General features: G+C 66.0%; 218 protein-coding genes and 3 pseudogenes (2 of these 221 cut by a window edge). 135 read left to right on the top strand and 86 right to left on the bottom strand.

All coding sequences use genetic code 11. From position 1 onward, the window contains the following. The 5 genes and pseudogenes from ASC76_RS25225 to ASC76_RS10290 all read left to right on the top strand — a co-directional run. Nucleotides 1-914, top strand: partial view of a hypothetical protein gene (locus ASC76_RS25225; protein WP_162247095.1) — the 3' portion only. 574 nt of this gene lie to the left of the window's left edge; only the last 914 of its 1,488 coding nucleotides appear in the window; the start codon falls outside the window, past its left edge; its stop codon occupies nt 912-914. Nucleotides 915-1,267: 353 nt separating this feature from the next. Further along, nucleotides 1,268-1,882 (top strand): gamma carbonic anhydrase family protein, encoded by a 615-nt coding sequence (locus ASC76_RS24480; RefSeq protein ID WP_082548985.1) that lies wholly within the window; start codon nt 1,268-1,270, stop codon nt 1,880-1,882. Then, on the top strand, nt 1,875-2,393 hold the full coding sequence (locus ASC76_RS26555) for a MarR family winged helix-turn-helix transcriptional regulator (RefSeq protein WP_371262104.1): 519 nt from the start codon (nt 1,875-1,877) through the stop codon (nt 2,391-2,393). The genes ASC76_RS24480 and ASC76_RS26555 overlap by 8 nt, the downstream gene beginning before the upstream one ends. Next, nucleotides 2,309-2,770 carry a cupin domain-containing protein gene (locus tag ASC76_RS26365; RefSeq protein ID WP_082548982.1) on the top strand — a complete coding sequence of 154 codons (462 nt, stop codon included), beginning with the start codon at nt 2,309-2,311 and terminating at the stop codon, nt 2,768-2,770. Before ASC76_RS26555 ends, ASC76_RS26365 begins: the two co-directional genes overlap by 85 nt. A gap of 360 nt (nt 2,771-3,130) precedes the next feature. Then, a pseudogene (locus ASC76_RS10290) lies at nt 3,131-4,033 on the top strand (NAD(P)-dependent oxidoreductase); the annotation flags it as partial. Between the two features lie 79 nt (nt 4,034-4,112). On the opposite strand, the gene ASC76_RS25870 reads toward ASC76_RS10290, so the two are convergent. Further along, nucleotides 4,113-5,165: a GNAT family N-acetyltransferase gene (locus ASC76_RS25870; RefSeq protein ID WP_200947126.1), complete on the bottom strand. Its 1,053-nt coding sequence runs from the start codon at nt 5,163-5,165 to the stop codon at nt 4,113-4,115. A 306-nt stretch (nt 5,166-5,471) separates the two neighbouring features. On the opposite strand from ASC76_RS25870, the gene ASC76_RS10280 reads away from it, so the two are divergent. The 5 genes from ASC76_RS10280 to ASC76_RS10260 all read left to right on the top strand — a co-directional run bounded on the left by ASC76_RS10280 (nt 5,472) and on the right by ASC76_RS10260 (nt 9,951). Beyond that, a complete protein-coding gene (locus ASC76_RS10280) occupies nt 5,472-6,626 on the top strand; it encodes an ABC transporter substrate-binding protein (protein WP_056465196.1) in 1,155 nt (384 codons plus the stop codon). A gap of 94 nt (nt 6,627-6,720) precedes the next feature. Further along, nucleotides 6,721-7,602 carry a branched-chain amino acid ABC transporter permease gene (locus tag ASC76_RS10275; protein WP_056465195.1) on the top strand — a complete coding sequence of 294 codons (882 nt, stop codon included), beginning with the start codon at nt 6,721-6,723 and terminating at the stop codon, nt 7,600-7,602. A gap of 3 nt (nt 7,603-7,605) precedes the next feature. Continuing rightward, on the top strand, nt 7,606-8,457 hold the full coding sequence (locus tag ASC76_RS10270) for a branched-chain amino acid ABC transporter permease (protein ID WP_056465194.1): 852 nt from the start codon (nt 7,606-7,608) through the stop codon (nt 8,455-8,457). A 4-nt stretch (nt 8,458-8,461) separates the two neighbouring features. Then, entirely contained in the window at nt 8,462-9,241 is a 780-nt protein-coding gene (locus ASC76_RS10265) for an ABC transporter ATP-binding protein (protein WP_056465193.1), read from the top strand. Further along, entirely contained in the window at nt 9,238-9,951 is a 714-nt protein-coding gene (locus ASC76_RS10260; protein WP_056465192.1) for an ABC transporter ATP-binding protein, read from the top strand. Before ASC76_RS10265 ends, ASC76_RS10260 begins: the two co-directional genes overlap by 4 nt. Here ASC76_RS10260 and ASC76_RS26550 read toward each other — a convergent pair. Continuing rightward, nucleotides 9,871-10,917 (bottom strand): LysR substrate-binding domain-containing protein, encoded by a 1,047-nt coding sequence (locus ASC76_RS26550; RefSeq protein ID WP_082548980.1) that lies wholly within the window; start codon nt 10,915-10,917, stop codon nt 9,871-9,873. The genes ASC76_RS10260 and ASC76_RS26550 overlap by 81 nt on opposite strands. Nucleotides 10,918-11,231: 314 nt before the next feature. Between ASC76_RS26550 and bioB the strand changes: the two genes are divergently transcribed. From bioB to ASC76_RS25220, 3 genes are all read left to right on the top strand, one after another. Beyond that, nucleotides 11,232-12,239: a biotin synthase BioB gene (gene bioB, locus ASC76_RS10255; RefSeq protein WP_056465191.1), complete on the top strand. Its 1,008-nt coding sequence runs from the start codon at nt 11,232-11,234 to the stop codon at nt 12,237-12,239. A 109-nt stretch (nt 12,240-12,348) separates the two neighbouring features. Then, a complete protein-coding gene (locus tag ASC76_RS10250) occupies nt 12,349-12,714 on the top strand; it encodes a hypothetical protein (RefSeq protein ID WP_157615489.1) in 366 nt (121 codons plus the stop codon). A gap of 334 nt (nt 12,715-13,048) precedes the next feature. After that, complete coding sequence (locus ASC76_RS25220; RefSeq protein ID WP_157615487.1) at nt 13,049-13,717, top strand: carboxypeptidase-like regulatory domain-containing protein; 669 nt, start codon at nt 13,049-13,051, stop codon at nt 13,715-13,717. A 45-nt stretch (nt 13,718-13,762) separates the two neighbouring features. Here the strand turns inward: ASC76_RS25220 and ASC76_RS24455 are convergent, their stop codons facing one another. After that, nucleotides 13,763-14,182, bottom strand: coding sequence for a GFA family protein (locus ASC76_RS24455; protein ID WP_082548979.1), 420 nt, complete (start codon nt 14,180-14,182; stop codon nt 13,763-13,765). A 933-nt stretch (nt 14,183-15,115) separates the two neighbouring features. Between ASC76_RS24455 and ASC76_RS25215 the strand changes: the two genes are divergently transcribed. Both ASC76_RS25215 and ASC76_RS10240 read left to right on the top strand, forming a co-directional pair. Next, nucleotides 15,116-15,358: a hypothetical protein gene (locus tag ASC76_RS25215; protein ID WP_157615485.1), complete on the top strand. Its 243-nt coding sequence runs from the start codon at nt 15,116-15,118 to the stop codon at nt 15,356-15,358. A gap of 154 nt (nt 15,359-15,512) precedes the next feature. After that, entirely contained in the window at nt 15,513-16,199 is a 687-nt protein-coding gene (locus ASC76_RS10240) for a tetratricopeptide repeat protein (RefSeq protein ID WP_235580407.1), read from the top strand. 869 nt (nt 16,200-17,068) lie between these two features. On the opposite strand, the gene ASC76_RS24450 is transcribed toward ASC76_RS10240, so the two are convergent. The 4 genes from ASC76_RS24450 to ASC76_RS10225 form a co-directional block, all read right to left on the bottom strand. Further along, nucleotides 17,069-17,980 (bottom strand): Fe-Mn family superoxide dismutase, encoded by a 912-nt coding sequence (locus ASC76_RS24450; protein WP_082548977.1) that lies wholly within the window; start codon nt 17,978-17,980, stop codon nt 17,069-17,071. 17 nt (nt 17,981-17,997) lie between these two features. Continuing rightward, entirely contained in the window at nt 17,998-19,170 is a 1,173-nt protein-coding gene (locus ASC76_RS10235; RefSeq protein WP_056465187.1) for a chromate transporter, read from the bottom strand. After that, nucleotides 19,167-20,141: a chromate resistance protein ChrB domain-containing protein gene (locus ASC76_RS10230; RefSeq protein ID WP_056465186.1), complete on the bottom strand. Its 975-nt coding sequence runs from the start codon at nt 20,139-20,141 to the stop codon at nt 19,167-19,169. Before ASC76_RS10230 ends, ASC76_RS10235 begins: the two co-directional genes overlap by 4 nt. A gap of 217 nt (nt 20,142-20,358) precedes the next feature. Next, entirely contained in the window at nt 20,359-20,904 is a 546-nt protein-coding gene (locus ASC76_RS10225) for a hypothetical protein (RefSeq protein WP_162247093.1), read from the bottom strand. Nucleotides 20,905-21,745: 841 nt separating this feature from the next. Here ASC76_RS10225 and ASC76_RS26170 point away from each other — a divergent pair. The 3 genes from ASC76_RS26170 (at nt 21,746) to ASC76_RS10215 (ending at nt 23,835) form a co-directional block, all read left to right on the top strand. Further along, nucleotides 21,746-22,123 carry a hypothetical protein gene (locus tag ASC76_RS26170; RefSeq protein WP_235580467.1) on the top strand — a complete coding sequence of 126 codons (378 nt, stop codon included), beginning with the start codon at nt 21,746-21,748 and terminating at the stop codon, nt 22,121-22,123. Nucleotides 22,124-22,209: 86 nt separating this feature from the next. Further along, entirely contained in the window at nt 22,210-23,031 is an 822-nt protein-coding gene (locus tag ASC76_RS10220) for an SDR family NAD(P)-dependent oxidoreductase (RefSeq protein ID WP_056465184.1), read from the top strand. 33 nt (nt 23,032-23,064) lie between these two features. After that, nucleotides 23,065-23,835, top strand: coding sequence for a carbon-nitrogen hydrolase family protein (locus ASC76_RS10215; RefSeq protein WP_056465183.1), 771 nt, complete (start codon nt 23,065-23,067; stop codon nt 23,833-23,835). A 91-nt stretch (nt 23,836-23,926) separates the two neighbouring features. On the opposite strand, the gene ASC76_RS24440 is transcribed toward ASC76_RS10215, so the two are convergent. The 3 genes from ASC76_RS24440 to ASC76_RS25715 all read right to left on the bottom strand — a co-directional run bounded on the left by ASC76_RS24440 (nt 23,927) and on the right by ASC76_RS25715 (nt 26,504). Then, complete coding sequence (locus ASC76_RS24440) at nt 23,927-24,409, bottom strand: SET domain-containing protein (protein WP_082549171.1); 483 nt, start codon at nt 24,407-24,409, stop codon at nt 23,927-23,929. Nucleotides 24,410-24,526: 117 nt separating this feature from the next. Next, entirely contained in the window at nt 24,527-25,174 is a 648-nt protein-coding gene (locus ASC76_RS24435) for a response regulator transcription factor (RefSeq protein ID WP_235580455.1), read from the bottom strand. A 796-nt stretch (nt 25,175-25,970) separates the two neighbouring features. Beyond that, a complete protein-coding gene (locus tag ASC76_RS25715; RefSeq protein ID WP_162247092.1) occupies nt 25,971-26,504 on the bottom strand; it encodes an H-NS family nucleoid-associated regulatory protein in 534 nt (177 codons plus the stop codon). A gap of 325 nt (nt 26,505-26,829) precedes the next feature. On the opposite strand from ASC76_RS25715, the gene ASC76_RS25205 reads away from it, so the two are divergent. Beyond that, nucleotides 26,830-27,261 carry a hypothetical protein gene (locus ASC76_RS25205; RefSeq protein ID WP_157615477.1) on the top strand — a complete coding sequence of 144 codons (432 nt, stop codon included), beginning with the start codon at nt 26,830-26,832 and terminating at the stop codon, nt 27,259-27,261. A 118-nt stretch (nt 27,262-27,379) separates the two neighbouring features. Here the strand turns inward: ASC76_RS25205 and ASC76_RS10210 are convergent, their stop codons facing one another. The 6 genes from ASC76_RS10210 to ASC76_RS10195 form a co-directional block, all read right to left on the bottom strand. After that, nucleotides 27,380-28,210 (bottom strand): Dam family site-specific DNA-(adenine-N6)-methyltransferase, encoded by an 831-nt coding sequence (locus tag ASC76_RS10210; protein ID WP_056465182.1) that lies wholly within the window; start codon nt 28,208-28,210, stop codon nt 27,380-27,382. A gap of 108 nt (nt 28,211-28,318) precedes the next feature. Continuing rightward, nucleotides 28,319-28,756, bottom strand: coding sequence for a hypothetical protein (locus ASC76_RS25200; protein WP_157615475.1), 438 nt, complete (start codon nt 28,754-28,756; stop codon nt 28,319-28,321). 81 nt (nt 28,757-28,837) lie between these two features. Next, the gene (locus tag ASC76_RS24425; RefSeq protein ID WP_235580405.1) at nt 28,838-29,761 is read right to left on the bottom strand and encodes a TniQ family protein; all 924 of its coding nucleotides are present in this window, start codon (nt 29,759-29,761) and stop codon (nt 28,838-28,840) included. Further along, entirely contained in the window at nt 29,748-31,385 is a 1,638-nt protein-coding gene (locus ASC76_RS10205; RefSeq protein ID WP_056465181.1) for an ATP-binding protein, read from the bottom strand. The genes ASC76_RS24425 and ASC76_RS10205 overlap by 14 nt, the downstream gene beginning before the upstream one ends. Further along, nucleotides 31,378-33,660: a Mu transposase C-terminal domain-containing protein gene (locus ASC76_RS10200; RefSeq protein WP_162247090.1), complete on the bottom strand. Its 2,283-nt coding sequence runs from the start codon at nt 33,658-33,660 to the stop codon at nt 31,378-31,380. Before ASC76_RS10200 ends, ASC76_RS10205 begins: the two co-directional genes overlap by 8 nt. 20 nt (nt 33,661-33,680) lie before the next feature. Then, on the bottom strand, nt 33,681-34,547 hold the full coding sequence (locus ASC76_RS10195) for a TnsA endonuclease N-terminal domain-containing protein (protein WP_056465179.1): 867 nt from the start codon (nt 34,545-34,547) through the stop codon (nt 33,681-33,683). 193 nt (nt 34,548-34,740) lie between these two features. Between ASC76_RS10195 and ASC76_RS25710 the strand changes: the two genes are divergently transcribed. Continuing rightward, nucleotides 34,741-34,971, top strand: a complete 231-nt coding sequence (locus tag ASC76_RS25710) for a DUF6471 domain-containing protein (RefSeq protein WP_162247089.1) — start codon at nt 34,741-34,743, stop codon at nt 34,969-34,971. A gap of 602 nt (nt 34,972-35,573) precedes the next feature. On the opposite strand, the gene ASC76_RS10190 is transcribed toward ASC76_RS25710, so the two are convergent. After that, nucleotides 35,574-36,725: a LuxR C-terminal-related transcriptional regulator gene (locus ASC76_RS10190; RefSeq protein WP_082548973.1), complete on the bottom strand. Its 1,152-nt coding sequence runs from the start codon at nt 36,723-36,725 to the stop codon at nt 35,574-35,576. 409 nt (nt 36,726-37,134) lie between these two features. Here ASC76_RS10190 and ASC76_RS25195 point away from each other — a divergent pair, with 409 nt between their 5' ends. Together ASC76_RS25195 and ASC76_RS10175 are read left to right on the top strand one after the other, a co-directional pair. Then, the gene (locus ASC76_RS25195; protein ID WP_162247088.1) at nt 37,135-39,162 is read left to right on the top strand and encodes a PKD domain-containing protein; all 2,028 of its coding nucleotides are present in this window, start codon (nt 37,135-37,137) and stop codon (nt 39,160-39,162) included. 336 nt (nt 39,163-39,498) lie between these two features. Then, nucleotides 39,499-39,867 carry a trypsin-like peptidase domain-containing protein gene (locus ASC76_RS10175; RefSeq protein WP_056465175.1) on the top strand — a complete coding sequence of 123 codons (369 nt, stop codon included), beginning with the start codon at nt 39,499-39,501 and terminating at the stop codon, nt 39,865-39,867. A gap of 432 nt (nt 39,868-40,299) precedes the next feature. On the opposite strand, the gene ASC76_RS10170 is transcribed toward ASC76_RS10175, so the two are convergent. After that, on the bottom strand, nt 40,300-40,644 hold the full coding sequence (locus tag ASC76_RS10170; RefSeq protein WP_157615466.1) for a Rap1a/Tai family immunity protein: 345 nt from the start codon (nt 40,642-40,644) through the stop codon (nt 40,300-40,302). Nucleotides 40,645-40,996: 352 nt separating this feature from the next. Between ASC76_RS10170 and ASC76_RS24420 the strand changes: the two genes are divergently transcribed. The 3 genes and pseudogenes from ASC76_RS24420 to ASC76_RS26545 all read left to right on the top strand — a co-directional run. After that, nucleotides 40,997-42,220 (top strand): C1 family peptidase, encoded by a 1,224-nt coding sequence (locus ASC76_RS24420; protein WP_082548971.1) that lies wholly within the window; start codon nt 40,997-40,999, stop codon nt 42,218-42,220. Nucleotides 42,221-42,946: 726 nt separating this feature from the next. Further along, nucleotides 42,947-43,522 (top strand): annotated as a pseudogene (locus ASC76_RS10165) (aldolase); the annotation flags it as partial. A gap of 2 nt (nt 43,523-43,524) precedes the next feature. Further along, nucleotides 43,525-43,575: pseudogene (locus ASC76_RS26545) on the top strand (hypothetical protein); the annotation flags it as partial. A 450-nt stretch (nt 43,576-44,025) separates the two neighbouring features. Here ASC76_RS26545 and ASC76_RS10160 read toward each other — a convergent pair. Continuing rightward, entirely contained in the window at nt 44,026-44,604 is a 579-nt protein-coding gene (locus ASC76_RS10160; protein ID WP_082548970.1) for a GAF domain-containing protein, read from the bottom strand. A gap of 228 nt (nt 44,605-44,832) precedes the next feature. On the opposite strand from ASC76_RS10160, the gene ASC76_RS10155 reads away from it, so the two are divergent. Together ASC76_RS10155 and ASC76_RS10150 are read left to right on the top strand one after the other, a co-directional pair. Further along, a complete protein-coding gene (locus tag ASC76_RS10155; RefSeq protein ID WP_056465172.1) occupies nt 44,833-45,723 on the top strand; it encodes a bile acid:sodium symporter family protein in 891 nt (296 codons plus the stop codon). Nucleotides 45,724-45,879: 156 nt separating this feature from the next. Then, the gene (locus ASC76_RS10150) at nt 45,880-47,844 is read left to right on the top strand and encodes an ATP-binding protein (RefSeq protein WP_056465171.1); all 1,965 of its coding nucleotides are present in this window, start codon (nt 45,880-45,882) and stop codon (nt 47,842-47,844) included. Here the strand turns inward: ASC76_RS10150 and ASC76_RS10145 are convergent. The 3 genes from ASC76_RS10145 to ASC76_RS10135 form a co-directional block, all read right to left on the bottom strand. Then, on the bottom strand, nt 47,797-48,354 hold the full coding sequence (locus tag ASC76_RS10145; protein ID WP_235580403.1) for a hypothetical protein: 558 nt from the start codon (nt 48,352-48,354) through the stop codon (nt 47,797-47,799). The genes ASC76_RS10150 and ASC76_RS10145 overlap by 48 nt on opposite strands. Before the next feature lie 609 nt (nt 48,355-48,963). After that, nucleotides 48,964-49,527, bottom strand: coding sequence for a hypothetical protein (locus ASC76_RS10140; RefSeq protein WP_056465169.1), 564 nt, complete (start codon nt 49,525-49,527; stop codon nt 48,964-48,966). Nucleotides 49,528-49,794: 267 nt separating this feature from the next. Continuing rightward, entirely contained in the window at nt 49,795-50,757 is a 963-nt protein-coding gene (locus tag ASC76_RS10135) for an alpha/beta fold hydrolase (RefSeq protein ID WP_056465168.1), read from the bottom strand. A gap of 139 nt (nt 50,758-50,896) precedes the next feature. Here ASC76_RS10135 and ASC76_RS10130 point away from each other — a divergent pair, with 139 nt between their 5' ends. From ASC76_RS10130 to ASC76_RS10035, 20 genes are all read left to right on the top strand, one after another. Beyond that, nucleotides 50,897-51,817, top strand: coding sequence for an AraC family transcriptional regulator (locus tag ASC76_RS10130; RefSeq protein ID WP_056465167.1), 921 nt, complete (start codon nt 50,897-50,899; stop codon nt 51,815-51,817). 560 nt (nt 51,818-52,377) lie between these two features. After that, nucleotides 52,378-52,818, top strand: a complete 441-nt coding sequence (mraZ, locus tag ASC76_RS10125; RefSeq protein WP_200947123.1) for a division/cell wall cluster transcriptional repressor MraZ — start codon at nt 52,378-52,380, stop codon at nt 52,816-52,818. 12 nt (nt 52,819-52,830) lie between these two features. Further along, nucleotides 52,831-53,778, top strand: coding sequence for a 16S rRNA (cytosine(1402)-N(4))-methyltransferase RsmH (gene rsmH / locus ASC76_RS10120; protein ID WP_056465166.1), 948 nt, complete (start codon nt 52,831-52,833; stop codon nt 53,776-53,778). Further along, nucleotides 53,775-54,068: a cell division protein FtsL gene (gene ftsL, locus ASC76_RS10115; RefSeq protein WP_056465165.1), complete on the top strand. Its 294-nt coding sequence runs from the start codon at nt 53,775-53,777 to the stop codon at nt 54,066-54,068. The genes rsmH and ftsL overlap by 4 nt, the downstream gene beginning before the upstream one ends. Before the next feature lie 62 nt (nt 54,069-54,130). Further along, the gene (locus tag ASC76_RS10110; protein WP_200947158.1) at nt 54,131-55,909 is read left to right on the top strand and encodes a penicillin-binding protein 2; all 1,779 of its coding nucleotides are present in this window, start codon (nt 54,131-54,133) and stop codon (nt 55,907-55,909) included. After that, nucleotides 55,909-57,420, top strand: coding sequence for a UDP-N-acetylmuramoyl-L-alanyl-D-glutamate--2,6-diaminopimelate ligase (locus ASC76_RS10105; protein ID WP_200947122.1), 1,512 nt, complete (start codon nt 55,909-55,911; stop codon nt 57,418-57,420). Before ASC76_RS10110 ends, ASC76_RS10105 begins: the two co-directional genes overlap by 1 nt. Then, the gene (gene murF, locus ASC76_RS10100; protein WP_056465164.1) at nt 57,417-58,799 is read left to right on the top strand and encodes a UDP-N-acetylmuramoyl-tripeptide--D-alanyl-D-alanine ligase; all 1,383 of its coding nucleotides are present in this window, start codon (nt 57,417-57,419) and stop codon (nt 58,797-58,799) included. Before ASC76_RS10105 ends, murF begins: the two co-directional genes overlap by 4 nt. Next, nucleotides 58,789-59,967 (top strand): phospho-N-acetylmuramoyl-pentapeptide-transferase, encoded by a 1,179-nt coding sequence (mraY, locus tag ASC76_RS10095; RefSeq protein WP_056465163.1) that lies wholly within the window; start codon nt 58,789-58,791, stop codon nt 59,965-59,967. The genes murF and mraY overlap by 11 nt, the downstream gene beginning before the upstream one ends. 13 nt (nt 59,968-59,980) lie before the next feature. Further along, a complete protein-coding gene (murD, locus tag ASC76_RS10090; RefSeq protein WP_056465162.1) occupies nt 59,981-61,756 on the top strand; it encodes a UDP-N-acetylmuramoyl-L-alanine--D-glutamate ligase in 1,776 nt (591 codons plus the stop codon). Next, a complete protein-coding gene (gene ftsW, locus ASC76_RS10085; protein ID WP_235580402.1) occupies nt 61,753-63,039 on the top strand; it encodes a putative lipid II flippase FtsW in 1,287 nt (428 codons plus the stop codon). Before murD ends, ftsW begins: the two co-directional genes overlap by 4 nt. Next, nucleotides 63,036-64,109 carry an undecaprenyldiphospho-muramoylpentapeptide beta-N-acetylglucosaminyltransferase gene (gene murG / locus ASC76_RS10080; protein WP_056465161.1) on the top strand — a complete coding sequence of 358 codons (1,074 nt, stop codon included), beginning with the start codon at nt 63,036-63,038 and terminating at the stop codon, nt 64,107-64,109. Before ftsW ends, murG begins: the two co-directional genes overlap by 4 nt. 79 nt (nt 64,110-64,188) lie before the next feature. After that, nucleotides 64,189-65,595 carry a UDP-N-acetylmuramate--L-alanine ligase gene (gene murC / locus ASC76_RS10075; protein ID WP_056465160.1) on the top strand — a complete coding sequence of 469 codons (1,407 nt, stop codon included), beginning with the start codon at nt 64,189-64,191 and terminating at the stop codon, nt 65,593-65,595. After that, nucleotides 65,592-66,599, top strand: a complete 1,008-nt coding sequence (locus ASC76_RS10070; RefSeq protein ID WP_056465159.1) for an acyltransferase — start codon at nt 65,592-65,594, stop codon at nt 66,597-66,599. Before murC ends, ASC76_RS10070 begins: the two co-directional genes overlap by 4 nt. Continuing rightward, nucleotides 66,596-67,576 (top strand): D-alanine--D-alanine ligase, encoded by a 981-nt coding sequence (locus ASC76_RS10065; RefSeq protein ID WP_056465158.1) that lies wholly within the window; start codon nt 66,596-66,598, stop codon nt 67,574-67,576. Before ASC76_RS10070 ends, ASC76_RS10065 begins: the two co-directional genes overlap by 4 nt. 7 nt (nt 67,577-67,583) lie before the next feature. Then, a complete protein-coding gene (locus ASC76_RS10060) occupies nt 67,584-68,387 on the top strand; it encodes a cell division protein FtsQ/DivIB (protein ID WP_056465157.1) in 804 nt (267 codons plus the stop codon). Nucleotides 68,388-68,402: 15 nt separating this feature from the next. Then, nucleotides 68,403-69,632 carry a cell division protein FtsA gene (gene ftsA / locus ASC76_RS10055; protein WP_056465156.1) on the top strand — a complete coding sequence of 410 codons (1,230 nt, stop codon included), beginning with the start codon at nt 68,403-68,405 and terminating at the stop codon, nt 69,630-69,632. A gap of 170 nt (nt 69,633-69,802) precedes the next feature. Continuing rightward, a complete protein-coding gene (ftsZ, locus tag ASC76_RS10050) occupies nt 69,803-71,008 on the top strand; it encodes a cell division protein FtsZ (protein ID WP_056465155.1) in 1,206 nt (401 codons plus the stop codon). A 43-nt stretch (nt 71,009-71,051) separates the two neighbouring features. Further along, complete coding sequence (gene lpxC / locus ASC76_RS10045; protein ID WP_056465154.1) at nt 71,052-71,987, top strand: UDP-3-O-acyl-N-acetylglucosamine deacetylase; 936 nt, start codon at nt 71,052-71,054, stop codon at nt 71,985-71,987. Between the two features lie 19 nt (nt 71,988-72,006). Continuing rightward, complete coding sequence (locus ASC76_RS10040; RefSeq protein ID WP_056465153.1) at nt 72,007-72,192, top strand: hypothetical protein; 186 nt, start codon at nt 72,007-72,009, stop codon at nt 72,190-72,192. 21 nt (nt 72,193-72,213) lie between these two features. Further along, the gene (locus tag ASC76_RS10035; RefSeq protein WP_056465152.1) at nt 72,214-72,420 is read left to right on the top strand and encodes a hypothetical protein; all 207 of its coding nucleotides are present in this window, start codon (nt 72,214-72,216) and stop codon (nt 72,418-72,420) included. Here ASC76_RS10035 and ASC76_RS10030 read toward each other — a convergent pair. Beyond that, a complete protein-coding gene (locus tag ASC76_RS10030) occupies nt 72,410-73,000 on the bottom strand; it encodes a YqiA/YcfP family alpha/beta fold hydrolase (protein ID WP_056465151.1) in 591 nt (196 codons plus the stop codon). The genes ASC76_RS10035 and ASC76_RS10030 overlap by 11 nt on opposite strands. 4 nt (nt 73,001-73,004) lie before the next feature. Then, complete coding sequence (gene mpl, locus ASC76_RS10025) at nt 73,005-74,369, bottom strand: UDP-N-acetylmuramate:L-alanyl-gamma-D-glutamyl-meso-diaminopimelate ligase (protein WP_056465150.1); 1,365 nt, start codon at nt 74,367-74,369, stop codon at nt 73,005-73,007. A gap of 55 nt (nt 74,370-74,424) precedes the next feature. Here mpl and ASC76_RS10020 point away from each other — a divergent pair, with 55 nt between their 5' ends. Both ASC76_RS10020 and ASC76_RS10015 read left to right on the top strand, forming a co-directional pair. Then, entirely contained in the window at nt 74,425-74,844 is a 420-nt protein-coding gene (locus tag ASC76_RS10020; RefSeq protein ID WP_056465149.1) for a hypothetical protein, read from the top strand. A 14-nt stretch (nt 74,845-74,858) separates the two neighbouring features. Next, nucleotides 74,859-75,326 carry a DUF6152 family protein gene (locus tag ASC76_RS10015; RefSeq protein WP_056465148.1) on the top strand — a complete coding sequence of 156 codons (468 nt, stop codon included), beginning with the start codon at nt 74,859-74,861 and terminating at the stop codon, nt 75,324-75,326. On the opposite strand, the gene ASC76_RS10010 is transcribed toward ASC76_RS10015, so the two are convergent. From ASC76_RS10010 to ASC76_RS10000, 3 genes are read right to left on the bottom strand one after another with little or no spacing between them, the layout of a single operon-like run. Continuing rightward, a complete protein-coding gene (locus ASC76_RS10010; protein ID WP_235580401.1) occupies nt 75,323-76,012 on the bottom strand; it encodes an HAD family phosphatase in 690 nt (229 codons plus the stop codon). The genes ASC76_RS10015 and ASC76_RS10010 overlap by 4 nt on opposite strands. A gap of 5 nt (nt 76,013-76,017) precedes the next feature. Then, nucleotides 76,018-77,319 carry a glutamate-1-semialdehyde 2,1-aminomutase gene (gene hemL, locus ASC76_RS10005; protein ID WP_082548967.1) on the bottom strand — a complete coding sequence of 434 codons (1,302 nt, stop codon included), beginning with the start codon at nt 77,317-77,319 and terminating at the stop codon, nt 76,018-76,020. Between the two features lie 4 nt (nt 77,320-77,323). Beyond that, nucleotides 77,324-78,274: a bifunctional hydroxymethylpyrimidine kinase/phosphomethylpyrimidine kinase gene (locus tag ASC76_RS10000; RefSeq protein WP_056465146.1), complete on the bottom strand. Its 951-nt coding sequence runs from the start codon at nt 78,272-78,274 to the stop codon at nt 77,324-77,326. 190 nt (nt 78,275-78,464) lie between these two features. On the opposite strand from ASC76_RS10000, the gene ASC76_RS09995 reads away from it, so the two are divergent. The 6 genes from ASC76_RS09995 to ASC76_RS09970 all read left to right on the top strand — a co-directional run bounded on the left by ASC76_RS09995 (nt 78,465) and on the right by ASC76_RS09970 (nt 88,809). Then, complete coding sequence (locus tag ASC76_RS09995) at nt 78,465-78,638, top strand: rubredoxin (RefSeq protein WP_056465145.1); 174 nt, start codon at nt 78,465-78,467, stop codon at nt 78,636-78,638. Nucleotides 78,639-78,735: 97 nt separating this feature from the next. Continuing rightward, complete coding sequence (locus ASC76_RS09990; protein ID WP_056465144.1) at nt 78,736-79,134, top strand: PleD family two-component system response regulator; 399 nt, start codon at nt 78,736-78,738, stop codon at nt 79,132-79,134. Nucleotides 79,135-79,146: 12 nt separating this feature from the next. After that, nucleotides 79,147-79,512, top strand: coding sequence for a PleD family two-component system response regulator (locus ASC76_RS09985; protein ID WP_056465143.1), 366 nt, complete (start codon nt 79,147-79,149; stop codon nt 79,510-79,512). A 14-nt stretch (nt 79,513-79,526) separates the two neighbouring features. Then, nucleotides 79,527-80,048, top strand: coding sequence for a chemotaxis protein CheW (locus ASC76_RS09980; protein WP_056465142.1), 522 nt, complete (start codon nt 79,527-79,529; stop codon nt 80,046-80,048). A gap of 45 nt (nt 80,049-80,093) precedes the next feature. Next, a complete protein-coding gene (locus ASC76_RS09975) occupies nt 80,094-82,427 on the top strand; it encodes a methyl-accepting chemotaxis protein (protein WP_056465141.1) in 2,334 nt (777 codons plus the stop codon). A gap of 40 nt (nt 82,428-82,467) precedes the next feature. Then, nucleotides 82,468-88,809 (top strand): Hpt domain-containing protein, encoded by a 6,342-nt coding sequence (locus ASC76_RS09970; protein ID WP_056465140.1) that lies wholly within the window; start codon nt 82,468-82,470, stop codon nt 88,807-88,809. A 73-nt stretch (nt 88,810-88,882) separates the two neighbouring features. Here ASC76_RS09970 and ASC76_RS24415 read toward each other — a convergent pair whose 3' ends face one another. Together ASC76_RS24415 and ASC76_RS09960 are read right to left on the bottom strand one after the other, a co-directional pair. Beyond that, the gene (locus tag ASC76_RS24415; protein WP_082548965.1) at nt 88,883-89,500 is read right to left on the bottom strand and encodes a LexA family transcriptional regulator; all 618 of its coding nucleotides are present in this window, start codon (nt 89,498-89,500) and stop codon (nt 88,883-88,885) included. A gap of 99 nt (nt 89,501-89,599) precedes the next feature. Further along, complete coding sequence (locus ASC76_RS09960) at nt 89,600-91,060, bottom strand: deoxyribodipyrimidine photo-lyase (RefSeq protein WP_056465139.1); 1,461 nt, start codon at nt 91,058-91,060, stop codon at nt 89,600-89,602. 43 nt (nt 91,061-91,103) lie between these two features. Between ASC76_RS09960 and ASC76_RS09955 the strand changes: the two genes are divergently transcribed. From ASC76_RS09955 to ASC76_RS09930, 6 genes are read left to right on the top strand one after another with little or no spacing between them, the layout of a single operon-like run. Continuing rightward, on the top strand, nt 91,104-91,688 hold the full coding sequence (locus ASC76_RS09955) for a YqgE/AlgH family protein (protein ID WP_056465138.1): 585 nt from the start codon (nt 91,104-91,106) through the stop codon (nt 91,686-91,688). Between the two features lie 17 nt (nt 91,689-91,705). Beyond that, nucleotides 91,706-92,104 (top strand): Holliday junction resolvase RuvX, encoded by a 399-nt coding sequence (gene ruvX / locus ASC76_RS09950; protein WP_082549170.1) that lies wholly within the window; start codon nt 91,706-91,708, stop codon nt 92,102-92,104. Further along, on the top strand, nt 92,101-92,604 hold the full coding sequence (gene pyrR / locus ASC76_RS09945) for a bifunctional pyr operon transcriptional regulator/uracil phosphoribosyltransferase PyrR (protein WP_056465137.1): 504 nt from the start codon (nt 92,101-92,103) through the stop codon (nt 92,602-92,604). The genes ruvX and pyrR overlap by 4 nt, the downstream gene beginning before the upstream one ends. Continuing rightward, nucleotides 92,604-93,566 carry an aspartate carbamoyltransferase catalytic subunit gene (locus ASC76_RS09940; protein WP_056465136.1) on the top strand — a complete coding sequence of 321 codons (963 nt, stop codon included), beginning with the start codon at nt 92,604-92,606 and terminating at the stop codon, nt 93,564-93,566. Before pyrR ends, ASC76_RS09940 begins: the two co-directional genes overlap by 1 nt. Next, nucleotides 93,563-94,864: a dihydroorotase gene (locus tag ASC76_RS09935; RefSeq protein WP_056465135.1), complete on the top strand. Its 1,302-nt coding sequence runs from the start codon at nt 93,563-93,565 to the stop codon at nt 94,862-94,864. Before ASC76_RS09940 ends, ASC76_RS09935 begins: the two co-directional genes overlap by 4 nt. Next, a complete protein-coding gene (locus tag ASC76_RS09930; protein WP_056465134.1) occupies nt 94,861-95,604 on the top strand; it encodes a 1-acyl-sn-glycerol-3-phosphate acyltransferase in 744 nt (247 codons plus the stop codon). The genes ASC76_RS09935 and ASC76_RS09930 overlap by 4 nt, the downstream gene beginning before the upstream one ends. Before the next feature lie 7 nt (nt 95,605-95,611). Here ASC76_RS09930 and gpmA read toward each other — a convergent pair whose 3' ends face one another. Further along, a complete protein-coding gene (gene gpmA, locus ASC76_RS09925; RefSeq protein WP_056465133.1) occupies nt 95,612-96,355 on the bottom strand; it encodes a 2,3-diphosphoglycerate-dependent phosphoglycerate mutase in 744 nt (247 codons plus the stop codon). Nucleotides 96,356-96,440: 85 nt separating this feature from the next. On the opposite strand from gpmA, the gene ASC76_RS09920 reads away from it, so the two are divergent. The 5 genes from ASC76_RS09920 (at nt 96,441) to ASC76_RS09900 (ending at nt 99,717) form a co-directional block, all read left to right on the top strand. Then, nucleotides 96,441-96,857, top strand: a complete 417-nt coding sequence (locus tag ASC76_RS09920; protein WP_056465132.1) for a rhodanese-like domain-containing protein — start codon at nt 96,441-96,443, stop codon at nt 96,855-96,857. A 12-nt stretch (nt 96,858-96,869) separates the two neighbouring features. Beyond that, on the top strand, nt 96,870-97,139 hold the full coding sequence (gene grxC / locus ASC76_RS09915) for a glutaredoxin 3 (RefSeq protein ID WP_056465131.1): 270 nt from the start codon (nt 96,870-96,872) through the stop codon (nt 97,137-97,139). A 94-nt stretch (nt 97,140-97,233) separates the two neighbouring features. Beyond that, a complete protein-coding gene (gene secB, locus ASC76_RS09910) occupies nt 97,234-97,716 on the top strand; it encodes a protein-export chaperone SecB (protein ID WP_056465130.1) in 483 nt (160 codons plus the stop codon). A 22-nt stretch (nt 97,717-97,738) separates the two neighbouring features. Continuing rightward, nucleotides 97,739-98,722, top strand: a complete 984-nt coding sequence (locus tag ASC76_RS09905) for an NAD(P)H-dependent glycerol-3-phosphate dehydrogenase (RefSeq protein ID WP_056465129.1) — start codon at nt 97,739-97,741, stop codon at nt 98,720-98,722. Nucleotides 98,723-98,742: 20 nt separating this feature from the next. Then, on the top strand, nt 98,743-99,717 hold the full coding sequence (locus ASC76_RS09900) for a tripartite tricarboxylate transporter substrate binding protein (RefSeq protein WP_056465128.1): 975 nt from the start codon (nt 98,743-98,745) through the stop codon (nt 99,715-99,717). Here ASC76_RS09900 and trmL read toward each other — a convergent pair whose 3' ends face one another. After that, nucleotides 99,718-100,188: a tRNA (uridine(34)/cytosine(34)/5-carboxymethylaminomethyluridine(34)-2'-O)-methyltransferase TrmL gene (trmL, locus tag ASC76_RS09895; protein WP_056465127.1), complete on the bottom strand. Its 471-nt coding sequence runs from the start codon at nt 100,186-100,188 to the stop codon at nt 99,718-99,720. 23 nt (nt 100,189-100,211) lie between these two features. After that, entirely contained in the window at nt 100,212-100,937 is a 726-nt protein-coding gene (locus ASC76_RS09890; RefSeq protein ID WP_056465126.1) for a ComF family protein, read from the bottom strand. A gap of 19 nt (nt 100,938-100,956) precedes the next feature. On the opposite strand from ASC76_RS09890, the gene ASC76_RS09885 reads away from it, so the two are divergent. From ASC76_RS09885 to ASC76_RS09855, 8 genes are all read left to right on the top strand, one after another. After that, nucleotides 100,957-101,892, top strand: coding sequence for a trans-aconitate 2-methyltransferase (locus tag ASC76_RS09885; protein ID WP_056465125.1), 936 nt, complete (start codon nt 100,957-100,959; stop codon nt 101,890-101,892). 121 nt (nt 101,893-102,013) lie between these two features. Further along, nucleotides 102,014-102,565, top strand: a complete 552-nt coding sequence (locus ASC76_RS09880) for a DUF2244 domain-containing protein (protein ID WP_235580400.1) — start codon at nt 102,014-102,016, stop codon at nt 102,563-102,565. 10 nt (nt 102,566-102,575) lie between these two features. Continuing rightward, nucleotides 102,576-103,751, top strand: a complete 1,176-nt coding sequence (coxB, locus tag ASC76_RS09875; protein WP_056465123.1) for a cytochrome c oxidase subunit II — start codon at nt 102,576-102,578, stop codon at nt 103,749-103,751. 33 nt (nt 103,752-103,784) lie between these two features. Then, the gene (gene ctaD, locus ASC76_RS09870; RefSeq protein ID WP_056465122.1) at nt 103,785-105,416 is read left to right on the top strand and encodes a cytochrome c oxidase subunit I; all 1,632 of its coding nucleotides are present in this window, start codon (nt 103,785-103,787) and stop codon (nt 105,414-105,416) included. A 10-nt stretch (nt 105,417-105,426) separates the two neighbouring features. Further along, a complete protein-coding gene (locus tag ASC76_RS26165) occupies nt 105,427-105,537 on the top strand; it encodes a cytochrome oxidase small assembly protein (protein WP_235580399.1) in 111 nt (36 codons plus the stop codon). A gap of 22 nt (nt 105,538-105,559) precedes the next feature. Then, nucleotides 105,560-106,207 (top strand): cytochrome c oxidase assembly protein, encoded by a 648-nt coding sequence (locus ASC76_RS09865; RefSeq protein ID WP_056465121.1) that lies wholly within the window; start codon nt 105,560-105,562, stop codon nt 106,205-106,207. After that, the gene (locus tag ASC76_RS09860) at nt 106,204-106,434 is read left to right on the top strand and encodes a DUF2970 domain-containing protein (protein ID WP_056465120.1); all 231 of its coding nucleotides are present in this window, start codon (nt 106,204-106,206) and stop codon (nt 106,432-106,434) included. Before ASC76_RS09865 ends, ASC76_RS09860 begins: the two co-directional genes overlap by 4 nt. Before the next feature lie 40 nt (nt 106,435-106,474). After that, the gene (locus ASC76_RS09855) at nt 106,475-107,359 is read left to right on the top strand and encodes a cytochrome c oxidase subunit 3 (protein WP_056465119.1); all 885 of its coding nucleotides are present in this window, start codon (nt 106,475-106,477) and stop codon (nt 107,357-107,359) included. Between the two features lie 61 nt (nt 107,360-107,420). Here the strand turns inward: ASC76_RS09855 and ASC76_RS09850 are convergent, their stop codons facing one another. Beyond that, nucleotides 107,421-107,642, bottom strand: a complete 222-nt coding sequence (locus ASC76_RS09850; protein WP_200947121.1) for a twin transmembrane helix small protein — start codon at nt 107,640-107,642, stop codon at nt 107,421-107,423. A 30-nt stretch (nt 107,643-107,672) separates the two neighbouring features. Between ASC76_RS09850 and ASC76_RS09845 the strand changes: the two genes are divergently transcribed. Genes ASC76_RS09845 through ASC76_RS09825 form a run of 5 tightly spaced genes read left to right on the top strand, consistent with a single transcriptional unit; the run spans nt 107,673 to nt 111,802 of the window. Next, entirely contained in the window at nt 107,673-108,419 is a 747-nt protein-coding gene (locus ASC76_RS09845) for an SURF1 family protein (protein WP_056465117.1), read from the top strand. After that, nucleotides 108,406-109,083: an SCO family protein gene (locus ASC76_RS09840; protein WP_056465116.1), complete on the top strand. Its 678-nt coding sequence runs from the start codon at nt 108,406-108,408 to the stop codon at nt 109,081-109,083. The genes ASC76_RS09845 and ASC76_RS09840 overlap by 14 nt, the downstream gene beginning before the upstream one ends. Nucleotides 109,084-109,088: 5 nt before the next feature. Next, nucleotides 109,089-110,246, top strand: a complete 1,158-nt coding sequence (locus tag ASC76_RS09835) for a heme A synthase (protein ID WP_056465115.1) — start codon at nt 109,089-109,091, stop codon at nt 110,244-110,246. 21 nt (nt 110,247-110,267) lie between these two features. Further along, on the top strand, nt 110,268-111,191 hold the full coding sequence (gene cyoE / locus ASC76_RS09830) for a heme o synthase (RefSeq protein WP_056465114.1): 924 nt from the start codon (nt 110,268-110,270) through the stop codon (nt 111,189-111,191). Then, complete coding sequence (locus tag ASC76_RS09825) at nt 111,188-111,802, top strand: SCO family protein (protein ID WP_082548964.1); 615 nt, start codon at nt 111,188-111,190, stop codon at nt 111,800-111,802. Before cyoE ends, ASC76_RS09825 begins: the two co-directional genes overlap by 4 nt. Before the next feature lie 65 nt (nt 111,803-111,867). Here ASC76_RS09825 and rpoH read toward each other — a convergent pair whose 3' ends face one another. Beyond that, a complete protein-coding gene (gene rpoH / locus ASC76_RS09820) occupies nt 111,868-112,797 on the bottom strand; it encodes an RNA polymerase sigma factor RpoH (protein ID WP_056465113.1) in 930 nt (309 codons plus the stop codon). A 521-nt stretch (nt 112,798-113,318) separates the two neighbouring features. Between rpoH and ASC76_RS09815 the strand changes: the two genes are divergently transcribed. Next, nucleotides 113,319-114,236, top strand: coding sequence for a recombination-associated protein RdgC (locus ASC76_RS09815; RefSeq protein WP_056465112.1), 918 nt, complete (start codon nt 113,319-113,321; stop codon nt 114,234-114,236). A gap of 12 nt (nt 114,237-114,248) precedes the next feature. On the opposite strand, the gene ASC76_RS09810 is transcribed toward ASC76_RS09815, so the two are convergent. Further along, entirely contained in the window at nt 114,249-115,289 is a 1,041-nt protein-coding gene (locus tag ASC76_RS09810; protein ID WP_056465111.1) for a nitronate monooxygenase family protein, read from the bottom strand. A 111-nt stretch (nt 115,290-115,400) separates the two neighbouring features. Between ASC76_RS09810 and ASC76_RS09805 the strand changes: the two genes are divergently transcribed. Continuing rightward, nucleotides 115,401-115,748: a helix-turn-helix transcriptional regulator gene (locus tag ASC76_RS09805; protein ID WP_056465110.1), complete on the top strand. Its 348-nt coding sequence runs from the start codon at nt 115,401-115,403 to the stop codon at nt 115,746-115,748. 58 nt (nt 115,749-115,806) lie between these two features. After that, nucleotides 115,807-117,528 (top strand): thiosulfohydrolase SoxB, encoded by a 1,722-nt coding sequence (gene soxB, locus ASC76_RS09800; protein ID WP_056465109.1) that lies wholly within the window; start codon nt 115,807-115,809, stop codon nt 117,526-117,528. Here soxB and ASC76_RS09795 read toward each other — a convergent pair. Next, nucleotides 117,521-120,733, bottom strand: coding sequence for a PAS domain S-box protein (locus ASC76_RS09795; protein WP_162247087.1), 3,213 nt, complete (start codon nt 120,731-120,733; stop codon nt 117,521-117,523). The genes soxB and ASC76_RS09795 overlap by 8 nt on opposite strands. A gap of 129 nt (nt 120,734-120,862) precedes the next feature. Continuing rightward, on the bottom strand, nt 120,863-121,954 hold the full coding sequence (ychF, locus tag ASC76_RS09790; protein ID WP_056465107.1) for a redox-regulated ATPase YchF: 1,092 nt from the start codon (nt 121,952-121,954) through the stop codon (nt 120,863-120,865). 98 nt (nt 121,955-122,052) lie between these two features. On the opposite strand from ychF, the gene ASC76_RS09785 reads away from it, so the two are divergent. Genes ASC76_RS09785 through ASC76_RS09775 form a run of 3 tightly spaced genes read left to right on the top strand, consistent with a single transcriptional unit; the run spans nt 122,053 to nt 124,146 of the window. Beyond that, nucleotides 122,053-122,931, top strand: coding sequence for a pirin family protein (locus ASC76_RS09785; RefSeq protein ID WP_056465106.1), 879 nt, complete (start codon nt 122,053-122,055; stop codon nt 122,929-122,931). Beyond that, the gene (locus ASC76_RS09780; RefSeq protein ID WP_056465105.1) at nt 122,924-123,373 is read left to right on the top strand and encodes a DUF4826 family protein; all 450 of its coding nucleotides are present in this window, start codon (nt 122,924-122,926) and stop codon (nt 123,371-123,373) included. The genes ASC76_RS09785 and ASC76_RS09780 overlap by 8 nt, the downstream gene beginning before the upstream one ends. Continuing rightward, complete coding sequence (locus ASC76_RS09775; RefSeq protein ID WP_056465104.1) at nt 123,343-124,146, top strand: fused MFS/spermidine synthase; 804 nt, start codon at nt 123,343-123,345, stop codon at nt 124,144-124,146. Before ASC76_RS09780 ends, ASC76_RS09775 begins: the two co-directional genes overlap by 31 nt. Here ASC76_RS09775 and ASC76_RS09770 read toward each other — a convergent pair. Continuing rightward, complete coding sequence (locus ASC76_RS09770) at nt 124,127-124,525, bottom strand: hypothetical protein (RefSeq protein ID WP_056465103.1); 399 nt, start codon at nt 124,523-124,525, stop codon at nt 124,127-124,129. The two genes, ASC76_RS09775 and ASC76_RS09770, sit on opposite strands and share 20 nt — an antisense overlap. Before the next feature lie 76 nt (nt 124,526-124,601). Between ASC76_RS09770 and ASC76_RS09765 the strand changes: the two genes are divergently transcribed. The 4 genes from ASC76_RS09765 (at nt 124,602) to ASC76_RS09750 (ending at nt 128,369) form a co-directional block, all read left to right on the top strand. Next, nucleotides 124,602-125,330, top strand: coding sequence for an IclR family transcriptional regulator (locus tag ASC76_RS09765; RefSeq protein ID WP_056465102.1), 729 nt, complete (start codon nt 124,602-124,604; stop codon nt 125,328-125,330). A gap of 164 nt (nt 125,331-125,494) precedes the next feature. Next, the gene (locus ASC76_RS09760) at nt 125,495-126,505 is read left to right on the top strand and encodes a TRAP transporter substrate-binding protein (RefSeq protein WP_056465101.1); all 1,011 of its coding nucleotides are present in this window, start codon (nt 125,495-125,497) and stop codon (nt 126,503-126,505) included. A gap of 16 nt (nt 126,506-126,521) precedes the next feature. Next, nucleotides 126,522-127,073, top strand: coding sequence for a TRAP transporter small permease (locus tag ASC76_RS09755; RefSeq protein ID WP_056465100.1), 552 nt, complete (start codon nt 126,522-126,524; stop codon nt 127,071-127,073). 18 nt (nt 127,074-127,091) lie between these two features. Further along, a complete protein-coding gene (locus tag ASC76_RS09750; RefSeq protein WP_056465099.1) occupies nt 127,092-128,369 on the top strand; it encodes a TRAP transporter large permease in 1,278 nt (425 codons plus the stop codon). A 73-nt stretch (nt 128,370-128,442) separates the two neighbouring features. Here ASC76_RS09750 and ASC76_RS09745 read toward each other — a convergent pair whose 3' ends face one another. Genes ASC76_RS09745 through ASC76_RS09725 form a run of 5 tightly spaced genes read right to left on the bottom strand, consistent with a single transcriptional unit; the run spans nt 128,443 to nt 134,578 of the window. Further along, the gene (locus tag ASC76_RS09745; RefSeq protein ID WP_056465098.1) at nt 128,443-129,177 is read right to left on the bottom strand and encodes a hypothetical protein; all 735 of its coding nucleotides are present in this window, start codon (nt 129,175-129,177) and stop codon (nt 128,443-128,445) included. A gap of 7 nt (nt 129,178-129,184) precedes the next feature. Next, nucleotides 129,185-130,939: a thiamine pyrophosphate-binding protein gene (locus tag ASC76_RS09740; protein WP_235580398.1), complete on the bottom strand. Its 1,755-nt coding sequence runs from the start codon at nt 130,937-130,939 to the stop codon at nt 129,185-129,187. Nucleotides 130,940-130,955: 16 nt separating this feature from the next. Next, the gene (locus ASC76_RS09735; RefSeq protein WP_056465096.1) at nt 130,956-131,846 is read right to left on the bottom strand and encodes a citryl-CoA lyase; all 891 of its coding nucleotides are present in this window, start codon (nt 131,844-131,846) and stop codon (nt 130,956-130,958) included. Continuing rightward, on the bottom strand, nt 131,843-133,045 hold the full coding sequence (locus ASC76_RS09730) for a CaiB/BaiF CoA-transferase family protein (RefSeq protein ID WP_056465095.1): 1,203 nt from the start codon (nt 133,043-133,045) through the stop codon (nt 131,843-131,845). Before ASC76_RS09730 ends, ASC76_RS09735 begins: the two co-directional genes overlap by 4 nt. A gap of 42 nt (nt 133,046-133,087) precedes the next feature. Next, nucleotides 133,088-134,578 (bottom strand): aldehyde dehydrogenase, encoded by a 1,491-nt coding sequence (locus ASC76_RS09725; protein WP_056465094.1) that lies wholly within the window; start codon nt 134,576-134,578, stop codon nt 133,088-133,090. A gap of 192 nt (nt 134,579-134,770) precedes the next feature. Between ASC76_RS09725 and ASC76_RS09720 the strand changes: the two genes are divergently transcribed. Together ASC76_RS09720 and ASC76_RS09715 are read left to right on the top strand one after the other, a co-directional pair. Further along, nucleotides 134,771-135,580: an IclR family transcriptional regulator gene (locus tag ASC76_RS09720; RefSeq protein ID WP_082548962.1), complete on the top strand. Its 810-nt coding sequence runs from the start codon at nt 134,771-134,773 to the stop codon at nt 135,578-135,580. 244 nt (nt 135,581-135,824) lie between these two features. Next, on the top strand, nt 135,825-137,918 hold the full coding sequence (locus tag ASC76_RS09715) for a PQQ-binding-like beta-propeller repeat protein (RefSeq protein WP_056465093.1): 2,094 nt from the start codon (nt 135,825-135,827) through the stop codon (nt 137,916-137,918). A 71-nt stretch (nt 137,919-137,989) separates the two neighbouring features. Here the strand turns inward: ASC76_RS09715 and ASC76_RS09710 are convergent, their stop codons facing one another. Continuing rightward, nucleotides 137,990-139,351, bottom strand: coding sequence for an ELWxxDGT repeat protein (locus ASC76_RS09710; RefSeq protein ID WP_056465092.1), 1,362 nt, complete (start codon nt 139,349-139,351; stop codon nt 137,990-137,992). Between the two features lie 180 nt (nt 139,352-139,531). Between ASC76_RS09710 and ASC76_RS09705 the strand changes: the two genes are divergently transcribed. Further along, entirely contained in the window at nt 139,532-140,368 is an 837-nt protein-coding gene (locus ASC76_RS09705; protein ID WP_056465091.1) for a PEP-CTERM sorting domain-containing protein, read from the top strand. A 132-nt stretch (nt 140,369-140,500) separates the two neighbouring features. On the opposite strand, the gene ASC76_RS09700 is transcribed toward ASC76_RS09705, so the two are convergent. Both ASC76_RS09700 and ASC76_RS09695 read right to left on the bottom strand, forming a co-directional pair. After that, the gene (locus tag ASC76_RS09700) at nt 140,501-141,505 is read right to left on the bottom strand and encodes a ThuA domain-containing protein (RefSeq protein WP_056465090.1); all 1,005 of its coding nucleotides are present in this window, start codon (nt 141,503-141,505) and stop codon (nt 140,501-140,503) included. Between the two features lie 230 nt (nt 141,506-141,735). Then, nucleotides 141,736-142,383: a hemerythrin domain-containing protein gene (locus ASC76_RS09695; protein ID WP_056465089.1), complete on the bottom strand. Its 648-nt coding sequence runs from the start codon at nt 142,381-142,383 to the stop codon at nt 141,736-141,738. A 125-nt stretch (nt 142,384-142,508) separates the two neighbouring features. Here ASC76_RS09695 and ASC76_RS09690 point away from each other — a divergent pair, with 125 nt between their 5' ends. From ASC76_RS09690 to ASC76_RS09645, 10 genes are all read left to right on the top strand, one after another. Continuing rightward, nucleotides 142,509-144,428: a type IV pili methyl-accepting chemotaxis transducer N-terminal domain-containing protein gene (locus ASC76_RS09690; RefSeq protein WP_056465088.1), complete on the top strand. Its 1,920-nt coding sequence runs from the start codon at nt 142,509-142,511 to the stop codon at nt 144,426-144,428. 4 nt (nt 144,429-144,432) lie between these two features. Beyond that, nucleotides 144,433-145,122, top strand: a complete 690-nt coding sequence (locus ASC76_RS09685) for a response regulator (protein WP_056465087.1) — start codon at nt 144,433-144,435, stop codon at nt 145,120-145,122. A gap of 163 nt (nt 145,123-145,285) precedes the next feature. Further along, a complete protein-coding gene (locus ASC76_RS26360) occupies nt 145,286-146,542 on the top strand; it encodes a nitrate/nitrite transporter (protein ID WP_056467218.1) in 1,257 nt (418 codons plus the stop codon). Nucleotides 146,543-146,567: 25 nt separating this feature from the next. Beyond that, a complete protein-coding gene (locus ASC76_RS26355) occupies nt 146,568-148,223 on the top strand; it encodes an MFS transporter (protein WP_056465086.1) in 1,656 nt (551 codons plus the stop codon). A gap of 28 nt (nt 148,224-148,251) precedes the next feature. Further along, entirely contained in the window at nt 148,252-152,067 is a 3,816-nt protein-coding gene (locus tag ASC76_RS09670; protein ID WP_056465085.1) for a nitrate reductase subunit alpha, read from the top strand. After that, entirely contained in the window at nt 152,064-153,596 is a 1,533-nt protein-coding gene (gene narH / locus ASC76_RS09665; protein ID WP_056465084.1) for a nitrate reductase subunit beta, read from the top strand. Before ASC76_RS09670 ends, narH begins: the two co-directional genes overlap by 4 nt. 29 nt (nt 153,597-153,625) lie before the next feature. After that, on the top strand, nt 153,626-154,306 hold the full coding sequence (gene narJ / locus ASC76_RS09660; protein ID WP_082549168.1) for a nitrate reductase molybdenum cofactor assembly chaperone: 681 nt from the start codon (nt 153,626-153,628) through the stop codon (nt 154,304-154,306). Next, nucleotides 154,303-155,022, top strand: a complete 720-nt coding sequence (gene narI, locus ASC76_RS09655; RefSeq protein WP_056465082.1) for a respiratory nitrate reductase subunit gamma — start codon at nt 154,303-154,305, stop codon at nt 155,020-155,022. The genes narJ and narI overlap by 4 nt, the downstream gene beginning before the upstream one ends. Before the next feature lie 20 nt (nt 155,023-155,042). After that, nucleotides 155,043-155,828 (top strand): peptidylprolyl isomerase, encoded by a 786-nt coding sequence (locus ASC76_RS09650; RefSeq protein ID WP_371262103.1) that lies wholly within the window; start codon nt 155,043-155,045, stop codon nt 155,826-155,828. Between the two features lie 25 nt (nt 155,829-155,853). Further along, nucleotides 155,854-156,258 (top strand): hypothetical protein, encoded by a 405-nt coding sequence (locus ASC76_RS09645; RefSeq protein WP_056467215.1) that lies wholly within the window; start codon nt 155,854-155,856, stop codon nt 156,256-156,258. Here the strand turns inward: ASC76_RS09645 and ASC76_RS09640 are convergent. Then, a complete protein-coding gene (locus ASC76_RS09640) occupies nt 156,251-156,595 on the bottom strand; it encodes a cupin domain-containing protein (protein WP_056465080.1) in 345 nt (114 codons plus the stop codon). The two genes, ASC76_RS09645 and ASC76_RS09640, sit on opposite strands and share 8 nt — an antisense overlap. A gap of 5 nt (nt 156,596-156,600) precedes the next feature. After that, nucleotides 156,601-157,842, bottom strand: coding sequence for an NnrS family protein (locus ASC76_RS09635; RefSeq protein ID WP_371262102.1), 1,242 nt, complete (start codon nt 157,840-157,842; stop codon nt 156,601-156,603). A 47-nt stretch (nt 157,843-157,889) separates the two neighbouring features. On the opposite strand from ASC76_RS09635, the gene ASC76_RS09630 reads away from it, so the two are divergent. Together ASC76_RS09630 and ASC76_RS09625 are read left to right on the top strand one after the other, a co-directional pair. Continuing rightward, nucleotides 157,890-158,321 carry an Rrf2 family transcriptional regulator gene (locus ASC76_RS09630; RefSeq protein WP_082548961.1) on the top strand — a complete coding sequence of 144 codons (432 nt, stop codon included), beginning with the start codon at nt 157,890-157,892 and terminating at the stop codon, nt 158,319-158,321. Then, entirely contained in the window at nt 158,318-158,989 is a 672-nt protein-coding gene (locus tag ASC76_RS09625; RefSeq protein ID WP_371262101.1) for a DNA-3-methyladenine glycosylase I, read from the top strand. The genes ASC76_RS09630 and ASC76_RS09625 overlap by 4 nt, the downstream gene beginning before the upstream one ends. Here the strand turns inward: ASC76_RS09625 and ASC76_RS09620 are convergent. Then, nucleotides 158,976-159,833 (bottom strand): MOSC domain-containing protein, encoded by an 858-nt coding sequence (locus tag ASC76_RS09620; protein ID WP_056465078.1) that lies wholly within the window; start codon nt 159,831-159,833, stop codon nt 158,976-158,978. The two genes, ASC76_RS09625 and ASC76_RS09620, sit on opposite strands and share 14 nt — an antisense overlap. A gap of 87 nt (nt 159,834-159,920) precedes the next feature. On the opposite strand from ASC76_RS09620, the gene ASC76_RS09615 reads away from it, so the two are divergent. Both ASC76_RS09615 and ASC76_RS09610 read left to right on the top strand, forming a co-directional pair. Then, a complete protein-coding gene (locus tag ASC76_RS09615; protein ID WP_056465077.1) occupies nt 159,921-161,036 on the top strand; it encodes an FAD-dependent monooxygenase in 1,116 nt (371 codons plus the stop codon). 8 nt (nt 161,037-161,044) lie between these two features. Continuing rightward, nucleotides 161,045-161,776, top strand: coding sequence for a DsbC family protein (locus ASC76_RS09610; RefSeq protein WP_056465076.1), 732 nt, complete (start codon nt 161,045-161,047; stop codon nt 161,774-161,776). A gap of 6 nt (nt 161,777-161,782) precedes the next feature. On the opposite strand, the gene hpaI is transcribed toward ASC76_RS09610, so the two are convergent. Genes hpaI through ASC76_RS09590 form a run of 4 tightly spaced genes read right to left on the bottom strand, consistent with a single transcriptional unit; the run spans nt 161,783 to nt 165,581 of the window. Next, nucleotides 161,783-162,577 carry a 4-hydroxy-2-oxoheptanedioate aldolase gene (gene hpaI, locus ASC76_RS09605; protein ID WP_056465075.1) on the bottom strand — a complete coding sequence of 265 codons (795 nt, stop codon included), beginning with the start codon at nt 162,575-162,577 and terminating at the stop codon, nt 161,783-161,785. Nucleotides 162,578-162,606: 29 nt separating this feature from the next. Further along, entirely contained in the window at nt 162,607-163,602 is a 996-nt protein-coding gene (locus ASC76_RS09600; protein ID WP_200947153.1) for a cytochrome d ubiquinol oxidase subunit II, read from the bottom strand. Between the two features lie 5 nt (nt 163,603-163,607). Beyond that, a complete protein-coding gene (locus ASC76_RS09595) occupies nt 163,608-165,014 on the bottom strand; it encodes a cytochrome ubiquinol oxidase subunit I (protein ID WP_056465073.1) in 1,407 nt (468 codons plus the stop codon). Between the two features lie 18 nt (nt 165,015-165,032). Continuing rightward, a complete protein-coding gene (locus tag ASC76_RS09590; RefSeq protein ID WP_056465072.1) occupies nt 165,033-165,581 on the bottom strand; it encodes a GbsR/MarR family transcriptional regulator in 549 nt (182 codons plus the stop codon). A gap of 128 nt (nt 165,582-165,709) precedes the next feature. Here ASC76_RS09590 and ASC76_RS09585 point away from each other — a divergent pair, with 128 nt between their 5' ends. From ASC76_RS09585 to ASC76_RS09575, 3 genes are read left to right on the top strand one after another with little or no spacing between them, the layout of a single operon-like run. Next, nucleotides 165,710-167,452: a M61 family metallopeptidase gene (locus tag ASC76_RS09585; RefSeq protein WP_056465071.1), complete on the top strand. Its 1,743-nt coding sequence runs from the start codon at nt 165,710-165,712 to the stop codon at nt 167,450-167,452. After that, complete coding sequence (locus ASC76_RS09580) at nt 167,437-168,555, top strand: DUF3108 domain-containing protein (RefSeq protein WP_056465070.1); 1,119 nt, start codon at nt 167,437-167,439, stop codon at nt 168,553-168,555. The genes ASC76_RS09585 and ASC76_RS09580 overlap by 16 nt, the downstream gene beginning before the upstream one ends. Nucleotides 168,556-168,580: 25 nt before the next feature. Next, nucleotides 168,581-169,369, top strand: coding sequence for an enoyl-CoA hydratase (locus ASC76_RS09575; RefSeq protein ID WP_056465069.1), 789 nt, complete (start codon nt 168,581-168,583; stop codon nt 169,367-169,369). Between the two features lie 4 nt (nt 169,370-169,373). Here ASC76_RS09575 and ASC76_RS09570 read toward each other — a convergent pair whose 3' ends face one another. Together ASC76_RS09570 and lysS are read right to left on the bottom strand one after the other, a co-directional pair. After that, nucleotides 169,374-169,934 carry a pyridoxamine 5'-phosphate oxidase family protein gene (locus tag ASC76_RS09570; RefSeq protein WP_056465068.1) on the bottom strand — a complete coding sequence of 187 codons (561 nt, stop codon included), beginning with the start codon at nt 169,932-169,934 and terminating at the stop codon, nt 169,374-169,376. 2 nt (nt 169,935-169,936) lie between these two features. Further along, on the bottom strand, nt 169,937-171,415 hold the full coding sequence (gene lysS / locus ASC76_RS09565) for a lysine--tRNA ligase (RefSeq protein WP_056465067.1): 1,479 nt from the start codon (nt 171,413-171,415) through the stop codon (nt 169,937-169,939). A 106-nt stretch (nt 171,416-171,521) separates the two neighbouring features. Between lysS and ASC76_RS09560 the strand changes: the two genes are divergently transcribed. From ASC76_RS09560 to ASC76_RS09505, 12 genes are read left to right on the top strand one after another with little or no spacing between them, the layout of a single operon-like run. Next, nucleotides 171,522-172,580 (top strand): Gfo/Idh/MocA family protein, encoded by a 1,059-nt coding sequence (locus ASC76_RS09560; protein ID WP_056465066.1) that lies wholly within the window; start codon nt 171,522-171,524, stop codon nt 172,578-172,580. Beyond that, nucleotides 172,580-173,161, top strand: coding sequence for an acyltransferase (locus tag ASC76_RS09555; RefSeq protein ID WP_056465065.1), 582 nt, complete (start codon nt 172,580-172,582; stop codon nt 173,159-173,161). Before ASC76_RS09560 ends, ASC76_RS09555 begins: the two co-directional genes overlap by 1 nt. Then, nucleotides 173,158-174,270, top strand: a complete 1,113-nt coding sequence (locus ASC76_RS09550) for a DegT/DnrJ/EryC1/StrS aminotransferase family protein (RefSeq protein WP_056465064.1) — start codon at nt 173,158-173,160, stop codon at nt 174,268-174,270. The genes ASC76_RS09555 and ASC76_RS09550 overlap by 4 nt, the downstream gene beginning before the upstream one ends. 16 nt (nt 174,271-174,286) lie before the next feature. Continuing rightward, nucleotides 174,287-175,516 carry a hypothetical protein gene (locus tag ASC76_RS09545; protein ID WP_056465063.1) on the top strand — a complete coding sequence of 410 codons (1,230 nt, stop codon included), beginning with the start codon at nt 174,287-174,289 and terminating at the stop codon, nt 175,514-175,516. Next, on the top strand, nt 175,513-176,784 hold the full coding sequence (locus tag ASC76_RS09540; RefSeq protein WP_056465062.1) for a glycosyltransferase: 1,272 nt from the start codon (nt 175,513-175,515) through the stop codon (nt 176,782-176,784). Before ASC76_RS09545 ends, ASC76_RS09540 begins: the two co-directional genes overlap by 4 nt. Further along, on the top strand, nt 176,781-177,455 hold the full coding sequence (locus ASC76_RS25705) for a methyltransferase domain-containing protein (RefSeq protein WP_056465061.1): 675 nt from the start codon (nt 176,781-176,783) through the stop codon (nt 177,453-177,455). Before ASC76_RS09540 ends, ASC76_RS25705 begins: the two co-directional genes overlap by 4 nt. Next, nucleotides 177,452-178,198: a bifunctional 2-polyprenyl-6-hydroxyphenol methylase/3-demethylubiquinol 3-O-methyltransferase UbiG gene (locus ASC76_RS25700; protein WP_056465060.1), complete on the top strand. Its 747-nt coding sequence runs from the start codon at nt 177,452-177,454 to the stop codon at nt 178,196-178,198. Before ASC76_RS25705 ends, ASC76_RS25700 begins: the two co-directional genes overlap by 4 nt. Beyond that, the gene (locus tag ASC76_RS09525; RefSeq protein WP_056465059.1) at nt 178,195-179,427 is read left to right on the top strand and encodes a glycosyltransferase family 4 protein; all 1,233 of its coding nucleotides are present in this window, start codon (nt 178,195-178,197) and stop codon (nt 179,425-179,427) included. Before ASC76_RS25700 ends, ASC76_RS09525 begins: the two co-directional genes overlap by 4 nt. Next, nucleotides 179,424-180,119, top strand: coding sequence for a class I SAM-dependent methyltransferase (locus ASC76_RS09520; protein ID WP_056465058.1), 696 nt, complete (start codon nt 179,424-179,426; stop codon nt 180,117-180,119). Before ASC76_RS09525 ends, ASC76_RS09520 begins: the two co-directional genes overlap by 4 nt. A gap of 2 nt (nt 180,120-180,121) precedes the next feature. Then, nucleotides 180,122-181,285, top strand: coding sequence for a DegT/DnrJ/EryC1/StrS aminotransferase family protein (locus ASC76_RS09515; protein WP_200947152.1), 1,164 nt, complete (start codon nt 180,122-180,124; stop codon nt 181,283-181,285). A gap of 8 nt (nt 181,286-181,293) precedes the next feature. Beyond that, entirely contained in the window at nt 181,294-181,890 is a 597-nt protein-coding gene (locus tag ASC76_RS09510) for a sugar transferase (protein ID WP_056467205.1), read from the top strand. Continuing rightward, on the top strand, nt 181,887-183,767 hold the full coding sequence (locus ASC76_RS09505) for a nucleoside-diphosphate sugar epimerase/dehydratase (protein ID WP_056465057.1): 1,881 nt from the start codon (nt 181,887-181,889) through the stop codon (nt 183,765-183,767). Before ASC76_RS09510 ends, ASC76_RS09505 begins: the two co-directional genes overlap by 4 nt. 15 nt (nt 183,768-183,782) lie before the next feature. Here ASC76_RS09505 and ASC76_RS09500 read toward each other — a convergent pair whose 3' ends face one another. The 29 genes from ASC76_RS09500 to rfbC form a co-directional block, all read right to left on the bottom strand. Further along, entirely contained in the window at nt 183,783-184,883 is a 1,101-nt protein-coding gene (locus tag ASC76_RS09500; protein WP_056465056.1) for a glycosyltransferase, read from the bottom strand. Nucleotides 184,884-184,970: 87 nt separating this feature from the next. After that, the gene (locus tag ASC76_RS09495) at nt 184,971-185,714 is read right to left on the bottom strand and encodes a glycosyltransferase family 2 protein (protein WP_056465055.1); all 744 of its coding nucleotides are present in this window, start codon (nt 185,712-185,714) and stop codon (nt 184,971-184,973) included. Further along, nucleotides 185,711-186,472, bottom strand: a complete 762-nt coding sequence (locus tag ASC76_RS09490) for a glycosyltransferase family 2 protein (RefSeq protein ID WP_162247086.1) — start codon at nt 186,470-186,472, stop codon at nt 185,711-185,713. The genes ASC76_RS09495 and ASC76_RS09490 overlap by 4 nt, the downstream gene beginning before the upstream one ends. Continuing rightward, the gene (locus tag ASC76_RS09485) at nt 186,469-187,233 is read right to left on the bottom strand and encodes a glycosyltransferase family 2 protein (protein ID WP_082548959.1); all 765 of its coding nucleotides are present in this window, start codon (nt 187,231-187,233) and stop codon (nt 186,469-186,471) included. Before ASC76_RS09485 ends, ASC76_RS09490 begins: the two co-directional genes overlap by 4 nt. Next, nucleotides 187,223-188,287: an EpsG family protein gene (locus ASC76_RS09480; protein WP_056465052.1), complete on the bottom strand. Its 1,065-nt coding sequence runs from the start codon at nt 188,285-188,287 to the stop codon at nt 187,223-187,225. Before ASC76_RS09480 ends, ASC76_RS09485 begins: the two co-directional genes overlap by 11 nt. Before the next feature lie 86 nt (nt 188,288-188,373). Beyond that, nucleotides 188,374-189,312 (bottom strand): hypothetical protein, encoded by a 939-nt coding sequence (locus ASC76_RS09475; protein ID WP_056465051.1) that lies wholly within the window; start codon nt 189,310-189,312, stop codon nt 188,374-188,376. Continuing rightward, nucleotides 189,312-190,400: a DegT/DnrJ/EryC1/StrS aminotransferase family protein gene (locus tag ASC76_RS09470; protein WP_235580397.1), complete on the bottom strand. Its 1,089-nt coding sequence runs from the start codon at nt 190,398-190,400 to the stop codon at nt 189,312-189,314. The genes ASC76_RS09475 and ASC76_RS09470 overlap by 1 nt, the downstream gene beginning before the upstream one ends. Before the next feature lie 5 nt (nt 190,401-190,405). Continuing rightward, entirely contained in the window at nt 190,406-191,401 is a 996-nt protein-coding gene (locus tag ASC76_RS09465) for an NAD-dependent epimerase/dehydratase family protein (protein WP_056465049.1), read from the bottom strand. Nucleotides 191,402-191,466: 65 nt separating this feature from the next. Continuing rightward, entirely contained in the window at nt 191,467-192,378 is a 912-nt protein-coding gene (locus ASC76_RS09460) for a hypothetical protein (protein ID WP_056465048.1), read from the bottom strand. After that, the gene (locus ASC76_RS09455; protein ID WP_056465047.1) at nt 192,375-194,105 is read right to left on the bottom strand and encodes an ABC transporter ATP-binding protein; all 1,731 of its coding nucleotides are present in this window, start codon (nt 194,103-194,105) and stop codon (nt 192,375-192,377) included. The genes ASC76_RS09460 and ASC76_RS09455 overlap by 4 nt, the downstream gene beginning before the upstream one ends. Then, a complete protein-coding gene (locus ASC76_RS09450) occupies nt 194,102-195,130 on the bottom strand; it encodes a DapH/DapD/GlmU-related protein (RefSeq protein ID WP_162247085.1) in 1,029 nt (342 codons plus the stop codon). Before ASC76_RS09450 ends, ASC76_RS09455 begins: the two co-directional genes overlap by 4 nt. Nucleotides 195,131-195,137: 7 nt before the next feature. Continuing rightward, entirely contained in the window at nt 195,138-196,166 is a 1,029-nt protein-coding gene (locus ASC76_RS09445) for a phytanoyl-CoA dioxygenase family protein (RefSeq protein WP_056465045.1), read from the bottom strand. Then, complete coding sequence (locus ASC76_RS25185; protein WP_157615457.1) at nt 196,163-197,818, bottom strand: hypothetical protein; 1,656 nt, start codon at nt 197,816-197,818, stop codon at nt 196,163-196,165. The genes ASC76_RS09445 and ASC76_RS25185 overlap by 4 nt, the downstream gene beginning before the upstream one ends. Then, nucleotides 197,815-198,528 (bottom strand): FkbM family methyltransferase, encoded by a 714-nt coding sequence (locus tag ASC76_RS09435; protein ID WP_200947120.1) that lies wholly within the window; start codon nt 198,526-198,528, stop codon nt 197,815-197,817. Before ASC76_RS09435 ends, ASC76_RS25185 begins: the two co-directional genes overlap by 4 nt. Then, complete coding sequence (pseI, locus tag ASC76_RS09430) at nt 198,525-199,565, bottom strand: pseudaminic acid synthase (protein WP_235580396.1); 1,041 nt, start codon at nt 199,563-199,565, stop codon at nt 198,525-198,527. The genes ASC76_RS09435 and pseI overlap by 4 nt, the downstream gene beginning before the upstream one ends. 76 nt (nt 199,566-199,641) lie before the next feature. Then, nucleotides 199,642-200,934: an MBL fold metallo-hydrolase gene (locus ASC76_RS09425; protein ID WP_056465042.1), complete on the bottom strand. Its 1,293-nt coding sequence runs from the start codon at nt 200,932-200,934 to the stop codon at nt 199,642-199,644. Nucleotides 200,935-200,939: 5 nt separating this feature from the next. Next, a complete protein-coding gene (locus ASC76_RS09420) occupies nt 200,940-201,839 on the bottom strand; it encodes a bifunctional 2-polyprenyl-6-hydroxyphenol methylase/3-demethylubiquinol 3-O-methyltransferase UbiG (protein ID WP_056465041.1) in 900 nt (299 codons plus the stop codon). Between the two features lie 2 nt (nt 201,840-201,841). Next, nucleotides 201,842-202,543 (bottom strand): WbqC family protein, encoded by a 702-nt coding sequence (locus ASC76_RS09415; RefSeq protein WP_162247084.1) that lies wholly within the window; start codon nt 202,541-202,543, stop codon nt 201,842-201,844. A gap of 11 nt (nt 202,544-202,554) precedes the next feature. Beyond that, nucleotides 202,555-203,079 (bottom strand): GNAT family N-acetyltransferase, encoded by a 525-nt coding sequence (locus tag ASC76_RS09410; protein ID WP_056465039.1) that lies wholly within the window; start codon nt 203,077-203,079, stop codon nt 202,555-202,557. Between the two features lie 7 nt (nt 203,080-203,086). Next, nucleotides 203,087-204,109, bottom strand: coding sequence for a UDP-2,4-diacetamido-2,4,6-trideoxy-beta-L-altropyranose hydrolase (gene pseG, locus ASC76_RS24405; protein WP_082548955.1), 1,023 nt, complete (start codon nt 204,107-204,109; stop codon nt 203,087-203,089). Next, a complete protein-coding gene (gene pseF / locus ASC76_RS09405) occupies nt 204,109-204,804 on the bottom strand; it encodes a pseudaminic acid cytidylyltransferase (RefSeq protein WP_056465038.1) in 696 nt (231 codons plus the stop codon). The genes pseG and pseF overlap by 1 nt, the downstream gene beginning before the upstream one ends. After that, nucleotides 204,801-205,949, bottom strand: coding sequence for a UDP-4-amino-4,6-dideoxy-N-acetyl-beta-L-altrosamine transaminase (gene pseC / locus ASC76_RS09400; RefSeq protein ID WP_056465037.1), 1,149 nt, complete (start codon nt 205,947-205,949; stop codon nt 204,801-204,803). Before pseC ends, pseF begins: the two co-directional genes overlap by 4 nt. Next, on the bottom strand, nt 205,946-206,947 hold the full coding sequence (gene pseB, locus ASC76_RS09395; protein WP_056465036.1) for a UDP-N-acetylglucosamine 4,6-dehydratase (inverting): 1,002 nt from the start codon (nt 206,945-206,947) through the stop codon (nt 205,946-205,948). Before pseB ends, pseC begins: the two co-directional genes overlap by 4 nt. 53 nt (nt 206,948-207,000) lie before the next feature. Then, the gene (locus ASC76_RS09390; protein WP_056465035.1) at nt 207,001-208,350 is read right to left on the bottom strand and encodes a UDP-glucose/GDP-mannose dehydrogenase family protein; all 1,350 of its coding nucleotides are present in this window, start codon (nt 208,348-208,350) and stop codon (nt 207,001-207,003) included. A 50-nt stretch (nt 208,351-208,400) separates the two neighbouring features. Then, the gene (gene gmd / locus ASC76_RS09385; protein WP_056465034.1) at nt 208,401-209,522 is read right to left on the bottom strand and encodes a GDP-mannose 4,6-dehydratase; all 1,122 of its coding nucleotides are present in this window, start codon (nt 209,520-209,522) and stop codon (nt 208,401-208,403) included. 12 nt (nt 209,523-209,534) lie between these two features. Then, nucleotides 209,535-210,461: a GDP-L-fucose synthase gene (locus tag ASC76_RS09380; protein ID WP_056465033.1), complete on the bottom strand. Its 927-nt coding sequence runs from the start codon at nt 210,459-210,461 to the stop codon at nt 209,535-209,537. Then, nucleotides 210,458-210,790, bottom strand: coding sequence for a MarR family EPS-associated transcriptional regulator (locus tag ASC76_RS09375; protein ID WP_082548953.1), 333 nt, complete (start codon nt 210,788-210,790; stop codon nt 210,458-210,460). The genes ASC76_RS09380 and ASC76_RS09375 overlap by 4 nt, the downstream gene beginning before the upstream one ends. A 96-nt stretch (nt 210,791-210,886) precedes the next feature. Further along, nucleotides 210,887-212,131, bottom strand: coding sequence for a GumC family protein (locus tag ASC76_RS09370; protein ID WP_056465032.1), 1,245 nt, complete (start codon nt 212,129-212,131; stop codon nt 210,887-210,889). Nucleotides 212,132-212,221: 90 nt separating this feature from the next. Next, the gene (gene rfbC / locus ASC76_RS09365) at nt 212,222-212,764 is read right to left on the bottom strand and encodes a dTDP-4-dehydrorhamnose 3,5-epimerase (RefSeq protein WP_056465031.1); all 543 of its coding nucleotides are present in this window, start codon (nt 212,762-212,764) and stop codon (nt 212,222-212,224) included. Nucleotides 212,765-212,886: 122 nt separating this feature from the next. Here rfbC and ASC76_RS09360 point away from each other — a divergent pair, with 122 nt between their 5' ends. Beyond that, nucleotides 212,887-214,416, top strand: a complete 1,530-nt coding sequence (locus ASC76_RS09360; RefSeq protein WP_371262100.1) for a DEAD/DEAH box helicase — start codon at nt 212,887-212,889, stop codon at nt 214,414-214,416. Between the two features lie 14 nt (nt 214,417-214,430). Here the strand turns inward: ASC76_RS09360 and ASC76_RS09355 are convergent, their stop codons facing one another. Beyond that, nucleotides 214,431-215,198, bottom strand: a complete 768-nt coding sequence (locus tag ASC76_RS09355) for an SAM-dependent methyltransferase (protein ID WP_056465030.1) — start codon at nt 215,196-215,198, stop codon at nt 214,431-214,433. After that, the gene (locus ASC76_RS09350; protein WP_056465029.1) at nt 215,195-215,791 is read right to left on the bottom strand and encodes a Maf family nucleotide pyrophosphatase; all 597 of its coding nucleotides are present in this window, start codon (nt 215,789-215,791) and stop codon (nt 215,195-215,197) included. Before ASC76_RS09350 ends, ASC76_RS09355 begins: the two co-directional genes overlap by 4 nt. A 34-nt stretch (nt 215,792-215,825) precedes the next feature. On the opposite strand from ASC76_RS09350, the gene ASC76_RS09345 reads away from it, so the two are divergent. The 13 genes from ASC76_RS09345 to ASC76_RS09285 all read left to right on the top strand — a co-directional run. After that, nucleotides 215,826-216,377, top strand: coding sequence for a DUF177 domain-containing protein (locus tag ASC76_RS09345; RefSeq protein ID WP_056465028.1), 552 nt, complete (start codon nt 215,826-215,828; stop codon nt 216,375-216,377). Between the two features lie 129 nt (nt 216,378-216,506). Then, complete coding sequence (gene rpmF, locus ASC76_RS09340; RefSeq protein ID WP_056465027.1) at nt 216,507-216,689, top strand: 50S ribosomal protein L32; 183 nt, start codon at nt 216,507-216,509, stop codon at nt 216,687-216,689. Nucleotides 216,690-216,828: 139 nt separating this feature from the next. After that, on the top strand, nt 216,829-217,908 hold the full coding sequence (plsX, locus tag ASC76_RS09335) for a phosphate acyltransferase PlsX (RefSeq protein WP_056467193.1): 1,080 nt from the start codon (nt 216,829-216,831) through the stop codon (nt 217,906-217,908). Beyond that, on the top strand, nt 217,905-218,903 hold the full coding sequence (locus ASC76_RS09330; protein WP_056465026.1) for a beta-ketoacyl-ACP synthase III: 999 nt from the start codon (nt 217,905-217,907) through the stop codon (nt 218,901-218,903). Before plsX ends, ASC76_RS09330 begins: the two co-directional genes overlap by 4 nt. Before the next feature lie 82 nt (nt 218,904-218,985). Then, the gene (gene fabD / locus ASC76_RS09325; RefSeq protein ID WP_056465025.1) at nt 218,986-219,924 is read left to right on the top strand and encodes an ACP S-malonyltransferase; all 939 of its coding nucleotides are present in this window, start codon (nt 218,986-218,988) and stop codon (nt 219,922-219,924) included. Then, nucleotides 219,921-220,673: a 3-oxoacyl-ACP reductase FabG gene (fabG, locus tag ASC76_RS09320; RefSeq protein WP_056465024.1), complete on the top strand. Its 753-nt coding sequence runs from the start codon at nt 219,921-219,923 to the stop codon at nt 220,671-220,673. The genes fabD and fabG overlap by 4 nt, the downstream gene beginning before the upstream one ends. A gap of 127 nt (nt 220,674-220,800) precedes the next feature. Beyond that, nucleotides 220,801-221,043, top strand: a complete 243-nt coding sequence (gene acpP, locus ASC76_RS09315) for an acyl carrier protein (protein WP_056465023.1) — start codon at nt 220,801-220,803, stop codon at nt 221,041-221,043. A 33-nt stretch (nt 221,044-221,076) separates the two neighbouring features. Next, entirely contained in the window at nt 221,077-222,321 is a 1,245-nt protein-coding gene (fabF, locus tag ASC76_RS09310) for a beta-ketoacyl-ACP synthase II (RefSeq protein WP_056465022.1), read from the top strand. Between the two features lie 36 nt (nt 222,322-222,357). After that, nucleotides 222,358-222,819 (top strand): hypothetical protein, encoded by a 462-nt coding sequence (locus ASC76_RS09305; RefSeq protein WP_056465021.1) that lies wholly within the window; start codon nt 222,358-222,360, stop codon nt 222,817-222,819. 10 nt (nt 222,820-222,829) lie between these two features. Then, on the top strand, nt 222,830-223,441 hold the full coding sequence (rpoE, locus tag ASC76_RS09300) for an RNA polymerase sigma factor RpoE (RefSeq protein WP_082549164.1): 612 nt from the start codon (nt 222,830-222,832) through the stop codon (nt 223,439-223,441). A 19-nt stretch (nt 223,442-223,460) separates the two neighbouring features. Further along, nucleotides 223,461-224,123: a sigma-E factor negative regulatory protein gene (locus tag ASC76_RS09295; RefSeq protein ID WP_235580395.1), complete on the top strand. Its 663-nt coding sequence runs from the start codon at nt 223,461-223,463 to the stop codon at nt 224,121-224,123. A gap of 47 nt (nt 224,124-224,170) precedes the next feature. Continuing rightward, nucleotides 224,171-225,181, top strand: coding sequence for a MucB/RseB C-terminal domain-containing protein (locus ASC76_RS09290; RefSeq protein WP_235580394.1), 1,011 nt, complete (start codon nt 224,171-224,173; stop codon nt 225,179-225,181). Between the two features lie 130 nt (nt 225,182-225,311). Continuing rightward, nucleotides 225,312-225,381, top strand: the 5' portion of a protein-coding gene (locus ASC76_RS09285; RefSeq protein WP_082549163.1) for a Do family serine endopeptidase. It continues 1,328 nt past the right edge of the window; only the first 70 of its 1,398 coding nucleotides appear in the window; the start codon lies at nt 225,312-225,314; its stop codon lies beyond the right edge, outside the window.

Here is a 225,381-nt window from a genome sequence, read left to right as displayed (position 1 = left end):
TCGGAAGGGCGGCTTTGCATGACGACGCCGACCCCATCGCGATCGATGTACTCGGTGATGCCGCTCTCGTTGCCGATTTCAATGGCATCGATCTATATCGGATTAACCCCGCCGGCAAATTTCTTGGTCCTTTCGGGGACGCCACGCTTCGTGACGATCTTGCTCGTTCGCGAGTCGCCCGGGATGAGTCCGTCACGTTGGGCATTAGCGCTTGGGTTGGGCTTGCGATCACCTCGGTAGTTGGGTTTGCACTTGCCGTTAAGTTCGGGCATTCACCCGCGAACCTTCGAGCCATATCGGTCGCCTCCGATGGCGCCGAGCCATGGAACATTGCGTCTGTACGCCTTGTGCCTGCGCAGTGGTATTTGCATCAGACCAAGATTGCTTTAGTTAGCGGCCCTCTTTTAGTTGGTACTACACTAGTAATAATGGTCGGATTGTTCTCACATGAATTACTGCCATTGACCAAGCGCCTCAACAGCGAGATATTAATAGGGTATGGCTTGGTGCTTGTTGCTGCTCTTATTTTTGCGGTTGTACACGCTCTGCGATTTATGGGGCGCACGTTGATTATATCCGGAACTGGTGTCAGCATTGAAGATAGAGGCAAGATAATCGCGCACTGCCCATTGAACGCTGTTTTGATATCGCCCATTTCGATTCTGGTGGGGAGCAAAGTGCTCGTATATCGCCAGGTTCTCTCCGACGCAGGCGACGGGAAGTGGATATACGATAGGTTCGAACTAGAGCGCGCCTTGTTCTCGAGATTGACTCCCCTTCAAAGTCAGACACTTGGGCAGTTTCAACTATCCGTGTTAAAGAGATTTGCGCCGTGGAAAAAGGGTTTTCTCCTCGCTGTTTTTTTGATCATGCTGGTAAACATTATTTGGGCGTTGGGTGCTAATCTGTTTTAGAAAACGGCAGTTGGCTCGCACACACCGCCGGGCGCCAGCTTGCTGGATGAACTTCATGCAGGTGGTTCTTCTGTGGGTCGAGCGGCAGCGTTCGCCGGCGTGGGTGCCGACCGGATATGGAGTGCTTCCGAGCCTCTGATTGGCACTGTCGGGATGGCCGCGTGTGACGGCCTTAGGCAAGTCGCAATCGGCGACCCGTCGAACTCATACTCTTGGGGCTGGCATGGCAACTTTGGTGCGCATGGATCCTAGGAGGGGGCTTGCTCTCTGGGCGGGAACGAGAGAAGTCGAAGTTGCAATCGCACCGCTCTCCAGATAACATTGATGCATGCATCATGCATATGGAGTAACACATGCTTTTGAAGACCCGTTCGCTGTCTCCCATCATCGATCCAAGCGCTCGCGTTGCGCCGACTGCCGTCATCTCCGGTGATGTGCATATCGGGCCCAACACTTCCATCGGCCACGGTGTTGTCATCGCCGCCGAAGGAGGCTCGATTCATATCGGTCAGCACTGCGTAATCATGGATACAGCTGTGCTGCGCGGTGTGCCGAACCAGCCGCTTCGCTTAGGGAACCACGTTTTGGTTGGCCCACGTGCCTATTTGGTGGGCTGCACCATTGAAGACGAGGTCTTCATTGCCACGGGTGGAACGGTTTTCAACGGCGCTGTGATTGGAAGAAACAGCCAGGTCCGAATCAATGGCCTCGTGCATCTCAGAACCACCTTGGAGCCGGGCAGTATGGTCCCGATCGGATGGGTGGCGGTGGGTACGCCAGCAAAAATCTTGCCGACTTCGGATCACGATGGGATCTGGGCGATCCAACAGACGCTGGACTTCTCTGGATACGTTTTTAATATCAAGCGTCCGGCAGATGGCTCCCCGGTTATGAAGACATTGATGGAGCGATATTCCTCGGCGCTCTGCCGAATGCGCGCAGACGAGAGCCCCGTGCGCAGTGAATAACTTCGACAGCCTAGCCGCAAACAAGCTCGGGGCTCTGTGGGCGGTTGTCGACCGTGCATTGGAATCTACGTCCGAAGACCATTCAAGAACGAACGTCGCCGTCTTGCTTTGGTTACGACACTGGGCACCAGTTGGCGTGGTGGAGCTGGCTAAGGTGATCGGGCTTTCGCAGCCTGCATGCTCCAGAGCCGTCGACCGTTTAGTGGAACGCGGACTCGTAGATCGCTCCGAAAGAGAGGGCCGCGAGGTGGATCTGTGTCTCTCGACCGAGGGCTGCCTAGAAGCCGATAGGCTTCAAAGGGAGCGTCTAAAGGCGTGTGACAGCCTCCTGGGAGCGCTCTCGCAGAAGGAGCGGGTCATCATGGCGGGGTTGCTCGATAAGGTACTGGGGAACGCGGTAGTTGATCGCGCCTTCGCACGAAATGTATGCCGCTTCTGCGATCACAGCGTTTGCGATGGCCCGGATTGCCCAGTGGGCTCGCGAGCAACGGAAATCGAACGAGGATTTTGAGTTGCGGTTGGCCGAAAGGGCCTTCCGCGCGGTGCCGGGCTCCCTCAGTGTGTCCGGCAAAGTCCAGGTCAGAGACGATCACTCAGCTGCCGATCACGGCATCGAGCAAATTTGGCGAAGGGGAGGGGGCGTCGAAAGCCCTTTCGCGGCTCATTGGGGCAGGATTTAAGGCGATTAGCAAGGTCGATCTCCTGGCACTTTCCTCGGAAGCGTTTCTAGTAATCGACGGAGTGATGAACCTGACCTTTAAAGGCAAGGCGCTGCAGGTTTCGGCCGGAGAGGTCTACGTCGTTCCTGCGGGCGTTCCGCATGGAGTTGCACATAGGAGCCAAGGGACGCTGGTCATCATCGACTGCGACTCCAACCCTCTCCGGTGAGGGTCTAACGACGGCGGGCATGCCGGCGGAATTTTTTCCTCCGGCGAACGTTCATCTTGTGCACAGCTCAAAGCAAACAGTGTGAGAGATAAGACGAAGCTCATTACCGCAGCAACTCTTTTGCCTGCGGCGAAGGCGCCAGCCACCTAACTGGTTCGGTAAATAGCAGGCGGAGCGTCTCCGATCGGCCGTTCAAGGTGAGCTGGCCCGGACGTTCTAATGGATAGGCGTTCAGTTGCCCAGAGAAGCTAACCGCCGCCCCTCTGAGCACTTACGTGAAATCTTTACATGTGACACCGGACTGGCCGTTCCGGATACTCGCTCAGCGGTGTCCTAGAGACCCCGGTAAGTCAAGATCAGGATCGGACTCGCACAGTGACAACAGACAAATTGGGCTTCATTGGAACGGGGGTCATGGGCCTGCCCATGGCCAAGAATCTTGCACGATCAGGAGCTCGTTTAGCGGTATGGAACCGCTCAAGCGAGAGAGCTCGGCTCCTTGAAAGTCCGTTGGTCGAGATCCTGAGGAGCCCTGGCGACGTATTCAAGGCTTGTCGCGTGGTCATCTTGATGCTCGCAAACAGTGAAGCGATGGATGAGGTTCTGCAACGCGGGGAGGTCGAGTTCGCAGAAATGGTTCGTGGGCGAATCGTCGTCAACATGGGTACGACCTCGCCTGAATACTCGGCAGGCCTTGACGAAGCAATCAGGGAGTGTGGCGGCCAGTACGTTGAAGCTCCAGTGTCAGGATCACGAGCGCCTGCCGAGGCCGGTCAACTGGTCGCGATGCTCGCTGGCAACACACCAGCGGTTGACGAAGTGGCTCTGCTCCTCAAGCCCATGTGCAAGCAAGCGATCGTTTGCGGAGCCGTTCCATCGGCGCTCCTTATGAAGCTCTCCGTAAACCTTTTCTTGATCACGATGGTGACGGGACTGTGCGAGTCTTTCCATTTCGCCGAAAGAAATGGGCTTGACTTGGAGAAATTCGGGGAGATCCTGGACGCCGGGCCGATGGCCAGCGCCGTCTCGAAGATGAAGTTGGCCAAGCTCATCGGTCAAGATTTCTCGGTGCAGGCGTCCATTGTCGACGTGCAAAAGAACAGTCGCTTGATAGTGGAAGCGGCTCGTTCTGCCGCGATAGCAACCCGAGTGATGGACGACTGCAACGATCTATTCAGCGAGGCACTGGAGGGTGGCCTGGGACAACTCGATATGGTCGGGGTCTTGAAGGCCATGGAAGTCAGGACTGACCGTCCAAGGTAAAGACCTCCTTTATTGCGCCCACGTGGAATAGAGGCTACGCGAGAGAAACTCTGCGGAGTTGTGGATCCCCTCGGCGCTGCTAATTGCCCTTGGCTAGACCGCCCGAAAGCATCGCAACGTCTGGGTGAGTCCAGTGCGGCAGGCCGCGAATGTCGGCCAACCATCGTTGCACATTCGGAAAAGCAGATTCGTCTAGGTCCGCGTCCTTCAACCAGAACAGGTACGCCGAACAACTGATATCCGCAATGGTGGGACCCGACGGGAGCAGGAACATCTGCTCAGACAAGAAGGCGTCCAGAGTAGACAGATCTGCGATGGCACGTGCCCTCAGGAATGCCAGGACCTCCGGCGGCTGCTTTGACCACCGAAGTGCGAATCGCAAGTTCGGCACGCTAAAGCCTACTCTGTTGGTTTCCCAAAACAGCCATTCCTGAACGCCTTGCCACTCGTCCACCTCTCCTGCGAACAAGCCTGTCCGCTGGGCCAGGTATAGAAGGATGGCGTTTGATTGACAGAAGGTGTAACTCTCATCAATGAGGACAGGAACTTCACCAAACTTGCTGGCAAGCACAAAAGCCTTGGGACGTTCCTGCCGCGAGGCGGTCAGATCGATCCAGCGGTAGTCGTGCGGCCAATCTGCAAGCAGCAGAAAAGAGCGCACTTTGTAGGAATGCCCGGAATCTGTACTACCGTAAAGCAACATGTCGAGCCCTGATTGTTGAACTGCGAGCAGCCCAATGGTTGACACGGACCCTCGGTCAGCCATTGGCAGCGAATCGACATAGCCCAGCTTCTCGTAAAAACCGCCGGCCTGAAATTCAAAGGTGTCGAGCCATGCCGCTACGCAGCCACGCTCAATCGACCCTCTTTCCGCAAGCTCCATCATGGTTCTGCCAAGACCGGTGCCGCGCAAAGGTTCCGGAACGACCAGCCACTGTGCGAACAGCCACCCATAGGCAGTGGTTCCCCAGAAACCGCCTAGAACGCTTCCGTTTTTGTTTCTGATCTCGATGACTAACGGCCTGGAACCGCTCGGCCCCGCCCGACTGTTGTTGCATTCAGCAAGCGGTTTCAAGATTGACTGGCGAGCAGACTCTTCTGCGATGTCACTTAGCGCGATCGTGTATTCCATAGTCCAGCACTTCCGCAGGTGTCGCAACCCTCGCACTCGCTACCGGCGGGCGGTGCAGAGGCAGAAGTTTGCCTCGCAACGTCGGAGACGCCAACTCACAAATCTGGTTGATCGGTTGAATTGATGCGTGGCCGCGTCATCGGAAAAACAGATGGGCTGACGCCAATCCGTATTTCCTCAAAGCCGCCCGCCACTCTACGATTCGTCGCGCCTGGCTAGGTGAATAACTCAGCCAAGCGGTCATCACTCGCACTGAGTGGGCCGGCCCGAGCGCGGGCGCGAGCATCCAGACTATTAGGAGACAGTATGAAGAATTATTTGCGCTTGGCCGTGTTTACGGCGGGCTTGACCGTCGCTGTTGGCTCGGCCTCAGCGGCGGATCTGAAGTTCGGCTTGGCGGCATCCTTGACGGGACCCGGCGCCCAATACGGAGCATCGATTCGGAACGGCTTCGAGCTGGCCGTCGAGGAAATCAATAGCGCTGGGGGGGTCAAAGGTAACAAGATCGTCGCCGTCATCGACGACGATCAAGGTAAGAAGGAAGAAGGCATCAACACCTTCAAGAAGCTGATTTTTCAGGACAACGTTCTCGCCATCTTCGGCCCGACGTTTTCGAATGTAGCAGTAGCGGCAGATGCAATTGCTCAGGCGTCGCGAGTCGTTGCTTTTGGAACGTCTACCACCGCCGACGGCATCACCGCAACTGGCGACTTCATCTTTCGCAACGCAGTGACGGAAGCCGACGTGCTTCCCGAGACCATTCGTGTTGCGGCTCAAAAAGTCGGACTCAAGAAGGTGGCCGTGTTCTATGGAAGTGACGACGTTCTGACCAAGAGCGGTTACGACAACTTCAAGAAGGCCCTGGACGATCTCAAAGTACCGGTCACGACAACGGAAACGTTCGCGAAGGGCGATGTTGACTTCAAGGCTCAGTTGACCAAGATTGCCGCCACAAAGCCCGATGCCATTGTGTTGTCCGCTCTGATTGCAGAGGGCGCGCCCATCATGGTGCAGGCCCGTCAGCTCGGGATTAACGTGCCGTTCATTGGCGGGAACGGGATGAACTCGGTCAAGATCTTCGAGCTCGCCAACGAGAAGGCGGAAAACCTGTGGGTGGGCAGCCCTTGGTCTTTCGAAAACGCGAGCGAAGAGAACAAACAGTTCATCGCCAAGTACAAGAAGAAGTTTGGTGGTAACGCGCCCGACCAATTCGCAGCTCAAGCTTACGACGCGCTCTTCATTGTCTGTGAGGCAGCGAAGAAGGTAAATTTCTCGGGCACTGTTGCAGTGGATCGTGTTGCCATCCGCAACGCTCTGCCCGCTGTGACGTGGAAGGGCGCAACAGGGGCGTTTAAATTTAAACAGGCTTTCGATAGAGCTGGAAAGCCTGCCGGGTTCGACGCGGAGCAACGCGCTATTGTCAGCGTGACCCGTCAGGGCCGCTTCGTTCTGCAGAACTGAGCACCGTCCATCGCTGTGCCGCGACCCAGCGTCGCGGCACACGCTCGCCCAATCTTGGCCGCTGCAAGGCGCTGCCTCGGCTCGAAAGCCAAAAATGCTTATTCAACAGGCCTTCAACGCTCTATCTCTAGGCTGCATTTATGCGCTTTTTGCGTTGGGGTTCACCTTAGTTTTTGGGGTTTTGGGCGTGATCAACCTTGCGCAAGGCGCTCTTTTCGCACTCGGCGCGTTTGTAGCGCTGGAAGTCACTTCCAGAGCTCACCTTGGGATCGTCTTCGGCGCGTGTCTGGGCATCTTAGCCAGTGGCGTTGCCGGTGCGCTGGTGGACGCCACCATCCTTCGAGTACTGCGCAACCGCAATGCGCCGCACTTGATGCCGATGATTGCCACCATCGGAGTAGGAATCACGACGACGAGCATTTTGCAAGGGCTCTTCGGCGCTGAGAACCGGCGCTTCCCCCTCAATGATCTAGCCGACAAGACGCTGCAAGTGGGTGAAATTACTGTGACAGCGCTCGAGCTTGTCATCATTTTCTCTTCGTTTTTGTTGATGGCCACACTGTGGATAGTCATCCGCTACTTGGCGTTCGGTCGCGCGTTGCGTGCTGTCGCGGAATCGCCAAAGGCCAGCCACCTAATCGGCATCAACGTCGAAGCAGTTTTTCGGAACACGTCGTTCCTCGCTGGCGCGTTGGGAGGAGCGGCCGGGGTGCTCATTGCGCTGCACTCGAACGCGATCTTCCCCTTAATGGGGCAAGCGATGCTGCATAAGGGCATCGCGGTGATTATTCTTGGTGGGCTTGGCGACATCCGCGGCGCAATGCTTGCCGGGCTCTGCCTTGGTATTGCCGAAACGGGAGCCGTTGTCTTCGTTGGTTCTTCCGCAAGAGACGCAGTCGCCTATGGGCTTCTGTTCCTTGTCCTGCTGGTGCGACCGAGCGGTCTATTCGGCAGCATGCAGGAACGCAAGGCCTAAGCCATGGACCAACTAAGCAATTTCTGGGCGATATACAGCAACCTGATCCTAGCTATCGGTACCAATGCACTGCTCGCCTTGTCCATCTACGTGACCTTGAGTTGCGGGATGCTAGCTATGGCCAATGCTGCATTCATGGGCATCGGGGCATACGTGTCGGCCTATTCGACCATGCGCTTCGGCGCGCCGTTTCCGGCTTCTGTTGCCCTCGGTGTGCTGGCGCCAGCGCTAGTGGCTCTTGTGATGGGGCGGCCCACGCTAAAGCTGTCCGGGGTCTATCTAGCTATGGCTACGTTGGCGTTCGGTGAAGTGGTGCGAGTCTGCATCATCAACGCCGAGAGCATCACCGGAGGTGCGCTCGGACTGAACGGCATTCCAGCATTAACGCAGTGGTGGCACGTTGCTCTCGGCCTAGCGGTCACTGTGTTTGCTCTTCGGCGCCTGGCGACGTCGCGTGTTGGCCGTGCGTTTGCCAGCATTCAGCAAGACGAAGTCGCGAGTGGCTTGATGGGGGTCAATGTGGTTGGTCACAAGCTGGTCGCCTTCGTCATCGGTGCCGCCATCGCCGGTCTCGCCGGCGCCCTCAACGCGCACCTCACGTTTTTCATTGGACCGCAGGAGTTCGGTTTCGAGCGCGGGGTCGAAATTCTGACAATGGCTGTATTGGGCGGTATCACCTCCCCGCTCGCGCCGATCGTCGGTGCCTTGACCATCACTATCCTGCCTGAGCTCCTGCGTTCCTTTGAAGGATTTCGACTCGCGATGAATGGACTGATTCTGATCTTCGTCACAGTCTTCTTGCCGCAGGGAATCTTGGGAACTATTCGAGGTATCACACGAGCGCGGGCCCGCTAAAGCAATGTTGCACCTCAATTCTGTATCGAAACGGTTTGGTGGGCTGCGAGTCCTTGAGGACCTCAACCTCTCAACGGAGGGTGGCCTGGTCCATGGGCTCATAGGTCCCAATGGTGCGGGGAAGACAACAGTATTCAATCTCATTACGGGGTTATTGCAACCGACCTCTGGATCTATAGCGCTGGGCGAAAAATCCCTTGCGGGCCTGATGCCGTATGAGATATGCCGACTAGGCGTCGCCCGAACCTTTCAGAACATCCGAATCTTCGGGCAACTCTCGCTAGAGCAGAACGTTATCGTGGGAATGCATCGACACATGCAATACGGCGCGGCGGACCTTCTGTTTCGGACGAAGAAGTATGTGCTCTTCGAAGAGGCAGCACGCGAGCGTGCGAACGAACTGTTGACGCAAGTAGGCCTAGATGAGAAGGCCGAGCTGCTGGCAGGCACGCTTTCCTATGGCGAGCAACGCCGCTTGGAAATTGCGCGAGCGCTAGCGACAGATCCCGCACTTCTTCTCTTGGATGAGCCGGCTGCGGGCATGAACTCTCCGGAGAAGGCGGACCTGATGCGCACTGTTGTAGGTATCCGCGACAAAGGTCTGTCAGTCATACTGATAGAGCACGATATGAAGTTTGTGATGGGCCTGTGCGACCGTGTGGCGGTATTGAATTTCGGCCGAATCATCGCGCAAGGCACGCCCAGCGAGGTGACCACGGATCCGGAGGTCATTTCGGCCTATCTTGGAACCGAAGACGTCATGGAAGCGGTGCCCCTCGCATGAAGCCGTTGTTAAGCGTGTGCGGTCTTCGCGCAGCCTATGGCCGCGTTGAGGCGCTTCATGGCATCGACCTTGAAGTTGGTTTCGGGGAGGTAGTCGCGTTACTTGGAAGCAATGGAGCTGGAAAGTCCACTACGCTTTTAACGCTGTCGGGGCTGATCCGTTCGACAGCTGGCACTGTCTCGCTCGACGGAGAGGAAATTTCCCGGCTGGCACCGCACGAAACTGTCAAGCGCGGCATGGTTCAGGTTGCGGAAGGGCGGGCCATCCTGGCTCGCCAGACGGTTCGGGAAAACCTCGAACTGGGCGCGCATAGTCGACCTGGTCATCGCGTACGGTCGGGACGTTTCGATGAAATCTTAGGGATGTTCCCCAGGCTGCAGGAGCGGTTGAGCCAATACGCCGGGAATCTGTCCGGCGGGGAGCAGCAGATGCTGGCGATCGGGCGAGCTCTGATGGCTGAGCCGCGACTACTATTATTGGACGAGCCTTCAATGGGGCTAGCACCGCTCGTTGTGCGAGACATCTTCTCGACGCTAAAGCAGGTGGCTGCGTCCGGGCTGTCGATTCTGATCGTTGAGCAGAACGTTGTGCAAGCTCTTCAACTTGCTCAGCGAGGCTACGTTATGCAGTCAGGACAGCTCGTGTTGAGTGGCAGTGCCGAGGACCTCAAGCGACATCCAGGGCTCAGGGAGGCCTATCTGGGAATCTGAGGAATGTGATTGAGGTGAGAGTGACTGTTCGTTCGAGAACGCGACTTCCGCTCCTGGCCATGCGGAATCTCTACAAAGACCCCTAGCCACGTTGGTGACTAAGCGCTTAACGTGCGCCGCCGCTCGACTTAACCGGACGGCTCGAAGCTCATAGACGCCTAAAGCGGAGACCAGTTTGGGTTGCTCGATAGTGAGCGCTTCAAGGTCTCCGCTCCTGAGGTCAGCTTCCACGGTGGCTCTAGGCAAGATCGTAGCCCCCATACCCATGACCACGGCCCCTTTCAGCAAGGCCAACGAGTTAATTTCAGCGACTATCGAGGGAACGAGGTCATGCTGCTGAGCCACGAAATCAACGATCATGCGCACGCCGTTCGGCACCGAAGGCAGCACCAGCGGTCCGCTCAAGGCCTCGAGCAGCGAGATTGAGGCTCGCACTCTCCCGGTGCGACAGGCGGGCCGACGGACTAGACACAACTCCTCAGTTAAGACCGGTTGACCCCAGATATCCGGTGCCCCTTCGCTGCCGTATAAGACCGCCAGGTCCAGACGACCGATGCGCAATTCCTTCGACAAGGAACTTGTAAGTCCCTCTGTAATTCGAAGGTCGACGTTTGGCAGATCGCGACGCGCTGCCACAAGGACAGGGAGCGCGAGGACAGCAGCCACCGATTGCGGTATACCGAGCAAGACAATTCCGCTTGGCGAAGGTTCGTCCGCGCCCACCGACGCCTTCGCTTCGCCGATCTGGCGCAGGATGGCAACAGCGTGCGCGTGAAATCTTCGACCCTCCGCCGACAGAGTAACTCCGGTTGGAGCCCTGTCAAGAAGGCGTGCCCCCACTTCTGCTTCTAGTTGGGACATCTGTGAGCTCAGGGCAGACTGCGCGACAAAGAGCGTGCGTGAAGCCCGGGTGATGCTGCCCGCTTCCACGATCGCCGTGAAGTATCTCAGCTGGCGAAATTCCATTTGACTCTTACGGACAGACTAGAAGCCTTCAATTTGATGGTGCGAGTGTTTAAACACAACCGGCATTTGCGTGACGTCGCATGAGCTACGTTAATGCGACTTCGACCTAGCTGCGAGAGAGTTGAAGCCCTCGATCAACGACGCCGAAATTCTGCCAACGCGGCGCAGCGATCGGATCAGAAAAGAGCATGCCATTGAGAGAGGGAGCGGGGATGATTGCAAGGCCGCGGACTGAAACGGGCTCGACAGCTTTCGGCCCGCGCAACCAACTCGACGCGCTGGGCGTGCCGCCTAATATGTTTCATCGACCCCCAATGACCACAATCTCGACTATCCCGATGACGTCACTTCGCAGTCAAGCTTCTCGAAGGAGCAGTCCTGTGCCCTCGGCGGCTTGGCACCTTAGCGACGTGGAAGCGTTGTTCGAACTGCCTTTCATGGATCTGCTTTTTGAAGCTCAGAGAACTCACAGACAGCATTTCAATCCGAATGAGGTGCAGCTCTCGACGCTTCTTTCTATCAAGACCGGAGGATGCCCAGAGGACTGCGGATACTGCCCCCAGTCCGCCCATTTCGACACTGGAGTTGAGGCGAGCAAGCTGATGCCTCTCGTGGAAGTCGTTGCAGCAGCCAAAGCGGCCAAAGCCCAGGGAGCCACGCGGTTCTGCATGGGCGCCGCCTGGCGTAGCCCTAAGGCGCGGGATATCGAGTCCGTTAGCAGAATGGTGGAAGAGGTCAAGGCGCTAGGAATGGAAACGTGCATGACACTGGGAATGCTTGACGAGGGCCAAGCGCAGGCCCTCGAGGAAGCCGGGCTGGACTACTACAACCATAACCTTGACACGGCGCCAGAGTTCTATGGAAAGATCATTAGCACGCGTGACTTTCAAGAACGGCTCGACACGATCTCCAACGTGCGCAAGGCCGGCATCAAGGTGTGCTGCGGCGGAATCGTGGGCATGGGGGAAAGTCGGTCTCATCGTGCAGGCTTGATCACGGAGCTGGCAAATCTAGAGCCTTATCCCGAGTCCGTCCCGATAAACCAGCTCGTCAGAGTGCCCGGAACCCCGTTGGCAGACTCCGAGCCAGTCGATCCTTTCGAATTTGTCCGCACCGTAGCTGTGGCACGCATCACTATGCCGACGGCAATGGTGAGGCTCTCAGCGGGACGTGAGCAAATGGACGAGGCGCTCCAAGCGCTATGCTTCGTCGCCGGCGCGAATTCCATCTTCTACGGCGATCGTCTGCTGACGACGTCTAACCCACAAGCGGAGCGCGATCGAGCGCTACTTGCGAGGCTGGGAATACAAGTTCAGTCCTAGGGGCTGTCCAGCGACCGCAACGCCGAGGGTCCGCTTGATGGGGGTCGGCCTAGTACGGCACGAGTCCCGCTTCTTCGGCGACGTTCTCTCGATTTGCGACAATGAATTGATGAACCCCCGACGTGTGCATGACCTTATGCGCCGATACTTTCCCAAGATCGACGGCGCCGAGCACGAGTGGGTTGTTGTCGTTGACGAAGCGGGACTTCGGAGGGAAGTTCTCGAGGCTCTGCTGGGCAAGATTGTCCCGGCTGAGGAGCTGATTGTTGAAGTACACAGGAAGATTGGTGGCATGGTTCCAAGGGCGGCCGCAATAGCTATGGTAGCGAAGCATGTGGGGCGGGGCGATATCCGCATCGCGGATCGAAAGTTCACCGGGTTCCTTGTGGTCTTAAGAAGTGGTGTGGCGACCGGCTGGACCGAAATCAACGCCGACGCTGAAATTGACTATCAGGATGAAACGATCTCACACTAGGTTAGATGCAAGTGCACAGTGGCGAATAAAGGCCTATGTTCTCGGAACTACGCGCTGGATTGCAGGCCGGTGAGGGGTCTTGTCCGTATTGACATATTTTGCTGATAAATGCCCGTAGTGCTTGCCATAGACATGGTTTTTTCCGGCGGACGACGCTGTCGTGGACAGTGAAAGTCGGATAACGCTCCGTCAGTAAGTTGGAAAGATCACGCAGCACCGATGCGTGATGGCCACCATGATCCGGCTCTGCCCGCAGCTCTAGGTCTCATCGGCACACATGGCTCAGAATCTGCATTCATTTCGCGTCACTCCCACGTGCTTTCGAGGGCGAAATATGCTGTATCGCCTCCCGGGTATGCTGGTCGCCTGTGTCATAGCTGCAGGCTCAGCATTTGGCGCCACCTTTCCCGCAATAGCGATGCGCGTGAGCGATGAGGCCGGAAATCCAATCGAGGGTGCCGTCGTACTGCTGCGAGGTGAAGCCGCTGGCGGGGGCTTTTACCTACACGGCAACGGTAGCCAAACAACCAACCTTTTTCTGGTGGAGACGCAAACGGGTAGCGACGGCAAATTTCACTTCGATAAGCAAATGTTTTGGCCGCATCCCTTTTTGCTAAAGACGCACGACCGCCGCACGCATATCACGGTTTTCAAAGAGGGCTTTCAGATCTACTCGATCTCAACCGGGTTTGACGTGCAGGGGCTGGACGGCGTTACGTCTTGGAGATGGAATGATGGTCTGATCAAGCTACTTCGCGCAACTAGCGATACGGAACGCTACGACGCTGCAGACCGAGCGAATGATATAGCGTGGCTATCCATTACAAACGCGGAGAGCAAAGGTTGCGGCTTCGTTCGTATTCGAAATTTCATGGGGGCTGCTCACATGGCCGCGCGCAGGGCGCAAGGGGCCCGGAGATTGCAAAGCGCCTACGAGCGACTGCTGCAGCGCTCAGCGGAGGGTGTCACAAGCTGCGACATTCGCCAAACTGAGGCGCGATAGGACCATGCCCGGCAGGTAATCGACTACCGCTGGAGTACGGTCACACTACCTCGCTGGCACGATCGGCACCTTCGGTAGTTCTTCGAACTGAGGAAGCGAGTCTGTTATTTCGTGCCATGGCGCCTTTGAGCCGACGAAGACATGACAAATCGGACGTGTGCCAGGATCATCGTCTAATACACCGAGAGACAGGCCCAACACTCGCGGCTTATTGTCGAACTTGGTGAAGAGGTTCGAGCCGCACGTAGAGCAGAACCCTCGGTGCTCGCCAGTGGAAGATTCGTAAAAGCGAACAATTTCTTCGCCGCGGACCCAACGGAACTCAGACGCCTTTACTTTTCCCCGTGCGCGGAATGCTGTGCCGTGGGCCTTTCGACACATGGAGCAGTGGCAATACAGCAAATCAATGACTGCTCCATCGATCTCGAATGCAACGCCTTGGCAAAGGCAACTTCCACGAAGCATGGTTTCTCCCTTAGACCGCAGCCTAGTAATGGTGCTTGGCGACGGCCAACGAGTAAGCCGGGGTGCGAACCTCTCAAGTAGGCTTTCCATCCCCGCAAAAACTGCACGGCGAAAATTGGCTCTCATTCAGTCTAAGTGAGCTAGCCATCAGGTCTACGCACGCGACCCAGTAAAACAGCTGAAAACTGTTCAAAAGCCAATCTGCAGGGTTCAACTCTTAAGCTTACCCACAGGACGTCAGGCTCTTAGACTTCTGGTTGGACTGAACTTACGACCGATTCAAGTACCACTGCTCTTTGTTGTACTTTTCACTGATAAGCCCGGTCAAGGTGCGCTCCGCACGACGCATCTCTCTGCGCACATTGCTTGGGTAGCGCAGCATCAGGACACGGTCTTGGTGGCTGGCTCACTTCGCGAGAATCCGGACGATGTTCCGCACGGCGGCCTTTGGTCGGACTTCCGCACGGGATCCCCGCAAACATGGGGCGTCATTCTTGATGGGTGGCTGTAAAGTGACATCTAGCCAAGCGGTGCAGCGAGTCATCGACTACTCAAAACGACTGTTGCCAAGCTCACAAGGGAACAACGATGAAATGGATGGTCCAAGCTGGCTTGGTGTTTGCGTTTTGCATTGCAGCGTCGCCTTCGTACGCTCAGTGGTATCGCTGCGGCTCGGGTGGCTCAGCCTATGTGTCCGATCGCCCATGCCCTGTTGTTCCTAGAACGCAGCTCGGATCGTATGGCCCATCAAATCCATCTCCGTACACCGCTTATACAGCACCGCTTCCCGATGCCCCACGCGCACAGGACCATGTTAAGTACCTAGGCTCGGCCTGCGCATCAGTGAGCGAGGCAATTCGCACCGGTCCTACTCGGGGGGTGCGCGGCGATGTGATTCGCGGCCTTCAGGAGGAATACCAGCAGAAGTGTTCAGTGGAAGACCAAGATGCCCGTCGTCGAGCTCAACAGGATAAATCGCTGGAGCTGCAGACCAAGATTGCTGAGCGCGACCAGGCGCAAAGGGAACGGCAGCAGAGCAAGGCTCGTGGAGAGTACTGTGACGGCATGCGCGATGTCATCAGCCTCAAGCGTCGCCGTGAGGCGGAACTGAACAATGCTGAGGTTCAGGCGCTTCGAAGCCTCGAAGGCGCTTACAACGCCCGGTGCATCCGATAGCCCGCATCGACGATCGCTTACAGCGTTCGGTTCTATAGAGAAATGTCGCATTAGGCTCGATCGTGCTCGTATACAAAAGCGGAGAGAAAGAGTTATGCCATTTGCTGGCCTTGGAGTTCACGTCGTCATAGCGTTAATCTGTGCAGTACACGCAATGCGGACGCGCCAACAGATGTATTGGCTTTTTATTCTTTTTGCGTTCCCTCTCCTGGGAAGCCTCGTGTACTTCTTCGCGGTGTACCTGCCCAATTCCCGGGTAGAGCGAAGCGCGATCAAAGCCGTCAACGTTGCGATCAGAACAATTGATCCGACTCGCAGCGTACGTGATGCGCGCACCGCATTTGAAGACACGCCTACAGCGCAGAATCAGATGCGCCTCGCGGCTGCGATGCTTGAAGCGGGAGATCCTCAAGGAGCTGCGCAGCAGTACGAGTCTTGCCTGAATGGCCCCTTTGCGCTGGACCCGGACATCAGGTTCGAAGCCGCGAAAGCGTTTGTTGAGTGCGGGAAATTCTCTGATGCTTTGCGCTATTTAGAGGCTCTGCGCAGTGAACGGCCTCAGTTCCGAGAGGAGGCAGTTTGCCTGTTGATGGCGCGCTGCTATGCGGGAAATTCACGGAACGCTGAGGCTAAGGCTCTCCTTGACAAGGTCATCGCAAAGTTCGGAACTTTCGAAAGCAAGGCTGAACTGGCAATCTTGATGTACGAGGCTGGCGATCGTGGTACGGCCGAGACTCTTTACGCCGAGCTCGTCCGGATCTCATCCCGCTGGAATCCTCTCGCGCGCGACCTAAACCGAGACGTGTACCGTCGGCTGATGGCCGTCAGAAGTCAGAGGTAGTCGCTCATTTCGCTTCAATAACAGTGCCAGGCGAGTAGCGCGATAACAGTGACCACGCCTGGTTGTCGACGTGACACCGCACGCTACATCCCGCGTTCGCGTCCAGAAGATTGACAGACACTGTATAGCGAACCCATCCGGCCGGATCGATATCCAGGCGGTTTGTTCGCTGGCAGCATACTTCGGTCAAGCCCGCGGAGTCTCTGCTGAGCTTGATCCAGCCATGCGCATCGGGCCCGATTTCTATGGCTGCGTCCGGGACGTGTTCAAGCAGGTGCCAACGTCGGCGGCCACTTGCATCGCTGAGTACTGTCGCATCTGTAGAGCGATTAGCTCAACGATCGCGCTTCTGACATCTGGTCCGGTTGCTCAGCGACCACCCAAACAGCACAAACAACAAGGGGCGGCATAAAACATTGAATGCCGAAAGTTCGGACTGGGCACCGACCGCGGCATCTCCTTGAAGAACGCCGCCACGCTCAACGTACTGGGCGCGGCACGAGGTAGTCCGGCCCAATGTAGCGCGTGCCGGACAGGCGCACGCGTCGCATGTCTCGACGTATCGGGAGTTCACCCCACCGCAAGCTAGACATGACCATCGATAACTTGGCATGTTCCGATCTTGAAGAACCGACGCGTTAAGCCAGATCGAGATAGTAACGACAGGATCGCGGGCCGATTGCTCGCCGCCAACTCAGTCTCCTAAGAGTCGCTCCGCTTCGACAGCGACCGGAGGTGCCCGGACGACGGTCGGTCGTCTGCAGTTGCAGGGAGTGATCGAAGCTGGCGTCGCGGGAATTCGAGAGGAGCAGATATCGCGTTCGCGTTTGCTCATCGCGCTCTCGTGCACCTCTTTTTGATTACGGTTCCTAAAGTTTTGCCTGCAATGGAGCTTTGGCACGGCTCCAAGCGTCAATCCCGCCCTCAAGATAGCGAACATTGAAACCGCGTGCTCTAAGCGCCAGCGCAGTCGAACGTCCGATGTCAAGGCCCTTCATACAGTAGACGATGTAGGGTTGCGCGCGATCGAGCTCTTTCTCCCAACGTGAGACTTGCGACGGGTCGCGCCAAGAAGCTCCTTGGACCATATGTTCCGCCGCTTGAAAGTCTTCTTCACGTCTGACGTCTAAAACGTTTGCCCGGAATTCAGTCAGCGCGTTAACAGTGATGCCGCACACAATGGCATCACTGGCGACCGCCGTCCGGTAGCGGTCGTAGACCGCATCCCACCGAATGTTCCCCATGAAGGCCTCGACGTAGGCGGCCGCGCGAGCACCGAAATCTAAGTGATATGCATGCTCATACATGTCCAATGCCAGGACTGCCGTAGCCCCGGCAAGCATGTTTGTGTGATCGGCGGCCCAGTGATTGATCAGTCGTCCCTCGCGACTGGACCAGGCAAGGATTGCCCATCCGGAGCCGCCCCCCATCGCTTTTCCGAGTGCCGTGAACTCGGAGCGCCACTGTTCGACGGAGCCGAAGTCGCGGGTCAGGGCCACCGATAGGCCCGAAGACGGGAGTACGCCATCGCCACCGAGCGATTCGAAATACAACTCGTGGAGAACTGCTGAATTGGCCGCAACGAGCTCTTCGCGCTTGAGTCCGTTGATGTTAAATGCTGACGTCGCCTGCCAATCCAAAGTAGCCAACTGAGCGCGAATGGAATTGAGCCGGTTCACGGCCCCCGAGTAGTTGTTTGCGTGGTGGCTTGCTATCAGCGTTGGAGACAGGTCCTTTAGCAACGAGAGGTCGACTTCTAGGGGTCTGATCTGCAATTCCATAGGAGAGCTCCGGCTGTTTAGCTGTGGTTCGCGAGCGGATGAAGAAGTAGGCCCAGCAGCGCAGCGATGATGACAATCACCGGCTCAGGAAGTCTTTTGTATTGCCATAGCAGCGCTGTGGTACCGACGGCAATTGCGGCCGTTATCAAGTCGGTGACTGAGCGTTGCGCGATCACGATGACAGCCCCCGTCAAAGCTCCGACCGCGGCAGCAGTTACGCCATCGACGAAGGCGACAATTCCAGGATGCTTGCCATGCTTCTTGAAGTACGGTGCGGGTAGCACGGTAAGGATGTAGCACGGGAGAAAGGTTGCCAATGCTGCCACCAATGCTCCCCAGAATCCAGCAATTAGAAATCCGATGAAACCTGTCGTAATCACGACCGGTCCTGGAGTGATCATGGCTACTGCTATGGCGTCAAGAAACTGCCGGTCGTTGAGCCAATGGTGCTCTGTCACGACGCCTCCATAGAGGAAGGGCACGATCGCTAAGCCGCTCCCAAACACGAACGTCCCGGCGTACGTAAAAAAGGCGGCAATCTGACCGAGAGTCGGCCAGTCCGGTAGGGCAGTGAGCGCTAGCGCGACAAACAGTGCTGGGCCTCCAAGGGCATGGAGACGGCCATCGAACCATCGGGTCGGCCGTGCCCGTATCCACCATACGACCAGGCCGGCCCCGACAAACAGCCAGACGCTTTCTGACTGGGTCAGTACGGTCATAACGCCGCTTGCGAGATAGATTGACCACAGCAGCTTGTCGGAGCCTATGCTTTTCCTGGTCAGCTTCCACGAACTCATTGCGATGATTCCGATGACGCACGCACCAACGCCGTAGAAAACCGCCTGCATCCACGGAATTCCTCCGAACGAGACGTAAACAGCACCGATGGCGACAACGATCACGAATGACGGCAGCACGAATGCGACGCCTACGAGTGTTGCCCCGAGCAGCCGGTAGTGAACGAACCCGAGATAAATGGCCAGCTGCGCCGCTAGGGGTCCAGGCATCAATTGCGCCAGAGTGATGCCTTCTTTGTAGTCCGCATCGGCGATCCATTGACGCCGCTCGACCAAGTCACGGTACATGTACCCTACGAGCGCGACTGGTCCGCCGAAGCCCCAGGTTCCAAGTGCGAGCATGTAGCGCAGCAACTGACCAAGCGAGTAGCTAGGGATGCCACTGTCGCTCATGTCGTTTCCCCGGCCGGCTTACCGCGCTGGAAGTGCATATAGAGCGAATCCAGTAACCCGCTTATTTCGCTTAAGAGAGCGTCGTCGTCGGGCAAGCGCTCACGGGCGCCAGCAAGCATCGCCTCGAAGCCGCTTGCTTCAGGCACCGAGTCCCCGCCAAGATCCAGCGAATGGACAATCACGCCAATGCGTGCGAGAGCTGGGTCGTCTTCCAGGCCGAAGCTCGCCATGAGAGTCTCGAACGTCACTCTGTTGCCCACGTGGGTGAAGGCGGCACCGTCGAAGTCGAAGCCCAGCGCGGTTTTTGGGCATTCCAATGGGTCGGCGAGCCATCGGAAACGGGCATCGTGATCTATGAAGCGGCGAATTAGCCACGCGCTTGCCACACGGTCTACCCACAGATGGCGCCTTGTAGCCCAGGTTCGTCCTTGATAGTCCGAGACATCAAGTAACGGAATGGCGCCATCGGTCTCATGCGGTTCGCCGGGAGACAGCAAGGCTTGCAAGCGCTTGTTGAACTCACCCCAGGCCGTGTCTGCTTCCAGCCGCGATTCCGCAGGAAAAAAGTCTATAGCACGCGTGGCGTCGAACTCGCGCTGCAGCCTGCGTTGCAGACGGGTGAGTTCGAGTGCACTCATTGAAGTGATGCTTTTGCTGGCCTCTTTCCAGCTCTTGCGGAGATCTGCGTAATCCAGGCTGCGGTTAAAGAGCTCGCGATACGCAGCGGTGTCCTCGGCAGACTGTCCCTCCACATTCATGAGCCAGGCGCTGCCCCCCTCCCGAATGCATTCGTCTGCCAGTTCTCGGAGCCTATGCGCGTTATCGGTTCCTGCCGGCAGCAGATAGGCACCGTCTCGCAGGGCCATGCAACCCAGTCCTTTAAGCGCCCGCCAGATGCGGATTCGAGCAGTCGCGCTAGACGACGGCAAGGAAACAATGAGAAGCAACCACCTCAGATTTGCGACAGCCATGTCACTAACAATACATGCATGTAGTGATAATGACAACTAAATTGACGCATCGGCTCGGCGCCGGCTGAGTCCCCTTGGCTTTGAGAGGGTGTGAGGCCCCGCGGAACGAAATGAAGTTCTTGGTCGCCTGACGTCCTCGACGAATCATTGAGTCAGCAGTTCCGCCTCTGAACAGCTTCAGCGACGCCTGTAAATACATACGCGGACGAGCTGCTTTTTATCCGTGAGAAGGCAGTGCTTCCTCAACCACTCGAAGGAATCCGCTCGGAAACGGGACGGCAGATCCAGCATAAGTCCCACCGGACATGAAAACGGCCATGACGGAATTCCAGCGGTCGCGCCATGCGGCCGCGTACTTCTGAAACTTGTCCGCCTCGCTCCGAAAGTTCTCGTCTTTAGCGTAGGGGGCGTGGGACGAGGCCAACGTGGCGATGACCGTGTTGTTTTCGCTCAGAGTGTCAATCCGCTGCTTCATTTCTGCATGCTTAGAGACGCCGTCGCGCCTTATCTTCAGAAGATAAGAGTCCAGTATTCCGAGCTCACTCTCGCTAAAGGCTTTGCTTTGCAGCTCTTCGAGCAGCGCAGCGTTCTCCTTGAGAAGTATTGCCATTCGCTGCAAGTCTCGCGCCGTCAACTGCTCTTGAACGCCGGTAATACTTTTATGGGCGTTGAACCACCCTAGGCTCAGCAATACCACTGCAACGAGCAGTAGTGCGTGTGAAAGTCGAGTAGTGCGAAAGTTCATGGCGTGGTAATTTTTCACGAAATTTTCAGGTCCTCGTCCGCGAACCCGGCCTCGAATGAACATTTTCGACTAGCGGTTAGCCGCGCAAGTTCATCCAAATGGATGACGACTTTTCTTATCCATTGATTAACACTTACGGGGATAGTTTTGTGGACTAGGAGGTGGGATGAAGGTATCGAAGCAAGCATTCTTGCGTCCATTGCTGGGGGCCGTGACGCTGGCTATAGCGTTAGTTGCAGACCAAGTAGCCCTCGGGGCGCCGTCGGCACCGGTCGGAAGCACGCCGATCAATAATTTCTTTGGGCCTTGGAGTTCTGCCGTGAGCTATGCGGCGGGCAACGTGGTGACCTACAACAACGCTAGCTACATCGCTATCCTTGCAAGCAAGAACGTGGTCCCAGGCGCTAGTGCGTCCATTTGGGCCGTTCTGAACGCGCCCGGAGCAACGGGTCCGGCCGGACCGGCCGGCCCGTCCGGACCCACGGGAGCCGCGGGGCCGACCGGTTTAGCCGGAGGCATAGGCCCGATGGGGCCCGCGGGCATGCCGGGCGCTCCTGGCCCGGTAGGGCCCATGGGACCCGCGGGATCTACTGGTCCGCAGGGGGCGCAAGGCCCCATTGGTTTGGCGGGAGCGGTCGGGCCCCAAGGACCTGCCGGGGCTTCTGTCGCTCCTCGACTCTGGTTTATCGCGAATAGTTCGCAGTGGAGTTCCTCAGGCAATGAATTTCAGCTCGTCAAAAGTACCAACAAGATATCCGCGTTCGTAAACCCGAGTGGGCTGACAACCCACACAGACGGCTCTGACTGGGGCTTTGGATATCGCAGCCCCTACACCGGTGACGGCGAAATCCTGCTTGCAATGGTGAAGCTTCCGACGGTGTCTTCACTTAGGCGATTCGAGGCCTGCTTCAACGTCAACTATGGCGTCGGTGCAGTATCAGAGCTCTTGCTGAATGCCGCCGTCAAAAGGGTGTACCCCGAATACAACTTTTATGCTGACGGTGGCTGGCTCAGCAGCTATAACCCGGTGATCCCAGCTACGACAACGCCTGCCGGTGAGCCCGCCCCTCAAAGACTCTGGAATCACAACAATTGTGGATATATTGAGACCTCAACCGGAGGTGAATACATCGCTCTTGTTTATTTCGCGAGTTTCACGTCGGTGACGTCGACTTATGGCACGCCAGGAGCACTGGCTGTCTTTCCAAACTACATAAAAATCTCAACGATCGACTAATCAGCGGCTTGCATGACAGCGACATCTTGCTTGGCCGAACAGGCTAACTTTGCCGAACTCGCGTGACTTAAGAACTGACGCCGAAAATGAGACTCAGAGGAAAAATAGCAGTAATCACTGGCGGCACGAGTGGGATTGGCCGCCGAATGGTTGAGCGATTCATCGAAGAAGGAGCGTCGGTCTTTTTCAGTGGACGACGCGTAGACGTTGGGGCGGATGTGGCACGTGCGACCGGAGGCGTCTACATCGAGGCTGATGCCGCACTAGAGGCGGACGCCGCACGCACGGTTGCCCAAGCTAGGGCAACTGGCGGACGAATTGATGTGCTGGTTAACAACGCGGGAGGAGCTACAAGCGGCGCTCGCTTGGAGACTGTCTCCTTGGAGGACTTCGACCGGACGTTTGCCGTACATGTCCGAGGTGCGATGGCGCACATGAAATATGCGGCCCCCGCAATGCGCGCCCAGCGTAGCGGCAGCATCATCAACATTGCCTCCATCGCGGGTCATCGCGCTGGTTACGCGGGAACATTGGGGTACTCGGCGGCGAAGGCAGCGCTCATCCACCTCAGTCGTTGCGCAGGACTCGAGCTTGGTGAGGACAACGTCCGAGTGAACTCCATCTCGCCCGGCGGAATCGCGACAGGAATCTTCGGTAAGGCCTACGGCCTGGAGGGGTCGGCGGCCGAGGAGAGCGCGGAGAAAATGAAGTCCATGCTCGCGAAGATGCAGGCCGTACCCCGCGCAGGGGTGCCTGAGGACATCGCGAATGCGGCCGTCTTTTTAGCGAGCGACGAATCCTCGTTCGTGAATGGCACTGACCTGGTTGTTGACGGCGGGGCTATTGGAGGGATTCGAGCGAGCGAGGTGAAAGCTGGCAGGCAGGCAACCCGAGCATTGTTCGAGTAGGCCGGCGAGTCGATACGCCCGCTTCGCCCACCTATGAAGATTGCAGTCTGTGAACTTCCGGATGGTCTTGTGACGGGCTCTTCGCATTGGCTCACGTTTCTAGAACAGGTTAGTAAGCTCGCGCCAGATATCCTCTTGCTGAACGAGATGCCGCTCGGAAAGTGGCTTGCGACTCACAAGCCTCCCAACGCGGAGGCCGAACAATCGTTCCTCGAAGCGCATGATGACCTGGTCGAGCAGTTGCTTGGACTGTCATGTGCCAGCTTCGGATCCAAGCCGGTAAAGGGCCAGCACAAACTCTCGAACGAGGCGTTCCTGGTTGCGAATGGGACGTACACGGCGGTCCACCACAAGCAATATTTTCCGCAGGAGACCGGCTGGCTGGAACAGGACTGGTTCGCCCCTAGCCGGGAAGGTTTCGACCTCGTAGGCTTCGGCGATTTGCGGATCGGCGCACTGGTCTGCACTGAGCTTATGTTTACCGAATGGGCACGACACTACGGCAGGCTCGGAGCGAACTTGCTCTTAGTGCCGCGCGCAACGGGCAGCTTGAACACGAAGTGGCGTGCAGCAGGCGCGATGGCCGCGATCGTGTCGGGCTGCTATGTGGCTAGCTCAAACCGTACTGGTACTGTGGCTGGTCCAGATCTCCAGAGTCAGTTTGGGGGCGAAGGATTCGTGTTCGATCCCGACGGCGAACTGATCGCGCAGACGGGCCCGGGCATGCCCGTTGTGACCGTGGAACTCGATCTAGAAAACGTCGAGCGCGCAAAGCGCGCGTATCCCGTCTACGTTTCAGGATAGCTCGCAGCTGACCGTCGAACCAATTGGAATGCTCTGACGCGTGGAAATCGCATTGGCAGCGAGGCCGCCAGCACTGCCCAGAACCATCGGGCTAACTGCTCTCGTTTGATCTTCCAGCCAGCGTGCCCCGGCAGTTCTGCTGTCCGCAATGGCATGGATAGCACGATTCGTCTTCGCCGGCTACGTCGAGCGAATAATCTAAGAACAGTTCCTGCCCGGGATCCAGTTCCTCGACCGCATAGATGCGGACAGACAAGTCCCCGTTGCAGCTCGGCTGCTCCATCGCAATCACGTTCGGGTTACAGCTATGGTTGATGTGACGAGTGGCATTGCCGCCGTCACTGCCGTCAATAAAAGTGCCGTCGGACAGTGCAAAAAGATATGTATTTAGCCCGTCCCAATCCGGTCGTGGGCATGTCTTGGAGTACCTGCGCCCTTCGTAGTCGCCCACCAAGTCGCCTTTCACAAGGCGTCCAGTCGCAAAAGCTCCGAGGCCATGAACAGCGCTTGGACGTATCTCAATGCGATATAGCGCTTCGCGGGGGGTGCGGCGCCCAGCTGGTCTTGAGCTCATCGTGGATGCGGTGGTATACCTCCCGTCCTTAGCAAACTGCATGCCATTGACGGCCAGGAAGCGGCGCGCTCGCCACTATTTGAGAATGCTGAAGGAAACTGCTAGCTCAGGCTCAATTCACTTTGGTTCCTGCGCTTCGTTCCATAGCCATCCGTGCCGCGCCAACTTGTAAACTGCCTCTGTGCGGCTGTGAACGTTCAATGCGTCATAGACAGCTTGAATGTGGGTCTTGACGGTTGTGTCTGAGATGCCCAGTTCACGGGCGATCGCTTTCGTCGATTTACCTCGGGCCAGGAGCACGAAGACCTGGGCGCGTCTACCGGTAAGACCGAGACGCTCGAGAACGGAATTGCCTTGTGCTGGAGTACCAGTTGAGGGAGTCTGCGCGCGAACCGGTTGATGAAAGTGGCCAGCTACCGCACTCTCAAGGGCCGCCAGCATTTGATCGGGTCCTTCTGAGGTTGCGACCAGCCCCATTGCGCCGCTCGCCATCGCGTCTTGCACAGTCGACGTGTCCTCGCTTCCGGAGATCACAACGATTGGCAAGTTGCGCGCCACCGCACGCATAGCAACCAGCGTCTGCATTCCATTTGGGCCGTGGCGCTGGAGGTCTAAAAAAACCAGATCGATTGGTGAAGTGCCGAGGAGGACTTCTGCCGCTTCACTAACGCTAGTCGCCTGCAAGACCGTGGTTCCCGGCCGCAGGTTAAATAAAAGGTGCTTTAAACCTTCCCGGAACAGCGTATGACCCTCGACCAGCAACACATGCAAGGGAGGCTTGCTGCCAACCGCGCTCTCGCGAGCAGAGGGTTTCGAGGCCGGCGACACGTGCTTCGTCGGGTTGGTCGAAAGAAGGCAGCGCGGAAGGGGTGGGGATTGGAACCCTGGGATCCTATCCCTTGTAAATTCGGCAAGCTTTTGCACTAAAGACAGCTTAGTAAAGGTCCACGGATATCGAGGCGGTACGCCGCCTTCAGTCCCGGGGACCGAACTCAGCCGTTCGCCAAGCTAGTCTGAGGTGGGAAGTTCGCTGCTCACATCCAGATTCCGCATTTGACAGCAGCCATCTCATCAGCTAGCGAAGCGCTTCGACCGAAGCGCAGGCGCTCCTTGCCTTCGTCTGAAATCCTCCGCTAGGGCGTCGAAAAACTCGTCAACCCGATAAGGTCGTGGCCGCAAGAGGCGGCGACGCGTACAGCATCTGCGGTCTCGGGCAATGAGTGCCTATGTACGTTCCCTGCCCAGTTAAGTCCAATTGCCGCACGCGGATGGTCTAGGCGATTGATTCGTCTCGACCTTCACACCAAACCTGGCGGGATCACTTTTCTGTAGGCCTTCACACGAATCGGTAGGGTCGGGTAGACGCGGACTGGGCGTGGAGCCTGCCCGGGCTGCCGAAAGCATGTGAAGGCGTGCAAGACGCAGGTCGAAGGAATCTCAGCACGGGAGGTCGCAAGCGCGTTACGCGCTTGGTCCGCAAAACTCGGGCGCCATGGAAACGGGAAGCACGTCGACTTGCCTCGTTCCCGGGCGTACGGTCGCGAAGCCGCCGGTTAGACCTTTACACCGCGAAATCGCTTAGAGCCTTGCCTTCTGCAAGCGCGGCTTTGAGCCATTTGGGCTGTGATCCGCGACCAGACCAAGCGTTTTCGCCGCTTCTGAATTTGACGGCGACGCTCTTCGCGCTTCCGGTCTTCTTCGCGTTAGTACCGGCTCTCCGCTTAGGCTTTTCTCCGGAAGTGGGGGAGGTCGAATCTGCTTCCTGGTCGCTAACACTCGCGCCAGTGAACTCCGAGAGCGACTTACCCGCCGCCAGGGCCTGGGCAAGCCAGCCGGGACGACGACCTCTACCGGACCAAGTGTTGCCCGTGCCATCCGAATACATCAGGTTGTGGCGGCCCCCAGCCTTTGCCTTTGAAGCCTTTTTCGCGCTCGGTCCGCTCGCTCCAAACAGGTCCTTTTTCGTCAACCCGTAGACCGCAATTGCCTCCCGAATTCGCGAAATCACGCCTTCAGCTTCGGCCCGCCGAAGCTTGTCCTCAACAGCCTTCAAGTCGGCGATCTGCCTCTGAACTTCCATCAGGGTCTTTGCCATTAAGCGTTCTCCATCGTCAATTTGGACGATTGCATTGTCGCCGAATTTGTGCACATAAACGAAAACGACGTGCTTGCTGAGCTCGATAGGCTTGCTTGTGAACTCATGGTGTTGTATAGCGCTGCCCCTCAAGACTGGAAGCGGCGGAGGGCACGAGGAACGCGTTGCTAGTGACCTAATCCAACTGCAAGGCCGGGAAAGCGCGCCTAGGAAGAAACAAGTGGCAGCGATTGATGTACTTGAAAGAACCCTTCTGGAAAGCAGTTCAGTTAGGAGACGAAAGGCCGACATCCCTGAGGCCTCTACCAACCCAGGAGATTTCGACTTGAGCAAAACCCTCGTGAACGCTGCATCTACAGCCAGAGACCTGTGCCGGGACGCCTTCGGCAATGGCCGAAGTGGTCAGGATGAGCGCTCGCTGCGATATGTCGCGCTGGCCATCGAACAGCTCGAAGGCTTGTTGGGCGTATTGGAGAACCGCAGCGACACCGTTAAGTCCATCGCGCTGGAGAACCTTACTCGGTCGCTACGGACCGACACTCATCCAGCGTATCGCGCATTTCCCAAGTTCGACCCGGCTTTGCTGGAAGCAGCAAACGACAGATGGAAATCATGCGATTTGCCGGACGTGCTGCCTGTCGTCGCTGAGTCGGTGATGCCACCGACCTTAAAGGCTGCTCTTGCGGCACGAAAATCAGGCGAACCGGTGATGGTTTCGATGCCCCTTGACGAGGCGCGCGCCATGTTCGCCGGTTGATCCGCGAGCCAACGCATCGCAAGCTCGCATTAAAGGAACGCCCGGCGTTGAAAACGGCAACCCGGCCTGATCGCTTTGCCGCCTGGAGTGTCAGTCCAGATGCCAAGCATCGGGAAGGCTAGGGCCTGAGAACCGCCAGCAATTCTTTGACTATCCCGCGAGCGTTACTACTGGCACTCAAGCTGCGCCTCACATCGAGGGTGTGCATCTCCCAGCCCCGGTAGAGCTCGCGAGTCTCGATGTCGTCGTGGTTCGAAATGAGCACAGTTGCGCCTCGCTCCACGGCGAGGCGCGCGCAAGCGACGAGTGCCTTATGTTCCGAAGCGCCGAACCCTCCCACCACGTAGCCAGTGAACGTTGGTCGGCTCGTCGAGAAGTAGGGTGGGTCGCAGTAAACCGCGTCGCCGAATCCGGACTGTTCCAGCGTTCCAGCGAAACCGCCACTGAGGACTTGACATCGTGCAAGTCTTGCAGATGCGGCCTCGAGAGCTTCGAAGGGGAAACGCGGCAATACCTTTGGCCACGCGTAAGGGACGTTGAACGCGCCGCCCGCGTTCACGCGGAACAGGCCATTGAAGCCGAACTTGTTGAGGTATATGAAGCGAACGGCCCGCTCGAACCGGTCCTGTTCTCGATTGAACTCATCGCGTATTCGCAGATACGACCCTTTGCTCCAGTTCTCTTTGATGAAGTACCGCTGAGAGGCTGAGATGAATTCAGCGGGCCTGTTTTGCAGTGCCGCCCATACGGCAACCAGGTCAGCGTTGGCATCGGACAAGAGGTACCGGTCGTAGTCTGCCGCCAGGAACACAGAACCTGCTCCAACGAACGGCTCGACCAGGCGACCGCGGAGGGGGAGGAGCGGCAGGAGTTGAGGGAGGAGACGAGACTTGCCTCCGGCCCACTTGAGGAATGGTTTGCAGGCTTGTTGCTGTGGATGAAAGTACATCCACAGTGTTGAGAGGCCACTTAAATGGCCGTGGTCGAGCGGCCTTTACCGATCTCCGTAAATCGAAACTACTTAAGCTCGACGACACCGCCTAAGGGGCAAGGAGCGCTACGAGCCCGGTTGAAGGATTTTCGCGAATGTGGCGATATATGCGGAGCGAATGGCTGACGTCCAGGCGAGCACGCTATCAACCGAATTCGGCGGAGTGGCGTCAAATTCAGCGAAGTAATTGTCGTGCTCGCACCAACGTGAAAAGCGTTCGAAGTCGCTCCGACATTTCGCGCTGAGCCGAAGCCGAGCGCATCCTTGGGCTGCTAGAGCGCCGATACCGGTTGAGAAGTCGCTTGAAGTTGCGCTGACATCGTTGGCCGTCTTCGCCGCCGCGCAGATCAGCAGGGCCCCCGCCGTAAAGGCGATGTCGAAAGCGGTTCGAGAAGGGTTCGCCAACAATGGCGATCGGTCGGACTGAATTAGCTTGGCTTCAAGAACTCTCTCGTCGCAATGCGCGAGTACAGCCACAAGTCGATCCCTTTCGCGCGTCATCATCCGTGCTCCCTTTGTTAAATCGCCTCGATCGCAGTTTTCAGTCCAGGTCTGGTTTGCCTTGGCCGCAGGGAGGGCGTGCGTCTACAGGGTCGTGGTTCGAAAGCGTTCCGACAAATAGCAGCGAAACACCAGATGCTGAATCGGCGTAGGCGTCGACTTGATCTCGGTAAATAGGGCCTCGAGCCAGCGGTCCGGACCTAGTTCGCTTGCAATCCCTCCGTTGGCGACAAGCCAGGCCTCGAAGTCCAACCGCACGGCACTGGCTTGGACAAGCCGACTGAATTTTCCCAGCCCGAGTGCTCGGAGCGCTCTTCGATAGGCGTCTTTCTCAACCCACGCCGATGCCCATGTACGTTGCATCGCGGACGCGGCGGCACGGCAGATCGATTTACTTAGGGCTAGCCCGAACAGGGGACGCGTCTGAAGCCCGGCATCCGCACGGCATACCTCCGCTGAAGGCGGCCTTAAATCGTTCCAACGCTGACCCGCGAAGGGAACCTGGCTGTCAAAGAGCAGGAGCTCGTGCGCTTCGCAGGTGGTCATGCCCGGGAGCTGATGGGATCGATGCCAAAAGCCGCCGCCAAGCTTGCGGGTCTCGATTTCCATGCAGCGTGGGCAAAACCTCAAAGTGCGTGGATGGCCGTACAGCGAAGCAGCCGTCCGAAAGCGCAGGCGCAGCCGAGAGGGGTATGAAATCGCCAACTCCGTGAAATAGGCGGCTCTCTTTGTGCTCTCGTAGGCCAAATAGAAGGGCAGGGTGGTGTGGCGTCGGATGAACGCTGTCCGTGCCATTCGTTCCGGAATGCCGGGGAATGCAACCATTGCCAAGCGTGCCAAGGGACCGGGAAGGCAGGGGTGTGAGAGTCCGTTCGAAACGCCCAGACTGGAATGCGCAAAGCCAGGGCGGTCGAGGTACCCCCAGTTCCGAAGGTGACGTGCTACGACGCTGATGGCCAACTCGTCGGGGTAGGGGGCTGGCGGCCCCCAAGCGTCAGAAAAGGACATCCTCTGTGGCATCGACGACGTAACCCAGGTTGCGCAAAGCCTGCTCTGGCGACTCGTTCCGATGGAGCGCAAGGAAGGTGACTTTTCTCACGTCAGCGTCTTGCAAGGTCGAGAACTGCTGGAGGGACCTCGCATGCTGCAGCGAGTCAGCGGACTTGCTCCGGCGCGGCGCGCGGGGTTTCGTGTCCGCCAGAATGCGAGCGACGTGCTCTGAGGCCGGCTTATGCGGAGCACGCTCGACTGACTCAACTGCCATTCTCTTAGCGGACTCCTCGTCGCCAACCCCGGCAGAGAGCAGTGATTCCACTACCTGCAACGCAAGTGCCGCGTCGTTCCCCATAAAAGCAGTGGGATGCTTGCCGGGCCTCTTGCGCGAAGCGCGGATAGCGGTGCTGGAGGCGAAGCTCTTGATGTACTTCGGGAAGTCGACAGGCTCCGCGTCATAGATTGCCGGGTCTTCCTCGCTTTTGCCATGCTGAATCTGCTTCACCCATGGTGCGATGATTCCCAGGTGTTCTCTTGCGACCTTGTCGAGAAGGGTCAGCGACAGCTCTTCCGAGCCGTCGGCAATCGCCTCCAATTGAGCCATCACGAACAGCTTGACGGCCAAGTCGGCGATGCCTTGAGTGTGGTGATAGAAAGATTTGATGATGCCCTCGTTCACTTCAACGGGCTGACGCGTGTGTTGGAGCCGGAAGAGGACTCGAAGGAATCCCTCCCACTCCTCATCGTCTGGCATGCGGCGGAAGAAGTCGCTTGCTGGCGACACAGCTCTACGGGCAAGACGACCCTCCTGTGACAGAAGCGCCAGGCATGGCCAGGTCCCGATGAACACTATCGGTACCTGCAGTCGGTTGATGAGACTGGTGAGGAATTTCATTGCATCCTCATCCATGGCACCAGTTCCTCGGTAAAGGTGTTGAAGCTCGTCGATAACCAGGACGCCCAAGTTGAGCTTCTGAGACAGAACCTCGATGGCGCGCAGCAGGAGCGGTTCGGTTTCCGGCATCCTGTTTTCGTCGTAGGGCATCGGATGCTTAGTCTTTTTCGCGGCATCCCGCAAGGCCGAGAAAACTTGTTGAGCCAGCGCTTTCCCCGTCGAGTTTTTAGCCGGTTCGATATGGATGGCCAACTGTTGGTAAAGCTGTCCGTGTGCCTTGTGGTGGTACAAATCCTGGCCTAGCGACTTGAGTAGAGCCTTGACGGTGGAGGATTTGCCAACGCCGGGGGTGCCGATGAGCACGGAGCACCAACTTGAGTCCATGAAGTGGGGTGTGCTGGCTGGGCGCGGCTTGTTTGCGACCAACGACTCACACATGGCATTGAACGCAGCGGTCGTTGAGACCTTGAGCGGATTGCGTTGGCGATAGCCCTCGCACATGAGCGACCAGAGAGACCACATCCATTGTTGTTGCTGGGCGGATGGGATGTAGAACTTCATCAAACCCATCAGGTATTGCACGCGCACGTGGTCCGCGTGATCGCGGCGAGTCACGTCGAACGACAGGTCCGTGCTAACAAGGCCAGCCAGCTTGTCGGGGTCAAGCGCGGGGAGGAGGGTAATCAGCGGATTGCCCTCGTAGTCGGCGTTCTCCGCTGGGTAGTAGCTTTCAATATCAATCATTTATTTGCTTTGGTACAGAGATAGGTTGGGCTTCTGACTCGACTCTGGCGGCCAGGCGTTCGAAATGGCTCTTCTTCTTGGTGGGGGCGGTTCGATTCGCTTGAGTGATAGGGGTCACCACTGCCTCAACGGTGGAGGGGGCAGGGGCGAGCGGGCTAGAAATGGCGAGGTGGGGAGACGTGAGGTTCTTCTCCTTCAAGCGCGCATCGTCCTGGCCACGTACGAGTGCGTTCTCGTTTGTTGGAAAATCGGCACGAGCCTGCTTGCGTCGGTCTTCCGCTTGCTTGGCAAACTTCTCCTGCATGGCAGTCAGCTGGTCCAGGCCGCTTTGCAGATCCCTCTGCTTGGTGGCGTTTATGACCTTGCCGTCGTCGATGAGCTTCAGAACCTCACGCCACGTTTTCCCCGCGTACGAGCGTTGATTTACGAAGTTCATATTGAGCCGGCTCAAGACATAGCTGGATGGCGCATAGGCATCGCCTTCGATGAGCCAGACTCTGTCCACCAGCAACGGGTCTGTCACCACATCTACGGTGCGGCGCCCTGACAAGCGCGCTTTGGAGAACTGCTCAGCGACGGCCAGCGGCTTGCACGTGTAGTGCAATCCTTTGACGGTCAGACCGTTTTCCGTTACCGACGCCTTTTCTATTGGGAGCAGGGACAGGCGAACCGCAGTTTCGTCAACCTGCTTAAGGCTGCCGCCACCCTTGCGCACGCTCCACTCAAACATTTCGTGCGGGGCAGTGCTCACTCCATCAGCCACCATCGCCTCGGGCAGTTTGATGCCAAGGCGGGGGGTGTGCATTCGCTTGAGTTCCTCCAGAACCAGAGTGCGGGTGAATTCCTTGAGGGTCATGGCGGCCCTCATATGCCATTTCATGCCATGCTCCGCCTCATACGCCTTGATGGCGGCTCCCGGAGTCCTGAAGCTGAGCTTCACTTGCAAGGTGTGCCAATCGGATTCGACACCCGGTTTCAGGTCGCCACGCCCGCCTGGCATCGTATGAAAGGACACGCCTGTCAACCGAGTGAAGCGCTCGGGCTTGTGGTTGTAGGTTTCGCCTTGGTCTACGTCCAACTGCGCTGGTAGGCCTGCGACATTCCATGGAAGGACCATCGGAGAGACTCCGAGCTGCTCACAGAACACGGTCTTGTCCTCGAAGCAATTGACGATAGCCATGGCTGCGCCATTGAACGAAGCGTTCTCCAGGCTGACAGAGAGGCCCAGGAGTTGACCCGTGTCTTTGCACCTCACTCTAAACACAACTGGCGGTCCGATAAGAGGCGCGTCGGGACCGTCGCCGACGAGCGGGACATTGAAGATGGTTGCGTCTAGTTCGCCAACCCGTCCGGCCGCATATGCCGCCGATATGGCTTGACCGAGCTTTGAGCGGGCACTGGTTTCGAAGGTCTTGGCGCCGTGCTTTGCGACGCGCTTTTGCTTGTAGTCGGTCAGGATGTTCCAGTAGTGTCGGAACTCGCGCAAAGACGGGACACACCATTCCGGCCACTTCGTCGGGGGCCCAAAGGGCTGGGGCGTCGAGAACACCTCCTTGCGCATGTCTTCATACAGCACAGGTAGCGGCGTACCTCGTTCCCTCTTCTTGCGGTCGAAGTACGACGTGAAGACCCGAAGTGTGTTGCCGTCTACTCTGAACAGAGTAGGGTGGATTGGCGCTGCACGCAGCCTCGACTCTCCGTTCTTCTTGGCCGTCGGTCGTTCAAAGGCGGGACGTCCGCGCGCCAGCAGCTGCTGCGCCCGCGATCGCGTTGCTTCGACCGCTTCTGCCATGTTCAACAGGTGAAAGCCTTCGTGTTTGGCGCCCTTGCGTTTCCCACGCTGACGCGCGCGCAGCGCTATTGGGGCCAAGCCGCCTTCAAGCCAGCGCCTCACCGATTTATAAAAGGTCGCTTTGGACAGCGTGGGATGGAGTAGCTTGGTCTCCTGCCAGAGAAGACCTCGTCCCTTCGCCGTCAAGAGCGACTCCGTGGAAGAGAACACATTTTTTAGGCGAGCATGGGTGTCGTCTCCATGCTTCTGCTGCGTTTCTGTGCCGTAGTCAGGTGTGAAAACATCGGTTTGCGCGTTGAAACCGGACTCTGGGGAGGCGGGCGCTACGTAAATTGTCCACTTGCCGGATTCGATTAGCTCGTCGTAGTGGCGACGGCTGACAAAGAGGTTCCATGCCTTCGGTTCCCCAATAGGCATGAGACTGACGCGCGATGGGTCACTGTAGATAACACGGAGCAGCCGCTGTGAGGCCGCCTCGTGCAAGAGCATTCCTATTGATGAGTTCACGCTACTAGTCCGATGTCTTGCGGTGCCTGATTGCTCCGGGTTGCCTCGGCGATGTCGCAAACGAGCTGTTGACCGAGAAGCACAGAGGAGTAGTCGGCCTTCAATTTGTGCCTGCGAATCAGATTGAGGGCTACGGAGGTCGCCGTGCCGGCAGGCCAGTGGCGCTGTTCGTTCAGCTTGGTACAGAAGTCGAACAGCTTGGACTGCACTGATCGACACGCCAGAACCTGTGTCAGGACTTCGGTCGCAATGGTTTCGAACGAGCCCTCATACCCGAGCGGTTCCGGCTGCAAGTGACGGTCGCGATGCATGTAAAGCATGTCGACGTTCGACAGCAGCGTTCGTGGGAACGAGGATTCGGTCAGGAACGCCCACGAGATGCCGCGTCGAGCGTAGTAGAGGCGCTCAATCTCGGCGTGCTCCATGTCGTTGTGGTCGGAGAACGCGTGCGCAGTTTTTACGGACCGAGCCAGGCGCTTTACCGAACCGTCGGGCAGCCGAACCCGGATGAGGAAGTCGGTGCTCATGACGACATCAACTCGGCTCTCACTGTCCCGCGGGTGCTCGATGCCCAGACCACGCGCAATCTCGCGCGTTTCATCCCGGTCGAGCGGGCTCTGTTCTTCGATGCCGAGAACGTCTTTCTTTGCGATGTAGACAAGCCAAGCGCTTCGCTCGAGGGCAGAGAAGGTGTGAATCTCCCGCCCGTTGGCCCCTTGAAGGCTGTCCAAGGTCTGTTTGCCGTAAGACGAGAAGTCGCCACGCTGTACCCACGGCTTCCAGGTGGGGCCCTCGCCCGTGCCTCGTCCTTCAAGCCGCCATTGGTGGTACTTTTTCTCGGTGAAAGGATAGGTGCGGGCCATGAATACGCTTTTTGCTCGGAGGATTGATCTGGAGTAGAAAGATCGTTTTTAGCCTCGTGCGCAAAAAGGCGGCGCGGCAGATCCCGCTGCTTTGAACAGTGAACTTGCTATCGAATATGGACACATCTGGCCATATATACCCACATGTGTCCATATAGTCAAGGGTGTTGCGAGCTTGGCTAACATCTGGCTCGTGAGAACCATCTGGGAAGAGCGAGCCGCGGAAGAGTTGAAGGCATTGCTCCGTGACGCGGGCATGTCCTACGCACAATTGGCTGAAGCGTTAAACACCGAGGGTGTAAGTGCCGGCAGCCTTACTAAAAAGCTTTACCGAGGCGCTTTTACCCATGCGTTTTTTCTCGAATGCAGGGAAGTCGTTCGGCGCCAGTCAGAAAACGGGGTGGTGCGCCCCGGCCGTTCCTAGTTCGAAGTTCGGCCATCGAGATACGACAAGGGCGCATCACGGAGACGTCGCATGGCTACGACCTCAAAATCCGGTCAGGTGACCCTCACTCGAACATAGGACATCCGCCGACGAACACGCGGAACCGGTCCTTACTGCATCAGGCTACATTGGGGCGGCACGGATCTCGCGCCCGCATGCGCTTGCCCCGAGCTTTGCATCTGACGTTCGTTGACTATTGCGTACTCGAGCACTGGGGACGCAACTCCGCAGAGTAGTGCGTTCATCGCAGAGTAAGACATCACGTCTAGGTGCAGCGAACTGGATTCGAGGTTTGAGGCGACCCGGTTTGACAGTTGACTCACGTGTGCGAGTTCGAACGCGGATGGGCGCAGGCGATAGGCCTTTATCGCTTGCCCGACAGGAGCACCTGCATCCGTGACAGTAGCCTATAGGGATACATAGGAAGTCGATTCGGTAGCTTGAAAGCTTCCGACAGACGAACCGTTGCGACGTTGGCGAGCTGCTGCTGCGCTCAAGCTGCTCAACGGGCTCCCGGTAGCGCGGTTGTTGTTAAGCGCGTCACTCGCTTCTCAACGCAGGCAAGTGCAGTGCTCCTTTACCTAGCTTCGTTTGTCGCCGTCGAACCGGAAGGCGGACTGTGCGGACGCCATGGTGAGCAGTTGTGCCATGGAGTTTGCACCCATCTTGAAGTAGATGGACTTGAGTTGCGCACGCACAGTCGCTAGAGCGACGCCCCGCTTGTCGGCCGCTGCAGCAGGAGAAAAGCCGCTTGCAAGCAGTGCAACCAGCTCGGCCTCCGCACTGCTGAGTCCGAATAGTTGGCGCAGGTCGACTGTGGCCGGCGCACTGAAGCCCTTGGTGACAAGGAGCAGGGCCACATCGTCGCGAACGCCGTTGAAATGTGACGGCGCCCGGTGGACCGGAACCACCCGCAGTTGTATGCGGCGCGTGAGGGCCTCCTCTGGATTCAGTGTCAGTACGCGCGCCTGGCGCAACGGGCCCGTGGCGTCTCTGATGATTCGGCTGAGCACGGCATCGAGGTCGGCCGGAGAAGCGTACAGATGGTCGTTGCGGATGCGCAGAGCACCACTGTCGCACAGCAGCGCGAGCGCCGACCGGTTGGCGCGAAGAACTTTTTGGCGCTGGTCCACCACAAGTGCGCCAGCCGTCAAAGATTCAAACAGCTCGGCACTCCCGAGCAGACCAGGCACGGTGCCACGAAGTTCGCTGCTGAGCCGTGCGACACGGCCGAAGTGTGGCCGCAGCCGTTCGTAAAGTGTTTGCGTGCTGGAGTCGAAAGGGGGCGCATCCTGGGGTCGCTGCACACTGAAGATGGCCGAGCCGGTGCGACCCTCGTAGACCTTGCCGCCGCGAAACCAGCGCATGCCGGCTCGCAAAGCGAAGTCGTTCACGTATTCGCGCTGACTCGTCCGATCTGGGTCGAACTCATCGTCATTGGCAAACCATTCGCCAACCCTGGACGCAATGATTGGGCGCTTAGCCGGATCGAAGGCTTGATAGTGCCCTACGAACGCAAGTAGCGTCGACTCGTCGTGACCATGCGAAGCTAACGCCGCCACATCGCCGAACTCGTCCGTCTGGATGTAGTTCGCGGTGCTGGCCTGAAACAATGCCGCGGCTTGCGCCACGGCTGCGCCAAGGGTGCTTGGATCGGCCAGTACGCCATACAGCCGATCCACGCAACGCTCGAACACCTCGTCTGACTCTGTCGACATTCTTTTGATGCTCATCCAAGACGGTTATCAGACGCGATCCGGCAACTGCACGCATCCCTAACACTCGGGGGTTTGACGTGAACAGTTGACAGTTCTCCGGGAGGTGAATCCCGGTCGTATAGCGTGCGTCGGGCGCTTCGTCCGCGTTCTCGAACGATGTGGCTGAGTCCCGAGCCTGCTTGCGAGCGTGCTTTGGGTGCGATCCTGGAACTAGGGGGCTCGCATACCCAATTTGGATGACGGTGGACCCTCTTAAAAGCACCACACTGGCAAGAACGACCACTAGAGGTAAGCCATGTTCAACGATGTGACACGACGCGCCGTTCGAGGCCAAGCAATCTCGTTTGCAGTTCTCGTCTTGGCCCTTTCGGGTTGCGGAGGCGGAGGCGAGAGCAGCACCAGTTCGCCGGAGTCGGTGGACTCGATGAAGCGCGCGTTGTCTGCCTCGCCTGCGGCACCCATGACGCGCTATGTAGTGCGCAATGTCACTTTGCCACCGGATAGTTTGCAAGGCCTGTCGGCGTTCGTCTATCAAGGCTACGGCAGAGTAATTAACTCTAACGGGGATCTGGCAGGGGCCGCGCCCTCAAGCACCTACTGCAATGATACGCCGTTTAAGTATGTAATGGCGACTGAGTCCAGCGTGTTTCTGCAGTATCCAACCGGTGGGGACCCAGGCGCGTGTCTTTACGCTACCAACATAAATGACCGAGGGCAGATTTACGGTTTTTCCTCGAGCTTTTACACGCAACGGTTTTTCGTCGCGCGACCGGATATGTCCACGCAAATACTTCCTGATGCCGTTGCCAATGCGCCCTTTTTTAATAGGAACGGCACTTACAGCGCTGGCGTGTATGGCGCGGGAGACCTGTTCGCTGTGGCGTATGCCGTTGGTGGCACAGGAGGCGCGGAAAATGTTTTTGGCGTTGCTCTCGGAAGCGGTTTCTCATTGCTCTTGGATATCCCGAATCAGTCCGGTCAGCTGTCGGTTACAGGACCGTTTGGAGAGGACGCGTTCATCGGCCGTGGGCCGGTTGTGCCCGGGGGCGTAGAAGCGGACTGGCTGCGTCTGGGACTGGACGGCTCCCGCGTCGCGATCCGTTCGGGTGCGGATGGCTTCTCTCCTGGGAAAGTAGGCTCCGACGGCAACGTTGTGGCGAATCGGGCAACATTTTCGTCGACCAATACAGGCGTCACTTTGCAGACGGTTGACTTGCTACTGTGGCATGAGGGATTGCCGGAAATCATTATTCCGGCGCCCAGTTTCAGTATCACACCTAGTAGCAACGAGCGCTTTCGCGGTGTTCAGACTACCGTCGCGCAGTCGAGCGAGCAAGGTGGCAATTATATTATTGCCAAAAGTCAGTACAGCTCCGGGTTCGGCGACAACCAAGGAATCACTACCACCTCGTTTTTCTCGCGTCATCTAGGAGCCATCGATTTGATTGGCGCACTCGCGATGAGTTCTACGGTCGGAATCTCAAACGCTGGCGTTGTGGTGGGGACAAATGCTTCATACGCTCCAGTCGTTTGGATGCCAGGACAGACGGCTCTGACGCCGATAAACGATCTGCTGGTTAGTCCTCCTGCGGGCTTCAATGTCAACTACATATATGGAATAGGGGCGTCCGGCCACATCGTTGCTCAATCCTCGGCCGGGCTCGTGATACTCGTCCCTGAAAACCTGGCGGGCCCGCCGGCGTCGGCGCCTGTTGTTGGCGGCATCATCAGCAGCACCGATCCGAGCCCGGTCGCCGCGGGCAGCGCTGTCAGCCTGTCGGCATCGTTCACTGATGCAAACGTCGCCGACACCCACACCGCCGTATTCCGGTGGAACGACGGCACGACAAGCAATGCCACTGTGGTCGAAGCGCCAATCAACGGGCGCGTGGAGGGCAAGGCCACGGCGAGCCACTCCTACGCGGCCGCGGGCATCTACTCCGTCAGCTTGGAAGTCAGCGATGGCAGCCACACCACGACCGTCACCCGCGACATCGTGGTGTACGACCCGACCGCCGGGTTCGTGACCGGCAGCGGCACCATCCTGTCGCCGGCAGGCGCGTATAGGGCCGACCAGCAACTGGCCGGCCCCGCCGAGTTCGCACTGGTGTCCATGTACAAAAAGGGCGCCAAGGTGCCGACGGGCGAGACGTCGTTCACCTTCCGCGCCGCAGGGATGACCTTCACCGCCACTGCTTACGACTGGCTCGTCGTCGCCGGCACGAAGGCCACCTACAAAGGCGTCGGCACCCTGAACGGGCAGCCAGGCTTCAAGTTCCAGCTGGCAGCCACGGACAACGGCAAGACGGGCGATGCCCTGCGCATGAAGATTTGGCACTACGACAGTGGCACCCAGGCCGATGTCGTCGACTACGACAACCAGAGTGGCTACAGCGGCGCCGGCCAGGAAGGGACTGTGTTGTTGAGCGGACAGGTCGTGGTACACAAGTAATGCTATGGCGTACCTGTGATCCTGTCCGGGAGCCGCGCTGCGCGAAGGGAGTTCAGTAGGCAATAGAGACCGCATCGTCAAGCGCACGGTCGGCAAAAAGAAGGTGCCGTTCACGATGAGCCTGAATACCTATGTCTCCATCGTCTGAGGGCCGCCAGATGAGGAACGTCGCCGTCGCCCTTTCGCCCGCCTCGGACTTCGGCATCACGCTCGCCGACTCCCTGCGGCAGATCATTGAGAACAACATACGTGCGGTGGTCTACATCGAGATTCAGAACGCCGACAAGTCGGTCGTCGACCACGGCAGCGGTTTCATGGTGCCCCGGACGGCTACGTGTGACGGCCGCGCACCTCAAGGTCGATCAGACGCAATCCGCCCGGGCGGTCATCGGCCAGCGCCAAGGCACGAGCTACAAGCTTGAGTTCCGGGAGGCGGACGAAGCAACCGACGTGGCTCTGTGGAGATTGCCGCAGTCGAGCGTGTGCCGCAGCTCGGTTGTCATGACCACGGCGCCCGTCGAAGTGACCGATCGGGTCATCGCGCTCGGTTTTCCGCAACAGGATGGGATCACTCCGTCGAGTATCGCGATCAGCAACGTGGGCGGCGCGCGAGGCTTCGTCAAGGCCGACGGACGCCTGCGCCCCGGCAACAGGGGCGCGCCGACGACGACGACCTCGCGCCCATCGCGCCGGCGTTGGCGCTGATCAGGAAGTACGGAGTGAGGGCCGGCATCGACACACCCGTGCCGTTCGACGACGCCTGTTACGCCTCTTGTCGCTCGCCAACACACGGCCTTGAAGAGCTGAACGGCCTAAGTCCCGTGGGGAGCGAAGAACACCGGCTGGTCGCAGGGCGGACAGTCGCAGGCGACCAAGCGCAACGGCCTGAAGGCCGCCGAACTCGCCAACATCCCTGGATCGATCATCGCGCTCGACCGCGGCGAGGGCGACTCGTCGAAAGACATGTGGGAAAACTAGAAGAAGGACGTTTTCGGTAAGGTGGAGTACCAGTACTTCTGCGAGGGGACACTCAGAACCGGCCCGATCCACAAGGTCGTCGGCATGCGGGCTGTGGAACTGAGGGTAGGTTCCGTCGGGGTGCGTTAGATCGCCTCCTGGGCGTTGCCACCGTTCGGATTACTTCGGAGGGACGTAGGGCGGGTACTCGTACTTCTTGCCGTAACAGGGCCAAGCCTCCTCGGAGATCGCCCGCACCAGTTCGTTGGCCGGCTTATGTCGTACGGCTGGCGACGCCTTCAGGAAGGCGCGTACGACATCTGAGACCTGGGCGCCAGTCACGCCGGACGGGACATAGCACGAGCGCATGGTGGCGTAGGTATCGAACACGCCCAACACATACGCCGTAGCGTGGGCGGGCGCCTTGTCGTACATGTCGTGCAACTCGTTGCCCGTAATAAAGCCGGCGTGAACGGCGTTCGAGGCAAGCAGCGCGATTGCTGCCGCAATTTGGTTCTTGATCATTGATTCCACGTCAAAGTTCGTGTGCAATGCTAGCCGTAGCCGAGGCACCAATTGCACGGTGTCGATTGAGAGAGGTCCGGTTCCAAGCATTAGCGCTCAGCCACGTGCGCCGCTTCGAGGACTAAGCGCACACTTCCGGCCTACCTGCACCCTTGCACCCCTGAGCGCGAACGTTGGAGGGCTCCGGCGCGCGCCCGAGCATCGGTACGCTGCCTCACCCCTTGAGCGACGAAACCTGGCCGGCTTTCGGTTTGGGGCGCGATCCGTTTCGTGGTCAGCATACCCAATCTGGGTGAAGCCAGCGCCTGCCAAAAAGCTCACACTGAGCCGACTGCGATACCGAAGGCAAGCCATGGTTAAGCGCCGTAAGTTTCTAGCTTGGAGCGGGGCCTCTGCAGCGACCCTTTTCGCCGGTTGCGGCGATGGATCGGGCGATTCCGGCGGGGGTGGCGGCGGCACGACGGTCAATCCTTTTGCCACGGGTTGGACGCAGATGCCGGCTGCTGTCTACAACGCTCTGCCGCAGGTGAGTGGCAACGATTTGTCCCCTGTCGGCGTAGCTTCGTACGACATGAGCGACTCAACACTTTTGAGCGCCATGGGGTTTCCGACCGAGCTGCCCACGCCTGGTAATCAGGGCCAGCAAGGCTCATGCACTGCATGGGCAGTCGGCTACTCGACCGCAACCACTGTCCTTCTATATGCTGGAACATCGCTACCCGCGCCAATCAGCCCGGCCGATCTCTTTACGAAAGCCAGGGCGCGATCGCAAACAAACTGCGACTCCGGCAGTCTTGTGAGCTATGCGATGGACGCTTTGGTCCAGGAAGGTGTGACGACAATAGATGTCGTGCCGTATTCAGACAAACAATGCGGTGGTGTGGCGACCGCACAGCTGTACAACTTAGACGGCTATTCGCGCATCTCGTCGTCGGATGTCATGGCGCTCAGAGGTTCCATCGCATCGAATCAGCCGGTGGCGTTCGGCATGCAGGTTCCCGAGTCCATCTTTAATCTCAATCCGGCGAACACCCAGCTTGTCCCCAACGGCTCCGGTGGTGGCCATGCTATGTGTCTGGTGGGCTTTGACGACGCACGCCGTCTATTCAAGATTCAGAACTCATGGGGTACGCAGTGGGGAGCATCAGGGCGATGCTTCATTTCATACGACGACTTCACACGATACGCGTCGGATGTTTGCTTGCCCTGGAAGCGCAATCCCAGGAACAACGGCATCCTTGGTGCCAACACATCGAACACAAGCGCCACCGTCGTCGCCCAGCACATCAGTGGACTGCGTTATGGAGTGAACGGCGTGTACGGTGTTGGCGTTGAAATGGGATGGTCTGAACCCCTCGGTCTTTCCGCAGGCACGATCAACGTGACTGACGCGAACAACAACTATCTCTTCACGCAGAATTTCACGATTTCGCAAGTTGCCCGCGGAATTCGCTTCGGCACACAGATTCCGGCCGCGGTCACTGGGTTTGCCCGCGTGTGGGCTACGGTAACTGGTGTGGACGCGGCGGGTCGATCGGTCTCGATTGGAGCACTGACACAGCCGCCGACTCGGTGAAATCCGCGGGGCACGCTTGACGGCCCCAAGTGGGGGTACCAATGTCGAGGGTGGCACTGGTGCTGGCAAACCTAAGCGTTCGTTGCGTCACGTCGGCTTTGAAGGCCCTCGGAGTGCGTGCGACTGAGTCTTCCTCATGCTGCTACTGTCATCACGTTGGACCAGTGCCCTCACTTCTCGTGGTTGTTCAGTTTTTCGGGGTCCGCTCACTCCGACCTCTAAGCGCGCCGGCGCCATCCCGCCGGCCGGCCGGATCTTCCGACCGCGAAGCCCTTTCACTAAGGCGGAGCGCAGCTCACCTCGGCGTCGGAAGTCGACACCACAATGTGGCGCCGGCTTTGTCCAACACGCGCGGCGCATCGCTGTGCGAAGTCCGTTCGCCTTCCTAGCTCAATCGACATGGCCGCAAGCTCTTCGTATGATCGCTAGCAGGTGAAGAAATCAACAGGCGGGCGGGACCGGTATGGGTCCTGGGGTGACTCTAACGGTTTCGATCAGCCGTCCGTAGAACCGCCGTACAAGTTAGTCTGCAGCACAGCGGACGGCCGGGAAACCCGGATCAGACCCGCTCCAGTCATTGAAGGCTTTCAGTAGCACGCCGCATTGCTGCCAAGCGCCTCAGTCATGCGAGCCTGGCCTTGCCAAAAGGGACTCTGGATGGGCCAACCGTTCCAGGAACGTCATACTTGCTGTGAGGCGGTTGAATTCTCAACCGCGGAGACACCGATGCCCGACGCCGCCCTGCTGAAACCGCTGTGCGAAGACCTGGCGCTCGCGCTGCGCGCGGCCGCTCATCACGGTCTAAGCGAAGGCGTGTGCAACCATTTCAGCGTGGCGCTGCCCGACGACAGCCGCAGGTTCCTGATCAACCCGCGCGGGTTGCACTGGAGCGAGATCGGCCCAAACGACATTGTGCTGATCGATGAACATGGCACCGTGCTGCAGGGCCGCCACCGCGTCGAGCCTACGGCCATGTTCATCCATGCCGCAGCGCACCGCATCAACGGCCAGGCGGTGGTGCTGCACACCCACATGCCCTATGCCACCGCGCTAACGCTGACCAGCGACCGAGCGCTCGACACCTGTTCGAGCCAGGGCGCAATGCGCTTTCATGGTCGCATCGGCATCGATGCCGACTACAACGGCCTCGCGTTGGACTTGGTCGAAGGCGAGCGCATCGCGCGGTCGATGCAGGGCAAGGACGTGGCCTTCCTCGGCAACCACGGCGTCATCGTCTGCGGCGCGACCGTGGCGCATGCCTATGACGACCTGTACTACCTGGAGCGCGTGTGCATGCACCAGNCGTGGCCTTCCTCGGCAACCACGGCGTCATCGTCTGCGGCGCGACCGTGGCGCATGCCTATGACGACCTGTACTACCTGGAGCGCGTGTGCATGCACCAAGTGCTGGCGATGAGCACCGGCCGCCCACTCGCGCGGGTCAACGAGAAATTGTCCGCGCATGTGGCCCGGCAGATCCAAGGTGAGCGCGAGCAGTCTGACCTCTACTTCGAGGCGCTGCGGCGGATGCTGCCGGCGCCGCGGTGAAACTCGCTGTCGGGCTCGCCTACTAGGCATGAGTTTAGTGCCATCGACGCCTTGACTTCGGCACCACCTCGGTGGCCGAGGCGCAGGTTCGTCGCCGCCTGCCGTTCGTCAGCACGCGCAGGCAAAATTTCCGAGCGCACCATGAAGGACAGCAACTGGCGACATGTGACGCCAGAATTTGGACGTGACAGACCACAATCAGTCTTAAGCCGCTTTTCGGCTCTTGAGATTAATGGCGCTATCCGACTGAAACAAAACCTACTTTAGAAAGCCCCCTGTTGAGAGCGAGTTGCCAAGCGACCGGCGATGCGCCCTCAACGTCGAAATTTCTGCCGCGCATTTCCGGAGCAGGGTCACCTCCGAGGATCGCCACTGCCGTTGAACCACGTTCGTACAGGTGACGATGCCCCAAACGTCGCCTTGCCCGCCGTACGACGCGGATAGCAGCGCGCGAATGTTGTACGGGACCAGCATCGTCTCCTTCACACCCGACAACGCAGGGTCGGCAAAAGTATCACTGCACACATAGCAACCGTCTCGAGCTATCGCGCCCAAGAATCCCCCGTCCGACTCCGGAAAAGCGGCCGTGCCAGCCGTCGCGACACCCTTCACCCCGTCGTAGGCAGCAACACTGCGCATTACCCGCTCACCGACCCGACCGGATACGCTCCAGAAGGTGACATGCACACAATTCAGCGCCTTGTGGATGTACTCGGCCACCTTGCACGCTGCCTCCAGATCCGTCAGACGCCCTGCGTCAACCTCGTGAGCGAGGTCGCGCATCAATACATGGCAATTCGGTGATGCAGCCACGAGTTCTCCGTTGTTTGCAGACATTTTCTCCCACTCAGGTACATGCGCCCGGCGGGCTGCGCGTTTTTTCCGGTGTCCGCAGAAATGCGGCACCCATAACGAAATGAACGGAGAAGCCGCGCCATTTCCGCGGACCACTCAACCTTACCTGGGGTAAGTTCGGATAAGTGAAGGCGCTGGCTCAATGGGCACGCCTGGCCGACCACCCAATCGCGATCGATCTCCCACCCCCGCCGACTCTGAAGGCACTCGATGAGCTCTACAGTAGGTACGGTACAGATCCTATTTCTCGCCCTGGCCCTGGTCATGGTCGGATTAGGCCTTTCGCTAGAGATCGAGGACTTTCGTCGGATTGGACGGGACCGGCGCCAAGTGGCGGTGGGCATGGCATTGCAATTCCTGACAATGCCGGCGCTGGCATTCGCAATCGTTTATGCCTTCGAGGTCTCGCCTCACTACGCCGTAGGCCTTTTCCTGTTGGCTGCTGCGCCTGGCAGCATCTCGGCGAGCGTCTATAGCCGTATTTTTGGCGGCAATGTGGCGCTTAACATGTCGCTGACAAGCATCAACACGTTGCTCAGTATGGTGACCCTTCCGCTCATTTGTGGGTGGGCTCAAGGACACTACCTGCATGGGGGTGCGGACGCCGTCTCGCCTGTCGGCAAGCTGGCGGAAGCCATGGTCACCCTGACAGTTCCGGCCGCCGTGGGCATGATGATCCGGGCGAAGGCGCCTGCGTTCGCCGCCCGCGCTGATAAACCAATGCGCATCATCAGTTTGCTCGTGCTCGTCGCTTTTTCTGCGGGCGCGATCTTCAAGGAATGGACTTCGCTGCTGACAGGGTTCGCTGAGGTAGGAGGCCCGGTCATTGCCTTCAACATGGCCGCGCTGGGCGTGGGATATGCGCTGGCCCGAACCGCGCTTGTCCGCGCGAGCGCCCTCGCAGTCGCTTTTGAATTGGGCGTGCGCAGCGCAGTCCTGTCCATCTACTTGGCCATCACGACGCTGCACGACAGCCGCATTGCTCTACCCGCCGCCGTTTACTCCATCACGATGGTGGTCTTCGGGATGACATTCGGCGCGCTGATGAAGCAACGCGGGAGGAAGGCCGTTAGCAATCTGTCGGCGCCGGCCAACGCGTAGGGCTGTCCTTACTTCTATCGGCCAAAGGGGAAGCCGTCAGCCGCTAACGCGGCTGCTCACGTCAGAAACAGCCTGTCTTCTTGTGTCAATTCGTTTGATTGCTTTTCTCGCCTCTTTTTAGACTGTTCCCACCTCGGTGATCGAGGCGAGGTGGCTATGCAAGGCGAAAGCATCTTCAGTTCGACATTCGATGCCGGGTCTCCCCTGGCGACGACGAAACCCGTCAATCTCGACGCGGCGATGCGACTCAGCCTTTTGCGGTCGCAGCTCGATGCGATTTACGGTCACATGACGAAGGCAGCGTTCATCTCCACGCTGTTTGCGTTGGCGCTGATGGTGTATCTCACGCCGATTTTCGGTCCCGTGATCGCCTATTCCTGGCTGGCTGCAAAGGCCGTCGTCGCGGCCGGGCGCTTCGCTCTGGCGCAAGCCTACCGCGGCGATACGTTGAAGACGAAACCGATGTTGGCCGACAAGCTGGTTGTCGCCTCCTTGGCGCTCGACGGCGCGATCTGGGGCTTTCCCGGTGTGTGGGGTTCCAACGGCAGCAGCGAGGTAGTCTGCCTGCTCGTGGCCTGCCTTAGCAGTGTCGCAATTCTGGCGACATTCGGCCTTCAGGTGAGGCAGCGGGCCACCGCCGCCTACGTCGTCCCGATGTTGGTGCCCATGACGATCGCACTGGCCTTGCGCGGTGACGCGCTGGGATTCTTCGGTGCCATCGGCGCGATTCTCGTGCTGACACAGGCGCTGGTGACCGGACATGCATCCGAGCAACGCCTCAGGCGAGAGTTTTTAGCTCACTCTCGCATGGCGCTGGCGCTGCGGGAACGCTCGATCGCGCTTAACGAAGCTTCAGCATCGCGTTCTGAGCTGGAGGAAGCGATGACGCAATTGAGGCGTCAGAGCGCGGTCAAGTCGCTTTTTCTGGGGACGATGAGCCACGAGCTGCGTACCCCTTTGCACGGCATCCTGGGGATGGTCGAACTTCTCGAGAAAACCACGACGGCCCCTGCTGATCGGCATCGGCTGGGCCTCATTCGTGCGTCGGGCTCGCACCTGCTCGAACTGATCGGCGCCGTGCTGGACTTGTCCAAAATCGATTCCGGTCGACTACAACTGCAAGACCGCCCATTCGATCTCGCCGCCGAACTCAGAGGCCTGCGCGACCTGTACGAGGTTCGTTGCCAGGGCAAGAGGATCGGGTTCGAAGCCGTCCTTGACCTTCCCGAGAGCCTGTGGGTCCGAGGCGACGCCGCCCGCACGCGACAAGTGCTTCACAACCTGCTCGGCAACGCTGTGAAGTTCACCGAGCGGGGACTCGTGAGGCTGCGTGTCCGACCGTACCGCGGAATGCTGAAGTTCGAGATCGCGGATACGGGTCCCGGCATTTCGCCAAAGGAACTGCCCAACATCTTCGAGGCGTTCCGCCAAGTCGATGGGGCCGCGTCGCGCCCAAGCGAAGGCGCAGGACTCGGACTCGCGATTGCCAAGGAGATCGCACAGGCCATGGGCGGAGATATCGTGGCGCACAGCGTCAAGGGTGTCGGTTCCAGGTTCACGTTCACGACCCGGCTTGACGCCCTGCCTCCAGAGGCCATTCCGGCGCCCGCGATCGTGGAGAACTCGGCGCCGCCTACCTTCCGGCAGGGCTTCAAGGTCTTGCTGGTCGAAGACAACGATGTCAACGTCCTGATCGCCAGTGCTCATCTCAATGCGCTTGGCGTGGCGGTGGAAGTCGTGGGTGACGGCCTGCAGGCGATCAGCGCGGCGTTCATTGAGCCCAGGCCGGACGTCATCCTGATGGATCGACGGATGCCGGTGATGGACGGCACGGCGGCGGCACGAGAGATTCGTGCGCTGGAAAAGCGATCGGGGCTCGAACCGGTTCCCATCATCGCCCTGACCGCGATGTCGGGCGACGACGATCGACAAGAGTGCCGCGACGCCGGGATGAACGCGTTCCTCAGCAAGCCGTTTACTTCCGACGAATTGCTGGCCGCGATCCAATCGGCCACCCGGTCAGGCGCCCGCCATCCGATGCAAGACCACCCGCTCTATGACTTTGCGATGACGCTAGGCGACATGGAGCCGGATCTGTTCGGCGGGGTAACGGTGCACTGACGGGAAAATGCACAGGTCGGGGTGAACTGTGCCAACCATGAAGTTCAGCATGGGATGGTTCTCGGCGCGCCACGTCTGGTCGCAGGAGCCGATGTCCAGTGCCAGCACCCGATGCGGCAGATTGCCCGCGTGACCCAGCGGCACGGTCTTCTTGTCGTCGAAGATGTCGCGTGCGCCCATGCGTTCGTACGCCCGAATGAGCGCGGGCTTGCGCACGCCGATCATGAGCCAACGGGCCTGCGTGGCCATGCAATAGAGGTACGCAGCCTTCCAAAGGGCCAGGCGGACAAAGGGATCAGCGCCAAGAATCGAAGACAGCCGCGTGATCTCGGCTCGTCCGTGAAGCTCCAGTTCCGGAGGCGGAACGACGTATTTTTCGATCTCCAACTTGGTGCCGCCACGCGTCGTGGACTGCACGCGCATCGTGCCCACCGCCTGACCGGTTGCCTTGTCCTCGCACAGGAATATTGCCGTCGACGGTGATGCGTCAACAGCGTCCGGCTTGGCCATGGAGTCACGGTAGGCGGGAACTTTGTGGCCATAAGCCTCCGCTCTGACGGAGCACGCGACCAGCAGATCGGCGTAGTTCACAACGGGACGCAGGGTGAAAGAAAGTTGTTCGCTCGGCACGAGTACACAGACGAAAGTGAAGACTGAAGGCTAGAAACGTTTCCCGATCGTGTCAAATAGTAACGATTCGGACGGTCGGACCTGATGTTCCGTACCAACGGCAGACGCGGTAAACAATGACTTGATGGAATGGGCGAGGCGCGCCAGCCCGACGGATACGGAGGGCAGTCGCCTTGCAGCGGTTGCGGTCGCTCGTCGCCGGGCTTGATGCCCGGAAACCGCCACCCAGTAGCCTTCCGCCCGTCGTCGATCCACCCTCCCATGTACGCTGAAGGGTGCATTGCGGAAATGCAGACACCTAGGGACCGTTGCCGGCGGTCGCTCGAACGACCGTAGTTTCGCGAACGACCGCAAGTTCAATTGGTGAACTGGTGCTCCCGACCCTGAGCAGCCCCCTGCCTCTCCGGATTGGTCGCCCGATAGCCGCCGTTCAAGATGCAGGGCTGCCAGAACCAGGCTCGGTGTCCGCGAAATCGATAGCAGCCAAACTCAGAGGTCCCAGTGTTCTTCGACTTGGTAGAGAGGCTTACCTGCCATTAGCAACTTGATCGCTTTTATATGCGCTAAATAGTCAGCCTCAGAGAACGTAGTCCATCGCGGGTTGCTCCTTTGCGCCGCAATAAACGCCAAACGCGCCTCTCTAAGCGTTGCACGGTTTTTTGAAAGGAAACGGCGGAGGCCTTTGAACAGCTCAAAGTCCAACGGAGGATGAAGCAAGGCCACGCGCGGATCTTGGTGATGGCCACCGCAGACGAGCACCGTTTTCAAATAAATGTTGACTAGCTTCTGGGCACGGCCAAACGAGAAATCAGCAATATTCAAGCGCGCAGCCTCGGCTTCGATCTTCTTCATGAAGCTCATCTGCCATGCATCGACGTCTTGGCCGATGTGCTCTGGCCCGATTACCTCGTCTAGGTCACTTGCCTCTATCAACTTGAATGCCAAAGAGTTACCACCGCCAGACAACCCCCGACCATACGCAGCGGCGGCGCACCACTTGGCGTAGACGTGCTTGTGATGCACGATGGAATACTGAGTTGCAGGTGACGGCATGTCGCTTTTTGGTTCATTGAAGTAAGCATGCTAGTCGATCGGCAGATCGCCTAGCTGCCCACAGATGCCCACATGCCTACCCCCGGACCGGACATTCGCAGCTGACCGGTAGTGGCCGTGACCTGCAACACATGCATGGACCGCTCCCGACCCTGAACCAACATCCGCGGCCCTGAACTCGCCGTCCCGAAGCGGCCGTTGAGATCCGTGCGGGGACTGCCCCCCGCAGCAGGGGGCACAACGACCTTCCGCTGCGGACGGCGCGCGTCACTTGGCGTCGACGCTTGCTAACGGGCTCAGCGCGTCGCGCAGCGCGACGCACGCGGCCGGCCACGTCGGGTCTGCCGGATTGAGCGCCGTGCGCAGGTAGGCCCAGGTCAGCTCCGCCACCGCCTCCACGCGCGCCGGGCTTTCGTCGGTCGTCTCTGCCGCGTCGTAGCCGGAGATCCCGCCGAGGATGTGCTCGCCCCCGAACACAGTGAGCAGGTGTTTGGGGCCGGGGCTCAGGGTGTATGCGCCGGCCCGGTACGCCGCCTGGTCGGAGAACATCGGGTTGACGTCCCGATCGCCGACGACGACGAGGGCGGGTGCGGTCATCGCTGAGAAGTCGAGCGTGCGCAGGACCGGATAGCGGTCCCGCGCGGCCCCGGTCAGATACGTCGGGTTGCCCGGCCCGGCGATGATGACGCCGGCGACGATCCGAGGGTCGCGCAGTTCGACCACCTGACCGTCGGCGTCGGTAACTCGCTGGCCGAGCAGCATGCCTGCCGTCATGCCGCCGAGCGAATGCCCGGCCACGGCGACCCGGGCCCGATCCACCCGCCCGCGCAGCCCCGGGACTGCCTCCTCGATAGCATCGAGCGCATCCAGGAGGCGCGTCATGTCCTCGGCGCGAGAGCGCCAGAACAGCGCTCCTTCGGGTCCGTTCGGGTCGACGACGCCGCGCAGGGTGGCCGACGACAGGTGTGTTGGCTGAATGACGACGAAGCCGCGGGCTGCCCAGTAGTTAGCGAGCGGCCCGTACCCGTTCAGCGACGACAGGTTGTTCGACGAGCCGTGTCCGTGGGAGAGCAGCACGATCGGGAGATCGCGACCGGTCACCGGCGCAGACACGCGCACCTGCAGTGCGACGGCGCGGCCCGGCGCGGGCAGGACGATCGGGCCGACGGAGACGACGGGCACCGGCTCGACGGACGGGATGACACTCACGGGCGAGATGGGCGTAGGCATGAGACGGTTCTCCTGAGGTTGGGATCGGTTGGCTCGCACTGCCGATCGGCGGTGCGCTCATCAAACACGTGAACCATACGGCCCAAGCGCAGGACTGAATACAATGCATAGTCCGCCTTTCATGTTTGAACGTACAGGAATGGTCGATCCACTGGCCGAGGTCGTCACGCTGCTCCGCCCCAGTGCGCCGTTTGCCAAGGTGGCCACGGCCGCCGGGCGGTGGCGGGCGCGTCGCGCCGAGGCAGGCCGCCCGTTCTTCTGCGCCATCGTCGCGGGCGCGACGCGGCTGACGGTCGATGGGCACGAGCCCCTGGCGCTGGAGCAGGGTGACTTCGTCCTCGTTCCGGCCGCATTCGACTTCTCGGTGTCGAGCCTCGAGCCGCCGGCGGACGACGAGGAAACGGCCTACGTCTTCCGCCCCGACGGCGAGATCCGGCACGGCGACCCGGACGCGCCGCCCGACGTGCGGATGCTGGTCGGCTACTGCATGTTCGCGTCTCCGGACGCGCGGCTGCTGGTATCGCTGCTGCCGCAGCTCGTGCACGTGCGCGGTGAGCCGACGCTCACCACGCTCGTGTCGCTCGTCCACGCCGAGTTCCGTGCCCAGCGCCCGGCGCGCAACGTCGTGCTATCCCGCCTGCTGGACGTGCTGCTGATCGAGGCGCTTCGCTCGGCGCCGGGGCACGCGGCCTCGCCCGGCCTCGTCCGTGGCCTCGCCGACGAGCGGCTGGCGGTGGCGATTCGGCGGATGCACGAGCAGCCGACCGTATCGTGGACCGTCGCTGAACTCGCGCGCGAGGCCGCAATGTCCCGGTCGGCGTTCTTCGCCCGGTTCAGCCGACTGGTGGGCGTGACGCCGATGGACTACCTGCTTGGGTGGCGCATCGCACTCGCGAAGCGCCTGCTCAGCCGCGACGGCGCGACGGTCGCCGACGTCGCAGCGCGTGTCGGGTACGGCTCGGCCAGCGCGTTCAGCGTCGCATTCACTCGCCATGTCGGCCAGCCGCCCGCGCACTTTGCGCGCCGCGATCGATCCGTCAAGCGGGTGTCGCTCACCTAGAAACTTCGGTACGACCGGTTTGTTCGCCGCTAGCGTTGTGAAATCCCGTTAGCCGTAACCGCATTACAGAAAGCTGCGGCCACGGGTCGAAGAATTATAGGAACCCACTATAACTTTTCATACCTGCGGCCTACGTCCTGATCCACCTGTCCAGGGGGGCGATTCACGCTGGTGCAACTGAGGTAGAGAGCGTGTAAGGATGTATCGCCGCCCTTCGGTCGAGTACGAGCTTCTCAGCAAGTGAGGTTCGGGTTCGCCATTTCGTTGTCAATGTCCGTGCAGTTCACGCTTAACGCTGATAGTTCAGGCTTTGTTTGGCGGGTTCGCGCTATTCGTTGACCTAGCCAGTTGCCGCCTCACGTGGTTACGTCAGCGCCCTCAAGCTCACCCATCACTTTCACAGCCCGGCGCAGGTCTTTGTTTTTGAACACCTTTTAGACCTCAAGCTGTGTTTCAAACCAGCGCTAAGTCTTTGATTCGATTGACTTTTCTTTTGATTTCGTTGACCGGTGGCTCGGCAATCCGTTAAAGTAGCGCAAGGTGCACTTTTCTGGGTTTTTGTGGCAAACATCGTGTTTCAGGGGCCGGCGGCTCTGACGTTGGACGGCAAGGGGCGAATTGCCGTGCCGGCGCGTCACCGCGAGCTGCTGACCGCGATGGGCTGCAACCAGCTGACGATCACGAAGCACCCCGAGGGCTCGCTGATGATCTTTCCGCGCCCGGCGTGGGAAACCTTCCGCGACAAGGTCTCGGCGCTGCCGATGGAAGCGGCGGGCTGGAAGCGGGTGTTCCTCGGCAACGCGATGGACGTCGAGATCGACGGCTCCAACCGCGTGCTGATCGCGCCCGAGCTGCGCCAGTCGGCCGGCCTGGTGCGCGATGTGATGCTGATCGGCATGGGCAGCCACTTCGAGCTGTGGGACGCCGCGCGCCACGCCGAACACGAAGCCAAGGTCATGCAGTCCGAGATGCCCGAGTCGCTGAAGAGCTTCAGCTTCTGACCGTCCAGCTGCATGAACCCCGAAGGCGCCCGCCCGCACACGACCGTGCTGCTGAACGAAGCGGTGGACGCGCTCGTCACCTCGCCGGACGGCATCTACGTCGACGGCACCTACGGCCGCGGCGGGCATTCCCGGCTGCTGCTGTCGCGCCTGTCGCCGAAGGGAAGGTTGGTGGCGATCGACCGGGACCTCGATGCCATTGCGGCAGCGACCTCAGGCGAAACGCGGGTGACTGACCCGCGTTTTTCCATTCATCACACCTCTTTTGCACACATGGTGCCCACGCTGGCGGCGCTGGGCATCGACAAGGTCGACGGGCTGCTGCTCGACCTGGGCGTCTCGTCGCCGCAGATCGACGACCCCGAGCGCGGCTTCAGCTTCCGCTTCGACGGGCCCCTGGACATGCGCATGGACACGACCCGCGGCGAGAGCGCGGCGGATTTCCTTTCCCGCGCCGACGTGCGCCAACTGACGGAGGTGATACGTGACTATGGGGAAGAACGGTTTGCTCTACAGGTTGCAAAGGCGCTTGTTGCTCGGCGCGAAAGCGGGAACCCTGTTCGAACCACAGGGGAGCTTTCCAGTGTCGTGGCTGGTGCGGTCAAGACCCGCGAAGCGGGCCAGAACCCTGCAACGCGCACATTTCAAGCTCTTCGGATTTTCGTCAACGCCGAGCTTGAGGAGCTCGAACAAGGCCTGAGTGCGGCGATCGACCTGCTGGCCCCGGGCGGCCGGCTGGTCGTGATCAGCTTCCATTCTCTGGAAGACCGGATCGTCAAGACCTTCATCGCGCGCGAGAGCAAGCACGTGTTCGACCGCCGCGCCCCGTTCGCGGAACCGAAGGCGATGCGGCTGAACGCGCTCGGCCGCGTCAAGCCCGGCGATGACGAGGTGCGCGCCAACCCGCGCGCGCGTTCGGCGGTGATGCGCGTCGCCGAACGGACCGAGGTGGCGGCATGACGCGGCTCAACGTGTTGTTGCTGATCGCGCTGATCTGCAGCTCGGTCTACCTCGTCCACGTCTCGCACGAATCGCGCCGCTTGTTCGCCGAGCTCGACCGGGCGCGCAGCGAGGAGCGGCTGCTGGACAACGAGTTCGAGCGCCTGAAGTCCGACAAGCAGTCGCAGGCCACGCCGCTGCGGGTCGAGAAGACCGCGCGCGACAAGCTGGCGATGCGCACCGCGACGCCGGCCGTCACGCAATACATCAGCCGCGCGCTCCCGGCGAGCGCGGCGGGGGAGGCCAAGTGAGCTGGCTCGACAAGATCAAGGGAGCCCCGTCCGGCAAGGCCGGCGGCGCGCGCCGCGGCAGCGTGCAGGCGCGCGGGACCGGCGCCAACGTGCGCGCGGTCACCTACTCGACCAGCCCGCTGCTGGCCTCGAAGACGCCGCCGTGGCGCTCCAAGTTCCTGGTCGCGGTGGTCGGCCTGAGCTTTTGCGGCCTGCTCGGCCGCGCGCTCTACGTGCAGGTGATCGGCACCGAGTTCTTCCAGCGCCAGGGCGAGATCCGCTACGCGCGCACGCTCGAGCTGCCGGCCAGCCGCGGCCGCATCCTCGACCGCAATGGGTTGATCCTGGCGTCGAGCGTGCCGGCGGCCTCGCTGTGGGCCATCCCGAAGGACCTGGACGCCGACCCGGCGCAACGCAAGCAGCTCGCGCGCCTGCTCGGCATGACGAGCAAGGAGCTCGCCGACAAGCTCGACGACAACCAGAACTTCGTCTGGCTGCGCCGCCAGGCCGACGACCAGGTCGCCAAGGACGTGCTCGCGCTCGGCCTGAAGGGCGTGCACCAGGTGCGTGAATACAAGCGCAAGTACCCGGAAGGCGAAGCCGCCACGCACGTCGTCGGCTTCACGAACGTGGAAGACCACGGCCAGGAAGGCATCGAGCTCGCGCACGAGAAAGACCTGCTCGGCCGGGCCGGCACGCGCCGCGTCATCAAGGACCGGCTCGGCCGCGTCGTCGAGGACATCGGCGACAGCGTCGTGCCGGTCGACGGCCGCGACATCGACCTGAGCATCGACTCCAAGGTCCAGTTCTTCGCCTACCAGCGCATCCGCGACGCCGTGGCCGAGAACAAGGCCAAGGCCGGCAGCGTGGTGGTGCTCGATGCGCGCAGTGGCGAGGTGCTGGCGCTGGCCAACTTCCCGAGCTACACGCCGGGCGACCGCCGCAACCTGACCGGCGCGCAGCTGCGCAACCGCGCGCTGACCGACACCTTCGAGCCCGGCTCGACCGTCAAGCCCTTCATCGCCGCCTGGGCGCTGGAGACCAACCGCGTCAAGCCCGAGACGCTGATCCACACCGCGCCGGGCCGGGTCGCGATGGGCGGCTTCGTGATCAGCGATTCGCACCCGCACGGCGACCTGACGGTCTCGCAGGTGATCCAGAAATCGAGCAACATCGGCTCGATGCGGATGGGCCTGATGTTCCAGCCGCGCGAGATGTGGGAGCTTTACACCCAGGTCGGCTTCGGCCAGAAGCCGCAGCTCGGTTTCCCGGGCGCGGTGACCGGGCGGCTGCGGGCCTACAAGACCTGGCGCCCGGTCGAGCAGGCGACGATGAGCTACGGCTACGGTCTGTCGGCCTCGCTGTTCCAGATCGCCCACGCCTACACCGTGTTCGCGCACGACGGCGAGATGATCCCGGTCACGCTGACCAAGAGCACCGCGGTCGGCGAGGACGCGCGGGTCAGCGGCCTGCGCGTGATCTCGCCCCACACCGCGAAGACGGTGCGCGAGATGCTCGCGCTGGTCACGCTGCCGGGCGGCACCGCACCGAAGGCGCAGACCATCGGCTACTCGGTCGGCGGCAAGTCGGGCACCGCGTACAAGCAGGAGGGCAAGGGCTACGCGGTCAAGAAGTACCGCTCCTGGTTCGTCGGCCTGGCGCCGATCAGCAACCCGCGCATCATCGTCGCGGTGATGGTCGACGAGCCGAGCAACGGCAAGTGGTACGGCGGCGACGTGGCCGCCCCGGTGTTCAGCGATCTCGTGCAGCAGACGCTGCGCACGCTGAACGTGCAGCCCGATCTGGACGTGAAGACCCAGATCATCGCGAAGGATGTACCGGCCGAGGAGGAGAGCTTCTGATGGCGCTGCGCCAACTCGCCTCGATCGACGCCGCGCTGGTCTGGCTCGCCGAACGCGGCGTGCGCACGCTCGCGACCGACAGCCGGCAGGTCGCCGCGGGCGATGCGTTCATCGCGTGGCCCGGTTACGCGGTCGACGGTCGCCAGTTCGTGCCGCAGGCGCTGAGCGCCGGCGCGAGCGCGTGCCTGGTCGAGGCCGAGGGCGCCGAGTCGTTCGACGGGCTCGACCGCGCCGAAGTCGCCGCGTTGCACGGCCTGAAGGCGGCCACGGGCCCGCTCGCGAGCGCCTTCATGGGCACGCCGAGCGCGCAGCTCGACGTGGTCGCGGTGACCGGCACCAACGGCAAGACCTCCACCGCGTGGTGGGTGGCGCAGGCGCTCAGCTCGGTGGGCCGGCGCTGCGGCGTGATCGGCACGCTCGGCGTCGGCGAGCCGCCGTCGCCGCTGCAACCCGCCGCGATGGACTTCACCGGCATGACGACGCCGGGCCCGGTCACGGTGCAGGCGGGGTTCAAGCGCTTCGCCGACGCGGGCCTCAAAGCCTGCGCGATCGAAGCCACCTCGATCGGCCTGCAGGAGCATCGCCTCGCCGGCACGCAGATCGATGTCGCGCTGTTCACCAACCTGACGCTCGACCACCTCGACTACCACGGCTCGATGGACGCGTACCGCGACGCCAAGACGGCGCTGTTCGCCTGGCCCGGCCTGCGCGCCGCGGTCGTCAACATCGACGACGCGCACGGCGCGCAGATCGCGCGGTCGCTGAGCGGCGGCGCCATCGATCTGTGGACGTGCTCGGCGACCGGCCCCGCGCGGCTGCGCGCCTCGAACGTCGGCTACGACGCCGGCGGCCTGTGCTTCGACCTGCGCGAGAACGACGCGACCGTGGCCGTGAAGACGCAGATGATCGGCAGCTACAACGCCGAGAACCTGCTGGTGACGATCGGCGGGCTGCGCGCGTGCGGCGTGTCGCTGGTCGACGCCGCAGCCGCGTGTGCGCTGCTGACGCCGGTGCCGGGGCGCATGCAGCGCGTCGCTTCCGACGCGGCCGGCCCGCAGGTCGTCGTCGACTACGCCCACACGCCCGATGCGCTGGAGAAGGCGCTGCTCGCGCTGCAGCCGTTCGCGGCCGAGCGCGGCGGGCTGCTGTGGTGCGTGTTCGGTTGCGGCGGCAACCGCGACGCGGGCAAGCGGCCGCTGATGGGCGCGCTCGCGCAGCGGCTGGCGCAGCAGGTCGTGATCACCAGCGACAACCCGCGCAACGAGGCGCCGGCCTTCATCCTGCTGCAGATCGTTGCCGGGCTGGCCGGCTCGCAGGAGCGCGTCAAGGTCATCGAGGACCGCCGCGCGGCGATCGCGCACGCCGTGCGCAATGCGGGGCCGCGCGACGTGATCCTGGTCGCCGGCAAGGGCCACGAGGACTATCAGGAAATCAAGGGCGTCAAGCACCACTTCTCGGATGTGGAAGAGGCGGGCGCCGCGCTGCGCGTGCGCCAGGGGGCCGCCGCATGATGACGCTTGCACAGGCCCAAGCGCTGCTGCCGGCGTCGACGCTGGTCGGCGATGGCGCGATCGAAGTGCTGCGCGTGCACAGCGACACCCGCAGCCTGCAGCCGGGCGATCTGTTCGTCGCGCTCAGGGGCGAGAACTTCGACGCGCACGATTTCCTCGCGCAGGCGAAGGCGAGCGGCGCGGCGGCGGCGCTGGCCGAGCGCGGTCTGGCCGAGGCCGGGCTGCCGGGCCTGCAGGTCGCCGACACGCAAGCCGCGCTGACGGCGCTCGCGCACGCCTGGCGCCAGCGCTTCCACCTGCCGCTGATCGCCGTCACCGGCAGCAACGGCAAGACCACGGTCACGCAGATGATCGCGTCCATCCTGCGCGCCTGGCTCGGCGACGCGGCGTTCGCGACCGCCGGCAACCTGAACAACCACATCGGCGTGCCGCTGACGCTGCTGCGGCTGCGCCAGGACGACGTCGCGTGGCACCGCGCCGGCGTCGTCGAGCTCGGCATGAATCACCCCGGCGAGATCGCCGCGCTGGCCGCGCTGACCGCGCCGACCGTCGCCCTGGTCAACAACGCGCAGCGCGAACACCAGGAGTTCATGGCCAGCGTCGAGGCGGTCGCGCACGAGAACGGCGCGGTGATCGCGGCGCTCGGTGCGTCCGGCACCGCGGTGTTCCCGGCCGACGACGAACACGCGCCGATCTGGCATCGGCTCGCCGGCAACCGGCCGACGTTGACCTTCGCGCTCGAGGGCGCGGCCGATGTGACCTGCCATGCGGAGTGGGTGGGCGATCACTGGGCGTTGCTGTTGCAGACGCCGGCCGGCGCATCCACGATTCAGCTGCAAGTCGCCGGCTGGCACAACGTGAAGAACGCGCTCGCCGCCACCGCCTGCGCGCTGGCCGCCGGGTGCACGCTCGAGGCGATCCGCCGCGGGCTCGAAGCCTTCGCGCCGGTCAAGGGCCGCTCGCAGGTCAAGCGCTTCCAGCGCGGCAGCCAGTCGGTCACGCTGATCGACGACACCTACAACGCCAACCCGGACTCGGTGCGGGCCGCGATCGAGGTGCTCGCGTCGCTGCCCGGCCCGCGCTGGCTGGTGCTCGGTGACATGGGCGAGGTCGGCGACAACGGCCCGGCGTTCCACACCGAGGTCGGCGCGTTCGCGAAGGCGCGCGGCATCGACGCGCTGTGGACCGTCGGCAGCGCCAGCACGCACGCCGCGGCGGCATTCCCCGGCGCGCGCCATTTCGACGACATGGCGAGCCTGCTCGCCGCGCTGCCCCAGGCCCCGGCCTGCGCGGCGGTCGTCGTCAAGGGCTCGCGCTTCATGAAGACAGAACAGGTCGTCGCAGCGCTGCTCGCGGCCGGAGAATCCCATGCTGCTTAGCCTGGCCAACTGGCTGCAGACGCTGTCGCCGGAGTTCGGCTTCTTCCGCGTGTTCCAGTACCTGACCTTCCGCGCGGTGATGGCGGCGATGACCTCGATGCTGATCGGCCTGGCGTTCGGGCCGTGGGTGATCGCGCGGCTCACGTCGCTGAAGATCGGCCAGCCGGTGCGCGCCTACGGCGTCGAATCGCATCTGGCGAAGAGCGGGACGCCGACGATGGGCGGCGTGCTCATCCTGATCGGCATCGGCGTCTCGACGCTGCTGTGGTTCGACTGGACCAACCGTTTCGTCTGGATCGTGATGCTGGTGACGGTCGGCTTCGGCGCGATCGGCTGGGTCGACGACTGGCGCAAGGTGGTGCAGAAAAACCCGGAGGGCATGCCCTCGGGCGAGAAGTATTTCTGGCAGTCGGTGATCGGGCTGGTCGCGGCGCTCTACCTCGCGTTCTCGGTCAGCGAGACCTCGAACCTGCGCGTACTCGAACTCTTCATCCGCTGGGTGCAGAGCGGCTTCGCGAACGAGCTGCCGCCCAAGGCCGACCTGATGGTGCCGTTCTTCAAGACCATCAGCTACCCGCTCGGCGTGTTCGGCTTCATCGGCCTGACCTACTTCGTGATCGTCGGCGCGAGCAACGCGGTCAACCTGACCGACGGGCTCGACGGCCTGGCGATCATGCCGGTCGTGATGGTCGGCTCGGCGCTCGGCATCTTCGCGTACATCACCGGCAGTTCGGTCTACAGCAAGTACCTGCTGTTCCCGTACATCCCGGGCGCCGGCGAACTGCTGATCTTCTGCGCCGCGCTGGCCGGCGCGGGCCTGGCCTTCCTGTGGTTCAACACGCACCCGGCGCAGGTGTTCATGGGCGACGTGGGCGCGTTGTCTCTTGGAGGAGCGTTGGGCACGATCGCGGTGATCACGCGCCAGGAGATCGTGCTCGGGATCATGGGCGGCGTGTTCGTCGCCGAGGCGCTGTCGGTGATGCTGCAGGTGAGCTGGTTCAAGTACACCAAGAAGCGCTACGGCACCGGCCGGCGCATCCTGAAGATGGCGCCGCTGCACCACCACTTCGAGAAATCGGGCTGGAAGGAGACGCAGGTCGTCGTGCGGTTCTGGATCGTCACGATGCTGCTGTGCCTGATCGGCCTGGCGAGCCTCAAACTTCGCTGAAGCCGCGCTGAAGATGGACTACCTCAAGGACACGACCGTTCTCGTGCTCGGCCTCGGCGAATCCGGCCTCGCGATGGCGCGCTGGTGCGCGCGCTTCGGTGCCGACGTGCGGGTCTGGGATTCGCGCGAGCAACCGGCGAACGCCGCCGCGCTGGCCGAGCACGTGCCGTCTGCGCAGTGGGTGCGCGGCCCGTTGACGGACGCCGCGTTCACCGGCGTCAAGCTGGTGCTGAAGAGCCCCGGCTTGTCGCCGCAGGACGAGCGCATCGCCGCGCCGCTGAACCGCGCCGCCGACATGGGCGTGCCGGTGCAGGGCGAGATCGCGCTGTTCGCGCAGGCGCTGCAACGGTTGAAGGCGGAGCGCGGCTACGCGCCGAAGGTGATCGCGATCACCGGCACCAACGGCAAGACGACGACGACCGCGATGGCCGCGCAGCTGATCGCGCGCACCGGCAAGCGCGTGGCGATGGCGGGCAACATCGGGCCGACGATGTTGCAGACGCTGGCCGATGCGCTGGATCTGGAGCCCGTCCCGACGGTGCATCTCGTCGCCGACGCGCCGGCGCAGGCCGATGCCGACGACGTGACGCCCGAAGACATCGCGGACCTGCAGGCCCTCGACGGCGCCGCGGCGAACGATGGGGACGAGCCGGTCGACGACGCTGCGGCCGCCGCGCCGCCGCTGCCGGACGAGGATGCACCCGAGGCGATCGAACTCGCCCCGCCGCCACCCGCCGAGCCGGTGTTCGAGGTGCTGCCCGAAGTCTGGGTGCTCGAGCTGTCGAGCTTCCAGCTCGACGAGGCCCGCGGCTTCGAGCCCAGCGCGGCCGCGGTGCTGAACATCACGCAGGACCACCTGGACTGGCACGGCTCGATGTCCCACTACATCGCGTCGAAGGCACGCGTGTTCGGCAAGCAGGCGGTGATGGTGATCAACCGCGACGACCCGATGGTCGAGGCACTGGTACCGGCGCCCGAGATCGTCAAGGGCGCGAAAGGCAAGCGCGCGACGACCGTCGAGCGCCACGTGGTGCGCTTCGGCACCGGCGCGCCGACGCGGCCCGGCGATTTCGGCCTGATCGACGAGAACGGCATGACCTGGCTGGTGCGTGCCCGCGAGCTGGACGAGACGCTCAAGCGCAGCAAGGGCGGCAAGGGCACGCTCGCCGAACCCGAGGAACTGTCGATCCAGCGCCTGATGCCGGCCGACGCGCTGCGCGTGCGCGGCCGCCACAACGCCGCGAACGCGCTGGCCGCGCTCGCGCTCGCCACCGCGATCGGCTGCCCGCTCGCGCCGATGCTGCACGGCCTGCGCGAGTACACCGGCGAGCCGCACCGCGTGCAGTACATCGCTTCGCTCGACGGAGTCGACGCGTACGACGACAGCAAGGGCACGAACGTGGGCGCAACCGTGGCGGCGCTGAACGGGCTCGGCGCCGACAAGGCGCCGGCCAAGCTGGTCGTGATCCTCGGCGGCGACGGAAAGGGCCAGGACTTCGCGCCGCTGGCCGAGCCGGTGCGCCGCCACGCGCGCGCGGTCGCGACCATCGGCCGCGATGCCGCAACGATCGAGGCCGCGCTGGCCCATGCGGGCGTGCCGGTGCAGCGCCACGACACGCTGGAAGCGGCCGCGCGCTGGTCGTTCGAGCGCGCGCATGCCGGCGACGCCGTTCTGCTGAGCCCGGCCTGCGCCAGTCTGGACATGTTCCGCAACTACGGCCACCGGGCCGAGGTGTTCGTGAACGAGGTCCACGCGATCGTCGCCGACCACGGAGGGCTGGCGGCATGAGCGCCGTGATGAAGGAATCGCCGTCGCTGCGCGAGCGATTCGGCGCGTTGCTGCGCCGGCGCAGCGAAGCCGGCGATGCGAAGCGCGAGGGCCGGCCGATTCCGGTGCGCGACTGGATCAACGTCGGCCAGACGGGCACGCCGGCGCGCCTGCTCGGCTTCGACCAGGCGCTGGTGACGGTCACGATCGCGCTGCTCGCGCTCGGCATCGTGATGGTCTACAGCGCGACCGTCGCGCTGCCCGACAGCCCGAAGTTCGCGCGCTACGCGTCGACGTATTTCATGTCGCGCCAGATCCTGTTCGTCGCGGTCTCGCTGTTCGCCGCGCTGGTGACCGTGCAGATTCCCGTGAGCTTCTGGGAGAAGGCGTCGCCGTGGATCTTCGTCGTGTCGCTGCTGCTGCTGATCGTCGTGCTGATCCCCGGGATCGGCAAGGGCGTCAACGGCGCGAAGCGCTGGATCCCGCTGGGGGTGCTGAATTTCCAGCCCTCCGAACTCGCGAAGGTCGCGATCGCGATGTACGCGGCGAGCTACATGATGCGGAAGATGGACATCAAGGAGAAGTTCGTCCGCGCGGTGGCGCCGATGGCCGTCGCGCTCGGTGTCATCGGCCTGCTGCTGCTGGCGGAGCCCGACATGGGCGCGTTCATGGTGATCGCGGTGATCGCGATGGGCATCCTGTTCCTCGGCGGCGTCAACGGGCGGATGTTCTTCCTGAGCATCGGCGTGCTGGTTGGCGCGTTCGTGCTGATGATCCTGAGCAGCCCATGGCGCGCCGAGCGCATCCTGGCGTTCCTCAACCCGTGGGACCCGAAGTACGCGATGGGCAAGGGCTACCAGCTGACCCATTCGCTGATCGCGCTCGGCCGCGGCGAGATCTTCGGCCAGGGCCTGGGCGGGAGTGTCGAGAAGCTGCACTACCTGCCGGAGGCCCACACCGACTTCATGCTCGCCGTCATCGGCGAGGAGCTCGGCTTCATCGGCGTGGCCTGCGTGATCTTCGCGTTCTTCTGGATCTCCCGCCGGCTGTTCCACATCGGCCGCCAGGCGATCGCGCTCGACCGCGTGTTCGCCGGCCTGTACGCGCAGGGCATCGGCATCTGGATGGGCGGGCAGGCCTTCATCAACATGGGCGTGAACCTCGGGATCCTGCCGACCAAGGGCCTGACGCTGCCGCTGATGAGCTATGGCGGCTCGGCCATCGTGATGAACGTCGTCGCGCTCGCGATCGTGCTGCGGATCGACATCGAGAACCGGCAACTGATGCGCGGAGGCCGCGCATGAAGCACTTGCTCGTGATGGCGGCGGGGACTGGCGGACATGTGATCCCGGGGCTCGCGGTCGCGCGCGAGATGCAGGCGCGCGGCTGGAGCGTCAGCTGGCTCGGCACGCCGGCCGGCATGGAAAACAAGCTCGTGCCGCCCAGCGGCATCCCGATCGACACGATCACGTTCTCGGGCCTGCGCGGCAAGGGGTTGATGCACACGCTGACCGGCGGCTTCCGGCTGCTCGGCGCGTTCTGGAGCTGCCTGCGGATCATCCGCGCGCGCCGGACGACCGCGGTGCTCGGCATGGGCGGCTATGTCTGCTTCCCCGGCGGGCTGATGGCCTCGCTGCTGAGCAAGCCGCTGGTGCTGGTCAATGCCGACGCCTCGCTGCTGATGAGCAACCGTGCGTTGCTGCCGGTCGCCGATGCGGTCGCGTTCGGGTTCGACGGCGACGCTGCGCACCGCACGAAACACGCGGTCGTCACCGGCAATCCGGTGCGTGCCGAGATCGAGGCCCTGCCGGCGCCGGCGCAGCGCTACGCGAATCGCCAGGGCGCATTGCGCGTGCTGGTGGTCGGCGGCAGCCTCGGCGCGCGCGCACTCAACGAATGCGTGCCGCAGGCGCTGGCACTGCTCGACGCGGCGCAGCGCCCGATGGTCACGCACCAGACGGGGCAGGCGAACCTGGCGAGCGTGCAGGCGGCATATGCGGGCGTGGAGGTTGCCGCGCAGGTGCTGCCGTTCATCGACGACATGGCGGCGCAGCTCGCCGATTGCGACCTGATCGTCTGCCGCGCCGGCGCGGTGACCGTCAGCGAGCTGTGCGCCGCCGGCGTCCCGGCGGTGCTGGTGCCGCTGATCGTCAGCACGACCTCGCACCAGCGCGACAACGCCCAGTGGCTGGCCAGTCAGGGCGCGGGCATCCACCTGCCACAGAGCGAACTGTCGCCGCGCAAGCTGGCCGATCTGCTGTCGACGCTGACGCGCGAGGCGCTGTTGACGATGGCGACCAAGGCGCGTGCGCTGGCGAAGCCTAAAGCCGCGGCGCGCGTCGCGGATCAGATCGAAGGGTTGGTGCCCGCATGAAGCACGCCGTCAAGCACATCCACTTCGTCGATGGCCCACGAGGCCCGACGAAGGCTCGCGGCGTCTTGGGGACTGCCGCATGAAGCACGCCGTCAAGCACATCCACTTCGTCGGGGTCGGCGGCGCCGGCATGAGCGGCATTGCCGAGATCCTGCACAACCTCGGCTATGTCGTGTCCGGTTCGGACCAGCATGAAAGCGGCACGACGCAGCGGCTGGCATCGCTGGGCATCCGCATCGCGATCGGCCATGCGGCGGAGAACATCGCCGGCGCCGAAGCGGTGGTCACATCGACCGCCGTCGGCGCCAGCAACCCCGAGGTGCTCGCCGCACGCGCGAAGCGCGTGCCGGTCGTGCCGCGCGCGGTGATGCTGGCGGAACTGATGCGACTGAAGTCCGGCATCGCGATCGCCGGCACGCACGGCAAGACGACGACCACCTCGCTGGTCACCAGCGTGCTCGCCGAAGCCGGCGTCGATCCCACCTTCGTGATCGGCGGCAAGCTGAACGCGGCCGGCGCGAACTCGCGCCTCGGCTCGGGCGACTACATCGTCGTCGAAGCGGACGAATCGGACGCCTCGTTCCTGAACCTGCTGCCGGTGATGGCGGTCGTCACGAACATCGACGCCGACCACATGGACACCTACGGCCACGACTTCGCGAAGCTGAAGTCGGCCTTCGTCGAGTTCATCCACCGCATGCCGTTCTACGGCGCTGCGATCCTGTGCAGCGACGACGCTGGCGTGCGCTCGATCATGCCGATGATCTCGCGCCCGGTCGTGACCTACGGCTTCGGCGAGGACGCGATGGTGCGGGCGGTCGACGTCGAGGCGCACGCGGGCACGATGCAGTTCACGGTGCGTCGCCGCAACGGCGTGCAGATGCCGGACCTGCGCGTCACGCTGAATCTTCCCGGTGACCACAACGTGCTCAACGCGCTCGCCGCGATCGCGGTGGCGACCGAACTCGAACTGCCCGACGCGCCGGTCGTCAAGGGACTGGCCGAATTCACCGGCGTCGGCCGCCGCTTCCAGCGCTACGGCGAGCAGCCGAGCAGTGACGGCGGCACGTTCACGCTGATCGACGACTACGGCCACCACCCGGTCGAGATGGCCGCGACGCTCGCCGCCGCGCGCGGCGCGTTCCCGGGCCGCCGGCTGGTGCTGGCGTTCCAGCCGCACCGCTACACACGGACGCGCGACTGCTTCGAGGACTTCGTCAAGGTGCTCGGCACTGCCGATCTGGTGCTGCTGTCCGAGGTCTACGCGGCCGGCGAGGCGCCGATCGTCGCGGCCGATGGCCGGGCGCTGGCGCGCGCGCTGCGCGTGGCCGGCAAGGTCGATCCGGTGTTCGTGGACGAGATCGGCCTGATGGCAAGCGCCGTGCTCGAGCAGGCCCGGGACGGTGATGTCGTGATCGCGATGGGCGCCGGTTCGATCGGATCGATCGCGGGTCAGGTGGCCGACGCAGCAGGAGATCGCTCATGAGCGAGCGCGCCTTGCCGACACATCACGAATACGGCGTGCTCGACGGCTGGCGCGGCATCAGCATCGCGCTGGTGCTGCTCGGCCACCTGTTTCCGCTCAGCCCCAAGGCCTGGCAGATGAACGAGGCCGTGGCGGCCAGCGGCATGGCGCTGTTCTTCACGTTGTCGGGCTTCCTGATCACGACCTTCCTGCTGCGCGACCAGAACATCGCCGTGTTCCTCATCCGTCGATTCTTCCGGATCGTGCCGCTGGCCTGGGTGTTCAGTGCGATCACGCTCGCGATCGTCGGCACGGACCTGGCGCACTGGGCCGCGCACTTCCTCTTCTATGCCAACAACCCGCCGTTCTTCTTGCTCGATCCGACTGCGCACCTGTGGAGCCTGTGCGTGGAGGTCCAGTTCTATCTGGGCATCGCATTGATCGTCGGTTTGCTGGGCAAACGCGGGCTGATGCTGATTCCGGTGCTGTGTCTGGTCGTCACCATCCTGCGCGTCGTCGATGGGGTGCACGTCTCGATCGTGACCTGGTATCGCGTCGACGAGATCCTCGCGGGCGGCATCCTGGCACTCGGGCTGCACAGTGGACGGCGCCCGCCATCCTTCCTGGTGACCTGGCCGATCACGCTCATGCTCGCCGCCCTGCTGCTGGCTTCTGCCCACCCGCTGGGCGGATCGATCAGCTACTTGCGGCCTTACCTGGCCGCAACGCTCGTCGGCACCACGCTGTTCAATCCGAACACGGTACTGGGGCGCGCCTTGCTGTGTGCGCCGCTCGCGTACCTGGCCAAGCTGTCCTATGCGCTGTACGTCATCCACGGCGGTTTGACGTCCACCTGGCTGGCCAGCGGTGACACGCTCGTCAAGTACCTGAAGCGGCCGCTGATGTTGGCGGTGACGTTCGGTCTCGCCCACCTGTCGACGACGCAACTGGAGGCGCGCTGCATTGCACTCGGCAAGACCCTGTCGGACCGCGTGCGCGTGCGCCAGAGGAAAGGAATCGCATGAACACCGCCGCAAACCTCGGCAAGGTCGCCGTGCCTGACCTTGGAAAGGTCGCTGTGCTCCTCGGCGGCACCTCGGCCGAGCGCGAGATCTCGCTGATGTCGGGCAACGGCGTGCTGGCCGCGCTGCGTTCGAAAGGCGTCGACGCGCACCCGTTCGACCCGGCCGAGCGCGAGCTGGTCGAATTGAAGCGCGACGGCTTCGCGCGCTGCTTCATCGCGCTGCACGGCCGCCACGGCGAGGACGGCTCGCTGCAGGGCGCGCTCGAGCTGCTCGGCATCCCTTACACCGGCTCGGGCGTGCTCGCGTCGGCGATCGCGATGGACAAGGTGATGACCAAGCGCGTCTGGCTCGCCGAGGGCCTGCCGACGCCACGCTACGTGTGGCTCGCGCCCGAACGGCGCGGCCGCGAGCGGGTGCGCACGGTGCCCGACGAACTGGGCCTGCCGCTGATCGTGAAGCCGCCGCGCGAGGGTTCGTCGATCGGCATCACCAAGGTCGCCGGCTATTCGCAGATGCAGGGCGCGGTCGAACTCGCCGCGCAGTACGACGCCGACGTGCTGTGCGAGGAGTTCATCGAGGGCGAGGAAGTGACCTGCCCGGTGCTCGGCCACGGCGAGGCGGCGCACGCGCTGCCGGTCGTCAAGATCGTCGCGCCCGAAGGCGCGTACGACTACCAGAACAAGTACTTCACCGACGTCGTCGACTACCGCGTGCCGAGCGGCCTGCCCGAGGCCGAGGAGCGCGAGATCCAGCGCATCGTCGTGCAGGCCTACCGCACGCTCGGCTGCCGCGGCTGGGGCCGCGCGGACCTGATGATCCGCGCCAGCGACCGCAAGGCCTTTCTGCTCGAGATGAACACCTCGCCGGGCATGACCTCGCATTCGCTGGTGCCGAAGTCGGCCGCGGCTGCCGGGTTGAGCTACGAAGACCTGTGCGTGCAGATTCTCTCGACCGCGGCGCTGGACGCCACCCGCTGAACGACCGATGGCCACCCTCGCCACGCCCACCCCGCTGCCGGCCGACATCCGGCTGATGAACGTGACCGCCGCTGCGCTGGCCACCTTCGGCGTGGTGGCGCTCGTGGCAGTCGCGGTGCTGTGGGCGGCGCACCGGCCGGTGTTCGCGGTGCGCAGCATCCGGGTCGACGGCGACCTGGCGCACAACAGCGCGCTGACGATCCGCGCGAATGCGGCGCCCAAGCTGGCGGGCAACTTCTTCACGATGGACCTGGCGGCCGGGCGGCGCGCGTTCGAGTCGGTCCCGTGGGTGCGGCAGGCGGTCGTGCGGCGCGTCTGGCCGAACCGGCTCTCGGTCCAGCTCGAGGAGCACAAGCCGGCCGCGTTCTGGATCGGCGGCGCGAATGCCGACGAGGCGAGCGACAAGATGGTCAACACCCACGGCGAGGTGTTCGAGGCCAACCTCGGCGACGTCGAGGACGACGCGCTGCCGACGCTGCGCGGCCCCGACGGTTCGTCGGCGCGGATGCTGAAGATGATCGGCCGGCTGCAACCCGAGTTCGCCGCGATGGACGCGCGGATCGAGACGCTCGAGCTGTCCGGCCGCGGCTCGTGGAAGGTCGAGCTGGACACCGGTGCCGAGGTCGAACTCGGCCGCGGCAGCGAGGACGAGGTGATCGCCCGCACGCGCAGCTTCATCGCCACGCTGCCCGAGGTGCGCAACCGGTACGCGCAGCACCCGCTGCTGTACGCCGACCTGCGCCACAACGACGGCTATGCGGTGCGCCTGAAGGGCATCTCGACGTCGGTCGAAGCGGCCAAGAAGAAATAAACGGGGAAGAAATACATGGCCAAGGAATACAAGGATCTGGTGGTCGGCCTCGACATCGGCACCGCGAAGATCATGGTGGTCGTCGCCGAGGTGATGCCGGGCGGCGAGCTGCGCATCGCCGGCCTGGGCAGCGCGCCGACGCACGGGTTGAAGCGCGGCGTCGTCGTCAACATCGACGCGACCGTGCAGTCGATCCAGCAGGCGCTGAAAGAGGCCGAGATGATGGCCGACTGCAAGATCACCCGGGTCTACACCGGCATCACCGGCAGCCACATCCGCGGCCAGAACTCGACCGGCATGGTTATCGTGCGCGACAAGGAAGTGACGCCGGTCGACGTGGCCCGCGTCGTCGAGACCGCCAAGGCGATCAACATCCCGAACGACCAACGGCTGCTGCTGGTCGAGCCGCAGGAGTTCGTGATCGACGGCCACGAGGTCAAGGAGCCGATCGGCATGAGCGGCGGCCGGCTCGAGGTCAAGGTGCACATCGTCACCGGCGCGCAAAGCGCGGCCGAGAACATCGTCAAGTGCGTGCGGCGCTGCGGGCTCGAGGTCGACCAGCTGGTGCTGAACCCGAGCGCGTCCAGCCACGCGGTGCTGACCGACGACGAGAAGGACCTGGGCGTGGCCCTCGTCGACATCGGTGCCGGCACCACCGATGTGGCGATCTTCACCGACGGCGCGATCCGCCACACCGCGGTGATCCCGATCGCCGGTGACCTGATCACCAGTGACATCGCGATGGCGCTGCGCACGCCGACCAAGGACGCCGAGGAGATCAAGGTCGAGTACGGCGTCGCCAAGCAGCTGCTCGCCGACCCGAGCGAGCAGCTCGAGGTGCCGGGCCTCGGCGACCGCGCGCCGCGCATGCTGAGCCGCCAGGCGCTGGCCGGCGTGATCGAGCCGCGCATCGAGGAGATCTATTCGCTGGTGCACCAGGTGATCCGCGAGAGCGGCTACGAGGAGCTGCTGTCCAGCGGCATCGTGATCACCGGCGGCGCGGCGGTGATGCCGGGCATGGTCGAGCTCGGCGAGGACATCTTCCTCAAACCCGTGCGCAAGGGCGTGCCGACCTACCACGGCGCGCTGTACGACATGGTCAGCAACCCGCGCTCGGCGACGGTGATGGGCTTGCTGGAAGAAGCGCGGATCGGCCGCTCGCGCGGTCAGCGCGCGGCGCAGCAGGCCGGGTCGGTGAAGACCCTGTTCGGCCGGCTGAAGGACTGGTTCCTGGGAAATTTCTAACCAAGAGGCGAACGACGATGAAGCACCTCCACTCGTTGCTGCACGTTCAATCCGCCCACGGCCTGGCGCCACCGCGCGCCGGGCCTCGACGACAAGAAGAACGAGAGTGACGAAGACGCAAGACTGATTTCTGAATACACGGCAACTGCACTTAAGGATTGGAGAATCAAATGGCCATCGAAATGATTGAAGAGTTCAGCATGGGCACGCAGATCAAGGTGATCGGCGTCGGCGGCGGCGGCGGCAACGCGGTCGACCACATGATCGCGCAGGGCGTTCAGGGTGTGCAGTTCGTCTGCGCGAACACCGACGCCCAAGCGCTCAACCGCTCGGCCGCGCACGACCTGATCCAGCTCGGCACCACCGGCCTCGGCGCGGGCGCGAAGCCCGAGTGCGGCAAGGCCGCCGCGGAAGAAGCGGTCGACCGCATCCGCCAGGCAATCGAAGGCTCGCACATGCTGTTCATCACCGCCGGCATGGGCGGCGGCACCGGCACCGGCGCCGCGCCGGTGATCGCGCGGGTCGCCAAGGAAATGGGCATCCTGACCGTCGGCGTCGTGACCAAGCCGTTCGAGTTCGAGGGCAACCGCCGGATGAAGGCGGCCGATTCGGGCCTGGCCGAGCTCGAAGCCAACGTCGATTCGCTGATCGTGATCCTGAACGACAAGCTGCTCGACGTGCTGGGCGACGACATCACCCAGGACCAGGCCTTCGCGCACGCCAACGACGTGCTGAAGAACGCGGTCGGCGGCATCAGCGACATCATCCACATGCCGGGTCTGGTCAACGTCGACTTCGAGGACGTGAAGACCGTGATGAGCGAGCCGGGCAAGGCGATGATGGGCACGGCCCAGGCCTCGGGTCCGGACCGCGCGATCAAGGCGGCCGAGGCGGCCGTTGCCTGCCCGTTGCTCGAGGGCATCGACCTGTCGGGTGCGCGCGGCGTACTGGTGTTGATCGCGGCGAACCGCAACACCTTCAAGCTGGCCGAGAGCCGCAACGCGATGAACACGATCCGCCGCTACGCAGCCGACGACGCGCACGTGATCTACGGCACCGCCTACGACGAGAGCCTGGGCGATCAGCTGCGCGTCACCGTGATCGCCACCGGCCTGTCGCCGGCACGCCGCCAGCAGACGCCGATCAGCGTGGTCCACAGCATGCCGGCGCAGCGCACCGGCACGCACGACCTGCCGATCCTGCAAAGCGCCGTCGCGACCCAGCAGACGGCCTCGCCGCACCACGACTACAGCGCCCTCACGACGCCGAGCGTCTGGCGCAACGGCCGCACCGCGGCCGCTAAGGTCGATGCGCTGGCGAGCAACGGCATGGACGAGATCGAGATCCCGGCGTTCCTGCGCAAGCAAGCCGATTGAAGTGCCGCGGCCAGCATCCGCCGTGCCGACTAAAATCGTGCGGATGCTGGCCCAACGCACCCTCAAGTCCCTGACCCGCGCGGTCGGCGTGGGGCTGCACGGCGGGCAACGCGTGGAACTCACGCTGCGCCCCGCGGCGGCGGACACCGGGATCGTGTTCCGCCGGGTCGATCTGGCGCAGCCGGTGGATATCCGAGTCAACGCGCTGTGGATCACCGACACCCGCATGGCGACCACGCTGTCGGCCGGCGGAGATCCCGGGGCGCCGAAGGTCAAGACGATCGAGCACCTGCTGTCGGCCTGTTCGGGGCTGGGCATCGACAACCTGATCGTCGACATCAACGGCGAAGAGGTGCCGATTCTCGACGGCTCGGCGGCGAGCTTCGTGTTCCTGCTGCAGAGCGCCGGCATCGAACTGCAGGACGCGCCGAAGCGTTTCCTGCGCATCCTGAAGCCGGTCGAAGTGCGCGAGGGCGCCGGCCCGCAGCTGAAATGGGCGCGGCTCGATCCGTTCGAGGGCTACAAGCTCACGTTCGAGATCGACTTCGACCACCCGGCCGTCGACCAGCAGGGCCAGCGCGTCAGCTTCGACATGGGCTCGGGCCGCTACAAGCAGGAGATCGCGCGTGCCCGCACGCTCGGCTTCACGAAGGACGTGGAGATGATGCGCGCCCGCGGCCTGGCGCTGGGCGGCAGCATGGACAACGCGCTGGTGATCGACGACTACAAGGTGCTGAACGGCGACGGCTTGCGCTACGACGACGAGGTCGTCAAGCACAAGATGCTCGATGCGATCGGCGACATGCTGGTGGTCGGCCATCCGCTGATCGCGGCCTATTCCGCGTTCCGCGCCGGTCACGACCTGAACAACAAGCTGCTGCGCGCGGTGCTGGCCGATCCGGCCAGCCACGAGATCGTCAGCTTCGACGACGCGAGCAAGGCGCCGGCCGGTCTGGCCGAGCTCGCCCCCGCCTGGTGAGACGACCCGCCGCCTTCCGATGCTGATTTTTCGCTGGATCGTATTGCTGCTGCTGGCCGCGGGGCTGGTGAGCCTGGCCATGTTCGTGGGCACCGGGCAAGTGCGCTACAAGGTGTTCGCGCTGCGCATCGTCAAGTGGACGGTGATCGCGGCGCTCGGTTTCTTTGCGGTGCTCATCCTCGAGCGCCTGGCGATGATGGTGTGACGGCGACGGAGAGGCGAGGGGATGACGATCTTCCGGTGGATCATCGGCGTGATCGCGGCGTTGCTGGCGAGCGGTGCACTGATCAGCTTCGTGCTGTTCATCGCGTTCGACATCAATGTCTGGCTCGATCGCGCCCGCACGCTGCGGCGCGGCGTCTACATGGCGCTGCTGCTGTGGTTCAACGTCGAGGTCTGGGGCCGCGTGATCTGGACCCTGGTCACCTGGTGAGGCCGAAGAACGCCATCACGCCGGGCAGGTAGCGCGCGTAGTCGCTGATGGCGTGGTCGCCGCCCTCGATCAGCGCGAGGTCGCAACCCACGTAGCGCCCGGTCATCTCGACCCAGCTGAGCACCTCGTCGCCCTGAGCAATGACCGCGTGGTAGCGCGCCATCCGCGTCAGCGTCTCCGGTGCGATCGCGCGCAGTTCGGCGATGAACTCCGGTCGGAAGAAGAAGCGCTCCTGGCTGTGCCAAGCGGTGGTTTCGCCGATGTACTTCGCGAGATCGCGGGCCGGATCGACGGCCGGGTTCAGCAGCGCGGCGCGCCAGCCGAGCCGCTCGGCGACCGCGGTCGCGTAGAAGCCGCCCAGCGAGCTGCCGATCACGCCCGAGGTGGCCGCCGGCCACGCGCTCACCCGGTCGAGCACCAGCGCCATCGCGTCACGCGGTGAGGGTGGCAGCTGCGGGCACCACCACTCGACCAGCGGAAAATGCTGCGCCACCCAGGCCGCCGTCAGCCGCGCCTTCGCGGACTGCGGCGACGAGCGAAAGCCGTGCAGATACAGCAGTCGCGTGACGGCTGCGCTCACGGCCTCAACGCGCGCCCAGCGCGTCCAGCAACGTCTGGTGAATGCCGCCGAACCCGCCGTTGCTCATGCACAGCACGTGATCGCCGGGCCGCGCGGCCGCGACGACGCGCTTGACCAGCTCGTCGATCGTGTCGCAGACGACCGCCTGCTTCCCCATCGGCGCGAGTGCCTGGGCCGCGTCCCAGCCCAGGCCACCGCTGTGGCAGAAGGCGAGGTCGGCTTCTTCGAGCGACCACGGCAGCTGCGCCTTCATCGCGCCGAGCTTCATCGTGTTCGAGCGCGGCTCGAACACCGCGAGGATGCGTTGCGCGCCGACCTTGCGGCGCAGCCCGTTCACGGTGGTGCGGATGGCGGTCGGGTGGTGCGCGAAGTCGTCGTAGACCTTGACGCCGCCCGCCTCGCCGCGCAGCTCCAGCCGGCGCCGCACGTTCTCGAAGCTCGCGAGCGCCTTGGCGGCCACCTCGGGCGCGACACCGATATGCTCGGCGGCACCGATCGCGGCCAGCGCGTTGAGCTGGTTGTGCTCGCCGAGCAGCGACCACTCGACCCGCGCGATCTTCAGGCTCCCGCGCAGCACGTCGAACGCGTGCGGCTCGCCGCGGGCGCGCAGCGCGCCGGGCGCCTCCTTGCGCGCGCCGAAGCGGGTCACCTCGCTCCAGCAGCCCATCGCCAACACGCGCTGCAGGCTCTCCTCGCGGGAGTTGACGACCAGCCGGCCTTTCGCGGGCACCGTGCGCACGAGATGGTGGAACTGGCGCTCGATCGCCGCCAGGTCGTCGAAGATGTCGGCGTGGTCGAACTCCAGGTTGTTCAGGATCGCGGTGCGCGGCCGGTAGTGGACGAACTTGCTGCGCTTGTCGAAGAACGCGGTGTCGTACTCGTCGGCTTCGATCACGAACGGCGCGCCGGGTCCGACCTGGCCGAGGCGAGCGGACACGCCGAAGTTCAGCGGCACGCCGCCCACCAGGAAGCCAGGTTGCAGCCCGGCCTTCTCCAGCGCCCACGCCAGCATCGAGGTGGTCGTGGTCTTGCCGTGCGTGCCGGCGACGGCCAGCACATGGCGGCCCTGCAGCACGTGCTCGGCGAGCCACTGCGGGCCGCTGGTGTACGGCAGGCCGGCGTCGAGGATCGCCTCCATCAGCGGGTTGCCGCGCGTGATCACGTTGCCGATCACGAACAGGTCGGGCTGGAACGACAGCTGTTCGGCGCCGTAGCCCTCGACCAGCTCGATGCCGAGGGCGCGCAGCTGATCGCTCATCGGCGGGTAGACGCCGGCATCGCAGCCGGTGACGGTGTGGCCGCCTTCGCGGGCCAGCGCGGCCAGGCCACCCATGAAGGTGCCGCAGATGCCGAGGATGTGAATGTGCATTGGGGGATTCTAGGGAAGGGTCGAGACGCGTCCGACGCATGCAGAATCGGTGCCCATGTCGTCCTGGATCGCCAGCAACCCGATCGTCTACCCGGCGCTGGAGGTCGTGCACATCACCGGCATCGCGCTGCTGGTCGGAAGTCTGGTGCTTCTGGAGTTGCGGGTCTGGGGATCGGCGCGGGCGCTGCCGGTTCCGGCGCTCGCGCGGCTGGCGTTGACGGTGTCGATGTGCGGCTTCGGATTGGCGGTGTTCAGCGGCGCGCTGATGTTCTCGAGCCAGGCGGCCGAGCTGATCGCCAACCGCGCGTTCGTGATCAAGATGGGCGTGCTGACGCTGGCCGGGGCGAACGCGGGCCTGTTCCATGCGCGCGACGGCCTGACGCGGCTCGATGGCATCGCCCGCGCGCAGACCGCACTCTCGCTGGGGCTTTGGCTCGCGGTCATCATCTGCGGGCGCTGGATCGCCTACCGCTGAAGGAGCACCTCACCATGCAACGACGCATCGTTCTCGGCCTCGGCGCGCTCGCGCTGGCCCCACGCGCCTTCGCGCATCACGGCTGGAGCAGCTTCGACCAGGACCGCCCGATCTGGCTCGAAGGCAAGGTCATGAAGGTCGCCTGGCGCAATCCGCATGCCGAGCTCGAGATCGAGCTGCCCGCCGATCTGAAATTGCCTGCAGATCTGGCGCAACGCGCGGTGCCACCGCAATCGGCCGCGGTCGACGGACCCGGCCTGCTCAAGCGCGCGGTGCTGCCGACCCGGCGCGACAAGCGCTGGGAGATCGAACTCGCGCCGCTGACCCGCATGGAGTCCTGGAAGGTGCCCGAGATCAAGGTCGGCGAGTCGGTCTCTGTGCTCGGCTTCACGATGGTCGGCGAGAAGGGCGACGCGGTCGTGCGCGCCGAGTACCTGTTCGCCGGCGGCAAGGTCTACGGCTTGCGCTCGTCGCCGGCCTAGCCGGCGACCTCGATCCCGAACCACGCCGCGCTGTACGCGGCGGCGGCCTCCAGCGAATCGAGCACCGCGACGCTGCGCGACTGCCACGCCGGCTCGGGCGGCTTGAGGTCCGGCACGACGACGACGCCGAGCCCGGCGGCGATCGCGGCCAGCGCGCCGTGGCCCGAGTCCTCGAACGCGAGCGTCGTCGGCGCGGCCACGCCGAGCCGCGTGACGGCGAGCAGGTAGATGTCTGGCGCCGGCTTGCCGTGGGTGACCTCGTCGCCGCCGCAGACGGCCTGGAAGAAGTCGAGCAGATCGGCGCGCGCGAGCCGGCGCTCGATCTCCGCACGGTGCGTGGACGACGCGACGGCGCGCGGGATGCGTGCGTCGCGCAATGCCTGCAGCAATCGCCGCGCGCCGGGCTTGACGTCGAACGGCCGCTCGCCGAACCGCTCCGCCAGCAACCGCTCGACGCGCCGGCGCGCATCGGCCAGCAGCGCGTCGTCGCCAAAGATCGCGCGCAGCCGCAGCGTGCTGTCGCGGTGGTTTCGGCCGATCAGGTCGAGGTAGGCGGCCGGCGTCAGCGCGACGCCGGCGTCGGCGGCCACCTGCATCCAGGCGTCGCGCACCGGCCGCTCGGAGTCGAGCAGCAGGCCGTCCATGTCGAACACGGCCGCGGCGTACGCGGCGGTGGTGCCACCCACCCGCGTCAGCGCAACGCGCGGAAGGCGTCGAGCGCGGCGGCGGCGGTGGCGCGCAGGTCGTCGGGCGTGTGCGCGCTGCTGACAAAGCCGGCCTCGTACATCGCCGGCGCGAAGTACACGCCGCGGTCCAGCATCGCGTGGAAGAAGCGGTTGAAGAATTCCTTGTCGGTCGCCATGACGGCCGCGTAGGTCGTCGGCAGTTCGCTCGCGAAGAAGAAGCCGAACATGCCGCCTTCGCAATCGCCGACCATCGGCACGCCGGCCTCGCGGGCGCTGGCGAGCAGGCCGTCGAGCACGCTGCGCGTGCTGGCCGAGAGCGCATCGAAGTAGCCGGGCTTCCGAATCTCGCGCAAGGTGGCCAGCCCGCAGGCCGTCGCGATCGGGTTGCCCGACAGCGTGCCGGCCTGGTAGACCGGCCCGAGCGGCGCGAGCTGCTGCATCACCGCGCGCTTGGCGCCGAATGCGGCCAGCGGCATGCCGCCGCCGATGACCTTGCCGAACACGCTGATGTCCGGCTCGAAGCCGGGGATCGCCTTCGCGTAGATCGATTGCGCGCTGCCGAGCGCGACGCGGAAGCCGGTCATCACCTCGTCGAACACCAGCATCGCGCCGTGCTGCGTGCACAGCTCGCGCAGGCGCTTGATGAAGGGCACGCTGGCGCGGACGAAGTTCATGTTGCCGGCGATCGGCTCGATCATCACGCAGGCGATGCCGTCGCCGTGGAGCGCGAACGCCTCCTCGATCTGCGCGACGTTGTTGTATTCGAGCACCAGCGTGTGCTGCACCACCTCGGCCGGCACGCCCGCGCTGGTCGGGTGGCCGAAGGTCGCCAGGCCCGAGCCGGCCTTGACCAGCAGCGCGTCGGCATGGCCGTGGTAGCAGCCCTCGAACTTGATGATCTTGCTGCGCCCGGTGGCGCCGCGCGCGAGCCGCAGCGCGCTCATCGCCGCCTCGGTGCCGGAGCTGACGAGCCGCACCTGGTCCATGCTCGGCACCAGGCTCAGGATTTCCTCGGCCAGCTCGACTTCGCGCTCGGTCGGCGCGCCGAACGAGAAGCCGTCGACGGCGGCCTTCTGCACCGCCTCGAGCACCGCCGGGTGGCCGTGGCCGAGGATCATCGGACCCCAGGAGCCGATGTAGTCGATGTAGCGGGTGCCTTCGGCATCGAAGATGTACGGCCCCTGCGCGCGCGCGATGAAACGCGGCGTGCCGCCGACGGCACGGAAGGCGCGCACCGGCGAATTGACGCCGCCGGGGATGACTTTCTGGGCGCGCTCGAACAGCGCGGCGTTGGTGGGCGTGTTCATCCGGTCAGTGGACATGGCGAGAGGTCTTCGGCGGGGTGTCGTCGTCGGGCGCGGCATCGTCGGCGGCAGGCGCGGCGTCGTCCGCTTCCTCGTCGTCCTCGCCGGGCGGCAGCGCCCAGAAGAAGCGGTCGGGGATCACGTTGCCCATGCCGGGGCGGAAGCCTGCGTCCAGCGCCTGGTCGAGGAACGCGAGCGCCTCGCCGACCGCGGCGGTCAGTTCCGCGCCCGAGGCCAGCAGCGCCGCGAGCGCCGCGGCGAGCGTGTCGCCGGCGCCGACGAACGCGACCTCGAAGCGCTCGAACTTCTCGCCGGTGATCGCGCCCTGCGCGGAGGCGAGCACGTTGTCCATGTACTGGTCGGGCAGCGGCACGCTGGTGACCAGCACGTAGCGGGTGCCGTGTTCGGCGGCGGCGACGGCCAGCTCGCGCGGCGACGCCGGGCGTTCGTTGTCCCACTCCGGAAGCAGGAAGTCGGTCAGCGTCTGGTGGCTGCCGACCAGCACCTCGGTCTGCGGCAGCACCAGCTCGCGGAAGGCGTCGAGGTAGCTCTGCTGCTCGTCCTCCTCGATCCACGACAGGTTGGGCATGTAGGCGACCAGCGGCACGTCCGGGTAGTCGGACAGGATCTCGGCGACGGTGCTGACGCCCTCGGTCGAGCCGAGGAAGCCGACCTTCCAGGCGGCGATCGTCACGTCCTCGAGGATGCTGCGGGCCTGCTCGGCGACCACGTCGGCGTCGATCGGGTGGTGGTCGAAGACCTCGTGGGTGTCGCGCATCACGATGCCGGTGACGACCGGCAGGGCATGCGCGCCCATGGCCGCGATCGTCGCGACGTCGCCGGCCATGCCGCCCGCACCGCTCGGGTCGCTGGCGTTGAAGCTCATCACGCAGGCGGGGGCAGCCTGCTCGGTTTCGACGTCGGCGGGGGTCTCGGGGAGGGGGGAGTCAGCGGTCATCGAAGGGGCCCGAGCGCGTTGGGAAGGAGGGCGGCGAAACAAGTCGTAACTGACCGTGGCCGAACCTCTAGACGAACGTGAGGTATGTTGCGTATGTGCCTACAAACACTTGAATTTCTGGCAATGGCGATGGCTACAATCTGGCTGCATTGTAGTGAAGCGAATCGCCCCGTCAGGCCGAGCGAACAAAGTGACCGAACCCAAAACCTGGATGTGCCTCATCTGCGGCTGGATCTACGACGAGGCGGCCGGCGATCCCGAGCATGACATCGCTCCAGGCACCCGTTGGGAAGCCGTGCCGATGAACTGGACCTGCCCCGAATGCGGCGCCCGCAAGGAAGATTTCGAGATGGTCCAGATCTGAGCTTCAGGTCCGGACATCGCCGCCGATAAGACCGCTCTGCGGGCCCGCGGCGGACATCCTTTCGCCGAGCCGATCGCGTCGTTGAGGAGAATGCTTGTTGAGCAATCAGGGCCCCGCCGATCCCCCCGGCGTCACGGTGCTGGTCATCGATGACAGCAACACCATCCGACGCAGCGCGGAAATCTTCCTGAAGCAGGGCGGCTACAGCGTGCTGCTGGCCGAAGACGGCTTCGACGCGCTGGCCAAGGTCAACGACCACGATCCCGACCTGATCTTCTGCGACATCCTGATGCCGCGCCTCGACGGGTACCAGACCTGCGCGATCATCAAGCGCAACGCCAAGTTCGCGACCGTGCCGGTGATCATGCTGTCGTCCAAGGACGGGCTGTTCGACAAGGCGCGCGGGCGCATGGTTGGCTCCGAGGCCTATCTCACCAAACCCTTCACCAAAGACCAGCTCCTGCAAGCGGTCGAGCAGCACCGGCGCCCGGGCTGACGAGGACAGAACATGACGATTCAGAAGATCCTGCTGGTGGATGACTCGAAGACGGAACTGCACTACCTGACCGACCTGCTGGTCAAGCGCGGCTACGCGGTTCGCACCGCCGAGAACGGCGAGGAGGCGATGCGCCGCCTCGGCGAAGAAAAGCCCGACCTGATCCTGATGGACGTGGTGATGCCCGGCCAGAACGGCTTCCAGCTCACCCGCGCGATCACCCGCGACCCGCGCTTCACCGGTGTGCCGGTGATCATGTGCACGAGCAAGAACCAGGAGACCGACAAGGTCTGGGGCATGCGCCAGGGCGCACGGGACTACATCGTCAAGCCGGTCAACGCCGAGGAACTCGTGGCCAAGATCCACGCGTTCGATTGACACGCAGCCGCTGAATGGCCAACAAGCAAGCCCTCCGCGATCTCCAGGCCCGGCTGGCCGAGCGCTTGCAGGCGGCACGCACGCAGGTGCGCGGCCAGTCCTGGCTGGCGATCGAATGCAGCGGGCGCGGCTTCCTGCTGCCGCTGCGTGAGGCCGGCGAAATCTTCGCGCTCACGCCCATCCTGCCGGTGCCGTACAGCCACCGCTGGTTTCTGGGGGTCGCGAACCTGCGCGGGCACCTGCACGGCGTGGTCGACCTGGCCGGCTTCCTCGGCGTCAAGACGCACGAGGCCGGACGCGAGCAGTCGCGGCTGGTCGGCTTCAACGCGGCGCTGGACATCAACTGCGTGCTGATGGTGGACAAGTTGTCCGGCCTGCGCAGCGACGACGAACTGACTCCCGAGCCGCAGGACGACGCGGTCGCGCGACCGGCGTTCGCCGGCGCGGTGCTGCGCGATGCGAACGGCCGGCTCTGGCAGGAGCTGAACCTGGCGGCGCTGGTGGGCGATGAGGCATTCCTGAAGATCGTGGGCTGAGCGTCGCGGGCGCTCGGACCGGAACAAGAGACGCGAGAGGGCGACATGAGCTTCCTAGACAAGATCACGGGACGAGGTCCGAAGGACGAGGTCGCGACGACGCGCGCGCAGGCGGCCCCGTTCGGCGACACGCTGACGCCGCAGGGTGCGCGACTGGCGGCGGCCGGCGCGGGCGCCGCGCCCGATTCCGGCCTCGCGTACGGCGTGCCGTCCCAGCCCGCGGGCGAGCCTGACACGTCGATCATCTCGGCCGCCGCACCGTCCGAGATGCCCGATTTCGTCGAGACCCGGCTGCAGGACGGTGACGCCGCCCCCGCCGCCGGCACCGGCATGCCGCTGATCGGCCGCCGGCCGGTCGCCGAGCAGCAGCGCATCCTTTTTGGGCTGGCCGGCCTCGGCCTGGTCGGGCTGATCCTGATGACGGTGCTGTCGCTGCTCGCCGCGAACCGGGGCTCGGCGCAGGTTGCGGCCAGCGGGCAGGCGCTGATGCAGTCGCAGCGGCTGGCCAAGTCGGTCTCGCAGGCGTTGATCGGCAGCTCGGCCGCGTTCCCCGAAGTGAAGGACAGCGCCGACGTGCTGGTGCGCAACGTGCGCGCACTGCGCACCGGCGACGGCGCGATCGCCGCCGCGCCGGCCGGCGTCCAGGACGCGATCGAACCGCTGCTGCCGCTGATCGACAAGGCCGAGAAGAGCGCCAAGACCGTGCTCGACCAGCAGAAGGTGCTGACCCAGGTCGGTCAGGCGCTGCGCGCGATCAACCGCCAGTCGTCCGACCTGCTCGAGAGCGCCGAGACCGTGTCGTCGCTGAAGCTGCAGCAGGATGCCTCGCCGGCCGAGCTGTCGGCGGTCGGCCAGCTGGTGATGCTGACGCAGCGCATCGGCAAGTCGGCCAACGAATTCCTGACGATGGAGGGCGTGAGCCCCGAAGCGGTGTTCCTGCTCGGCAAGGACCTGAACTCGTTCCGCGAGCTGGGGCAGGGCCTGATCGACGGCAACGCCGAACTGCGCCTGCCGGCCACCAAGGACGCGCAGACCAAGGAGCGCCTGGCCGCGCTGATGAAGCAGTACGAACTGACCCGCACCCAGGCCAGCGCGATCCTCGGCAACCTGCAGGGCCTGGTGTCCGCGCGCGAGGCGCAGGCCAGCATCGTGGCCGACAGCGAACCGCTGCGCAAAGGCCTGGAAGTGGTGCAGGAGCGCCTGGGTCGCGAAACCGGCTTCGGCGGCCTGAGCCTGGTGCTCTTGCTGCTGTCGGCGATCCTGCTGTTGCTCGGTGGCGCCGGGCTGCTGCGGCTGTACGTCAGCGGCCAGGCGGAACGCGCGGCCGCGTCCGAGGGCCAGCGCCACGCGGCCGAACGCGAGCAGCAGGAAGCCAAGCGCGTCAACGACGCCAATCAGGCGGCGATTCTGCGCTTGATGAACGAGCTGCAGGCGGTCGCCGAAGGCGACCTGACCCAGCAGGCGACCGTGACCGAGGACATCACCGGCGCGATCGCCGATTCGGTGAACTACACCGTGGAAGAACTGCGCACGCTGGTCTCGCAGGTGCAGGGCACGGTCGGCCGCGTGACCGACACGACCCAGCAGGTCGAGGCCACCTCGACCGAGCTGCTGGCGGCGTCTTCGGAGCAGCTGCGCGAGATCCGCGACACCGGCGAATCGGTGCTGCAGATGGCGGGCCGAATCAACGACGTGTCCGGCCAGGCGCAGGAGACCGCTGCGGTCGCGCGGCAGTCGCTCGAGGCGGCCGAATCGGGCCTGCGCGCGGTGCAGAACACGATCGGCGGCATGAACTCGATCCGCGACCAGATTCAGGAAACCTCGAAGCGGATCAAGCGCCTGGGCGAATCGTCGCAGGAGATCGGCGAGATCACCGAACTGATCTCGGACATCACCGAGCAGACCAACGTGCTGGCGCTGAACGCGGCGATCCAGGCGGCCTCCGCCGGCGAGGCGGGTCGCGGCTTCTCGGTCGTGGCCGAGGAGGTGCAGCGCCTTGCGGAACGCTCCGGCGACGCGACGCGCCAGATCGCAGCGCTGGTCAAGACGATTCAGACCGACACGCAGGATGCGGTCGGCGCGATGGAGCGCAGCACCCAGGGCGTGGTCGAAGGCACGCGCCTGACCGATGCGGCCGGCACCGCGCTCGGCGAGATCGACCGGGTCTCGCGCCAGCTGTCCGAACTGATCGCGGCGATCTCGAACCAGGCGCTCAGCGAAGCGCAGTCGGCCAACGTGGTGGCGGCGAACATCCAGCACATCTTCGCGGTGACCGAGCAGACCGGCGAAGGCACGCGTTCGACCGCGCAGATGGTGCGCGAGCTGTCCCGCACCGCCGAGGAACTGAAACAGTCGGTGGCACGGTTCAAGATCGAGTGATCCCGGTCGAAGCCTGCACACCTCCATCAAGAGCGACACGATGACCTCGACGACCGACACGCGCAGCGATGACCTGAGTGCCCTGGCCTGGGTCCACGAGGAGCTGCGCCGGTCGCTGGACGCGGCGCACAAGTCGCTGCGCCGCTTCGTCAAGGAGACCGACGCGCTCGCCAGCTCCGACCTCGACGCGGTCGACCCGGCGGTGCTGCGCCATGCGCGCTCGCAGATCCACCAGGGCGTCGGCGCGCTCGAGCTCGTCGGCCAGCCGGCCGCGGCCCTGGTGCTGCGCGCCAGCGAGGCGCTGGTGCAGCGCTTCGTCGCCAAGCCGCACAAGCTCAGCGCGGTCGTCGTCGACGACATCGAACGCGCGTCGTTCGCGCTGCTCGATTACCTGAGCCGGCTGCTGGCCGGCAAGCCGGTCTCGACGCTGTCGCTGTTCCCGCAGTACCGTGCGGTCCAGGAGGCCGCCGGTGCCGACCGCGTGCACCCGGCCGACCTGTGGTCGGTCGACTGGCAATGGCGCGACCTGCCCGACGACCCGTCGATCGTCGCGCTGCCGCACGACGCGGCCACGCAGGCCCTGATCGAAGCGCAGCTGCTGCCCCTGATGCGCGCCACCGACCCGGCGCCGAATGCTGCCCGCATGAGCGAGATCAGTGCCGGCCTGGGCGCCGGCGCGACGCATAGCCACATCGCGACGCTGTGGAAACTGGCCGCGGCCGTGTTCGAGGCGCAGGCCCACGGGCTGCTCGGCTTCGACGTGTTCAGCAAGCGGGTCGCCTCCCGGCTGCTCGCGCAGTTCCGCATCATCGCGCGCGGCGATGGCGAGGTGTCCGAGCGCCTGGCGCAGGACCTGCTCTTCTTCTGCGCCCAGAGCGCGTCGCCCGGCGACGGCCGCCACGCACCGCGCCTGGCCGCCGTGCGCCTGGCCTACGGTCTGGTCCATCACGTGCCGACCGATTACGCGCTGAGCGTGCTCGGCCGCTTCGACCCGGCCGTGCTCGCGCAGGCCAAGAAGCGCGTCGTCGCGGCGAAGGACGCCTGGTCCGGCGTCGCCGGCGGCGAGATGCACCGCATGACCGGGCTGTCCGAGCAGTTCGCGCTGGTCGGCGAGTCGCTGAAGCGGCTCTTCCCGCTCGGCGACCTCTTCGCGGCCGAACTCCAGCATGCGGTTGCGCAGACCCAGCAGAGCAACGGCCCGCCCGCGGCCCCGCTGGCGATGGAGGTCGCGACCAGCCTGCTGTACGTGGAGGCGGCGCTCGACGATGTCGACTTCGACCACCCCGAGCAGGCGCAGCGCGTGCAGCGCCTCGCGGACCGCCTCGCCGCCGTGCGCCAAGGCCAGGCGCCCGAGCCGCTCGAAGGCTGGATGGAGGAGCTGTACCGCCGCGTCTCCGACCGCCAGACCATGGGCAGCGTGGTGCAGGAGCTGCGCGCCAGCCTGTCCGAGGCGGAGAAGGCGATCGACCAGTACTTCCGCGCGCCCGACCAGCGCCAGGTGCTGATCCCGGTGCCGAACCAGCTTGCCGCGATGCGCGGCGTGCTGTCGGTGCTCGGCATGGACCACGCGTCGGCTGCGCTGCTGCGCATGCGCGACGAGATCGACACGCTGGCCTCGAGCGAGGCCACCGCCGACCCCGCCGCGCAGACGGCGCTGTTCGATCGCCTGGCCGGCAACCTCGGTGCGCTCGGCTTCCTGATCGACATGCTCAGCGTGCAGCCGCAGATGGCGAAGTCGCTGTTCCGCTACGACGCGCAGACCGACGTGCTCGGCCCGGTGATGGGCCGCGACGCCGAGGTGCACGCGCCGGCCGCCGCGCGCGGCCCGCAGTCGGCGCCGCCGGTCGAACAGCGGCTGATCGAGCAGGCGCAATTGCTGGCGTTCAGCTCGGTCCGCCAGGACGTGCCGCTCGAAGAGGTCACGCGCGATCTCGAGCGCCTCTCGCACGAGGCGAATGCGGCCGACCAGCCGGCGCTCGCGGCCACCGTGGCCAGGGCCCAGCAGGCGTTCGAGCGCAGCGACGACCCGGCCGGCGTGGCGGCCGCGCGCGACGAGCTGTCGGAGGCGCTGGTCGACTTCGTCGCGACCGCGTCCGACCCGGTCGGGCTCGCGCCCGAGGTGGCGGCCGACCGCGGCCGCGTCAGCGAGCCGATGCGACTCGACTTCGGCCTGTCCACCGGCAGCGCCCAGCTGGCGCAGGACAACGAGATGCGCGAGGTCTTCCTCGAGGAGGCCAATGAGGTGTTGACCGCGGCCCGCGAGGCCAGCGCCGGCCTCGTCGAGGCGCCGGAAGACCTGGGTCTGAGCACGACCCTGCGCCGCGCCTTCCACACCCTCAAGGGCAGCTCGCGCATGGTCGGGCTGAAGGACTTCGGCGAGGCGGCCTGGGCCTGCGAACAGGTCTACAACGCCCACCTGGCCAGCCAGGCGGCCGCCCCGTCGCCGCTGCTCGCGTTCACCGACTGGAGCCTCGACTATCTCGCCGGCTGGATCGACGACATCACCCAGGGCCGCAGCGGCCTGCACCACAGCGCCGCGGTGATCGAGTCGGCCCGGCTGCTGAACGAGGCGCCGCCGGACGTGCTCGAATCGCAGTCCCTGCACGCGCCGCTCGACCTGCTCGACGGCCTGCCGAGCGCGGCCGACCTCGACTTGTCCCCGCCCCCGGCGCCGGCACCGGCACCGGACCTGTCGATGCCCGACCTGAGCTTCGAACTGGATCTGGGCGCGTTCGAGACCGCGCCACCCGCCGTGCCGGCCGTGCCACCGGCCGACCCCGAGCCGAGCCGTTCGGCGCCGCTCGACCTGACCGCCGACGCGTTGCACCACCCGTTCGACGCCGAGCCGACCGAGCCGCTGCCGCTGCCCGAGACCGTCGAAGCCACCGACGAATTCGCGCCCGAGCTGATGGACCTGGAGCTCGACTTCGGGCCGCTCGAGACGCCGCCGCTCGTGGAGCCGTTGACCCGCTCCGGCGTCGACCTCGACCTCGCGCTCGACGCGCCGGCCCCTGCGCCGGAACCGGAGCCGGAGCCGGCCGCCCTGGCAGCGGCGCCCGAACCCGAGCCCTCCGTTCGCGCCGACCTGGAGGACGAGCAGGTCAAGGTCGTCGGCCCGCTGCGCATCGGCATCCCGCTGTTCAACATCTACCTGAACGAAGCCGACGAACTCTCGCGCCGGCTCGGCACGGAGCTGGCCGAATGGGCGATGGAACTGCACCGCCCGATCGGCGAGACGCCGGTGGCGCTCGCCCATTCGCTGGCCGGCAGCTCGGCGACGGTCGGCTTCACCGACCTGTCCCAGCTCGCGCGCTCGCTGGAGCATGCGCAGGCCCGCTCGCACGCGATCGGCCACGGCACGCCCGAAGAGGCGCGGCTGTTCGTCGACGTGTCCGACGAGATCCGTCGCCTGCTGCACCAGTTCGCCGCCGGCTTCCTGAAGGAGCCGTCGCCCGAGCTCGTGGCACGGCTCGCGGCCCATGAGCTGAGTTCGGCACGCCGCCTGGAGGAATCGGCCGCCGCGGCCGAGGCGCAGGTCGAAGACGACAGCGTGCCCGCCGAGCCGCCCGCGCCGGTGGCCCACGCCGCGCCGGCCGAACCGGCCGATCCTGCCAACGCGCCGACCTCCGATTCGGTGTTCGGGCGGTTCGAGACCTTCGGCGTCGCCGAGCTCAAGCCGCTGGGCGAGCTGCCGACCGAGGCGCCGCACCGCGCGTCGATGAGCGCGCTGGTCGACAGCGACGACACGATCGACGCGGTGGATGCGATCGACGACGAGCTGTTCCCGATCTTCGCGGAAGAGGCCGAGGAACTGCTGCCGCAGCTGGCGAGCCGGCTGCGCGACTGGACCCGCAAGCCCGCCGACCTGGCCCACCCCGCCGCATGCATGCGCACGCTGCACACGCTGAAGGGTGGGGCGCGCCTGGCCGGCGCGATGCGCCTGGGCGAGATGGCGCACCACCTGGAGACGCGCATCGAGCGCGTGCTCGCGCAGCCCGCGGTGCAGCTCGAGGACGTCGAATCGCTGCAGGCCTACGGCGACACGCTCGCCCAGACCTTCGACGCGCTGCGCGCCGGCGGGGCCGCGCCCGAGGGGATCGAGCGCGCGGCGGATGTCGCGCCGCCGCCTGCGGAAGCGCCGGTCTCGGAACTCGCGGTGCTGCTCGAAGTGGCGCCGCCGCCGACCTACGAATCGGGTTGGGCCCCGTTGCCCGTCGCCGCGCCGAGCTCGGCCTTCGGCCCGCTGTCGGAGATCGACGTCGCCGGCAGCGGCTTCGACGAACCGGTGCCGTTGCCGCCTGCCGAGCCGTTGCCGCTGGCGCAGGAGCTGGCGCAGGCCGAGGCGAGCGCACTCGAGGAACCGCGCGCGGTCGAGCCCGAGGCCGACGTGCAGGCGTCGGAACCGGCCGCCGTCGACACCGCGCCGCGGGGCGCTCCGGTGCCGTTGGCCGAGATCGACTGGTCGCGTTTCCCGCTGACCGAGCCGGCGCAGCGCCAGGCGCCCGAGCGGGCGCTGATCGCGCAGTCGGCGGTCCGGGTGCGCGCGCCGCTGCTCGACCGGCTGGTGAACCAGGCCGGCGAGGTCAGCATCACGCGCTCGCGGATCGAGACCGGGGTGGCGCAGATCAAGACCTCGCTGGCCGACCTGACCGAGAACCTGGAACGCCTGCGCGCGCAGTTGCGCGACATCGAGTTCCACGGCGAAGTGCAGATGAGCTCGCGGCTCGAGGCCGCGAAGGCGGCGGCACAGTCGTTCGATCCGCTCGAGTTCGACCGTTTCACCCGCTTCCAGGAGCTGACGCGGATGATGGCCGAATCGGTCAACGACGTCGCGACGGTCCAGCGCACCCTGCAGCGCTCGCTCGAGGTGACGGAGGACGAGCTGGTCGCCCAGGCCCGCATGACGCGCGAGCTGCAGGACGACCTGCTGCGCACCCGCATGGTCGAGTTCGAGGGTCTGTCGGACCGTCTGTACCGCGTCGTGCGCCAGGCCGCGAAGGAGACCGGCAAGTCGGTGCGGCTGGACATCGTCGGCGGCCGCGTCGAGGTCGACCGCGGCGTGCTCGACCGCATGACCGGGTCGTTCGAGCACCTGCTGCGCAACAGCGTCGGCCACGGCATCGAGACGCCCGAGGTGCGCAAGGCGGCTGGCAAGGACCCGAGCGGCACGATCATCGTCGCGCTCTCGCAGGAGGGCAACGAAGTCGGGGTCGAGTTCCGCGACGACGGCGCGGGCCTGCACCTGCCGCGCATTCGCGAGAAGGGGCGCGCGCTCGGCCTGCTCGATCCGAACGCCGAACCGACTGACGCCGAGCTGGCCAACCTGATCTTCGCGCCGGGCTTCTCGACCGCCGACACGGTGACCGAGCTGTCGGGCCGCGGCGTCGGCATGGACGTGGTGCGTGCCGAGGTCAACGCGATGGGCGGCCGGATCGAGACCGCGACCGCGGCCGGCCAGGGCACCTCGTTCAAGATGATCCTGCCGCTGACGACGGCCGTCACGCAGGTCGTGATGCTGCGCTGCGGCGACACCCACGTCGCGGTGCCGTCGACGCTGGTCGAACTGGTGCGCCGCGCAACGCCGGCCGAGGTCGACGCCGCCTATGCCAGCGGCTCGTTCGCGACCGCGGAGCGGCCGCTGCCGTTCTTCTGGCTCGGCGCGCTGCTGCAGATCAGCGCGCGTCCGGGCGACAGCGAAGCGCGCACCCGTCCGGTCGTGATCATCCGCAGCGCCCAGCAGCGCATCGCGCTGCACGTCGACGAAGTGCTGGGCAACCAGGAAGTCGTGGTCAAGAACCTGGGGCCGCAGCTGTCGCGGCTGCCGGGCCTGGCTGGCATCACGCTGCTGGCGTCGGGCGCGGTCGCGCTGATCTACAACCCGGTCGCGCTGGCCACGCTGTATGGCGAGGTCGCCCGCGAGGCGACGCGCGCCGCGATGCAGGCGCCGCAGCCGCACGACGCCGTGCCCGCGGCCGACGCGCCAGCCGCCGTGGCCGAGGCGCCGCTGGTGATGGTGGTGGACGATTCGCTGACCGTGCGCCGCGTGACGCAGCGCCTGCTGCTGCGCGAGGGTTATCGCGTCGTGCTCGCCAAGGACGGGCTGGACGCGCTCGAACGCCTGGCCGAGAACGTGCCGCAGATCGTGCTGTCGGACATCGAGATGCCGCGCATGGACGGCTTCGACCTGGTGCGCAACATGCGGGCCGATGCCCGTCTGCGTGACCTGCCGGTGATCATGATCACCTCGCGGATCGCGCAGAAACATCGCGATTACGCGGCCGAGTTGGGCGTCGACCACTACCTCGGCAAGCCGTATTCGGAAGAAGACCTGCTGGCGTTGATCGCGCGCTACACACGCAATCGCGTCGCGGCACCGGTTTGAAGGTGGCCCGTCGAGGCGATAGCAGAACTATCGTCCGGCACCAATCTATTCGCGCCACTCGTCCGAACGTCGATCAACGAAACCGCTTCGTGAACTCGCGGATGACCCCGATGATGCGGGCGCTGCCCAGCGGCTTGATCGGATAGCGCGGGTTCAGCGGCTTCAGGAAGTATTCGCCGCCATCGCGCACCAGTTGCTTGAACGTGGTCTGGTTCTCCGTGTTGAGCGCGATCACGTAATCGCCGGCCTGGGCCGTCATTTCGGGCTCGACAATCACGATCGAGCCGTCCGGGAACGAATCGCCCGAGTGGCTGGCCATGCTGTCGCCGTGGACCCGCAATGCGTAGGTGTGGCGCTTCACCGGCACGGACACCGGCACGGTGTCGTAGTAGGGGGTCAGCTTGAAGTTGTCGATGACCGTGTAGTTGCCGGCTTCGACTTCGGACACGAGCGGCACCTCGCCACGGACCGCGAAGGTCTGGCCGACGTTCGAGCCGCCCGAGACGAGTTCGGCGATCGACACGCCCAACAGTTCGGCCACGCGCGGCTGGTTGGTCCGCTTCGGCGCGGTGCCGCCGGACTTCTCCCACTGCTGCACGGCGCCACGCGTGACGCCGACCGCATCGGCGAATTGTTGTTCGCTCAAGCCCAGGCGCTGCCGGCCTTCGCGGATAAGTCGATGGATGCTCACTGCCGGCGAGCCTACGGTGCCCGACAGATAGAAAAATACTCGTCGCTAGCGATTCTTGCCAGTGCTTCTGCCGTTCCCCCTGATGCCTTCAGGGGTCGGTCAGCGCTCGGTCTTCACGATGCCATACCGCCCGAGCGTCTGCGCGCGGGCCTTCTCGTGGTCGACCACCGGCAGCGGGTAGTCGCGGCCGAGCGAGATCCCCGCGGCTTGCAGATCGGCCGGGCGCGCGAGCCAGGGCGCATGGATCAGCGCGTCGGGCAGCGCCGCCAGTTGCGGCAGGTAGCGGCGGATGAACTGGCCGCGCGGATCGAATCGCTTGCTCTGCGTGATCGGGTTGAAGATGCGGAAGTAGGGTTGCGCGTCGCATCCGGTCGACGCCGCCCATTGCCAGCCGCCATTGTTGGCCGCCAGGTCGAAGTCGTTCAGCTTCAGCGCGAAATAGGCCTCGCCGCGGCGCCAGTCCAGGCCCAAATCCTTGCTCAGGAAGCTCGCGACGATCATGCGCAACCGGTTGTGCATGTAGCCGGTGCGGTTGATCTGCGCCATCGCGGCGTCGACCAGCGGGTAGCCGGTGCGGCCCTCGCACCAGGCGGCGAAGAGCGCGTCGGCCTCCGGTCCATCGGCCCAGCGGATGCGTTCGTACTCGGGCTTGAAGCTGGCGCCGACGACGCGCGGGTGGTGGTGCAGGATCTGGTGGTAGAAGTCGCGCCAGATCAGCTCGGACAGCCAGATCGCGGCGCCGCCGGCCGGCTGCTGCTCGATGCGCGCGCAGGCCGCCGCGGCCAGTTCGCGGATGGACACGGTGCCGAAGCGCAGGTGCACGGACAGGTAGCTCGGTCCCTTGACGGCCGGGAAGTCGCGCGCCTCGCCGTAGTCGTCGATGCGGGTCAGGAAGTCGGCGAGCAATGCGCGGCCCCCCGCCGTGCCGGTCGGAATCGCCAGATCGTGCAGGTTGGTGTGCGCGAAGCCGAGCGTCTCGAGCGACGGCAGCGCCGTCGACACCCCGCGCGGTGGTGCGGCGAGCCGCGCGGCGTGGCGCTCGACCGGGTAGGACTTGACGAAGAACGGCTCGAGCCGCTTCAGCCACGCGTTCTTGTACGGCGTGAACACGGTGTACGGCGAGCCGGACTGCGTCAAGACCTCGCTGCGTTCGAATACGACGTGATCCTTGCCGGTGTGCAGCGCGACGCCGGCCTTAACCAGCGCGGCCTTGACCGCCGCGTCGCGCCGCAGCGCGTCGGGCTCGTCGTCGTGGTTGGCGTAGACCGCCTGCACGCCGAGCTCGCCGGCCAGCCGCACGACTTCGGCGAGCGCCGGCCCCTGGCGCACCAGCAGGCGCCCGCCGAGCGCGCCCAGGGACTCGTCGAGCGCGACGACGCTGTCGTGGATGAACTCGACCCGGCGGTCGGCGCGCGGCAGCGGGTCGAGGATCGCGGTGTCGAAGACGAACAGGCACCACACCTGCTCGGCCTCGCGCAGCGCGTGGTACAGCGCGGCGTGGTCGTGGGCGCGCAGGTCGCGCCGGAACCAGACCAGGGCTCGCTTCAAGGGGCTTGGCATCGCGCGAGTCTGCCTGAAGGGCCGGGCGGTCTAAAATTCGCCCATGGCACGCGCACCGGTCGACTTCACCAACCAGTTCCTGATCGCGATGCCCGCACACGAGGGCACGTTCGCCGGCACGGTGATCTACATGTGCGAGCACACCGAGAAAGGTGCGCTCGGGCTGGTGATCAACAAGCCGATCGACATCAAGCTCAAGAATTTGTTCGAGAAGGTCGACCTCTCGCTCGACCGCGAGGACCTGGCCGAGGTGCCGGTCTACTTCGGCGGCCCGGTGCAGACCGAGCGCGGCTTCGTGCTGCACGAGCGGCTGGGCGGCAGCGAGGGCGAGGGTGGCCACTACAACTCGTCGCTGCAGATCGCCGGCGGCCTCGAGATGACGACCAGCAAGGACGTGCTGGAGGCGCTTTCCAACGGCGCGGGCCCGAAGAAGATCCTGGTGACGCTCGGCTACAGCGGCTGGGGCGCCGGGCAGCTCGAGGACGAGATGAGCCGCAACAGCTGGATCAACGTCGGCGCCGAGCCGGCCATCATCTTCGACACGCCGGTCGAGCAGCGCTACGACAAGGCGCTGTCGCTGCTGGGCATCGACGCGAACATGCTGAGCGGGGAGGCGGGGCACGCGTGATGGGCTCGGCGAGCACGATGCCACCCGCCACGCCCGTCCTTTCCTATCTCGCTTTCGATTTCGGCACCCGGCGTGTCGGCGTCGCCACCGGCAACACCCTGACCCGCAGCGCGCAGCCGCTGCGCACGATCGCGGCCGAGGGCGATGCGCGCTTCGCGGCGATCGGGCGCTTGATCGACGAGTGGCAGCCCAGTGCGCTGGTGGTCGGCGTGCCGTTCCACCCCGACGGCGCGCCGCACGACAATACCGGGCGCGCGCGGCGCTTCGCCCGCCAGCTGCACGGTCGCTTCAAGCTGCCGGTGCACGAGGTGGACGAGCGCTACACCACGACCGAGGCCGCCAGCGACGGCGCGCGCGACCTCGACGCGGCCTCCGCCGCGATCATCCTGAACCAGTTCCTGAGTGCCTTGCCATGAGCAGCCTGAACCTCGATGCCGAAGCGCTGTACGCCGACCTGCTGGCCGGCGTGCGCCCGCTGTTGCAGCCCGACACCCTGCTGGTCGGCATCTGGTCCGGCGGTGCCTGGCTGGCCGAGCGGCTGCAGCGGGACCTGGACCGCCCCGGCGAGCACGGCGTGATCTCCAGCGCGCTGCACCGCGACGATTTCGGCTCGCGCGGCCTGACCGCCGGCGCCGACCACACCAAGCTGCCGTTCGACGTGAACGGGAAGCCGATCCTGCTGGTCGACGACGTGCTCTACACCGGCCGGACGATCCGCGCGGTCATCAACGAGCTGTACGACTTCGGCCGGCCGGCGAGCGTGACCCTGGCGGTGCTGGTCGACCGCGGCGGACGCGAGCTGCCGATCGCCGCGGCGGTGTCGGCAGCGCGCATCACGCTGCCGAAGGGCCACAAGCTGTCGCTCACGAAGGACGAGGCCGGCCGCTTCAGCTTCGACATCAAGGAAGGCCTGTGATGCTCAGTCGACGCAACCCGCAACTCAACGCGCACGGCGAGCTGATCCACCTGCTCTCGATCGAGGGCCTGCCGCGGCCGGTGCTGCACCACATCCTGGACACCGCCGGTACGTTCCTGAGCGTCAACGACCGCGAGGTAAAGAAGGTGCCGCTGCTGCGCGGCAAGAGCGTGTTCAACCTGTTCTTCGAGAACAGCACGCGCACCCGCACCACCTTCGAGATCGCGGCCAAGCGCCTCAGCGCCGACGTGATCAACCTCGACATCGCGCGCTCCAGCGCCGCCAAGGGCGAGAGCCTGCTCGACACGATCGCCAACCTGTCTGCGATGCACGCCGACATGTTCGTCGTGCGCCACAGCGAGAGCGGGGCGCCGTACCTGATCGCCCAGCACTGCGCCCCGCACGTGCACGTCGTCAATGCCGGCGACGGCCGGCATCAGCACCCGACGCAGGGGCTGCTCGACATGTACACGATCCGCCACTACAAGCACGACTTCACCCAGCTCACCGTGGCGATCGTCGGCGACATCGTGCACTCGCGCGTCGCCCGCTCCGACATCCACGCGCTGACCACGCTCGGCGTGCCCGAGATCCGCGCGGTCGGCCCGAAGACGCTGGTGCCGGGCGACCTGAAGGAGATGGGCGTGCGCGTCTGCCACGACATGGCCGAGGGCATCCGCGGTGCCGACGTGATCATCATGCTGCGCCTGCAGAACGAACGCATGAGCGGCGCGATGCTGCCCAGCGCCGCCGAGTTCTTCAAGAGCTACGGCCTGACCCCGGCGCGCCTGGCGCTCGCCAAGCCGGACGCCATCGTGATGCACCCCGGGCCGATCAATCGCGGCGTCGAGATCGATTCCGATGTCGCCGACGGCGTGCAGAGCGTGATCCTGCCGCAGGTGACCTTCGGCATTGCGGTGCGGATGGCGGTCATGTCGATCATTGCCGGAAACAACGCATGAAGATCCTCGTGAAAGGCGGTCGCCTCGTCGACCCGGCATCCGGCCACGATGCGGTCGGCGACCTTGCGATCGCGGCCGGGCGCATCGTCGCGTTCGGCAGCGTCAGCAGCGAGTTCGAACCGGACCGCACGATCGACGCGACCGGTCTGATGGTCGCGCCCGGCCTCGTCGACCTGGCCGCGCGGCTGCGCGAGCCGGGCCACGAGCACGAGGGCATGCTCGAGTCGGAGATGGCTGCGGCGGTCGCCGGCGGCGTCACCAGCCTGGTCTGCCCGCCGGACACCCAGCCGGTGCTCGACGAGCCGGGTCTGGTGCAGATGCTCAAGTTCCGCGCGCACAACCTGAACCTGGCGCACCTGTACCCGCTTGGCGCCCTGACCCGCGGGTTGAAGGGCGAGGTGCTGACCGCGATGGCCGAGCTGACCGACGCCGGCTGCGTCGGCTTCTCGCAGGCCGAGGTCGGCCTGCGCGACACACTGGTGCTGCACCGTGCGCTGCAATACGCGGCGACCTTCGGCTACACGACCTGGCTGCGGCCGAACGACGCGTGGCTGGGCAACGGCGTCGCGGCCAAGGGCGCGCTGGCCACCCGCATGGGCCTGGCCGGCGTCCCGGTGATCGCCGAGACGATCGCGCTGGCGACGATCTTCGAGCTGGTGCGCGACACCGGTGCGCGCGTCCACCTGTGCCGCCTGTCCAGCGCCGCCGGCATCGAGCTGGTGCGCCGTGCCAAGGCCGAGGGCCTGCCGGTGACCTGCGACGTGAGCATCAACTCGCTGCACCTGACCGACCTCGACATCGGCTACTTCGACGCCGCGATGCGCCTGACGCCGCCGCTGCGCCAGCAGCGCGACCGCACGGCGCTCCGCGCGGCGCTGGCCGACGGCACGATCGACGCGCTGGTGAGCGACCACACCCCCGTCGACGCCGACATGAAGAACCTGCCCTTCGCGGAGGCCGAACCGGGCGCGACAGGCCTCGAATTGCTGCTGGCGCTCGCGCTCAAGTGGGGCGAGGATGACGGCGTACCGCTGCTGCGCACGCTCGCGGCGGTGACCGCGGCGCCGGTCGCCGTGATCGGTGATGCGCTGGGCTCGCTGGCTGCGAGCGCGGGTCGACTGGTCGAAGGCGGCGTCGCCGACGTCTGCATCTTCGGGTTCGACCCGCGTTGGCAGGTCACGCCCGGAACGCTGCGGAGCCAGGGCAAGCACACGCCGTTCGCGGGCTACGAGCTGCCGGGGCGCGTGCGTTTCACGCTGGTCGCCGGCAACCTGGCCTACGACGCGACGACCGAATGACCGTCGGCCTGCGCGCGGCCTGGCGGCTGCTGCGTTGCGTGCTGCACGCGCTGCACGGCCTGGGTGTCGTGGTGGTGCGTTTCGGCACGCTCGATGCCGGGCAGCGCCACGACCGCATCCGCTGGTGGTCGGCCAAGATGCTGCGTGTGATGGGCATCGGCCTGCAGGTCGAGGGCGTGGCACGGCCGGGCGGCGCGCTGCTGGTGGCCAACCATGTGTCCTGGCTCGACATCACCGCGCTGCACGCCGTGGTGCCGCAAGCGCGCTTCGTCTCGAAGGCGGACATCCAGTCCTGGCCGCTGCTGTCGCGCCTGGCCGATGCGGCCGATACGCTGTACCTCCAGCGCGAGCGCAAGCGCGATGCGCTGCGGGTCGTGCACCTGGTGGCTCAGGCGCTGAGCGAGCGGCAGACGGTCGCGGTCTTCCCCGAAGGCACGACCTCGGACGGCCGCAGCCTGCTGCCGTTCCACGCCAACATCCTGCAGGCGGCGATCTCGACCGACACGCCGGTGCAGCCGGTCGCGCTGCGCTTCTCGGACGCGTGCTCGCGGATCAGCCCCGCGGTCGAGTTCGTCGGTGCGACGACGCTGGTCGAGAGCCTGTGGCGTGTGGCCTGCGCCGACGGGCTGATCGCGCATGTCACGCTGCTGCCGGCGCGGGCGTGCACGCACGCGGACCGCCGGGCCCTCGCGCAGACGCTGCGCGACGACATCGAGACGAGGCTTCAGGGCGCCGACTGAACCGTCGTCAGCCCTTGCCCTGGTTCGCGACCGCCGCCGCGGCCTTGGCGGCGGCTTCCGCGTCGCCGAGGTAGTAGCTCTTGATCGGCTTCAGATCCGCATCGAGCTCGTAGACGAGCGGGATGCCGTTCGGGATGTTCAGGCCGACGATGTCGGCGTCGGAAATGCCATCGAGGTATTTCACCAGCGCGCGGATGCTGTTGCCGTGCGCGGCGATCACGATGCGCTGGTTGGCGCGCAGGCCCGGCGCGATCGTGTCGTTCCAGAACGGCAGCACGCGGGCCACCGTGTCCTTCAGGCATTCGGTCAGCGGCACCTGGCCCTTGGCCAGGCCGGCGTAGCGCAGGTCGCTGACTTCGCTGCGCGGATCGCTGGCCTCGAGCGCGGGCGGCGGCGTGTCGTAGCTGCGGCGCCAGATGAGCACCTGGTCGTCGCCGAACTTCTTTGCGGTCTCGGCCTTGTTCAGGCCCTGCAACGCGCCGTAGTGGCGCTCGTTCAGGCGCCAGTCGTTGCGCACCGGCAGCCAGGTGCGGTCCATCTGGTCGAGCGTGTGCCACAGCGTCCAGATCGCGCGCTTGAGCACCGAGGTGTAGGCGATGTCGAACTCGTAGCCCTCGGCCTTGAGCAGGCGGCCGGCCTGCTGGGCCTGTTGCACGCCCAGCGGCGTCAGGTCCACATCGGTCCAGCCGGTGAAGCGGTTCTCGAGGTTCCAGGTCGATTCGCCGTGGCGGATCAGGACGAGCTTGTGCATGGTGTGAGGGGATAGTGGCGTGGGCCGGGGCAGGGAGCGAGCGAATTCTATAATCGCGGTCTTTCCTCGAGACATTGGCTGCCCCGTGAAGTTCTTCATCGACAACTGGTTCCTGTTCCTCGCGGCCGCCGTGTCCGGCGGCCTGCTGGTCTGGCCGATGTTCGGCAAAGGGGCGACCAGTGGCGGCAAGGTGTCGACCGCCGATGCGGTGAACCTGATCAACCGCGAGAAGGCGGTGCTGATCGACGTGAGCGAGCCGGCCGAGTATGCCGCCGGCCACCCCATGGGCGCGAAGAGCGTGCCGCTGGCCCAGATCGAGACCTCGAACGCGTTGCCGAAGAACAAGGCGCTGCCCTTGGTGGTCGTCTGCACCACCGGCGCGCGCGCGCCCAAGGCCGTCGCCGCGCTGAAGAGGCTCGGCTTCGAGAACACCCGCGCGCTGGCCGGCGGCCTGGAAGCCTGGCGCGCCGCCAATTTGCCGGTCGAGAAGTCGGCCGCCTGACCAGGAAGAGCGATGCAACCCGTCAAGATGTATTCCACCCAGGTGTGCCCGTACTGCCAGCACGCCAAGGCCCTGTTGAAGCAGCGCGGCGTCGACGCGATCGACGACATCCGCGTCGACCTCGATCCGGCGCAGCGCGCGACGATGATGCAGTTGACCGGTGGGCGCCGCACGGTGCCGCAGATCTTCATCGGCGACACCTACGTCGGCGGCTGCGACGACCTGGTCGAGCTCGATCGCCGCGGCGGTCTCGTGCCCTTGCTCACGGGCACGGGCGGCTGACATCCGGCGGCGTCACCGCCCGCGGTGATAATCCCGCCGCACTTCGCCCGCCGCGGCCCGCGGCCGGGCCCACATCACCAAACCCGAGACTCCCATGGCTGACGACAACAACCCCGTGTTCCAGATCCAGCGCATCTACCTGAAGGATCTGTCGCTCGAGCAACCGAATTCGCCGCAGATCCTGCTCGAGCAGGGCCAGCCGCAGGTCGAGATCAACCTCGCGCTCGGCGCGGGCCCGATCGGCGACAGCGTCTACGAGGTGACGGTCACCGCGACCGTCACGACCAAGGTCAACGACAAGGTGCTGTTCCTGGTCGAGGCCAAGCAGGGCGGCATCTTCGAGATCCGCAATATCCCGGAAGACCAGCTGCAGCCGATCATCGGCATCGCCTGCCCGGGCATCATCTACCCGTACCTGCGCGCGATCGTGTCGGACGTCTGCACCCGCGCCGGCTTCCCGCCGGTGCTGCTGTCGGAAGTCAACTTCCAGGCAATGTTCGAAGCGCAGCAGGCGCAGGCCGCCGGCCAGAACGGCGCCGCCTCGAACGGCTCCGGCATCATCACCTCGGCCAACTGATCGTCGCCGCGACCCCGGCACGATGAACCTCACGGTCCTCGGTGCCGGCGCGTGGGGCACCGCGCTCGCAGTGAACGCGGCGGCGCGGCACCCCGTGCGGCTGTGGGCGCGCGATGCGGCTCAGGCGGCGCAAATGAGCGCGTCGCGCCGCAACGCGCACTATCTGCCGGGCGTGACGCTGCCCGACGGGCTCCAGGTCGACACCGATTTCGACGCCGCGCTCGCACACGCCCGTGACGGGCTCGTGATCATCGCCACGCCGATGGCCGGACTGGCCGAGATGCTCGGGCGCATCGGCACCCGCGCCGGCGGTGTGCTGTGGCTGTGCAAGGGCTTCGAACCGCACAGCGGGCTGCTCGGCCACGAGATCGCCCAGGCGGTGGCCGCGCAAGCGCGCGTCGGCGTGCTGTCGGGCCCGAGCTTCGCGATCGAAGTCGCGCGCGGCCAGCCGACCGCGCTTGTCGCGGCCAGCACCGATGCGAGCTTGTGCGACGAGGCCATCGACGCGCTGCACAGCGACAACCTGCGCATCTACACCTCCGACGATCCGGTCGGCGTCGAGGTCGGCGGCGCGGTCAAGAACGTGCTCGCGATCGCGACCGGCATCGCCGACGGCATGCAGCTCGGCCTGAACGCCCGCGCTGCGCTGATCACGCGCGGCCTGGCCGAGATGACGCGCCTGGGAGTCGCGCTCGGTGCGCGCGCCGAGACGTTCATGGGCCTGTCGGGACTGGGCGATCTGGTCTTGACCGCCACCGGCGACCTGTCCCGCAACCGCACTGTCGGACGACTGCTCGCCGAGGGGCGGCCGCTGGCCCGCATCCTCACCGAACTCGGCCACGTGGCGGAGGGTGTCTCGACCGCGCCGATGGTGCTGCAGCGCGCGGCTGCGGTGGGCGTCGAGATGCCGATCGTCGAGGCCGTCGTCGCGGTCCTCGACGGCCGCCTCACGCCGGCGCGCGCGCTCGAACTGCTGATGGGCCGCGGTGCGCGGCCCGAGACCTGATTCTTCCGGAGACCTCACGCATGCAACGTCGTCAAGTTCTGCAGACTTCGCTGGCCGGTGCCGCCGCCGTGCTCGCGCCCTCGGCCTTCGCGCAGGCCTGGCCGAGTCGCCCGATCCGCCTGATCGTGCCGTTCCCGCCCGGCAGTTCGCCCGACGTGATCGCCCGCGTGGTCGCGGAGCCGCTGGCGCAGGCGCTCGGCCAGCCGGTCGTGATCGACAACAAGCCCGGCGCGGGCGGGGAGATCGGCACCGCGCTGGCGGCGCGCGCCGAGCCGGACGGCTACACCTTCCTGTTCACGATCCAGGGCCCGCTGGTCACGGCGCCGATGCTGAAAAAGTCGCTGTCGTACGACCCGGTCAAGGACCTCGCGCCGGTCACGCTGGTCGCGACCTCGCCGAACGTGCTGGTCGTCGACCCGAAGCTCGGCGCCAGCACGCTGGCCGATTTCGTGCGGATCGCGAAGGAGAAGAAGGGCCAGCTGAACTACGGCAGCGTCGGCGTCGGCAGCGCCTCGCACCTGGCGATGGAGCTGTTCAAGGTGCGCGCCGGCATCGACCTGGTCCATGTGCCGTACCAGGGCTTCCCGCAGATCGTCTCGGCCATCCTGGCGGGCGAGGTGCAGGCCGGCTTCATGGTGCCGGGCATCGCGATCGGCCAGATCCGCGCCGGCAAACTCAAGGCGCTGGGCGTCACGACCCTGGGCCGCTCGGGCTCGCTGCCGGCCTATCCCAGCTTCGTCGAGCAGGGCTACGCCGATTTCGAGGCGATCTCGTGGCAGGCCGTGCTCGCGCCGGCCGGCACGCCCAAGCCGGTGGTCGAGCGCGTCGCGCGCGAGCTGATCCGCATCATCAAGAGCGACGAGGTCCGCGGGCGGATGCTGGGCCAGTATTTCAGCGCGGCCGGCACGGCGCCGGAGGCACTGGCCGGGTTGATGAAGACCGAGCGCGAGCGCTGGGCCCGGGTCATCAAGGCGGCCGGCGTCCAGGCCGAATAATCAACCGCCGCCGGCGTAGCCGTTCTGCCGCCAGGCCTCGAACACGGCGACCGCGACCGCGTTGCTGAGGTTCAGGCTGCGTTGACCGGCGCGCATCGGCAGGCGCACCCGCTGGGGCGTCCCGAAGCGCTCGCGAACGTCGACCGGCAGGCCCGCGGTCTCCGAGCCGAACACGAGCCAGTCGTTCGGCTGCCAGACCACGTCGGCGAAAGGTCGGCTGCCACGCGTCGTGAACGCGAACAGGCGCGACGGGTCGGGCCGGGCCTCGTCGATGAATGCGACCCACGAGGCATGGCGACGCACCGGCGCGTACTCGTGGTAGTCCAGCCCCGCGCGCCGCAGCAGCCGGTCGTCCATCGAGAAGCCGAGCGGCTCGATCAGATGCAACGCGCACCCGGTGTTGGCGGCCAGGCGGATCAAGTTGCCGGTGTTCGGCGGGATCTCGGGGTGCACGAGCACGATGTTGAACATGGGGCCGGATTGTCCATGCGCCCTCAGCCGCCGTCCGGCCGGGGCGTGCGTGCCAACACCCAGACGCCCACTTCGCGCGCGCCGGCCTGCAACAGCGTGCGCGCCGCCTCGGCCACGGTGGCGCCGGTCGTCATCACGTCGTCGACCAGGGTGACGGCGCGGCCCGCGAGCTCGGCGCGCCGCGCCGGCTCGACCGCAAACGCGGCACGCACATTGCCGGCGCGCTCCTCGGGCAGCAGCGCGAGCTGGTGCGGCGTGTCGCGCACACGCAGCAGCAGCCGCGCGTCCGCGACGCAGCCGAGCGCACGGCCGAGGCGGCGCGCGAGCTCCCAGGCCTGGTTGTAGCCCCGCTCGCGCAGGCGCGCATCGCTGAGCGGGATCGGCAGCAGCAGGGTCGGCGGTGGCGCGCTCTCGCGTTGCCGCGCCGCGAGCATCTGCGCGGCGAACGCCGGCGCCAGATCGAGTGCGGCGTGGAACTTGAAGCGCGTGATCAGGCCGTCCCACGGGTGGTCGTAATCGACCGCGGTCGTCGCGGTCGCGTACGGCGGAGGGTCGACGAGACAGGCGCCGCACCTGCCGATGCCGTGCGGCGTCTGCAGCGCGCAGCAGCGGCAGCGCGACACCGCGGGCGCGAAGCGTTCGACGCAGGTGGCGCACAGGCGGCCGCGGCCCCAGCCGTGGCAGACCGCGCACAGGCTGGCCAGCGGCGCGCCGCGACCGCGCGCCGGCAGGAATCGGGAGAAGGGCACGGCTCAATATACTGGCCCGATGCCTGCTTCCGCCGCCGACACCGCCGCCCGCCGCCTCGACCCTGTCGCGGTGCGCGCCGCCTTGCGGCGCCTGGCGCGGGCGCCGCAGCCGCCGTGGCTCCATGCGGAAATCGCGCGGCGCATGGCGGAGAAGCTGTCGGTCATCCTGCTGCAGCCCGAGCGAGTGCTCGATTGGTGGAGCACGCTGGGCGCGGGTGCCGCGCTGCTCGACCAGGCGTACCCGAAGGCCCGGCACCTGCGCGTCGAGCCAGACGCCGGCTGGCTCGCACAGAGCAGGGTGCAGGCGCAACGAAAGTGGTGGGCGCCTTCGCGCTGGACCGGCGGCGAGCGCGCCGTGGCGATCGAGAGCGACGAGATCGACCCCGGCGCCGGCCTGGTCTGGGCCAACATGATGCTGCACGCGGTCGTCGACCCGGTCGCGCTGATCGAGCGCTGGCACCGGCTGCTGCGCGTCGACGGCTTCGTGATGTTCTCCTGCCTCGGGCCCGGCACGCTGCGCGAGCTGCGCGCGATCTACGCGCGATGCGGCTGGCCGGCGCCGACGCCGGGCTTCGTCGACATGCACGACCTCGGCGACATGCTGGTGCACGCCGGCTTCGCCGATCCGGTGATGGACCAGGAGACGCTCACGCTGCGCTGGAGCGATCCGCACGCGTTGCTCGCCGAGTTGCGCGGGCTCGGCGGCAACACCGCGCCGGACCGGACCGCGGGCCTGCGCACGCCGCGCTGGCGCGCGCGACTGCTGCGCGAGCTCGAGGCGATCGCCGCGCCCGACGGCTCGATCGGCTTGAGCTTCGAGGTCGCCTACGGACACGCCTTCAAGGCCGCACCGCGGCTGCGCGCCGGCGAAGCCACCACGGTGTCGCTCGACGACATGCGTGCGATGGTGCGTTCAAGCCACGGGCGGACTGGGGCGAGCGAGGGTCTGCGCTAAACTCTCGCAGTTGAGCTGAGCCCGTTCGGGCGCTGGCTCTCCAGCCCGACCAGCGGCAGCTTCCCGAGACAGCAAGGATTCGCGCAGGATGTCAGTCACCCTATCCCACCCTCCCATCGCCTTGGCGACAGCGGCTCGACCGCTGCGCTTCGGTGCGGAGTCGGGTGCCGGCGAGCACACCGTGCAGTGGCTGTTGAAGCGCAACTGCTCGGCCACGCCGCGGCAGGTGATGGGGTTCTATGCCTCGCTGAGCCTGGTGTCGGCCATCATCGGCGCCTTCTTCTGGGCGCAGGGTGCGACGCTGGTGGTGCCGTTCGCATCGCTCGAGATCATCGCCGTCGGCCTGGCCCTGCTGGTCTACACCCGCCACGCCGCGGACAGCGAGCGCATCTCGCTGCGACCCGGCCGCCTGACCGTCGAGCGCACGCTCGGTCGGCATGTGGAACGCGCCGAGTTCGCGCCGGCCTGGGTTCGTGTCGAGCCCGAACACGGCGGGCGCTCGCTGATCGAGCTGTCGGGCCAGGGCCAGCGCATCGCGATCGGGCGCTTCGTGCGCCCCGAGCTGCGTCGCCAGCTGGCCGACGAATTGCGTTGGACACTGCGTCGCTGGCCGTGGGCGCCGGTGCAGGCACAGTCGACCTACCCCGAATCGCAAGACAAATCCGAAAACTGAAGTGGCAACCATGAAGACGATGAAAGCACTGTGGCACAGGGCTGGCCAGATCGGCGTGACGTTGGGCGCGTTGTGCGCAACCCGCCTCGCGATGGCCGTCAACGACCTGCCCGGCGGCCCCGCGGTCAACCAGCTCGATCTGCACCCGCCGGTGACCGAGATCGCCGCCGACCAGCGCTGGCTGCACTACTTCATGCTGTGGATCTGCTCGATCATCTTCGTCGGCGTGTTCGGCGTGATGTTCTATTCGATCTTCAAGCACCGCAAGTCCAAGGGTGCCAAGTCGGCCAATTTCCACGAGAGCACGACGGTCGAGATCGTCTGGACGGTGGTGCCGTTCCTGATCGTGATCGGCATGGCGCTGCCGGCGACCAAGGTCGTCGTCGCGATGAAGGACACCAGCGCGGCCGACCTGACGATCAAGGCCACCGGCATGCAGTGGAAGTGGGGCTACGACTACCTGAAGGGCGAGGGCGAAGGCATCGGCTTCGTCTCGACGCTCGACAGCGCGCAGCGCGAGCAGTCCGACTCCGGCAAGCCGGAAGCCGTCGACAACTACCTGCTGAAGGTCGACAACCCGCTGGTCGTGCCGGTCGGCAAGAAAGTGCGCATCATCACCACCGCGACCGACGTGATCCACGCCTTCATGGTGCCGTCGTTCGGCATCAAGCAGGATGCGATCCCCGGCTTCGTGCGCGACACGTGGTTCACCGCGACCAAGGCCGGTGACTACTACGGCCAGTGCGCCGAGCTGTGCGGCAAGGAACACGCCTACATGCCGATCCACGTGAAGGTGCTGGCCGCGGCCGACTACACGAAGTGGGTCGACGGCAAGAAGAAGGAGATGGCCGCTCTCGCCGACGACCCGGCCAAAGTCTGGACGCTGCCCGACATGCTGGCGCGCGGCGAGAAGGTGTACGCGGCCAACTGCGCCGCCTGCCACCAGGCCAACGGCAAGGGCGGCGGTCCGATCAAGGCGCTCGACGGCGCACCGGTGGTGCTCGACGCCGACCACGGCAAGCAGATCGCCGTGCTGCTGAACGGCCAGAACAACGGCGCGATGCCGTCGTGGAAGCAACTCAGCGACACCGAGATCGCCGCCGTCATCACCTACACGAAGAACAACTGGTCGAACAAGACCGGCCAGCTCGTGCAGCCCACCGAAGTGGTGGCCGCGCGCAAGTAACCCGAACCAGTTGCACAGCACACAGGAATTGCCATGAGCGCAGTCATCGACCACCCCGGCCACGGCCACGACCACGCACACGACGACCATGACCACGGCGCGCCGCACGGCTGGCGCCGCTGGCTCTACGCGACGAACCACAAGGACATCGGGACGATGTACCTGCTGTTCTCGTTCACGATGCTGATGGTCGGCGGCCTGCTCGCGATGCTGATCCGCCTGGAGCTGTTCCACCCGGGGCTGCAGTTCGTGAACCCGCAGCTGTTCAACCAGCTGACCACGATGCACGGCCTGATCATGGTGTTCGGCGCGATCATGCCGGCGTTCGTCGGCTTCGCGAACTGGATGATCCCGCTGCAGATCGGCGCGGCCGACATGGCCTTCGCGCGGATGAACAACTTCAGCTTCTGGCTGCTGATCCCGGCGGCGCTGATGCTGGTCGGCTCGTTCTTCATGCCCGGCGGTGCGCCGGCGGCCGGCTGGACGCTCTATGCGCCGCTGACGCTGCAAATGGGCCCGTCGATGGACGCCGGCATCTTCGCGATGCACATCATGGGCGCGAGCTCGATCATGGGCTCGATCAACATCATCGTCACGGTGCTCAACATGCGCGCACCGGGCATGACGCTGATGAAGATGCCGCTGTTCTGCTGGACCTGGCTGATCACCGCCTATCTTCTGATCGCCGTGATGCCGGTGCTGGCCGGCGCGATCACGATGACGCTGACCGACCGCCACTTCGGCACGCACTTCTTCAACCCCGCCGGCGGCGGCGACCCGGTGATGTACCAGCACATCTTCTGGTTCTTCGGCCACCCCGAGGTCTACATCATGATCCTGCCGGCGTTCGGCATCGTGAGCGCCATCATCCCGGCGTTCGCGCGCAAGCGGCTGTTCGGCTACACCTCGATGGTGTATGCGACCTCGTCGATCGCGATCCTGTCCTTCATGGTCTGGGCACACCACATGTTCACGACCGGCATGCCGGTCACCGGGCAGCTGTTCTTCATGTACGCGACGATGCTGATCGCGGTGCCCACGGGCGTGAAGATCTTCAACTGGGTCGCAACCATGTGGCGCGGCTCGATGACCTTCGAGACGCCGATGCTGTTCGCGGTCGGCTTCCTGTTCGTGTTCTCGATGGGCGGCTTCACCGGGCTGATCCTGGCGATGGCGCCGGTCGACATCCAGTTGCAGGACACCTACTACGTCGTGGCCCACTTCCACTACGTGCTGGTGGCCGGCTCGCTGTACGCGCTGTTCGCGGGCGTCTACTACTGGGGCCCGAAGTGGACCGGCGTGATGTACAGCGAGACGCGCGGCAAGATCCACTTCTGGTGGTCGCTGATCGCGTTCAACGTCACCTTCTTCCCGATGCACTTCCTTGGCCTGGCCGGCATGCCGCGTCGCTATGCCGACTACCCGATGCAGTTCGCGGACTTCAACGCGATCGCCTCGGTCGGCGCGTTCGCGTTCGGTCTGGCGCAGGTCTACTTCTTCCTGTTCGTCGTCGTGCCGATGATGCGCGGCAAGGGCGAGCCGGCGCCGCAGCAGCCGTGGGACGGCGCGGAAGGCCTGGAGTGGGAAGTGCCGTCGCCGGCGCCGTTCCACACCTTCGAGAACCCGCCGAAGCTGAATGCCTCGGCGACCAAGATCCTCGCCTGAGCGCCACGCCATGACGCCGGAACAGAAGAAGAGCAACCAGCGACTGGGCCTGATCCTGGGCGCAATCGCGGTGCTGATCTTCGTCGGCTTCATCGCGAAGAGCGCGCTGGTCGGGATGTGAGCGCGTTCGCTGCCCGTTGACCATGTCCGACGCCGACACTTCACGACCCGCCGACGCCGCGCTGCGCCGCGACAACCGGCGCATGCTCGGCAAGCTGGTCGTCGTCGCGGCGGTGATGGCCGGCTTCGGCTACGCGCTGGTGCCGATCTACAACACGATCTGCACCGCGCTCGGCATCAACGTGCTGTCGCTGGCCGAGATCGACGTGCAGGGCGGCAAGCGCGCGGATTACAGCGGCGCCAACACCCAGGTCGACAAGAGCCGCACGATCACGATCGAGTTCGACGCCAACGCACGCGGTCCGTGGGAGTTCGCACCCGAGAAGCGCTCGGTGGATGTCCACCCGGGCGAGCTGACGACCGTGATGTACACGTTCCGCAACGTCCAGAACCGCACGATGGCGGCGCAGGCGATCCCGAGCTACGCGCCGATGCAGGCGATGCCGTACTTCAACAAGCTCGAGTGCTTCTGCTTCAACCAGTACACGCTGAAGCCGGGCGAAGAGAAGAAGTGGCCGGTCGTGTTCGTGATCGACCCGAAGCTGTCGAAGGACGTGCGCACGATCACGCTGTCGTACACCTTCTTCGAGGTCGGCGGCCGGGTTCCGGCCGAGCCGGCCGGTCGGTCTGCCGCGGCGACAGTCGCCGCGCCCGCGGGGCCGCGGTCATGAGCGGCGAGCTGAAGGATGCGGTGCGCCGCAAGGGCTCGTTCATGCAGACGATGAAGGCTGTCGCGTGGTCGTTCTTCGGCGTGCGCAAGGGCGCGGACTACGAGAATGACCTGAACCAGCTCAACCCGGTTCACCTCGTGATCGCCGGCGTGATCGGTGCGGCCCTGTTCATCGCGGCCTTGCTGCTGCTGGTGAATTGGGTGCTCGCGAGCGGCGCGGCCAAGTAGCTACCAACCAAATTCGAACATCGGGAATCCAGGAGAAAACATGTCGGCAGCGACTACCCACGGCAAGACGCCTTACTACTTCGTCCCCGCGCCTTCGCACTTTCCGGTGCAGGCGTCGTTCGGCCTCCTGCTGGTCATCTTCGGCGCCGGCCAGTGGATCAACGGGCACGGCTGGGCGATGTGGGTGCTGCTGGCCGGCTTCGCCATCTGGGCGTTCGTGCTCCAGGGCTGGTTCCGCACCGCGATCGGCGAAAGCGAGAGCGGCCTGTACAGCGACCGGATCGACGTCTCGTTCCGCTGGAGCATGAGCTGGTTCATCTTTTCGGAGGTGATGTTCTTCGGCGCGTTCTTCGGTGCGCTCTACTGGACCCGCCTGCATGCGTTGCCGAACCTCGGCAGCCTCGAAAACGCCGTGCTGTGGCCCGATTTCCGCGCGATCTGGCCGAGTTCGGGCGCCGGCATGACCGGCTCGCCGGCCAACATCGTCGACCCGTTCACGACGATGGGCCCCTGGCCGATCCCGACGATCAACACGCTGCTGCTGCTGACCTCGGGCGTGACGCTGACGATCGCGCACCATGCGCTGGTCGCTGGTCATCGCGCGAAGACGATCTTCTGGATGTGGTGCACGGTGCTGCTGGGCGTCACCTTCCTCGGCTTCCAGATCTACGAATACCACCACGCGTACACCGAGCTCAACCTGAAGCTGTCGTCGGGCGCCTATGGCTCGACCTTCTTCATGCTGACCGGTTTCCACGGCTTCCACGTGTTCGTGGGCATGCTGATGCTGCTGTTCATCACAATTCGCCTGATGAAGGGCCACTTCACGCCGCAGCGCCACTTCGGCTTCGAAGGCGCCGCCTGGTACTGGCACTTCGTCGACGTGGTGTGGCTCGGCCTGTACATCGTCGTCTACTGGCTCTGACGCTTCGAGCCGCCAACAAGACAAACGCCGCTGAACGCGGCGTTTGTTTTTGGGTCGATGACTACTTGCCGAGCGGGATCCCGGTCGGATGGATCCAGCCGGCCCACCAGCTGAACAGCACGCATGCGAACAACAGCACCGACAACCCGACCCGCAGCGCCAGCGCCCGCATCATGTTGCCGGTCTTCGGCTTGCCGTCGCGACCGTCACGCAGCATGAACACGCCCGCCATGGCGAGTGCGCCGAGGATGCCGACGAAGGCGAACGCGATGAGGTACTTCATGCGCACCGATTATCCGCCGCGAGGTCGCCGATGGCGCTGAGCGGGAAAGGCCGTGCCGCGGTCGTGCTGGTCGCGACGCTGATCGGCGTGGCGGTCACCGCCAACCTGGGCGCCTGGCAACTCCGGCGCGCCGCGCAGAAGATCGCGCTGCAGGACGCGCTGGACTCGCGCGCCCGGCTGAGCCCGCTGGGGGCGGCCGAACTGCCCCGCAGCGCCGACCTGGTCGAGGCGCAGCACTACCGGCCGGTGCACCTGCGCGGCCGCTGGCTGCCGGAGCGCAACGTCTTCCTCGACAACCGGCAGATGAACGCGCGCGTCGGCTTCTACCTCGTCACGCCGCTGCAACTCGAGGGCCGGCCGGAGGTGGTGCTGGTGCAGCGTGGCTTCGTGCCCCGCGACCTGCGCGACCGCACGCTGCTGCCGCGGGTCGCGACACCCGCCGGGCCGGTCGACGTGGAGGGCCACATCGCCCCGCCGCCGGCGCGGCTGTACGAGTTCGCACCGTCGGCGACCGGGCTGATCCGGCAAAATCTCGACCTCGGCGAGTTCACGCGCGAAACCGGCCTGCCGCTGGCACCCCTGTCGGTGCTGCAGGACGATTCCCCGAGCACGGCAGGCGACGGCCTGCTGCGCCAATGGCCGCGACCCGCGGTGGATGTTCAAAAGCACTACGGCTACGCGTTCCAGTGGTTCGCGCTGGGTGCGCTGATGGCAGGTCTGTATGTCTGGTTCCAACTCGTCCGCCCCCGGCTCCGGAGGCACGATGCCCGAGCGTGATTCGCCGCTGAGCTTCACCGTCCATTCGATGGCCGCTCCGGCGCTCGACAGCGACGCGACCCGTCGCACGAAGAGCGGCCGCCTGAAGATGCTGCTGGTGCTGGCCATCTGCGCCGCGCCGGTGATCGCGTCGTACCTCACCTACTTCGTGATCCGGCCGGAGGGGCGCACCAACTACAGCGAGCTGATCCAGCCGCAGCGCCCGTTGCCGGGGACGCTGCCGTTGACCGATCTGCAAGGCCGGGCAGTGGGCCCCGAGAGCCTGAAGGGGCAGTGGCTGCTGGTCGTGGTCTCCAACGCGGCCTGCGACGCGGCCTGCGAGAAGCACCTGTGGCTGCAGCGCCAGCTGCGCGAGACGCTCGGCCGCGACGCCGACCGGGTCGACAAGCTGTGGCTCATCACCGACGGCGCCACGCCTCGCCCCGAAACCTTGGCCGGCGTGACGACCAACACCGACGCGACCGTGCTGCGCGTGCCGCGCCCCGCGCTCGCGGCCTGGTTCGAGCCGGCGGCGGGGCGGGCGCTCGAGGACCATCTCTACATCGTCGACCCGCTCGGCAACTGGATGATGCGGGCGCCTCCGGACGCCGAGCCCGCGAAGCTCAAGTCCGACGTCGTCAAGCTGCTCCGCGCCTCCGCCGGCTGGGACAAGGCAGGGCGCTGAAGGACATGGCCTCCCCGGCACCTTACGATTTGGGCCCGCTGCTCGCGATCATCGCGTTCGGCGCGTTGCTGGCGCTGCTGCCGTTCGCGTGGGTCTGGCGGCGCGCGAGCGGGCAGGGCCTCGTCGCGGCACGACTGCAGGCGCTGACCGTGCTGACGCTGTTCCTCACCTTCGACCTGGTGCTGTTCGGCGCCTTCACGCGGCTGACCGATTCCGGCCTGGGCTGCCCGGACTGGCCGGGCTGCTATGCGAGCGCCAGCCCGCTCGGCGCGCACGCCGAGATCCACGCGGCGCAGACGGCCTTGCCGACCGGCCCGGTCACTCACGGCAAGGCGTGGATCGAGATGATCCACCGCTACCTCGCGACCGGCGTCGGTGCGCTGATCACGCTGCTCGCCATCCTCGGCTGGGTTGCCGCACGGCGCAAGGCGCTGCCTATCTCGCCGTGGTGGGCGACCGCAACGCTGGTCTGGGTCTGCGTGCAAGGCGCGTTCGGCGCGCTCACCGTGACGATGAAGCTCTATCCGGCCATCGTCACCGCGCACCTGCTCGGCGGATTGACGCTGCTGGTGCTGCTGGCCGTGCAGAAGGAAGGCTACAAGCCCGTGCCGCTGTCTCTGTCGCCCCGCTTGCGCGCTGCCGCGATCGCGATCGCGGTGCTCGGCGCGCTCCAGATCGCGCTCGGCGGCTGGGTCAGCACCAACTATGCGGTGCTCGCCTGCCGCGACTTCCCGACCTGCCAGGGCACCTGGTGGCCGCCGATGGACTTTGCGCATGGTTTCGCGCTGCTGCGCGAACTCGGCGAGGGGCGCGACGGGGGCGCGCTGTCGTTCGAGGCGCTGACCGCCATCCACTACGTCCACCGTCTCGGCGCCTATGTGGTGCTGGCGGCGCTCGCGGGGTTCGCGTCGGCGCTGCAGGCGACCGGCGACCCCGCGCTGCGTCGCTGGGCCCGCGGCGTGGCCGCAGTCGCGGTCTGGCAGCTCGCGACCGGCCTCAGCAACGTGTTGCTCGGCTGGCCGCTGCTGGGTGCGGTCGGCCACACGGCCGGCGCCGCGGCGGGCGTCGTGATGTTCTCGATGCTGTTGACGCGAACCCGACAGTCGGGCCCGGCACGCGCGTCGCAGGGTCTGCGCCATCGCCCGCTGCGGCCGGCTCCGTAAAATGCGCCCCTCGCACCGCCCATGACCGATACCGTCGCCCCTTCTCCCGCCGCACCCGTCGGCGCCACCTCGCTGCCGTCCCGCGCGCGCCAGTTCTATGCGCTGACCAAGCCGCGCGTGGTGCAGCTGATCGTGTTCTGCGCCGTCATCGGCATGCTGATGGCCGTGCCGGGCCTGCCGGACCTGACGCTGGCGCTCGCCGCCACCGCCGGTATCTGGCTCGTTGCCGCCGCGGCTGCCGCGTTCAACTGCCTGGTCGAGCAGCGCATCGATTCACGCATGGCGCGCACCGCGTGGCGGCCGACCGCGCGGGGCCAGCTCACCAACACGCAGACGCTCACGTTCTCGGCGCTGCTGTGCGCGGCCGGCAGCGCGCTGCTGTACTTCTGGGTCAACCCGCTGACGATGTGGCTGACCTTCGCCACCTTCGTCGGCTACGCGGTCGTGTACACCGTGCTGCTCAAGCCGATGACGCCGCAGAACATCGTGATCGGCGGCGCCTCGGGCGCGATGCCGCCGGTGCTCGGCTGGGCCGCGATCCGCGGCGACGTGGGGCCCGAGGCGCTGATCATGTGCCTGATCATCTTCCTGTGGACGCCGCCGCACTTCTGGGCGCTGGCGCTCTACCGCGTCGAGGACTACCGCAAGAGCGGCCTGCCGATGTTGCCGGTCACGCACGGCGCCGAGTTCACGCGGTTGCAGGTGTTCCTGTACACGCTGGTGCTGTTCGCCGGCACGCTGCTGCCGTTCATCCAGGGCATGAGTGGCGTGATCTACCTCGTGGCCGCGCTGCTGCTGAATGCCGGCTTCGTCGGCTACGCCTTCAAGCTGTGGCGCGACTATTCCGACGCGCTCGCGCGCAAGACCTTCCGCTTTTCCATCGTCTACCTGTCGCTGCTGTTCGCGGCCTTGCTCGTCGATCACTACCTGAGGCCGCTGCTGTGAATCACCTGCGTCGATCCGTCCTGCTCGTCTCCGCCATCGGCGTGGTGGCTCTCACCGGCTGCGACAAGCTCGGGCTCGGCAAGCCGCCGGCGCCACAGTTCAAGGGCGCCGACATCACCGGCGTCGACTACGCGAAGACGCTGGCGCTGCCCGATGCCAACGGCCAGCCGCGCACGCTCGGCGACTTCAAGGGCAAGGTCACGGTGATCTTCTTCGGCTACACCCAGTGCCCGGACGTCTGCCCCACGACAATGGCGGAGCTCGCGCAGGTCAAGAAGGCGCTCGGCCCGGACGGCGACAAGCTGCAGGCGGTGTTCGTCACGATCGACCCCGAGCGCGACACGCCGGAGATCTTGAAGTCGTACATGGCCAGCTTCGACCCGAGCTTCGTCGCGCTGCGCGGCACGCTGGAGCAGACCAAGGCGGCGGCCAAGGAGTTCAAGATCTATTTCGAGAAGGTGCCCGGCAAGACCGAGGGCAGCTACACGATGGACCACTCGGCCGGTGCGTTCGTGCTCGACGCCAAGGGCAACGTGCGCCTGTTCGAGCGCTACGGCGCCGGCGCGGAAGGGTTGACCGCCGATGTCAAGGCACTGATCGCGCAGGGCTGAAGTTCGATCCGCCTGGACAAGAAAAAACGGCCCCGCGGGGCCGTTCTTCATGGGGCGTTAAAGCGTCAGACGTTTTCCGCCAGGGCCTTGCGCATCTTCTTCATCGCCGCGACTTCGATCTGGCGGATCCGCTCGGCGCTGACGCCGTATTCCGCCGCCAGGTCGTGCAGCGTCATGCCGCCCGAGCTGTCGTCATTGACCTTCAGCCAGCGCTCCTCGACGATGCGGCGGCTGCGGGCGTCGAGTGCGTCGAGCGCGAGGGCGATGCCATCGCCGGCCAGCCAGTCGCGGTTGCGCGCCTCGAGCACGCGCGTCGGCTCGCTGGCCTCGTCGGCCAGATAGGCGATCGGCGCGAAGCTGGCGTCCTCGCTGTCGTCGGTCTGCGGCTCCAGCGCCACGTCGCCGCCGGACAGGCGCGTTTCCATCTCCAGCACCTCTTCGCGCTTGACGTTCAGCGTGCGGGCGAGCGTGTCGACCTCGCCCTGGGTCAGCGTGTTGCGGTGCGTGTCGACATCGAGCGCGTCGTCCTTCAGGCTCTGCTTCATCGAGCGCAGGTTGAAGAACAGCTTGCGCTGGGCCTTGGTCGTCGCGACCTTGACCATGCGCCAGTTCTTCAGGATGTACTCGTGAATCTCGGCCTTGATCCAGTGCATCGCGTAGCTGACCAGGCGAACGCCCTGGTCCGGGTCGAAGCGCTTGACGGCCTTCATCAGCCCGACGTTGCCTTCCTGGATCAGGTCGCCGTGCGGCAGGCCGTAGCCCAGGTACTTGCGCGAGATCGAGACGACCAAGCGAAGGTGCGAGAGCACCAGCTTTCCGGCCGCTTCGAGGTCGCCGCTGGCGCGCAGGCGGGTCGCGTAAGCGATTTCCTCCTCGTGCGTCAGCAACGGAACGCGGTTCGCCGCCGTGATGTAGGCGTCGAGGTTGCCCAGCGACGGCACCAGGGCCCACGGGTCGCGGACGGTCAGAGCAGCAGTGGCAGTGGAAGTGTTCATAGAGAGATCAGACACGCCGAACTCCTTTCAAGTTCCGCAAATATTAGCACTCGTGGGGCGGGAGTGCTGATCGGCTTCAGCTATCGCGACGATCGTCTGGTCATGATGTCACACCGCGGTGCGAGGAGGGTCTCCAAGTGTGTGGTCACTGACATTTTCGGCTGCGGACGGCGGTTGGTCGTCCGGCGACACCGATGAGAAGTCTTGCCGCATCGGTTCAGTTCCGGTCCGTTCCGTGCGACCCGGTCGCCAGAATGACGGCGTGGCTGAATTCGACTCCTTCGACGCGATGACAGCCTCCGAGTTGCGAGCGGGAGGTGAAGGCACAGGCCAGTTCGGCGCCGGCGCCCCGGCTGCCCCGCTTCCTGGCCCACGTGGTGCACTCTCCAGCCCTGGCTGGCACAGGTCACCGGCCCCGCGACCAGCACCGCGGCCGCCACGAACCGGGATTGATTGCGAGGACAATCGCGCCTCCCGCGCCGGCGTCGCCGCCGCGCCTCCCCCTTCAACGAGAGGTCCGTTTGTTCAAGAATCTGATCGTGTACCGCATCGGCCCGGGCTGGGCCGCCAACAGCGCCGAGCTCGAAGCCGGGCTGGAGAAGATGGTCTTCGTCGAATGTGGCGCGACCCAGCCGGTCTCGGCCGGCTGGGCGCCGCCGCGCGGCGTCGCGCACGCGCCGCTGCTCGAATCGGTCGGCGGCCAGTGGCTGATGAAACTGGTGGTCGAGCAGCGCGTCGTGCCGTCGGCCGTCGTCAAGCGCCGGGTCGACGAGCGTGCCGCGCAGATCGAACAGGCCACCGGCCGCAAGCCCGGCAAGAAGCAGCAGAAGGAGCTGAAGGAAGAGGTGCTGCTCGACCTGCTGCCGCAGGCCTTCACCAAGCAGGCCGCGATCCGCGTCTGGCTGAATCCCAAGGACCGGCTGCTGATGATCGACGCCAGCAGCCCGGCCAAGGCCGACGACGTGGTCACGCAGCTGGTCAAGGCCGCCGAGGGTCTGGCGCTGACGCCGCTGCACACCGCGCAGTCGCCGGCCGCGGCGATGTCGGAGTGGCTGACGACCGGTGACGCGCCAGCCGGCTTCAGCATCGACCGCGAGTGCGAACTGAAGTCGCCCGACGAGAGCAAGTCGGCGGTGCGCTACGCCCGCCATGCGCTCGACATCGAGGAGGTGCGCCAGCACATCGCCGGCGGCAAGGTGCCGACCCAGCTCGCGCTGACCTGGCAGGGCCGCGTCTCGCTGCTGCTGACCGAGGCGATGCAGGTCAAGAAGATTGCGTTCCTCGAAGGCGTGTTCGAAGGCGGCAGCAAGCCGAAGGCCGACGAGGCGTTCGAGGCCGATGCAGCCATCGCCACCGGCGAGCTCGGCAAGCTGATTCCCGACCTGATCGACGCGCTCGGCGGCGAGCAGCAGCCGGGCGTGCCGGCGCTCGCGGCCTGACGCCGCTTCGAACTACCAGCCTGCGGCCAGCGCGCGGGTGATCTCGGCCGCCGGTACCGCCCGGCAGCCGCTCGGGTTCTGGCCCGACCACAGCGGCGAGAAGTCGCCGCTGCCTGCGCGCTCTGCCGCGGCGCGCAGCGGCGCGATCGCGGCCGTGCCGAGCGGGAAGGCGGGTGCCGCGGCGTTGATCGGTCCCAGTTCGCGCATCAGCCGGTTCACGACGCCGCGCGCCGGTCGGCCCGTGAACAGGTTGGTCAGCGCCGTGTGCTCGGCCTGCGGGCCCTGCAGCGCGGCGCGGTGCAACGCGCTGGTCGTGGCCTCCGGGCACAGCAGGTAGGCGGTGCCGACCTGCACCGCGGACGCGCCGAGCGCACGGGCCGCCGCCACGCCGGCCGCATCGGCGATGCCGCCGGCCGCGATTACCGGCACCCGCACCGCGGCCACGATGCGCGGCAGGAGCGCGAACGTGCCGAGCTGCGTGGTCAGGTCGTCGCTGAGGAAGTTGCCGCGGTGACCGCCGGCTTCGACACCCTGGGCGATCACCGCGTCCACGCCGTGGGCCTCGAGCCAGCGCGCCTCGGCCACCGTCGTGGCCGAAGCCAGCACGGTCGCGCCCCACGCGCGCACCCGCGCCAGCGCATCGGCCGGGGGCAGCCCGAAGTGGAAGCTGACGACCGGCGGGCGAAACTCGGCCAGCACGTCGGCGTATGCGGCGTCGAACGGCGCGCGGCCGGCGCCCGCGCCGACCGTGGCGGGATCGATGCCGAACTCGGCGTAGTACGGTGTCAAGGTCTTCCGCCATGCGGCCTCGCGCGGCGGGTCGATCGCCGGCGGCGTGTGGCAGAAGAAGTTGACGTTGAACGGCCGGTCGGTCTGCGCGCGGATCGCGGCGAGCTCGTCGCGCATCTGCTCGGGCGACAACATCGCGCATGGCAGCGAACCGAGGCCGCCGGCGTTGCACACAGCGATCGCAAGCGCGCTCGTCTGGACGCCGGCCATCGGCGCCTGGATCACCGGCAGGTCGGTGCCGAGAAAGGCATGCAGCGTGCTCATCGGGTCGCTCCGGCGGTCGTCATGCCGCGGTTATAGCGAAACGGCCGCGGGACCCCACGGCTGCGGGCAATCCCCGATCTATATTGCGCATAGGCGCATACAGTTTTTCAGATGAATTCGATGGTCGATGTATTCGACGTGGTGGCGCGCTACTTCGCGCTGCTGTCCGAACCGACGCGGCTGCGCATCATGCACAGCATCTGCCAGCAGGAGAAGTCGGTGAACCAGATCGTCGAGGACATCGGCGCGACGCAGACCAACGTCTCGCGCCACCTCGGGCTGATGCACCGCGCCGGCGTGCTCGGCCGCCGCAAGGACGGCAACCTGGTGCTCTACCGCGTCACCGACGCCGCGTTCACCGAACTGTGCCGCACGGTCTGCGTGCGCGTCGCGTCGGAACTCGATGGCGACAAGTCGCTGAAGCGCAAGGTGAAGAACCTGATCGAGGAGCTCGGGTGAGCACCGCCAAGCCACCACTGGCCGGTCGCATCGCCGGCTGGATTGCGAACGGAGCGAAATGAGCCTTCATCGACGGGAGTTCCTGCAACTGCTGGCCTGCGCGTCCGCGACCGGGTTGGCGCTCGACGCTCCCGGCGTGCTGGCCGCCGAGCCGGCCGCCGCGCAGCGCTTCTATGACCTGCCGACCTTCGGCAATGTCAGCCTGCTGCACTTCACCGACTGCCACGCGCAACTGCTGCCGGTGTACTTCCGCGAGCCGAGCGTGAACCTCGGCGTCGGTGCCGCCGCGGGCCAGCCGCCGCACCTGGTCGGCGAGCACCTGCTGAAGGCGTTCGGCATCGCGCCGGGCACGCGCGAGGCGCATGCGTTCACGTCGCTCGATTTCACGCAGGCCGCGCGCACCTTCGGCCGGGTCGGCGGCTTCGCGCACCTCGCGACGCTGGTCAAGCAGCTGCGCGCCTCGCGCCCGAACTCGCTGCTGCTCGACGGCGGCGACACCTGGCAGGGCTCGGCCACCGCACTGTGGACGAACGGGCAGGACATGGTCGATGCCGCCAAGCTGCTCGGCGTCGACATGATGAGCTCGCACTGGGAGCACACGCTCGGCGCCGAGCGCGTCAAGACGATCGTCGAGAAGGACCTGAAAGGCCGCATCGCGTTCCTGGCGCAGAACATCCAGACTGCCGACTTCGGCGACCCGGTGTTCGAGCCCTATTCGATTCGCTCGCTCGGCGGGGTGCCGGTTGCCGTCATCGGCCAGGCGTTCCCGTACACGCCGATCGCCAACCCGCGCTACTTCGTGCCCGACTGGACCTTCGGCATCCAGGAAGAGAACCTGCAGAAGGTCGTCGACGAGGTGCGCCGCCAGGGCGCGCAGCTCGTCGTGCTGCTCTCGCACAACGGCATGGACGTCGACCTGAAGCTGGCCGGCCGCGTGACCGGCATCGACGCCATCGTCGGCGGCCACACGCACGACGGCATGCCGACCCCGACGATCGTGAAGAACGCCGCCGGCCGCACGCTGGTCACCAATGCCGGCTCGAACGGCAAGTTCCTCGGCGTGCTCGATGTCGACGTGCGCGAGGGCCGCGTGCGCGACTTCCGCTACAAGCTGCTGCCCGTGTTCGCCAACCTGCTGCCGGCCGACGCCGCGATGCAGACGCACATCGACCACGTGCGCGCACCGTTCAAGGCCAGGCTCGACGAGACGCTCGCGACGACCGAGGGCCTGCTCTACCGCCGCGGCAACTTCAACGGCAGCTGGGACCAGCTGATCATCGACGCGCTGATGCAGGTGAAGGGCGCGGAGGTCGCGTTCTCGCCCGGCTTCCGCTGGGGCACGACGTTGCTGCCCGGCCAGCCGATCACGCGCGAGCTGATGATGGACCAGCTCGCGATCACCTACCCGGCCAGCACGTTGACCGAGATGACCGGCACGACCATCAAGACCGTGCTCGAGGACGTGGCCGACAACCTCTTCAGTCCCGACCCGTACTACCAGCAGGGCGGCGACATGGTCCGCGTCGGCGGCATGACCTACACCTGCGCGCCGGGCGAGCGGGCCGGCGCGCGCATCTCCGGGATGCGCCTGAACGGTCGCCCGATCGAGGCCGACAAGACCTACAAGGTGGCCGGCTGGGCGCCGGTGGCCGAAGGCGCGAAGGGTCCGCCGATCTGGGACCTGGTCGAGACCTGGTTGCGCGATCAGAAGGTCGTCAAGCCGCGCCGGCCGGCGCAGCCGGTGCTGGTGGGCGTGCAGGGCAACCCGGGCCTCAGCTGAACCGGGTGTCGACCCGCTCGAGCAGGCTGTCGACCACCGACAGCAGCTCGGCCACGTTGACCGGCTTGGTCAGGTAGTGGGTGCAGCCGGCCTCGTAGGCCGCGTCGATCTGCTGGGCCAGCGCATCCGCGGAGACGATCACGATCGGGATGTCGGCACTGTACGGGTCGTGCTTCAGGTGGCGCAGCAGCTCCATGCCGTTGATGTCCGGCAGGTGCATGTCGAGCAGCACCAGGTCGGGCCGGCGCGCGCGAATCGCCGCCAGTCCATCGAGGCCCGTGACCGACACCTGCAACTCGACCTGCGGCCGCTGCGCCAGGATGCCGCGCATCACCTCGACGTTGGTCTCGTTGTCCTCGACGTAGTGCACCAGGCGGCGGTGGTAGTCCGCCGTCTCGGGGGCGAGCGTGCCGAGGTCGGAGCGCACCGTGTCCGGATCGGCGGAGCACGGCAGCTGCAGGATGAACGACGAGCCCTGGCCGGCCACGCTGTGGGCGCGCAGCGAGCCGCCCATCAGCTCGGCCAGGCGCTGGCTGATGACCAGCCCGATGCCGGTGCCCTGCTGGGTCGAGCGCTCGCGGCCGAGCCGGTTGAACGGTTGGAACAGCTCGGCGAGCTGCTCCGGCGTCATGCCCAGGCCGGTGTCGGTGACGACGATCTCGAGCGCATCGTCGCCGACCAACCGCGTCGCGACGTGGATGCGCCCGCCGTCGCCGTTGTACTTCACCGCGTTGCTCAGCAGGTTGGTCAGGATCTGCTTCACGCGGGTGGCGTCGCCGAGGAGCGTCGAGGTGCCGGGCGCGAACTCGCGCGAGATCGCGATGCGACGCCGCTGCGCGTCGCCCTCGACCATCGCGACGGTCGCGTCGAGCAGCTCCACGAGGTTCAGCGTCTCTATCTGCAGCCGCAGGTTGCCCGATTCGATGCGTGACAGGTCGAGCACGTCGTTGATCATCTCGAGCAGGTGCCAGCCGGCCTGCTGGATCTGCGTGACCCACGGGCGCTGCGCGTCGGTGAGCGGGTGCCGCGGGTCGAGCTCGAGCAACTGGGCGAAGCCGAGCATCGCGTTCAGCGGCGTGCGCAGCTCGTGGCTCATGCGCGAGAGGAACTCGCTCTTCGCGCGGTTCGAGGCCTCGGCCGCCTCGCGGGCGCGCTCCGCTTCCTCGAGCTTCAGGTGCTCGGTGATGTCCTCGACGACGCCGACGATGCTGCGCGGCTTGGCGTTGGCGTCGCGCAGCAACGAGACGGTGGCCTGCACCCACACGATCTCGCCGTTGCGCGCGATGTAGCGCTTGTGATGGCGGTACATCGGGATCTCGCCGCGCACCAGCTGCGACATCAGCTCCACGTCCTGCACCAGGTCCTCGGGATGCGTGTAGTCCGCCAGGCTGAGGCCGAGCAGCTCGTCGGCGCTGTAGCCGGTCAGCTCGCAGAAGCGCGGGTTGGTCTGCTTCACGTTGCCGCGCAGGTCGGTGTAGATCACGCCGATCGGCACGTTGTTGAGGATGTTGCGGAAGCGTTGCTCGCTTTCGCGCAACGCCGCCTCGGCGACGCCGCGCTCGCGCACCTCGGCCTGCAGCGCGGCGGTGCGCTCGCGCACCGCGGTCTCGATGCGGCGCGTGCGGCCGGTCACGGTCAGCAGGAAGCCGCCGAGCACCGCGGTCGACAGCAGGCCGACCAGCGCGAACAGCCAGACGTCCGCGCTGTGCACCGCCGGCAGCTGGCCCTCGACCGGCGTCACGCGCACTTCCCATTGGCGACCGGCGTAGCTCAACGGGCGCGTCAACTGCAGGCGCGAGGCGCTGGTCTCGCAGCCCACTGCGCCGGCGAGCCGGTGCGGCGGGCCGCCGGGCACCGTCTCGCTCAGGCACAGCGCTAGGTAGGCCGGCAGTTGGGTCGACAAGGCCTGCAGCTGCGCATCCATGCGCAGCACCACCGCGACGGCCCCGCGCATCGCGGCCGCACGCTGGGCCGGCGGCGGATCGATCGGCAGGTAGATCGCCTGGTAGATGACGACGCCGTATTCACCCTCGGTCTTCGCCGACTGGGTGAGCCGGAAGCCCCCGCTCGCGGCCGGCAGGCCGGTGATTCGGGTTGCCTCGACCGCCGCGCGCGCGGCGGGCACCGACAACACGTTGACGCCGAGCGCCCCGGCGTTGCCGGCCAACGGCTCGATCAGGCGCAACGCCAGCACGTCGTCGGCCGGGTTGCCGGTCTGGCCCGATGGCGTGGGCGCACCGGCGTCGTTGCGATCGAACACGGCATAGCGCTCGCGTGCGTCCTCGGTGCGGACGCGCGCCTGGAATGCCGCGACCTCGTCGCGGCGCAGCCGCACGTTCCAGGTCATCGCCTGCAGCCGGCCCGGCGCCAGCCAGGCGGCGCTGGCCAGGTGCATTTCGGCGGCCGTCACGTCTTCGGACGCAATGAACACGCCGCGCAGCGCTTCCAGCGCCTGGAGCGGCTCGCGCAGCTGCGCGTTCAGCGCCTGCACGGCATTGGCGGCGTCGTGGTCGAAGGCGGTCTGCACGCGCTCGTTGTTCCACTGCACGATCTGGCGGATGCCGAGCGCCAGCATCAGCGTGACCAGCCCCATCGTCAGCCCGACGCTCAGGCGTCGCGGTGCCCAGGCATCGCGGGGGCGGCCGAACAGCGTCAGCATGATCGGCGCAGCGATCAGCACGCCGAGCAGGTCGCCGATCCACCAGGTCGCGAGGTTGGCGGGCAACTCGGTGGTCAGCACCGCGCCGGCGGTCCACAGCGCGGCATTGGCGACCACCGTGTTGACCAGCCCCGAAGCGACGCCGATCAGCAGGAACCCCGCGATGTCGCGTGGCTCCGACAGCGTCAGCGGCCGCTGCAGGTAGCGCCTGACCAGGCGGGCGCCGACGAGTGCCTGCAGGCTGGCGCCGATTGCGATCGCGAGCGGCACCGCGACCGTCATCGGGCTCAACGGCTGGCGCGACAGCATCAGTGACAGGTTCACCACCAGCGAGCCGAGCAGCACCGCCGGCAGCACGCGGCGGCCGAAGACCAGCAGGCTGGCCAGCGCGATCCCGGCGGCCGGGTAGAGCGGTGCGGCGAAGCCAGGCGGGATCGCCAGCGGCAACGCCGCCAGGCCGCCGATCGCGTACAGCAGCGCCGTCAGCGCGAACGCGGCGGTGCGGGAGAGCGGGGGCTCGTCGGTGGTTGAGGCGTGGTCGGGCAAGCGGCGGGCACCGTTCTGGGCGGGCGGCCCGGTGGTCCGAGCCGTCAAACCCCTCGATTCTGCGCGGCTTGCACGCCCGCCGCGCTGCCGTTATTCACATTTCGTTGAAACAAATCGGCAACGGGCGGGTTACACGTTGAACAGGAAATTGAGCACGTCGCCGTCCTTGACCACGTAGTCCTTGCCTTCGGCGCGCATCTTGCCGGCATCCTTCGCGCCCTGTTCGCCCTTGAAGGCGACGAAATCGGCGAACGCGATCGTCTGGGCGCGGATGAAGCCGCGTTCGAAATCGGTGTGGATCACGCCGGCCGCCTGCGGTGCGGTGTCGCCGATGTGGATCGTCCACGCGCGCACTTCCTTCACGCCGGCGGTGAAATAGGTTTGCAGTCCCAGCAGCGTGAACGCGGCACGGATCAGCCGGTTCAGGCCCGGCTCGGTCTGGCCCATCTCGCCGAGGAACATCAGCTTGTCCTCGTCGTCCATTTCTGACAGCTCGGCTTCGGTCTTGGCGCAGATCGCGACGACCGGCGCGCCCTGGCCGTCGGCGTAGGCGCGCAGCTTGTCGAGGTACGGGTTGTTCTCGAAGCCGTTCTCGTCGACGTTGCCGACGAACATCGCCGGTTTGGCGGTGATCAGGCACAGCGGCTTGACCAGCACCATCTCTTCCTTGCTGAACGCGACGGTACGCACCGGCTTGCTGTCGTTCAGCGCGGTCATGCACTTCTCGAGCACCGCGACGATCTTCTGCGCTTCCTTGTCGCCCGAGCGCGCGACCTTGTTGTAGCGGTGCAGGCCCTTCTCGACCGTGCTCATGTCGGCCAGGCACAACTCCGTCTGGATCACCTCGATGTCCGAGATCGGGTCGACCTTGCCGGCGACGTGGATGACGTTCTCGTCGTCGAAGCAGCGCACCACGTTGACGATCGCGTCGGTCTCGCGGATGTGCGCGAGGAACTGGTTGCCCAGGCCTTCGCCCTTGGACGCGCCGGCCACGAGCCCGGCGATGTCGACGAACTCGACGATCGCCGGGACGATGCGCTCGGGCTCGACGATCTTGGCCAGGTCCCGCAGCCGCGGGTCGGGCAGCTCGACGATGCCGACGTTCGGCTCGATCGTGCAGAACGGGTAGTTCTCGGCCGCGATGCCGGCCTTGGTCAGGGCATTGAACAGGGTGGACTTGCCGACGTTGGGCAAGCCCACGATGCCGCACTTCAAACTCATGGGGGTCTTTCTGGAGGGCCCGGCAATGGCGCGGGCGAACCGCCGATTTTAGGCGACCGACCTACACTCGCCGAAACGATTGCCGGAGTGCCCTGCCCATGCCCGAACTTCAGACCCTGCAACCCCACGAGAAGGACCTCGGCGGCGGCTTCAAGGTGCGCCGGCTGCTGCCGTCCGGCCAGCGCCAGGCGGTCGGCCCGTTCGTGTTCTTCGACCACTTCGGCCCGATCACCGCGCAGCCGGGTGACAACCACGACGTGCGCCCGCACCCGCACATCGGGCTGGCCACCGTCACCTACCTGTTCGAGGGCGCGATGATGCACCGCGACTCGACCGGCGTGGTGCAGCGCATCGAGCCCGGCGCGATCAACCTGATGACGGCGGGCCGCGGCATCGTCCACTCCGAGCGCACGCCCAAGGACCTGCTCGGCGTCGAACGCCGCAGCCACGGGCTGCAGCTCTGGCTCGCGGTGCCGGCCGAGCACGAGGAAGACGCGCCGGCGTTCCAGCATGTCGCCGGGGCCGAGATCCCGGCGCGCGAAGTGGGGGGCGCGCTGGTGCGGGTGTTGATCGGCAGCGCGTTCGGCCTCACGTCGCCGGTGCGGCCGGTGTCGCCGACGCTTTACCTGGATCTGAATTTCGAGGTCGCCTCCGGCGCCACGCTGGCGATTCCCAACGCCGCCGCCGAGCGCGCGCTGTACAGCACCGACCACGATTTCGAACTGGATGGCGAATTGATTGCCGCCCGCACGATGGTCGTGCTCGAACCGGGCACCGAGCCGGTGATCAGCGCGCCGCGCGGCGGCCGCATCATGCTGATCGGCGGCGCGCCGCTCGGCCACCGCTTCATCGTCTGGAACTTCGTCTCGAGCCGCAGGGAGCGCATCCTGCAGGCGCAGGACGACTGGGAGGCGCAGCGCTTCGAGCGCGTCCCCGGCGAGACCGAGTTCATCCCGCTGCCGCCGCGCCATGTCTGAGCCGACCGTGTCGCCCGAGGAAGCCTGGTGCGCCGAGCGCGCCGCGGACGTGGCGGCCTGCATCGCGCGCCTCGCGCCGGAGCACGGGCGGATCGGCGAGCGCCCGGCGTGGTTCGCGATGCCCTATGCGGGCCTGTGGGCCGTCGAGAGCGCGCACCGGCCGGAGTGGATCGGCTGGTGGGTGATCGCCGGCGATCTGCCGGCCGACGCGCTGCCGGCCCACGACCTCGCCGCGCCGCGCGATGCGATGCGCGCGTTCGGCAAGCGCTGGGTGCTGCACGGCGAGCAGCTGGACCGCGGCGACGTGCCGCCGGCGTGGGCGCACCTGCCGGACGACGCGCTGCCGAAGCTCGCGGCGACGCTGAAGCGGCGCGGCACCGCGCTGCTGGCCTGGGCCGACGACGAGGGCTCGTGGCCGGACGACACCGCGGCGGTCGACTGATTCCGCCGACCGATGCGCCGCAGCCGTACGTGCGCGAGGACCTCGACGCACGTTCGCTGCACTTCTCGAGCGCGGCGATCCAGAGCCGCATGGACATCCGCCGGCCCGACGCGCTCGCGCTCGACTACACCCGCACGATGATGGCCTGGCCGATGCTGCGGCCGGCCGCGCGCGCGCTCGCGCTGATCGGTCTGGGCGGCGGCTCGATCGCGAAGTTCTGCCACCGGCACCTGGCGCATGCGTCGCTGGTCGCCGTCGAGATCGACCCGCGCGTGATCGCGTTGCGCGACACCTTCCGCGTGCCGCCGGACGATGCGCGGCTGCGCGTCGTCGAGGCCGATGGCGCCCGCTTCGTCGCCGAGACGACCGAGCGCTTCGACGTGCTGATGGTCGACGCCTTCGATGCCGCCGGCCTGCCGCCGGCTCTCGGCAGCCAGCGCTTCTACGACGACTGCTTCGACGCGCTGGCCGCGGACGGCCTGCTCGTCGTCAACCTGCATGCCGGCGATCCGCAGCATGGCACGTGGGTCGAGCGGATCGCGCGCAGTTTCGGCGGTCGCGTGCTGAGCGTCGGCGACCGCGACGGCACCAACAGCGTGACCTTTGCGGCGCGGGGCGACGCCCTCGCGCAAGCCGGGGGTGGCGCCCTGCGGCGGCCCGCCAACCTGAGCGATGCGGGCTGGAAGGAACTGCGCGGCGCGTTCTCGCGCGTCACGAACGCGCTGGTGGCGCAAGGCGCGTCGGACGCGCGCGTCAGCGACGAACCAGCTTGATCGCCCCACCCGGTTCGGCCGTCCCCTCGAACTGCGTCTCGGTCGTCGGCGTCAACTCGATCGTCAGGTTGGCGCACGCCGCAGCCACCTGATCGCCCCAGACGGTGAAGGCCAGCCCGGAGCCGTTGCTCTGCTGGACCGTGACCGGAAACCGGCGCGCCTTGCAGGCACCCTTGGCATTCGGCGCGGCTGGCAGCGTGCCGTGCCAGGTGCCGCTGAACTGCCGCAGGTCCAGCCGCGCGACCTGACGCTTGCCATCGGGCGCCGTGATCGTGGCGGCCCAGCGGCCGTCGCGCGGCACATCGGGTTCGGCCTGGGCGGATGCGGTGGTGCAGGCGACCACCGTGCTGACCAGCGTGACGAGCAGTTGGATTCGCATGCGCAAAGTGTAGTGGTTGATGGCGCCGCGCGCGGCCGCAAGTTCTATCTGCAAGAACAGCGTATCATTTTATCCCATGCCTCGCAAAGCCGCCCAACCGTCGATGTCGGAACAGCAGGCCGCACCGGGCGGCGTGGGTGCGGTCGATCGCGCGATCTCGCTGCTCGACGTGTTCACGCCCGATCGGCCGCTGTTGTCACTGGCCGAGCTCGCGCAGGAGAGCCGCCAGTACAAGAGCACGGTCCTGCGGCTGCTGGCCTCGCTGGCGCACGCCCACATCGTCGAGCGCCATGCCGACGGACGCTTCAGCCTGGGTTCGACGATTCCGCGTCTGCAGGCGGTCTACGCCGCCTCCTTCTCGATGGAAAGCGTGGTGATGCCGGCGTTGCGCGAGCTCGTCGAGGCCACCCGCGAGAGCGCGGCGTATCACATCCGCCAGGGCGCGAAGCGGCTGTGCCTGTACGGCGTGGACTCGCCCCAGACCATTCGCGACCACACCCAGGTCGGCGCGCTGCTGCCGGCGGGGCGCGGCGCCGTCGGCAAGGTGTTCGCGCTGTTCGAGGACGCGCCGGCGCTGCCGCGCGGGCCGCAGCGGCCCGAGCCGCTGGTGATCGTGCCGGCGGACCTCGTGCGCGAGGTCGCGGCGATCGCCGCGCCGGTCTTCGACGCCGCCGGCGCGCTGGCCGGCGTGATCGCGCTGACGATGCCGGCGATGCGCCTGAATCGCCAGCACGGTCTCGACGTGCAACGCAGCGCGCGCCGGGTGACGGCGCAACTCGGGGGCCGCTATCCGCCGAGGACCTAGGGCGAACCCTCGTTGACCCTGCAGGGTCAATCCTTAAAATTGGAACTGCGTTCTACCTGGCGCAACACGCTGGACCCCGCATCCCCACCCCATCAAGCGCGCGCCGCGAGCGCGTGCGATGGTCTTCGACGCCCGACCCGATCCCCATCCCCTCTGGAGACGACATGAAATCACCCCTGATCAAACTGACGACGATGGCGCTGCTGTTCGCCGCCGCGGCGCTCGCCCAGGCGCAGGACATCCAGGAGCGGACGATCCGTTTCGGCCACCTGAACAACACCGATCACCCGGTCAGCATGGGCGTCAAGAGGTTCGCCGAGCTGGTGCACGCCAAGAGCGGCGGCAAGATCACCGTCAAGGAGTTCCCGGCCAACCAGCTCGGCAACGAGATGCAGCAGACCTCGGCGCTGCAGGGCGGCGTGCAGGAGATGCAGGCGCCGGCGACGACCTCGCTGGTGGGCATCGTCAAGGAGTTCGGCCTGGTCGACTTCCCGTTCGTCGTCAGCAACTTCAAGCAGGCCGACGCGATGCTCGACGGGCCGCTGGGCAAGCAGCTGACCGCGAAGCTGCCCGAGAAGGGCCTGATCGCGCTGGCGTTCTGGGACCTGGGCTTTCGCAACGTCACCAACAGCAAGCGCCCGATCACCAAGGGCGAGGACCTGGAAGGCATCAAACTGCGCGTGATCCCGAACCCGGTGTTCCTGGACACCTTCAAGACCTTCAAGGCCAACCCGCTGCCGCTGCCGTTCGCCGAGCTCTACAACGCGCTCGAGAGCAAGGCCGTCGACGGCCAGGAGAACCCGTTCTCGGTGATCCTGTCGAACAAGTTCTACGAGGTGCAGAAGTACCTGAGCGTGACCAACCACGTCTACGCGGCGAACATCATCCTGATCAGCAAGAAGTTCTGGGACAAGCTCTCGCCGGTCGAACAGAAGCTGCTGCAGGACGCCGCCACCGAGGCACGCGACTACCAGCGCGTGGCCAGCCGCGAGGCCGCCGGCAAGGCGATCGGCGAACTCAAGGCCAAGGGCATGCTGGTCAACGAGGTGCCTGCTGCCGAGCTCGCGAAGATGCGCGCCGAGATCAAGCCGGTGATCGACAAGTATTCGGCGGCGTACGATCCGGCCGTCGTCTCGACCTTCAGGAGCGAAGTCGAACGCGTCCAGAAATTCTGATCGAACGGGGAATTCCGTGGAACGACTTGCCGATCTCTACTGCAAGCTGCTGTGCGCCGTGATGGCGGTGGCGCTGTTCATCATGGTGGTGCTGGTGTTCGGCAACGTCGTTCTGCGCTACGCGTTCAACTCCGGCATCACGGTGTCGGAGGAACTGGGGCGCTGGCTGTTCGTCTGGGTCACCTTCATGGGGGCTGTGGTCGCGCTGCGCGAGCATGCCCACCTGGGCACGGATGCGCTGGTCGCGCGGCTGCCGCCGATCGGCAAGAAGGTGTGCTTGGTGCTCGGCCACCTGATCATGATCTACGTCTGCTGGCTGATCTACCAGGGCAGCATGGCGCAGGTGAAGATCAACATGGACGTGCTGGCGCCTTCGTCGCAGCTGCCGCTGGCGATCGTCTACTTCGCCGGTGTGTTCTTCGCGATCTCCGGCGGCGTGATGCTGGTGCTGGACCTGTGGCTGCTGTTCACCGGGCAGGTCGCCGACGACCAGCTCGTGATGATCCAGGAGTCGGAGGACGTTGCCGCGCTCGACCTGCCCGCCCATGACGCGCCGAAGCCGCGCTGACCGAACCCCGAGCACGACATGACCCTGACCATCTTCCTCGGATCGCTGCTGCTCGCGATGGCGATCGGCATCCCCATCTCGTTCGCGCTGCTGGCCTGCGGTGTCGCGCTGATGCTGCACATGGACATGTTCGACGCGCAGATCCTGGCGCAGAACGTCATCGGCGGCGCCGACAACTACCCGCTGCTGGCGGTGCCGTTCTTCCTGCTGGCCGGCGAGATCATGAACGTCGGCGGTCTGTCCAAGCGCATCGTCGAGTTCGCGCTCGCGCTGGTCGGCCACATCCGCGGCGGCCTCGGCTACGTGACGATCGTCGCCTCGGTGATGCTCTCGGCGCTGTCGGGCAGCGCGGTGGCCGATGCCGCGGCGCTGACCACGCTGCTGCTGCCGATGATGGTCGCCGCGGGCCATGCGCCGCAGCGCGCCGCGGGGCTGATCGCCTCGGCCGGCGTGATCGCGCCGATCCTGCCGCCGTCGATCGGGCTGGTGATCTTCGGCGTCGCCGCCAACGTGTCGATCTCCAAGCTGTTCATGGCCGGCATCGCACCGGGCCTGCTGATCGGCGTGTCGCTGTGGATCACCTGGGCGATCGTCGCGCGCAAGGAGAACATCGTGCCGCCGCCGCGCAAGTCGGCCGGGGAGGTCTTCGCCACGTTCCGCCGCTGTGCCTGGGCGCTGTTCCTGCCGGTCATCATCCTGGTCGGGCTGCGCTTCGGCGTGTTCACGCCGACCGAGGCCGGCGTCGTCGCGGCGGTCTACGCGCTGTTCGTCTCGAGCGTGATCTACCGGGGGCTGAAGTTCTCGCAGCTCTACGGCATCTTCGTGACCGCTGCGAAGACGACCGCGGTGGTGATGTTCCTGGTCGCCGCGGCGATGGTCTCGGCCTGGCTGATCACCGTGGCCGATCTGCCCGGCAAGGTCGTCGGCATGCTGCAGCCGTTCATCGACAGCCCGATCCTGCTGATGGCCGCGATCATGGTGCTGGTGATGATCGTCGGCACCGCGATGGACATGACGCCGACCATCCTGATCCTGACGCCGGTGCTGATGCCGGTCGTCAAGGCGGCAGGCATCGACCCGGTCTACTTCGGCGTGATGTTCATCATGAACAACGCGATCGGGCTGATCACGCCGCCGGTGGGCGTGGTGCTGAACGTGGTCGCGGGGGTCGGGCGAATGTCGATGGACAGCGTGACGAAGGGCGTGCTGCCGTTCATGCTGGCGCAATTCATCATCATGTTCCTGATGGTGCTGTTCCCGTGGCTGGTGACGGGGCCGGCGAAGTTCTTCCACTGACGACGCGCATCCATCGCGTGAACGGCAAGGCCGCCCGGGGGCGGCCTAGCTTCTTGTCGGGCCCGAAGCGAACTCAGTTCGTCTCGGTGTTCTCGTCTGTCGCCGGGGGCGGCGGTTCCACGCGTGCGGCCGGGCGGGGCGCTTGAGCGGGTTCGGGCGTTGCGGGCCCCTCGGCGACGGCGGCCATGCCCAGCGCTGCGCTTGCAGCGCGCGTCGTCGCAGGTGATGGCGTGACGCCGACGACCCACAACTCGCAAGCCGCGCCAGTGCAGGACACGCCGATGCTCGCGTAGCGGCCGAGCAGGGCGTCCCAGGCAGCGGCGACATCGGTGCCCTGCCAATTGAGCGTGACCGGCGAGGCGATCGCGCCCAGCGCCTCGCCGCCCTTGACGTTCGTATGGGTGGCCTGCGCCAGCGCCCGGACGGCGTCGGCGAGCCTGGCGTTGGTCGCCTCGATGCGGACCACCCCGGACTGGCGGGTCACGCGGAGTGCGATCGGCACTTCGACCTGAGGCGCCACGCTGACGGCCGGCGCGGGCGTGGGCCGGGGCGGCGGCGCGGCGGCCGATGGCGGCACGCTGGGCACTGCTGGCGCCGGACTCTTCAACCAGTCCGCCGCCAGCCAGCCGCCGACGCCGGCCGCCGCGACCGAGACCGCGGCGATGCCGAGCCAGCGGGCGGAGCCGCGCGGGGCGCGGGCCGCTTCGTTCCACGGCGTCGGCGGGCCGGCGACCATCGCGGCCGCCTGCTGCTGCGCCTGGCCGAACGATTCGCGAACCGCAGCGGTCGGTTGATGGCGGGTGCTCATTGACAGGTCAGGGGATCGAGACGTGCGACACGTCGCGCTTGCCGGGCGAGTAGATGTCGTTGATGTTCCAGTGGCCGGCGGTCGGCACCGGGTTGTTCAGCATCGCGACGTCGATCACGAACGGCTTGTTCGAAGCGATCGCCTCGGCCAGCACGCCCTTGAACTGGTCGGCTGATTCGATCTTGACGCCCTCGGCGCCGTAGGCGCGCGCGACCGCCGCGAAGTCAGGCGAGTAGGGCTTGCCGTCCTTGCGGAACAGCACGCCGACGGTGGTGCCGTAGTGCGCCATCTGCAGCCCGGCGATCGTGCCGTAGGCGAAGTTGTTCATCACGACCCAGATCACCGGGATGCCCATCTCGACCGCGGTCGCGAGCATCGCCGGGTTCTGGCCGAAGCCGCCGTCGCCGACCAGTGCGAGCACGACCTTCTCCGGGCACGCCAGCTTGGCGCCGAGCGCGGCCGGGGCGCCGAAGCCCATCGTCGCGTAGCCTCCCGGTGTCAGGATGCTGCCCGGCGTGTAGATCGGGAACTGCTGACCGACGCCGTTCTTGTTCCAGCCGACGTCGGTGGTGATGATCGCGTCGCGCGGCAACGCCTCGCGCACCACCGCGAGGATGCGCTCGGGCTGCATCGGGAAGCCCGGCGCGACCGTCAGCGGCCGGTTGCCGGCAATGAACTCGGCACGGTAGTCGGCGATCTCGTTTTGCAGCTTCTCGTTGCGGCGTGCGGTCGGCGCGAGCTTCTTCGCGACCCGGTTCAGCACGATCAGCGCCTGCTTCAGGTCGGTCACGACGCCGATCTCGGCGGGGTAGTTGCGACCGATCTCGCTCGGATCGATGTCGATGTGGATCAGCTTGGTCGGCGGGAAGCTGAACGTGAACTCGTTGTCCCACGAGCTGCAGTCGGCTTCGGCGAAGCGCGTGCCCAGGCCGATCACCCAGTCGGCGGTGCGGCACTTCTCGTTGACGAACTTCGTGCCCCAGAAGCCGGTCATGCCAAGCGTCAGCGGGTGGTCGTCGGGCAGCGCGCCCTTGCCCATCAGCGAGTGCGCGACCGGGATCTGCAGGTGGGTCGCGAACTCGGCCAGCTCGGCCGCCGCGTCGGCGCCCAGGATGCCGCCACCGGCGTAGATCACCGGGTTCTTCGCCTCGAGCAGCGCGCGCACGATCTTCTCGGCCGTCGGGTCGTCCATCGAGGGCTTGTTCAGCGCCTTGGTGTGCAGCGCCAGGCGCTCGAACAGCGCGGTGTCGACTTCCATCGAGAAGATGTCCATCGGCACCGAGACCAGCACCGGCCCCGGGCGCCCGCTCTCGGCGAGCTGGAACGCCTTCTCGAGGATCTCGGGGAACAGGTCGGGGCGCTCGACGCGCCAGACGCGCTTGACGAACGGCCGGTAGATCTCGCTCTGCGACGCGTCCGAATGCAGGTTCACTTCCTGGTGCGGGTGCTTGCCGTAGTAGTGGCTCGGGATGTCGCCGGCGATCACGACCATCGGGATCGAATCGAGCGCCGCGTTCGCGACGCCGGTGGCCGCGTTGGTCAGCCCCGGCCCGAGGTGCGACAGCAGCACGGCGGTCGTGTGCTTCGCGCGCGCATAACCATCGGCCATGTGCGCGGCGATCTGCTCGTGGCGGGTGTTGACGAACTTGACGGTCGAGCCTTCGAGCTCGGTCAGCACCGCGATGTTCGTGTGGCCGCACAGGCCGAACAGGTACTCGACCCCGCGGTCTTCCAGGTACTTGACGAGTTGTTTCGAGATCATTTGCTTCATGGGGGCCTCACGGTTCTGGATGGGCAGGGGCGTCGTCGGGCAGCGCGCGCGCTTCGACGCCGGTGTAGCGGTAGGGGATGCCGGGGGACATCGGCCCCTTGATCCGGCCGCCCTGCTGGGTCTGCTCCCACGCATGCGCGAGGATGCCGACCGAGCGTGACAGGATGAAGAGGCCGCGGCCGAGCGGCGCGGCGAAGCCGAGCTCGCTGTAGATCACCGCGGTCGCGCCGTCGATGTTCATCGGGATCGGCGTGCCCTTGCGCGCCTGCAGCACGCGCTCGACGCCCTCGGCGATCCGGCCATAGCGGCCGCCGACCTCGCCGCGCGCCTGCGCCTCCCGCACGAGCTGCAGCAGCCGCACCGCGCGCGGGTCGATGCCGTGCCAGCGGTGGCCGAAGCCCGGGATGATCTTGCCGTGCGCAGCGATGTAGCGGTCGACGCCGGCCTCGATCTGGTCGGGCGTGGCCTCGCCGCCGTGGCCGCCTGCAAGCGCGGCGGCGTCGATGTCCTGCAGCAAGGTCATGCACTGCTCGCCGGCACCGCCGTGGACGTCGTCGAGTGCATTGATCGCCGAGGCCATCGCGCCGTTCAGCGGCAGCCCGCAGGTCACGGCCATCCGCGCGATCGCGATCGACGGGGCGTGCGGGCCGTGGTCGACCGCGGCCACCATCGCGGCCTCGAGCAGCGCCGACTGGGCCGGCGTCGGCAGCTCGCCGCGCAGCATCAGCCACACCATGTCGGGGAAGCGGACGCGGCCGATCAGGTCCTGGATCGCGTAGCCGCGCACGCCGATCTGGCCCGGCTGGATATCGATGATCGAGGTCGACCACCAGGCGCTCGCGTCCTGCAGGCGCTCCTCGGCGGTCTTCTCCGGCTTGGCCGGCTTGGCGGCGCTCATACCGTACCGTCCGCGCGGAAGTCGGCGATCTCGCCCGCGCTGTAGCCCACCGAGCGCAGGAACTCCTCGGTGTGCTGGCCGAGTTGCGGCGGCGGCGTGTGCACGTCGGGGTCCCCGCCCGAGAGCTTGAAGCCGGTGCGCGACACGGTCAGCGGCCCGTCGACCCCGTCGACCGCGTCGAAGGTCTTCAGGAACTCGCGCTGCTGCACCTGCGGCAGTGCCAGCGCCTGCGGCACGCTGAGCACCGAACCGGCGGGCACGCCGATGCGGTTCAGCGCGGCCTCCCAGTGCGCGGAGTCGTTCTTCGCCAGCTCGCTTTCGAGCTCGGCCGTCAGCGCCGCCCGGTTGCGCTTGCGGTTCTCGCGCTGCGCGAAGCGTTCGTCCAGGCTCAGGTCTTCGCGGCCGAGCATCGCCACCAGCGCGACGAACTGCTCCTGCTTGTTCGCGGCGATGTTGATCAGGCCGTCGCGGGTGCGGAACGCGCCCGAGGGTGCGGCGGTGATGTTGTCGTTGCCGTGCGCCTGCGGCTCGACCCCGGCGATCAGGTAGTTCGACACGACCCAGCCCATCGCGGTCAGCGCGGAGTCGAGCATCGAGACGTCGATGAAGCCGCCTTCGCCGGTGGCGTTGCGCCGCACCAGCGCGCTGCTGATCGCGAACGCGGCCATCATGCCGGCGAGCGTGTCGGCCACCGGATAGCCCACGCGCAGCGGCGCCGCCTCCGGCGTGCCGGTGATGCTCATGATGCCGGACAGCCCCTGGATGATCTGGTCGTAGGCCGGCGCCGCGCGCATCGGCCCCTCCTGCCCGAAGCCGGAGATCGCGCAGTAGACGAGCTTCGGATTCGTCTGCTTCAACTCGTCGTACGAGACGCCGAGCCGCGCCATCACGCCGGGGCGGAAGTTCTCGACCAGCACGTCGGCCGACGCGACCAGGCGGTGCAGCACCTCCTTGCCGCGCGGCGACTTCAGGTTCAGCGTCACCGACTTCTTGCCGGCGTTCTGCGCCAGGAACGAGGCGCCCATGTGGCGTGCGTTCAGCGCCGCATCGGCGCCGAGCTGGCGCGCCAGGTCGCCGCCGTCGGGCACCTCGATCTTGATGACCTCGGCGCCGAGCAGCGCGAGCTGGTAGGCGCACAGCGGGCCCGCAAGCACGTTGGTCAGGTCGAGCACGCGGATGCCGTTCAGCGCACTGCTCATGGGTCAGCCTTGTCCAGGGTCACACAACACGTCCGGCGCCGGTCAGCGCCGCACGAACGGGTTCGGCACGTCCAGGTCGGACGAGATCCACACGCACTTGGTCTCGAGGTACTCGCGGATCGCCTCGCTGCCCGATTCGCGGCCGATGCCCGACTCCTTGAAACCGCCGAACGGCGAGGTGAAGCTGGTCGCGCGGTAGTTGTTGACCCACACGGTGCCGGCCTTGATCTTCTCGGTCATCAGCATCGCACGACGCAGGTCGCGGGTCCAGACGGCGGCCGCCAGGCCGAACGCCACGTCGTTGCCGATGCGGATCGCGTCCGCCTCGTCGTCGAACGGGATCACCGCGAGCACCGGGCCGAAGACCTCCTCCTGCGCGATCCGCATGTCGTTGCGCACTCCGGTGAAGATCGTCGGCTCGACGAACTGGCCGGCACCGAGGTCGGGCCGGCTGCGACCGCCGAGCACGCAGGTCGCACCCTCGTTCTTCGCGATCTCGATGTACGACAGGATCTTCTCGAACTGCGGGCGCGTGGCGATCGGGCCGACCTGGGTCGCCTCGTCGGCCGGGTCGCCGAGCTTCACGTCCTTCATGAAGTCGATCAGCTTGGCAACGAAGCGGTCGTGGATCGTGCGCTGCACCAGCAGGCGCGAACCGGCCTGGCAGCTCTGCCCGGCGGCCGCGAAGATGCCGGAGACGGCGCCCTTGACGGCCTGGTCGAGGTCGGCGTCGTCGAACACGATGTTCGGCGACTTGCCGCCCAGCTCGAGCGTGACGGTCTTGAAGTTCTTCGCCGCGAGCTGGTAGATCGCACGGCCGGCCTCGGAGCCGCCGGTGAAGCCGATGTGCGCGACGTCGGGGTGGGTGACGAGCGCCTCGCCGACCTCCTTGCCCAGCCCGGTGACGACGTTGACCACGCCCTTCGGGAACCCCGCCTGCTCGAACAGCAGCGCGAACTCGAGCATCGACGCCGAGGTGAACTCCGACGGCTTGATCACCACGGTGCAGCCGGCCGCCAGCGCTGGCGCGAGCTTCCAGCTGGTCAGCGTCAGCGGCGAGTTCCACGGCGTGATGATCGCGATCACGCCCTTGGCTTCGTAGCGGGTGTACGCGAACACGCCCTTCTTGTCGGTCGGGATGACCTTGCTCTCGACCTTGTCGGCCTGGCCCGCGTAGTAGCGGAAGTAGTCGGCCATGTAGCGGACCTGCGAGACGACCTCGGTCGCGAGCTTGCCGTTGTCGCGGCGCTCGATCTCGGCCAGGCGCGGCGCGTGGGCGGTGATCAGGTCGGCCAGCCGCCACAGCATGCGGCCGCGCTCCGAGGCGGTCAGAGCCGGCCACGCGCCGGTGTCGAACGCGGTGCGGGCGGCCTGCACCGCGCGCTCGGCATCGGCGCGGTTGCCGCGCGCGATGCGGCCCCAGGTCTTGCCGGTGTAGGGGTCGTCGGTCGGCAGGTACTCGCCCGAGCTCGGCGGATGGGCGGCCCCGTCGATGAAGTGGTCGTACGTCGGCAGCGTGTGGGGTGAAGTCATGACGGGAGCAGTCTGAAAAGAGCTTCCGGGAGCGTTCCGTTCAGCATAACAGTATTCTAAAGTGGAGCTATGTTCCGGCGTCTAGGTGAACCTCCTAGTTGCAGGGGTCGACCCCCTAGAAGCAGGTCCCCGCCGGCCGCTTCGGCCGATCGGCTAACCTCGCCACTTTGTCGCACGAAATCGGGGGTTGGCATGGGAGAAGAAGGCGGCGTGGCGGCGGTGGAACGGGCGCTGTCCATCCTGGACGCGCTGACGGAGGACCGGGTGACGCTGGTCGAGCTGTCCAAGCGCACTGGCCTGTACAAGAGCACGGTGCTGCGGCTGCTGAAGTCGCTCGAGAAGTACGGTTATGTGCTGCGCAACGCCGAAGGGCTGTACCGGCTGGGCTCGAAGGTGCTGCTGCTCGGCTCGCTGTACCAGCGCCACTTCCGCACCTCCGACATCGTGCCGCCGGTCCTCGAGAAACTGGCCGCCGACCTGCACGAGGGCGCGTCCTTCTATGTGTGCGAGGACGACAAGCGCATCTGCCTCCACCGCGTCGACAGCACCCGCGCGATCCGAGATTCGGTGCACGTGGGTGACCGCCTGCCGCTGACGGTGGGCGCGGCGGGCCACGTGCTGCGCGCCTTCACCGGTGCGCGCGGCGAGCGGTTCGACGAGATCCGGCGCGCGATGTACGCCGCGTCGTTCGGCGAGCGCGATGCCGAGACCGCCGCGATCGCCGCGCCGGTGTTCGGCAGCGGTAATCGGCTGATGGGCGCGCTCAGCGTCTCCGGCCCGCGCTACCGGCTCGAGGAACTGGGCGAGGCGCGCATCGTGCCGGTGCTGTTCAAGTACGCGAAGGAACTGACGCGCACCTGCGGCGGCAACGTGGACGATCCCACGCTGAGCGGGTGGAACCTGCCCGAGCCGAAGCGCAAGGCCGCTTCGAGAGCCGCCAAGCCGGCGCCGGCGAAGACGCCGGCGCGCCGCGCCGCGAGGTCCGTCGACCAGGCCGGCTGACCCGAGCCGCGGCGCGAGGCCGCGGCTCTTCCAACCCTCCGTTCCCGCCACGCATCGCGCCGGTCTCTTGACCGGCGCGATGCGTTTGCGCGCGCGCCTTGTTTCCATTTTTCGAGGTCGATCGCGCAAACCCCGTTGACACGCCGAACGCCGGTCCATAGCATTTTAAAACGGTGTTCTGTCCAACAGAACGCTCGAAAAGAGGCATCGCACTCGCGATGCGATGTCAACCAAGGAGACTTCGATGAGACTGAATCTATTGACCGCGCTGCTCGTTTCGGCGGGCGCGCTCGCCGCGCCCGTCGCCTTCGCGGCACCGCACGCGGCCGCGGCGGACCTCGCGGACTGCTGCACGCCGGGCGACAAGGACTTCCCGAAAGTTGGCGGCAACCTGGGCAACCAGAACTACTCGAAGCTGCGCAACATCAACCGCGTCAACATCAAGAACCTCGGCGCGGTGTGGCTGAACCACGTGGAGGGCGGTGTGGCCGGCGACAACCAGAGCACGCCGGTCGTCGTCGACGGCGTGATCTTCCTCGAGACCGCACAGGCCAACGTGATCGCGGTCGACGGCAAGACCGGCGCGACCAAGTGGAAGTGGACCGCCCCGGCCCGCGCCACGCGCCGCGGCGTCGCGGTCTCCAAGGAGCTCGGCCTGGTCTACACACTGTCGCAGGGCAAGGTCGTCGCGATCGACATCAACACCGGCGTGACCGCGTGGGTCTCGCCGGCGTTCCCGGCCAGCGTCGGCGGCATCGGCAAGGTCGCGATCGTGTATCACAACAAGCGCCTGTACGTCGGCACCAACGACGGCAGCGTCGGCGCGGGGCTGATGGTCGATGCGACCAACGGCGTGCTGATGTCGAGCTTCTTCGGCGTGCCGCAGAACCCCGGCGACCTCGGCTACGACACCTGGGGTGGCGCGCCGCAGGACCAGCGCCGTGGCGGCACGCCGTGGATCCATCCGGCCGTCGATCCCGAACTCAACATGGTCTACTGGACCTTCGGCAACAACCGCGGCGGCTCGTCGCAGAACGGCTCGACGCGGCCGGGCCAGAACCTGTTCGCGAACTCGATCGTCGCGCTCGACATGACGACCGGCGCGTACAAGTGGCACTTCCAGTCGGTGCACCACGACATGTGGGACATGGACAACGTGAACGGCCCGGTGCTGGCGGACGTGAACATCCGCGGCCAGATGCGCAAGGTGATCGTCTACGGCAGCAAGACCGGCATGTTCTACATCCTGGACCGCCAGGACGGCAGCGCGCCGCTCGGCATCGACGAAGTGCCGGTGCCGGTCGACACGCGCCAGGCCTCGTGGCCGACCCAGCCGCGCCCACGCCAGGGCGGCTTCGTCGAAAGCTGCCCGGTGACCGAGCCGCTCGGCGGCCCGGTGCCCGGCGCACAGAACCGCGCGGTGCCGAACTACCCGACCGGGTGCCTGTACTCGCCGCACTGGGACGGCGCACCGGTGCTGAGCTTCCCCGGCCACGGCGGCGGCGCGGACTGGAACCACTATTCGTTCAGCCAGAGCACCAAGCTGCTGTACACCGGCGCCGGCTATGTCGGCGCAGCACACTCGCTGAACGAAGGCAGCAACGGCCTGCGGCCTCCGGGCGAGTACATGACCGGCGCCGTCATCGCGGTCGACCCCGCGACCAACCTGGTGCGCTGGAAGAAGCCGATGCCGTACTCGCTGGCCCACGGCAACGGCATCCTGACCACCGCGTCCGACGTGCTGTTCATCGGCCAGCCCGACGGCAACGCGATCGGCATGGACGCGACCAACGGCCGCGAGCTGTGGCGTTTCCAGACCGGCGCGGCGATCAGCGCGAGCCCGATCAGCTACGAGATCGACGGCGAGCAGTACATCGCGTTCTACGCTGGCGGCACCGGCATCCCGTACGGCGCCTCGGCACCGCGCGGCGACAACCTGTGGGCGTTCAAGATCGGCGGCAAGCTGCCGCCGGCCGCCACGCCGACCCCGCCGACCGTGCGCCGCCCGGTCTCGGGCAGCCCGGTCAGCGGGGCCAGCGTCGGCAATACCGTGCTGCTCGGCCGCTCGTCGGCGAGCGCCGCCGAGCAGTCGATCAACAGCGGCTCGACCAACGGCATGTACCCGACCCACATGCAGGTCGGTGTCGGCACGACGGTGACGTTCACGAACCCGGGCAGCAGCGCGAACACCCACTGCGCGACGCAGTTCTTCGAGGGGTTGTTCAACTTCTCGCTCGCACCGGGCCAGTCGGCGACCTACACCTTCACGCAGCCGGGCGAGTTCTTCTTCAACGACTGCCACAACCCGCGCTCGACCGGCAAGATCGAGGTCAAGTGACGCGCGCCTGAGGCGCCATTGAAAAGGCCGCGCAGTGCGCGGCCTTTTTTTCTTGGTGTCGCTTGGGCCGTTCAGGGCGACGCGGCGCCGAGCCGGCTGATGGCGCCGGCGGCATCCATCCGCCAGAGGCGCTCGGTGCCGGCCGCATCGCGGGCGGCGAACGCGATGCCGTCGCCGAACGCGGTGAACCGGCTCGGGTACGGCAGCCCGACCGGGTCGCTTGCGTTGCCGATGCGCTGCGTGCCGGCGGCGGTGCCGTCGCTGCGCCACGGCTGCTGCTGGCGCGCGCCGTCCACCGCGGCGAAGTACAGGCGATCGCCGATCCGCGTCAGGTGGTTCGGCAGCGCGCCGTCCGGTCCGGGCAGCAGGTCGCGCACGAGCGCGGTGCCGGCCGCGCTGCCGTCCGTCTTCCACAGCTCGAGGCCGTCGCGGCCGTTGGTGGCGGTGAAGTAGGTCCACGCGCCGACGTTGGTCAGGTACGCGGCGCCGGAGTTCGCCGCGCCCGGGCGGACATCGAGCACCAGCGCGGTCTCCCGGCCGTTGCTGCGCCACAGTTCGCCGCCGAGCTGGCCGTCGTCCGCGGCGAACAGCAGCCCGTCGCCGTGGGCCGCGAGGTAGCTCGGCCGCGAGCCGTCGGGGCCGGGGCGGATGTCCTTCACCAGCGCGGTGCCGTCGGCGCTGCCGTCGGTCTTCCACAGCTCGGCGCCGTGCACGCCGTCGTGGGCGACGAAGTAGAGCGCGTCGCCGACGACGGTGAGCTGCGCGATGGCCGCGTCCTCCGGTCCGCGGCGGATGTCGCTTACCAGGCGCGGCGCGGCGCCGCCGCGTTCGATCACCCACAGCTCGTCGCCGTGCGCCGCGTCGGTCGCGGTGAAGAACAGGCGTGCGCCGACCACGGTGAACTGACGCGGGTTGGCGAGCGCGGCCGCGTTGGCGACCGCGGCGGTCGAGTCCTTCGTGCCGCGCGAGGACCACAGGCGGGGACCGGTGCCGCTGCCCGAAGCCGAGAAGTACAGCTGGCCGTCGAACACCGTCAGCCCGGCTGGGTTGGAGCCGGCGGCGCCGGGGCGGATGTCGGCGACCAGCCGCGTCGTCGCCGGCGTGCCCTCGGTCGCCCACAGCTCGGGCCCGCTCTCGCCGTCGTTCATCGTGAAGTAGACGGTGTCGCGGAGCCGCACCAGGGTGTTCGGGAACGCGCCGCGAAAGCCCGGCCGCAGCGGACTCAGCAGCTCCAGCGCGCCGCTGCGCCCGGACACCGCGAACAGCGCCTGGCTGAGCGACGGCTGGTAGGCCGCGAAGACCAGTCGCTCGCCCAGTGGCGTCAGCTCGCGCGGGTCGGCGATGTCGGTGGCGGAGTCGCCGGCATCCGCGCCGGCCGTGAGCGCTGCGAGCGCGGCGGCGCAGATCGCGGTGCGCCAGTGTCGTGTCTTCATGTCGTCTCCAAGGCTCTCGAATCAACGGTGAATCGCCCATGCAAGGGTTCACGCGACCACTCGAATCGGTGGGTCCCAAGTTTGACATCATTTCGCATGAAAGTTAGCATTTTGCAACGACGTTCTGCAGAACAGAACTGGAGCAAGTCGTTGAAGAACACCTCACAACCGGAGACACAGATGACATCGAAATCAATCGTTCGTTCGGCGGGCGCCGTCGCGCTGAGAGCCGTCAGCGTCGCGGCCGCGCTGGCCTGCGGCGCGAGCGCGAGCTGGGCTGCGGACAACGCGACGCTGCGGATCACGTCCTTCAGCGTCAGCGCGGCCGAGTTCTCCGGCAATTTCGCCTGGGCCGTCGACGCGTACCAGAGCCTCGACATGAGCGCACTCGAGGCCGGCGGGTTGCTCGGCGCCCCGACCGACCTGTACACCGCGAACGACTGGAACCAGGGGCTGAACCGCATCGCCCAGACGCCGAACGCGCTCGCCACCGGCAACACCGTGCAGTTCACCGACGTGATGACGCAGCTCGCGACCGGCGGCTTCAACCTGTCGGCGAGCGCGACACCGGGCGCGAACCCGCCGCCGGCGCTGCCGAACTCGGCGAACGCCAGCGCGGTGCAGTCCGGCGCGTTCGTGCTGCTCGACGGCGACGGCAACCTGGCCGGCGGCACGATCACGTTCGACCTCTACTACGACCTGGGCGTCGTCGCGCCGGGCGGCTCGTCGCTCGGCTTCGGCCAGACGGCGCTGAACCTGCTGTCCTCGACCGACGGCGACGAGACCGCCAGCTTCGGCGACGGCCTGCTGTCCAGCGACCTGGCCGGCGGCACCGGTTCGACCTCGGGTCACTTCAGCTGGACCTACACGCTCGCGGCCGGGCAGGCCGCGTACTACACGCTGTCGGGCAGCGCCGTCGCGTTCGCCGCGCCGGTGCCGGAGCCGGGCACGTACGCGCTGATGGCCTTCGGCCTCGCCGGCCTGGCCGCCGTGGCACGGCGCCGCCGCGCCCACTGATCCGCCAGCGCCGGCTCCGGCCGGCGGCTCGCGCGCCCCGCCGATGCGGGGCGTTTTCGTTGGCGCACGCCGAACGTGAAAGCGCCCGCGGACCTCTCGATCCGCGGGCGCCGGGTCAGCCGGGGAAGTGGCTTACTTGGTGCAGAACTCGGTCAGGCCCATCGCGGACTTGACGCCTTGCACGACCATCTTCTTGAACTCGGCCTGGCCGGGCTGGCTCGAGCCGTCGATGAACGCCGCGGCGTCGTGGCCGAGCGTGGTCAGCCAGGCGCGGCCGCCGTCGTAGTACTGGCACCAGGCGACCGGGTGGAAGTTGCCATGGCCCGGGTGCGTGCTCGACTTGGTCGCGAGCGACGCTTCGTCGACCGTCGCCAGGAACTTGACCTTGGTCGGGTAGGGCACGAGGTTGTACCACTCGTCATGGAACGTGAACGACGACGACACGCCGGCGGTCGACGGATCCGACGAGCCGACGATGTTGACCGTGCCGTTCTGCGCGGCGCCATGGTTGTAGTAGTTCGCGTTGCCGAGCAGGCCTTCGTACCACGGCCAGTTGTACTCGCCGCCGTAGGCGTTGTGGATCGCGACGAAGCCGCCGCCGCCGCGCACGTACTGGCGCAGGTTGACCTTGGCCGCGTCGAGGTAGGCGCTGGTGGAGGTGTCGACCGCGTAGTTCGGGTTCACGGCCCGGCCGTGCGCCTGCATGAAGTCGCGCGTCGGGCTCATGAAGATCACGGCCGAGTAGGTCGCGGTGTGGCCCGGCATGCGGGTCACGTCCTCGGTGTAGTCGACCTGGATGCCCTCGGCCTCGAGCCAGGCCTTCAGGCCGGCGACCGCGGTGTTGTTGGCGTTCAGCGGCGGGTTCAGGCCGGCGGCCAGCGCGGTGCCCAGGTTGGCGTGGCGCGGCCCGGCGGTGCGGCTGAAGATCAGCACGCGCTTCTGGCGCGTCGGGATCCAGTTGTTGTAGCACTTGGGGTCGGTGCCGCGGCACACGTTGTAGGTCGGGTCCCAGCTCGTCGGCAAGGCGCCGGGCGGCAGGTTGCTGTTCGTGCCGAGGCCGACGACTTGCGCCTGGGCGCCTGTGACTGCCAGCGTTGCGACGGCCGCCGCGAACGCGTGTTTGACTCCGAATTTCATTCTGTTGCTCCTGTTGATGTGGATCGTTTCCACGATGCCCTCGTTGTCACTCGTTGTCGCCGCAGTTCCCGCAGCCGATCGAGGCCCGCTGCGTGCGTTCTGAAGAATAGAACGACGTTTTGTTTTGGGAACGAGGTGAAGTATAGGATTCGACCCGGTCGTGTCAATCGGGATCGGACGCAGGCCATCCCCCCGGAACGAAGGGCTCGCCTGCGTCGGGCGCTGACGGGTCAGCCGTGCGGCCAGCGGTAGCGCGCGGGACCGGATCCTGCGAGCGCTTCGAGCGCGCCGGCGACGCCGCCCATCGCGGGCAGCGCATGCAGGATCTTCAGGTACAGCGGCCGGTACGCCGCGACCGGCTCGGCGCCGGCCAGCGGGTCGCGGTTGGTCGCGAATGCGGCATCGAGTTCGACCCAGTCGCCGGCGCTCAGCACGCGTTCGGCCAGCGGCAGTACGTGGGCTTCCTCGGTCTTCATGTGCTCGAGGTAACGGTCGATGTAGATCGTCAGTGCCTGCTCGAAGACGGCACGGCGCTCATCGCACTCTTCGGTCTCGGCCATCATCTCGAACCCTGTCAGCGCGTGCTCCAGCTCGCGGATCGCGTGTTCGCCGTGGGCGTGCTCGCGCTCCAGCCGCTCGAGCAGTGCATCGGTCGCGGCGTCGCGCCCGCGCAGCTTCGGGAACAGCAACCGGCTTTCCTTCGGGTGGTGCAGGCGTTCGGGGAACTCGTCGACGTAGAACAGCATGGCCCGCAACGCGCCGAAGTCGGGCAGGGTGCCCCGCTTGCGGTGGGCGTCCAGAAGCAGCACGATCGCGCGCAGCATCGCCGACAGCGCGCGGTGCTCGCGGCGGATGATGATCAGGCTGGCGTGTTCCATGGTGTCCAGGGGTGGCGAGATCCATCGTGCAGACACTTTCTTGACATTGGTTTGCGCTAGCGCAAGCTCTGTCCCCGGCTCAGGGCCGACCCTCGGCGCCACACCACGAAGGCCTCTTCCGCCAGATGCCCACCATCCGTCACTGGCCACTAGGCGCCAAGCTCGCACTGGTCGCGACGCCGTTCCTGCTGGCGGCGCTGTGCTCGATCGCGGTCCTGGTGTGGATGTCCCTGCAGCTCGAAGGGGGTGCCGCGTCGGTGAACGAGGCGGGCCGCATGCGCATGCAGGCCTACCGGATGATGCTGTCGCTGTCGGCCGGCGACTCGCGGGCCCTGCCGCAACAGGTGGCCGAGTTCGACCGCAGCCTGGCACTGCTGCGCAACGGCGACCCCGAGCGCCCGCTCTTCGTGCCGTGGGACGATCTGGTGCGCCAGCGTTTCACCACCGTCGAGCAGGACTGGCTGCGCTACCGCGAGCGCGCGGCCGGCGTCCCGACGGCCGCCGCGACGCCGGCCGCGCTGGGCGCGGCGACCTCGACGTTCGTCTCGCACATCGACGCGCTGGTGGACGGCATCGAGGCCCACCTGTCGCGCTGGACCTCGCTGATGCACCTGCTGCAGCTCGCGCTGATGGCGCTGGCCGTGGTGGGGGCCGGGGTGCTGCTCTACACCGGCTACCGGTTCGTGCTGGAGCCGGTCGGGCTGCTGAAGCAGGCGATCCGTCGCCTCCAGGGGGGTGACCTGGGCGCGCGAGTCGAGTGCACGACCACCGACGAGTTCGGCGCGCTCGGCGCCGGGTTCAACGACATGGCGGGGCAGCTGCAGTCGATGTACCGCAACCTGGAGGCGCGCGTGCAGCAGAAGACCGCGCAACTGGAGGAGAAGCACGAGCGGCTCGAGAGCCTGCTGGAAGTCACCAACCTCGTGACCCGCGCGGTCTCGCTCGACGACCTGGCCACCGGCTTCTCGCAGCGGATCGTGCGGATCGCGCGGGCCGACGGCGTGGCGCTGCGCTGGTCCGACGAGGCGAACCGCAGCTACCTGATGCTGGCCTCGCAGGGCCTGCCGCCCGCGATGGTCGAGGCCGAGCACTGCCTGACCGCCGGCGATTGCCATTGCGCCGCGCCTTCCGCGATCGGCGGTGCAAGGGTGATCCCGATCCGCGCCATGCAGCCGGCGCGGATGCGGCATTGCGCGAAAGCGGGCTTCGAGACCGTGGTGTCGATCCCGATCCGCCTGCACGACCGGCTGATGGGCGAGGTCGACCTGTTTTTCCACGCCCAGGTCGAGGTCGCCGAGCCCGAGCGCTCGTTGCTGGAGGCTTTGACGGTGCAGCTGGCCGGCGCGATGGAGAACCTGCGCCTGAACGCGCTCGGCCTCGAGGCGGCGGTGTCGCAGGAGCGCAGCTTCCTGGCGCGCGAGTTGCACGATTCGATCGCGCAGTCGCTCGCCTTCCTGAAGATCCAGGTTCAGCTGATGCGCGACGCGCTGGCCGACGGCGACGCCGCCCAGGTGCAGCACGTGCTCGGCGAGATCGACCTCGGCGTGCGCGAGAGCTATGGTGATGTGCGTGAACTGCTGATGCACTTCCGCACCCGCGCCAACGCGGAGGACATCGAACCCGCGCTGATGACGACGCTGCGCAAGTTCGAGCACCAGACCGGCCTGAAGACCGCGCTGCAGATCCAGGGCGACGGCCTGCCGCTCACCCCCGACACGCAGATCCAGGTGCTGCACATCGTGCAGGAAGCGCTGTCCAACGTGCGCAAGCATGCCGGGGCGAGCCAGGTGTGGCTGGACGTGCAGAAGCAGCCGCAGTGGCGGCTCGAGGTGCGCGACGACGGCCGCGGCTTCGCCGGCCCGGGCTTGCGGCAGGACGAGACGCATGTCGGCCTGCGCATCATGGCCGAGCGCGCGGAGCGGCTCGGCGCCGACCTCGACGTGCTGTCCACGCCCGAGCGCGGCACCTCGGTCGTGTTGACGCTGCCGCCGGCCCGGCGGACGGTGCCGGCGGACGCCGCGGCACGGCAACCCCAGGTGGCATGAGCCGATGAGCGACGCCGCCACCATCCGCATCCTGGTCGTCGACGACCACACCCTGTTCCGGCGCGGGCTCACGGCGCTGCTGCAGCGCGACCCGCAGTTCGAGGTCGTCGGCGACGCCGGTGACGCCGGCGAGGCGCAGCGCCGCGCCGGCGAGTTGCGGCCCGACGTGATCCTGCTCGACAACCACCTGCCCGGCGTCAACGGCGTGGACGCGCTGCCGGCGCTGCACGAAGCCGCGCCCGGCGCGAAGGTGCTGATGCTCACGGTCAGCGAGGACGAGCGCGACCTCGCGGCCGCGCTGCGCGGCGGCGCGTGTGGCTACCTGCTCAAGACGATCGAGGGCGACGCGCTGTCGCAGGCCATCCGGCGCGCGGTGCGCGGCGAGAGCGTCGTCGCGCAGGAGATGACCGGCAAGCTGGTCGCGGCCTACCGCGATGCGAGCGCGGCGCGCGCCGTGCCCGCCGACCCCCCGCTAGCGGCCGTGGCGCCGGCGTCGCGGCTGGACGTGATGTCGCGCCGCGAGCTCGACATCCTGCGTGGTATCGCCCGCGGCCAGGGCAACAAGGAGATCGCGCGCACGCTCGGCATCGCCGAGACGACCGTGAAGATCCACGTCCAGCACATCCTGCGCAAGCTGGAGGTGAGCTCGCGCGTCCACGCTGCCGTGATCGCAGCCGAGCACGGCCTGGCTTGATCCAGCGCAAGCGCGCGTGATGTTCCCGCGCGGGTAGTTCGACAGGACGATGGCGGCGCGGCGCCGCTAGTTCCTCTGCCGCGCCGCGCCGCCCCAGCTGACGGATACCGCGAGACGGCGGCCATTCCTACAGTGGCCGCATGCGAAACGAGTGGGCGACGCGATGAGCAAGAAGAGCCAGGCACTGGCGGTGCTGCTGGTCAGCACGCTGGCGTTCACCGTGTGCTTCATGGTGTGGATGATGTTCGGCGTGATCGGCATCCCGATCAAGAAGACGCTGGGACTGAACGCCACCGAGTTCGGCCTGCTGACCGCGATGCCGGTGCTGACCGGCTCGCTGATCCGCGTGCCGCTCGGCATCTGGACCGACAAGTACGGCGGCCGCCTCGTGATGACGATCCTGATGGCGATCACGGTGCCGGCGATCTGGCTGATGAGCTACGCCACCGCGTACTGGCACTTCCTGGTGATCGGCTTGTTCGTCGGCCTGGCCGGCGGCTCGTTCTCGGTCGGCACGCCGTACGTCGCGCGCTGGTTCCCGAAGAACCGGCAAGGTTTCGCGATGGGCGTCTATGGCGCCGGCAATTCGGGCGCCGCGGTCAACAAGTTCGTCGCGCCGGCGCTGGTCGTCGCCTTCGGCTGGGCGATGGTGCCGAAGGTCTACGCCGCGATCATGCTCGGCACCGTCGTGCTGTTCTGGCTGCTCAGCGCCAGCGACCCGGCGCACCTGGTGCCGTCGAACACCCGCTTTCGCGACCAGCTGAAGATGCTCAAGGAGCCGCGGGTGCTGAAGTACTGCCAGTACTACAGCATCGTGTTCGGCGGCTACGTGGCGCTGTCGCTGTGGATGGTGCAGTACTACGTCGGCGAGTTCGGGCTGGACATCCGCACCGCCGCGCTGCTGGCAGCCTGCTTCTCGCTGCCGGGCGGCGTGCTGCGCGCGGTCGGCGGCTGGCTGTCGGACAAGTACGGCGCACACAGCGTGACCTGGTGGGTGCTGTGGGTCAGCTGGATCTGCCTGTTCCTGCTGTCGTATCCGCAGACCGACTTCACGGTGCTGACGGTCGGCGGCCCGCGCACGTTCCACCTCGGGCTCAACGTCTACGCCTTCACCGGGCTGATGTTCCTGCTCGGCATCGCGTTCGCGTTCGGCAAGGCCAGCGTCTTCAAGTACATCAGCGACGACTACCCGACCAACATCGGCACCGTCAGCGGCATCGTCGGTCTGGCCGGCGGCATGGGCGGCTTCGTGCTGCCGATCATGTTCGGCGCGCTGATGGATCTCACCGGCATCCGCTCCAGCGCCTTCATGCTGATGTACGGCGTGGTCTGGGTCTCGCTGATCTGGATGTACTGGACCGAGGTGCGGCGCACCGAGGTCATGGGCCGCAACGCCCAGGCGTTCAGCCTGCAGGGCTGACCGCTCCCCACCTTCGAGGAACCCCATGAACAACGTGCTCAAACCCGGCATCGCCGTGCCGCCCGCCGCCGAGGGCGCCGACATCGCCGACTGGCGCCCCGAGGACGAGACCTTCTGGGCCGCCCGCGGCAAGGCGATTGCCTACCGCAACCTGTGGCTGTCGGTGCCGGCGCTGCTGTGCGGCTTCGCGGTCTGGGGCATGTGGGGAATCATCACCGTGCAGATGATGAACCTCGGCTTCCCGTTCACGCAGGCCGAGCTGTTCACGCTGACCGCGATCGCCGGCATCGCCGGTGCGACGATGCGCATTCCGGCCTCGTTCCTGATCCGCCTGGCCGGCGGGCGCAACACGATCTTCCTGACCACCGCGATGCTGCTGGCGCCGGCGCTGGGCACCGGCATCGTGCTGCAGCACAAGGACTGGCCGCTGTGGGCGTTCCAGCTGATGGCGCTGTGGTCGGGCGTGGGCGGCGGCAACTTCGCCAGCTCGATGTCCAACATCAGCACCTTCTTCCCGAAGCGGCTGCAGGGCACGGCGCTCGGCCTGAACGCGGGCCTCGGCAACTTCGGCGTCACGACGATGCAGATCGTGATCCCGCTGGTGATGACGCTGGGCATCTTCGGCAGCCTGGGCGGCGAGCCGATGACGCTGCTGAAGGACAGCGGCTGGATCTTCGGCAAGATCGCCGCGGGTACGCCGACCTGGATCCAGAACGCCGGCTTCGCGTGGGTGCTGTCGCTGGTGCCGCTGGCCATCCTGTGCTGGTTCGGCATGAACAACCTCAAGACGGTCTCGGCCGACACCGGCACGCCGATCGTCGCGTTCGCCAAGATCACCTGGCTCTACACGCTGGCCTTCATCCCGTCGATCCTCGGCCTGTACCTGTACCTGCCCAAGCCCACCGGTCTGGGCCTGATCAGCATGTGGGTCGCGATCCCGCTCGACGTGATCGCCGCGCTGCTGATCATGAAGCTCGCCGCCTTCGGCCCGATGAAGGAGAACATCGCCAAGCAGTTCGCGATCTTCAAGGACAAGCACACCTGGTCGCTGACGATGCTCTACATCGTCACCTTCGGCTCGTTCATCGGCTTCTCGATGGCGCTGCCGCTGTCGATGAAGGTGATCTTCGGCGTCAGCCATGTGCCCGACGCGAGCGGCGTGCTGCAGCACACGCTGAACAACCCGAACGCGCCGCCGGTGCTGGCCTATGCCTGGATCGGCCCGTTCGTCGGCGCCGCGGTGCGGCCGATCGGCGGCTGGATCGCCGACAAGGTCGGCGGCTCGATCGTCACGCAGATCATCTCGGCGGTGATGGTGGTGGCCTCGGTCGCGGTGGGCTACGTGATGATGCAGGCTTACGGCTCGGCCATGCCGGAGCAGTACTTCCCGGCCTTCCTCGGCCTGTTCATCGTGCTGTTCTTCGCCAGCGGCGTGGGCAACGGCTCGACCTTCCGCACCATCGGCGTGATCTTCGACCGCCAGCAGGCCGGTCCGGTGCTGGGCTGGACCTCGGCGATCGCCGCCTACGGCGCCTTCGTCGCGCCGATCGTGATCGGCGACCAGATCAAGGCCGGCACGCCGCAGGTCGCGATGTACGGCTTCGCGGTCTTCTACGCGCTGTGCCTGGTGCTGAACTGGTGGTTCTACCTGCGCAAGAACGCCTACGTGAAGAACCCCTGATCGCCACGAATTTCCGGAGCCCGAATCCATGAGCCACTTCCTCGACCGCCTGACCTACTTCTCGCAGCCCCGCGAGGCCTTCGCCGGCGACCACGGCGTCACCACCGGCGAGGACCGGACCTGGGAAGACGCCTACCGCAACCGCTGGGCCCACGACAAGATCGTGCGCAGCACGCACGGCGTCAACTGCACCGGCTCCTGCTCGTGGAAGATCTACGTCAAGGGCGGCATCGTGACCTGGGAGACCCAGCAGACCGACTACCCGCGCACCCGCTGGGACATGCCCAACCACGAGCCGCGCGGCTGCGCGCGGGGCGCGAGCTACAGCTGGTACCTCTACAGTGCGAACCGGGTGAAGTATCCGATGGTGCGCGGCCGTCTGCTCAAGACCTGGCGCACGGCGCGGCTGGCGCACGACCCGGTCGATGCGTGGGCCTCGATCGTCGAGGACGATGCGAAGCGGCGCGACTATCAGCAGGTGCGTGGCCTCGGCGGCTTCGTGCGCTCGAACTGGGACGAGGTCAACGAGATCGTCGCCGCCGCCAACGTCTACACGATCAAGCGCCACGGCGCCGACCGCGTGATCGGCTTCTCGCCGATCCCGGCGATGAGCATGGTCAGCTACGCCGCCGGTTCGCGCTACCTGAGCCTGATCGGCGGCGTGTGCATGAGCTTCTACGACTGGTACTGCGACCTGCCACCGGCCAGCCCGCAGGTCTGGGGCGAGCAGACCGACGTGCCCGAGTCGGCCGACTGGTTCAACTCGAGCTTCATCATCGCCTGGGGCTCGAACGTGCCGCAGACGCGCACGCCCGACGCGCACTTCTTCACCGAGGTCCGCTACAAGGGCACGAAGACGGTGGCGGTCACGCCCGACTACTCCGAGGTCGCGAAGCTCGCCGACATCTGGATGAACCCGAAGCAGGGCACGGATGCCGCGGTCGCCATGGCGATGGGCCACGTGATCCTGAAGAACTTCTACTTCCCCGACACTGGCGAGCGCAGCGCGTACTTCGACGACTACGTGCGCCGCTACACCGACATGCCGATGCTGGTGATGCTGAAGGAGCACACGCTGCCGGGCGGCGAGGTGGTGATGGTGCCCGACCGCTACGTGCGTGCGTCCGACTTCAACGGCAAGCTCGGCCAGGCCAACAACCCGGAGTGGAAGACGGTTGCGTTCGACGAAGACGGCAAGGTCGTGCTGCCGGTCGGCGCGATCGGCTTCCGCTGGGGTCCGGACGGGCGCGCCGACGAAGGGCAGTGGAACCTCGAGGCGAAAGAGGCGCGGCACGGCCACGACGTGAGGCTGCAGTTGTCGGTGATGGAAGGCGAGACGCCCAGTACCGACACCGCGAAGGTCGGCTTCCCGTACTTCGGCGGCGTGGTCAGCGCGAACTTCCCGAACAACGTGCAAAGCGATGTGCTGGTTCGGACCGTCCCGGTGCGCCGCATCACGCTCGGCAAGGCGGGCGACAAGCGCGAGGCGCTGGTCGCCACCGTGTTCGACCTGCAGGTCGCGAACTACGGCATCGCCCGCGGCCTGCCCGGCGAGCTGGCCGCGACGAGCTTCGACGACGACACGCCGTACACGCCGGCGTGGCAGGAGAAGATCACCGGCACACCGCGCGCGCAGCTGATCACCGTGGCCCACCAGTTCGCCGAGAACGCGCACAAGACGCACGGCAAGTCGATGGTGATCATCGGCGCGGCGATGAACCACTGGTACCACAGCGACATGAACTACCGCGGCGTCATCAACATGCTGATGATGTGCGGCTGCATCGGCCAGTCGGGCGGGGGCTGGGCGCACTACGTGGGCCAGGAAAAGCTGCGCCCGCAGACCGGCTGGACGCCGCTGGCCTTCGCGCTCGACTGGGTGCGCCCGCCGCGCCAGATGAACAGCACCAGCTTCTTCTACGCCCACACCGACCAGTGGCGCTACGAGAAGCTCGGCATGGACGAGGTGCTGTCGCCGCTGGCCGACAAGAAGCGTTACGCCGGCAGCATGATCGACTACAACGTGCGCGCCGAGCGCATGGGCTGGCTGCCGTCCGCCCCGCAGTTGCAGACCAACCCGATGCAGGTGGTGCGCGATGCCGCCGCCGCCGGCCTGGAGGCGAAGGACTACGCGGTCAAGGCGTTGCTGGACGGCTCGCTCAAGCTGAGCTGCACCGATCCGGATCACCCCGACAACTGGCCGCGCAACATGTTTGTCTGGCGCTCCAACATCCTGGGTTCCTCGGGCAAGGGCCACGAGTATGTCCTGAAGCACCTGCTCGGCACCAGCAACGGCGTGCAAGGCAAGGACCTCGGTGCCGAAGAGGCCAAGCCGAGCGAAGTCGTCTGGCACGACAAGGCCCCCGAAGGCAAGCTCGACCTGCTGGTGACGCTCGACTTCCGCATGAGCACCACCTGCCTGTACAGCGACATCGTGCTGCCGACCGCGACCTGGTACGAGAAGAACGACCTCAACACCAGCGACATGCACCCGTTCATCCACCCGCTCTCGACCGCTGTGGACCCGGCCTGGCAATCGCGCAGCGACTGGGACATCTACAAGGGCTTCGCGCAGAAGTTCAGCGAGGTCTGCGTCGGCCACCTCGGCGTCGAGCGCGAACTGGTGCTGACACCGTTGATGCACGACAGCCCGGCCGAACTGGCGCAGCCCTTCGACGTGAAGGACTGGCAGCGCGGCGAGTGCGCGCTGATCCCAGGCAAGACCGCGCCGAACATGCAGGTGGTCGAGCGCGACTACCCGAACACGTTCAAGCGCTTCACTGCCCTCGGGCCGCTGCTGAACAAGATCGGCAACGGCGGCAAGGGCATCGCCTGGAACACCCAGACGGAGGTGAAGCAGCTCGGCGAACTGAGCGGCCTCGTCACCGCCGAGGGCGTGACCTGCGGCATGCCGAAGATCGAGACCGACATCGACGCCTGTGAGGTGATCCTGCAGCTCGCGCCCGAGACCAACGGCCATGTGGCGGTGAAGGCCTGGCAGGCGCTCGGCAAGCAGACCGGCCTGGACCACACCCACCTCGCGATTCACCGCGAGGACGAGAAGATCCGCTTCCGCGACATCCAGGCGCAGCCGCGCAAGATCATCAGCTCGCCGACCTGGAGTGGCATCGAGAGCGAGACGGTCTCGTACAACGCCGGCTACACCAACGTGCACGAGATGATCCCGTGGCGCACGCTGACCGGCCGGCAGCAGTTCTACCTCGACCACCCGTGGATGATCGCGTTCGGCGAGGGCTTCACCAGCTACCGGCCGCCGGTCGACCTGAAGACCACCGCGGGCATCCAGGGCATCAAGCCGAACGGCCACCCCGAGATCGCGCTGAACTTCATCACGCCGCACCAGAAGTGGGGCATCCACTCCACTTACACCGACAACCTGCTGATGCTCACGCTGAGCCGCGGCGGGCCGTGCGTGTGGCTGAGCGAGGACGATGCCAAGTCGGTCGGCATCGAGGACAACGACTGGATCGAACTCTTCAACCTGAACGGCGCGATCGCGGCCCGCGCGGTGGTGAGCCAGCGGGTCAAGCCGGGCATGGTGATGATGTACCACGCGCAGGAGAAGATCGTGAACACCCCGGGCTCCGAGATCACCGGCGCGCGCGGCGGCATCCACAACTCGGTGACCCGCATCGTGCTGAAGCCGACCCACATGATCGGCGGCTACGCGCAGTTCAGCTACGGCTTCAACTACTACGGGACCATCGGCACCAACCGCGACGAATTCGTGGTCGTGCGCAAGATGAACAAGGTCGACTGGCTCGACACGCCGGTGGCGGACGAACTCATCCCGAAGGTCCAGGCAGAAGGAGAAGTCGCATGAAGATCCGCGCGCAGATCGGCATGGTCCTGAACCTCGACAAGTGCATCGGCTGCCACACCTGCTCGGTGACCTGCAAGAACGTCTGGACCAGCCGGCCCGGCATGGAATACGCCTGGTTCAACAACGTCGAGACCAAGCCCGGCATCGGCTACCCGAAGGAGTGGGAGAACCAGGACAAATGGAACGGCGGCTGGATCCGTAAGGCCAGCGGCAAGATCGAGCCGCGCCAGGGCGCGAAGTGGAAGCTGCTGATGCGCATCTTCGCGAACCCGAACCTGCCCGAGATCGACGACTACTACGAGCCGTTCACCTTCGACTACCAGCACCTGCAGTCGGCGCCCGAGATGAAGGCCACGCCGACCGCGCGCCCGCGCAGCCTGATCACCGGCAAGCAGATGGACAAGATCGTCTGGGGTCCGAACTGGGAGGAGATCCTCGGCGGCGAGTTCGCCAAGCGCAGCAAGGACAAGAACCTCGACGGCTTCGAGCAGGTGCAGAAGGACATGCTCGGCCAGTTCGAGAACACCTTCATGATGTACCTGCCTCGCCTGTGCGAGCACTGCCTGAACCCGGCCTGCGTGGCGTCGTGCCCGTCGGGCTCGATCTACAAGCGCGAGGAAGACGGCATCGTGCTCGTCGACCAGGACAAGTGCCGCGGCTGGCGCATGTGCGTGAGCGGCTGCCCGTACAAGAAGATCTACTACAACTGGAAGAGCGGCAAGGCCGAGAAGTGCACCTTCTGCTACCCGCGCATCGAGGCCGGCGAACCCACGGTGTGCAGCGAGACCTGCGTCGGCCGCATCCGCTACCTCGGCGTGCTGCTGTACGACGCCGATCGCATCCAGGAGGCGGCAAGCGTCGAGCACGACCGCGACCTGTACCCTGCGCAGCTCGACATCTTCCTCGACCCGTTCGATCCGAAGGTGATCGCGCAGGCGCAGGTCGACGGCATCCCCGACAAGTGGATGGAAGCCGCGCGCAAGAGCCCCATCTACAAGATGGCGGTGCAGTGGAAGGTGGCGCTGCCGCTGCACCCGGAGTACCGCACGCTGCCGATGGTCTGGTACATCCCGCCGCTGTCGCCGATCAGCGCGGCCGCGAACGCCGGGCATGTGGGTGCGAACGGCGAGATCCCGGACGTGAACCAGCTGCGCATCCCGGTCAAGTACCTCGCGAACCTGTTGACCGCCGGCGACACGGTGCCGGTGGTGCGCTCGCTCGAACGCATGCTGGCGATGCGCGCCTACCACCGCGCCAAGCATGTGGACGGGCAGATCAACCAGGCGGTGCTGCAGCAGGTCGGCATCACGCAGGCCCAGGTCGAGGACATGTACCACGTGATGGCGATCGCCAACTACGAGGACCGGTTCGTGATCCCGACCACCCACCGCGAGTACGCCGAGAACACCTTCAACGTGCGCGGCGGCTGCGGCTTCACCTTCGGCAACGGCTGCTCCGAGGGCACCAGCGAGGTGAGCCTGTTCGGCGGCGACAAGAAGCGCACGATTCCCATCAAGGCGGAGGTCTGACCATGTTCGCCCCCAAGGCTTTGCCCCCGATGACCAATAGCCTGCGCGTGCTCGCCGCGCTGCTCGGCTACCCGGATGCGACCCTGCGCAGCCACCTGCCCGAGATGCGCGCCTTGCTGCGCGACGAGCACGCGCTGCCCGCCGCGCGCCTGCTCGAACTCGACGCGCTGATGGACGCACTCGCCCGCGCCGAGCCGCTCGCCGCCGAGGCCGACTACGTCGACCTGTTCGATCGCGGCCGCGGCACCTCGCTGCACCTGTTCGAGCACGTGCATGGCGACTCGCGCGAGCGCGGGCCGGCGCTGATCGACCTCGGCCAGACCTACGAGACCGCCGGCCTGGTGCTGGCCGAAGGCGAGCTGCCCGACTACCTGCCGGCGGTGCTCGAGTTCGTCTCGACCCAGCCAGTGCGCGAGGCGAAGGCCTTTCTCGGCGAGATGGCGCACATCTTCAACGCGATCTTCGCGGCGCTGCGCCACCGCGACAGCCCGTATGCAAGCGCGCTCGGTGCGCTGCTCGAGCTGGCTGGAGAGACGGCGCAGGCGGTGCAGCCGCCCGTGGAGGAGCCGCTCGACGAGAGCTGGGCCGAGCCGGTGGTGTTCGACGGCTGTTCGTCCAAGGGCCAGGCGCGCCCGGGGCAGGCGCAACCGGTGCACATCGTGCGCAGGCCGGCGACGGCATCCATCGTTTCATCGGGAGCATCGTCATGAACGGCGTCTACGGCTTTCTGTTCCAGGTCTATCCGTACGTCTGCTTCACGGTGTTCGTGATGGGCAGCCTGATCCGCTTCGACCAGAACCAGTACTCGTGGAAGAGTGACTCGTCGCAACTGCTGCGCGCCGGCCTGCTGCGCTGGGGCAGCAACCTGTTCCACTTCGGCATCCTGTTCCTGTTCTTCGGCCACCTGGTCGGGCTTTTCACGCCGCATTCGGTATACGGCGTGTTCATGAGCGCCGGCACCAAGCAGATGCTGGCGGTGGTCGCAGGCGGCATCGCCGGGGCGCTGTGCTTTGTCGGGCTGTCGATGCTGCTCTACCGGCGTGTGTTCGACCAGCGCATCCGGCTCACCAGCCACCGCACCGACATCGCGATCCTGGTGATCCTGTGGGTGCAGCTGGTGGTCGGGCTGATCACGCTGCCGTTCTCGTGGGCGCATGCCGACGGCAGCACGATGGTGATCCTCGCGGACTGGGCCCAGCGCATCGTCACGCTGCGGCCGGTCGACGCGACGGTGCTGAGCGCACTGCCGTGGCCGTACCTGTTCCACATCGTGTTCGGCATGACGATCTTCCTGCTGTTCCCGTTCAGCCGGCTGGTGCATGTGTGGAGCGGGTTCGCGACCGTCGGCTTCCTGTTCCGCCCGCACCAGGTCGTGCGCAGCCGGCGCCTGAACGTGCCGGCCGGCCACAACCTGCCGCGCCCATGAACGACTCACGGGAGATGAGCATGTCGACACCCACCCTGGCCCCGAGCGTTGCACGCATCAACGGGGTGCCGTTGCATCGCGACGACGAGGCGCTGCCGCTGGAAGCGCTGCGCCAGCGCGCCAACACCGAGCTGCTGCGGCAGGCCGCCATTGGCGCCGGCCTGCTGGCTGCCGCCGACCCGGTGCCGGTGGACGGCGTCGTCAGCGAGGCGGCGTCCGACGCCATCGATGCCTGGCTGGAGGCCGAACTGAAGCTGCCCGAGCCGTCCGACGAGGCCTGTGCGCGCCACCACGCCGCGCACGCCGCGCGCTACCGCACCGGCGAGAAGGTCAGAGTGCGCCACATCCTGTTCGCGGTCACGCCGGGGATGGACGTGGTCGCGCTCCGCAACCGCGCGGAGACCTGCCTGCTCGACGTGCGCTGCCACGACGGCACGGCCGCCGACGGCTTCGGCCGCTCGGCCCGAGAGCTGTCGAACTGCCCGAGCGGCGAGCACGGTGGCGAGCTCGGCTGGCTGGCGCCCGAAGACTGCGCGCCCGAGTTCGCGCGCGAACTGTTCGGCCATGTCGAGATCGGCGTGCTGCCGCGGCTGGTGCACAGCCGCTTCGGCCTGCATGTGGTCGAAGTGCTGGAACGCGAGGGCGGCATCCCGCAGCCGTTCGAGGCGGTGCGCGGTGCGGTCGCGATGGCGCTGCGCCAGCAGGCCTGGGTCACGGCACTGCGCCAGTGCATGCAGGTGCTGGCCGGCCAGGCGCGGGTCGAAGGCGTCGACCTCGAGGCGGCCGCCACGCCGCTGGTTCAATGACGTACCGCTGCGGCGGATGCAAACGATGACGCTCTCGACTTTCGACGACCTGCTGCGTGCGGCGCGCGCCCAGGCGGAGCCGCAGCGCCTGCTGCTGGTCCTCGCGACCGCCGGCCTGCCGGACGATGCCACCCCCGACGAGCGCCTGCGCTTCGATGCCGGAGAGGGGGGCACACTGACGCCGCTGGCCTGCATCGACAAGCGACCCGACGAACTGGCGTCGTTCGAGGTCCTGTGCAACGAATCGCGCGAGCTCGGTCAGGCCTGGGACATCGTGTTCGTCGGCGCGCTCGCCGGTACCGACGACACGGGACCGTCCTCGCTGCAGGCCGAGGCACCGCTGCAGCGCATGATCGAGTCGATCAAGTCGGGCCGGATCGACGGCTTCGCCGCCTTCGATGCGGCGGGCGAATCGGTCAGGTTCACCTGACCGCGTCGGCGGTGTGCAGCAGGATCGTGACCAGCAGCGTCGAGTCGGCCACCGCCTTCAGGGCATGAGGCTCGCCGGCCTCGAGCACCACCAGCCGCCCGGCGCCCAGCGTGCAGGTGCGTGATGGGGTCGTCACGACGGTCTCGCCCTCCAGGCATTGCACGGTCAGTGCGCCGGGCACGTGGTGTTCCGGCAGGCCGTGGCCCGCGGGCAGCACCAGGCGCATCAGTTGAAGCGCCGGTGTCTTCAGCAGGCTGGTGGTGACCGCGTCGCGCAGCCCGGCGCCGAGCGGCCGCACGTCGATCACGTCGAGGGGTTGGGCGTGGGGCAGGGCCATGTCAGCTAGCCATCCTTTCCGTCGAGCCGCGATGCCAGCAGCCACGGCGTGAATACCCACAGGTAGAGCAGGAACGCGCCGGACCAGGCGGCCGCCGCGGCGACCAGCGTCATCCCGTACAGGCCCTGCGGCGCGACCAGCGGCACCAGCACCCGCAGAAGTGCCGCCGCGAGCATCAGCCCGTAGGCCGCCACTTCCAGCCTGGACACCTGCAGCGGCCGCCCGGTGTGGCCGCGCGCCGTGCGGGTGATCATGCCGATGATCAGCCCGCCGGTGGCGCCCACAGCCAGGGCATGCACGCCGGCCGATGCGCCCAGCATGCCCAGCGCCGCCAGCCCCAGCAACGCCAGGCCAATCGGGATCCAGGCGTACGCGACGTGCAGCACCCAGAGAATCGGCCGCCGGCGTGTCGCGAACGATTGCCACGTCCAGAGCCGATGCAGTTGCAGCACGGCCGCGGCGCCGAGCAGCAGCGCGGTCAGCGGGCCGGTCGGCGCGAACACCCAAGCGGCCAAGCCGAGCGCCGTGCAGATCAGCGTGGGCAGTTCGAGCCTAGGCTGCACACGCGAGGTCAACCCGGGCGTCGCGCTGAGCGTGAACGCGGGGATGACCCGCCCGCCGATCAGGCATTCGATCATCACGATCGCTGCGAGCCCGGCATGCAGTGCAGACATCGGCGCCACGTCGACCAGCCCCAGCGAGGCGAGGTGGAAGACCGCGTTGGCGGCCGCGAGCAGCAGCAGGATGCCGGGCAGCGGCAGGTTGCGGTGGTTTCGGGCGCGCAGCAGCACGGCCGCCAGCAGCCCGGCCACCAGCGGGAGCAGCAGCACGTCCAGCGCCGCGTAGACCGGGTAAGGCGCCACCAGCGCCGCCACGCGGGCCGCGAGCCACAGCAGGGCGAGTGCCGCGAGCGCCGCGCCGCGCGGCGTGGACAGGCCGGTCCAGGCCTTGCCGGCGGTCAGCAGGAAGCCGACGATGACCGCCGCCGCGAAGCCGAACAGCATCTCGTGCGCGTGCCAGAGCAGCGGCGGCATCGTCATCGGCAGCGCGATCTGCCCGAGCACGATCGCCACCCACAGCGGGACGGCGATCGCCGCGAACGCCGCCGCACCCAGGTAGAACGGGCGGAAGCCCAGGCGCAGCAACGGCGCACCGTGCAGCGGCGGGGCGCGCTTCGTCGAAGGCATCGCGACGAAGATCGGCAGCGCTTCCGGCGCGTCCTGGAGCGGGGTCTGTATAAGATGCATACGATGTGCATGTTATCGTTCGAGCGCCCAAAACGCAAACGCTGGCGATGAGACTGTCCGACTACACCGACTACACCTTGCGCGTGCTGATGTACTGCGCGGCAAACCCCGAACGCCTCGTCACGATCGCCGAGATCGCCGAGCGGCTGCAGGTCTCGAAGAACCATCTGATGAAAATCGTCAGCGAACTCGGCCGCCAGGGCCTGGTCGAGACGACGCGCGGCCGCGGCGGCGGCTTGCGGCTGCTGAAGGCGCCGGCGGCGATCCGTGTGGGCGACGTCGTGCGCGGCACGGAGACCGACTTCCGGCTGGTGGAGTGCTTCGACCCCGCGTCCGACACCTGCACGCTGACGCCCAGTTGCAAACTCAAAAAAGTGCTGCGCAATGCGCTGGCGGCCTACTTCGCCGAACTCGACGCCGTGACGCTCGCCGACATCGCCCGGACGGCCCGGAGCGCCACTCCACAATGGCGCCCATGACGAGCATCGACACCGGCCTGTTCACCGCCGACGACGGCGCCGCGCGCTGCCGCTGGTGCCAGGCGAGCGAGGCCTACCGCCACTACCACGACCAAGAATGGGGCTTCCCGGTCACCGACGACCGGCGCCTGTTCGAGAAGCTGTGCCTCGAGGGCTTCCAGGCGGGCCTCAGCTGGCTGACGATCCTGAACAAGCGCGAGGCGTTCCGCGCCGGTTTCGCGAATTTCGAGGCCGAGCAGGTCGCGCGCTTCAAGGCGTCCGACGTGACGCGCCTGCTCGCCGATGCCGGCATCGTCCGGCACCGCGGCAAGATCGAGTCGACGATCAACAACGCGAAGCGGGTGATCGAGCTGCGCCGCGAGTTCGGCTCGCTCGCCGCCTACGCATGGGCGCACGAGCCTGCCGCGAGTTCCCGGCCGACGGAGATGACGCTCGCGGCGCTGCGCGCGGCGACCACGTCGCCCGAGTCGATCGCGATGTCGAAGGACCTGAAGAAGCGCGGCTGGAGCTTCGTCGGGCCGACGACGGTCTACGCGTTCATGCAGGCGATGGGCCTGGTCAACGACCACCTCGACGGCTGCCATGTGCGCGCGCGTGCGCTGCAGACGCGCGCCGCGCTGCCGCCGCAGGGGACGCTGGCGTTGCGCGGATCGGTCAGTCGAACCTGAAGGTCGCGCTGCCCGGCATGCCGGCACGCAGCGCGCGCTCGATGCCGTCGAGCACGATCGCGTTCATGCCGAACGTGATGCCGCCGTCCATGCGCGCGTCGGCACGGTAGCCGGCGAGCGTGTCGCCGACCGCGTGGCCGGTGGCCGCGGTCACCGGGTCGACGTCCGGGATGCTGCAACGCACGCATGGTTTGACCAGCTTCAGCCGCACCGGGCCGTCGGCGGTCGCGAACAGTATCTCGTCCAGCGCGTCCTCGCCGTGGGCGTCGAGCCCGTCGAGCACGAGGTTGGGGCGGAAGCGCGCCAGCGTCACCGCGGCGTGGCCCTGGGCCTGGAGCCGCCGGTTCAGTTCGGCCAGCGCGGCCGTGGAGGTCACGAGCAGCGGGAAGCCGTCGGCGAACGCGGTCTCCGCGTCGACGGCGCCGGTCCAGCGGTGGTCGGCCAGACGTCGGTGGGCCGGGTCGAAGCGCACGAGTCGGGCGGCTCGGCCGAGGAAGTCGCTGAACCACTGCGCACACAGGTCGCCCATGTCGTAGGCCCCGACCTCGTCGTCCCAGACCGTGGCCCGCACCGGCTGCTCGACGCGGTCGAGCGCAACGTGCAGCGCGAGCATGCCGGGCGCGCGCAGCACCATCTCGCTCACCTTCAGGGTCGGCTGCACCAGCGCCAGGCGCGGCAGCTCGCGTTGGCTGATGAAGCGGCCGGCGGCATCGACGACCATCCAGGCGCGGTCGAACTCCAGGCCGGTCTCGATCAGCAGCGACTCGTCGAGCGTGACGCCGCCGCAGGACTTGATCGGGTACGCGTGCAACGACGCGATGCCGACTGTCTGATCACCTTCCATCGCCGCCGCCTCGTGCTGGAAAAAGGAGGCGATTGTGCCCTTGACCCTGCCGGCGGCGCGCCGGCCCGCTCCCTACAATCGATGCCCATGAAGAACTTCGACGTCCAGGTGCTCGGCGCCGGCATCGTCGGCCGCAGCCTCGCGCTCGCGCTGGCGCGTGCCGGCCTGAGCGTCGCGCTGCGTCCCGAGGCCGCGCGCGCCCCAGACACGCCGGACGTGCGGGCGTATGCGCTCAATGCCGCGTCGGTCGCGCTGCTGCAGGGGTTGAAGGTCTGGGACGCCTTGCCCGCGCAGGCCGCGACGCCGGTGCTGGACATGCACGTGCAGGGCGACGCGCACGCCTCGGCGATCGATTTCTCGGCCTGGCAGCAGCAGGTCGGTGCGCTGGCCTGGATCACCGATGCCGCGGTGCTCGAGCGCGAGCTCGCGACCGCGGTGCGTTTCGCGCCGCACATCACGGTGCTCGAGCCGGGCGAGCCGGCGACGGCTGCGTTGACCGCGCTGTGCGAGGGCAAGGCCTCGGCCACCCGCGAGTCGCTGGGCATTGCCTTCGAGCGGGTCGACTACGGCCACAAGGCCATCGCCGCGCGGTTGCAGAGCACGCGGGCCCACCAGGGCATTGCGCGCCAGTGGTTCCGCGCGCCGGACGTGCTGGCACTGCTGCCGTTCGACACGCCGCAGCCGCAGCAGTCGTTCGCGCTGGTCTGGTCGCTGCCGGACGCACAGGCGGCCGAACTGCTGGCGCTCGACGCCGCCGCGTTCGAACAGCGGCTGATGCAGGCCACCGCGGGCGAGGCCGGTGAATTGAAGCTCGTCTCCGAGCGCGCCGCGTGGCCGCTGATGCGGGCCCACGCGAGCGCCTGGTGCGGTCCCGGCTGGGTTCTGCTCGGCGACGCCGCGCACGTGGTGCATCCGCTGGCCGGGCAAGGGCTGAACCTCGGCCTGGCGGACGTGGCGGCGCTGGTTCGCGTCATTCGCGAACGCGAAGCCTGGCGCCCGCTCGGCGACGAGAAGCTGCTGCGCCGCTACGCCCGCGAACGCACCGCGCCGACCTGGGCGATGGGCCAGGTGACCGACGGCCTGTTGCGACTTTTTGCCGACGACACCCCGGCGCTGCGGGAACTTCGCAACCGCGGCCTGACTCTGGTGGACAAGCTTTCCCCGCTGAAGCGCTGGCTGACGGCGCGCGCCCTGAACTCCTGAGGAACTCCATGAACATTCTGATGCGCTCCGCGCTGGCCCTGACCGTGATGAGCCTCGGGCTCGCCCAGGCGGCGTTCGCCGACGAGGCGCTGATCCGCAAGACCCTCGCGGAGCGGCTGCCCAACTTCCCGGCGATCGACGAGGTCAGCAAGACGCCGATCCCCGGGCTGTACGAGGTGCGCATCGGCACCGAGCTGATCTACACCGACGAGCGCGGCGACCACGTGATCCAGGGCAGCATCATCGAGACCAAGACGCGCAGCGACCTGACGCAGGCGCGCATCGACAAGATCACCGCGATCGACTTCGCCGCGCTGCCGCTGAAGGACGCGATCGTCTGGAAGCAGGGCACCGGCGCGCGCAAGCTGGTCGTGTTCGCCGACCCGAACTGCGGCTACTGCAAGAAGTTCGAGACCGAGATGCAGCAGGTCAAGGACGTGACGGTCTACACCTTCCTGTACCCGATCCTCGGCGGCGATTCGCCGGAGAAGTCGAAGAACATCTGGTGCGCCAAGGACAACGGCGCGGCCTGGCGCGACTGGATGATCAAGGGCACGGCAGCCCCGCGCAGCATGGGCAATTGCGACACCGCCGCGCTGCAGCGCAACGTCGCGCTCGGCAAGAAGTTCCGCGTCAACGGCACGCCGGCGCTGGTGTTCGAGGACGGCAAGCGCGTGCCTGGCGCGCTGCCGCCGGCCGAGGTCGAGAAGCAGCTCGTCGCGAGCCGCGGCAAGGGCTGAGCGCCGTCAGGCGTAGGACGTGGGGCCGGCGCCGGACGCGCCGCCCTTGAAGACCGCGGCCAGCGTCTTGGCCGCCTGCACCAGCATCATCGCGTCGACACCGACCGCGACGAACAGGGCGCCCTGGTCCAGGTAGTACTGGGACGCCTTGTTGTCGGTCATCAGGATGCCGGGTGCCTTGCCGGCGTTGCGCACCGTGGCGATGCCCTGCGTGAGCGCCGCCACCACGTCGGGGTGGGTCGCCTGGCCGAGGTAGCCCATCGACGCGGAGAGATCGGCCGGGCCGAAGAACACGCCGTCGACGCCGTCGACCGCGGCGATCTCCGCCAGGTTCGCGTAGCCGGTCTGCGTTTCGACCTGCACCAGCACGCACATCTCGTCGTCGGCATCGTGCAGGTAGCGCGGCACGCCGCTCCAGCGCGACGAGCGTGCGCCCGAACTGCCGACGCCGCGGATGCCGCGCGGCGGGTAGCGCGTGGCGGCGACCATGCGGGCGGCCTGCTCGGCGGTGTCGACCATCGGGATCAGCAGCGTCTGCGCGCCGATCTCGAGGTATTGCTTGATCAGCACCACATCGCCGATCGGCGGGCGCACGATCGGGTGGGTGGGGTAGGGGGCCACGGCCTGCAGCTGGCCGAGCACCGAGCGCAGATCGTTCGGTGCGTGCTCGCCGTCGATCAGCAGCCAGTCGAAGCCGGTGGTCGCCAGCGCCTCGGCCACCAGCGGGTCGGCCAGGCTGGCCCACAGGCCGATCTGGGGGCGACGGTCGCGCAGCGCCTGCTTGAAGGTGTTCTTGATCATGGGCGTGCTTTTACCCCAACTCGGGCCGATCACGCGTACTTCAGTTCCCCGGTCTTGCCGCGGAACACCCGGTACGAGAACACCGTGTAGCCGGCGATGGCCGGCACCGAGATGCACACGCCGATCAGGATCACCTTCAGCGCTGCCGGGCTGCTGGCGGCCTGCCAGATCGTCATCTGCCCGATCACGACGAACGGGTAGATGCTGTACGCCAACCCCAGGAAGCCGAGCACGAAGACGACGATCAGCAGCACGAACGGCAGCCAGCAGACCGAGCCGCGCACCACGTGCGAGTTCAGCAGCCCGCGCACCGCGAGCAGCGCGATTGCGGTCATCAGCGGGATCGCCATCAGCGCGATGATCTCGGGCAGCGCGAACCAGCGCTCGCGCACGACATCGCTGACCCACGGCGTGGCCATCGAGATCAGCACCATGCCGCCGACCATCGGCAGCCAGGCGACCTTGGCCCACTGGATCGCGCGCTCCTGCAACTCGCCTTCGGTCTTCATGATCAGCCAGGTCGCGCCCATCAGCACGTAGGCCATCGGCAGCGCGACCGCGATCGCCGCGGCGAACAGCGGGTAGTTCCAGCCGGTGCCGAAGCCGCTGACGTAGCGGCCCAGCATCCAGCCCTGCGAGACCGCGGCCAGCGTCGAGCCGGCGAAGAACAGGCGGTCCCAGGTGCGCTTGTGCTTGTCCTTCGCCTTGACGCGGAAGTCGAACGCGACGCCGCGCAGCATCAGCCCGATCAGCATCAGCGTGACCGGCAGGTACAGCTCGCCGAGCACCACGCCGTGCGCGCGCGGGAACGCGACCAGCAGGATGCCCACGCCCAGCACGAGCCAGGTCTCGTTGGCGTCCCAGAACGGGCCGATCGAGGCGACCATCACGTCCTTCTCGGCCTCGGTGGCGCGGTGCATCAGCATGCCCACGCCGAGGTCGTAGCCGTCGCTGACGACGTAGACGAGCATCGAGATGCCCATCAGCGCCATGAAGATGATCGGCAGCGCGGTGTCGAACGACATCCAGTTCATGCCGCACCCCCGACCGCGGGCGAGGTGATCGCGCCGGGCGGCGTGACGGCCTGGTCGCGCGCGTCCTCGGCCAGCACCTCGTCGGGCTTCTCGGCCATGTACTTCAGCACCGTCACGTAGGCCACGATCAGCGCGAGGTACAGCGTGACGTAGAGCGCCAGCGTCAGGCCGATCATCGACGACGGCACCTTCGAGACCACGTCGGCGGTGCGCAGCAGCCCGTAGATGATGAACGGCTGGCGGCCGATCTCGGTGACGTACCAGCCGGCGACGGTCGCGACCCAGCCCGAGAACGTCATCGCGGCGAACAGCCACAGCAGCGATCGCGGCAGCGCCGCCGGCTGCCACTTGGCGCGGCGGTACAGCCACCAGCCGAGCCAGCTGGTCGCGAGCATCAGCATGCCCATGCCGACCATGATGCGGAACGCGAAGAACAGCGGCAGCGGCGGCGGGTGGGCGTCGCCGAACGAGTTCAGGCCCTTGATCTCGCCGTCGATCTGGTGGGTGAGGATCAGGCTGGCCATCTTCGGGATCGCGATCTCGAAGTGGTTCTTGCGCTCGGCTGCGTCGGGGATCGCGAACAGCAGCAGCGGCGCCCCGCGTTCGGTCTCCCACACGCCCTCCATCGCGGCGATCTTGGCCGGCTGGTGCTCGAGCGTGTTCAGGCCGTGCGCATCGCCGACCGCGATCTGCAGCGGGATCAGCACCGCCGCGAGCGTCAGACCGACCCGCAGCACGCGCGGCGCGGCGCGCTGGCCCACGCCGCGCAGCAGCTGCCAGGACGACAGCCCGATCAGCAGGAACGCGCAGGTCAGCCCCGAGGCCAGCAGCATGTGGGTGAAGCGGTACGGGAACGACGGGTTGAAGATCACCTCGACCCAGCTCTTGACGTGGTAGACGCCGTCGATGATCTCGTGGCCGACGGGCGTCTGCATCCACGAGTTCAGCGCCAGGATCCAGAACGCCGACAGCGTGGTGCCGAAGGCGACGAAGAAGGTCGACATCAGGTGCACCTTCTCGCTGACCTTGCCGTGGCCGAACAGCATCACGCCGAGGAAGCCGGCCTCGAGGAAGAACGCGGTCAGCACCTCGTAGCCGAGCAGCGGGCCGGCGATGTTGCCGGCGTGCTCCATGAAGCCCGGCCAGTTGGTGCCGAACTGGAAACTCATCGTGATGCCGCTGACGACGCCGAGCGCGAAGCTGAGCGCGAACACTTTGGTCCAGAATCGGTACGCATCGAGCCAGCCTTGCGCCTGGGCCGGGTCCGGCCCGTGGCGGGCCTTGAGCCAGCGCACGCGGAAGAAAAGCAGCAACCAGCCCAGGCCGATGCTGATCGTCGGGAACAGGATGTGGAAGGTGATGTTGGCCGCGAACTGCATGCGGGCGAGGATCAGGGCGTCCATGGACTCATACCTCCGAGGTCAGCGACGGGCCGCGCCGCGGCCGGTGAATTCAAGCACTTTCTGCACCTTCGCGCCCATCTTCATCAGGCGCGACAGGGTCTGCTGGTCCATGCGCTGCACGTCGTCGAACCAGGTGGTGGTCAGCTCGATCAGGTCGTGCATGCCGCGCATGCGTTCGAGCGCGATGCGGTCCTCCGGCGTCGACGGTTCCTCCAGCAGCGCATTGCGCAGCATCGACAGCGTCGGCTCGATCTCGCGCCGGCGCCGTTCTTCGGCGAGGGTGCGGAAGATCTCCCACGCGTCGGTCGGCGCGTCGAAATACTCGCGCCGGTCACCGGGCTGGTGGCGCAGGTTGACGAGCCGCCACGCCTGCAGTTCCTTCAGCCCCATGCTGACGTTGGAGCGCGAGAACTCGAGGCGCTCGGCGATGTCGTCCGCGTTCAGCGGCTCGGGCGAGACGAAGATCAGCGCGTAGATCTGGCCCACCGTGCGGTTGATGCCCCAGCGGCTGCCCATCTCGCCGAAATGGGCGACGAAGCTGCGGACGAGCGGCGAGAGCGGTGTCATGGGGGCGGAGCCTTTCTCGGAACGGCTCGAAGTCTATTTGAATTTTCAGTAATTACTGAAAAGTGGATATTCCGGCAAATGTGAACATCGGTCGGCCGCGGCGTGGCTCTTTGATAGATTCGATGCCCATGATCACCTACGCCGTCTCTGCCCACGACACCCACGCCCACCTGTTCCGCGTCACGCTGCGCATCGATCGCCCGGCCGCCGAGCAGCGCCTGAGCCTGCCGGCGTGGATTCCCGGCAGCTACCTGGTGCGTGAGTTCGCGCGTCATCTCTCGGGGCTCGTCGCGTCGCAGGGTACGCGCGAGGTGCCGCTCACGCAACTCGACAAGGCGACGTGGTTGGCCCGCTGCGACGGGCGCGCGGCGCTGCAGGTCAGCTACCTCGCCTATGCGTTCGACACCTCGGTGCGCGCCGCCTTCCTCGACGCGGCGCGCGGCTTCTTCAACGGCACCTCGCTGCTGCTGCGCGTCGAGGGGCGCGAGGCCGAGCCGCACCGCCTCGCGCTGCGCAACCTGCCGCCCGGCTGGGAGGTCGCGACCGCGATGCGGCCGGTGCAGGTCGACGCCGGCGGGCGCGGCACCTACGAGGCGGCCGACTACGACGAACTCGTCGACCACCCGGTCGAACTGGGCCGGTTCTGGCGCGGCCGGTTCGAGGCGCACGGCGTGCCGCACGAGTACGTGGTCACCGGCGCGCTGCCGGATTTCGACGGAGCACGGCTGCTCGCCGATGCGCAGCGCGTCTGCGCCGCGCAGATCGCGTTCTGGCACGGACGCAGGAAGCCGCCGTTCGAGCGCTACGTCTTCCTGCACCAGCTGCTCGAGGACGGCCACGGCGGTCTCGAGCACCGTGCGAGCACCGCGCTGATCTCGGCCCGGCGCGACATGCCCGCCTGCGGCCGTACCGAAACCTCCGATGGCTACGTGAACCTGCTGGGCCTGATCAGCCACGAGTATTTCCACACCTGGAACGTCAAGCGCATGCGCCCGGCCGATTTCACGGCCTACGACTACACGCGCGAGAACTACACCGAGCTGCTGTGGTTCTTCGAGGGCTTCACCTCGTACTACGACGACGTGTTCCTGCTGCGCACCGGGCTGATCGACGCGCCGCGCTACCTGCGGCTGATCGCGCGCACCGTCAGCGGCGTGCGGGCGATGCCGGGGCGCCGGGTGCAGAGCGTGGCGCAGGCCAGCTTCGACGCCTGGGTCAAGTACTACCGCGCCGACGAGAACACCCCGAACGCGACCATCAGCTACTACACCAAGGGCTCGCTGGTCGCGCTCGCGCTCGACCTCACGCTGCGGCGTGAGGGCCGCGGCACGCTCGACGACGTGATGCAGGCGCTGTGGACCGTCAGCCGCGGCGGCCCGATCGACGAGGCGCAGATCGCCGCGGCGCTCGCGCAGGTCGGCGGGCGCTCGTATTCCGCCGAACTGGCGGCCTGGGTCCACGGCACCGACGAGCTGCCGCTGCAGGAACTGCTGGGTGCCTGCGGCATCGACTGGACCGAGGACGCGGCCACGCTGGCGCAGCGCCTGGGCGTGCGCGTCGCCGAGAGCGCGCTGACCGGCGTGAAGGTCAGCCACGTGTTGCGCGGCGGTGCCGGCGAGGTGGCGGGTCTCGCGCCCGGCGACGAGCTGCTCGCGGTCGCCGGCTGGCGCGTGCGCCGGCTCGACGACGCGCTCCGCGTGCTCGAGCCGGGGCGCGCGGCGCCGCTGCTGGTCGCGCGCGACCAGCGCGTGCTCGGCCTGACGCTGACGCTCGAAGCGGACGCCGCCGGGATGGGCGGCGTGTCGCTGCGGCCCGCCGCGGCCCCGGCCAGGACCGCCGCGGCGCTGCGCAAGGCATGGCTCGCGGCCTGAGACTGCTGTTCGGAACGTCGCCGTCGTGGCGCCGCCGGGGTGCGGCTGTCGCGCTCGTGCTCGCCGTGGTCCTGCTGCATGGCTGGGTCACGCAGCGGGTGATCGACGGGCTGGAAGGCCTCTCGGCGGACCGCGACAAGCCGGCGCGCATCGAGGTGGCCTACGTGCGGCAGATGGAACTGACGGCGCCGCCGCCGACCGCCGCGCCCGCGGCGCCGTCACCGCCTGCCCCGGTCGCCGCGCCGCGTCCGCGCCGGCCCAAGCCCGCGAAGCCGGCGTCGGCCCCCGAACCGCGCCGTGAGGCCGAGCCGGTGGTCGCGGCCGCGAGCGCACCGGTGGTCGAGGCGCCGGTCGACACGCCGGTGGCGTCCGAGCCCGCACCGGCCACGCCGGTGGCGGCAGCGCCCGCCTCAGGCGCGGCCAGCAGCGGCGCGCCGTTCGAGTGGCCGGCCTCGACCCGCATGAGCTACGTGCTGACCGGCAACTACCGCGGCGAGGTCAGCGGCACCGCGCAGGTCGAGTGGATCCGCAGCGGCTCGCGCTACCAGGTGCATGTCGACTTCATCGTCGGCCCCACGTTCGCGCCGCTGATCACCCAGCGTTCCAGCAGCGACGGCGAGATCACCGCCAGCGGCCTGGCGCCGCGCCGCTACGACCAGGACATCAAGTTCCTGACCACCACCCGGCCGCGCCAGACCATCCTGTTCGACACCGGCGGCGTCGTACTCGCCAACGGCGACGTGCGCCCCTCGATGCCGGGGCTGCAGGACACCGCGAGCCAGTTCGTGCAGCTGACCTACGTGTTCAGCACGCGGCCCGAGATGCTGAAGATCGGCGGCAGCGTCGACATCCCGCTCGCGCTGCCGAAGAAGGTCGCGGTCTGGACCTATGACGTGGTCGAGGAGGAGACGCTGAACACGCCGTTCGGTCCGCTCACCGGCATCCACCTGAAGCCGCGCCACGCCGACCAGAAGGCCGGCTCGCTCAGCGTGGAGATGTGGATGTCGCCGCAGCTGCGCTACCTGCCGGTGCGGCTGCGCTTCGAGCAGGACCCGCAGACCTTCGTCGACCTGATGATCTCGAAGCCGCCCGAGATACAGTGACGTTTCACCCGAGGACACGACCGCCATGACCTACGACAACATCCTGACCGAGACCCGCGGCGAGGGCGCGCGCCAAACCGGCCTGATCACGCTGAACCGCCCGAAGCAGCTCAACGCGCTGAACGACGGGCTGATGGACGACCTGGGCGCCGCGCTGAAGGCGTTCGACGCCGACCCCGGCATCGGCTGCATCGTGATCACCGGCAGCGAGAAGGCCTTCGCCGCCGGTGCCGACATCGCCGCGATGGCGAAGTACGACCTGACCGACACCTACGGCGGCGACTTCATCACCCGCAACTGGGAGACGATCCGCACCATCCGCAAGCCCGTGATCGCCGCGGTGGCCGGCTTCGCGCTCGGCGGCGGCTGCGAGCTGGCGATGATGTGCGACTTCATCATCGCCGCCGACACCGCGAAGTTCGGCCAGCCCGAGATCAAGCTCGGCATCATCCCCGGCGCCGGCGGCACGCAGCGCCTGCCGCGCGCGGTCGGCAAGGCCAAGGCGATGGACATGATCCTGACCAGCCGCATGATGGACGCGGCCGAGGCCGAGCGCGGCGGGCTGGTCTCGCGCGTCGTGCCGTTCGCGGAACTGATGACGGTGACGCTCGCTGCCGCCGAGGCGATCAACGAGCTGAGCGCGATGAGCGTGATGGCCGCGAAGGAGAGCGTCAACCGCGCGTTCGAGGGCACGCTGGCCGACGGCGTGATGTTCGAGCGTCGCCTGTTCCACTCGATGTTCGCGACCGCGGACCAGAAGGAAGGGATGGACGCGTTCCTGAACAAGCGCAAGGCGCAGTTCACGCAACGCTGATCGATCAGGGCTGCAGCCAGCGTCCGCCCACGCTGTCGAACCTGGCGCGGCGGTGGCCGTCGGCGTGGAGCTCGAGCCAGTCGATCGATTCGATCTCGGCGGCAACGACAGCGAAGAACGCACGTTGCGCGGCGGCCGCCACGCCGGTGCCCGCGGGCACCGGGGCGCCGGGCGCGTGCGGCGCCAGGTAGTCTTGCGCGGCCGCGGTGTGCTGCAGCCGGGCCCAGCGCGAGGTGACGCCCAGGCCGTCGGTCTCGACGCTCAGCCGCACGCGGCAGCGCAGCTGCCAGCGCAGCGCGTTCGACCACATCACCAGCGTGCCGTGCGGGCGGGCGGCGATCTGCGCGACCTTGCCGGCGCGTTCGTCCGTGTAGACCACGAGCTGGCGCTCTGCGGTCGACACCTCGCGCAGGATCACGGTGCGCGCGTCGGCGGCGTCGCCTGCGACCGTTGCCAGCACCGGCGTGCGCCACGGGTGCGAGCGCTCCGTCACCGCGGCCTCGAGCTGCTGCCAGAGCGCGCGCTCGATCTCGGGCAACGACGCGAGTCGCGGCCCGGCGTCCACGCTCAGCCCTCCTTGCGCAGCGACGGGAACAGGATCACGTCGCGGATGCTCGGCGAATCGGTGATCAGCATCACCAGCCGGTCGATGCCGATGCCGCAGCCGCCGGTCGGCGGCATGCCGTACTCGAGCGCGCGGATGAAGTCGGCGTCGTAGAACATCGCCTCCTCGTCGCCAGCCTCCTTGTTCGCCACCTGCGCCTGGAAGCGCGCGGCCTGGTCCTCGGCGTCGTTCAGTTCCGAGAAGCCGTTCGCGTACTCGCGGCCGGTGATGAACAGCTCGAAGCGCTCGGTGATCGACGGGTTGGTGTCCGAGGCGCGCGCCAGCGGCGAGACCTCTACGGGATAGTCGATGATGAAGGTCGGGTCCCAGAGCTTCTCTTCGACGGCGGCCTCGAACAGGCCGAACTGCAGCTCGGCCAGCGTCCAGTGCGCCGGTGGCTCCTCGCCCAGCGACTTGAGCTTCGCGTGCAGCGCGGCGGCGTCGCCCGCTTCCGCCTCGGTCAAGCCCGCATGCACGACCAGCGCCTCGCGCACCGACAGGCGCGCGAACGGCTGGTCGAGCGCGACCGGCTTGCCGGCGTAGGTGATCGCCGCCGAGCCGGTCGCCACCCGCGCGGCGTGGCGCAGCACCTCCTCGGTGAAGTCCATCAGGTCGTGGTGGTTCCAGTACGCGGCGTAGAACTCCATCATCGTGAACTCGGGGTTGTGCCGCACCGACACGCCCTCGTTGCGGAAGCTCCGGTTGATCTCGAACACGCGCTCGAAGCCGCCGACGATCAGGCGCTTCAGGTACAGCTCGGGCGCGATGCGCAGGAACATCTGCTGGTCGAGCGCGTTGTGGTGGGTCACGAAGGGCTTGGCGTTGGCGCCGCCCGGGATCGGGTGCAGCATCGGCGTCTCCACTTCCATGAAGTGGTGCTCGACCATGAACTGGCGGATCGACGACAGCGCCTTGCTGCGCGCCGCGAAGCGCGCCCGGGCGTCGCCGTCGGTGATCAGGTCGACGTAGCGCTGGCGGTACTTCTGCTCCTGGTCGGCCATGCCGTGGAACTTGTCGGGCAGCGGGCGCAGGCTCTTGGTCAGCAGCCGCAGCGCGCTGACGCGCACCGACAGTTCGCCGGTCTTGGTCTTGAAGAGCGTGCCTTCGGCGCCGAGGATGTCGCCCAGGTCCCAGTGCTTGAAGCGCGCGTAGGCGTCCTCGCCCAGCGCATCGCGGGTCACGAACAGCTGGATCTGGCCGGTGCCGTCCTGCAGCGTGCCGAAGCTCGCCTTGCCCATCACGCGCTTGAGCATCAGCCGGCCGGCGACGACGACGTGGATGTTCAGCGGCTCGAGTTCCTCGTTCTCCTGGTCACCGTGCTGGCGCAGCAGTTCGGCGGCGTGGTGCTTCGGCTTGAAGTCGTTCGGGAACGCGATGCCTTGCTGGCGGATGGCCGCCAGCTTCTCGCGGCGTTCGGTGATCAGCTGGTTTTCGTCGGACATGGGGGGCTTTGCGAGTGAGCCCGCGATTTTAGAGGGCGGCGTCGCCACGCCCTCAGCGCCCCTAAAATCGCGCGTTTGCCCCGCCCGGGGCGCCGCGTCGCCTTCCATGTCCACACCCAGCGTGATCCTGAACCGCAAGCTCCGCGTCGCCCTGGTCGGCTGCGGGCGCATTGCGCAGAACCATTTCGCGGCGCTGAAGCAGCATGCGGCACGGGCCGAGCTGGTGGCGGTCTGTGACAACCACCCGCCCAGCCTGGCCGCCGCAATCGCGACGACCGGGGTAGCCGGCTTTGCCTCGCTCGACGAGCTGTTGAGCGGCTCCGACGCCGACATCGTCGTGCTCGCCACGCCGAGCGGCCTGCATTCGCGCCAGGCGATCAAGGTCGCGCAGGCCGGCCGCCACGTGATGAGCGAGAAGCCGATGGCGACCAAGTGGGACGAGGGCGTGGCGATGGTGCGCGCCTGTCGCGACGCCGGCGTCAAGCTGTTCGTCGTCAAGCAGAACCGGCTCAACGCGACGCTGCAGCTCGTCAAGCGCGCGGTCGATGCCGGCCGCTTCGGACGCCTGGCGATGGTCAGCGTCAACGTGTTCTGGACCCGCCCGCAGGCCTACTACGACGCCGCGCCCTGGCGCGGCCGCTGGGACATGGACGGCGGCGCCTTCATGAACCAGGCCAGCCACTACGTCGACATGGTCGACTGGCTGGTCGGCCCGGTCGACAACGTGCATGCCTACACCGCCACGCTCGCGCGCAACATCGAGGCCGAGGACAGCGGCGTGATGAGCCTGCGGCTGCGCAGCGGCGCGCTCGCGTCGGTCAACGTGACGATGCTGACCCACAACAAGAACTTCGAGGGCAGCATCACGCTGCTGGGCGAGCGCGGCACCGTGCGGGTCGGTGGCGTCGCGGTCAACAAGATCGAGCACTGGGAGTTCGACACCGCGCACGAGGACGACGCGAAGGTCGCGAGCGCGAGCTACGGTGTCGAGAGCGTCTACGGTCCGGGCCATCCGCTGTACTACGACAACGTGATCAACACGCTGCGCGGCGAGGCCAATGCGGCGGTCGACGGCTACGAGGGCCTGCGCTCGCTCGAGGTGCTGATCGCGGGCTACCGCTCGGCGCGCGACGGCGTGCGCGTCGGCCTGCCGCTGGTGTTCTGATGACCGCGACGATCCACCCCTCCGCGATCGTCGACGACGGCGCGCAGCTCGGCGCCGGCACCCACGTGTGGCACTTTGCGCACGTGTGCGCGGGGGCCCGCATCGGCACCGGGTGCTCGCTGGGGCAGGGCGTGTTCGTCGCGAACCAGGTGATCATCGGCAACAACGTGAAGATCCAGAACAACGTGTCGGTCTACGACGCGGTCACGCTGGAGGACGACGTGTTCTGCGGCCCGAGCATGGTGTTCACCAACGTGCACAACCCGCGCTCGGCGGTGCCGCGCAAGAACGAATACCGCCCGACGCGGGTCCGGCGCGGCGCGACGCTCGGGGCGAACTGCACCGTCGTCTGTGGCACGACGATCGGCCGCCACGCCTTCGTCGGGGCCGGTGCGGTGGTGAGCCGCGACGTGGCCGATTTCGCGCTCGTCGTCGGCGTGCCGGCCCGGCGCATCGGCTGGGTCAGCCGGCACGGCGAGCGGCTGGCGTTCGCCGACGGTGCCGCGGTCTGCCCGGCCACCGGCGAGCGCTATGTGCTGCTCGACGGCGTCTGCAGGCTCGCGGACGAGGTGCGGGCATGACGGCGCCGCTCGACTTCATCGACCTCAAGAGCCAGTACACGGCGCTGAAGGACGCGATCGCCGAGCGCATGCAGCGCGTGCTCGACCATGGCCAGTACATCATGGGGCCCGAGGTCGCCGAGTTGGAGACCAAGCTCGCCGCGTACACCGGCGCGAAGCACTGCGTGACGGTCGCGAGCGGCACCGAGGCGCTGCTGATCGCGCTGATGGCGCTCGACCTGCGGCCCGGCGACGAGGTCGTCACGACGCCATTCACCTTCGCGGCCACGGCCGAGATGATCGTGCTGCTCGGGGGCGTGCCGGTGTTCGCCGACATCGAGCCCGACACCTGCAACATCGACGCGTCGCTGATCGAAGCGAAGATCACGCCACGCACCCGCGCCATCATGCCGGTCAGCCTGTACGGCCAGTGCGCAGACATGGACGCGATCAACGCGATCGCCGCCCGCCACGGCCTCGCGGTCATCGAAGACGCGGCGCAGAGCTTCGGCGCCACCTACCGCGGCCGCAAGAGCTGCCACCTGAGCACGGTCGGCTGCACCAGCTTCTTCCCGAGCAAGCCGCTCGGCTGCTATGGCGACGGCGGCGCGCTGTTCACGGACGACGATGCGCTCGCGCAGGCGGCGCGCGAGATCCGCGTGCATGGGCAGAGCGCGCGCTACACCCACACCCGCGTGGGCGTGGGCGGGCGCATGGACACGCTGCAGTGCGCGGTCGTGCTGGCCAAGCTGGAGCGCTTCGAGTGGGAGATCGCGCAGCGGCTCGCGCTCGGCGAGCGCTACCGCGCGCTGCTGTCGGACGTGCCCGGCGTCGGTCTGCTCGCGGTGCGCGCGGACCGCGACTGCGTCTGGGCGCAGTACACCGTGTTCCTGAAAGCGGGCAGCGACCGCGCCGCGGTGCAGGCGGCGTTGAAGGCGCAGGGCATTCCGACTGCGGTGCACTACCCGAAGCCGGTGCATCACCAGGCGGCGTATTCCCGCTACGCGTTGGTGGACGACCTGCCACGCAGCATTGCCGCCGCGGCGCGCGTGATGAGCCTGCCGATGAGCGCCGACCTGACGCACGCGCAACAGGACCGCGTCGTCGCGGCGCTGCGATCGCCGCGTTGACGCGTGGCCGGCGGCGATGAGGCTCGCGCTGCAATCGATCGCGATCCAGGCGGCCGGTTCGGCGGCGACCGTCGCGGCCGCGCTGCTCGTCGCGCGAGGCCTCGGGTTGGCGGCGCAGGGCGAGTTCGGCTTGCTGCGCAGCTGGAGCGACGCGGCCTTGACGCTGGTCGTGCTGGGACTGCCTCAAGCCCTGCTGCATCTGCAATACCGGCTGGAGGTGCCGGTGGCCGCGCTGCGTCCGTGGGTCGCACGCTATGCCGGCGCGTGGGTCGCGGTCGTCGCGGTGGCCGGGCTGGCGGCCTGGTTCGTCTGGCCGCCCGAGGGCCGAGCGGTGTGGCGCACGCCGGTCCTGGTCGCTGCGGCCGCCGTGCCGTTCGCGGCCGGCCACCTGCTGTGGCGCGCACTCGCGTTGCGCGAGCTCGGCGTCGTGCGCTACGCGTGGCTGACCGTCGCACCGGCGATGTTGATGCTGGTCGCGCTGCTGCCGGTGGTCTTCGCGGGGTGGCGCGCCGGGCTGGCGTGGGTGCTGCTGGTGGCTGCCGCGTCGTCGGCGATCCTGTCGTGGGCGCTGGTGCGGCGCGCGCTGCGCCGGTTGCCGCCGGATCGTGCCGACAGCGGCGTGCCGTGGTCGCGCCGCACGCTGTGGGCCATCGGCACCGAGACCGGCGGGCAGAACGTGCTGGCCGCACTGACGCCGGCGCTCGTGCTGAGCACGGCCGGTGCGCTGGGCAGCAGCCTGGCGGAGATCGGCGTGGTGGCGCTCGGGCTGCAGGTCTACCAGCTGTTCGGCGTCGCGGCGGCCTACGTCGCACCGATGGTGTACGACCGCGCCGCGCGCGCCGAGCCGCCGATGCAGGGGCGCGAACTGCTGGCGCTGCTGCGCGCGAACGCGACGCCGCGCACGCTGCTCGCATTCGGCGCGCTGGCCCTGCTGGCGGTCGGCGCCTTGCCGTGGCTGTGGCCCGCCGGCGCCGCGACACCGCTGCTGGTGCTGGCGATGGCGGTGGCGGGCGCGGTGTCGATGGCCGGGCGGCTGCTGATCACGTTGTTGCAGGCGCGCGGCGCGTTCCGGGTGTTGACGCTGAACGCCCTCGGCCGGCTGCTGCTGGCCGTCGGGCTGACGGCGGCGCTGCTGCGGATCGAGCCGGCCCGGGTGGCGGTGCCGCTCGCGCTGGTGGTCACGGAGGTGGCTTCGCTGCTCTGGCTGGTTCGGCTGATGCCCGGCGCCGGGACGAGGCGCGCATGAGCCGCCGCCTCGTGATCGTGACGCAGAACTACCCGTTCCTGGATCAAGGGGGCGAGGTCATGTTCGTCGCGCCGGAACTGCAGCGCCTTGCGCGTGAACTCGGTCCGACGACGCGGCTCGTCGTCGCGCCGCTGCGCGCACGAGGCGAGCGCCTGCCGACGCCCGACGGCGTGCATGTCGACACCACACTGTCCGACGCGGTGCGGCGAGGCCGGGCGATGGCTTACCTGCAGGCGCTGGCGTGGCCGGGCTTCGGGGCCGAAGCGTGGCGTGGTTGGCGTCGCGGCGGTGCGATCGGCGCAGTGCGCGTCTGGCGCTGGGCCGCCCAGGCGACGGCGACGCAGCGCTGGGCGGACCGAGGCGAGGCCGCCGTGGCGACGCTGTTCTACACCTACTGGCGCGGCGGCAGCACCTTGGCCCTGGCACGGCTCGCCGCGCGCCGAGACGATGCCGCGGTCGTCACGCGGGTGCACCGCTACGAGCTGTACGAGGACGCGTTCGACCCGCCGTTCCAGCCCTGGCATCCGGCGATGTACGCGCAGCTGGCGCTGACGGCCGCCATCTCGCAGCACGGTTTCGACTACTTGCAGCGCGCCGGCGTCGCGCCGGCGCGCCTTCGGTTGTTTCGCCTGGGCACCGAGGCGCCGGCGACCCCCGCTCGCGCATCGGACGACGGCACGCTGCGACTCGTCTCGTGCAGCCACGTCACGGCCGTCAAGCGCGTGCCGCGCATCGCCGACGCGGCGATCGCGTTGGCTGTCGCGCATCCGGATCGATCGATCCACTGGACGCACTTCGGCGACGGACCCGAGCTGCCTCTCGTGCGCGAGCGGCTGCAAGCGGCGCCGGCCAACCTGACGGCCGCGCTGCCCGGTGCGGTCGAGAACGCGCACGTGCTCGACCACTACACGCGCGAGCCGGTCGACGCCTTCGTGCTGCTCAGCGCGTCGGAAGGCTTGCCGGTTTCGATCCAGGAAGCGGCGGCAGCCGGCATCCCGGTGATCGCGACCGATGTCGGTGGCGTGCGCGAGCTCGTCGGCAGCGACAATGGCGTGCTGCTGGTGGCCGATCCGGCGACGGCGGCGGTGGTCGGTGCCCTCGAATCGGTGCTGCTCGACGCCGATGCGCAGCGCATCGCCGCGCGACGCGCCGCCTCGCGACGGCGCTGGGGCGAAGGCTTCGACGCCGACACCAATCACACCCGCTTCGCGCGCTGCCTGCGCGAGTTGCTCGATACCCTGCAAGACCCGGCCCCACGACCCGCATGAACTTCGATCCGACGACGCGCGATTTCCTGCGCGGCACGACCTTCTCGAATGCGCATCGCTTCGAGCTCGGCAACCGCGGGCGCGCGCCGCGGCGGGTCGACCGCCTGATCGAGCTGTGCCGCGGCCGGCGCGTGCTGCACGTTGGCTGCTGCGACCATGTCGGGCTGATCCGCGCCAAGGTCGCGCAGGGCGTGTACCTGCACCAGCAGCTCTGCGCGGTCGCGAGCCACTGTGTCGGGGTGGACATCAACGCGGACGGCATCGCCTTGCTGCACGAACTCGGCTTCGCCGAAACCTACCTGCCCGAGGCCGTGCCCGACCAGGACTTCGACCTCTGCCTGCTCGGCGACGTGATCGAGCATGTCGGCGACGTCGTCGCGTTCCTGCGCTCGATGCAGCGCTACCGGTTCAGGCAGCTGGTGGTCGCGACGCCGAACGCGTTCCGGCTGCGCAACCTGCTGTCGCGTGGCGAGCTGATCAACACCGACCACCGCTACTGGTTCTCGCCGTACACGCTGTGCAAGGTGCTGACCGATGCCGGCTACGAGCCGCAGCGCGTCGAGCTGTGCCACAGCGACCACGTCAGCGTCCGCGGCGCGGTGTTCGCCCGCGTGCTCGACCGGTTGCCGAAGTACCGCGACACCCTGATCGTGTCGGCCACTCGCGCATGAGAAACCAGGCGGCGTGGCGGCCGACCAAGTTCGAGCGGCACCGCGGAGGCTGGCGCGGCGCGCGCGATCCGGCCGAACTCGGCATCGGCTCGCGCCTGATGGGCGACCTGGTGGCAGCGCGGTACGGGGCCCATCTGCCCGGCCATGCGCGATGCCGCCTGCTGGACCTGGGGTGCGGCAAGGCGCCGCTCTACGGTGCATACGCGGCGCTGGTGTCGGAGGTGACCTGCGTCGACTGGGCGCCGGGCGAGTACATCGACCAGCACTGCGACCTGTCCGAGCCGCTGCCGTTCGCGGACGCCCGGTTCGACACGATCGTGCTGTCAGACGTGCTCGAGCACCTCGCCGAGCCGGCGCAACTGTGGCGCGAGATGACGCGCGTGCTGGCACCGGGCGGTCACGTGATCATGAACGTGCCGTTCTACTACTCGATCCACGCGCATCCGCACGACTACTACCGCTACACCAACTTCGCGCTCGAGCGCTTCGTGAAGATGAACGGGCTGGAGCTGCGCGTGCTCGAGGCGCTCGGCGGCATCAACGAGATCCTGGCCGACCTGATGGCCAAGGCGCTGTCGAAGCTGCCGGTGCTCGGGCCGCCGCTGGCGATGGCGCTGCAGACCGTCGTCGGTGCGTTCGGGCGCACGCGGCTCGGTGCGCGCATCGCGCGGGTCTCGAGTCGGCATTTCCCCTTCGGCTACTTCATGATCGCGCAGCGCCCATCCGCGCCGCTACCGCCATGAACATCCTGCTCGTCAACCACTACGCCGGTTCGCCGCAGCACGGCATGGAGTACCGCCCCTACTACCTGGCGCGAGAGTGGGTGCGGGCCGGGCATCGTGTCCAGATCGTCGCCGCGGCGTACTCGCACGTGCGCAGCCACCAGCCGGAGATGCCCAGCGGCGGGCAGGCGCTGGACGAGACGATCGACGGCATCGCCTACCGCTGGCTGCCGGCGCCGCGCTATGTCGGCAACGGCGTCGGGCGGGTGCGCAACATCTGGGCCTTCCTGAGCCGGTTGTGGCGCGAATCGGGAGTACTGGTGCGTGCGCTCCAGCCTGACGTGGTGATCGCCTCCAGCACCTACCCGATGGACATCTGGGTCGCGCGGCGGATCGCGCGGCTGGCGAAGGCCAGGCTGGTCTACGAGGTGCACGACCTGTGGCCGGCGTCGCCGATCGAGCTCTCGGGCATGTCGCCACGGCACCCGTTCATCGTGCTGTGCCAGAGGGCAGAGAATGACGCGTACCGCGACGCCGACGTCGTCGTCTCGATGCTCCCCAAGGTCGCCGACCACATGTGCGCGCACGGCCTCGACCTGCGCAAGCTCCATATCGTGCCGAACGGCATCGTGCCGGAGGACTGGGCCGGCGCCGCGCCGGAACTGGCCGGTGAGTTGCAGGCGCACTTGGATGCGCAGCGGGCCAGCGGCCGGATCGTCGTCGGTTATGCCGGCTCGCACGGCCTGCCGAATGCGCTCGACGTGCTGCTCGATGCCGCCGGGTTGCTGCGGAACGAGTCGTTCGCGTTCGTGCTGGTCGGTGATGGCCACGAAAAGGCGCGGCTGGCGAAGCGGGTGGCCGACGAAGGCCTGAAGAACGTCGCGTTGTTCCCGCCCATCCCGAAAGCCCGGATCCCGGCGTTGCTGGCGCGCTTCGACATCGCCTACATCGGCTGGCAGCGCGTGCCGATCTACCGCTTCGGCATCGCGCCCAACAAGCTGATGGACTACATGATGGCGGCGCGACCGGTCCTGCATTCCGTCGAGGCGGGCAACGACCCGGTGGCCGAGGCGGGTTGCGGGTTGACCGTGACGCCGGAATCGCCCGCCGCGGTGGTCGCCGGTCTGCGCACGCTGGCTGCGCTGCCGCCCGCCGAGCGCGCCGCCGCGGGCGCACGCGGACGGGCCTTCGTGCTCGCGCATCACAGCTACCCCGTGCTGGCGCGGCGCTTCATCGAGGCCGTGTCGTGAGCGACGAGCGCGAACTCGACGCGGTGGCTGGCCGATATGCCCGGCGCGGCGGCCCCGATCGCTACGCGGCCAGCCGGCCCGATGCCTGGCAGTCGATGCAGGAACGCCAGCGCGCGCTGCTGCGGCTCTTCGATCGACTTGGCTTCGACGACCTGGGCGCCCTGCGGCTGCTCGAAGTGGGCAGCGGCGGCGGCTGGAACCTGCTCGAGCTGTTGCGCCTCGGCTTTGCGCCGGAGCACCTGAGCGGCGCCGAGCTGCTGCCGGAGCGCGTCGCGATGGCGCGCCGATTGCTGCCGCCGGGCGTCACGCTGTTCGAGGGCGATGCGCTGCGCATGGCCGTGGAGCCGGGCTCCCAGGACGTCGTGTTCGCGTCGACCGTGTTCTCGTCGCTGCTCGACGACGCGTTCCAGCAGCGCCTGGCCGACGCGATGTGGCGCTGGGTCAAGCCCGGCGGCGGCGTGCTCTGGTACGACTTCACCATCGACAACCCGCGCAACCCGGACGTGCGCGGCGTGCCGCTCGAACGCGTCCGCGCGCTGTTCCCGCACGGCGAGCCGGAATCCCGACGCGTCACGCTCGCGCCGCCGATCGCGCGCGCGGTGACGCGGGTCCACCCGGCCCTCTACACTCTGTTCAACCTGCTGCCCCCGCTGCGCACCCACGTGCTGGCGTGGATCGCCAAACCCCGCTGACCATGCCCGACACCTTGCCCTTCATGCCGTTCGCGCTGCCCGAGATCGGCGACGCCGAGATCGCCGAAGTCGTCGACACGCTGCGCTCGGGCTGGGTCACGACCGGGCCGAAGGCGAAGCGGTTCGAAGACGACTTCTCGGCCTTCCTCGGCGACGCGTCGCTGCACTGCATGGCCGTCAACTCGGCCACCGCGGGCCTGCATCTGGCGCTCGAGGCGCTCGGCATCGGCCCGGGCGACGAGGTCATCACGACCACGCACACCTTCACCGCGACCGCCGAGGTCGTGCGCTACCTCGGTGCCGACGTGGTGCTGGTCGACATCGATCCGGCCACGCTGTGCATCGATCCGGCGTTGGTCGAGGCGGCCGTCACCCCGCGGACCAAGGCGATCATGCCGGTGCACTACGGCGGCCTCGCGGCGGACATGCCGGCGTTGCTCGACATCGCGAAGCGTCATGGCCTGAAGGTCGTCGAGGACGCCGCGCATGCGCTGCCCACGACCAGCGGCGGCGCGCTCGTCGGCACGCTGGGCTCGGACGCGACCGTGTTCAGCTTCTACGCCAACAAGACCATCACGACGGGCGAGGGTGGCATGGTCGTGACGCGCGACGCCGATCTCGCGAAGCGCATCAGGACCATGCGCCTGCACGGCATGAACCGAGATGCGTTCGACCGCTTCACCGCGAAGGTGCCGAGCTGGTACTACGAGATCGTCGCGCCGGGGTTCAAGTACAACCTGACCGACATCGCGGCGGCGATGGGCATCCACCAGCTGAAGCGGGCGCGGGCGTTCCATGCGCGTCGCGCCGCGATCGCGCACGCCTACCACGCCGCGTTCGCGGAGCTGCCCCTGATCGTGCCGCCCGACGCGCCCGCGGGCGAGCTGCATGCCTGGCACCTCTACCCGTTGCGGCTGACGGATGCGGCGGGCATCGATCGCGATGCGCTGATCGAGCAGTTGTTCGCCGCCGGCATCGGCTGCAGCGTGCACTACATCCCGCTGCACTTGCAGCCGTATTGGCGGGACCGGTATGCGCTGCGCGCCGAGTCCTTCCCCCACAGCCAGCGGGCGTTCGAGCGCATGCTGAGCCTGCCGATCTACACCCGCATGACGGACGCGGACGTGCAGCGTGTCGTCGCCGCGGTGCGTCGCGCGCTCGGCTGATGCGGGCGATGGCCAAGCGCCTGCTCGATCTGCTCGGGGCCGGCCTCGGGCTGCTGCTGCTGTCGCCGCTGCTGCTCGGCATCGCGTTGTGGATCAAGCTGGACTCGCGCGGGCCGGTGTTCTTTCGCCAGGAGCGCGTCGGCCGTTTCGGGGCGTTGTTTCGCATCCACAAGTTCCGCACGATGCGGGTCGATGCGCCGTCGCTGGGCCCGCAGCTCACGGTGGGGGCCGATCCGAGGATCACGCGCGCCGGCCACTTCCTGCGACGCCACAAGCTCGACGAACTGCCGCAGTTGATCGACGTGGCGGCCGGAACGATGAGCCTGGTCGGTCCGCGCCCCGAGGTGCCGCGCTACGTGGCGATGTACCCGGCCGCGTTGCGCGACAAGGTGCTGTCGGTGCGGCCCGGCATCACCGATCCGGCGTCGATCGAATACCGCGACGAGAGCGCGTTGCTCGCCGCGGCCAGCGACCCGGAGCGCGTCTATGTGGAGCAGGTGATGCCGGCGAAGCTGCGCTTCGCGGCGGCGTATGTCGAACAGCGCTCGATGGCGGGTGACCTGCGCCTGATCGGCGCGACGCTGCGGGCGCTGTGCGTGCGATGAACGCCGAACCGTCGTTCTGGCACCGCCTCGATCACCTGCTGGCGCGCGTGCGCGTCCACCGGCGGCCGTTGTCGCTGCTGATCGACGGCCTGGTGATCGCCGCGTGCTGGAACGCGACCTACCTGTTTCGCCTCGGCTTCGAGCGCTGGTGGCATGCACGGCCCGGCTACGACGTGTGGGTGATGCTCGGCGTCATCGCGGTATACCTGGGCGTGTTCGTGCTGAGCGGCATCCCGCGTGGGATGTGGCGCTTTTCCGGCTTCGGCGAGGTCAAGCGGCTGACGCTGGCTTGCCTCGGCAGTGGCCTCGTCTGCGCCGTGGTGGTGATGGCGCTCGGGCTCGCGCAGGTGCCGCGCGCCGTGCTCGCGCTGCACCCGCTGATCACGCTGATTGGGTTGTGCATGGTGCGCGTGGGCTACCGCATGCTGTACGAGCATGCGCGCTCGCGCATCACCGGCAGCGAGACGGAAGTGCGCCGTGCGATCGTGCTCGGCGCCGGCGAGGCCGCCAAGCTGCTGCTGGCGAGCATCCATCAGCAGGGCTGGATCGTGCTCGGCCTGCTCGACGACGACCCGGCCAAGCGCGGCGCCCGCATCGGCGGTGTCTCCGTATTGGGCACCCTCGACGACCTGACCACGCTCGACGTGCTGCCCGAGGTGACGCACGTGATCGTCGCAATGCCTGGCGCCACCGTCGCAAAGCGCCGCCGTGCGATCGATCTGGCCGCCGCGACCGAGCGGCCCGTGCTCACGGTGCCCTCGGCGAGCGAATTGCAGGATGGCAGCGCGCGCGTCGAGCGCGTGCGCGCGATCGAAGCCGGGGACTTGCTCGGGCGCGAGCCGGTCGCGTTGGACGAGTCGGGCATCGCCGGCCTCATCACCGGCAAGACCGTGCTGGTCACCGGTGCCGGCGGCTCGATCGGCAGCGAACTGTGCCGGCAAGTCGCGCGCTACCGCCCGGCGCGACTGGTGCTGTACGAACTGAGCGAATTCGCGCTGTACCAGATCGAGCAGCAGCTCGGCGAACTGCATCCCGAGTTGCCGCTGGTCCGCCTGATGGGCGACGTGAAGGACCTGGAGCACCTGCGCGCCACGTTCGCCGCGCAGAAGCCGCAACTGATCCTGCACGCGGCGGCGTTCAAGCACGTACCGCTGATGGAAGACGAGAACGCCTGGGCGGCGCTGCGCAACAACACGCTGGGCACGTGGAACGCGGCCACCGCCGCGGCCGAGGCCGGTGTCGAGCGCTTCGTGCTGATCTCGACCGACAAGGCCGTCAACCCGACCAACGTGATGGGCGCGAGCAAGCGCGCGGCCGAGATGGTGCTGTCGCACCTGGCGACACTCGGGCACGCGACGGTGTTCTCGGCGGTGCGCTTCGGCAACGTGCTCGGCTCGAGTGGCAGCGTGATCCCCAAGTTCAAGGAGCAGATCGCGAAGGGCGGGCCGATCACCGTGACGCACCCCGAGATCACGCGTTACTTCATGACGATCCCGGAGGCGGCGCGCCTGGTGCTGCAGGCGGCGGCCCTGGCGGAAACCGGTCAGGTGTACGTGCTGGACATGGGCGAGCCGGTGCGCATCGTCGACCTGGCGCGTGACCTGATCCGGCTGTCAGGGCATCGGGAGCGCGAGATCGGAATCGTGTTCAGCGGACTGCGGCCGGGGGAGAAGCTGTACGAGGAGTTGCTGGCGGATGCGGACACCAGCCTGCCGTCGGCGCATCCGAGGTTGCGGATCGCGCAGTTGCAGATGCAGGTCGATCAGGCATGGGCACCGCGGTTGCTCGACTGGTTGTCGAGCACGGAGCGTCGTGTACCGGTGGAAGACTTTCGAAGGGAACTGCGCCTGTTCGTCACGGAGTACGCAAGCGCTTGACCCCGCGCATCGGCCTTACTGATGCCTGCGGAAGATCAGCCAACGCGGGGTCCTGAAGCGAACGATGCATCGGTAGAGCCACATGTATGTCACCACGAAGAGCAGCAGGAAGCAGGACAGGACGGCTGTGTTGTTCCACCACAGCAGACTGGGAACCACCGAGCTGAGGCACAGCAGCCAGAGGTAGGGCGATGTCATGCTGTTGCGCCGTGTCAGCCGGCGACGCTCGCGGTTCTCTGCCAAGGTCCAGCGAATCAGGCGACGGTGAATGAGCGTGTGCAGGTGGATGCCGTCCGGTGCGGCGGTCGCCACACCCCGCACGACCTTGCGGCGGTACATCGTGAAGATCGTTTCGAAGATCGGGTAGGCACAGATCAGCAAGACGAAGATCGGCGACACCACCGCATTGCGATGAATCAGCAGAACGCTCAATTCCGCCAGCAGGAAACCGAGCAGGTACGCACCGCCATCCCCCAGAAAGATCAGGCCGGCGGGGAAATTCCAAACGAAGAAGCCGAGAACGGCGCCCGCCGTGATGAGTGAGGCGGTGAAGATGAACGTGTCCTGCACCTGGAATGCGACATAGGCGATGGCCAGAACCATCAGCAACACGCACATCGACGCTAGGCCGTTGAAGCCATCGATGATGTTGATGGCGTTGGCGACGCCGGTGACGACAAACACCGTCAATGCCACCGCAATTGGCGTCATCGCGATCAGGGTGTCGACCCCGGGTATGTCGGTGCGAAGGATCACGCCGTCGAGCAGCCATACCCCGAGCCCGGCCGAGCACGCGGTGAAGATCAACCTGCGCCGCGGCGACATGGACTTCGTCAGGTCTTCGGCCACCCCGGACAAAAATGCGGGCAGGCTGCAAAGCAACAGAAGCCAGAGCGTCGGAGAGTCGGCGGGTTGTTGCCATTGCGCCATCATCACGCACGCGACCAGCGCAACGAAGATGCCGGTTCCACCGACTCGCGGCACGGGCCTCGAATGAAACTTCTGAGGGCCCGAAACATCGTGATCCGCCGAGCGATGCGCGTGCTGCGCCGACGATCGGATGATCAGCAGCGTGATCACCAGGGAGGTGAAGAAACTCAGTGTCAGGAATGTCATGCGAGCGCCCGGGTGCGGTTCGGGATTATCGGGGCTCGCGCGGTTGGGGGGTGAAAGCGCCGCTCCGCCGTCCTGTGCCCCCGAGCTTCAAAGAAACTGCGGCAGCTTGCGAATGTTCTTGCACATCAGCGTGAACCAGCCACCCACCTTGTTTTGGCGCAACGCACGGAGATCTTCGCTGCTCTTGTTCACGAGGGCAGCGAGCGAGCGATTGCTCGCTCCCCCGGCACGCATCCGGACCAGAACGTCCGGAATGTGGATCGCCTGGGCGCCGGGCGCGCTCAGACATCGAAGCATGAAGTCGTAGTCGGCCGAGATGCGCAGCGCGTCGTTGAACAGGCCCAGCCCCGGCAGGCGGTCGGACCGCAGGTAAAAGGTCGGATGCGGCGGCATCCATCCGAAGCGCAGCCGGGCAGGGTCGAACTTGCCGCTGCGCCAGTGCCTCAAGACCTGCTCGGGTCTGTCCTGCTTCACGTACACCAGGTCACCGTAGATGGCCGCGGCCGTCGGATGACGCAGCGCGGCGGCGGCGATCGAGGCGACGACATTGGGATGTGCGAAGGTGTCGTCTGCGTTGAGAAAGCCGACCAGTTCGCCGCGCGCCAGGCGCAGGCCCTTGTTCATCGCGTCGTAGATGCCCGAGTCGCGTTCGGAAACGATCCTGCTGACGCGTGCGCCCTGGTCGCGGACGATGGCCAGCGTTGCATCCTGCGACGAGCCATCGACCACAATGTGTTCAATGTCGGCATGGGTCTGCTCCGCCACCGAGCGGAGGGTGTCGGTAATTGTCGCGGCGCTGTTGTAGGCCACGGTGATGATGCTGATCTTCATGTCGGTCCGGTACCGTTCGCCGCGTGGTGAGCATGCAGACCGAGCTTGAACTTCAGCGTGCGCGCGAGCAGGGCATGGATCAGCGCGATGCGCCATCGAAGCATCTTGGACACTGATTGCCGACTCGAGGGCGAGACGTTTCCCCCGTGGCGACGGTACTGAAGGTAAGGCATCGGCAGGTAGACCACGCGACCGAAAATCCGCGCCATCGCGCCGAGCCACATGTCGTGCATCGGGGCTCGGCGCGGGATGGGCAAGGCAGCCGCCAGCAGCGAGCGGCGCAGCGCCATCGCACAGCCGAGATAGCGGTTGCGCCAAATGGTGGCCGCGACGCTCCCCCTGAAGCCGCCTCGCGTGGCCATGAACGAAGGCGCCACCATGGATCCCTTCGCATCGATGACTTGGGCGTCAGAGATCACGGCGAGCACGGCTGTGTCCTGTTCGAAGGCCTGGACAAACGCCGCGCGTTTTCCGGGCAACCAGATGTCGTCCTGGTCGCACAGGAAGACGATCTCGTGAGTCGCCAGTCGCAGTCCGCACTCAAAGCTCGCGATCACGCCCCGGTTCGAAGGACTTCGATGCACACGCAGCGCGGGAGAATCGACACGCTCGAGCAACGCGTGAGACCCGTCGGTCGATGCGTCGTCGATGACCCATAACTCGTCTCCGGGCAGGAGCTGGTCGAGCACGGACTGGAGCTGTTCCCGCAGGAAGCGCTGTCCGTTGTAGACGGCCATGATGACCGAAACGGAGTTCACCACTTCCGCACCAGCCGCTTGAGTCGGAAGTACAGCGGATGCAACAGCAGTACGAGAAGCAGCTTCAGCCGGCTCGTCCGCCCGCACAAGTAGTCGATGGCGTGCTTCTGGCTGAAGGTCTGCAATCCAGCCGATGTGCCCGCGACGTCGATCGATGCGATCACAGCGTCGATCGTCTTGGACTCGACCGTTCCGCTGGCCAGCAGCGTTGTGAAGTACAGATAGTCGGCCGTGCTCAGGCCAGGTACGGCCACATAGTCGCCATGCCAGGAATGGATGGATCGGCTGTACAAAATGGCCTGGTGATTGAAGAAGCCATCGCTCAGCGAGGGCAGGCACTGCGTCTCTCGTCCCTCGGCCTCGCGACGCACCCAAGCCCCGAAAACAACCTGCTCGGACCCGCGTCGGAGCGAGCCTGCTGCGGCCGACAACGCATCGACAGATGCAAACATGTCGCCACTGTTCATGAACAGGATGTACTCACCAGAGGCGCGCGCGACAGCCTTGTTCATGGCATCGTAGATTCCCCGATCACGCTCGGAGATGATCAGGTCGATTCGGTCGGCGTACTGCGCGACGATTTCGATGGTCCCGTCGTCTGATGCGCCATCGACGACCAGATACTCCTTGTCCTCGAACGTCTGGTTCAGTACCGACTCGATGGTGGACCCGACGGCCGCAACGTCATTGAAGACGACGGTCACAACCGAGATCAACGGCCTGCCCTGCACCGGAGCCGCGTGGCGATCTTCAGCTTGCATCGACGATGAAGATTCCGGAATACCAGATGGCATAGATCAGGAACGTGGCCGAGTAGAGGATCAAGAATCCTCGATAGAGTCCCTTTGCGCGCAAGTGCAGTGACAAGCGCCCGGCCAGCAACACCCCGGAGAAGAGAAAGATGTCGCTGATCCGGTAGGCCAGGATGGGAAACGGTGACAGCACGATGAACAGCAGGATGCCCAGCACGTACGTCTGCAGCAGGATTTGCATCGTCGTATCGTCCTTCCACCTTCGATGCAGCAGAAGCAGCGACACGAGCATCACCAGATGTGGCGCCAGGCGATTGAGAAAGTTGACTTTCTCGAAGACGCCCTGGTCGAGCAGATCGAGATAGATCTGCAGCTTCTGGAGATCGACAACCGTCGACAGGGCCGAAAAGCCGCTGAGGTAGATGTCCCGGTCGAGGACGGCAACGAAGCCGAGCAGTGCGAGAGATGCCGTGATGAGCGCGAACTTGATGCCACCACGCCGGTCGAGCAGCGGGAACATCAGCAGGGCCAGCAGCCCCGAGTAATGGAACAAGGATGCGAACACGACGCAGCCGATGGCGACCCAGGGTCGGTGTTCCAGGAAGGCCAGGATCGCGAAATAGATCAGCGGCACCGCTACTGCTGCTCGAATCTGGGTGGCGTCCTGGAGCAGAAAGAAGTACGCGAAGAAGACCAGGAAGTAGAAGTCCAGTGCGCCGCCGATCTTGCTGAACAGCCGAAGCTTCAGCGAAATGGAGAGCACCGCCACGACGAAGTACACCGCGAATTGAAGCGTCTCCTCGCCGAGAACGAACGAGAGCGACTTGGTCAGTAGATAGAAGCCCGGTTCCATGAGCCCGTCGAAGGACCAATCCGACGCGGCGATGTCCCGGATGATCTCCTGATAGGTCTCCCGGTCGGAGTTGGAATCGATCGGCTGGAACGCGCAGGCCGCCGCAATGAGCCCGACGAGAAGCACGCGAACGGCGGTCCGGTACCGGGACCGACGGCTGCTCTCGAACAGAAAGGGGCCGGCTGCCCAGACGACGACGAACTGGAACATTCAGCCGCACCGACGGCGGTGATGGCCGCGATCGTCATGATCGATCGGACGTGTGCGTCGAGTGGTCGCGGCGCGACCGGGTCCCTTCAATACTTCCATGAGTTCAAGTGGTGCAAGCGCCAGACCTGGTTGTATACGCCGCTGGCCATCCTGCGCAGCGCCCCGCCAATGCCCAGCGCGCGCGCTTGCGGGCGCACCTCGACGCCTGCCGCCTCCAGGGACCTGATCGCCTGGCGCAACTCCGCAACATACGGCTCGTAGACATGCGTGACGACCGGGCGAGGAAGATAGTAGATCGGCCCAGCATCGAACCTGCGGTCCGGAAGAATCCGGAGCCCATGGAAGTGGTAGATGACGGCCGGGCCGTAAGGATATCGCGTCGCGTTCCAGGGCGCCTGCGCAAGCTCCTGTCTTTGCAGCACGTGAACCAGACCCTTGAACCGGACCGGCCAATCGTCGAGGTACTTCTGATCGCCGAACTTCCCCTCCTCGAAGCGGGCATGGCACCACTCGATGCAACGGTCCTCCCACCACTGGCGCACCGGCTCGCCGGCATCACGAACGAACGTCATGAACTGCACGCAGTACTGACCCGATGTGGCCGACTGATCGTATTCGGGCGCGTACCCATGATCGGTCATCAGCACTGCGGCGCCCGATTCCTCCAACTCGGCGAACAGGGGTTCCGGATCTCGTCGGAACCACAGATCGGCGTCGACGTAGGTCACGCGCGTGACCGTGGAGTCGGCTTCGAACACGAAGCGTGGTGCGAAAGGCGTCAGCGTCCAGCAGTACTCGCCCCGCGTGCGCGATGGCTTGACTGCCAGCAATTCCGGCGTCTCCAGTGCGCTCAGTCGCAAGGGCCGAACGTCGGCCAGCGCCAGACGCTCCAACGCGTCGAATGCCGCGTCGTCCACGCACAGGATCCACAACGTATAGCTGGGGGCGTGACGCGCCAGCGAGGCGTTCAGCGCCAGTCCCTGAGCCAGGAACAGGCTGTCGAACAGCGTGACGAAATGCTCCATCACCGAAACGCGTTGATGGCGGCGATGACCGCTTCCAGCTGATCGTCGGTCAATTGGGGGTGGCACGGGAGCGAGAGGCACGCTGCGGCATGCGCCTCCGTGTGCGGCAGACCGCGCGGGTCGCGGCGCAGCGAGACGAACGGCACCTGCCGGTGTGCGGGCACCGGGTAATGGATGTGGGTCTGGATACCGTGCTCGCCGAGGTGCCGCGCCAGCTCCGCACGGGCCTCGCAACACACGACGTACAGGTGGTGCACGTGCGCTTGCGGTTGCCGAGCCGGCGCGAGCGAGCGCACGCGCGGATTGTCGATGCCTGCGTCGTAGCGCGCCGCGATGGCGCGACGTCGTTCGGTGAACGGCTCCAGCCACTTCAGCCGCTCACTCAGCAAGGCGGCCTGGATCTCGTCCAGCCTGCTGTTCATGCCCAGTTCCGGATGCACGTACCGCTCGCTCTGCCCGTAGTTGCGCAGGCGCGCGACGCGTTGGGCCAATTCTTCGGACTGCGTCACCACGGCCCCGCCGTCACCGATGGCGCCGAGATTCTTGGTCGGGTAGAAGCTGTACGCACCGGCCGCGCCGAAGCTTCCGGCCACCTGCCCATCCCAGCGGGCCAGGTGCGCCTGAGCGCAGTCTTCGATCAGCTGAACGCCGGCGGCGCGACACAGTTCCACCCAGTCCCGCAGATCGCGTACCTGCCCGTACAGATGCACCAGCAGCACAGCCTTCGTGCGCGACGACAGGCAGCGGCGCACGCTGTCGGGATCGAGCAGTGCGGTGTCGGGATCGATGTCGGCCAGCACCGGCACCGCGCCGGCACGGACGATGGCCAGCACGGTCGCAAAGGCGGTCATCGGCGTCGTGATCACCTCGTCGCCGGGGCCGATGTCCAGTCCTCGCAACGCGAGTTCGATCGCGTCCATGCCGTTCGCCACGCCCATGCAGTGGCGGGTGCCGCAGCGTTCAGCCCAACTCCGCTCGAAGGCTTGCACCTCCTGGCCAAGGACGTACCAGCCAGAAGCGAATACGCGCGCCGCGGCGGCAGCCATGGCCTCACGCAGTGCCGCGGGCTCGGCCTTGAAGTCGTTCATCAAGATCATGGCGGGGATTCCCAGTAATGCGCGGCGTGCTGCCGGTAGTAGTCGATCGTGCGCGCCAGGCCTGCGGCCAGCGTCACTCGAGGCGCCCAGCCGAGTTCGCGCTCGATCAGTGCGAAATCGCTGTAGTAGTCACCGATGTCGATCGCCTTGCGCTCGGGCGGAAACGCGACGATCTCGAAGCGACCGCCGTCGACCAGGCCGATCATCATCGACGCGAGCTGCCTGAGCGACACCACTTCGGCGCTGCCGAGGTTGTAGACCTTGCCGATCGCGGCGTCCTCGGTCGCGGCCAGCAGCAACGCGGTGACGCAGTCGTCGACGTAGTTGAAATCGCGCAGCTGCTCGCCGTCACCGAACACCTTGATCGGCTGGCCCTCGAGCAGCTGTCGAACCCAGATGCCGAGAAAGGTCTGGCGCGCATCCTTCACACGCATGCCCGGCCCATAGGTGTTGGTGAGGCGAAGCACGCTGGCGCGGATGCCGTAGACGCTGCTGTAGAGCAGGTGATAGCCCTCGCCCGCGAGCTTGTTGATCCCGTTCACGTCAACCGGCCGGATCGGGTGCTTCTCGTCGACCGGCAAGTAGTCCGGCCGGCCGTAGAGCTGGCGGGTGCTCGCGAACACCAATCGCACGCGCGGGTTGGCCTTGCGACAGGCTTCCAGGATCGACAACTGTGCGGACGCGTTGATGTCCAGATCGGTCTGGGGATCCGTCATGGAGTCGAGGTGGCTCGTCTGACCCGCGAGGTTGAACAGGTAGTCCGTGTCCTGGACCAGGTACTCCATCGCGAAACGGTCGCGCACGTCGCAGACGTTCACGGTCACGCGGTCCGAAATGTCTGCGATGTTCTGCGGGTTGCCGCCGTACAGCGGAATGAGGCTGTCGGCCAAGGTGACCTGCGCGCCAAGCTCGACCAGCCGGCGTGCGAGATTCGAGCCGACGAAGCCGAGGCCGCCGGTGATGAGGACGCGGGCGTCGTTGAAGTGATCCATCGAAGGACTCTCGTGAGGTGAGATTGTTTTATGGTTGCGATCTTCGAGGCGCGTCTCGTCGTGGCTCATCGCGCAGCGTTCAGCACATGGCTCAGGGTCATCCGTACCCGCTGCCTCCACGACAGTTGCCCCGCCAGAAAATGAGCAAACGCCCGGTGGACGATCGCCGATGGTTCTACAGGTATGGAGCTTACGGTGATCGGATCTTCGGTGACTTGAGCGTCCAGAACGTCGGTCGTTCCGCAGTGAGTACCGCTGGAATCGTGGCCGATGTTGCGAACAAGGCTGCGCGCCGGATACAGGGTCAGAAACCCCTTCAGGTAACACGCCGCGTGCCAGCGGATCGCCCAGGAGTTGTTGCGTCCCGCAATTTGATCCCTGAGCATCTGCGTGTACGGAAAGCTTCCGTCGAAATCGAATCGCCGGGTCAGTTTTCGCCGTTCGAGTTCGGCCAGGAGTTTTGATCCGTCTGCTTCGAAGTGGCTCCACGCGCGAGCCCATGTTCCCCAGCCCCAGCAGTCAGCCCCCTCGAGAAAGAACGTCTCCGGCAAGGCGCAACCGGTGGGGTAGACGTAGCCGTGAATGCTCGCCACGCGCGGATCGTCGGCATAGTGTGAGAGTCCGTCATTCATGTAGCGCAGAAAGTGCGGCGAAACGACCAGATCGTCCTCGAGCACGATGACGCGATCCGAGTGCTTCAACTGGTCCGACACCCCGCGCACGATCGATGCGGCCAGTCCGCGGTTGGTGTCACTCGCATCGACGGTGACTGAGGCGAATCCGTCGATCGTCGAGGCATAGCCCCGCACGGCCGACACTGCCTCTTCATCACGTGGACCGCGCGCCCCGTCGCAGTAGAGCGTCAGGTGCGAGCGTTGCGCTTCCGGACAGGCCTTCAGCGCTTCGATCGTGCGTGCCAAGTGCGAGGGGCGGTTGAAGGCGAACGCCGCGATGGGCGCTGGTTGAGGTGAGTTCATGCGGATACCTGCTGGACTGGTTCGCTGTCCGTCTGAGGCACCGTGGCTGCGAGCGACAGAACAACGTCTGCCGCCGCGGCGAGCGATTCTTCGTGTGTGATGAAAACCAGGATGCCGTCGCGCATGAACGTGCGCAGGTTGGCCACCACCAGATCGCGCGTTCGCCCGTCGAGCGCACCGGTCGCTTCGTCGAGGATAAGCACCTGCGGTGCGCGCACGAGCGCGCGCGCTATGCCCAACCGCTGGCGTTGTCCGCCGGACAGGTTGGCGCCCTGGTATTCGAACGGGGCGGACAGTCCGCCCGGCAGCGCCCGCACATGGCCTTCGAGATCGACCAGACGCAAGGCATTCCACAGGACCTCGTCGCTTCGTTCTTGGCCGAGCAGCAGGTTCTCGCGCACGCTGGTCGAAAAGATGCGCGCCTGCTGCTCGACCAGGATGACCTGCCGCCGCAGCAGCGCCGCGCCGCCCGGCACGCCGTCGACCAGCACTAGACCGTGGTCGGGGCGGATCAAGCCAAGCAGCAGGTCCGCCAGCGTCGATTTTCCCGAGCCGGAGGGGCCGACGATCGCGACCGTTCGACCCGCCCGGAACGTGAAGTCCAGGCCGTCCAGCACCTTGTGTCCGGGACGGTAGCCATACTCGACCTGTCGCAGTTCGATTTCGTGCAGCGGCGATGCCGTCGGCATGTCGTCCTGTGTTGCGGATTCGCCGCCAATCAGTTCGTCGATATCTGTTGCGGCACGCACGTCCATCAGCAGCACGGAGACCAGATTCATCGTTGCTCCGAGCGCCACGAAAAGACGCACCAGCAAGACCGTGAGCGCGACGAAGAAGCTTGCCGTGATGGCGCCAGATCGCTCGGTGCCCGGCCAGACGATCCACACGCCCGCCAGCAATGCGAGCACCGCGGGCATGAACTTGACGGCAGCCTTGACCGCATCGATTTCGAACAGCAGCCGCACGTAGCCCGTGATCTGGGTTGCGTAGCTGCGCAGGAAGAAGACTTCGGATCCCATCGACCGGATGGACCGCAGCCCATTGAGGGCTTCGACATAGGCGGTGCTGGCCTCGCGCGACAGCGCGATCGAGCGTGCGTTGATGCGCACGAGCGCGCGAAAACCGAAACCGACCAGCACCGCGCACGCTGCGAGGAATGCCACCGTCGCCCAGAAGGCGAGCGGGGAAAACACGTAGAGCAGCGCAAATCCAGCCAGCGCCGACATCAACGTGGCCAATGCCTGAGAGACTGTGTTGATGATCGTTCCGGCCCGGAACGTGTCGTCTCCCGCCAGTGTGATGTAGTAGCCGATCGAGCGTCTGTAGATCTGCGTCATCGGCTCGTCGATCAGCACCCGGTGGAATGTGCGCTCGCTCAGGTGGCGATGGACCTGTTTCGCGAGCCAGTTGGTCAGGAGCACATGCACCAGCCCCAACACCGTCCGCAGTGCGAACAGCATCAGGAACAGCCACAACCAGGTCGCCTGAATCGGTTGAAGGCCCAACCGTGCGGCGAAGGTGGACCAGAAGCGCAGGACCGTGCCGCCACCGTTGCCCAGCGTGACGCCGCTCGACATCGGGATCATCAGGCTGAAGACCGCGTACTCGAGCGTGAGCAGTACCAAGGTCAGCAGCAGCGCCGCGCGCGCGAGCGGGAAGTTCCGGATCACGTAGCCAACGAATCGGGGCAAGCGTCGCAGCGCGTCGATCAGGCTCGCCGTCTTCATGGCGTCGTTCCGGTTGTGCGCTGTGTCCGTACGGCAGCGCAGAGGACCACGAGTGCGCCTTCGCGCGCCGCGTCACCGCCGCCGTACGACCAGTTGAATTCCAGCAGGTTCCAGTGGCCCGGCGCCGCCGGTATCGAGAGCCGATTGCGACCGCGTGCGACTTTGAAGATGCGCGCGCCATGTTCGATGGTCCCCGCGTGGGTCGCATCGATCTCCAGATCAACGACATCGGCCGGCCGAACATCCAGAGCAAGGCAGAACCGATCGCCGGCGACCCAGCCGCCGCGTTCGCGTGCGCAGGTGTCGTCGGCGTCCTCGCTGACGCCCAGCTGTTGAAACCCCGAGTAGAAATAAGGAATGTGCAGGTCCTCGCGGGCTTCGATTCGTGAAGGTGGAGCAAAATTCAAACGCGTCTTGAGCACGCTGGCAGGCGCGCCACCAATGACCGAATAGGGTGGTGCGTCGGAGCGCACCACCGAATTCGCGCCGACCACACAGCCGCGGCCAATCGTCACGCCGGGCAGGATCACGACATTGATACCGATCCAGCAGTCATCTCCGATGCTGACAGCCCGCGAATTGGCGAAACTCGGTCGCGCGGCAGCACGGCGATCTTGCACGCGCACGGGCAAGTGAGGCTCGTCGAAGAAGCGGTGTGAGCCCGACGACACGTAGAGGTTGGCCGCGCACACGCAACCAGACCCCATGGAGACCTGCCCCAGTATCTGGCTGCGGCTTTGCAGACTCGTTCGGCTGCCGATCCGGACTTCCGGCGCAGCGAACAGCTCGCAATCGTCGCCGATCCAGACACCGCGGGCCAGGCTCAATCTGTGGCCGTCTCCAACCACCAAGCGGGCGGAGCGGCCGATGCAGACGCCCGCGGCGACGTCGAGTCGACCATCGCCCTCGATCTCCGCCTGCCGATGCACATGGAAGAAGGGCAGCAGACCGTGCCGCACGACTCTTCGCCAGCGCCGACGCGGCGCATGCAGCATCCAGCGCGCCGTAGTCAGCCAGCGGTGCAAGCTCGTGTCAGCGGTAGCCGGCATAGATATCCGGCGCCTGGGCGATCACCTGAGCGAGCGACGGGTCGTGGACTTCACGCATCGTCGCCTTCGCGTACTGCGCCCCGAACAGGGAGTTGCTGAACTGGAGTTGCAGCACCAGGCGAGGCCGGCCGGTCACTGCCTTGCCCTTGTGCAACCCTCGTGTGTCTTCGACGATGATCGTCCCGCGGGGCGCAGCGAACTCGATCTGGCGGGCCGAACCGTAGTGCGCGATCACCTCCTCGTCCGAAAGGCGAACGTAGCCGCGCCTGAGCATGCCTGCAGGAATCCCGCCGCTGCGATGCGACCCTTCGATAAAGGAGTGCGGGCCGTCGTCAGGCCCCACATCCGTGAGGTAGACGAAGATCTTGAGCCACTTGATGCGGTCCATGTCGAAGTGATAGAACTGCGCCGCCTCGCTGTCGGGTTGGGTGTGGAAACTGGTGTGCCACCACATGGACAGCACGTCAGCACGTGGACGACTCCCCAGATACTCCTGGGCCAAGGCGAGCAGCGATGGGTCTGAGAGCAGAGACTGGACATCCGGATTGTCGAGCAACGCTTCCGTGGGGTAGTCATAACGGACCGCAAGGGGACGTTCGGAGTCGAATATGGCGACCCGCTGTGCATTACCGATGACCTCGTGATCCATCCGGCGAACGAGCGCCGGGGTTTCGCGGGTGAACTGAATCAGCCGCTCACACATGTCGTCTGGCAGTGCGCTCGGAAATACCGCAAATCCGCGGGCACGCAATTCGTCGGCAGAACGGCGCTTGGCGTCACCGCTGAGGTCTCCGAGAACACCGACCGCTCGCAGGACTTTTAGTGGCGTGGACTTTAGGCGGATCATCCGGCTAAGCAGATCATTGAAGCCGCCACCGGTGGCGCAAAAGAGTTGGATGAGGGCTTGGTGAGCCCACTCGTCCGTTTGCCCCGATCGGGCGTAGCGCAGCAGCGCATAGGGGAACTTCGTAAGGTTTAGCAGGGTCCTCAAAGACCATCGAATGTGTCTCATGGCGGGGCCACCAATATCGATGTGCGGCTCGTTGCGCTGGCTAGTTCTGGCGCGCCGCTGAGCAGCGAATCGATGAACACACTGAATGCAGGCAGTGCCGCCAAACGATCAAAACCCCTCGCTATCTCGCTCGCAGGTAATTGGTTGTCGTGGCAGGCGCGCCAAGCGGCGATGAACGCGTCACGTAGGGCGATCTCGTCGGGCGAAAACGCCAAGTTGTGCATGACGTAGAACTGCAGAGCTTGCTCGCGCAGCACCGCCGCGTTGGGCCGCAGCGCCAGCGCCGTTCGCAGCAACTCGGCATAGCTCGCCCGGTCCCTCGCAGTACGACAGAAGTCGAACGAGATGTGGGGATGGCGAGCGCAACCGATCGACGGTACGCCCAGGTACGCCATTTCGTGCGCAATCGTGCCGAAAACTGTTACCGCGCAGGCCATCCCTCCAGCCACCAACTGTCGGCTAGTAACGCCGGACGGCACCATTCGTATCTGTGGGTAGCGGAGCGTCAGCTCAGAGATGACTTGGTCGCTCAGAGCAATTTGATTTGGATGGGGTTTAACGAGAAAAGGGATCGACGCCTCGCGTAAAGTGTCAATCGTGAAGCAGATCCACGACCAGAAATCGTCGAACACCAGATCCGCATAGACGTGCGGGCTGTCGTAGAAATCGTGGAGGAAGATCACAACGGCGCCCGTGACGTCGGGCACCACATGACTCGTCGCACGGTAGGCCGAGGCCGTCATGTACGAAGTCACGTTGTCAATGCCACCCGACAGGCGGATCTCCAGCTGGCGCTGCGCCTCGTAAAGCAGCTGCGACTGGCCCTGTAGTGCTTTGAAGTCCCGCCTGTAGTGGACCGGGTTACGAGTGTGGAAGGTGTCACCCAAACTAAGTACCTTGCCAAATTCCTGGAAGTTGCTGAAAGACAAAACACGCACACCTTCCCGCAGTGCCACACGGACACCCACGCCGTGCTGAATATAAGTTGTGTAAGAGGTGAGATAGACCTGTGGCCTTCTTTCAGTGAAATATCGGCGGGCGCGTCGAACGTCGCGATGTGCCTGCCAAAGTAGATAAAGTATGAATGGGTCGTCAAAATCTAATCGTGGGGAGGGGCGAAAACGAAGATAGCTATCGGCCACCAAGTCGCCACATTCCGTGCCATCGATAACTAGGTTGTGAAGAGTCTTGTTGGCTCGAACTTCCTGCCATCGGTGCCAGCTGCGCCAAGCGTCGACCGCGTCTCCTACAGGGTCAAATGAGTTGCTCCGATAAGCGAGTCTTGACGACACGGCGCCAAACACTGTGAGCCATTGACGGCTGATTGCCCGGTTGAGCAATGCGGTCCAGGCTATGAAGGATGACCACCCGCCCTGCAGGCCGGCATTGAAAGAGCGCTGCACGGCAAGTTCCACTGTGACGCCGCCCCGTGCTTCATGCGCTCTACGCAGGTGTCGTGCGATGACCGCAAATAGGCCTAGATAAAACGGATCCTCGACACACTGCATCGTCACGACAACGATGGGTATCGGCAACCTTTCGATCCGGGCGGGCTGACCAAAGTGCTGCAGTATTGCTGCAGATCTGGGGTCTGTAGGAAGTCTGCGAAACAGTACGCTGCACAGGTTGCGCAACTTGACAATTATCTTCACGCCGGCAGCCCGATGGCATCGAAGATGTAGTCGTGCTCAGAGATCTTCTCAATCAACTCATAGCCTTGACCTTGCAAATAAGCCCGCATGGTTGGCAGATCCCTGCATTCGACGAGGATGTGCCTGAACTTAAACCGGTCATGGTCGACCCCTTTTAGTACCTCGATCTCGACGCCTTCGACGTCGAGCGAGAGCAAGTCGATGACGTCCGGCGCGCCGGCTTGTATGAGGATGTCGTTCAGCGGACGCGCAAGTGCCCCAAACGTGACTACCTCCTCTCGCGACGACAAGAACTTGACACCGCCTTGCGCATGAGACGTGGCATCCGCAATGTCAGAGTCGAGATCGCCGGTCGTCGTCATCAAGTTCGAGTAGAGCATCCGGACGAACGGATCCTTGTAGTCGAAGGAAACGCAAGCCGCGCAGTGGACAGAATTCAAGGTCGATCGGTTGGCCTTGCACTTGAAGAAGTTGTGCGGCGTAGGCTCGATCAAAACACCCTTCCAACCTCGGAAGCGCTCGAAATACAGCGTGTTAGATTGCGTGACGCCGTCGTTGGCGCCGAGCTCGACGAAGTAGCCGTCGTCGTAGTCGATGTATTTCTCCAAGCGGCGGTCGAGCCCGTTCAACGCGAAGTAGCGTTGCGGGCGCAAGCGCGGCATGCGGGCGAGAAGCGCGCGAGCGACTCGCCCGAGGCTTTTTTCGCTCACGTCTGCCCCTGCTCTGGCGGGACAGCGCCTGGCGAATTGGAGGTGCGTTTGCCCAGCAGCAGATCCCAGGACATCGGCGTGCCTTTCCTGGCGGCAAAGGCGATTTTCCGGCCGAGCAAGTGGTCAATGTGCTTCGGCGCAAGGCCATGGCCTGGTCTTACCGCGCGCAGGTTGTCCTTCGTAAAGACGTCGCCAGCGCGCATGTCCTGCGCAATATAGAGCGATCGACGGTAAACCTTAGACGACTCTTCGGCTGCGGTGGCTCCGTAGAACACATGCCCCAGCCCCTGCCAAGCACGCTCCGTTTCGATTACTAAGCTCTTCATTTCCGCCGGCTCGAGCGAAAATGTAGAGTCGACACCCCCTTCGTCGCGGCGTAGCGTGAAGTGCTTTTCAATGACGGTGGCGCCCAAAGCGACGCTAGCCACCGCGACGCCTATTCCCATGGTGTGGTCGGACAGGCCTACTTCACAGCCGAACAGTTCGCGCAGGTGAGGAATGGTGCGGATGTTCGTGTTCTCTGGCGTGGCCGGGTAATTGCTTGTGCACTTGAGCAGCACAAGATCGCGGCAGCCAGCGTTGCGCGCGGCGCTTACAGTCTCGTCGAGTTCCGCTATCGATGCCATTCCAGTCGAGACGATCATCGGCTTGCCGGTTGCGGCGACGCGCCGGATCAGCGCGAGGTCTGTATTTTCAAATGAGGCAATCTTGTAGCAGGGCACATCTAGTGCTTCCAGAAAGTCGACTGAGCTCGCATCGAACGGGGTGCTAAACGCGATCAACCCTAGCGAGCGCGCGCGCTCGAATATCGCGCGATGCCACTCCCAGGGCGTGTAAGCCTCACCATAGAGTTGATACAGGCTCTTGCCCTGCCATAGGCTCTTCTTGTCGGAAATGAAGAAATCACCCTCACCGATGTCCAACGTCATCGTGTCAGGCGTGTAAGTTTGGATCTTCAATCCTCCGGCCCCACTCGCGGCAGCGGCCTCGACAATTTCAAGTGCGCGGCTTAACGATTGGTTGTGGTTGCCGGACATCTCGGCTATGACCAAGGGCGGTGAGTTGCGGCCGATGTGCCGACCGCATAGCTCAAATCCTGTCGTTATGGTCATCTCAGACTTTCAAAAGATTGAGTAGGACATAGATGCTGGGGTCATACCGATTGGGACGTCGCTCATAGTCGAGGAACAGCGCAGCGTCGGCGATGTTCCACGAGATGTGTCCGATCAGCAGCATCGTCATCAAGGTATCGTCACCGGCTACGCGCAAAAAGGGCTCTCCGATTTGCGCCGCAATGTCTGTTTCATTGAACCCCTGGCGCGCCAGGTCGATCTCGAAGCGGCGGCCGCTGTCGGTGAAGTCGAGGACCAAGCGTTGCGCCGGAAAGGATTTGCGGCGCTCCTGGGCCGCCCACAATCGGTCGCGCGCGTGCCCCACCAGCCGGTCGATCGCAACCGTTGGGCCGAAGCTGATTCTCTGATGATCGTACGTTTGGCTGAGCAACGACTCGGCGATATGGCGATCACGGTCCTCCTCGGTGAATGCGCGGTAAGGTTCGTTGGGGTCCACGCTGCGCGATTTGAGATCGAACGCCTGTCCCGAGTTGAGAAGCAGCAGACGCGACTGCAGTCCCGCGGCAACCATCTGCGGCCTGACAACATCCGGCGATGCTCCATGCGACACGTATCGGTTCAGATTGGCACGCGAGCCGCCCACGACGTACTGGTCGGCGAACGGCAGCACGAAGTTCGGATTGATGCGCTTGACGTTGGCTACGAACCCCGCAATGCGTTGTCCCAAGATGCGCTCACGTTCTGCTTCCTTCTCGGCGTCGGTGAGATTGACGTAGCACGACGGGTAGCCGGAGCCACCGGAGTAGGGCAAAAGCGCGAGATCGATACTCGGATAAGCAGCCTTCAGGTAGCGCAAGCCCTCTTCATGAGGCTGGCAGTCGTTCGCGTTGAAAACGACGTGGTCGCCCCAGCGGATCACGAGCGATGAGTCGATCAGAAACGACATCTCGTTGGCTGGATCGGCCTCGATCATGTCGACGAAGAGGTCATCAGCGAGCTGCAGTCCCTTCCGTGGCGGTACCAAATGCACCTTGGCGAAATTGAAGCCATGTGAGCGCAGAAAGTTCGCCACGAAGTTGGGCTGCCGATCCATGATGATGATCTCGGCGTCGCGGTTGATGTGACGGATGGTGCCGGCCGAGCAGTGGTCTTCGTGGATGTGCGAAATGTATACGTAGTCGAAGCGACCTAGATCGCTGATCTGCGCGTGAACCGGCGGCCAGTGGAACCATGAGCCATGGAAGATCCCGTCGTCGAGCCAGGGGTCGAACAACATGCGTTTGCCGCGATGCTCCAAGATCGCCGTAGCACCGCCCAGATTGACGATTCGCATGTTGTTCAGTCCTCCTCAGACGCATAGGCGATCACCTGCCGACCAAGGTCGACCTGTGCCATCGCCGCATAGAAATCACGCAACTTTTCCCCCATGCCCATAGCACGCAGATTCATTTCGAACGCCATGCGCCGCTCATGGCAGGCGCGACCGCAGGCTTTGTCGGCTACGTAGTTGTCGCCCATTAGCAGGAACATCTCCATAGGGAACGAGGCCTCAAGGTGTCGGACCACAAACCCGGTGCCACGCAGCGTGTCCGACAGGGTCGACGCGCTGAAATAGTTGAGGTGTGCAGGCGGAGCCAACCACCAGGGCTCAAGTGAGTACAGCTTCTGGCCGGCAACCTGAAATGCGTTGAACTCGTTTGGAACTTCAATAACGAGCAGGCCGTTTGGTGCGAGTACCTTAGCGCGGATCTCGCTGATCACTGCTACCGGATCTGCGAGGTGCTCAAGCACGTTCATCAAAGTGACAACGTCAAAGCGACGATCGCCGAAGACATCCATGCGCTCCATACCGGCGCGCACACATTCGAGCCCGCGGGAACGAACGTAGTCCACCGCTTCGGTCGCAGGGTCGAAGCCGAAGCATTGCGCGCCCTTCGACGCGAAATACCGCATCGCTTGCCCCCAGCCGCAGCCTATGTCGAGGATGAATTGGCCGGCGAGCGGCCGACCGGAGAGCCGCTCCACAGTGTCGACGATGTCTTGACGATGAGCGTCATGAAATTCGCGATCCGCCTCCTGCACCTCGAGAGCTGAGTTGTTAAACGCCTTGTACTTCGCGCTATAGAACTCTTCGGCGTAGAAACGAGTGATCTCCTGCGCCGAAGGCGTAGGGCTCACCTGAAGAAAGCCGAACTGCGAATGCCGCTGCACGGTGTACTTGCTGTTGGCGTCGTTCATTTTTACTCCTCGAAATCCCGAACGCACGAGACGGACGGACGGATGTAGCTGCTGGCTCCGTGCCAGCCGAGATGGGCGACCACGTCCAATATCGACAGGTGGCTGAAAAAGGACTCTGTCCCACGTTGTGCATACGGTGTGGGTTGAAATTGATGCACCAACAGACGGGCCGAACTGCGCCCAGCAAAGTTGTCCTCACGAAGGTAATCAAGCGAACCAGGCGGTGTCACGTACTCCGTGGCCTCGACGTGCGCGAGGATCGAAAGAAGGCGGTCACTACGCATTCCATCAATGCTAAATTCGCTGCTTCGCACTGTGGGGGTTGTAATGCCAAGCTTGGATCGCAGTTGGTCCAAGATGGCGATGTTTAACTCGGCGACCCGGGTTAGCGATACGTTGTCAAGCACCGCGGTGGTTTCGAGCATGTCGGCCACAAATGGGTGACGCGCATAAGCCTGCTTCAGTAGTGCCGCGTGTTTTCGTCGCCAAGATAGGCGCTCGTCGACATGTACGAGGTTGATCGGCGCCCCAAGGAAGTCTCGAACCACCGGGACTGTTAACCATACAGGCTGCCCGCCCACGAGCACACGGTTGCGGTTCTGCCACGACGCTCGCTCATACTGCACTTCGTCCAAATATACGAACAAGTCCACCTCGGTCATCAGGTTGAGATAGCCGGCCCATGGCATGTAGGTTGGCTGCATGATGGCGCACCTCATGCCGCACGCTCCTCGTGCAACAGCCGCAGCCACTCGTCTAACAATAGCGACCATCGGTTCTGGCTGACGAATTTGCCGTTGACACAAATCGCGTCTCGCTCGATGCCTTCGTGGGTGAAGCCGTGTTGGCGGTAGAGCGACTCGGCGGCCCGGTTGTCGGCAAAGGTGTGCAGCCATACCCGGTGCAGACTGAGCGTAGCGAATGCATTTGCCAGTGTCCGACGCAGCGCGGCCTTGCCCAACCCATGACCGCGGGCAGTGGGCTCGCCGATGTAGATTTGGAAGTAACCGGAGCAGTGACGTGGGTTGACGTGGAGGAGAGTGTTTCCGCAATGCACTCCCGCCTCGTTGACCACCGCCCAAATGTGGGTGTGATGCGTGCTATTGACCCATCGCCGATGGGACTCGATGTTGATATCGCCGCGGAATCCGAAGGTGTCACGCAACTCGTCTGAGGCGAGCCAACGGACCGTGGCTGCATCGTGTTCGGGCCCGTAGGGGACCAAGATCGTGTATGTCATGGCGGCTCTATTCCGCCGCAAGGCGGACAACGACGCGTTGCGCGCCGCGCCCATCGACGGCCGCTACGCCACGCGCGCGCATTTCTGAAAGTGCCCCTGCGTCTTCCAGAAAGGATGCGACCTGCATTACGAAACGCTCAGCCGAAAGCTCCCATGCCCTCCCAAGGAAGTGGCAGAAACGGGTGCGGGCGAGGTCTTCGAGGATCGGCACCTGATTGTCCGCACTGGCAACGATCGCCGCGGGCAGGCCGACGCAGGCTCGCTCCCATGTCGCCGAGCCGGGGGCTCCTACCGCGACGTCGCATTCCGACATATGTGCTGCCATATCGTCGACATGCTCCCGCCAGTCCAACCTACCAAAGTACCGTCGCTCCAGCGCGTTCATCGTAAGCCGGTCACTTCGGCCCACGGCATGCACTTGAACCCCCGCAATCCCGTCCAACAGCCATTCGCAGAATTGCGCAAGCCATCGAGGCGAGGCATCGCCGCCGCCGAAAAACATGTGCACGCGGCGTCGCGCGGGCCACAGGGGTGCCGTGGCGTAATGCATAACAAACGTGTGGTTCAGGATTGCGTACTGCGACCCCAGCAGAAGATTCGCGCTTGGCGGGACCAGACCTGCGTATGCCGTCACATCGCGTCCATGGCCCGGATCTACGAGAACATCGCAGGAATGGGGACGATCTGCGAGATCGTCGATCACTAAGACGCGGCGCACGCGATCACGCAACGCAGTCTCCCAACGGTAGTCAAGACCATAGTGGTCGACGATTAGCCAGTCCGTACGTGTGTCAAGTACAGCCGCGCTGGCCGAAGCATCAATATCTGCGTCTGCGCCGGGCATCGCGTCAAGCACGCGCAGTTCATGCGAGCGAGTGGCAAGCGCCGAGGTGATGACAGGGTGAGCATGGCTCGCGAGAAACCTAACGTAGCCACCTAACGAAGCCACAAGGTCGGCCAACGCCAAGCATCGAGTGAAATGACCTGCACCGATGGATTCGGAGACGTCTGTTCGGATAGCGACCCTCATTAGCGGTCCTTCGACGCTAGCGCGTGATAGAGGCCTTCGGCGAGATACCAATCCTCGAGTGTGTCGATGTCGACGACTCGCTGCCTTGGTAACACCAAGGCCACTGAAGAGTCAGACATGGGCGCAAGGTCGGCGACGAAGGCCTCGGACGTGCCCCAACAGAACTGCCCAGCGTCGTGATAGGCGGCCTCCAAATCCTGCGAACGTGTCAATGCATGTGCCGGATCAAACATCGATACGCGGCCGTCGCTGTCGATTCGGAGAGCGCGTTGGATCGGGTGACCATAGCTCGCGACACCGAACGAGAACGCCTTCCCCGACTCTACGAGCCTGTCGTAAGCATCGCGAATCGAAGTTGGATGCAGCAACGGTGCGGCGGGATAAATGCAGCACACGTATCGAGCCGAGAAGCCTTGCCTCTCAAGTTCAACTATGGCGTGCGCGACTACCGCAATCGTGCCTGAATGGTCATCGGCCAGCGCTTGCGGTCGCACGAAAGGTGTTTCGGCGCCCTCAGCGCGTGCTATCGCCGCGATTTCGTCGTCATCGGTCGAGACCACTATCCGATCAAACAGGCCGGAGCGGCGCGCGGCTTCTATCGAGTACGCGATGATCGGCCGCCCCGCAAAAAGCCGTATGTTCTTGCGCGGAATGCGTTTGCTCCCACCACGTGCGGGAATGACCGCCAGCCTCACGCCAACGCCTCCCCCAGTGCGCGAACGACAGTCTCCTGCTGCGCGTCCGACAGGTCGGGGTACAGCGGCAACGTCAACGCCCTGGCATAGTAGTGTTCGGATCGCGGATAGTCGCCCGCACGGAAGCCGAGGTCGCGGTAATACGGCTGCAAGTGAACCGGGATGTAGTGCACCGCGACGCCGACGCCGGCCTTGCGCATCGCCTCGAACACGGCAGCGCGGGGGTGATTCGTCTCGAGTTCAACGACGTACAGATGCCAAGCCGAGCGCATGTCCGCCAGCGGGGCCGGACAGGTTACCGGCAGCGATTTCAACAACGCGTCGTATCGGGCGACGAGCGCCTCTCGGCGGGCGATGAAGTCCTCGAGGCGCCGCAACTGAGACATGCCCAGCGTTGCATGCAGATCGGTCAGTCGGTAATTGAAGCCGATCGACTGCATTTCATACACCCAGGAACCTTCCGCCGGATCCTGGAATCGGGAAGGGTCGCGCTCCATGCCGTGGCTGCGCAGCAACTCCATGCGATGAGCCAGTTCCGCGTCGTTGGTCATCGCCATGCCGCCCTCGGCGCTCGTGACGATCTTGACCGGGTGAAAGCTGAAGACCGTGATGTCGCTGTAGCGGCCGCTGCCAATCGGGCTGCCTTGATAGATCGATCCCACCGCGTGGGACGCGTCCTCGATGACAAAGAAGCCGTAGCGTTTCGACAGCTCCCGGATCTGCGCCATATCGCAAGGACGGCCTGTGAAGTGCACCGGCACGAGAATCTTGGGTAGGCTGTTCTGCCGTTCGGCCAGCTCCAGTTTCTTCGTCAGCGCCTCGATGCCGATATTGCGAGTGGCAGGATCGATGTCGACGAAGTCGACGTCGGCGCCGCAATAACGCGCGCAATTGGCCGATGCCAGAAAAGTGATGGGGACGGTCCACAATCGATCGCCCGGGCCGAGCCCCAGTGCCATGCAGGCAATGTGCAGCGCCGAGGTGGCGCTGTTGACGGCAACCCCGTATGTCGCGCCGGTCAGTTCGCACATGGCCCGCTCGAACGCCGGCACGGCGGGCCCTTGCGTCAGAAAATCCGAACGCAGAACGTCGACGACGGCTTCGATGTCCGCCTCGGAAATGTGCTGGCGGCCGTAAGGAATCATTCCATGGCCTTGCGATTGAATTCGACGATCTCGCCCACGCTGAGGAAATGCCGATTTCCGCCAGAGTGATACTCGAACCCCGACGGGACCGGCCGGCCGATTTCGCGCGCCGCGTTCAGCGTGTAGTCGATGTCGGAATGGTGGAACTTGATCGTCGGCCGCATCACGTAGTGGTCGTCGAATTCGAGCGTCAGGTGAGAGTCGTCGGCCGGGCACATGATTTCGTGCAGCTTCTCGCCGGGACGGATTCCAATGACGCGGGCGGGAAGCTCAGGCGCCATCGCTTGCGCGAGGTCGGTGATGCGGATCGACGGAATCTTGGGAACAAAGATTTCGCCCCCCCACATGCGGTCGAAGTTGGTCAGCACGAAGTCGACCCCGTCTTGCAGGCTGATCCAGAACCGAGTCATGCTTTCATGCGTGATCGGCAATTCGCGCGCGCCTTCGGCAATGAGCTTCTCGAAGAACGGCACCACCGAGCCGCGCGACCCGACGACGTTGCCGTAGCGGACGACGGCGAACGAGGGACCGGTCTGGCCGACCATGTTGTTGGCCGCGACGAACAGTTTGTCCGACGCCAGCTTGGTGGCGCCGTACAGGTTGATCGGATTCGCCGCCTTGTCGGTGGACAGCGCGATGACCTTCTGAACCCCGGCGTCGATGGCGGCAGCGATGACATTCTCGGCGCCGTGGATGTTGGTCTTGATGCACTCCATCGGGTTGTATTCGGCGGCGGGAACTTGCTTCAGCGCGGCGGCGTGAATGACGAAGTCGACATCACGCATGGCTTGCACAAGACGCGCCGCGTCACGGACGTCGCCGATGAAATAGCGCATCACTGGGTTGTCGAACTCCTGCTGCATCTCGAATTGCTTGAGTTCATCGCGGGAGAACACGATGATCCGGCGCGGTTTGTAGCGGGTCAGCAGGGTCTTGACGTACTTCTTGCCGAACGAGCCTGTGCCGCCTGTGATCAGAATGGACTTGTCGTTGAACATGATGTGTGGTGTGTTGCGTCGTTCGAGAGTGACCGGAGTTGCCGCAGGCGGAGTCAGCGCCCCGATTCCTCAGGAACGTGATGGCCCCGACCGATGGGGAAATAAGCCAGCGCGTTCGACTTCATCAACGCAGGGTCGTACAGATTGCGTCCATCGAATACCAAAGGGGTCTTCAGCTTTGTTTTCAATGCCGCGAAGTCCGGGCTCCGAAACTCCTTCCACTCGGTGACGATGACGAGCGCGTCCGCGCCCTCACACGCTTCGAGCGGACTCCCGGCGAAAGCGACCTGCGATTCGTGGTGGTACAGCTGCTTCGCCAGTTCCATGGCCACCGGATCGTAGGCCACGATGGTCGCGCCGCGGCGCAACAATTCCGAGATCAAATCTCGACTGGGCGCATCGCGCATGTCGTCGGTGTTGGGCTTGAAGGCCAGACCCCAGATTGCGAACTGCCTGCCCGACAGGTCGGCGCCGAAATGCTCGACAATCTTGGCGGCGAGCACCTGCTTCTGTCCATTGTTTACTTCCTCGACGGCGCTCAGGATCTGCAGCGGACGACCGTGCAGCTTTCCCGTTTGTATCAGGGCCTTCACGTCTTTGGGAAAGCACGAGCCACCGTAGCCGCAACCGGCATAGAGGAAGGAGTAGCCTATGCGGGTGTCGGATCCGATTCCACGGCGAACCGACTCGATGTCCGCATCGAGATCTTCCGCCAGATTGGCGAGCTCGTTCATGAAGCTGATGCGCGTGGCGAGCATCGCGTTGGCGGCATATTTGGTCAGCTCGGCTGACCGTACACTCATTACCAGCAGACGGTCACGGTTACGCAAATAGGGTCCGTACAGCACGCGCATCATGTCGATCGCACGCTCGTCATCCGCGCCGACCACGATGCGGTCCGGGCGCATGAAATCGTCGATCGCAGCGCCTTCCTTCAGGAACTCGGGGTTCGAAACCACCGCGAACGGAACCTGAACTCCTCGTCGCTCAAGTTCCTCCGAGACCAACTCGCGAACCCGGTCGGCGGTGCCCACTGGCACGGTGCTCTTGTCAACGATGACCTTGTAGTCGCTCATCCTTTGCCCAATGGAGCGCGCTGCTGCCAAGACATGTCGCAGGTCGGCGGAGCCGTCTTCATCGGGGGGCGTGCCCACTGCAATGAATTGCAGGGTGCCGTGACCCACCGCTCTGTCCACATCGGTCGTGAACGCCAAACGTCCGGCGCTCACGTTGCGTGCTACCAGTGGCGCGAGGCCGGTCTCATGGATCGGGATGCCGCCCTCGTTCAGCACGCGCACCTTCTCCGCATCGAGATCGAGGCACAAGACATCGTTGCCCATCTCCGAAAGGCAGGCGCCCGTGACAAGCCCCACGTAGCCAGTCCCGATGATCGTGATCTTCATGTGTCAAGTTCCTCTGTTGGACCCGCACGGACCGCTCTGCGCTGACAGCCTCATTCGTTGTAGTCGTACGCCTGGAAGCCCGCGAGCTTGACGAGACTGTCCCGACGTGCAGCCGTGTAGTCGGCGTCCACCATCTCCCTGACCAGTTCGGGCAATGTGATGGTCGGGGCCCAGCCCAGCTTGCGCTTGGCCTTGGCGGGGTCGCCCAGCAACGTCTCCACTTCGGTCGGTCGGTAATAGCGCGGGTCGATCTTGACGATCACATCGCCTGGCTTGCATTTCGCCCGGTCGCCTTCCACAGCCGTGACCGTGCCGATCTCCGAGGCGCCTTCGCCGCTGAATGTGACGGTGATCCCCAGTTCTCTCGCTGCCAGGTCCACGAACTGCCGCACGCTGTATTGCACCCCGGTGGCGATCACGAAATCTTCGGGCTTGGCTTGCTGGAGCATCAGCCACTGCATGTGGACATAGTCCTTGGCGTGGCCCCAGTCCCGCAATGCGCTCATGTTGCCCAGGTAGAGACAATCCTGCAGCCCCAACGCAATGCGTGCGATCGCTCGGGTGATCTTGCGCGTCACGAAGGTCTCACCGCGGAGCGGACTTTCGTGGTTGAAGAGGATGCCGTTGCAGGCGTACAGACCGTAAGCCTCGCGGTAGTTCACGGTGATCCAGTAGGCGTACAACTTGGCAACGGCGTAGGGGCTGCGCGGATAGAAGGGAGTCGCCTCGGTTTGGGGAGTTTCCTGCACCAGACCGTAGAGTTCGCTGGTGCTGGCCTGGTAAAAGCGGGTCTTCTTCTCGAGCCCCAGGATGCGGATCGCTTCGAGGATGCGCAAGGTTCCGATGCCGTCCGCGTTGGCCGTGTACTCCGGTGTTTCGAAGGAAACGGCCACGTGGCTCATGGCGGCCAGGTTGTAGATTTCGTCCGGTTGCACCTGCTGGATGATGCGAATCAAGTTCGTCGAGTCGGTCAGGTCGCCGTAGTGCAGCGTGAAGCGCTGGTGGTCGACGTGCGGGTCCTGATACAGATGGTCGATGCGGTCGGTATTGAACAGGCTCGCGCGACGCTTGATGCCGTGCACCTCGTAGCCCTTTTGGAGCAGCAACTCGGAAAGATACGCACCATCCTGGCCGGTCACGCCCGTGATCAACGCAACTTTGTTTGAAGTCATGGTCTGCGGGGCTCAGATTCGGAAAGAGGCGCTGTCGTATGCGGCGCGGATGCCGTCTTGCAGCGCGGTACGCGCGCGCCACCCGAGTCCGGCAAGGCGGCTCACATCAAGGAGTTTGCGAGGCGTGCCGTCGGGTTTGCTGCTGTCGAAGACGATTCGGCCATCGAAACCGACCACGTTCATGATGGTCTCGGCGAGCTCTCGGATGGTCACGTCTTGACCTGTACCGATGTTGACCAGAGGACCTTCGTACCCCAACTCCATCAGGTAGACGCATGCGTCCGCCAAATCGTCGACGTACAGAAACTCACGCCGTGGCGCTCCGCTACCCCAGACGACATACGCAGCATCTCCGCGCGCCTTTGCCTCATGGGCTTTGCGCAGCAGAGCCGGCAGCACGTGACTGTTCGCGAGATCGTAGTTGTCATTCGGCCCATACAGGTTGGTGGGCATCACGCTGATGTACTGCCGCCCATACTGGCGGTTGTAGGACTCGGCCATTTTGATCCCGGCAATCTTGGCGATCGCGTAGGGCTCATTGGTGGCCTCGAGCGGCCCCGTCAACAGGTATTCCTCTTTGATGGGCTGGGGACAGTCGCGTGGGTAAATGCAACTCGAACCCAAAAAGAGCAGCCGCTGCACGCCTGCGAGATGCGCGCCATGGATTAAGTTGGCTTCGATCAACAGGTTTCGATACAGAAAATCGGCGCGGTACAGGTTATTCGCCTGAATGCCGCCCACTTTCGCTGCGGCGATGAAGAGGTACTCGGGTTGTTCGGTGCGCAGGAATTCGTGAGTCGCGCGCTGGTCGAGCAGATCAAGTTCTGCATGGGTTCGTGTCACGATGTTCGTGTAGCCACCGGACTGCAGGCGTCGCACGATCGCGCTGCCGACCATGCCGCGGTGTCCCGTGACGAAGATTTTCGCGTCGAGTTTCATGCGTCTTGGCGCTCCTGCTGAAGTTCGCCTCGCAGCTTGGCGATTTCGACTTGCAGACGCTCGAACTCCCCCTCTTTGCGGGCGAGAAAGTCGCGTGTGAGCCGCACCTTGGCGCTGGCGCCGCGTGGGGTCAAAAGATACGCGTACGCCCACTTGTTATCGCTACGTCGAAAATTGTCGGCTTTCACCCACCCTTTGTCGACAAGTGCGCGCAGGCAATAGTTCACCTTGCCCACGCTGACGCCCAGCCGGGCCGCCAGATTGCGCTGACTTGCGTCAGGCTGGTCAGTGATCTCGCGCATTAACTCGTATTGGAAGTCGTCAGGCATCAAGAAGGGGTGGTCTGTTCAACGTTTGAACAGTCGCGATGATACCTTGCCATCAATCGTCCCCTGCGATGGCGACTCAAGCCCAGAATTTCGGCTTTAGCTGCGCACTCGCCACGCCCGCTTCAGCGCTCTCCACGCTACGGCGTCGTGCGCATCCTGCTCGTCTGTAAGCGACGCATAACGACGAATCAGGACCCAAGCCATGGAGCCCAGAAGCGCGATCAACGTGATTGCCGCGACGAGGGTTGCGCGCGAAGGCTTTGACTTGTAGTCCGGAGGCATGGCTTTGTCGATCTGCTGTAGAAGCGGCCCTTCGCGCGCTTCATCAAGCTTGGCCAATTCGAACTGACGCGCCATGGCCTCCAGCAGCGTTTCCTGCATCTTCAACTCGCGACGCGCGCGCACGTAGCCGATGGCGGCCTCCGGTATTTTGCCCACCGGAATGTCGATCGTGCTGCCCGAATTGCCGCCTTGACTGGATTCCATGCGCGCCAGCTCCGATCGCAGCGCGGCGATCTCTGCCTTGAGACGAATCACCTCGGCGTTCTGTTCGGTAGAACTGGTGCGCATCACCTTGAGCTGCACCTCGCGTTCGGCTATGAGCGAACGGACTCGTGCGGCGCCCGTGATCAGGGCCTCCGACTGCTTGTCGAGAACAATGAAGCCTGACTTCTCCTGGACCCGCTGCAAGTCCACCTCCGCCTTGACCAGGCTTTCTTTCGTATCATTGAGTTGTTGCTCGAAGAACGCGCGACGCTTTTGTGCCTCACTCACCGCCAACCGGCCCAACACCTTGGTGATCTCGCTCACATGAGCGTTCGCCAGGTCGGCGGCGAACACCGGGTCCTTGTCGTCGACTTCGATGTTGATCAGCCCGCTCTTCTTGTCAGCCAGCGCTCGAACGACCTGTGGCAGGTGCTTGCGCAGCGTTTCGTTGGTCTTGATGTTGTAGCGTGCCTTCAACCCGAAGCGTTCATCCAACCCGCGTACGACGCTGTCACTTTTCAGCAAGGCGATATACAGTTCGGCCGGCGCCTTCCCTCCCAAACCGCCTGCGATCCCGTCTCCGAGACCCCCGATCGAGCTCAACGCGGCGAGCGCCGCCGCGGACCCGCCTTGCTGCTGGGAGCCGGGCGGGAGCAAGCTGGTCCGCGCCGTGTAGATGGGCGTGAGTGTCAGCGAGTAGGCCAACGACAGCACTGCGGCTCCCGCCGTGACGAGAGCAATCAGACGCTTGCCTTCACCCAGCCAGGTGAGGAGGTCGATCAGGCCGACGCCAGAGTCTTCGCCTTCGGTCGGTGCGGGAAGCGTCTCGGCCGGATGCCGGTCAATAGTTGTCATGTTGGCCAAGGTGCGGAAGGTGGCATGCGAGCCGGATTTGGCGCGGGTGGCCTCTCGATGAAGAGCGGTGTAGGGAAGAACGACTATCGGTCACATTGCCGGTGGCAGCCCTGCCGCCAATGCATCTTTCTCCGACAAGAGCGGGGACATGTCGCCCAGCGGCCACTGGATGCCCACCGCCGGGTCATCCCACCGGATGCATCGTTCAGCGTTCGGTGCGTAGAAGTCCGTGCTCTTGTATAGAACATCGGCACTGTCGCTGACCACCAGAAAACCATGCGCTAACCCGGGCGGGATCCACAGCTGTTTGTGGTTATGACTGCTCAGTTCAACACCCACCCAGCGACCGTAGGTGGCACTCCCAGGCCTGATATCGACTGCGACGTCGAAGATTTCTCCCTGGGTAACTCGTAGCAGCTTGCCCTGAGCATGAGGCGTAGTCTGGTAGTGAAGGCCACGCAATACGCCTTTGGTCGACCGGGAGTGGTTGTCCTGCACAAAAATCACTTCTCGACCGACGGCGGTGTTGAACGCTCGCTGGTTGAAGCTCTCCATGAAGAAGCCACGCGCATCGCCGAACACCTTGGGTTCGATGATCAGCACGCCTTCAATTGCGGTTGGGGTGACTTTCATTGGATGGGAGGGCGGCAGGGAAGGCGCTGGGGTACGACAAGCGCTGGCGTGTGCGAGCCGGCATTCTAGTGACTCCCAGGCGCAACACGCCGCCGTCCGCCCGGAAGCGCGATAATCGAGAGATGACCGAAAACATGATAGAAAACGGCGCGCTGAGCGCCGAACCGGCACCTCAGGGTGCCGAGGCCGCTTTCCAGTCCGACGTGGACGCCGGCTTGTCGCTGCGGTTCGACAGCGTCGGCCTGTCCGAAAGTCTGCAACGGGCGGTTGCCGCACAAGGCTATACGACGATGACGCCGATCCAGGCCAAGGCGATCCCGATCGTGCTGGCGGGACGCGATGTGATGGGCGCCGCGCAGACCGGCACCGGCAAGACGGCTGCCTTTTCACTGCCGTTGCTCCACAAGATGCTGCGCCACGAGAACGCCAGCATGTCGCCGGCACGGCACCCGGTGCGGGCGCTGGTGATCGCGCCGACACGCGAACTGGCCGACCAAGTGGCCGCCAACATCAAGGGCTATGCGGCCCAGACGAAGCTGCGCGTCGCGGTTGTCTACGGTGGCATCGACATGAAGCCGCAGACGCTCGAGCTGAAGGGCGGCGTCGAGGTGCTGGTCGCCACGCCCGGCCGGCTGCTCGATCACATCGAGGCCAAGAACTGCGTGCTGAACCAGGTCGAGTACGTCGTGCTCGACGAGGCCGACCGCATGCTGGACATCGGGTTCCTGCCCGATCTGCAACGGATCCTCAGCTATCTGCCCAAGACCCGCCAGACGCTGCTGTTCTCGGCGACCTTCTCGCCCGAGATCAAGCGCTTGGCCGAGAGCTATTTGCAAGACCCGATCCTGGTCGAGGTGGCGCGGCCGAACGCGACCGCATCGACTGTCGAGCAGCGCTTCTTCGCCGTCGACACCGACGACAAGCGCCGCGCCGTGCTCAAGCTGATCAAGGACCGCGCGCTGACGCAGGCGATCGTGTTCGTCAACTCCAAGCTCGGCTGCGCGCGCCTGGCGCGCTCGTTCGAGCGCGATGGCCTGCGCACGAATGCGCTGCATGGCGACAAGTCGCAGGACGAGCGTCTGAAGGCGCTCGAGGCCTTCAAACGCGGCGAAGTCGACGTGCTGGTCGCGACCGACGTGGCCGCGCGCGGGCTCGACATCGCCGACCTGCCGGCGGTCTTCAATTTCGACGTGCCGTTCAACGCCGAGGATTACGTGCACCGCATCGGCCGCACGGGTCGCGCCGGTGCGTCGGGTCTGGCGGTCACGCTCGTGTCGCCATCCGACACACGCCTGGTCGCCGATATCGAGAAGTTGATCAAGAAGAAGATCGAGCTCGAGCCGATCGAGCTCGACAACTCGCCGCCGCCGCGCGAGTACCGTGACCGTGCGCGCCACGACAGCCCGCGCCCCGAGAGCGTCGACGAGCCGCGCGCGCCGCGTGCCGCGGCGCCGCAGCGCAGGGACCCGCCGCCTCGCATTCCCAGCGATCCGTTCTTCGACAAGCCGTACGAGCCGAGCAGCCCGACGGCCGAGCCGGCGTGGGAAAGCAAGGTGCCGGTCGCACCGCGCAGCCTGTCGCCGAACATCAAGCCGAAGAAACGCGTCGCCGCGCTGTTCGGCGCGAAGCAGCCGGACCCGGTCGAGCAATAGTCGCTGCTGCCGGCTCAGCCAGCCAGCAGCGAGAACACCACGGGCACGTCCGCCGGCAGCTTGGCGAGGCGCGCATTCCAGGTCTGAACGCTGTCGGTGCGGGTGAAGCCGCCGGGCAGCGTGAGGCCGCAGCTCACCGACAAGCGCGTGCCCGGCTGCAGGTGCGCGAGCAGCGCGCCGAGCAGCGCCTCGTTGCGGTAAGGTGTCTCGATCATCAGCTGGGTCTGACCTTCGCGTCGCGACAGCGCCTCGAGTTCGCGGATCCGCGTGGCGCGCGCCGCTGCGTCGACCGGCAGGTAGCCCACGAAGGCGAAGCTCTGGCCGTTCAGCCCGCTCGCTGCCAGCGCCAGCACCAACGAGCTCGGTCCCGACAGCGCGACGACGGGAATGCCTGCCGCGTGCGCCGCCTGCACCAGTGCGGCGCCCGGGTCGGCCACCGCGGGAAGCCCGGCTTCGGAGATCAGCCCGATGTCGTGGCCGGCGAGTGCCGGGGCGAGCAGGGCGGCGAGGTCGGGCGCCGGGGCGTTGCGCGTACCTTTGGCGGGGCGCGGCAGCTCGACGATGTGCAGCGCCTGCAGTGGCTGGGCGAGCGGCACCACCGCATCGACGCGCTTCAGGAACGCGCGTGTGGTCTTGGCGTTCTCGGCGACCCAGTGAGTCAGCCGCGCCGCCGCGCGGATGACCGCCGCGGGCAACACGTCATCGATCGGGCCGGCTTGCGCCGCCACGCCGAAATCCAGCGTGTTCGGGACCAGATAGAGCGAGCCGCGAGGGACGCTCATGCCGGCGCCAACGGGTCGATGCCGGCCGCGCGCAGCAGCGCGGCGGTGCGGATCAGCGGCAGCCCCACCAGCGCGGTCGGATCGTCGGATTCGACCGCTTCGAGCAGCGCGATGCCCAGGGTCTCCACCTTGGCGCTGCCGGCACAGTCGTACGGCCGCTCGGCGCGGAGGTAGTGCTCGATCTCGGCGTCGGTGAGCTGGCGGAACCGCACCGTGACCGGCACCAACGCCGTCTCGGCGTGGCCCGTCGACGCACGGACGACCGCTACCGCCGTCTGGAAAACGACGCTGCGCCCGCGCATCGCGCGCAGCTGGAGGGTGGCGCGCTCGTGCGTGCCGGGTTTTCCGAGGGGCGTGCCGTCGAGGTCGGCCACCTGATCGGAGCCGATCACGACAGCATCGGGGTGGACCGCCGCGACGGCGTGCGCCTTCGCCAGAGCCAGGCGTTGCGCGAGTGCGGCCGGTCGTTCGCCGGGCAGTGGCGTTTCGTCCACATCCGGCGCGTGCGCCTCGAACGGGAGGCGCAGGCGTTCCAGCAATTCGCGCCGGTAGCGCGAGGTCGAACCCAGGATCAAGGTTGGTCGCGTGCTCATGATTCGATTCTCGCCTGCGCCGTACACTGGCCTCATGAGTTCCCGAGATTTCGATCCGCTGCGCCTCGACGTGGCGGCCTTCGCCAAGGCCGCCGGTACCCTGGAAGGGCGCTGGCCGCTGCGGCAGTTCGGCCGCCTGACCGATTCGGCAGTCGCCGATGCGTTGCCGGCCGATGACGGCGACGTGGCCTGGCAGGCGCGGGGCGAAGCGCGCCCCCAGCGCGGCGGCGAAGCCCAGGTCTGGTTGCACGTGAATGCGACGACCCGCGTGCCGCTCGAATGCCAGCGCTGCCTGAAGCCGGTCGAGGTTCCGTTGGCGCTCGAGCGCAGCTTCCTGTTCGTGCACGGCGAGGACGCCGCAGCGCAACTGGACACCGACAGCGAGGACGACGTCCTGGCGCTGACCCGCGCGCTCGACTTGCGGGAACTGATCGAGGACGAACTGCTGCTGGCGCTGCCGATCGTGCCGAGGCACGAGGTGTGCCCGGTGCCGCTCGTCGCCCCGGAAAGCGGGGACGAGCCACTGGCCGAAAGGCCGAACCCGTTCGCGGCCCTGGCCGCGCTGAAGGGCTCCAAGCCGAACTGATGCTTCGAGTTTCCCCTGCGTGCTAGAATCGCGGGCTTTCCAGCAGGCGCTGTAGTTCTTGAACGCCTGCCCACCAGCAGGCGTAGGTTTCCGACGCCCCGCAATACCCCGGATCCTTCGGAGAAGCCCATGGCCGTCCAACAGAACAAGAAGTCCCCGTCGAAGCGCGGCATGCACCGCTCGCACAATGCCCTGAACACCCCGGGCACCGCGATCGAGCCGACGACAGGTGAGCAGCACCTGCGTCACCACATCAGCCCGACCGGCTTCTACCGCGGTCGCAAGGTGCTGAAGACCAAGGCGGACGCGTAAGGCGCTTCCGCCTGCGCGCATCGAACCGGTCGCGGCAGTCGCGTACACGGTCCGTGCTCCGAGTCTTCACTGAATCTGCGGCATCGCCCGGCCTGCGCCACAGCGCAGGGCCGGGCGTTTGTGCTGCGTGGGCGAGGCGATGAGCACGATCCGCCTCGCCGTCGACTGCATGGGCGGTGACCACGGTCCGTCTGCCACCTTGCCGGCGTGCCAGGCGTTCCTCGCGGCGCATCCCGAGGCCGAGCTGATCCTCGTCGGCCGCGCCGAGGCGCTGGCCGATGCGGTGGGCTGGGCGCGCTGCCGGGTCGTGACGGCGACCGAAGTCGTCGAGATGGACGACGCGATCGAGGTGGCGCTGCGGCGCAAGAAGGATTCGTCGCTGCGCGTCGCGGTCAGCCAGGTCAAGCCCGGTGCCGACGGCCAGGCCGCGGCGCACGCCTGCGTCTCCGCCGGCAACACCGGCGCGCTGATGGCGGTGTCGCGCTACGTGCTGAAGACACTCGAAGGCATCGACCGTCCGGCCATTGCGACCGTGCTGCCGAACGAGCGCGATGGCGGGACGACCGTGCTCGACCTGGGCGCGAACGTCGACTGCACCGCCGAACACCTGCTGCAGTTCGCGGTGATGGGCAGCGCGCTGGTCGCGGCCGTCGAAGGCAAGGCCAATCCGAGCGTCGGCCTGCTCAACATCGGCGAAGAGGCGATCAAGGGCAGCGAGACGATCAAGCAAGCCGCCGAGCTGCTGCGCAACGCCGCGGCCAGCGGCATGCTGAACTTCCACGGCAACGTCGAAGGCAACGACATCTTCAAGGGCACGACCGACATCGTCGTCTGCGACGGCTTCGTCGGCAACGTCGCGCTAAAGACTTCCGAGGGCCTGGCGTCGATGCTCTCGAAGTTCGTCAAGCAGGAGTTCACGCGCAACCCGTTGAGCAAGCTCGCCGCACTCGCCGCGCTGCCGGTGCTCAAGCGCCTGCAGAAGCGGGTGGACCACCGGCGCTACAACGGCGCGGCGCTGCTCGGCCTGCGCGGGCTGGTGTTCAAGAGCCACGGCTCGGCCGATGCCTTTGCGTTCGAACACGCGCTGAATCGGGCTTATGATGCCGCTCGAAACGGCCTGCTGGATCGGGTCCACGACCGGATTCTCGAATCGCTGGCCGCGATGCCCGCCGTGCCGTCTGCCGCGGGCGACGCGCCAGACATCGCTCGCACCGCATGACACCACATTCGACTTCCTCGAACCGCCACTCGCGCATCACCGGCACCGGCAGCTTCCTGCCGCCGAAGCGCCTGACCAACGACGCGCTCGCCGCGCAACTGGCCGCCGACGGCATCGAGACATCCGATCAGTGGATCGTCGAGCGCACCGGCATCCGCGCCCGGCACTTCGCCGAGCCCGATGTGTCCAGCAGTGACCTGGCTGTTGCCGCGGCGCGGCACGCGCTCGAAGCCGCCGATGTCGACGCAGCCAGCATCGACCTGATCATTGTCGCCACGAGCACGCCGGACATGGTGTTCCCGTCGACCGCCTGCCTCGTGCAGCAGAAGCTCGGCGTCGCCGGCTGCGCCGCGTTCGACGTTCAGGCGGTGTGCTCGGGCTTCGTCTACGCGCTGACGATCGCCGATTCGATGATCCGCACCGGCGCGGCCAGCAAGGCGCTGGTCATCGGTGCCGAGGTGTTCTCGCGCATCCTCGACTTCAAGGATCGCGGCACCTGCGTGCTCTTCGGCGATGGCGCCGGCGCAGTCGTCCTGGAGGCGAGCGACACCCCCGGCATCCTCGCGAGCGAGTTGCACGCCGACGGCCGCCACGTCGACATCCTGTGCGTCCCCGGGCACGTCAACGGCGGTCAGATCCTCGGTGACCCGCTGCTCAAGATGGACGGGCCGGCCGTGTTCAAGCTGGCTGTCGGCGTGCTCTACGACGTGGCCAAGTCGGTGCTCGAGAAGGCCGGCCGCAGCGACTCGGACGTCGATTGGCTGATTCCGCACCAGGCCAACATCCGCATCCTCCAGAGCACCGCCAAGCGCCTCAAGCTGCCGCTCGAGAAGTTGATCGTCACGGTCGACCAGCATGGCAACACCTCGGCCGCGTCCATCCCGCTGGCGCTCGACGAGTCGGTGCGCAGCGGCAAGATCAAGCCCGGCGACACGGTGCTGCTCGAAGGCGTGGGCGGCGGCTTCACCTGGGGCGCGGTGCTGCTCGATCTCTGAGCCACGCTGCCGGCCCAACCGCCGCCGAGGCACCTCATTCCAACAGACCGCGCACCCCTGGCAACAGCGAGCGCAGCACCCGATGACAACCTTCGCATTCGTATTCCCCGGCCAGGGCTCGCAGGCCGTTGGCATGCTCGACGCCTGGGGCGACAACGCCGCCGTCCGGCAGACGCTGCAGGAAGCCTCCGATGCGCTCGGCGAGGACGTGGCGCAGCTGATCCATGCCGGCCCGAAGGACCAGCTCGACCTGACGACCAACACCCAGCCGGTCATGTTGACCGCCGGCATCGCCTGCTACCGCGCCTGGCTGGCGGACACCGGCCGCGCGCCCAGCGTCGTCGCGGGCCACTCGCTCGGTGAATACACCGCGCTGGTCGCGGCCGGCGCGCTGACGCTGGCCGACGCGCTGCCGCTGGTGCGCTTCCGCGCGCAGGCGATGCAGGACGCGGTGCCGGTGGGCGTCGGCGCGATGGCGGCCATCCTCGGGATGGACGCCCAGGCCGTGCGCGACGGCTGTGCCGAAGTGGCGGCCGCCAGCGGCGAGGCCGTCGAGGCCGTGAACTTCAACGACCCGAAGCAGACCGTGATCGCCGGCACCAAGGCCGGGGTCGAGAAGGCCTGCGAGGTGCTGAAGGCCAAGGGTGCCAAGCGCGCGCTGCCGCTACCGGTGTCGGCGCCGTTCCATTCCAGCCTGATGAAGCCGGCCGCCGAGCGCCTGCGCGGTCGCTTGGCCGAGACGCCGATCGCCGCGCCGAAGATCGACGTGGTGAACAACATCGACGTGAGCGTCCACGCCGATCCGGCCGCGATCCGCGACGCGCTCTACCGCCAGGCCTTCGGCCCGGTGCGCTGGGTCGAGACCGTGCAGGCGATCCGCGCGCGCGGCGTCACGCACCTCATCGAATGCGGGCCCGGCAAGGTCCTCGCGGGCATGGTCAAGCGCATCGACGCGGACGCGGCGAGTGCGACGATCTTCGACCCGGCTTCGCTCGCGGATGTGAAGGGGATGCTGGCATGACAACCGAAGTCCAGATGGCAGGGCAGGTCGCGCTCGTCACCGGCGCCTCGCGCGGCATCGGCCGTGCGATCGCGCTCGAGCTGGCGAAGCAGGGCATGAAGGTGATCGGCACCGCCACCACCGACGCCGGCGCCGCCGCGATCACCGAGGCGCTCGCGGCCTTCCCCGGCAGCAAGGGGCTCACGCTGAACGTCAACGACGGCGCCGGCGTCGACGCCGCAGTCGATGCGATCGTCAAGGAGCACGGCGCGTTGCACGTCGTCGTCAACAACGCCGGCATCACGCGCGACATGCTGTCGATGCGGATGAAGGACGACGACTGGGACGCGGTCATCGACACCAACCTGAAGGCGGTGTTCCGCGTCAGCCGGGCGGTCACGCGCCCGATGATGAAGCAGCGCTACGGCCGCATCGTCAACATCACCTCGGTCGTCGGCGCCAGCGGCAACGCCGGCCAGGCGAACTACGCGGCCGCGAAAGCCGGTGTCGCCGGCATGACGCGCTCGCTGGCGCGCGAGCTCGGCAGCCGCGGGGTCACGGTCAACTGCGTCGCGCCCGGGTTCATCGAGACCGACATGACCAAATCGCTGTCCGAGGCGCAGACCACCGCGCTGATGGCGCAGATCCCGCTCGGCCGGCTCGGCCACGCCAGCGACATCGCCCATGCGGTGGCGTTCCTCGCCTCGCCCCACGCCGGCTACATCACCGGCAGCGAGTTGCACGTCAACGGCGGGATGTTCATGAACTGACGACGATGCGGCCACGTGCCGCGTCACGCCGGATGGCCCGTCCGGCGTATGGCCGGGTGTCTTAGAGAAGGCGCCCTATAGGCCGTAGAATCGCGGGCTGTTTCTGTAAACACTCCCGGAGGAGTACATGAGCGATATCGAAGCACGAGTCAAGAAAATCATTGCCGAACAACTCGGTGTCCCTGAGGCCGATGTCATCAACGACAAGGCATTCGTCGCCGACCTCGGCGCCGATTCGCTCGACACCGTCGAACTCGTGATGGCGCTCGAAGACGAGTTCGGCATCGAGATCCCCGACGAAGAGGCCGAGAAGATCACCACCGTCCAGTTGGCGATCGACTACGCCGTCAAGCACCAGAAGGCCGCGTAAGCCGGCCCGGCCCAACCCGAACTCCCTGAGCCCATGAAGAGACGCGTTGTCGTGACCGGCCTGGGCCTGATCAGCCCCGTGGGCAACACGGTGGAAGAGGGCTGGGCCAATATCGTTGCCGGCAAGTCCGGCATTGCCAACATCACCAAGTTCGATGCGTCGAACTTCGCGTGCAAGTTCGCGGGCGAGGTGAAGGGCTTCCAGGTCGAGGACTACTTCCCGGCCAAGGACGCGCGCCACATGGACACCTTCATCCATTACGGCCTGGCGGCATCGATCCAGGCCGTGAAGGACTCCGGGCTGCCCACTGGCGACGACCTGACCGAAGAGCTGGCCGAGCGCATCGGCGTGTTGGTCGGCTCCGGCATCGGCGGCCTGCCGCTGATCGAGGAGACGCACGGCGAGCTCGCGGCCAAGGGGCCGCGGCGCATCACGCCGTTCTTCGTGCCGGCGTCGATCATCAACATGATCTCCGGCCACGTGTCGATCCGCTACGGTTTCAAGGGGCCGAACCTCGCGATCGTCACGGCCTGCACGACCGGCCTGCACAGCATCGGCATGGCGGCGCGGCTGATCGAGCACGGCGACGCCGATGCGATGGTCGCCGGCGGCGCCGAGTCGACGGTCTCGCCGCTCGGCGTCGGCGGTTTCACGGCCGCACGTGCGCTGTCGACCCGCAACGACAGCCCGGAAACCGCGTCCCGCCCCTGGGACAAGGACCGTGACGGCTTCGTGCTCGGCGAGGGTGCCGGCGTGGTCGTGCTCGAAGAATACGAGCACGCGAAGAAGCGCGGCGCCAAGATCTACGCCGAGGTCGTCGGCTTCGGCATGGGCGCTGACGCGTACCACATGACCGCGCCGGACGTCGACGGCCCGAAGCGCTCGATGAAGGGCGCGCTGCGCAGCGCCGGCATCGACGCCGATCAGGTGCAGTACCTCAGCGCCCACGGCACCTCCACGCCGCTGGGCGACCTGAACGAGACCAACGCCATCAAGCTCGCCTTCGGCGCGCACGCTAAGGACAAGCTCGTCGTCAGCTCGACCAAGTCGATGACCGGCCACCTGCTCGGCGGCGCCGGCGGCATCGAGTCGGTGTTCACGGTGTTGGCGGTCAAGCACCAGATCGCGCCCCCGACGATCAACATCTTCAACCAGGACCCCGAGTGCGACCTGGACTACTGCGCCAACACCGCGCGCGAGATGAAGATCGATTACGCGATGAAGAACAACTTCGGTTTCGGCGGCACCAACGGCACGTTGGTCTTCAAGCGCGTTTGACGCCGCCGCTGCCCGCTTCGTTGATCCACCGCGCCGATGCGCGCAGCCCCGGCGTTCCAGGTCTCGTTGCAGCGCTTCGGTGTGTGGCGCGTCGGCGTCGGCGTGCTGGCGGCGCTCGCGTTGGCTGTCATGCTGGGCTGGTTGGGGTCGCAACAGCACCCGGTCGGTGCGTCCGTGTGGGCGCTGACCGTGCTGGGGGCGGCCGCGGCGCTGCTGCCCGCGTGGATGGCGCTGCACCAGCGTCCGATCGACTTGCGCTGGGACAGCCAGGCATGGCACCTGGGCGACGCGGCGAGCGACGCGGTCCCCGGCGAGTTGGGCGTGATGCTCGATCTGGGCGCCTGGATGCTGCTGCGCTTCAAGCCCCTGCCGTCCGGGAAAATCGTCTGGCTGCCGGTGCAGCGCCGCGGCCTCGAAGCGGCATGGCACGCCCTGCGCTGCGCGGTCTACGCGTCCCGGTCAGCCCGGCCGGACGACGATGCGATGGGCGGGCACTGACATGACCGGCATGACCCGGCCGGACGCCGATGCCCCGCTGATCGAGCGGATCAAGGCGGGCGACGTCAAAGCCTTCGAGATGCTGGTCGTCAAATACCAGCGTCGCATCGAACGCCTGATCGGGCGCATGGTGCGCGACGTCGATCTGGTACCCGACATCGCGCAGGAAACCTTCATCCGCGCCTACCGTGCGATCCCGCAGTTCCGTGGCGACAGCGCCTTCTACACCTGGCTGTACCGGATCGCCGTCAACACCGCGAAGAAGGCGTTGATGGAACTCAAACGCGACCCCCTGGTCACCGAATCGGCCCGCGCATCGCGCGACGACGAGGACGACGCCGGCTCGCGGGTCGAGAACGAACTGACCAACGGCGAAACCCCTGATGCCGTGATGGCGAGCAAGCAAATTGCATCGGCAGTGAACTTTGCGATCGAAGCGCTGTCCGACGACCTTCGCCAGGCGATCACGCTGCGCGAGATCGAGGGTCTCAGTTACGAGGAAATTGCCGAGCTGATGAATTGCCCGATCGGCACGGTGCGGTCGCGGATCTTCCGGGCCCGCGAGGCGATCGCGTTGCGCTTGCGTCCGTTGCTGGACACGCGCGACGGTGAGCGGTGGTGAAAGGTTGATGGAGAGCGAGATGTCGAACGATTCCGAACTGCAGGCGGCGCGCGAGCGCTTGTCGGCAATGGCCGATGGCGAACTGGAACTGACCGCGGTCTCCCGGACCTGCGCCGAGTGGCGCGACAGCGCCGATCACCGTGCCGCCTGGCACACCTATCAACTCATCGGGGACGTGCTCCGATCGGACGATCTCGCCAGCGATCCGGCCCGGGATGCGAGTTTCATGTCGGCCCTGCGCGCACGCCTGGCGCAGGAGCCGGTGGTGCTGGCGCCGCAGCCGCTGTACGCGCCGGCGGTGTCGCCGGTTCCCGCGCGTGCGGTGGCGAACGGCAGTGGCGGTCGGCGTTGGGGCTGGATGGCGCCGACCGCGGTCGCCGCGGGCTTCGTCGCCGTGGCGGGTGTGATGACGCTGTCGCGGGCACCCGGTCTGCTGCCCGACGTGCCCGCCTTGGCCAGTGTGGCGCCCACCCTGTCGGCGCCCGCAACACCGGTGGCCACGCTGGTCGGCGCCTCCGGCGTCGCCGTCGAGCCGCAGGCCCTGGTCAGCAGCGGGCAGATGATCCGCGATGCGCGACTCGACCGCTATCTCGCGGCGCACAAGCAGTTCGCCGGCAGCTCGGCGCTCGGTGTGCCGTCGGGTTTTCTGCGCAACGCCACCGCCGAAGTCCCCGGTCGCTGACTCGACGAACCGTGCCGAACCGACCCGCTCGAACCCTCTTTCGACCCTTGCGCGCGCTGGCCCTGGCCGGTGCCGCGACGCTGGTGGCGTCGTCTGCCTGGGCGCAGGCGAGCGCGCCCGCGGGCGACGCCCCGACGCGTGACGTGCGCGCCTGGTTGTTGCGCATCCACGAAGCGGCCAGCCACCGCAATTTCCAGGGGACCTTCGTCGTCAGCGGCGGCGGGGCGGTGTCGAGTGCGCGCATCGCGCACTTCTGCGAAGGGCCGAACCAGTTCGAGCGCAGCGAAGCGCTCGATGGCCAGGCGCGCCACGTCTACCGCCACAACGAGGTGGTGACGACGCTGTGGCCGGCCAATAAGACCGCGATGATCGAGCAGCGCGACTCGCTGGCGCAATTCCCGGCGCTGCTGCAGGCCGGCGGGGACCGCATCGCCGAGTTCTATGACGTGCGACCGCAAGGCGCGGAGCGCGTGGCCGGCCGCGACGCCGACGTGTTGCTCGTCAAGCCGCGCGACACCTTCCGCTACGGCTACCGGCTCTGGGCCGACCAGGCCTCCGGGCTTCTGCTGCGCGCCGACGTGATCGGCGAACGCAACGAGGTGCTCGAGTCGTCCGCGTTCTCGGACGTGACGATCAACGTGAAGTCACACCCCGAGTCCGTGCTGCAGCCGATGAAGAAGCTCGACGGCTATCGCGTCGTGCGGCCAGTGCTGACGCCCACGCGGCTCGAAGCCGAGGGCTGGACCATGCGCGACGCGGTGCCGGGATTCCGCCAGGTCAGCTGCGTGAAGCGGCCGATGGCCGGCGCGAACCGGCCCGAGAAGGCCGCCGGCGAGCAGCAGGCGCTGCAGAGCATCTTTTCCGACGGGCTGACCTACGTGTCGGTCTTCATCGAGCCCTTCGATCCGCAGCGCCACACGCGGCCGATGCAGGCCGCGGTGGGACCCACCCAAACCCTGATGCAACAGCAGGGCGACTGGTGGGTCACCATTCTGGGCGACGTGCCGCCTGCGACACTTCGCCTGTTTGCCAAGGGCCTGGAGCGCAGCCGCAAGTAGTCCTGCCGCGTTCGCAGGCCGTTGTTCCGTTCGTCATTTCAACGCGCCGGGGGAGGCGATCTTGATCCAAGCCGCAGTTCGTTCTGTTCAGTCCACCTTGCGCCGCCGGATTGGCCTCGGCGTGCTCGCCATGAGTCTCGGCGTCACCGGCGCGCTGGCCGCGGCACCGGTCGGCGCGCAGGGCCTGCCCGACTTCACCG

The organism is Rhizobacter sp. Root404, from assembly GCF_001425865.1.
Taxonomy (GTDB): domain Bacteria; phylum Pseudomonadota; class Gammaproteobacteria; order Burkholderiales; family Burkholderiaceae_C; genus LMDS01.
Note: the sequence above shows the minus strand (reverse complement) of the source record. Positions and strands in the feature narration are given on the sequence as shown.

Excerpts from the sequence above, each read along its gene's own strand:
- ASC76_RS09420 (WP_056465041.1), bottom strand. The coding sequence starts at position 201,839 with ATGAACGACGCCAACAGCAAGTACACCGTGCAGCGGCATTCGCAGTTC.
- ASC76_RS09840 (WP_056465116.1), top strand. The coding sequence starts at position 108,406 with ATGCCCGAGCGTGATTCGCCGCTGAGCTTCACCGTCCATTCGATGGCC.
- ASC76_RS09855 (WP_056465119.1), top strand. The coding sequence starts at position 106,475 with ATGTCGGCAGCGACTACCCACGGCAAGACGCCTTACTACTTCGTCCCC.
- ASC76_RS09650 (WP_371262103.1), top strand. The coding sequence starts at position 155,043 with ATGTCGACACCCACCCTGGCCCCGAGCGTTGCACGCATCAACGGGGTG.
- ASC76_RS09415 (WP_162247084.1), bottom strand. The coding sequence starts at position 202,543 with ATGCAGCCAACCTACATGCCATGGGCCGGCTATCTCAACCTGATGACC.
- ASC76_RS09445 (WP_056465045.1), bottom strand. The coding sequence starts at position 196,166 with ATGAGACACATTCGATGGTCTTTGAGGACCCTGCTAAACCTTACGAAG.
- pseG (WP_082548955.1), bottom strand. The coding sequence starts at position 204,109 with ATGAGGGTCGCTATCCGAACAGACGTCTCCGAATCCATCGGTGCAGGT.
- ASC76_RS09515 (WP_200947152.1), top strand. The coding sequence starts at position 180,122 with ATGCCCGACACCTTGCCCTTCATGCCGTTCGCGCTGCCCGAGATCGGC.
- ASC76_RS09495 (WP_056465055.1), bottom strand. The coding sequence starts at position 185,714 with ATGAAGATCAGCATCATCACCGTGGCCTACAACAGCGCCGCGACAATT.
- ctaD (WP_056465122.1), top strand. The coding sequence starts at position 103,785 with ATGAGCGCAGTCATCGACCACCCCGGCCACGGCCACGACCACGCACAC.
- pseB (WP_056465036.1), bottom strand. The coding sequence starts at position 206,947 with ATGTTCAACGACAAGTCCATTCTGATCACAGGCGGCACAGGCTCGTTC.
- ASC76_RS09685 (WP_056465087.1), top strand. The coding sequence starts at position 144,433 with ATGAGCGACGCCGCCACCATCCGCATCCTGGTCGTCGACGACCACACC.
- ASC76_RS25715 (WP_162247092.1), bottom strand. The coding sequence starts at position 26,504 with ATGGCAAAGACCCTGATGGAAGTTCAGAGGCAGATCGCCGACTTGAAG.
- ASC76_RS10210 (WP_056465182.1), bottom strand. The coding sequence starts at position 28,210 with ATGTACTTTCATCCACAGCAACAAGCCTGCAAACCATTCCTCAAGTGG.
- ASC76_RS10250 (WP_157615489.1), top strand. The coding sequence starts at position 12,349 with ATGAACCCCCGACGTGTGCATGACCTTATGCGCCGATACTTTCCCAAG.
- ASC76_RS24480 (WP_082548985.1), top strand. The coding sequence starts at position 1,268 with ATGCTTTTGAAGACCCGTTCGCTGTCTCCCATCATCGATCCAAGCGCT.
- ASC76_RS09380 (WP_056465033.1), bottom strand. The coding sequence starts at position 210,461 with ATGAAACTCGACGCGAAAATCTTCGTCACGGGACACCGCGGCATGGTC.
- ASC76_RS09630 (WP_082548961.1), top strand. The coding sequence starts at position 157,890 with ATGAGACTGTCCGACTACACCGACTACACCTTGCGCGTGCTGATGTAC.
- ASC76_RS09595 (WP_056465073.1), bottom strand. The coding sequence starts at position 165,014 with ATGGACGCCCTGATCCTCGCCCGCATGCAGTTCGCGGCCAACATCACC.
- fabF (WP_056465022.1), top strand. The coding sequence starts at position 221,077 with ATGAAGAGACGCGTTGTCGTGACCGGCCTGGGCCTGATCAGCCCCGTG.
- ASC76_RS09850 (WP_200947121.1), bottom strand. The coding sequence starts at position 107,642 with ATGAAGTACCTCATCGCGTTCGCCTTCGTCGGCATCCTCGGCGCACTC.
- ASC76_RS09635 (WP_371262102.1), bottom strand. The coding sequence starts at position 157,842 with ATGCATCTTATACAGACCCCGCTCCAGGACGCGCCGGAAGCGCTGCCG.
- ASC76_RS10220 (WP_056465184.1), top strand. The coding sequence starts at position 22,210 with ATGAGACTCAGAGGAAAAATAGCAGTAATCACTGGCGGCACGAGTGGG.
- ASC76_RS10230 (WP_056465186.1), bottom strand. The coding sequence starts at position 20,141 with ATGGCTGTCGCAAATCTGAGGTGGTTGCTTCTCATTGTTTCCTTGCCG.
- rpoH (WP_056465113.1), bottom strand. The coding sequence starts at position 112,797 with ATGAACACTTCCACTGCCACTGCTGCTCTGACCGTCCGCGACCCGTGG.
- ASC76_RS09770 (WP_056465103.1), bottom strand. The coding sequence starts at position 124,525 with ATGCGAATCCAACTGCTCGTCACGCTGGTCAGCACGGTGGTCGCCTGC.
- ASC76_RS09480 (WP_056465052.1), bottom strand. The coding sequence starts at position 188,287 with ATGTTCCAGTTCGTCGTCGTCTGGGCAGCCGGCCCCTTTCTGTTCGAG.
- ASC76_RS09725 (WP_056465094.1), bottom strand. The coding sequence starts at position 134,578 with ATGACTTCACCCCACACGCTGCCGACGTACGACCACTTCATCGACGGG.
- ASC76_RS26170 (WP_235580467.1), top strand. The coding sequence starts at position 21,746 with ATGGTGAAGCTTCCGACGGTGTCTTCACTTAGGCGATTCGAGGCCTGC.
- narJ (WP_082549168.1), top strand. The coding sequence starts at position 153,626 with ATGACCAATAGCCTGCGCGTGCTCGCCGCGCTGCTCGGCTACCCGGAT.
- ASC76_RS09350 (WP_056465029.1), bottom strand. The coding sequence starts at position 215,791 with ATGAGCACGCGACCAACCTTGATCCTGGGTTCGACCTCGCGCTACCGG.
- rpmF (WP_056465027.1), top strand. The coding sequence starts at position 216,507 with ATGGCCGTCCAACAGAACAAGAAGTCCCCGTCGAAGCGCGGCATGCAC.
- ASC76_RS09975 (WP_056465141.1), top strand. The coding sequence starts at position 80,094 with ATGAGCTTCCTAGACAAGATCACGGGACGAGGTCCGAAGGACGAGGTC.
- ASC76_RS09470 (WP_235580397.1), bottom strand. The coding sequence starts at position 190,400 with ATGAACGACTTCAAGGCCGAGCCCGCGGCACTGCGTGAGGCCATGGCT.
- mraY (WP_056465163.1), top strand. The coding sequence starts at position 58,789 with ATGCTGCTTAGCCTGGCCAACTGGCTGCAGACGCTGTCGCCGGAGTTC.
- ASC76_RS09345 (WP_056465028.1), top strand. The coding sequence starts at position 215,826 with ATGAGTTCCCGAGATTTCGATCCGCTGCGCCTCGACGTGGCGGCCTTC.
- ftsL (WP_056465165.1), top strand. The coding sequence starts at position 53,775 with ATGACGCGGCTCAACGTGTTGTTGCTGATCGCGCTGATCTGCAGCTCG.
- ftsW (WP_235580402.1), top strand. The coding sequence starts at position 61,753 with ATGAGCGCCGTGATGAAGGAATCGCCGTCGCTGCGCGAGCGATTCGGC.
- ASC76_RS09810 (WP_056465111.1), bottom strand. The coding sequence starts at position 115,289 with ATGAGCACGCTGCATGCCTTTCTCGGCACCGACCTGCCGGTGATCCAG.
- ASC76_RS10190 (WP_082548973.1), bottom strand. The coding sequence starts at position 36,725 with ATGAGCATCAAAAGAATGTCGACAGAGTCAGACGAGGTGTTCGAGCGT.
- ASC76_RS10070 (WP_056465159.1), top strand. The coding sequence starts at position 65,592 with ATGAGCGAGCGCGCCTTGCCGACACATCACGAATACGGCGTGCTCGAC.
- coxB (WP_056465123.1), top strand. The coding sequence starts at position 102,576 with ATGAAGACGATGAAAGCACTGTGGCACAGGGCTGGCCAGATCGGCGTG.
- ASC76_RS25870 (WP_200947126.1), bottom strand. The coding sequence starts at position 5,165 with ATGGAATACACGATCGCGCTAAGTGACATCGCAGAAGAGTCTGCTCGC.
- ychF (WP_056465107.1), bottom strand. The coding sequence starts at position 121,954 with ATGAGTTTGAAGTGCGGCATCGTGGGCTTGCCCAACGTCGGCAAGTCC.
- ASC76_RS09455 (WP_056465047.1), bottom strand. The coding sequence starts at position 194,105 with ATGAAGACGGCGAGCCTGATCGACGCGCTGCGACGCTTGCCCCGATTC.
- ASC76_RS09625 (WP_371262101.1), top strand. The coding sequence starts at position 158,318 with ATGACGAGCATCGACACCGGCCTGTTCACCGCCGACGACGGCGCCGCG.
- ASC76_RS10135 (WP_056465168.1), bottom strand. The coding sequence starts at position 50,757 with ATGCCTACGCCCATCTCGCCCGTGAGTGTCATCCCGTCCGTCGAGCCG.
- ASC76_RS10260 (WP_056465192.1), top strand. The coding sequence starts at position 9,238 with ATGAAGCCGTTGTTAAGCGTGTGCGGTCTTCGCGCAGCCTATGGCCGC.
- ASC76_RS09410 (WP_056465039.1), bottom strand. The coding sequence starts at position 203,079 with ATGACATACACGATCTTGGTCCCCTACGGGCCCGAACACGATGCAGCC.
- ASC76_RS09540 (WP_056465062.1), top strand. The coding sequence starts at position 175,513 with ATGAGCCGCCGCCTCGTGATCGTGACGCAGAACTACCCGTTCCTGGAT.
- rsmH (WP_056465166.1), top strand. The coding sequence starts at position 52,831 with ATGAACCCCGAAGGCGCCCGCCCGCACACGACCGTGCTGCTGAACGAA.
- ASC76_RS10105 (WP_200947122.1), top strand. The coding sequence starts at position 55,909 with ATGGCGCTGCGCCAACTCGCCTCGATCGACGCCGCGCTGGTCTGGCTC.
- ASC76_RS09615 (WP_056465077.1), top strand. The coding sequence starts at position 159,921 with ATGAAGAACTTCGACGTCCAGGTGCTCGGCGCCGGCATCGTCGGCCGC.
- acpP (WP_056465023.1), top strand. The coding sequence starts at position 220,801 with ATGAGCGATATCGAAGCACGAGTCAAGAAAATCATTGCCGAACAACTC.
- ASC76_RS09705 (WP_056465091.1), top strand. The coding sequence starts at position 139,532 with ATGACATCGAAATCAATCGTTCGTTCGGCGGGCGCCGTCGCGCTGAGA.
- ASC76_RS09765 (WP_056465102.1), top strand. The coding sequence starts at position 124,602 with ATGCCTCGCAAAGCCGCCCAACCGTCGATGTCGGAACAGCAGGCCGCA.
- ASC76_RS10065 (WP_056465158.1), top strand. The coding sequence starts at position 66,596 with ATGAACACCGCCGCAAACCTCGGCAAGGTCGCCGTGCCTGACCTTGGA.
- ASC76_RS10140 (WP_056465169.1), bottom strand. The coding sequence starts at position 49,527 with ATGCCGTCACCTGCAACTCAGTATTCCATCGTGCATCACAAGCACGTC.
- ASC76_RS09610 (WP_056465076.1), top strand. The coding sequence starts at position 161,045 with ATGAACATTCTGATGCGCTCCGCGCTGGCCCTGACCGTGATGAGCCTC.
- ASC76_RS09590 (WP_056465072.1), bottom strand. The coding sequence starts at position 165,581 with ATGACACCGCTCTCGCCGCTCGTCCGCAGCTTCGTCGCCCATTTCGGC.
- ASC76_RS09860 (WP_056465120.1), top strand. The coding sequence starts at position 106,204 with ATGAGCGGCGAGCTGAAGGATGCGGTGCGCCGCAAGGGCTCGTTCATG.
- ASC76_RS24425 (WP_235580405.1), bottom strand. The coding sequence starts at position 29,761 with ATGTCCTTTTCTGACGCTTGGGGGCCGCCAGCCCCCTACCCCGACGAG.
- ASC76_RS09505 (WP_056465057.1), top strand. The coding sequence starts at position 181,887 with ATGAACGCCGAACCGTCGTTCTGGCACCGCCTCGATCACCTGCTGGCG.
- ftsZ (WP_056465155.1), top strand. The coding sequence starts at position 69,803 with ATGGCCATCGAAATGATTGAAGAGTTCAGCATGGGCACGCAGATCAAG.
- ASC76_RS10155 (WP_056465172.1), top strand. The coding sequence starts at position 44,833 with ATGAGCTCTACAGTAGGTACGGTACAGATCCTATTTCTCGCCCTGGCC.
- ASC76_RS10280 (WP_056465196.1), top strand. The coding sequence starts at position 5,472 with ATGAAGAATTATTTGCGCTTGGCCGTGTTTACGGCGGGCTTGACCGTC.
- ASC76_RS09745 (WP_056465098.1), bottom strand. The coding sequence starts at position 129,177 with ATGAGCACCCGCCATCAACCGACCGCTGCGGTTCGCGAATCGTTCGGC.
- ASC76_RS10235 (WP_056465187.1), bottom strand. The coding sequence starts at position 19,170 with ATGAGCGACAGTGGCATCCCTAGCTACTCGCTTGGTCAGTTGCTGCGC.
- ASC76_RS26365 (WP_082548982.1), top strand. The coding sequence starts at position 2,309 with ATGCCGCTTCTGCGATCACAGCGTTTGCGATGGCCCGGATTGCCCAGT.
- pseI (WP_235580396.1), bottom strand. The coding sequence starts at position 199,565 with ATGTCCGGCAACCACAACCAATCGTTAAGCCGCGCACTTGAAATTGTC.
- ASC76_RS09715 (WP_056465093.1), top strand. The coding sequence starts at position 135,825 with ATGAGACTGAATCTATTGACCGCGCTGCTCGTTTCGGCGGGCGCGCTC.
- ASC76_RS09525 (WP_056465059.1), top strand. The coding sequence starts at position 178,195 with ATGAACATCCTGCTCGTCAACCACTACGCCGGTTCGCCGCAGCACGGC.
- ASC76_RS09485 (WP_082548959.1), bottom strand. The coding sequence starts at position 187,233 with ATGCAAGCTGAAGATCGCCACGCGGCTCCGGTGCAGGGCAGGCCGTTG.
- ASC76_RS09355 (WP_056465030.1), bottom strand. The coding sequence starts at position 215,198 with ATGAGCGTCCCTCGCGGCTCGCTCTATCTGGTCCCGAACACGCTGGAT.
- ASC76_RS09750 (WP_056465099.1), top strand. The coding sequence starts at position 127,092 with ATGACCCTGACCATCTTCCTCGGATCGCTGCTGCTCGCGATGGCGATC.
- grxC (WP_056465131.1), top strand. The coding sequence starts at position 96,870 with ATGCAACCCGTCAAGATGTATTCCACCCAGGTGTGCCCGTACTGCCAG.
- trmL (WP_056465127.1), bottom strand. The coding sequence starts at position 100,188 with ATGTTCAACATCGTGCTCGTGCACCCCGAGATCCCGCCGAACACCGGC.
- ASC76_RS10145 (WP_235580403.1), bottom strand. The coding sequence starts at position 48,354 with ATGGCCAAGCCGGACGCTGTTGACGCATCACCGTCGACGGCAATATTC.
- murC (WP_056465160.1), top strand. The coding sequence starts at position 64,189 with ATGAAGCACGCCGTCAAGCACATCCACTTCGTCGGGGTCGGCGGCGCC.
- ASC76_RS09560 (WP_056465066.1), top strand. The coding sequence starts at position 171,522 with ATGTCCACACCCAGCGTGATCCTGAACCGCAAGCTCCGCGTCGCCCTG.
- ASC76_RS24455 (WP_082548979.1), bottom strand. The coding sequence starts at position 14,182 with ATGCTTCGTGGAAGTTGCCTTTGCCAAGGCGTTGCATTCGAGATCGAT.
- ASC76_RS09710 (WP_056465092.1), bottom strand. The coding sequence starts at position 139,351 with ATGAAGACACGACACTGGCGCACCGCGATCTGCGCCGCCGCGCTCGCA.
- ASC76_RS09330 (WP_056465026.1), top strand. The coding sequence starts at position 217,905 with ATGACACCACATTCGACTTCCTCGAACCGCCACTCGCGCATCACCGGC.
- ASC76_RS09930 (WP_056465134.1), top strand. The coding sequence starts at position 94,861 with ATGACCGTCGGCCTGCGCGCGGCCTGGCGGCTGCTGCGTTGCGTGCTG.
- ASC76_RS26550 (WP_082548980.1), bottom strand. The coding sequence starts at position 10,917 with ATGGAATTTCGCCAGCTGAGATACTTCACGGCGATCGTGGAAGCGGGC.
- ASC76_RS10160 (WP_082548970.1), bottom strand. The coding sequence starts at position 44,604 with ATGTCTGCAAACAACGGAGAACTCGTGGCTGCATCACCGAATTGCCAT.
- gpmA (WP_056465133.1), bottom strand. The coding sequence starts at position 96,355 with ATGCACAAGCTCGTCCTGATCCGCCACGGCGAATCGACCTGGAACCTC.
- murF (WP_056465164.1), top strand. The coding sequence starts at position 57,417 with ATGATGACGCTTGCACAGGCCCAAGCGCTGCTGCCGGCGTCGACGCTG.
- fabG (WP_056465024.1), top strand. The coding sequence starts at position 219,921 with ATGACAACCGAAGTCCAGATGGCAGGGCAGGTCGCGCTCGTCACCGGC.
- rpoE (WP_082549164.1), top strand. The coding sequence starts at position 222,830 with ATGACCCGGCCGGACGCCGATGCCCCGCTGATCGAGCGGATCAAGGCG.
- ASC76_RS09375 (WP_082548953.1), bottom strand. The coding sequence starts at position 210,790 with ATGCCTGACGACTTCCAATACGAGTTAATGCGCGAGATCACTGACCAG.
- ASC76_RS09700 (WP_056465090.1), bottom strand. The coding sequence starts at position 141,505 with ATGAAATTCGGAGTCAAACACGCGTTCGCGGCGGCCGTCGCAACGCTG.
- ASC76_RS10205 (WP_056465181.1), bottom strand. The coding sequence starts at position 31,385 with ATGATTGATATTGAAAGCTACTACCCAGCGGAGAACGCCGACTACGAG.
- ASC76_RS09550 (WP_056465064.1), top strand. The coding sequence starts at position 173,158 with ATGACGGCGCCGCTCGACTTCATCGACCTCAAGAGCCAGTACACGGCG.
- murG (WP_056465161.1), top strand. The coding sequence starts at position 63,036 with ATGAAGCACTTGCTCGTGATGGCGGCGGGGACTGGCGGACATGTGATC.
- ASC76_RS10170 (WP_157615466.1), bottom strand. The coding sequence starts at position 40,644 with ATGATCAAGAACCAAATTGCGGCAGCAATCGCGCTGCTTGCCTCGAAC.
- ASC76_RS09640 (WP_056465080.1), bottom strand. The coding sequence starts at position 156,595 with ATGGCCCTGCCCCACGCCCAACCCCTCGACGTGATCGACGTGCGGCCG.
- ASC76_RS09935 (WP_056465135.1), top strand. The coding sequence starts at position 93,563 with ATGAAGATCCTCGTGAAAGGCGGTCGCCTCGTCGACCCGGCATCCGGC.
- ASC76_RS09780 (WP_056465105.1), top strand. The coding sequence starts at position 122,924 with ATGTCTGAGCCGACCGTGTCGCCCGAGGAAGCCTGGTGCGCCGAGCGC.
- murD (WP_056465162.1), top strand. The coding sequence starts at position 59,981 with ATGGACTACCTCAAGGACACGACCGTTCTCGTGCTCGGCCTCGGCGAA.
- ASC76_RS25705 (WP_056465061.1), top strand. The coding sequence starts at position 176,781 with ATGAACTTCGATCCGACGACGCGCGATTTCCTGCGCGGCACGACCTTC.
- ASC76_RS10240 (WP_235580407.1), top strand. The coding sequence starts at position 15,513 with ATGCGGACGCGCCAACAGATGTATTGGCTTTTTATTCTTTTTGCGTTC.
- ASC76_RS26360 (WP_056467218.1), top strand. The coding sequence starts at position 145,286 with ATGAGCAAGAAGAGCCAGGCACTGGCGGTGCTGCTGGTCAGCACGCTG.
- ASC76_RS09835 (WP_056465115.1), top strand. The coding sequence starts at position 109,089 with ATGGCCTCCCCGGCACCTTACGATTTGGGCCCGCTGCTCGCGATCATC.
- ASC76_RS09620 (WP_056465078.1), bottom strand. The coding sequence starts at position 159,833 with ATGGAAGGTGATCAGACAGTCGGCATCGCGTCGTTGCACGCGTACCCG.
- ASC76_RS09940 (WP_056465136.1), top strand. The coding sequence starts at position 92,604 with ATGCTCAGTCGACGCAACCCGCAACTCAACGCGCACGGCGAGCTGATC.
- ASC76_RS10040 (WP_056465153.1), top strand. The coding sequence starts at position 72,007 with ATGCTGATTTTTCGCTGGATCGTATTGCTGCTGCTGGCCGCGGGGCTG.
- ASC76_RS09645 (WP_056467215.1), top strand. The coding sequence starts at position 155,854 with ATGACGCTCTCGACTTTCGACGACCTGCTGCGTGCGGCGCGCGCCCAG.
- ASC76_RS09970 (WP_056465140.1), top strand. The coding sequence starts at position 82,468 with ATGACCTCGACGACCGACACGCGCAGCGATGACCTGAGTGCCCTGGCC.
- soxB (WP_056465109.1), top strand. The coding sequence starts at position 115,807 with ATGAGCCTTCATCGACGGGAGTTCCTGCAACTGCTGGCCTGCGCGTCC.
- ftsA (WP_056465156.1), top strand. The coding sequence starts at position 68,403 with ATGGCCAAGGAATACAAGGATCTGGTGGTCGGCCTCGACATCGGCACC.
- ASC76_RS09305 (WP_056465021.1), top strand. The coding sequence starts at position 222,358 with ATGCGCGCAGCCCCGGCGTTCCAGGTCTCGTTGCAGCGCTTCGGTGTG.
- ASC76_RS10020 (WP_056465149.1), top strand. The coding sequence starts at position 74,425 with ATGTCGTCCTGGATCGCCAGCAACCCGATCGTCTACCCGGCGCTGGAG.
- ASC76_RS10150 (WP_056465171.1), top strand. The coding sequence starts at position 45,880 with ATGCAAGGCGAAAGCATCTTCAGTTCGACATTCGATGCCGGGTCTCCC.
- ASC76_RS10275 (WP_056465195.1), top strand. The coding sequence starts at position 6,721 with ATGCTTATTCAACAGGCCTTCAACGCTCTATCTCTAGGCTGCATTTAT.
- ASC76_RS09845 (WP_056465117.1), top strand. The coding sequence starts at position 107,673 with ATGGCGCTGAGCGGGAAAGGCCGTGCCGCGGTCGTGCTGGTCGCGACG.
- ASC76_RS25195 (WP_162247088.1), top strand. The coding sequence starts at position 37,135 with ATGAAGCGCGCGTTGTCTGCCTCGCCTGCGGCACCCATGACGCGCTAT.
- ASC76_RS09670 (WP_056465085.1), top strand. The coding sequence starts at position 148,252 with ATGAGCCACTTCCTCGACCGCCTGACCTACTTCTCGCAGCCCCGCGAG.
- ASC76_RS25220 (WP_157615487.1), top strand. The coding sequence starts at position 13,049 with ATGCTGTATCGCCTCCCGGGTATGCTGGTCGCCTGTGTCATAGCTGCA.
- ASC76_RS09390 (WP_056465035.1), bottom strand. The coding sequence starts at position 208,350 with ATGAAGATCACGATCATCGGGACTGGCTACGTGGGGCTTGTCACGGGC.
- ASC76_RS09690 (WP_056465088.1), top strand. The coding sequence starts at position 142,509 with ATGCCCACCATCCGTCACTGGCCACTAGGCGCCAAGCTCGCACTGGTC.
- ASC76_RS09720 (WP_082548962.1), top strand. The coding sequence starts at position 134,771 with ATGGGAGAAGAAGGCGGCGTGGCGGCGGTGGAACGGGCGCTGTCCATC.
- secB (WP_056465130.1), top strand. The coding sequence starts at position 97,234 with ATGGCTGACGACAACAACCCCGTGTTCCAGATCCAGCGCATCTACCTG.
- ASC76_RS26355 (WP_056465086.1), top strand. The coding sequence starts at position 146,568 with ATGAACAACGTGCTCAAACCCGGCATCGCCGTGCCGCCCGCCGCCGAG.
- hpaI (WP_056465075.1), bottom strand. The coding sequence starts at position 162,577 with ATGATCAAGAACACCTTCAAGCAGGCGCTGCGCGACCGTCGCCCCCAG.
- ASC76_RS10215 (WP_056465183.1), top strand. The coding sequence starts at position 23,065 with ATGAAGATTGCAGTCTGTGAACTTCCGGATGGTCTTGTGACGGGCTCT.
- ASC76_RS09885 (WP_056465125.1), top strand. The coding sequence starts at position 100,957 with ATGCCTGCTTCCGCCGCCGACACCGCCGCCCGCCGCCTCGACCCTGTC.
- ASC76_RS10265 (WP_056465193.1), top strand. The coding sequence starts at position 8,462 with ATGTTGCACCTCAATTCTGTATCGAAACGGTTTGGTGGGCTGCGAGTC.
- ASC76_RS09465 (WP_056465049.1), bottom strand. The coding sequence starts at position 191,401 with ATGGATCACTTCAACGACGCCCGCGTCCTCATCACCGGCGGCCTCGGC.
- ASC76_RS09865 (WP_056465121.1), top strand. The coding sequence starts at position 105,560 with ATGTCCGACGCCGACACTTCACGACCCGCCGACGCCGCGCTGCGCCGC.
- ASC76_RS09955 (WP_056465138.1), top strand. The coding sequence starts at position 91,104 with ATGGCACGCGCACCGGTCGACTTCACCAACCAGTTCCTGATCGCGATG.
- ASC76_RS09425 (WP_056465042.1), bottom strand. The coding sequence starts at position 200,934 with ATGCGAATCGTCAATCTGGGCGGTGCTACGGCGATCTTGGAGCATCGC.
- ASC76_RS09695 (WP_056465089.1), bottom strand. The coding sequence starts at position 142,383 with ATGGAACACGCCAGCCTGATCATCATCCGCCGCGAGCACCGCGCGCTG.
- ASC76_RS09960 (WP_056465139.1), bottom strand. The coding sequence starts at position 91,060 with ATGCCAAGCCCCTTGAAGCGAGCCCTGGTCTGGTTCCGGCGCGACCTG.
- ASC76_RS09370 (WP_056465032.1), bottom strand. The coding sequence starts at position 212,131 with ATGACAACTATTGACCGGCATCCGGCCGAGACGCTTCCCGCACCGACC.
- bioB (WP_056465191.1), top strand. The coding sequence starts at position 11,232 with ATGACCACAATCTCGACTATCCCGATGACGTCACTTCGCAGTCAAGCT.
- ASC76_RS24420 (WP_082548971.1), top strand. The coding sequence starts at position 40,997 with ATGGTTAAGCGCCGTAAGTTTCTAGCTTGGAGCGGGGCCTCTGCAGCG.
- ASC76_RS09475 (WP_056465051.1), bottom strand. The coding sequence starts at position 189,312 with ATGGAGCATTTCGTCACGCTGTTCGACAGCCTGTTCCTGGCTCAGGGA.
- narH (WP_056465084.1), top strand. The coding sequence starts at position 152,064 with ATGAAGATCCGCGCGCAGATCGGCATGGTCCTGAACCTCGACAAGTGC.
- ASC76_RS09360 (WP_371262100.1), top strand. The coding sequence starts at position 212,887 with ATGACCGAAAACATGATAGAAAACGGCGCGCTGAGCGCCGAACCGGCA.
- ASC76_RS10270 (WP_056465194.1), top strand. The coding sequence starts at position 7,606 with ATGGACCAACTAAGCAATTTCTGGGCGATATACAGCAACCTGATCCTA.
- pseC (WP_056465037.1), bottom strand. The coding sequence starts at position 205,949 with ATGATTCCTTACGGCCGCCAGCACATTTCCGAGGCGGACATCGAAGCC.
- ASC76_RS09760 (WP_056465101.1), top strand. The coding sequence starts at position 125,495 with ATGAAATCACCCCTGATCAAACTGACGACGATGGCGCTGCTGTTCGCC.
- ASC76_RS10130 (WP_056465167.1), top strand. The coding sequence starts at position 50,897 with ATGGTCGATCCACTGGCCGAGGTCGTCACGCTGCTCCGCCCCAGTGCG.
- ASC76_RS09985 (WP_056465143.1), top strand. The coding sequence starts at position 79,147 with ATGACGATTCAGAAGATCCTGCTGGTGGATGACTCGAAGACGGAACTG.
- ASC76_RS09575 (WP_056465069.1), top strand. The coding sequence starts at position 168,581 with ATGACCTACGACAACATCCTGACCGAGACCCGCGGCGAGGGCGCGCGC.
- ASC76_RS09785 (WP_056465106.1), top strand. The coding sequence starts at position 122,053 with ATGCCCGAACTTCAGACCCTGCAACCCCACGAGAAGGACCTCGGCGGC.
- ASC76_RS09735 (WP_056465096.1), bottom strand. The coding sequence starts at position 131,846 with ATGAGCGCCGCCAAGCCGGCCAAGCCGGAGAAGACCGCCGAGGAGCGC.
- ASC76_RS10000 (WP_056465146.1), bottom strand. The coding sequence starts at position 78,274 with ATGACCGCTGACTCCCCCCTCCCCGAGACCCCCGCCGACGTCGAAACC.
- ASC76_RS24440 (WP_082549171.1), bottom strand. The coding sequence starts at position 24,409 with ATGAGCTCAAGACCAGCTGGGCGCCGCACCCCCCGCGAAGCGCTATAT.
- lysS (WP_056465067.1), bottom strand. The coding sequence starts at position 171,415 with ATGTCCGACGAAAACCAGCTGATCACCGAACGCCGCGAGAAGCTGGCG.
- ASC76_RS24450 (WP_082548977.1), bottom strand. The coding sequence starts at position 17,980 with ATGGAATTGCAGATCAGACCCCTAGAAGTCGACCTCTCGTTGCTAAAG.
- ASC76_RS09900 (WP_056465128.1), top strand. The coding sequence starts at position 98,743 with ATGCAACGTCGTCAAGTTCTGCAGACTTCGCTGGCCGGTGCCGCCGCC.
- ASC76_RS09740 (WP_235580398.1), bottom strand. The coding sequence starts at position 130,939 with ATGATCTCGAAACAACTCGTCAAGTACCTGGAAGACCGCGGGGTCGAG.
- ASC76_RS09585 (WP_056465071.1), top strand. The coding sequence starts at position 165,710 with ATGATCACCTACGCCGTCTCTGCCCACGACACCCACGCCCACCTGTTC.
- ASC76_RS09545 (WP_056465063.1), top strand. The coding sequence starts at position 174,287 with ATGAGGCTCGCGCTGCAATCGATCGCGATCCAGGCGGCCGGTTCGGCG.
- hemL (WP_082548967.1), bottom strand. The coding sequence starts at position 77,319 with ATGAACACGCCCACCAACGCCGCGCTGTTCGAGCGCGCCCAGAAAGTC.
- ASC76_RS09805 (WP_056465110.1), top strand. The coding sequence starts at position 115,401 with ATGAATTCGATGGTCGATGTATTCGACGTGGTGGCGCGCTACTTCGCG.
- cyoE (WP_056465114.1), top strand. The coding sequence starts at position 110,268 with ATGACCGATACCGTCGCCCCTTCTCCCGCCGCACCCGTCGGCGCCACC.
- ASC76_RS09980 (WP_056465142.1), top strand. The coding sequence starts at position 79,527 with ATGGCCAACAAGCAAGCCCTCCGCGATCTCCAGGCCCGGCTGGCCGAG.
- ASC76_RS09510 (WP_056467205.1), top strand. The coding sequence starts at position 181,294 with ATGGCCAAGCGCCTGCTCGATCTGCTCGGGGCCGGCCTCGGGCTGCTG.
- lpxC (WP_056465154.1), top strand. The coding sequence starts at position 71,052 with ATGCTGGCCCAACGCACCCTCAAGTCCCTGACCCGCGCGGTCGGCGTG.
- ruvX (WP_082549170.1), top strand. The coding sequence starts at position 91,706 with ATGCCACCCGCCACGCCCGTCCTTTCCTATCTCGCTTTCGATTTCGGC.
- ASC76_RS09600 (WP_200947153.1), bottom strand. The coding sequence starts at position 163,602 with ATGTCGTTCGACACCGCGCTGCCGATCATCTTCATGGCGCTGATGGGC.
- ASC76_RS09500 (WP_056465056.1), bottom strand. The coding sequence starts at position 184,883 with ATGACATTCCTGACACTGAGTTTCTTCACCTCCCTGGTGATCACGCTG.
- rfbC (WP_056465031.1), bottom strand. The coding sequence starts at position 212,764 with ATGAAAGTCACCCCAACCGCAATTGAAGGCGTGCTGATCATCGAACCC.
- ASC76_RS10035 (WP_056465152.1), top strand. The coding sequence starts at position 72,214 with ATGACGATCTTCCGGTGGATCATCGGCGTGATCGCGGCGTTGCTGGCG.
- plsX (WP_056467193.1), top strand. The coding sequence starts at position 216,829 with ATGAGCACGATCCGCCTCGCCGTCGACTGCATGGGCGGTGACCACGGT.
- ASC76_RS09460 (WP_056465048.1), bottom strand. The coding sequence starts at position 192,378 with ATGAACTCACCTCAACCAGCGCCCATCGCGGCGTTCGCCTTCAACCGC.
- ASC76_RS09295 (WP_235580395.1), top strand. The coding sequence starts at position 223,461 with ATGTCGAACGATTCCGAACTGCAGGCGGCGCGCGAGCGCTTGTCGGCA.
- ASC76_RS10060 (WP_056465157.1), top strand. The coding sequence starts at position 67,584 with ATGGCCACCCTCGCCACGCCCACCCCGCTGCCGGCCGACATCCGGCTG.
- pyrR (WP_056465137.1), top strand. The coding sequence starts at position 92,101 with ATGAGCAGCCTGAACCTCGATGCCGAAGCGCTGTACGCCGACCTGCTG.
- ASC76_RS25700 (WP_056465060.1), top strand. The coding sequence starts at position 177,452 with ATGAGAAACCAGGCGGCGTGGCGGCCGACCAAGTTCGAGCGGCACCGC.
- narI (WP_056465082.1), top strand. The coding sequence starts at position 154,303 with ATGAACGGCGTCTACGGCTTTCTGTTCCAGGTCTATCCGTACGTCTGC.
- ASC76_RS09730 (WP_056465095.1), bottom strand. The coding sequence starts at position 133,045 with ATGAGCAGTGCGCTGAACGGCATCCGCGTGCTCGACCTGACCAACGTG.
- fabD (WP_056465025.1), top strand. The coding sequence starts at position 218,986 with ATGACAACCTTCGCATTCGTATTCCCCGGCCAGGGCTCGCAGGCCGTT.
- gmd (WP_056465034.1), bottom strand. The coding sequence starts at position 209,522 with ATGACTTCAAACAAAGTTGCGTTGATCACGGGCGTGACCGGCCAGGAT.
- ASC76_RS10015 (WP_056465148.1), top strand. The coding sequence starts at position 74,859 with ATGCAACGACGCATCGTTCTCGGCCTCGGCGCGCTCGCGCTGGCCCCA.
- mpl (WP_056465150.1), bottom strand. The coding sequence starts at position 74,369 with ATGCACATTCACATCCTCGGCATCTGCGGCACCTTCATGGGTGGCCTG.
- ASC76_RS09905 (WP_056465129.1), top strand. The coding sequence starts at position 97,739 with ATGAACCTCACGGTCCTCGGTGCCGGCGCGTGGGGCACCGCGCTCGCA.
- ASC76_RS09555 (WP_056465065.1), top strand. The coding sequence starts at position 172,580 with ATGACCGCGACGATCCACCCCTCCGCGATCGTCGACGACGGCGCGCAG.
- ASC76_RS25200 (WP_157615475.1), bottom strand. The coding sequence starts at position 28,756 with ATGATGACGCGCGAAAGGGATCGACTTGTGGCTGTACTCGCGCATTGC.
- ASC76_RS10195 (WP_056465179.1), bottom strand. The coding sequence starts at position 34,547 with ATGGCCCGCACCTATCCTTTCACCGAGAAAAAGTACCACCAATGGCGG.
- ASC76_RS09580 (WP_056465070.1), top strand. The coding sequence starts at position 167,437 with ATGGCTCGCGGCCTGAGACTGCTGTTCGGAACGTCGCCGTCGTGGCGC.
- ASC76_RS26165 (WP_235580399.1), top strand. The coding sequence starts at position 105,427 with ATGACGCCGGAACAGAAGAAGAGCAACCAGCGACTGGGCCTGATCCTG.